The organism is Buchnera aphidicola (Aphis aurantii) (assembly GCF_039388985.1).
Taxonomy (GTDB): domain Bacteria; phylum Pseudomonadota; class Gammaproteobacteria; order Enterobacterales; family Enterobacteriaceae; genus Buchnera; species Buchnera aphidicola_BL.
This window is the reverse complement of the sequence record NZ_CP135021.1, coordinates 1-230,686: the sequence shown is the minus strand read 5'-3', so window position 1 is coordinate 230,686 and position 230,686 is coordinate 1. Positions and strand designations below refer to the sequence as shown.

Below are 230,686 nucleotides of genomic sequence, written 5' to 3'. Positions count from 1 at the left end.
AATGGTTTAAACAAATTAATAATTGGTTTAAAAGAGAATTTTAAATCAATCTTAAACATCTCTAAAATTCAAGATAGATAATGGAATTAAATTATGTTTGAACCTGTAGAATTAAGTAATAATGCAATAATTAAAGTAGTCGGTGTTGGTGGAGGCGGTGGAAATGCGGTAGAATATATGGTAAGAGAACGTATTGAAGGCGTTGAATTTTTTGCCATTAATACTGACGCCCAAGCTTTGAGAAAGATAGAAGTGGGACAGACTATCCAAATAGGAAATAATATTACTAAAGGATTAGGTGCTGGTGCAAACCCAGAAATTGGACGAAATTCAGCAGAAGAAGATAAAGAATTACTAAAGTCAGCGTTAGACGGTTCAGATATGGTTTTTATAGCAGCCGGCATGGGAGGTGGAACAGGAACTGGGGCGGCTCCAGTTGTCGCAGAAATAGCAAAAGAACTAGGGATTTTAACTGTTGCTGTAGTAACTAAACCTTTTAATTTTGAAGGTAAAAAAAGAATGATTATCGCTGATCAAGGAGTGGTCGAACTATCAAAATATGTAGATTCTTTAATTACAATACCAAATGATAAATTACTGAAAGTACTTAGTCGGGGTATATCTTTATTAGATGCTTTTGGTGCGGCAAATAATGTTTTAAAAGGAGCAGTTCAAGGTATTGCTGAATTAATTACAAGACCCGGTCTTATGAATGTAGACTTCGCTGATGTTCGAACTGTCATGTTAGAAATGGGATATGCCATGATGGGAACAGGAATATCTTCTGGGGAAAATCGCGCAGAAGAAGCTGCAGAAATAGCAATATCTAGTCCCTTACTAGAAGATATAGATTTATCAGGAGCACGAGGTGTATTAGTTAATATTACGGCTGGTTTTGACTTAAAGTTAGATGAATTTGAAACTGTAGGAAATACTATTAGATCTTTTGCGTCAGATAATGCGACAGTTGTAATAGGAACCTCTTTAGATCCAGATATGAATGATACACTGCGAGTCACAGTCGTTGCAACCGGAATTGGTATGGAAAAATACTCAGACGTTAATCAAATTAAAAATAAATCTTCTAAAGAAACACTGTTAGATTATCGTTATCAGTATTTAAATATGTCATCTTCCACACTAGATAAAAAACATATAAAAAATGATGTACATACAAAAAACGAAATTAAAGAAACAGAAAACCCAAAACGCAAAGAACCAGAGTATTTAGATATCCCTGCATTTCTTCGGAAAAGATCTGATTAAATTTACTCAAAACAAAATAGAAATTTTAATTCATTAAGATATAAACCAGTTATATTAACTTCTATTGTTGTATAATTAAACCTGCGCCAATAAAAAAAATAATCTATCGGCGCAAGGACATAAAAAATATTAATAACTAATCTACATTCATTTCTTCAAATTATTTGTTTTATGATAAGATATCATATTTAAAATACCTAAATATTTTGAGAATAATTTACAGTGAAAAATATTATTAATAATCATATTAAAATAACAAAAAATGCCATTAAAAAAATACAAAATCTTATTCTAATTAAAAAAAATAAAAACTTAAAGTTAAGAATATATATTATTGGAGGAGGATGTAGTGGGTTTCAATATCAATTTAATTTTGATGAAAATGTAAATAAAAACGATATATTAATTGATAAAAAAGATGTTTTTTTAATTATTGATCCTATAAGTTTACAATATTTAAATGGTGGAGAAATAGATTATATAGAAAATTTAGAAGGATCAAAGTTTATTGTTAATAATCCAAATGCAAAAAATACATGTGGATGCGGGTCATCATTTAATATTTAAAATAGTTGAAATAAATTAATATGAATATAAATATTGGAGTTATTGGTGCCATAGATCAAGAAATAAAAGTATTTAAAAAAATCATCAATTATAAAAAAATAAAAATTATTGGAAAATTTCAAATTTATATAGGAAAACTACAAAAAAACAACATTTTTTTAATCAAATCAGGTATTGGTAAAGTATCAGCTAGCATTGCTTCTATGCTGCTTATCCATTTTTTCAAACCTAATATTATAATTAATATAGGTTCAGCAGGAGGGTTGCACGATAAACTAAAAATAGGAGATATTATTATTCCTAATCAATTATGTTACTATGACGTAAATTTAACACAATTCGGTTATTGTATAGGTCAAATACCAAATTATCCAATAAGATTTAATATAAATAAAAAATTATATAATATTCTTAAAGAAACTGCTATCAAATTTAGATTTAAATTTGTTACAGGATTACTTGTTACAGGAGATTCATTCGTTAGTGGAGATGATTTAATTAATAAAGTAAAATTTCAATTTTCTTCTGCAATTGCGGTAGAAATGGAGTCTGCAGCAATAGCACAAGTATGTTATCAATTTCATACTCCATTAATTATTATTAAATCAATATCTGATTTATCTAATAAACAAGCCGCATTAAATTTTAAAAAAAATATATTTATCGCATCACTACAATCTTCTAATTTAGCTAAATTAATACTAGAAAATGCAAAATTTTGTAAATCTATCGAATAAATAATAGCATTCTCATAATATTTTTGATAATCTTTAGTAAATTAAAATGTTTTTTTAAATATTAAATTATTATATATCATATAAAATGTTTTATAAAACATCATTTTCCTTCTTTTAAAAAGTCTAAAAATAAACTCTATTATTTCACTGCACTTACAATCAATTATTAAATAATTTATTACTAATATATTAAAGGCAAAAAAAAATACCATGACTAATAAAAAAATATGGCATGAACAACTTCATTGTCATCTTGGACAATATTTTTTAATTGATAAAATATTATATCAAGAAAAAAATAAATATCACGATATTAAAATATTTGATAATGTAGTTATGGGAAAAGTAATGACTATAGATGATATTGTGCAAACTACAGAAAAAGATGAATTTATATATCATGAAATGCTAAGTCATGTACCCATATTTTCTCATGGTCTAATAAAAGATGTATTGATCATAGGTGGAGGTGATGGAGGTATATTAAGAGAAGTATGTAAGCATAAAAATATTGATAATATTACGATGGTAGAAATTGATATTAATATTGTTAATTTATGTAAAAAATATTTTCCCGATCACAGCAACAACGCATATGAAGATCCTCGTTTAGAATTAATTATTAACGACGGATTAAATTTCATAAAACAAACAGATAAAAAATTTGATTTAATTATATCTGATTCTACAGATCCTGTAGGACCTGGAAAAAATTTATTTATTTCAGATTTTTATTTAAATTGCAAAAAGAAACTCAAAAAAAATGGAATTTTTGTAGCACAAAATGGAGTTTCTTTTTTTCAAACAAAAGAAATTATTTTAACTTATGAAAATTTAAAAAAATATTTTTTTGATGCCAATTTTTACCAAGCATCCATTCCTACTTATTACGGAGGAACAATGATGTTTGCATGGGGATCAGATAATATAGAATTTCGGTTAAATAATTTGAAAAAATTAAAATCTCGTATAAAGAAATCAAAATTATCTTTTAACTATTATAATCCTCGAATACATATAGGCAGTTTTTATTTACCTCAATATATTATTAATGCATTAAATAAAAGTTAAAAATCCTATTATAGGAGGGAGAGTAATTAAATTGCAAAAACTAAAATTATACGGCTTTAATAATTTGACTAAAAGCCTAAGTTTTTGTATCTATGATATTTGTTATGCAAATACTAATAATTCAAGAAATAGCTATATCGCATATATTGATGAACAATATAATGCTATCCGATTGACAAAAATATTAAAAAAAACATGTTCAATTATTGGTGCTAATGTGTTAAATATATTTCATCAAGATTATGAGCCTCAAGGCGCTAGTGTGACTATATTAGTATGTGAAGAACCAATAACTTCAGATACATTAAATATTGAGAAAAAAAATAATAATATTATTTCATCTTCTGTTTTAGCTCATCTAGATAAAAGTCATATTTGCGTTCATACATATCCAGAAAGCCATCCTCAAAGTGGGATTTGTACCTTTAGAGCAGATATTGAAGTTTCAACTTGTGGAATAATATCTCCGCTTAACGCGCTAAATTACCTTATCAATCAACTAGAATCAGATATTGTTACAATTGAATATCGTGTAAGAGGATTCACCCGGGATATAAATGGGATAAAACATTTTATTGATCATAAAATCAATTCTATCCAAAACTTTATGTCTAATAATATTAAATCTATGTATGAAATGCTTGATGTAAATGTACATCAAGAAAACATCTTTCATACTAGAATGTTATTACGAGAATTTCATTTACAAAATTATTTATTTAATACCAGTGTAAAAGATTTATCAAAAAAAGAACGTTCTTATATTGTGAATTTATTATGGAAAGAAATGAGAGAGATATATCATGGTAAAAATATTTCAATTTAGATTTAATATGAAATTAATATAATTTTATGCATATTTGAAATAAAGATTTAATCTAATTCTTTTAGAACAAGAAAAGATTATAGAAATATAATTTCTATAATCTTTTCTTGTTCTAAAAGAATTAGATTAAATTTTATACAACAGTACTTTTTTTTGCATTTAATAAATCTGTTGCCGTACCTTGAAAAATTTCTGAGGCTAAGCAAATTGATTCGCTTAACGTAGGGTGAGCATGGATAGTAAGGGAGAGATCTTCTGCATCACAACCCATTTCAATTGCAAGAGTCACTTCATTGATTAACTCACCAGCATTCTCACCTACTATAGCTCCACCGATCACTTGATTATTTTTTTTATTAAAAATTAATTTTGTCATGCCTACCGTGCAATTCGAAGCATGGGCTCTTCCAGATACATTCCAAGGAATAATTGAAGTTTCGTAATCAATTTTAGATTTAATAGCATCTTTTTCATTCAAACCAACCCAAGCAATTTCAGGATCAGTATAAGCGACTGAAGGAATTACTTTAGGTTCAAAGTAATGATTTTTTCCAGAAATTACCTCTGCAACAATATGTGATTCATGAATAGCTTTATGCGCTAACATAGGAAAACCTGTTACATCACCAATAGCGTAAATATTAGAGATATTAGTTCTTAACTGATTGTTTATTTCAATAAATCCCGATTTATTTAATTTTATGCCAATTTGATCTAATCCTAAATTTTTAGTATTAGGGCTTCTTCCTATCGCTACTAATACGTTATTATAACAAACATTATTTTTTATATTTTCACCAGCCATAGAAACAATCAAACCATCGTCTTTCGCTTCTAAGGATGTAATATGAGTATTTAAAAAAACATTAAATTTTTTGTTAATTGACTTCATATATACTTTGGAAATATCTGAATCAACTGATGGAAGAAAAACATTAAAACGATCTACTATATCAACAATTGAGCCTAATGCACTATAAATTGTTGCCATTTCTAAACCAATAATTCCACCACCTACTATTAAAAAACGATCAGGAATATTTTTTATTTCTAAAGCATCTGAAGAATCCCATATTCTACTATCTTCTATAGGAAATGAAGGTATTTGAATGGAACTAGAACCAGTAGCAATAACAGCATTTTTAAAAGAAATATTAAATTCATTCTTACAATTTTCTACAATAACATTGTGATCACTTTCAAAATAAGCTGTGCCTTCAATAAATCTGATATTTCTTTTTTTACTGAGATTAAATAAACTATGAGTAAGCTTATTAACAATACTTGTTTTCCAAATTTGCACTTTCTTAAGATCAATAGAAGGTTTATTAAAAAAAATACCTACTTCAGATAAATCGTTTGCCTGTTTTATTACTTTTGCTATGTGTAGTAAAGCTTTTGAAGGAATACATCCTACATTTAAGCACACACCACCTAATTTACTATAACGTTCAATTAAAACCGTATCCAAACCTAAATCAGCACATCGAAAAGCTGCAGAATAACCAGCAGGTCCAGATCCTAAAATTAATACTTCTGCTTCAATATTTTGACGCATATAAACCTCTTTAATAATCAATTTTATAAAAAATATTAATTAATATAAAATTACATAACTAAAAAACGTATGTCAGATAATAATTTTTTAAGAAAAGAAATAAAACGAGCTGCTTCCGCTCCATTAATCACTCGATGATCATAAGATAAAGATAAAGGCAATATCAAGGATGGAATAAATTTTATACCGTTCCATATTGGTTTAATAACTGCTTTTGAAATTCCAAGAATTGCAACTTCTGGAGAATTGATGATTGGTGTAAACCAATAACCCCCAATACTTCCTAAATTTGAAATCGTAAAACAACCATCTTTCATATCTAATTTATCTAGCTGATTTTTACGTGCTTTATCGGAAAGTGATATTAATTCGATTGATAAATTCATAATGTTTTTTTTATTAACGTTTTTTAATACTGGAACAAATAAACCATTTTCAACATCTACAGCAACACCAATATTAACGTATTTTTTAAAAAGAATTGTTTTTTTATCTATGGATAAAGAACTATTAAAAATTGGAAATTTTAACAATGCATGTGATACTGCTTTTATAACAAAAACTAATATAGTAACATTTTTATAATTCGTATCTTTTTTATACTCTGTATTATTATAACTTTTTCGAAAATCTTCTAATGCAGTGATATTAACCTCATCAAACTGAGTTACATGAGGTATATTGATCCAATTATTATATAAATTTTTACCAACAGTTCTTTGTAACATATTTATGGGAAATGGCTCTATTTTTAATTTATCTGAATTGTTTAAAAGACTTGTTTTACATAGTTCAACATCGTTTCTTAAAATTCGATTTTTTCGACCAGAACCCGAAACATTATTTAAATTAATCTTTAATTCACGTGCTAATCGTCGTACTGATGGTGTTGCATGAACTACGTCTTTTTCAATATGAATAGTTGATTTTTCAGATTTAGGAATAATATCTGTTTTATTTAAATTTTGAGAATCAATATTACTAGTCTTAAAAATCATTATAATAGAATCAGTAGTTAATTTATCCCCAACTTTTACATTAATCTTTTTTACGATTCCAGATATAGGAGAAGGGATTTCCATAGAAGATTTTTCACCTTCTACAGTGATTAATCCTTGTTCTATTTGTATTTCCTCATTTAATTTAACCAATATTTCTATTACTTCTACTTGATCTAAACCAACATCAGGCATTTTAACTTCAATATGCACTTTATTATACCCCTTAAGCTAAACGTGGATTAATTTTATCTGCATTGATATTAAATTTAATAATTGCATCTTCCATTACCTGTGGTTTTATATTATTTAATTTTACTAATAAACTTAATGCAGCTAATACAATATAATTTGAGCTAACCTCAAAGTGATCACGTAATTTTTCGCGACTATCTGATCGTCCAAAACCATCTGTACCTAACACATAATACTCTTTTGAAGGGATATAATGTCGAACTTGCTCCGCAAATAATTTCATATAATCAGTTGCAGCAACAGTAGGAGATGAATTCATAATCTTTTTTATATAAGCAACTTTTTTTGTTTGATTTGGATGTAACATATTCCATCTTTCACATTCTTCACCATCTCTAGCTAATTCTGTAAAAGAAGTTACACTGTAAATATCAGTAGTTATAGAATAATCATTAGCTAAAATTTCAGCAGCTTCGCATATGCAACGTAAAATAGCTCCAGAACCTATTAATTGTATTTTATATCCAGTAGAATATACTGTTTTTAATTTATAAATTCCCTTGCAAATCCCTTTTTCAACACCTTTTGGCATGGCTGGCATATAATAATTTTCATTAATTGTAGTAATATAATAATATATATTTTCTTGAGTAGGACCGTACATTCTTCTTAATCCATCTTGTATAATTACCGCAACTTCATAAGCAAAAGCAGGGTCATAAGAAATGCAATTAGGAATAGTCAAAGACTGTATATGACTATGACCATCCTCGTGTTGTAAACCTTCTCCATTTAAAGTAGTTCTACCAGATGTTCCACCAATCAAAAAACCTCTTGCTTGCTGATCTCCTGCCGCCCAAAAAAGATCACCAATACGTTGAAAACCAAAAATAGAATAATATATATAAAACGGGATCATAGGAAAATTATTTGTACTATAAGAAGTAGCTGCAGCAAGCCAAGATGATGCAGCTCCTAATTCATTAATTCCTTCTTGTAATATTTGTCCCTTTTTTTCTTCTTTATAATATGCTAATTGTTCACGATCTTGAGGAATATAATTTTGTCCATTAGGACTATAAATCCCAATTTTTCTAAATAAACCTTCCATTCCAAAAGTACGTGCTTCATCAGCAATGATCGGTACAATTAAATTTTTAATAGAATCATTTTTAAAAATTAAATTTAAAACTCGAATGAAAGCAATAGTAGTAGAAATATGTTTAGGCTGCGCTTCTAATAATGATTGAAAATCTATTAAACTTGGAAGGTTTAATTTTTTTGTAAATTTAGATAAACGAAATGGAAGATAACCACCTAATTTTTTTCTTTGATTATGCATATAAAAATATTCTTTAGAATTTTTTTCAAATTTAATATAAGATAATTTTTCAACCTCTTCATTGGATAAAGGAATTTTAAATCGATCTCTAATATATATCATCCCATTGATATTTATTTTTTTTATTTGATGAGCAATATTTTTACCTTCTGCAATCACACCCATACCATAACCCTTTATAGTATGAGCTAAAATAACTGTAGGTTTTTCCTTTGTTTTTTTTGCCTGAATTATTGCATTAAACATTTTTTTAGGATCATGTCCTCCTCGATTTAAATTCCATATTTCTTCATCTGTCATATCTTTAACTAATTCTAATGTTTCTTTATATTTTCCAAAAAAATATTTTCTAACATAAGCTCCATCTTTTGATTTAAATGTTTGATAATCACCATCTACTGTTTCATTCATTAATTGAACTAACTTTCCAGTTTTATCTTTTTTTAATAAATCGTCCCATTTCCCCCCCCATATTACTTTTATTACTTTCCATCCTGCTCCATAAAAAAAACTTTCTAATTCATTTACAATTTTACCGTTTCCTATAACCGGACCATCTAATCTTTGTAAGTTGCAATTTATTATAAAAATTAAATTATCTAATTTCTCTCGAACTGCAATAGAAATAGCTCCTTTAGATTCTGGTTCATCCATTTCCCCGTCACCTAAAAAAGCATATACTGTTTGTCTTGAAGTATTTTTTAACTCGCGATTTTGAAGATATTTTAAAAATTTCGCTTGATAAATAGAAAAAAGAGGGCCTAATCCCATAGATACCGTCGGAAATTGCCAAAAATTAGGCATTAATTTAGGATGCGGATAAGAAGATAAACCTTGACCATCAACTTCTTGTCTGAAATTATCAATTTGTTTTTCAGACAAACGACCTTCTAAAAATGCTCTAGCATAAATACCAGGAGAAATATGGCCTTGAAAATAAACTAAGTCACCTCCATCATAATTACTTCGAGCTCGAAAGAAATGATTAAAACAAACTTCATATATGGTTGCAGATGATTGAAAAGAAGATAAATGACCTCCTAATTCTAAGTTTTTTTTTGATGCACGTAACACCATTATCATAGCATTCCATCGAATAGCAGATCGGATTTTTTTCTCTAAAATTAAATTTCCAGGATATTCTACTTCATCTTCTACATTAATTGTATTGATATAATCGCTTGTAAAAAAATATTTAAAAAAATCTGATTTATTTAATTTAGCTTGCTTTAAAACTTTTTCAATTAAAAACCGAGCTCTTTCCAGACCGTCTGTTTGAATAACAGATTCAATTGATTGCACCCAATCATTAGTTTCAATTGGGTCCACGTCATCATATAAACTTTCTGACATGGTATAAGTTCCTTATATATTATTTTAAATGATAAAATTTAAATAAAATTAAAAACATTATATTTATTTCTACTTTAAAATATAATTTTTATTTTTTATACAATAATTAATTTTTTATTTCCAAAAAAAATCAATAAAACTAACTATAAAATAATTAATTTTATTGATTTTATTATTTTTATATTTTTTATATAATATATTAGTATAATTTATCTTAATATTTAAAATTATCAAAAACACAATTTTCTTGTTCATTAACTCTTATAAATGTAGTTCTTTTCGTTAATTCTTTTAATTTTTGAGCTCCTACATAAGTACAAGAAGATCTTAGACCCCCTAAAATATCACGCATAGTTATATCAACATTACCTCGAAAAGGTATTTTCACCGTCTTACCTTCCGAAGCACGATACCCTCTGATTTTTCCGGTATAACGCTTCATTGCAGAAGTGGAGCTCATACCATAAAAAAGCATAAATTTTTTTAAATTTTCTTTGATAACTTCTCCTGAACATTCATAGTGACCTGATAACATACCTCCTAACATAACAAAATCTGCTCCCCCCCCAAAAGCTTTTGCTATATCTCCGGAAACGATACAACCCCCGTCACTGATAATGTGTCCATTTAATCCATGTGCAGCATCAGCACACTCTATAATGGCTGAAAGTTGAGGATATCCCACTCCTGTTTTAACTCGTGTAGTACAGACTGAACCCGGTCCAATTCCGACTTTAACTATATCAGCTCCGGATAAGATTAACTCTTCAACCATTTCTCCAGTAACAACATTTCCAGCACAAATAATTTTATTAGGGAAAATATTTCTTATTTTTTTTAAAAAAGAAACAAAATATTCGGAATACCCATTAGCAACATCAATACAAATACACTTTAAACTAGAAGATAATGATAAAATTTTTTGAATTTTTAAAAAATCTAAATCAGATGTTCCAATAGATACAATAATATGTTTTAATACTTTCTCTTCAGATACATTAACAAATTTTTTCCATTCATCTAAAGAATAATATTTATGTATTGCAGTTAAAATGTTAAAATGTGACAAAGATACAGCCATTGAAAATGTTCCAATAGTATCCATATTTGCAGCAATTATAGGAATTCCAGACCATTTGTAGTCAGAATACTTAAAAGTAAAAAAACGAATAAGATCAACTTCAGAACGGCTTTTTAAAGTAGATCTTTTAGGTTTAATCAAAACATCTTTGAAACCTAATTTGATATCTTCTTCAATACGCATAAAATTAATACCCTGTAAATAATATAGATATCTTTTCTTTAATATATAAAATATTTTATATACTTGAATTTTAGTATGAGTTTAAATTAAAATAATCATGACTTATATTGTAGCACTTACTGGAGGCATTGGAAGTGGAAAAACTACTATTTCTAATAGCTTTAAAAAAATAGGTATAAATATTATTGATACTGATGTTATTTCAAAACAAATAATAGAAAAAAATATAGAAGTATTTAATGCTATTAAAAAAAAATTTGGAAATAGCATACTCAATTCAAATCAATCAATAAACCGAAAATTACTTCGGAAATATATTTTTCATGACAAAAAAACTAAATTATGGCTAGAGGATATATTAATTCCTAAAATTTATCAAGAAAGTAAAAAACAAATAAAATTAGTAAATTCAATTTGGTGCTTATGGGTGGTTCCATTACTAGTGGAAAAAAAACTAGATAAAATAGCGCATCGAATTCTTTTGGTTGATACATCTTTAAAAATTCAAATAAAACGTTTAATAAAACGAGATAAAATCAATCTATGTGAAGCAAAAAACATGATTTATCAGCAAACTAGCAGAAATAAAAGAATTGTAATTTCTGACGATGTTATTTTAAATCACAATAAAAATATTGAAACTTTAGATATCTATACTTATTATTTAAATTGTTTTTATACATATTTATTTAATACATATCACCTCAAAAAACAAACAAAAAAACAAATTTTTAAAAAAAATTATTTAACTAAATTATATTAATGGATATCAGTTATTCTTAATATTTTAAATTTTTTATAATAATAAAATTATTAATAAAAAATCGATAAAATTGTAATTGTTCGAAACAAATATAATTATATTTATACTTATTTGAAAAATTTATGCGTTATTTCATATATATAAAAATATAATTTAATTTCTTTGATAAAATTTTTATATATTAAAAAATTTAAATTTAATATTTTAATGCCTATTATGAAAATAATTCTTATTTTTATATAGATCTTTATCAGATAAATATCTTTATTTGCTTTAAATTTGTTATTTATCAACTCCCCAAATATTTGTTATATTAGTTTCTGAGCATTTAAGAATATATACTTTTTTATAGTTATTCTAATTACTATGCTCATGTATTTATAATATAACTTCATAATAACTTTTTAAAAAATCATTATAAAATACCATGACAATATTTATATTTTTTATTAGAACCACAAAAACATAATGTATTTCTACCCATTTTCATCTCATCCAATGTTTTTTTTGAATTATCATTTAATGATTTTTCTGAACTATTTTGAAGATTAAAATATTTTTTAGTATAAGATATATTTAATCGACATAAAAAAGATGTTACTTCGTATTTCAATAATTCTAACATATTAGAAAACATATTAAACGATTCTATTTTATACTCTTGTTTAGGATCTTTTTGCGCGTAACCTCGAAGATGGATTCCTTGTCTCAAATAATTCATAGCTGATAAATGATCTTTCCAGAGATCATCTAATGTTTGCAACATAATAGATTTTTCTATTATTCTCATATTAGAACAACCTATTAAAATTTCCTTGTTTTCATAATTTTTTTTTGCAATGTCAATAATTGATTTTACAATATTATCCATGTTTAGATTATCATTTTCTTTAATTAAATCTGATATTGAGATACATATATTAAATTCAACATTCAACTTTTTTTCTAACTCTAAAATTTTCCAATGTTTTTTTTCAATTTTTATATTAATATATTGTTTAATAATCGTGTGAAATACATCTTCTAAAATATCGTAAATAATATTTTTGATATTTTTTAACTTAATTAATTTATTACGTTGCGAGTAAATTATACGACGTTGTTCATTATATACATCATCATATTCTAATAATTGTTTTCTAATATCAAAATTTCGATTCTCTACTTTTTTCTGAGCATTTTCAATTGCTTTTGTCACCCATTTATGCTCAATAGCTTCATTAGTAGACAACCCTAACTTACGCATCATATTAATAATTTTTTCAGAAATAAAAATTCGCATCAATGAATCTTCCATGGATAAATAAAAACGAGAAGAACCACTATCTCCTTGTCGACCAGATCGACCTCTTAATTGATTATCAATGCGTCTTGATTCATGACGTTCAGTTCCAATAATATGTAACCCTCCGGATGAAACAACTAAATCGTGTTCTTTTTGCCATTGTTCTTTAATTATTTGACTGTTTTTTAAAGACGTTTTTTCATTTAACTGAGCATCTAAACTTCCACCTAAAACTATATCAGTACCTCTTCCTGCCATATTAGTAGCAATAGTAACTGATTTAAGTTTTCCAGCTTGAGCTATAATTTCAGCTTCTCTTGCATGAAATTTCGCATTTAAAACACTATGTTTTATGTTTAATTCTTTTAATTTTTTTGAAATAATTTCTGATTTTTCAATCGATACTGTTCCTACTAAAACAGGTCGATTATTCTGAATACAATGTTGAATATCTTTTAAAATAGCATGTATTTTTTCTTTTTCAGTCATATAAACTAAATCAGGCATATCTTTTCTTATCATTGGTTTATTCGTAGGGATAACAATTGTATCTAAATTATAAATAGAACTAAATTCAAATGCTTCAGTTTCCGCGGTCCCTGTCATACCAGAAATTTTTTTATATAAACGAAAATAATTTTGAAACGTAATCGATGCTAAAGTTTGATTTTCATTCTGTATAGCAACTGCTTCCTTCGCTTCTATTGCTTGATGCAATCCATCTGACCATCTTCTTCCAGGCATAGTTCTACCTGTGTGTTCATCTACAATAATTACATTATTATTTTTTACAAGATAATCTACATCTCGAATAAATAATGTATGAGCACGTAAAGCCGATATAATATGATGCATTAATATAATATTATTAGAAGAATATAAAGATTCGTTTTTTTTCATTAATTTTTTATTAATTAATAATTTTTCAATTTTAATCAATCCTCTTTCAGTTAAATGAATTTGTTTTGATTTTTCATCAATTGAAAAATGACCTTGTCCTTGGAAATCATCAGAATCTTCTTTTTTTTGAACCATTAATAATGGTACTATTTGATTAATCTCTTTGTATAAAAAAGAACTATCTTCTGAAGGACCGGAGATAATTAATGGCGTTCTTGCTTCATCTATTAAAATAGAATCTACTTCATCTATTAATGCATAATTTAATGTACGTTGAACTCGATCTTTATCAGAAAAAACCATATTATCGCGTAAATAATCAAATCCATATTCATTATTTGTACCGTAAGTAATATCGCAAGAATAAGCATGTTTTTTTTGAATAAAAGACATTTCAGATAAATTTAATCCTACTGACAACCCAAGAAATTCAAATAATGGAGTATTTTTTTTAGCATCTCTTTCTGCTAAATAATCGTTCATTGTGACTATATGGACACCTTTTCCAGATAAAGCATTCAAATACGCGGGAAGAGTAGATGTTAAAGTTTTTCCTTCTCCTGTTCTCATCTCTGCAATACATTGTTTGTTTAAAACTATTCCACCAAGTATTTGAACATCAAAATGACGCATATTAAAAACACGTTTGCTTGCTTCTCTAACAGTCGCAAAAGCCTCTACTAATAAATTATCTAAATTTTCTCCTTTTTGTAAGCGCAATTCAAATAATTTTTTATTTTCTTTCAGTTGTATATCTGAAAATTTTTCAAAAGTTTTTTCTAAACAATTAATTTCAGAAACAATTGTATTATATTTTTTTAAGACACGATTATTATAATTTCCAAAAATTTTCTTTAAAAATTTAATTAACATACTATATTCTCAAATTATATTTTTATTACCAGCGAATAATATTGTACACAATCGATAATAAATAAATGAATTTATTTCGAAATATTTTATTAAATTTTTAATTTATTAATTAAAAATAATCAAGATAAAATTTTTATCCCAAATAAAAATTTTTTATATATAATATTTTTATAACTATTTCAAATACATACTTGCATTTATAAATTTTTAATATTCAAAACCACATTGGTATAGATTCTTGATGATCATGACTTTTTTCTTGAGATATTTTCCCAGTATCATCAATATAAAACATACGAATATTTTTCGGCGGGTGTAATATCAATGGAACTGGGAAATGATACTCAAGATATTTTTGATACACTTTCATTGCACCAGAAGAACCATATAATTTAGCCGATTTATTATTATCTCGTCCTAACCAAGTAACTACCATTTGTTTTCCATCTATTCCTACAAACCAACTATCGACTAAATTATTTGTAGTCCCAGTTTTTCCGGCTAAAGAAAAATTTTTAAAAAGAGCACCTAAAGATTTTGCTGTTCCAGAAGCTATAACTTTTTGCATAGCATAAACTGTAAGATATGCGGCTTCAGAAGAAACTATATTTTCAGAACGTGGTAAATTTTGATATAATATTTTTCCATTATCAGAAACAATAAATCTTACTGAAGATAATGATGATTTAAAACCTTCATTTGAAATTACTTGAAAAGCTTGAGCAATTTCCATAGGTGTTAAATTAATAGATCCCAATGATATTGCGGGAAAAGGTTTTAAATACTTTCTAGGAATACCTAAATGCATCCAATTTTCTATTAATGCACTCAAACCTAAATCAATACTTAAATGAACTATCGGTATATTTATAGAATTAGTTAGAGCTTCCAGCATCGTAACTTGACCAGTAAATTTATGATTGTTATTTTTAGGAATCCAATATTTTCCATTTTCTAATCTAATTGCAACAGGACAATTAGATAAAAAAGTGTTTAAATGATATTTTTTTGGATTGGATAACGCTTTTAAGTAAATTACAGGTTTAGATAAAGAACCGATAGAACGACGTGCTTTCAAAACACGATTATAACCAGAAAGCATCGGATGGGAGCTACCAACAAGAGCATTAATTTCACCATTAGATTTGTCAACTACAACCATCGCAATTTCTAAATCTTGTAGATTTTTTTTCTTATTTAATACTGGAATACTTACTTGAATAGATTTTTCAATAGCACTTTGAGATGAAGGATCCAAAGTAGTAAATATTTTCAAACCCGACAAAATTTTAATTGAATTCATTAATTTTTGTTTTATTTCTGATTTTACAAGTTTCAAAAAATCAGGATGATCTGAAATTATAAATCCTTTTGGATAAATTTTTAAAGGTCTTTTAGATAATTCTTTATAAATCTTTTCTTTAATTAATCCTTGATTATATAAAGTCAATAAAACTAAATTTCTCCTATTTAAAGCCAATTTTGGATTATTCCAAGGATTGTATAAAGAAGCTCCTTTTACCATTCCCACTAATAAAGCATATTGCTCTAAATTTAATTCATCAATTGGTCGCCCAAAATAATAAAGACTTGCAAGTGGAAAACCTCGAATTTGCTCATTACCATCTTGACCTAAGTACACATCATTTAAATATAATTCTAAAATATAATCTTTATTGCAAAACCAATCTAAAATCAATGCCATATACATTTCATTAATTTTTCTCCATATTGAACGAGTATTTGTAAGAAAAAGATTTTTAATTAATTGCTGAGTAATAGTGCTTCCTCCTTGTATTGTTTTACCAGCCATAGCATTAACCATTAAAGCTCTAATAATAGACGATATATTAATTCCATCGTGGGTATAAAAATTTCTATCTTCAACTGCTAGTAATGTTTTAATTAAAATCATGGGATATTTTGATCGAGGCAGAAAAATACGTTTTTCCCCTTTCAAAGAATTGAGTATACTAATTAGCTTAGGATCTAAACGAAAAAAACTAAAATCACGATAATTTTCAATATTTTGAATTTTTACTAAAGAATTAGAATTAAAAGTTAATTTTACATGAAGTTCATTTTCATTAATATCTGGAAAATTAAAAGCACGACGTATAAATTCTATTTGATTATTTTGCACATTGTATTCGCCAGGAAGCATAACTTTATCAACTTTTTTGTACATTATACTTTGTAAAAACATTTCAATTTCTTTTTTAGAAAATAAACTATCTTGTTCTAAATTTATTATTCGACTATATATTGAAGTTGGAAAATTCCATACTTTACCATTAATTAAATGATTTATCTTCATGTATAAAAAAAAACCATAAAAAATTATTAAAATCAATATTAAAATCAAAACTTTTCCTAATGATTTTATTGTTTTTTTATTCATATACATTAAAGACCTTATTAACTAAACACATAGTGTTAAAATAATATTTTACATAAAAATTAAAATACATTTTTAAAATTTATTTTTTACTGAAAATTATTGTATTTTAATAAAATATCTTGATATTCTGGAAAATTAAAACATTCAGGATATTGAACGTATAATAAATACAGGCCTTTAGCTGGAGCAGTAGGACCCGCATAATTGCGATTTTTTTTTTTAATAAATCTTTTATAATATTTTCTTTGTTAATAAAGTTACTTTGAATTAAAGATCCAACAATATTTCGAACCATATGATATAAAAAAGAATTTGCTGTAATATCAATAATAACGCAATTATTTATATGATGAATATTTATTTTTGTTATTTTTCTTTTAGCAGAAAAAGATTGACAACCTAATGCTTGAAAAGAAGAAAAATCATGCTCTCCTAGTAAATGTTGTGCTTCAGAATACATCTTTAAGATATTCAACTCTTTATAGATATGATTTGATTTTGAATATAAAATACTAGAGCGACAAATAGAGTTATATATTATATAACGATAAGTACGTTGAAGGGCGCTATAACGAGCATCAAAATCATCAGGTACTTCTCTAATCCATTTAATTGAAATATTTTTAGATAAATAAGAATTAACTCCGACTGTCCAAGCATGATCGCTTCGAACAGAAGTCGTTTTAAAATGAATAACCTGCCCTATACTATGAACACCAGCATCTGTTCGACCTGCGCAAATTACATTAACTTTATGATTTGCAATTTTCGATAAAGATTGTTCTACCTCTTCCTGAATAGAAATATGATTTTTTTGACGCTGCCAACCATGGTAATTTTCTCCATTATATTCCACACCCAAAGCAACTTTTTTTACTTTTTTATCTATCATACAAAATTTTCCTTATTTCAGAAATAAATAAATAACATCTATAATGAATTACATAACTAAAATTTTATAAAACATATCTAATTAAAGTTTATGTTAAAATTAGTTTTATATACGTTTCTAAAAACATCTGATAACAAATTATCCGTACGAATAAAATATATTACATATAAAAATTTTTATAAATTATTTATAATATACTTATTCTTCTAAAAAAGAATATTTTTTAAAATCTTAATATTAAAATTTTAGCAGGAAAAAACTATGGAAAAAGAAAATCAAAAAAAAAAATCTTCTTTAAACGTTCTTTCAATTGCTGGGTTAAAACCTTATCAAAAAAAAATAAACGAAGAATATATGAATGAAAATCAAATATTGCATTTTAAAAAAATTCTAGAAACATGGAAAAATCAACTTCAATTTGAAGTTAATCATACTCTGCTTTATATACAAGATAAATCGACTAATTTTCCAGACCCAATCGATCGAGCAACACAAGAAGAAGAATTTAGTTTAGAGTTACGGAATCGAGATAGAAGTCGAAAATTAATAAAAAAAATTGAATTAACTTTAAAGAAAATAAAAAATAATGAATTTGGTTATTGTAATTCATGTGGAATTGAAATTGGAATACGTCGTTTAGAAGCTAGACCAACTGCAAGTTTATGTATTGATTGTAAAACATTAGCAGAGATTAGGGAAAAACAAATGTCTGGATAAAATCTAGATTAGGATATTCGATTGATATATTAAATTATCTCGAGTATCCTTTTAATCAATTTAAATCAACTATAAAAAATAGGATGAATATGGAAAACATTAACATTTCTACTCTTCAAAACTGGAAAAATGAAAAAATTAAATTTGCTGCGATTACAGCTTATGATTTTAGCTTTGCTAAATTATTCGCTAAGCAAGGTATACCAGTTATACTTGTTGGAGATTCTTTAGGTATGACAATTCAAGGGCATAATTCTACAATACCTGTAACAATTCAAAATATCGAATATCACACAAAAGCAGTAAGAAAAGGTGCCCCACATATTTTTTTAATATCTGATTTACCATTTATGTCTTATTGTCAAATTAATCAAGCGCTGAAAAACACCGCTAAAATTATTCAATCTGGCGCAAATATGATTAAAATAGAAGGCGGAAAAAATTTAATTAATATTATTAAAGAGTTGTCAAATCAGTCCATATTAATATGTGGACATATCGGATTAACCCCGCAATATACAAATTATTTAAGTGGGTATAAAATTCAAGGAAAAACAGAAAAAGATGCGAATAAAATAGTAGAAGAAGCTTTATCTCTTGAAGATGCTGGAGTTAAAATGTTGGTATTAGAGTGTATTCCTGCAAAATTGTCTAGAATAATCACGCAAAGATTATCCATTCCAGTAATTGGAATAGGAGCTGGACGTTACACTGATGGTCAAATACTAGTTATGCAGGATTTACTAGGTATCACTGAAGGAAAAAATCTAAAATTTGTTAAAAATTTTCTTTTTTACAATGGTGGAAGCATTCAAAATGCAATTAAAGCATATATAAATGAAGTAAAACAAGGTATTTTCCCCTCTGATAAACATAGTTTTTAAAAATTTTCAGTATTATCAAAAACCCATAAAATAAAACTATTATGCATATAATAAAAACAACAGATACTTTATTTAAAAGAATTCAATTTTTTAAAAATAAACAAAAAATATTAGGATTAGTTCCGACCATGGGTAATTTACATGAAGGTCATATAAAATTAATCTTACTTGCTCAAAAATATGTAGATATTATTATTGTCAGTCTTTTTATTAATCCAATGCAATTTAATAATGAATTAGATTTTAAAAAATATCCTAAAACTTTTTACAAAGATTGTGAAATTTTAAAAAAATTAAAAATAGATATTTTGTTTGCACCTAAAATATCTGAAATGTATCCTAATGGTGCAAAAATGAATACATATATCCAAGTGCCTAAATTATCTGAAATCATTGAAGGAAAATCACGACCTGGTCATTTTACAGGGGTCACAACAATAGTTGGAAAATTATTTAATTTAATACAACCTAATTTTTCATTTTTTGGAGAAAAAGATTATCAACAATTATTAATTATAAAAACTTTTGTCAAAGAATTAAATTATTCAGTTAAAATTATTAGTTTACCTACAGTTCGATTGAAAAACGGATTAGCTTTTAGTTCAAGAAATAGAAATTTAAAAAATCAAGAACTACAAAAAGCTCCCTTTTTATATCAAGTTATCAAACAAACAATAAATAAAATTATACAAAATAACGGAAAAAATCTACATAAAATTATTAATTTTTCCAAAATCTCCTTAATAAAAAAAGGATTTTTAATTGATATATTTGACGTTTATAATGCTAAAACATTAGATAATTTTTCTAAAGAACAAAAAAAAAATATTCTTCTTGCATCTGTGTGGTTAGGTAAAACACGTTTAATTGATAATAAAAAATTCATATTATGAAATTGAAAATATATTTTTTATTTTTTTTTAAATACTACTTTCCCGATATATGGAAGATAGCGATAACATTGTGCATAATCTATGCCATAACCAACTATAAACTCATCAGGTATAGAAAAACCTACGAAATCAATGTTAATTTTTACTTCGCGACATTCAGGTTTATCTAACAGTGTGCAAATTGACAAAGATTTTGGATTTCTTAATTTTAGAATACCTAATACTTTGCTCAAAGTTTTTCCGGAATCAATAATATCTTCGACAATTAAGACATTTTTATTATAAATATCTTCATCTAAATCTTTTATAATTTTTACATCTCCACTAGATATAATTCCACGCCCATAACTGGAAGTTGTCATAAAATCTATTTCATGATCAATTTTAATACTGCGACATAAATCTGCTATAAAGACAAAAGAACCACGCAATAAAGCAATTAATATCATTTTATTTTTACTATTCCTATATTTTGTAGTAATTTCTTGCCCTAACTCACGTACACGAACATTTAGTTCTTTTTCAGAAAAAATAACTTTAATAATATGTTTCATAATATTAACTAAGATTTAATGGAAATTATAATTTAATTATACTAAAAATTATCTAATTGATCTTGATCAAAAATAAAAAGTATTTATTATAAATGAAATTTTATAGGAAATTAAAAATTAAAATATATATTTGTTGCATCATTATAATAACAATCATCATGATATTATAAAAAATTAAAATGTTTAAAAAAATGCATTAATAAGTTATATAATTACTTTAATCTTTCGATATTCAATATAATAAAATATAAAAAATATAATTAAAATAATTCTGTTATTTTTAATTATTATATAAATATAGAAATTTTTAATAAAAATGATTTTTTTTGAATCATTTTTAAAAAATAAGCTGAATTTATGATGAAATTAATCATACATAAGTTATACTAGTAATAAAAAAAATTTAAATATGTTTTCCATTACAAATCTAATTCTTATTAAACTATAATTCTTATTAAACTACCTAAATAAAATTAATTACATTATTTAAGCTATTTAATTGATTTTACCTATCAAGGTGTTACATAAGAAATATTACTATCTATTTACAACCTTTTCACAATAGAATAACTATTCTAGTTTGCTAGAAATAAACTCATATACAATATAGGAGTAATACATCTTTAATAAAAAAAAATAATTATAAATAATATAAGTTTTTATGAAATAAATTTGAGGATTCATAAAATATGAAAATATTAAAGTTTGGCGGAACTTCATTAGCTAACGCAGAAAAATTTCTATGTGTAGCTGATATTATAGAGAACAATAAAAATAATGAACAAGTTGCTATTGTTCTTTCGGCTCCAGCTCAAATCACTAATTATTTAGTTAGTATTGTCGAAAAGAACACTAATATTAATCAAATGTTAGAACAAATTGATCTTGCAGAAAATATATTTATTGAAATAATTAAAAAAATAAAAAAAATACAATCTTACTTTTTGTATGAAGAAACAAAAAAAATAATTACGATAGAATTTAATAAATTAAAAAAAATTGCAGATAGTATTAAATTATTTGAAAAATGCCCTGAAAATATACAAGCAATTATCATGTCTCGTGGAGAAATACTTTCAATTTGGATTATGCAAAACATATTAAGATCTAGAAATTATAAAATTACTATAATCAATCCTATTGACAATATTTTATCTATCGGAGGTTTTTTAAGTTCTACAGTTGATATAAACGAATCTAAAAAACGAATTAGTAGCCTAAACATAAATAAAAATCATATTATTTTAATGGCAGGTTTTATTGCAGGAAATAAAAAAAATGAATTAGTACTATTAGGTCGTAATGGATCAGACTATTCAGCTGCAATATTAGCTTGTTGTTTAGATGCTAAATTATGCGAAATCTGGACAGATGTAGATGGTGTTTTTACATCAGATCCAAAAAAAATATCCAATGCTTTTTTATTAAAATCCATATCTTATGACGAAGCTATGGAATTATCTTATTTTGGAGCTAAGGTATTACATCCAAGAACCATTGAACCTCTTAAACAATTTAATATACCATGTATTATTAAAAACACTGCTAATCTTAAAAGTAATGGTACATTAATTTACTCTCAACATGATTGCAATCAAAACATTATAAAAGGTATAACTAACTTAGATAATATTGTAATGTTTACAGTATCTGGTAATTTAATAAAACAAAAAAATAATATTCTTTTTAAAATGTTAAGTTTGTTGCAAAAAGAAAATATTCACGTTATTTTAATTACCAAATCATCATCCAAAAATAATTTTAGCTTTTGTACGTTAGCAAAAGAAAAGCAAAAAATTCTTTATATAATAAATAAATCATTTAAATTAGAATCAAAAGAAGAATTATCGAATAATATTCATATAATTAATAATTTATCTATATTATCTATAATTGGATTAAACATTTTTAAAAAACATGATCTTGCATCAAAGATTTTTTCTTCTTTAGGAGATTGTAAAATTAATGTTATCGCAATTTCACAAGGCTCTTCAAAACATTCTATATCAATAGTCATTGAAACAAAAAATATTTTAAAAAGCATGAAAATTGTACATGATGCATTATTTTGCAATAAAAGATTTATAAATGTTTTTTTAATTGGAATAGGTGGAGTTGGAAAGGCATTAATAAAACAAATATTTAAACAAAAAATTTTTTTACAAAACAAAAATATAGAAATTAAAATTCGCACCATTTCAAATTCTAAAAAAATATTATTTTTAAATGATTCAATTAATTTAGAAAACTGGGAAAAATTTTTTCAACAATCAAAAACAAAATTTAATCTTGAAGTATTGAGTAACTTATTAGAAAATAATTCTTTTTCAAATTCCGTGATCATTGATTGCACTTCTGATGAAATTTTATCCAAACAATACATTAACTTTATTTCTCAAGGATTTCATGTTATTGCGTCAAACAAAAAAGCTAATACTAATTCATTAAAATATTATAATAATATTAGAACTGAAGCACTCAAAGAAAATAAAAAATTTTTATATGAAACTAACGTTGGAGCAGGCCTACCTGTTATACAAACATTACAAAATTTATTTAATACAGGTGACAGTTTAATTTGCTTTAAAGGTATATTATCTGGTTCTTTATCTTTTATATTTGGAAAACTAGAAGAAAATATTTTATTATCAGATGCAACTAAACAAGCTAAAGATTTAGGTTTTACCGAACCAAACCCATTTGATGACCTATCAGGGATAGATGTTGCTAGAAAATTGTTAATTTTAGCTCGTGAAATTGGATATCACATCGAATTAAAAGACATTGAAATTGAACCTATATTACCGAAATATTTTCAACAATATAAAAATGCTAAAGAATTTTTGTATAAATTAAAAGAAATAGATACTGTTTTTATGGAAAGAGTTAAAATAGCAAAAAGTATAGGAAAAGTATTACGTTTTGTTGGGACCATAGAAAAAGGAGGAAAATGTTCAGTCAAAATTGAAGAAATCAATAGTCAAAATCCATTATATAAAGTGAAAAATGGAGAAAACGCACTGACATTTTATACAAATTATTATCAACCAATTCCTCTTGTATTAAGAGGCTATGGTGCTGGTAACGATGTTACTGCTTCTGGAGTATTTTCCGACCTACTACGTATAATATTATAAATGTCAGTGTGGAGTAACAGTAATGATTAAAATTTACGCACCAGCTTCTATTGGTAATGTTGGAGTTGGATTTGATATTTTAGGTGCAGCTATTAAACCAATCAACGGTGATTTACTAGGTGATTGTGTAACAATAAAATTGTCAGAGAATTTTCAATTAGTTAACAAAGGAATATTTTCTAATCAATTACCTATACATAACGAGCAAAATATTGTTTGGAAATGTTGGTCTAAATTTTGTAAAATAATTAAAAAAAATATATCAGTTTCTATAGTCTTGGAAAAAAATTTACCAATTGGATCAGGACTGGGATCTAGCGCTTGTTCTATAGTTTCTACTTTAGTTGCAATTAATGAAATTTTCAATAACCCACTAAATCAGAAAGAACTATTATTACTTATGGGTGAAGTAGAAGGAGAAATATCAGGTAGTGTTCATTATGATAATGTTGCCCCATCTTATCTTGGCGGTCTACAATTAATCTTAGAAGACTATAATATAGTTAGTCAAAAAATACCAAATTTTAAAACTTGGTTTTGGATAATAGCTTGGCCAGGAATAAAATTATCTACTGCAGAAGCAAGAAAAGTTTTACCTAAAAAATATACACAAGATATTTGTATTAAAAATAGTCGTTATTTAGCTAGTTTTATTCATGCATCATATACTCAACAATCTGATTTAGCCGCAAAATGTATGAAAGAATTTATAGCAGAACCATATCGTATTAAACTACTACCTAATTTTTTGGAAAATAAAGAAAAAATCAAAAAATTAGGAGCAATAAGCTGCGGAATATCTGGTTCAGGACCAACTATTTTTGCAGTTTCAGATAATATTAAAATTGCAAAAAAAATATCCTTATGGTTGACAAAAAACTATTTACAGAACAAAACGGGATTTGTTCACATTTGCTATATAGATACAAAAGGTGTTCGAAAAATAGGATAAAAAATGAAACTTTATAATTTAAAAAATCATAGCGAGCAAGTTAATTTTGAAACTGCTATTAAACTTGGACTAGGACAGCAACAAGGATTATTTTTTCCAGTAAAAATACCAATTATTACACCTTTTGAATTATCAGAAATACTAAAAATGGATTTTATTACAAGAAGCACTGAAATACTTTCCAAATTTATTGATCGTGAAATATCTAAACAAATATTGTATGAGCAAGTAAAAAAAGCATTTTCATTTAAAAAACCATTAAAGGTACCTATTACTAAACATATCAGTTGTTTTGAATTATTTCATGGACCAACATTAGCATTTAAAGATTTTGGAGCTCGTTTTATGGCTCAAATGATATTTTCTCTAAACAAAAACAACGAATCTTTTACTATCTTAACTGCAACATCAGGAGATACTGGTGCTGCAGTTGCACATGCATTCTATAAAATGAAAAATATTCGAGTGATTATTTTATATCCAAAAGGTAAAATTAGCTTATTACAAGAGCAGTTGTTTTGTACTTTAGGAGAAAATATAACAACTATATCAATTAATGGTAGTTTTGATGATTGTCAGAATTTAGTTAAACAAGCTTTTGATGATAAAAAACTAAAAGAACTGATAGGTTTAAATTCTGCTAACTCTATTAATATAAGTCGATTATTAGCACAGATATGTTATTATTTTGAAGCTTTTTCATTAATTTCAGAACAAGAAAGAAAAAATTTAGTTATAGCTGTTCCATGCGGAAATTTTGGAAATTTAACAGCAGGATTATTAGCGAAATCTCTTGGTTTACCTATTAAGTCTTTTATAGCATGCACAAATTCAAATGATACTGTCCCTAGGTTTTTAAAAAACAAACAGTGGAAACCAAAAAAAACAATATCTACAATTTCTAATGCAATGGATATTAGCCAACCAAATAATTGGCCTAGAATTGAAGAACTATTTCAAAGAAATAATTGGAATTTAAATAATTTAAGATTTGGAAGTGTATCAGATAATGATACTAAAAACTCAATTAAAGAACTTTTTAAACTTGGATATACTTCTGAACCACATGCTGCAATTGCATATAAGTTGTTAAGTGATCAGCTTCAAGAAAACGAATATGGTTTATTTTTAGGAACAGCGCATCCGGCTAAATTTAAAAATACTGTTGAACAAATTTTAAAAAATAGCATTACTTTACCAGATGAAATTAACTGTAGAGTTAACTTACCATTATTATCTCATAATATAAATCCAGATTTTTGTAAACTTAAAAACTTTTTATTAAACAAATAAAAAATTAGAGAGGACAATTTTCCTCTCTAATCAACAACCATAACTAAAAAGTTCAAAAAAATTAAATAATTTTTAAACATTAAATAAAAAATTAACAATATCACCATCTTTAATTTGATAATCTTTTCCTTCAATTTTGCATTTTCCCATTTCTTTAACTTTTGTTTCACTTTGATACTGAATAAAATCTAAATATTTAATAATTTGAGCACGAATAAAACCTTTACTAAAATCACTATGAATTTTATGAGCAGCTTGAATACTTGTACTACCATTGGGTATAGACCACGCATGAATTTCTTTAATCCCAACTGTAAAAAAAGTGATTAAATCAAGTATTTTATAACCGTATTTAATAATTTTATTTAATCCTAATTTTTGTATATTAAAAGCTTTCATAAAATCTTTTTGTTCATCATTATTCATTTTAACTAAATCTAATTCTAAATTTGAAGAAATTGGAATCACCAAAGAATTTTCTTTTTTTGCTATTTGCTTTAGTTCTTTTAAAAAATGTAAAGATTCTTTATTTTCATTAATATTTGCAATATACATTGTGGGTTTTAAAGTTAAAAATCGACAATCACTAATTATTTTCTTTTCTATTAAATCTAATTTTAATGTTTTAAGCATTAACAAATTTTTTAAATGATTCATGCATTTATTTAAAACAAATATTTTTTTTTCTTTATCTTGTATATTATAATTTGATTTTTTTTGCAATCTTAAGATAGATTTTTCACAGATATCAAAATCAGATAATATAAGCTCGGAATTAATTATATCTATATCATTTTTAGGATTTATTTTATTATAAATATGACTAACATTATCGTCTTTAAAACATCGAACAACATGCGCAATAGCTTGTGTATCTTTAATATTGCTTAAAAATTGGTTTCCCAAACCTTCTCCTTTAGAAGCTCCTTTTACTAAACCTGCAATATCTACAAATTCTATATATGCATTTACTATTTTTTTAGGGGAAATAATTTTAGAAAGTTCATCTATACGAACATCCGGAACTGAAACTATTCCAATATTAGGATTAATAGTGCAAAATGGAAAATTTGCAATTGCAGAATTTCCTTTAGTTAAGGCGTTGAATAAAGTAGATTTTCCAACATTAGGAAGCCCTATTATGCCGCATTTAAAACCCATATTTATACACCTTAAAATAGATAATTTTATTTTTTAAAAATTAAAATAATTCTAATTGTCATGATGACTATTAAATTAAATAATTATATTTAAGTAATTTTACCTAATAAAGCAATGGTATTTTGTATAGCATTTTGAATAGATATATTAATTAAATAAATTTCTTCATTGAAAGGTCGTGAAAGTACAAAAGACGATATTTCTTTTTTATTGTTTGGTCGACCGATACCAATTCTCAGTCTATAAAAATTTATTTTTTTTTTACTAAAATGAGTGATAATACTTCTTAAACCATTATGACCACTATGTCCATAACTATATTTCAGTTTTGACGTTCCAGATACTAAATCTAAATCATCATGTGCCACTAATATTTCATTTAAATCAATATTATAAAATGAAGCAATTTTATATATTGCACCACCATTAATATTCATAAAAATATTAGGTATAAATAAATGAATATCATTCGAATATGTTTTAATAGAAGCAACAAAACCAAAAAACTTTTTTTCTTCTTTTAATAATACATTAAAATATTTTGCTAAAGAATAAATATACCAAGAACCTATATTATGACGTGTATTATGATATTTTTTTTTAGGATTAGACAATCCCACAATCATCTTAATAGTACTCAAAAATAATCCTTTGATATCTTGTTTTATATAAAACATATAATAATAGATATTATATGTTTAAATATTTAATTGAAACGGTGTGTATTTAAAAAATATTTTATTTATTCAAACGACTATCAACTTTATCCCAATTTACTACATTCCAAAATGCTTTAACATAATCTAATTTTCTATTTTGATATTTTAGATAATATGCATGTTCCCAAATATCTAACCCTAAAATAGGATCGCCATAAGTATTTGATATTGATTTTCCCATTAATGGATTATCTTGATTTGTAGTAGATACTATAGTCAATTTTCCATTTTGATTCACTAACCAAACCCAACCTGATCCGAAATGTTTAAAAGCAATATCTTCAAATTGATTTTTAAAATACTCAAAACTGCCAAAACTTTTCTCTAATTCTAATTTTAAACTATTATTTAATACAGTATTAGCTTTTAAAGATTTCCAAAAAAAACTATGATTAATATGTCCACCTGCATTATTTCGTAGTATATTTTTATTTTCTAAACTTATTTCATTAAATATAGACATTAATTCTTCAATTGAAAGAGATGAAAAAGCTGTGTTTTCTAAAATAGTATTAGTATTATTAATATAATTTTGATGATGCTTTGTATGATGAATTTTCATTGTTTCTTCATCAAAATAAGGTTCTAATGCGTTGTATGAATAAGGTAAAGCGGGTAAAAGGTAGCTCATGTTATTTTCCTTAATTAAAATATAAATTAAATAAAAAATTTTCTTTTAAATATTGCATTAAATTATAGTACAATTATTAAATAAAACAAGAATCATAACAAATATATAAATGAAAAATTAATTCTATCAAAATAAAAAAATAGTTTTTAAAATGAGATGTAAATGCCTATAACGGAAAAATTTAATTTATTAAATAATCGATTTCGCAGTTTTTACCCTGTTGTCATCGATATCGAAACAGCTGGTTTTAATCCACAAACCGATGCAGTATTAGAGATTGCTTTGATAACATTAAAAATGGATAAATTAGGATGGTTACACAAAGCAAATACACTTCACTTTCATATTAAACCTTTTCAGGGATCTATTATAAACTCTGATGCTATTGCATTTAATAAAATTGATCCATTTAATCCATTACGTGGCGCTATTAGTGAAAAATTAGCAATTGAATCGATATTAGAAACAGTTCAAAGGGGGATTCAAATAGAAAATTGTAGAAAAAGTATTGTAGTTGCACATAATGCTAATTTTGATCATAATTTTTTAATGGCTGCAATACAAAGAGTTAAAATTAAACAAAATCCATTTCATCCTTTTGTTACATTTGACACAGCATCTTTAAGCGCATTAGTTCTAGGAGAAACGGTTTTAGCTAAAGCTTGTAAAGCTATTGGATTATCATTTGATAATAACCAAGCTCATTCTGCACTTTATGATACTTTGCAAACTGCAAATCTTTTTTGCGAACTCGTTAATCGATGGAAAAAATTAGGTGGATGGCCAATTAATATAAAAAAATAAAAATATTTTTAGATGTTAGATACAACTTTAATTTTATAAAATTTTTTTTCAAATGATTAAAGAAGATATGACATTAATAATTTTATTTTTAAAAATTATCTTGAAGAAATGTCATATCTTTTATTAATCTCACTCCAACAACTTTATTTTTTATATTTATTGATTGTTTTAGATATTAATTTTTGTAAATCGCCATTTTGAAACATTTCCAAAACAATACTACAACCTCCTATCAACTCTCCATCTACCCATAACTGAGGAAATGTAGGCCAATTTGAATATTTAGGTAGTTCTTTTCTAATGTCTTCGTTTTCTAAAACATCTATATATGCAAATTTTTCTCCGCATATCGATAAAGCTTTTACAGCTTGCGCAGAAAAACCACAACTAGGAGCATCTGGTGTTCCTTTCATATAAATTAAAATAATATTATTTTTAATTTGATGTTCTATTTTTTTTATTATCTCCATACTGTTCTCCATGTTCAAAGGTTAAAAATATTTTAAATAATTTTAAGTAATAAATAATTGAAAAATATTTTATAGACAACTGTATTTTTTTTTGTAATACTAATCAATTAAATATTTTATCAATTAACTAAAACTATGGGGCTGTTTCGGATTCGACAAAATTATCAAAAAAATAAAGTGCATGTCGAGGAACGGTTTGCCTCGTAAAAAGCCGTAAAAAAATAGATACAAATAACAAACAAAACTACGCGTTAGCAGCTTAAAAAACTGTTTTAACGCCCTTTATTCTCAAAATTATCTCTTTTATAACGAGAATTATTAAAGGTCATTTATTAAAGAGAAAACGTGAAAACAAAGCTTAATAGTGACACGTAAATATTTTTAAGCTATTTTCCTAAATTAAGTTTTTCTAAAATAGGAAAAGAATTCAACACCCAGAAAAACTAAACGTGTAGTATCTTTATTTTTAGAAATTTTGGACGCGGGTTCAAATCCCGCCAGCTCCAAAAATTTATAAATTATAATTAATTCAAATCATTTCAAATTAAAACTAAACACTTTATTTTTTTTAAAAAAAATATTTAAAGTAATTTTTTTGCATATATTTTTTTCAGATCGTTTATAAAAAATATAATGATATGAATCACTGAAAGAATCCGAAATTATTGGATTTCCAAAAATATAAATTATTTGCTCTCTTGTCATACCTTTATAATTTCTTTTAAATTCATTTAAATTTAAATCAAATTCATCTATTATATTATTAGAATTATAATCTTTATTGACTAAAAATGAACAATTAGTCAATAAAAAAATTATTAGCAACATTTTCACTATCAAAATCTGAATATTCATTAATAAATTATTTCCTAATACTTTATATAAAATTTTTATTTACAATTACTGTACAAAAAAATTCTTTAAATCACACTATTATAATTTTATATTCTATCCTATTATTTATATATGTTATATCCTGAAAAATACATAATTTTCAAAAAGATTTTTTAGACCAATTTAGCTTAGATGTTAAAGTTTCAAAATAGTTATAACTTTTAGGGTGAACCAGATTTAAATAATAATTACTTCGTTTAATGAAAACACATTCATTTTTATTGACAGGATATACTATTTGACTATCACAACTAACTTTTAAATCTTTTTCTGAATTTGAAAACTTTAAACAAATCATACTATCACTTCGAATAACTAAAGGTCGAGCTGATAAAGTATGAGGAAACATAGGTATTAATAATATAGCTTCTAAAGAAGTTACTATAATTGGTCCCCCCGCAGATAATGAATAACCTGTTGAACCAGTCGGCGTTGAAATAATCAAACCATCTGAACGTTGTGAAAAAGCAAATTGATTATCAATATAAACTTCAAATTCTATCATATGAGCTATGTGTTTTGGGTGAACAACAACTTCATTAATAGCTATACTAGATTTATAAAATTTTTTGTTTTTATAAATTTTAATATCTAATAAAAAACGATTTTCTATAAAATAATGCCCAGATAACACTTCTGATAATTTCTTAAATTGATTGTCAGGATTTAAATCTGTTAAAAATCCTAAATTTCCTCTATTAATACCAATGATTTTAATATTAAAATATGATAAAATTCGAGCTGTACATAGTAAGTTTCCATCTCCACCAATTACTATAGCCAAATCACAAAGTTGACCAATTTCTATCAATGTAGCAGTTTTTAGATTTTTTAACTTTAATTTTTTAGAGATATTATATTCAACAAAAACTTTATAACCTCTTTTAATTAACCATATGTACAGTTTTTCATGTGTGATTAATGCATTAGAGTTACGAGGACGTCCAACAATACCGATACAATTGAAATATTGTTTCATTGCATTAAAATCCCTAATGAATATATATATTTAATTAATATGCAAATAAATTTAAAAACATATAAAACAAATTTATATTTAACTAATCAGTAATGTTCGAAACGGTGATATTATGGATACTGAAGAAAAACAACTAAAAAACAAAGATATTGAAAAAACATATACAAATAAAAAAAATGAAAAAAAAATAAGTAATAATGATCAAATTCAAAACATTGATATAAATAATTTGAGTGAATTACAAGAAAAATTATTAGATACTAAAAAAAAAGAACATGATATACAATTAAGGCATCTAGCCTATATAGAAAATATAAAAAAAAATGCTGAAATAGAAATAAAAAATATAAAAAATATAAAAAAAGAAGAATTTTTTAAAAAAATTATCCCTATTATAGACGTTTTAGAAAATACGTTATCTTTAGCTAAAAAAGTACATTTAGAAAAAGAACCATTGGTACAAGGAATAAAATTAACATTAGAGTCTTTGTTGAAAATCATATATAAATTTGGAGTAAAAATAGAAGGCAAAACAAATGAAATTTTTAATCCAAAAATTCATAATGCTATATTAACTGAAAATTCAACGAAAATACAACCTGATCATATTATCTCAGTAATACGAAAAGGTTTTAGTTTTAATAATATTATCCTTCGAAAAGCATTTGTAATAGTTTCTAAAATTTAAAAAAAATCTATAAAATCTATTAATACTTAAAATTTATATAAAATAGAAAAAATTTTTAAATTTTTTCTATTTTTACTTATAAATTTAAATATCAAACCAATTAATTTCTTTTTTTTTGCATTCCATTAATATTTTATTAGTTTTAGAAAAATGTTTGCACCCCAAAAAACTTCGATGAGCTGATAACGGAGATGGATGAGATGATTTTAAAATGTAATGTTTATTAGTATCAATTAAATTATGTTTTCTTTGAGCATCGTTCCCCCAAAGTAAAAAAATAATAGATTTTTTATATGTACTAATATAATAAATTACTTTGTTAGTAAATATTTCCCATCCGATATGATTATGAGACTTTGGTTTTCCCAGCTCAACAGTTAAAATGGTATTTAATAAAAAAACACCTTGTTTTGCCCAATTTTCAAGACAACCATGATTAAACATATAGTTTTTTTTAAAATCACTATTTAATTCTTTATATATATTTCTTAAAGAAGGTGGGATATCTTCATGTTTCGGAACTGAAAACGCCAGACCATGCGCTTGATTATCTAAAAAATAAGGATCTTGTCCAACAATAACTACTTTGATTGCATTAAAAGGAGTTAACGAAAAAGCATTAAAAATATCTTTTGAAGAAGGGCATATTATCTTTTTTAAACGCTCTTTTCTAATATAATTAATAATATCAAAAAAATATTTTTTTTTTTCTTGAGATAAAATATCTTTCCAAGTTAAACTATCATTCATAAAAACTCTTTTTTAAGTTAATTAAATAAAGCATTTTTAAAAAGGTATGACTTTAATTATATACATGAAAGGGAAAAAATAATGGTTTTAGTTACAAGAAAAGCACCTAATTTCATAGCTCCAGCAATTTTAAGTAATGGAGAAATCACAAATACTTTTGATTTATACCAGTACTCCAATGGAAAATCAGTGATGTTGTTTTTTTGGCCTATGGATTTTACTTTTGTATGTCCTTCTGAGATTATGGAATTTAATAAAATTTATGAAAAATTTCAAAATCGAAATGTAAAAATTATAGGTGTATCTGTTGATAGTGTTTTTGTACACCAAGCATGGCAAAAAACTCTTCCTAAAAACGGAGGAATTGGCAAAGTTAAATTTCCTATGGTATCTGATATAAAACATGATATCCAAAAATCTTATGGAATAGAACATCCAGAATTAAACATCGCATTAAGAGCTTCATTTTTAATTGATAAAAACGGGATTATACGTCATCAAGTTGTTAACGATCTTCCATTCGGACGTAATGTAAATGAAATGATACGAATGATAGATGCTATAGAATTTCACCACCAATATGGAGAAGTATGCCCTGCAAATTGGGAACCTGGAAAAGATGGAATAACTACCTCTTCACAAGGAATTTCTTCATATTTAGAGAAACATTTTTCATAAAATTATTTTATATTAAAGTCAGCAAAAACGTGCTGGCTTTATTTAACTTGTTTTAAAAAACTACTTAGCAAAAAACTTATATCAAATAATTAAATAAAATTATCATCATTCATATCATTCATATCATTCATATCATTCATATCATTCATATCATTCATGTCATTCATGTCATTCATGTCATTCATATCATTCATGTCATCACCGATTTCATGAGTATATTCATTATTTAAATGAGATGAATGTTCATTATAAAAATGATTATCATAATGATCATTAATTAAGTGATCTTCATTATTTGAATGAAATGCATGCTCTTCTACATTAGATATAGAAGATTCATTAACATTATCAAATATCTCTTCTTCCGGTTTGCTATGATTAAAAACGTTCATTAACATATTACCTAGAATCATTCCTCCTGCTACACCTGTGGCAGTTTGTAAAGCGTTTTTAAGAAAACCACCATTATTACCACTAGTATTACTAATAGTTGCAGAAGATGTTGGTAAAGAATTGTGCGATTCTGGAATATTTTGATCTCTTTTCCAAATACTATTAGATTTCTCTAAAGATATTGGTTCTTTTTTAAAAAAACTAGATAAAAAACTTGGTTTTTTATTTGATGTGTTTACATTAAAATTTAATATTTTATTTTTTAATTCTTCGATTTGTAAACTTAATTTCTTTATTGCTGTTTCTTGGATTAATATTGTTTGCGCCATATAATAAGGAGAGCAGGGCTGTTTTTTTACTAAATCTTGAATTAAATTATTTGCTTCATCATCTCTCTCAGAAGAATTTAATTCAGTTTTTTTCAAACGATGAAACAAATTTTCTATTAATTTTTTTTCTTCATCTTTCATAACAAATATCTCGTATTTAATTATAACTAAAATATTTTTTACTATGTTAAATATTAATAACATAATTGTAACAAGTTAGTATTTTAATACTTTCGTTAAAAATAAACAATATAAAAATATTTTAACTATTAATTGATTAACAAAAAAAATATTTTTAACTATAGAATTTATTTCTTTCAATGCATCTAATATATTAATTATGTTATAATTTTCACTTAATTTAATTTTTAATTTTAAAAGAGATAATAGTTATCATGAAAAAACTTGCACGAGAAATCATACAAGTTAATATTGAAGAAGAGTTAAAAAGTTCTTATTTAGACTATGCTATGTCAGTGATCGTCGGAAGAGCTTTACCTGATGTTCGAGATGGTTTAAAACCAGTTCACCGAAGAATACTTTTCGCAATGTACGTATTACATAATGACTGGAATAAACCATACAAAAAATCTGCTAGAATAGTAGGTGATGTAATCGGAAAATACCATCCACATGGAGATTCTGCTGTATATGACTCAATAGTTCGAATGGCGCAAAATTTTTCAATGAGGTATGTATTGGTAGATGGCCAAGGAAATTTTGGATCAGTAGATGGAGATGCTGCTGCAGCAATGCGATATACAGAAATTAGAATGTCTAAAATATCTCATGAATTATTGATTGACTTGGAAAAAAACACCGTTGAATTTTCGCCTAATTACGATGGTACAGAATATATACCTGAAATATTACCATCTAAAATACCAAATCTTTTAATTAATGGATCCTCCGGTATCGCTGTTGGGATGGCAACAAATATTCCGCCTCATAACCTATTCGAAGTTATTAATGGATGTTTAGCTTATATAGAAAATAACGATATTACTTTAAAAGAATTAATAAAGCATATTCCAGGACCGGATTTTCCCACCGCAGGTATTATTAATGGGAAAAAAGGTATCGAAGAAGCATATCGAACTGGAAAAGGAAAAATTTATATTCGTGCACGTAATAAAATTGAAAAAAATAAAAAAAACAATAAAGAAAAAATTGTTTTTTATGAAATTCCTTATCAAGTTAATAAATCGCGTTTAATAGAAAAAATAGCGGAACTAGTAAAAGAAAAAAAAATTGACGGAATTACAGCTTTAAGCGATGAATCTGACAAAGACGGAATGAGAATTGTAATTGAAATCAAAAAAGAAGCGTTATCAGAAATTATTTTAAATCAATTATATTCTCTCACTCAATTACAAATTTCTTTTGGAATAAATATGGTTGCATTATGTCGAGGACAACCAAAAACTTTATCTTTAAAAGAAATTATTCAACACTTTATATCACACAGAAAAGAAATAGTAACACGTCGTAGTATTTTTGAACTAAAAAAAACACTAAAACGAACTCATATCCTTGAAGGATTAAGTGTTGCTTTAATTAATATTAATCTTATTATTGATTTAATAAAAAACTCTAAAAATACAATAGAAGCAAAAAAATTCATTATAGAAAAAAAATGGGCTTATAAAAATACAAAACACAACATACAAAACAAAATAGAAACAATAAAACAAAAAAAAGATTACTATTACTTCAGCGACAAACAAGCACAATCAATTTTAGATTTACGATTACAAAGATTGACTAATTTAGAACAAAATAAAATTACTTTAGAATATAATAATTTGACACAAAAAATCAAAGAACTTAAAGAAATATTAAAAGACCCAAATCGTATGCTTTCAGTAATTAAAGAAGAATTGTTATTAATACAATGCAACTTTAATGATAAAAGAAAAACAGAAATAATTGAACATCATACAGATATAAATATTGAAGATTTAATTAATCAAGAAGATGTAGTCGTTACATTATCACATTCAGGTTATGTAAAATATCAACCAATTTCAGATTATAATGCACAAAAAAGAGGGGGGAAAGGAAAATCAGCTGCTAAAATAAAAGAAGAAGATTTTATACAAAATTTAGTAATCGCCAATACACATGATACTATTTTATGTTTTTCAAGTCGAGGTATTTTATATTGGATGAAAGTATATCAATTACCAGAGTCTAGTAGACATGCAAAAGGGAGACCTATAGTAAATTTACTACCATTAAACAATAAAGAAAGAATTACAGCTATTTTACCTGTTCATGAATATAAAGATAATCTTAATATTTTTATGGCCACTGCTCAAGGTATAGTGAAAAAAAGTTCTCTAAAAAAATTTCAAAAACCTAGATCTGCTGGAATTATAGCTATCAATTTAAGAACAAATGATGAATTGATTGGGGTAGCATTAACTAATGGAAATAACAATATCATGCTCTTTACAGAAAATGGAAAGGTAGTTCAATTTTCAGAAAATAGTGTGAGAGCTATGGGTAGAACAGCATCTGGAGTAAAAGGCATTAAAATGCTAAAAAATGATAAAGTCGTTTCATTAATCGTTCCTCATGAGAAGGAAAATATTCTGATAGCAACTAATAACGGGTATGGAAAACGCACAAAAATATCTGATTTTCCAATCAAATCACGCGCAACACAGGGAGTTATTTCAATAAAATTAACAAAAAAGAACGGAAAGATAATTGGAGCTATACAAGTTATAAAAAAAGATCAAATTATGATGATTACCAATGCTGGAACACTAGTAAGAATTAGAGTGTCAGAAATAGGTGTATTAAAAAGAAATACACAAGGTGTAATTTTAATACGCACATCAAAAAACGAAAAAGTTGTTGCTTTACAAAGAATTGTAGAACCTATGATAAATGCTATATAATTAGAAATTACATAAAGAAATTACATAATAAAATTCATTAATTTAATATTATCAAGAACTAATAATGTTTAAAAAACAAAAAATTTTACATAAAAATTATTTTTTCACACAGGTCAAGTAAATATGAAAAATAGTCTATTTGTGACTAAACGAAATGGAAAAAAAGAAAAAATAAACTTAGATAAAATTCATAAAGTTTTAAATTGGGCCGCTCAAGGATTAGAAGACATATCTGTATCACAAGTAGAATTACGATCACGTATCCAATTTTATAACAACATTACAACTATTAATATACATGAAACAATCATTAAAGCAGCTGCAGATTTAATTTCTCAAGATACGCCAGACTATCAATATATGGCTGCTAGACTGGCTATTTTTCATCTTAGAAAAAAAGCTTATAATCAATTTAAACCACCAACACTGTATAAGCATGTTAAAAACTTAGTCAACTTAGGAAAATATGACAAAAGCTTGCTAGAAGATTATTCTTTTGAAGAATATCTCATAATGGATTCTTTTATTGATCATTGGCGTGATATGAATTTTTCTTATGCTGCTGTTAAACAGTTAGAAGGAAAATATTTATTACAAAATCGAATTACCGGAAAAATTTATGAAAGCGCACAATTTTTATATGTTTTAATATCTGCATGTTTATTTTCTAAATATCCAAAAAAAAACAGAATGAGCTATATTCAACGTTTTTATAATGCGATTTCTACTTTCAAAATCTCACTACCTACACCAATAATGTCAGGTGTAAGAACACCTACTCGTCAATTTAGTTCTTGTGTCTTAATTGAATGCGCAGATAATTTAGATTCTATAAACGCAACAACAAGTTGCATTATAAAATATGTTTCACAAAGAGCTGGAATTGGAGTGAATGCGGGTCAAATTAGAGCATTAGGAAGTCCTATTAGAAACGGAGAAGCGTTCCATACAGGCTGCATTCCGTTTTATAAACATTTCCAAAGCGCTGTTAAATCTTGCTCACAAGGAGGTGTTAGAGGAGGAGCTGCAACAATATTTTATCCAATATGGCATCTTGAAATTGAAAGTTTATTAATTTTAAAAAATAATAGAGGTATTGAAGAAAATAGAGTACGACACCTTGATTATGCTGTACAAATAAACAAATTAATGTACCAAAGAATGTTAATAGGTGAAAATATTACATTATTTAGTCCCTCTGATGTTCCTGAATTGTATGAAGCTTTTTTTTCTAATCAAAAAAAATTCAAAGAAATCTATATTCAATATGAAAAAAATAAAAATATAAGAAAAAAAGTTATTAAAGCCATTGATTTATTTTCCTTGATCATGCAAGAAAGAACATCCACTGGTCGAATTTATATACAAAATGTAGATCATTGTAATTCTCATAGCCCTTTTAATTCAAAATTGGCTCCAATAAAGCAATCTAATTTATGCTTAGAAATTACATTGCCTACCAAACCATTAAATAATATTTGTGATAAAAATGGAGAAGTAGCTCTATGCACATTATCAGCTTTAAATTTAGGTGTAATTCAAAATCTTGAAGAACTTGAAGAATTATCCATATTATCTGTTCGAGCATTAGATGAAATATTGGAGTATCAAAACTATCCAATATTGTCAGCAAAAAACTCTTCTATTTTGAGGCGTTCACTAGGTATTGGTGTAATTAATTTTGCATATTATTTAGCTAAAAACAAAGTTCGTTATTCAGATGGAAGTGCAAAAAATTTAACACATAAAACTTTTGAAGCAATACAATATTATTTATTAAAAGCATCTTGTGCGCTAGCCAAGGAAAAAGGATCATGCATGCTGTTTTATGAAACAAATTATTACTTAGGTAAATTACCAATAGATACATATAAAAAAGATGTAGATAAAATATGTGATGAACCATTAAATTTAAATTGGAACTCATTGCGGAAAAAAATTAAAAAATATGGTTTAAGAAACTCCACTCTATCTGCTTTAATGCCTTCAGAAACATCTTCTCAAATTTCTAACGCAACTAATGGAATTGAACCACCAAGAGGATTTGTTAGTATTAAAGCGTCAAAAGATGGTATGTTAAAACAAGTAGTTCCAGATTATAAAAAGCTCAAAGAACAATATGAATTACTATGGAATATGCCAAATAATACTGGATATTTAGAACTAGTAGCTATTATGCAAAAATTTGTTGATCAATCTATTTCGACAAATACTAATTATGATCCAAAACGATTTAAAAATGAAAAAATACCAATGAAACAATTATTATATGATTTACTGATAGCATATAAATTGGGTATAAAAACTTTATACTATCAAAATACAAGAGATGGTGCTGAAGACAATTATAACTTTAAACAATTTGAAACAAACAAAGAAGATAATTGTGCAAGTGGAGCTTGTATTATATAATATAAAAATTATAATAAAATAAAAATTTATTTTTAGGTATAACAAAAGTGTCTTATACAACATTTTCAAAAAAAAAGAATAATCAACTTATAGAACCTATGTTTTTTGGGCAATCTGTAAATATAGCTAGATATGATCAACAAAAATATAATGTTTTTGAGAAATTAATTGAAAAACAACTTTCATTTTTTTGGAGACCAGAAGAAATAGATTTATCACAAGATCGAATAGATTTTCAAAATCTTCCTTCACATGAAAAACATATTTTTATTAGTAATTTAAAATATCAAACATTACTTGACTCAATTCAAGGAAGAAGTCCGAATATTGCTTTTTTACCCATTATATCTATTCCTGAATTAGAAACATGGATTGAAACATGGTCATTTTCAGAAACAATTCACTCTCGTTCTTATACACATATAATTAGAAATATTATAAATAATCCATCTATCATCTTTGATGATATTATTACTAATAAAAATATTAACGATAGGACACAAGATATTTCTATTTATTATGATGAATTAATTCAAATGACTAGTTATTGGCATTTATTAGGAGAAGGAGAACATATAGTTAATAAAGAAAAAATATATGTTAATTTGAACTTATTAAAGAAAAAATTATATCTTTGTTTAATTAGCGTGAATGTGTTAGAGGCCATCAGATTTTACGTTAGTTTTGCTTGCTCATTTGCATTTGCAGAAAGAGAGATTATGGAAGGAAACGCAAAAATTATAAGATTAATTGCAAGAGACGAAGCGTTACATTTAACTGGTACACAACATATCTTATATCTTTTAAATAGCAAAAAAAATAATGAAAACATGCATGATACTGTTCAGGAATGCAAAGAAAAAGCAACTCAAATTTTTATATCAGCTTCAGAGCAAGAAAAAAAATGGGCAGAATATTTATTTCAAGATGGTTCAATGTTAGGATTAAATAAAGATATCCTTTGTCAATATATAGAATATATTACTAATATCCGAATGGATGCAATCGGTTTAAAAATGCCTTTCGAAAAAAAATCAAATCCTATTCCATGGATTGATTCTTGGTTAAACTCAGATTGTATACAAAATGCTCCTCAAGAAACTGAAATTAGCTCTTATTTAGTTGGTCAAATTGATTCTCAAATATCTCATCAAGAATTTAAAAAATTTAAACTATAAAATGAATTATTTTACTATTAAAATAGTAAACAAGAAAACAATTGTTTACAAACGAAATATTTTATTATTATCTATTTTAAAAAAAAATAATATATCTATATCATATCAATGTAAATCTGGATATTGCGGTGCTTGTCGCATACAAATAATAGAAGGTAATGTGACTTACCCGATAAACCAACCTATAGCTGCTTTATTCAAAAAAAATGAAATTTTTCCATGTTGCTGTATACCTAATGGTAATATTATAATTCAAATATAATTTAAACTTAGTTATGATTGAATTGCTGTCAAAGCAATAGTGTAAACAATATCGTCAATTGATGCGCCTCTTGATAAATCATTTACTGGTTTTCGTAGTCCTTGAAGCATAGGTCCAATACAAATTAGATCCATAGAGCGTTGAACTGCTTTATACGTAATATTTCCAGAATTTAAATCTGGAAAAATAAAAATATTTGCAGATCCTGATATTGATGAATTTGGAAGTTTTAATTGAGAAATATGCCTAGAAATAGCCGCATCATATTGAATAGGACCTTCGATAATTAAATTAGGTTGTTTTAATCTTACAATAGCAGTCGCATTTCTCACTTTTTCCACTTGAAATCCGATCCCAGAGTGCCCGCTCGAATAGGACAACATTGCGATACGTGGTTCTATTCCAAAAATTTTCGCTGAATTAGCAGATTGAATTGCAATTTCTGCTAATTCTTCTGCTGTTGGATCTACATTAATTGCACAATCACCATAAATCAAGACTTCTTGTGGAAACAACATAAAAAATATCGAAGAAACTAAGGAATAAACAGGATTAGTTTTAATGATTTGTAATGCTGGACGTATAGTATTAGCTGTTGTGTTTATTGAGCCAGATACTAATCCATCAACTTTATTAGCTTCTAAAATTAACGTCGCTAAAACAGTGTTATCCTGTAATTGGCTTACTGCAGAAAATTCAGTCATACCTTTGTGTTTACGTAATTCTATCAATCTTGAAATATAATTTTCTCGTATAAGATTAGGTTCTATTATTTTAATATTTTTACTTAGATTAATTCCTTTATCACTAGCTATTTGAAAAATTTTTTTTTCATTACCTAATAATATACATTCTGCAATTCCTAAATCATTAGATATTTCAGCAGCCTTTAATATACGAGGCTCATAGGCTTCCGGCAATATAATTCGTTTTATATTTTTTTTAGATAATATTTTTAAATAAAAACAAAACTTTTTAGGTGAATATTTTTTGTTATTAATTGTTTTATTTATAAAAGTATTGAAATTAATATCTTGAAAATGACTAGAAATATATTTGAATATTTTGTTTAAATATGTTTTGTTATAATAATTAATATCACAATTAAATTTTTGTAATTTAGACAACGTTGTTATGATATCTGTATTGATATATAAAATAGGAATATTTTTATTCTTTAAACATTTAATAAAATATAAAATATTTTTTGTAAATTTAGATATACCTGTTAAAATAATACCTATAATTTTATTTTTCTTAGATTTAATAAAAAACTCGTAAAAAAACACTTCTAAATAACTAAAACAAACTAAAAATAAAGAATAATTGCAATTTTTTATATTGTTATTATTTTGATTAAATATTATTATTTTTTTAATAATAAAATTTTTTATATTTTTTACATCAATAATATTTGCATTTAAAAAATTGCAAATTTCTATTACAGACGGTCTGAATAAATTCTTATTCCAAGGAATACAAGTTAATACGGGAAAACACATACTTTTTAAAAAAATATCTTTTTCAATTTTTAAAATATTTTTATTTTTTTTATAACTATATAATATATTTAATTTTTCTATAAAATTATATTTTTTTTGTATAAAAGGAGAATTCAAATTATCAAAAATAAATCCTGCAATATTTTTATATTTATAAAATTTTAAAAATATTTTTATTTGATGTTCTTTTTCATTAATATTTTCTACAGACCATGCTTTTAAATATTCGATAAATATTACTTCAGCATTAATATTTTGAGAAACTTCATAATTTATTTGATCAGCATATACATGCTGATTCTTATTAATTCCTTGAATTAAAATTAATCCATCAGAATCTTTTTGATGATAACATTGTTCAATAACTTGATTTACAAGCATATGATATTTTTTAGAATTAAAATATTGTTTTGAAAAATCTATATTTTCCAAAGAAATTATATTTTTAAAAAAATATTTTTTCATAACCAATCTGGTTTTATCCATTAAATTAGATATAAGAGAAAAATAAAAACAAGATTTACCAAAAATATTTTTTTTTCTTTTACTAATCAAGTATATTAAACTTGAAGTAATTGTTGTTAAATTAATATTTTCATTTAAAGGGACTAACATTATAATACGTGACATAATATTCTTATTATTTTAAAATATAAAAAATGTATAAAATAGTAAGATTTAACTCACTATTTTAATCGTTTCTTTTGCTATTAATAGCTCTTCATTAGTTGGAATCACTAAAACTGGAATAGAATTATTCAAAGTTATTAACCCGCTCTTTCCATGTATGATTAAAATGTTTTGTTCTATATCAAGTTTAATACCCATTAAATATAATTTAGATAACGTTAACTTTCTAATTAATGAGACATTTTCACCAATTCCACCAGTAAATATTACTCCATCCAAACGATTTTCCATCAAACACATATAAGAAGCAATATATTTAGATAATCGATGGCAAAAAATATCTACAGATAATTTGACTCTTTTATCAATAAAATAATTTTTTTCAAGATAACGAAAATCACTGGTAATACCACTTAATCCTAGCAAGCCAGATTCTTTGGTTAATATTTCATTAATTTTATCAATACTTATTCCAATTTTTTGATGCATAAAAAAAATAACTGAAGGATCTATATCACCACTTCGAGTTCCCATAACCAAACCTTCTAAAGGCGTTAATCCCATGGAAGTGTCTACACAAACTCCATTTCTAATTGCAGAAACAGAAGATCCATTTCCTAAATGACATGTGATAACATTTAATGAATTAAAATCTTGGTTTAACATAATCGATGCTTCATGCGAAACATAATCATGACTAATACCATGAGCACCATAACGTCGAATGTGATGTTTTTTGTAAAAAATATAAGGAATAGCATATAAAAACGAAGTCTTTGGCATTTTTTGATAAAAAGAAGTATCAAAAACTGCAACGTTTTTTTTTGATAAAATAGGGAATTTTTCTATCACCATTTTAATCCCTATTAAATTTGCAGGATTATGTAATGGGGCAAATGGAATAGCTTGTTCAATAAAACTGATAATTTCATCATTGATTAAAACGGATGTATTTATTTTCTTTCCACCATGAACAACTCTATGACCTATACCAACAATATTTTTATATAAATCTTGTTTTTTTGATAAAACTTCATTAAAAATAAATATTAACGCATCTTGATGAGATATATAAGCACCTATATTTTTTGTGTGTTTTATTCCTAAATATTTCCATGTAATAAATGTTTGCTTCAAAAATAAACACTCTACTACACCAGATAAATATTTTTTTCTATTTTTTGGATTTAATATAGAAAACTTTATAGAAGAGCTACCACAATTTAATACAAAAATTAAATTATTCAATATTTTTTACCGATGTTATATTAAAATTTAAAAAAATAATTGTTTAAATATTTTAAAAAGTTATATATATTTAATATATAATAATTAACTTAGTAAAAAAAGATCATCTAAACAAAATAAATATTTTTATTAATTGAAAGTCAAATAAAATATGATATTACAAAAAAAAATTATTAAATTATTAAATACAAAACCAAAAATTATACCAACAATAGAAATTGCAAATCGTATTATGAATTTAAAAAAATACTTACTTAAAAATATACATTTAAAATCTTTAATTGTAGCGATTAGTGGAGGTCAAGACTCAACATTAACAGGAAAATTATGCCAAATAACAGTCGATCAATTACGAAAACAACAAAAAAATAAATTTTATCAATTTATTGCATTAAGGCTTCCGTACGGAATTCAGAAAGATGAAAAAGATTGTAAAGAAGCTATTCAATTCATAAATCCAGACAAAGTTTTAACTATTAATATTAAACAATCTGTCTTAAGTAGCGAATCATCATTAAACATGGCAGGCATTAACATTTCAGATTATGTAAAAGGAAATGAAAAAGCAAGAGAAAGAATGAAAGTTCAATATAGTGTTGCCGCAATGATGAATGGTGTAGTAATCGGAACGGGAAACGCAGCAGAAATTGCAACAGGATTTTTTACTAAATATGGGGATCATGGAATAGATATAAATTTAATCGCTCAATTAAACAAGCGACAAGGTCGATTATTATTAAAAGAACTCCATTGCCCTAAAAATCTATACTTAAAAAAACCAACAGCAGATCTTGAAGATAATCATCCACAACAACCAGATGAGCATGTTTTAGGTGTTAAATATAATATAATTGATTCCTATTTAGAAGGAAAAAAAATCAAAAAATCAGATAAAAATATCATTGAAAAACTTTTTTTCAATTCAAAACATAAAAGAGATATAATTAATCTTGGATAATATTTGTTAATGTAATATTATTTTTTTTTGTTCAATTGAATGAATTTGAACTTTAATTATTTCACTAATAGGATCTTCTGGGCAATTTTCAACAAAATAAAGTAAATCTGTTAAAGCAACATGATTACAGTCTAAATGTGCATAAATCAAACCTCTATCACGAATTTCGTATGGATCATTAGGATTAATTTGTAAAAGAACATTATTTACATTTAAGGCCAATTCCATATTTTTTTCCTCCATTAAAGAAGATTTTAAAGTATTTAACATCTTTCGAATTACAGTAATAGGTTCAGCTTGGTATAAATCATTTTCATATAATTCTGCTGTAGGACTAATATTTCCTTTTAACCAAACTTCTAACGTATGATTATCTAATATATCCCCGTTAAACGGATTAATTAACCACTTTTTTTTATCTGACCAATCAGATCTTAATATTAATTGTGTAGGAAATGCTACAGGATATAATGGTAATTTTAATTCTTTTGCAATATGTAAAAAAAGAATACCCAAAGACACTGCAGTACCTTGTCTAGTTTTTAAAACATTATCAATCCATAATACATCTGAAAGTTTATAAACCCCACTTGCTCCGCCGAAATTCCAGTTTTTATAAAATAAATTTATTAATTTTTTTAATTTTTGACTTGATTCAATTTCAGACGAAATATAATATTTTGCTTCTTTGATTTTATTACAAATATCCAAGACTACAGAATCTATAGGAAAATCTTCTCGAATGAACTGAGATATCGATATAATAGCATCAAAAATCGACAATTGAGATAAATTATTTTTTGAAAAAGATTTCATAGTTATTATATTAACTTTTAAGTAATTAAGAAATTAAAGTTTATTTTTAAAATAATGTTGAATTATATTTCACAAAATATAAAACTTTTATTTTTAAGTTAAAACATTGAAAAAATATTATTTTTTTTGACCAATAGTTACACGATCATTACCTCCATAATCTTTATAAGATTTTATATTAAAAAAATTATATTTTTCAAATAAAAACTGAACTGACGATTTTTGTTTCCACCCATGTTCAATAAAAAGCCATCCTTTATAAAATAAATAATTTTTTGCTTCTTTTATAATGAGTTCAATATCTTTTAATCCGTTATTTTTTGATACTAATGCATTAATTGGTTCAAAAATAAGATTTTTTTTAAAAAATTGCATTTCTTTTAAGCTAATATATGGAGGGTTACTTACTATAATATGAAATTTTCTATTTATATGTGAAAACCAATCACTATAATAAAAGATAATATTATTTAAATTTAATTCTATTGCATTTGCTTTAGCTATTTTAATAGCTTTATCTGAATTGTCAACAGCCGTAATATGAAAATTTGAACAAACACTGGCAAGTGCTAATCCTATTGCTCCACATCCCGTTCCTAAATCAAGAATATATTTATGATTTTTATTAACTTGAGATAGTACTTTTTCAACTAAAATTTCTGTATCAGGTCTCGGAATCAAGGTGTCTTGAGATACATGCAATGATAAAGACCAAAAGTCTTTTTTACCTAATACATAAGCCATAGGTTCACCTTTCGATCTTCGATCAACAAGATCTTTTAGTGTTTTTTGATTTAATTTATTTATTTCTACTTGATCAAAAGCAATCATCCAAGATCTTGAACACTTTAATACATGACTTAATAATATTTCAGCTTCATATTTAGGACTATCAAAATGAGAAAAAATTTTAATTGTTTTCTCCAACCATTCATATATTTTCATTATTTTAACTTAGATAAAGAAGAGAGCATATCTGCTTGATATTCTTGAATAATTGGTTTAATGAGAAAATCTAATTTTCCTTCTAATACTTCATCTAATTTATATATAGTTAAATTAATTCTATGATCTGTAATTCTATTTTGAGGGAAATTATATGTTCGATTTCTATCAGATCTTCCACCACTGCCTAAAAGAGTTCGTCTCATAGAAGAGTTATCTTGCTGATTTTTTAATAATTTTTGAGTATATAAACGAGCAGATAAAATAGATAAAGCTTTTGCTTTGTTTTTATGTTGTGATCGTTCATCTTGACATTCTACTACATTACCTGTAGGTAAATGGGTAATTCTAATTGCAGAATCGGTAGTATTAACATGTTGACCACCAGCGCCAGAAGATCGAAATGTATCAATTTTTAAATCAGATAAGTTGATTTCTTCTTTTTCTGTTTTAGGAAGAACTGGCATCATAGCCACGGTACAAGTAGAAGTGTGAATTCTACCTTGTGATTCGGTTTCTGGAACTCGTTGAACACGATGTCCTCCTGATTCAAATTTTAATCGACCAGAAGCGCCTTTCCCAGTAATTTTCATTATTATTTCTTTAAACCCTCCTTTTTCATTTTCACTAGAACTCATTATTTCTGTTTTCCACATATAACTTTCAGCATATTTTACATACATTCTAAACAATTGACCTGCAAAAAGAGACGATTCATCCCCTCCTGTAGCCGCTCGAATTTCAATTAAGCAACTATGCTGATCATTCGGATCTTCCGGTAATAACAATATTTTAATTTTTTTTTCTATTTTTTTTTTTTGTTTTTTAAGTATAAAATACTCTTCTTTAGCTATGTTATATATTTCCACATCATTAAACAAAGAAAAAATATTTTTTATATCTTTTTTTATTTTTTCCCATTCAATAAAATATTTAACAATTTCAGAAATTTTCAAATATTCTTTGGATAAATTTCTTAACTTATTTTGATTTGATATAATATCTTTTTGAGCAAGTAACACTTCAATTTCTTGATGCCGGTATTTCAAAGATTTTAATTTATCAATAATAGAGGAATTCATTAATATTACCTTTTAATAATTTAACAAAATAATTCAAACAATATGAAGATGTTTTTCTAAAATAATATTTTCTAAAAAATAAAAAATTAAAATCTTTCAATTAAAATGATTATATCATTTTTAATAATTTTCAGTATAATTTTAATAAATATTAACATAAAAACAATTTTTTAAAAATAAACAAAAAAATGATATATACATGGCCTTCCCCTGCAAAAATTAATTTATTTTTATATGTTACAGGTATTCGTTCAGATGGATACCATTATATACAAAGTTTATTTCAATTTCTTAATTACGGTGATACATTAAAAATCATCCCAAATAACACTGGAAACATTGAATTATTTTTTGAAAAAAAACTTTTTTTAAATTCAGAAAATATTATTATTAAAGCAGCAAATTTATTAAAATCGAAAGCATTAAATTATAAAAAAACAAATTGTATTACTCTTGGGGCGAAAATATTTTTAAATAAAAAAATACCTATAGGAAGTGGGTTAGGAGGAGGATCATCTAATGCTGCTACAGTATTAATTGTATTAAATAAATTATGGAAAACAAAATTTACATTACAAGAATTGGCTGAATTTGGTCTTGAAATAGGATCAGACATTCCAGCGTTTGTTATAGGTAAAACATCTATTGTTGAGGGAATAGGGGAAATATTACATCCCATTCAAAGAAAAGAAAAATGGTACCTAGTAGTGTATCCTGAAATTCACATTTTAACAAAAAACATATTTTCTAGCTTTCTCCTTAATAGTTCAAATCAAAAAAAATCAATACAATTCTTATTAAAATCTCCATTTAAAAATGACTTCGAAAATATAGTTAGTAATAAATTTAAAAAAATAAAAAAATTGCTTTCTATCTTATCTCCTTATGCACCTACTAGAATGACAGGAACAGGATCCTGTGTTTTTGCTGAATTTAATGATAAACTATCCGCTCAAAAAATATTTTCTTTACTTCCCAAGAATATGCAAGGATTTATTGCGAAAAGTGTTAATACTTCTCCGTTACATCATATTTTTTATGAAAAAAATAATCATATTTTCAATTAAAAATCAATATTAAAAAATAAAAAACAAGGTTTTTTATGTCAGATATGAAATTATTTGCTGGAAATTCTATTCCAAAACTAGCAAAATTTATTGCCCATCGACTTTATATAAATTTAGGAAACGCATCCGTAGGTCGATTTAGCGACGGTGAAATTAGTGTTCAAATTAATGAAAACGTTAGAGGAAGTGATGTATTTATAATTCAATCTACTTGTTTTCCGACTAATGATAATATTATGGAGCTCGTTGTAATGATAGATGCTTTTAGAAGAGCTTCGGCTGGTAGAATCACTGCAGTGATTCCATATTTTGGGTATTCACGTCAAGACCGACGTGTAAGATCTGCACGAGTTCCAATTACAGCCAAAGTTGTCGCTGATTTTTTATCTAGTATTGGAGTAGATCGTGTATTAACAGTAGATCTGCATGCCGAACAAATTCAAGGTTTTTTTGATGTACCTGTAGATAATGTATTCGGTAGTTTAATTCTTTTAGAAGATATGTTACAAAGAGAGCTAAAAAACCCTATTGTTGTATCACCCGATATTGGTGGAGTTGTGAGAGCGAGGGCAATCGCAAAACTTCTTTATGATACTGATATGGCAATTATAGATAAAAGAAGACCTCATCCTAATATTTCTCAAGTAATGAACATTATTGGAGATGTCGCAAATCGAGATTGTATTTTAGTAGACGATATGATAGATACTGGAGGGACTCTTTGTAAAGCTGCTGAAGCACTAAAAGAAAGAGGGGCTAAAAGAGTTTTTGCATATGCTACACATCCTATTTTTTCAGGCAAAGCATCAGAAAATTTAAAAAATTCCGTTATTGATGAAGTTGTTGTATGCGATACAATCCCATTGCCAGAAAACATCAGATTACTACCAAACGTACGTACTCTTACATTAGCTGGAATGCTAGCGGAAGCTATAAGACGAATCAGCAATGAAGAATCTATTTCTGCAATGTTTGAACATTAACAAATCAATCCTAAGCACACTATAACTTGAAAAGTAATGTGCTTAGTCTTCAGAAAAATATTTAAAATTATTATTAAAAATATTAAAAAATAAATGAATGAAAAAAGATTTTTCTAATAAATCTAAACAAATACTATTATTATATTTACTAATTGCAAATAAAATAAAAAATACTAATATTATTCCACGAGCAAAACCAAAAACACCTCCAAAAATAATATTAATATATAATAATTTAAATTGTTTAATAATTTTATTAAAAATAAAATTTAATAAAATTTTAATTATGAAAAAAAAAATAATAATGATTAAAATTATTAAATAATTTTTATTTTGTAAAAAAATATCAGAATAAAAAAAACTAAAATATTTATAATGAATAAAAAAATAAATAAAAAAAAACCAAAATATAGTTGATATTAATTCCTTGAAAAAACCTTTAAACATTCCTAATACAGTAGAAAAGAGAATAATAATAAAAATACAAGAATCTATTAAAATCATATTTTTCCTAAAAAATAATATTTTTTCTATTATGTTATTCAATTTCTTTATTTTTTATCGAAATAAATTCTGAAACAGTCATAAAAGAACCAAAAACTAATACCATATCATTTTTAGTAAGTATTTTTCTTAAATGATTCCAAGCATCATCAACATTATTAAAAAAAAACGTATTCTGAATAGGTAAATGATTTTCTAACTGATGTATACTCGCACTACGATCTGTAGGTAAAATCGCGCTATACCAATAATCGACTTTTTCTTTTAATGGCGCAATAATTGATGAAATATCTTTATCTTTCAATACACCAAATATTGAATATATATTTCCTTGTATATCTATTTCATTAATTTTTTTAGAAAGATATAAAGAAGCATGAGAATTATGAGCAACATCAAGAATAATATAAGGAAAATAAGAAAGAATTTGAAATCTACCATCTAATTTCACTTTGGATATTGAACTTTTTAAAATTTTTGTATTAATTTTAAGGTTAGAATAAAATAATGCTGATAAAGCAATGGCGGCGTTTGATAATGGTATTTTAGGTATCGGTAGATTATATAACTTTATTGCAGAATGTATGAAACTCCAAGTATAACTATCTTTTTTCCAACTCCAATCTTTATTAATTATTTTTAATATTGTTTTAGTTTTATTTGCTATTTCATATATAGAATTTGGAATATCTTTATCGCCAATAACAGCTATTTTATTTTCTCTAAAAATACCTGCTTTTTCACGAGCTATACTCAATCTATTTGAGCCCAAAATTGAAGTATGATCAATACCGATATTTGTAATTATAGACACATCTGAATCTATAATATTTGTCGCATCTAACCTTCCCCCTAAACCAACTTCTAATATTATGACATCCAGTGAATATTGTTTAAACAAAAACAAAGCTGAAAGAGTAACAAATTCAAAATAACTTAAAGAATAATTCAATGTTATAGAATCTATATTAAGAAAAGCAGAAACATATTGCATTTCAGTTAAATATATTCCATTAATTTTTACGCGCTCTACGAAATCAAAAAGATGCGGAGAAGTATATAAACCAACTTGGTAACCAGAATCTAATAATAATCTTTCTAACATAGCACATGTTGTTCCTTTTCCGTTTGTCCCTCCTATAGTAAAAAAAAAAGACTTAAAATTTAATAAATTTAATTTTTTTGCAATATTTTTAATTTCTGTTAAATTTGTTTTATTTTTTTTTTTAAATCGCTCTAAATATTTAATCCACATAGAAAAAGAAAAATTTTTTTTATACATATCTTTAGCTCATTTAAAAATTTATATAATTATCAAAATGTTATAAAATATCAAGTAAAAATCACTATTGCAATACTATTTTTTTTTAATAAAAAAAACATTTATAATAAATGTAGCGACTAAAATAATTAATATAATACTAAAAGTAAAAAAATTTGAAATTATTATAAATTTTTCAAATAATATTTTAAATCCTATAAACATTAAAATAATTGACAGAGCATATTCTATCATAGGAAATTTATTTATTATTGGTGATATAAAAAAATACATAGATCTTAAACCTAACACTGAAAAAATGTTAGATGATAAAATAATGAATAAATCATGAGTAATAGAAAAAACAGCAGGAATACTATCTGCTGAAAAAATAAGATCACTTAATTCTATAAGAACTAACGATATGAACAAAGGAGTGCAAAATATTTTATTGTTTATTTTTAAAAAAAAATTTTTACAAGAACTATTATTAGTTATTCTAAATGTTTTATAAATCCAAGATAAACCTATATTTTTTTCTTCGTTTTTTGGATTACTAGAGCAAAAAAATATTTTTAAACTAATAAATATAAACAATACCCCAAAAAAATATAATATCCAATGCCATTTTAAAAATACAAAATAACCAAAAAAAGACAATAAAAAACGTAATATTAAAGCTCCAATAAGCCCATAAAATAAAACTTTTTTTTGATAAACATTTGGTATTTCAAGTGATTTAAAAATTAAAAACCAAACAAAAATATTATCTACTGATAATATAATTTCTAATAAATAACTAGTTAAAAAACAAATAACGTTTTTATTAGCAATATGAATTCCGCTAATTTTGTATAAAATACACCAAAATATAGAAATAAATAATAAAAAAACAAAAAAATAAATAAAAAACCAACGATAAAAATAAAAAAATGGTTTTATTTTATTTTTAAAATTATGTTTTTCAATAATAAATTTCATTATAATTTTAAAAACCTCAAAATAATAGTAATAGTTAAGATATAGATTAAATTTTTTCTTATTTAATAAAGATTATTTTAAGACTATTAAAAAATTATTAATTTTTTAAATTAATCAGATAACATAAAATTGTTTTCTAATTAGTAACGAACGATAAACTACTTAGTAAAATTTATTAAATATATTAGCGGATTTGGAAATAATCCAAAAACTAACAACATAAACCCAGAAAGTAATATTAAAATTTCAGAAAAAATATTACTATAAATATTTGATGCAAATTTTTTATAATTCAATGATTGTTTTGCTGGTTTTAAATATAAATTAATAATTAATCTAAAATACCCATATAAACCTAATATAGTTCCAAATATAAAACTCACACTCATTAACCACAAATTATTTTGTATTATCATAGATAAAATATAAAATTTTCCAATAAAACCTAAAGTTATTGGAAGTCCAGCTAAAGAAAGAAGAACAATCGTCAACACTCCACTTAAAATAGGTTTAGACCAAAACAAACCTTTATAAAAACTAATTGAATCTATATCATTAGAAGAATTCGAAAGCAATTGAATCACACCGAAATATGCTATATTAATAAATAAATAATTCAAAAGATAAATTACTACTGTTTCTAAAGAAAAAGCATAATTATTTTTTAACATAATCAATATTGATAATAAATAACCTAATTGTGATATTGATGAATATCCGAAAAATCTTTTAATGTTATTTTGGAAAATAGCCATGAAATTTCCAAATAATATCGAAAAAATACTGATTAATGATAAAATTAAATATAATGCTTGGTTACTAATAAGAGAATTATACGAAAATATATGCAATAACACACTAAAAAGAGCTACCTTTCCAGAAACAGAAAAAAATGATAGAATTGAAGATGGTGTTCCCTGATAAATATCAGATGTCCATAAATGAAATGGAACTAATGATAATTTAAACAAAAAAGAAACTAATACCATAATCATACCAAATAGTAAAACTAATTTTTCATTATTAGAAACAAATAAAAAAATATGATTTATATATGCAACACTAAGGTTTCCAGAAATAGCGTATATCCAAGCAATACCAAGTAATAAAAATACAGAAGATATAGCAGATAAAATAAGATATTTAAAAGATGCTTCTAAAGTATAATCTACATAATTTGAATAAGCAATTAAACCAAACATTGGTAACGACATTAATTCAATACTAATAAATATTGATGACATATGACTAGAAATAGTCAAACACATTGCACCTATCGTTGATAATAAAAGAAGCAAATAAAATTCTTCTTTATTAAATTCATATCTTGACAACCATTCGTATGAAAAAACACAAGAAGAAATACCAGAAATTAAAATAATACTAATATATAATATAGAATATTTAGTAACGTAAAACAAATTAGCAATATTTATCGGAACAATTGAAATTAGCAAATATAACGAAAAAAATGTTGCAATTAAAGCAAATGTACTTAACATAGCAATCAAAAAATGATTACGATTATGAGAAATAGATAAGATAACTATCACTACACTTGCTATTAAAATTAAAAAAGGTGACAAAGCGGTTAATTCTCGTAAATTTGTTATCATTATTTATTATGACCTTTATTTTGAAATAGAATTAACAAATTTTTTTTTAAAATGATATATAGAAGATATAGTATCTTGTGAAAAATTTAATATTTTTTGAGGCATTAAACCTAAGAAAACTAATGAAAAAATTAATATTATTGATATTAAAAATTCTTTAATATTTGGAGATAATATTACATTATCTCTTCTAGAAGGACCATAATAAATTCTCTGAATCATATACAAAGAATAAATAGAAGAAAAAATAATACTAATTGTTGCTATAATCGAAACAATCGGGTATGTTTGAAATATTCCAAATAAAATTAAAAATTCACCAATAAAATTTCCTGTCCCAGGAACTCCTGCATTTGCCAAAGCAAAAAATAAAGAAAAAGCAGGAATCCAATAAATATTGGACCACAAACCTCCCATTTTAAGAATATTTTGCGTTTTAAAGTACTTATAAATTTGACCTGATAAAATGCATAAAGCAGCAGTAGATAAACTATTAGATATTATTTGAATTACTAATCCATGAAAAGCAACTTTATTATCGCTATAAATAGCAATTAAAATTAATCCCATATGAGAAATAGAAGCATAAGCAATTAAACGTTTAATATTTGTTTGGGAAAAAGCTAATAAAGCGCCATAAAAAATACTAAATAAACCTAAAAACATTGCAATTGGAGAAATTTGTTGTATTACATTTGGAAAAAGTGTCATATTATACCGAAAAAGCGCATAAGGAGCAATTTTAAATAAAGCACCAATAATATCTATCGACCCACAATACGAGGATTGAGCATGGAAATCTGATAACCATCCATGAAACGGAATAATAGGCATTTTTATAAGAAAAGAAACAAAAAAACCTAACATAATAATATATTCTGTCCTTGGGTCAAGGATATTAAAAAGTAATAAATCATAATTAAATGTTAAAATATGAGTATTTTGGTAATAACTAAAAACTAATAATAAAATTGATATTAACATTATCAAACCGGATATTTGAGAATATATAAAAAATTTATTAGCAGCATGTATAGCACTAGTTTTATTGTGTTTGTTGTTTCCCCATAGTGCAATTAAAAAATACATAGGAACTAATATAATTTCCCAAAAAAAGAAAAACAAAAACAAATCAACAGCAATAAAAACCCCTATCACCCCAGTTAACACTAGCATCAAATTAAAATAAAAAAATCCTTCATTTTCTTTGATTTCATTCCATGCACATAAAATAGAAATAATACCTAAAAAGAAAGTTAAAAACAGCATGATAATGGAAAAACTATCAATAGCTAAATGAAAATCAATTCCAAATCTAGGCATCCAATGTAATATACATTGATAATTCCAATGAGGATAATGATTGACTTGAGATATACAAAAATTTCCAGAAAACCATATTTTAATAGTAACTAATAATGTTAAAAATATACCTATTATTGAAATATAACGAGGAATACATTTCTTTAATTTAACAGATAAAAAAGAAAAAATACCACTAAAAAATGGAATGATAACTAATAAAGAAAGCAACATCAGATATATATTCCTATGATTTATAAAAACTATTTAATTACAACTTGTAAATATTAATAAATTATATTTTACACAAAAATAAAATGAACATAAAAATCAAATTAACACCTAATACCATTGATGCTATATACCATTTTACATGTCCATTAACAGTTCTTAATAAAGTAATATTAATCTTTTGAATGGTATTAACAAAAAAAACATTAATTTTATTAAATGGATCAGAAAATAAAATATTAGAAATAAATAAATATGGATGCACAAAAAATAAATTATATAGTGAATCAAAATACCATCCATTTAATAAAAAGTTATATATAAATTGAAAAATTTTTAATTTCAATATTTTATTAATAAAATCTGTATTTTTAATCCATAAATAATATGCAATCCACACTCCAAATAAAGATATTAAACTAGATATAAATTCAAACAAAAATTTTTCATTGATAGAATATTTAAATGTAGGAAAGACAAAAGACAATGAAGGTATAATATAAATACCAAATATACTAGAAAAAACTAGTAAAATTAATAATGGCAAATTATGTGTTATTGCTTTTTCATATAAACAATTAGAAAAACTGAACTTACGAAACACAACAAAAATCATTCTAAATGTATAAATAGATGTTAATAATGATCCAAATAAACCAAGTAAAAGTAAACAAATATGCCCACTATTTAAAACGCTAAATAAAATATTACCTTTACTATAAAAACCTGCTGTTACTAACGGAAATGAAATTAAAGATGCCCCACCACAAATAAAGCTAATATATAAAATAGGACATTTTATATTAATTTTAGACATTTTAAATATATTTTTTTCATTTTTGCAAGAAATTATTAAAGAGCCAGCAGATAAAAATAATAACGCTTTAAAAATAGCATGTGTAATTAAATGTGTAATAGCAGCGGACCATGCTTGAATACCCAATGATAAAAACATATATCCTATTTGACTCATAGTCGAATATGCAAGAATACGTTTGATATCTTTCTGAACTAATGCTGAAAAACTAGAAATTAATATTGTTAAAATACCAATCAAACTGATTAAGTATAGTATATTGGGAGCTAATAAAAATAAAAAATGTGTTCTAGCTATCAAATAAACACCTACTGTTACCATAGTTGCAGCATGAATTAACGCTGAAACAGGAGTAGGACCAACCATAGCATCTGACAACCAAGTTTGAAGTGGAAATTGCGCTGATTTACCAAGGACGCCAATTAATAAAAAAAATGCAATAAAATTTATATTTAAACTATTGATAGAAAAAAAATGTGATAAATAATGAATTTTTTGAAAATTCAATGTTCCATATGTTTGATATATTAAAAAAATTGCAATTATTAAAAATATATCTGAAATACGTGTTACAACAAAAGCTTTTAAAGAAGATCGATTATTATGAATTTTATTATAATAAAAACCAATCAATAAATAAGAACAAATACTTACACCTTCCCATCCGATATACATAAATATAAAATTATCTGCTAATACTAATAAGGACATGCTTGCTATAAATAAATTAGTATACGCAAAAAAGCGCGAGTACCCCTCTTTGTTTTTCATATACCAAATAGAAAAAATATGTATTAATAAACCAATTCCTGTAATTACTACTAACATACTAAGAGCTAATCCATCTAAAATTAAATTACAATCTATTCTCAATGTATCAATAGCTATCCAACACCATAATTTTTGAGTCCAAACTTGACAAGTATGATTAATAAACATGATGCCGTAAAAAGAGGTAATAAGAAAAGAAAAAAATATTGAAAATACACTTATACGAGATATGTTTTCTTTAAAAAATGTTCCTTTTGAAAAAGATAAAATAAAAAAACCAATCAATGGAAACAAAATTATCAAAAAAATAATATTCATCCACTCATCTCACTTAATACATTCACGTTTAATGTTTTCTTACTTCTATATAATTGTAATAATAAAGCTAATGCTATACTAGCTTCAGCTGCAGCTAAAGTAATAGCAAGTATATACATGATATAACAATCTGGTTGTTTCCAATATGTGCTAACTATAACTAATGCTAACGCAGCGGCATTCATCATTATTTCTAAACTAATTAATATAAATAAAACATTTCGACGTACTATAAGAGATGTTAAACCTAATATAAATAATATTAATGACAAAAATAAACCATGAAACAAAGAAATCATCAATCGTTCTCCTTATAAAATTAAGAAATTATGATTATTTTTTTTGATTTAACTTTTTTTCGCTACCAATATGAAAAACTACAACTAAAGCAGATAATAAAAGAAAAGAGGCAAGCTCGACTAACAATAAATAAGGACCAAATAAACTCATACCTATAATTTTAGTGTTTATTATGAAAAAATCGATATTTTTTTCTTTCATAAAAAAAATAACATATGTCATTGATAAAAACAAAATTAATGTTAAAACACTTGGCATAACCCAGAATATAGGGCGCAAATATTTTTTTTCTTTTCTATCGTCTTTATCCCCCAAATTTAAAGTCATAATAACAAAAACAAATAAAACTATAATTGCTCCTGCATATATAATGACCTCTAGAGCACCAGCAAAAAAAGCGCCAATTGAAAAAAAAACACCAGATATTGATAAAATAGAAATAATTAAATATAGTAAAGAATAAATTGCATTTTTTTGAGTAATTATTAAAAAAGTCGAAATAATAGCTATACAAGAAAATATATAAAAAACGAAATTCATTTAATAATTTCCTTTTTTTATGGTAGTAAAGTTTTAATATTAACAGGTGATGATTCTATATTTAATTCGCCTGTTTTTTTGCCACTAATAAGAACACCAGAAAAATGATAAAAATCATAAGTAGGATATTTTCCAGGTCCAGAAATTAATAAATCTTCTTTCTCATAAACCAAATTATGCCTTTCAAAATCTGACAATTCAAAATCTGAAGTTAACTGAATCGCTGCAGTAGGACAAGCTTCTTCGCATAAACCACAAAAAATACAACGAGAAAAATTAATTCTAAAAAATTTAGGATACCAACGACCATCTTTTTTTTCAGATTTTTGCAAAGAAATACAATCGACTGGACACACTGCTGCACATAAATTACATGCAACGCAGCGCTCTTCGCCACTTACATTTTTTGTTAATATTATACGACCACGATATCTAGGAGGTAAATAAACTTTTTCCTCTGGATACAATTTTGTTTCAGATTTATAAAATATATTTATAAAAATTATCCAAATACTTCTTATCTGAGTAAACAATCCAACAATGATTTTTTTAAAGTTCATAAATAACATCTCTTTTATTAAATTTTATATCAATATAAAAAAAGCCGTTACAAGTAAATTTAACAATGTCATAGGTAAACATATTTTCCATCCGAAAGACAATATTTGATCATATCTAGGTCTTGGAAGAGATGCTCTAATTAAAATAAAGAAAACAATAAAAAACATCATTTTTAAAAAAAACCAAAAAAAACTAGGCTTTCCAAAACCAAGGGAACCTCCAAAAAACATTGCTGTTATTAATGATGAAACTGTAACAATTGAAATATATTCTCCAATGAAAAACAGTCCAAACTTCATACCAGAATATTCAATATGATAACCATCAGCTAATTCTTGTTCAGATTCAGGTTGATCGAAAGGATGTCTATGACAAACAGCTAATCCAGCTATTAAAAAAGATAAAAATCCAAAAAACTGAGGTATAACATTCCAAATTTTTTCTTGATGATTTACAATATCAACTATGCCAAACGAACCTGATTGAGCAACCACACCCATTATAGACAAACCTAAAAAAACTTCATAACTTAAAGTTTGAGCAGAAGCTCTAATAGCACCTAATAAAGCATATTTATTATTACTAGACCATCCGGCAAATAATATTGAATACACAGATAAACCTGCCATCATTAAAAAAAATAAGATTCCTATATTTAAGTTAATGATTGGATTTTTATGGATAAATGGGATAATTGGAATTACAGATAGTAAAGCAATAAAGGATAAAATTGGAGACAAAACAAAAATAAATTTTTTGCTAAATTTTGGCACCCAATCTTCTTTAAATAAAATTTTAATCATGTCTGCACATAATTGTAAACTACCAAAATAACCAACTCTATTAGGACCATGTCTATTTTGAAAAAATGCTAACAGTCGACGCTCAAAAATACTCAGCATTGCTGAAAAAAACACAACTAACATAACAAATGATATTATTTTTAAAAATCCTAAAAAAATTTCTAATAGATCTATTCCAAAATATTTCATTTGATAAATTCTCTTATAAATGTAATTTCTTTCCCAACCAAAGCAATAGGAAAACCTCTTCTTCCTATAGGTAATCCAATTTGTTTCCTACATAAATTTTTAGATAATTTTATATTTAATCGAAAATTTTTGTTTAAACAATTAAACTCTATTTGAGAATTTTTTCTTAAATTTAATTCTACAGCATCTATTTCACTTATTAAAACATATGGTGTAATTATATTTTCTTGAATAATAGACGAATACTGTGTTAATTCTTCATTTCCAAAAATATGGTAATATGGAATTACATGCCAATATTTTTTATTAATATGATTTTTAATATGAAAATAAATATCTTCAACTTTTTTATTATTTTTAAACAAATGAATACCTGAATCTCCAGAGATTAATTCTTTTCCCACTTCTACTTGAAATTTATTCCATGCTTGAGGAGAATTCCAACCAGGAAACCAAGCAAAAGGAATATATGAAAAAGATTTATTAGGTTGATTAAAACCTTCCATAGAAAAAGAAAACATACTATTGGTATCTTTTGGTTGAGAAGACTCATGAATATTAATATGAGATTTTAAAGCTGTCCGACCACTATAACGATTTGGAGATCGAGCAATTTTTTGATTATTTATTCTGAAATCCACGCTAGGTAAAGATATTTTAATTTTTTTCAAAATAGAATACTTATTACTATATGAATCAATTACATCATCTATATTAAACCAAGATATATTTTTATTCAAAAATTTACATTGAATGAAATGCAACCATTTCCAACTTTCATACAAACAATTTTTTTTATTAAAAAACATGGGATCATAAACTTGAAAAAAACGTTGCGCTCTTCCTTCAAAGTTAATTATTGTACCAGAGCTTTCCGGAAAATTGACACAAGGTAAATTAAGTTTAGAATTTTTATAAGTTTTAGTATATTGGTGATCTATAGTACAAATATTTTTTTTATTCTTAAAAAAAATTTCATAATCATACTTAGATAAATATCGAGATACATCATACTCCATAAATATTACAGCATCTGCTTCTTTCTTTTGTAATCGATCTAATACTTCTTCTATAGATATACCACCAATCAATCCCAACCCTAAAGTATTTGAAGATGTTGTGAAGAAAGACAGAGCAACATGATTTTTTTCTTTTTTCTTAATAGATATCGCTATATTAATAGCAGTTTTTATAAGAGATTTATTAAATGAGCTTGTACCAGAAATAATGAGTGCTTTTTTTGCATTCAATAATTTTTTTGATATAAAAGAAGCTTTTTTCAGTAATAAAGGACTTAAATCTTTAATTATTGGCAGTGAAGTATCTAAATTACTTGCAATAGCAGAACCAAATTTTGATTGATTATCAACTGATCCAAAATAACACCAATCAGCAATATCATCTAATTTAGTTTCATGTGTATGAGTGATATATAAAGAATTTTTATAATTTTCTGAAATATTAGATATAACAGCGGCGTTCCATCTAGGTATACCATTTATCTCAGCTATATCTTTAGCTTTATTTTTAATAGCTTGTCGAACTGCTAGTGAAGCACGAGGAGAAGTTTGTGTTAGATCTTCACCAAGAACCAATATAACATCATAACTTTCAATCTCTTTTAAAGATGGTATATATAAATTATTATTTTTCAAAACACTTAAAATTAACTTTAAACAAGAATATTCTTTAATACACATTCCATGAGAAAAATTTTTTTCTCCAACTAATTCTTGTAATGCAAAATTATTCTCTATACTACTTCGAGTAGAACCAACGCCAATGATATTTTTATGTTTCTTTAAAAAATCTACTCCTTCTTTGATTGCTTCATTAAAACTTAATATATTTGGCTGCCCATTAATCATATTAGAAGGATTTTTAGGTCGATTTTTTAAAGAATGATGTGAATACCCAAATCGTCCTAAATCACAAAGAAAATAATGGTTAATATTTTCATGATATCTATTTTCTATACGACGTACTTCACCATATCTTTCACCTATACTGATATTACAACCAATACTACAGCTTTGACATATACTAGGAGCATATTGCATATCCCATTTTCGATTATACTGCTTTGAATGGGTCTTATCAGTAAAAACTCCAGTAGGACATACTTCAATTAAATTACCTGAATGTTCATTTTCCAAAACTCCATCTTCTATACGACCAAAATAAATATTATTATTAGCACCATAAACATTTAAATCACTACCATCCGCATAATCTTTATAATATCGAACACAACGATAACATCCAATACAACGATTCATTTCGTGTTTAATAAAAGAACCTAAATATTGATTTTTATGAGTTCTTTTCGAAAATCGATAATTTCGTATATGATGTTTATTCATAACTGTCATATCTTGTAAATGACAATTACCACCTTCTTCGCAGACAGGACAATCATGAGGATGATTTGTTAAAAGCAATTCAACTATACTTGTTCTAAACTTTTCTGATATATTATCATGAGTCGAAATAATATCTCCATCTATTACAGGGGTCATGCAAGAGATAATTAACCGCCCTTTTAAATCTGAAGAAGAACTATGCTTTGTTACAGCACATTGCCGACAAGTTCCAACACTTCCTAATTCAGGATGCCAACAGAAATAAGGAAGATCTAATCCAACTGATAGACATGCCTGTAATAAGTTGTTAGACTTTCTTACATAATATTTTTTTTTATTTATATAAATTTTAAACATCATAGAAAATTCCAAAGCTTTTAAAAATAAATTTATATTTTAAATTAAACGTTTAAATTAAAACTTATTAGATTGAATCCCAATAATATTTTCATTTAAATCTTTTGTTTCTATATTTATTCCATTTTCAAATTCTGATCGAAAATATTTCATAGCACTTTGTAACGGCTCAATTGCTCCCGGTGCGTGAGCACAAAATGTTTTTCCTGGACCTAAAGAAATGCATAAATTTTCTAAATCTCTGATATCATTATTTTGTCCTTTTTTATTTTTTAAACTATGTAATATTTTTACGATCCAAGGTAATCCTTCTCTACAAGGCGTACATAAACCACATGATTCCCGAGCAAAAAATTTTTCTATATTATAGACAAGTGAAACCATATTTGTTTGATTATCTATTGCCATGGAAAGAGCCGTTCCTAAACGACTTCCAGCTTTTAAAAGAGTATCAAAATTCATAGATAAATCTAAATGTTCTGGAGTTAGAAAATCTGTACCAGCCCCTCCTGGTTGCCATGCTTTTAAAGATAAACCTGACTTCATACCAAGCGCATAATCTTCTAAAATTTCACGCGCAGTGATACCAAATGGTAGCTCCCATAAACCCGGGTTATTCACTTTCCCTGAAAAACCCATTAACTTAGTACCAGTATCAGAACTCTGAGATAATCTTTTATACCAATCAGTACCATTTAATATAATAGACGGAATATTTGATAAAGTTTCAACATTATTAACACAAGTAGGCTTTCCCCATAACCCAAAAGTAGCAGGAAATGGCGGTTTAAATCTAGGATTAGCTCTTCGACCCTCTAATGAATTAATTAATGCTGTTTCTTCCCCGCAAATATAACGACCGGCTCCAGTATGTAAAAACAAGTCAAAATGAAATCCGCTGTTTAAAATATTTGAACCAATATAACCAAAATTATTTGCTTCTCGTATAGCTTTATTTAAAATATATTCTCCTTTAATATATTCGCCTCGTAAAAAAATATAACCACGATTAGCTTGTACTGCAAAAGCAGACAATAATATTCCTTCAATCAGCTGATGAGGCATTTGCTCTATTAAAAATCTATCTTTATAAGTCCCTGGTTCCATTTCATCTGCATTACATAACAAATAACGGTATTCTTTTTTATTAATTAGCTTGTCGGGCATTAAACTCCATTTTAATCCTGTTAAAAAACCAGCACCACCTCTTCCTTTCAAACCTGATTCTTTGACTAAATTAATAATCTCTTTTGGGGTTTTATGACTTATAGCTTTCTTAAAAGCAACATAACCATTCTTATTACAATATTCTTCCATCCAAACAGTTTTTTTATCATCTCGAATCCTCCATGTTAATGGATGAGTTTCTTCCAATCGTATAATTTTATTATTCATTTATATGATTCCAGTAAATCAGGTATAAGTTCTGGAGTTAAGTTAGAATGTAGATCTTCATTGATCATTATTGTAGGACTATTATCACAATTTCCTAAGCAGCAAATTGGTAATAATGTGAATAGTTTATCTAAAGTAGTAGCGCCTGTTTTAATTGATAAAGATTTTTCTAAGGTTTTTTTAATTTTTTTATAACCTGTAATATAACAAACTACGCTATCGCAATAACGAATGATATTACGACCTACAGGTTGGCGATAAATTTGACTATAAAAAGTGGCAACACTCTCTATATCGCTTGGATTAATATGAAGTATTTTAGAAATTTCAACAATAGCTTGATCAGAGACCCATCCACGTTGCTTTTGGACAATTTTTAAAGCTTCTATTGAAATTGCTCTGTAATTTTCATAATATTTTTTTTGATTTTCTATTTCATTAATTTCGAAGGAACTCAATGTAAATTTTGTAGAAATTTCTTTTAATTGTCTTTTTTTTTATGCATAATTATCTGTCCACATCTGACATAACAAAATCGATACTACCTAGATATACAATTAAATCTGATATTAAACTCCCACGAATTACAGAAGGTATTTGCTGTAAATGCGGAAAACTAGGTGTTCGTATTCTTGTTCTATAGCTCATAGTACCACCATCGCTAATTAAATAATAACTATTAATACCTTTGGTTGCTTCAATCATTTGAAAACTTTCATTTACCGGCATAACTGGTCCCCATGAAACTTGTAAAAAGTGAGTAATCATACTATCAATATCTCTTAAAACACTTTCTTTAGGTGGAGGAGTAGTTAGTGGATGATCCGCTTTAAAAGGACCTTCTGGCATGTTATTTAAACACTGTTTTAAAATTGAAAGACTTTGATATACTTCTTCCACTTTGATCATCACTCTAGAATAACAGTCACTTATACCATCTCCAATAGGTATGTCAAAAGTATAATTTTGATATCCAGAATAAGGTCTCCACTTTCTTACATCAAAATCTAAACCTGTAGCACGTAAACCTGCCCCTGTTACCCCCCATTCTAAAGCTTCTTTTCGAGAGTATTTAGCAATTCCTTTTGATCGATTAATTAAAATAGTATTTTTTAAAGCTATATCTATATAATGCTTTAATCGTTTTGGCATCCATGTAAGAAAAGCTTTCAACAAAGTATCCCATCCCTGAGGTAGATCGTGAGCTACACCACCAATACGAAACCAAGCAGGATGCATTCTTGCGCCAGTTATCGCTTCAATTAAATCATAAATTTTTTGACGATCAGTAAAAGCTAAAAAAACAGGTGTCATGCATCCTACATCTTGAATAAAAGTAGAAATATATAATAAATGACTATTAATTCGAAATAATTCTGAGAGCATCACACGAATGACTTCTACTTTTTCTGGAACAACAATACTAGCCAACTTTTCTATTGCTAAAACATAAGGCATTTCATTAACGCAACCACCTAAATATTCAATTCGATCCGTATAAGGAATATAACTATGCCATGATTGACGCTCCGCCATTTTTTCTGCTCCTCGATGGTGATAACCAATATCAGGAACACAATCAACAATATTTTCACCATCTAACTGTAAAACAATTCTAAAAGCACCGTGAGCAGAAGGATGGTTAGGACCTAAATTTAAAAACATAAAATCTACATTATCATTTTTTCTTTTCATCCCCCATAACTCAGGGTTAAATACTAAACCTTTCATTTCTAGATCTTCTCTTTCTTCATTTAAGAAAAAAGATTTACATTCAGTCGCTCTAGCCGGAAAATCTTTTCTTAACGGATATCCTTTCCATGTATTAGGCATAATAATCCTTGTTAAGTTAGGATGATTTTCAAAAGTAATGCCAAACATTTCCCATGTTTCTCGTTCGTACCAATTAGCATTAGGAAATAAACTAATAGATGTTGATAAAGTTAAATCATTTTGCAGCAAAGGAACTTTAATCATAAAATCAATATTATTTTTAATAGAAATTAAATGATAAAATACTGAAAAATCAGCTTGAGGTAAATGTTCTCGATGTAATCTAAAACGTTCATCAACACCATGTAAATCAAAAAGCATATTGTAAGAATAAGATGAATTAAATAAAAATTTTATAATTTGTAATAAAAAGGTTTTATTTATCCAGATTATTGGAAAACCTATCTTAGATTTTTGAATAACGCAAAAATCTTTACCAAAGACATCAAACAATTCATTAAAAATTAAATCATTTAAATTATCTTTTTCAGTATTTAAATTAATATTACTACTTTTATTTGAAATTACATCTGTCATTAGATCTCTCATTTAATCACTAATTTGGAAACTTGAATATTGTTTAAAATTTTTACTACTTTAAATAAAAATATTATTATAAAAATTAAATTTTTTCTACTGTTGGAAGATTAACAATTGAAATTCTGTTTTTTCTTTTTTTAATTTTTTCCGATAACATTTTTTTCCGATAAATTCCTTGTTCTCCTATGACCCAAGATAATGGTCTTCTCTCATGACTAATAGAATTTTGAAGTAGCTTTAAAGCATGAATGTATGCTTCTGGCCTAGGCGGACAACCAGGAATATAAATATCTACTGGTAAAAACTTATCTACCCCTTGAACAACAGAATAAATATCATACATTCCACCAGAATTAGCACATGCACCCATAGAAATCACCCATTTTGGTTCCAACATTTGGTCATATAATCTTTGGATAATAGGAGCCATTTTAATAAATGGTGTTCCAGCAATAACCATAACATCAGCTTGCCTTGGAGAAGCTCTTAAAACTTCAGATCCAAAACGAGCCACATCATGAACAGATGTAAAAGCAGTTACCATTTCGACATAACAACAAGATAATCCAAAATTATAGGGCCAAAGAGAGTTTTTACGGCCCCAATTTACTAATTTATGAAGTAATTGCTTAAGTTTTCCCGTAAATATATTTTTTTTTAAATAGTTTTCTACCGGGTCCATAACAACACTAGTTACTTCTTTTGGATATTTTTTATTAGAGTGTTTTTTTTCTGCTTGAGTTAAAGTATAATTCATTTTATATTTCATCAAATTATATCCTAAATATAATAAATTTGAATATTTTATTTATTCGACCAATTCAACGCTTTAATACGAACTAAATAAAACAATGACAATAAAAGAAATAAAATAAATATGAAAGCTTCAAAAAATCCCGCCCATCCTGTTTCCACTATACTAACAGACCATGCATATAGATACAGAGTTTCAACGTCAAATATAACAAAAAACATCGCGACTAAATAAAATTTAACTGAAAAATTTAAAGAAGTATCTCCCACTGGGGCAATACCTGATTCAAATGGAGTATGTTTATACCTTGAAGTCGATTTTCCCCCTAAAATTGAGCTTGAAAATAACATAAAAAAACAAAAAATTAGAGAAAAAAAAATAAAACAAAAAAATGATAAATATTCTCCAAGATCAAGTATATTTACTACATCATGCATAAAATAACCTCGAAATATTAAAAACTAAAAACAGTAAAAACATAATAAGTGTTTATATAATTTTAATTTTTCAGTTAAAGAATAAAAAATAATATACATGAAAAACAAAAAATAATAAATTATGTTTCATTATATATGCTATTTGAACATGATATATTCTATTTAAACTTATTTAAAAAATTCATTTTTTTTTAAACTTAGACCTTGATGACCAAAAAAAAGACCCCATCTAATAATCACAACACTGTAGATAAATATCAAATACAATCCTATGTCGCTAATTAAAGCCAAAAAAATGGCTACATAAGGGTTGAAACCCAATTTATCAAAATAGGAGAAATACAATGGGTAAAATTATTGGTATCGACTTGGGAACAACCAACTCTTGTGTTGCCATTATGGATGGCAATAAACCACGTGTTTTAGAAAATGCAGAAGGAGATCGTACTACGCCTTCAATTATTGCATATACTCAAGAAGGAGAAGTTTTAGTAGGACAACCTGCTAAACGCCAAGCTATTACAAATCCAAAAAATACTTTATTTGCTATAAAACGTCTAATTGGTAGAAAATTTAAAGATGAAGAAGTTCAGCGTGATATAAAAATTATGCCATACAAAATTATTAACTCCGAAAATGGAGATGCATGGATTGATGCAAAAGAAAAAAAAATGGCACCCCCTCAAATATCTGCAGAAGTTTTAAAAAAAATGAAAAAAACTGCAGAAGATTATTTAGGAGAATCTATAACAGAAGCTGTCATCACAGTTCCTGCTTACTTCAACGACGCACAAAGACAAGCAACTAAAGATGCAGGTAGAATCGCTGGTTTAGAGGTTAAAAGAATCATTAATGAACCTACAGCTGCAGCACTTGCATACGGTTTAGATAAAGGCCAAGGAAATCGAACTATAGCTGTTTATGATTTAGGCGGAGGAACTTTTGATATATCAATTATTGAAATAGATGATGTAGATAAAGAAAAAACATTTGAAGTACTTGCTACTAATGGTGATACCCATCTTGGTGGAGAAGATTTTGATAGTAGATTAATAAATTATTTAGTGAATGAATTTAAAAAAGAACAAGGAATTGATCTTCGAAATGATTCATTAGCTATGCAACGATTAAAAGAATCTGCAGAAAAAGCAAAAATTGAATTATCATCAGCACAACAAACAGACGTAAATTTACCATATATCACAGCAGATGCTAATGGTCCAAAACATTTAAATATTAAAGTTACCCGTTCAAAACTGGAATCTTTAGTAGAAGATCTAGTACTAAGATCAATTGAACCGCTGAAAGTGGCGTTAAAAGATGCTGGATTATCAATTTCAAATATCAATGATGTGATCTTAGTAGGTGGACAGACAAGAATGCCTATGGTCCAGTCTAAAGTTGCAGATTTTTTTGGAAAAGAACCTAGAAAAGATGTGAATCCAGATGAAGCAGTTGCAGTTGGAGCAGCAGTTCAAGGTGGAGTACTTTCAGGTGATGTAAAAGATGTTTTACTACTTGATGTAACTCCGCTATCATTAGGAATTGAAACTATGGGTAGTGTAATGACGACACTAATTAATAAAAATACTACAATTCCTACTAAACATAGTCAAGTATTTTCAACAGCAGAAGATAATCAATCAGCAGTTACCATACATGTCTTACAAGGTGAAAGAAAAAGAGCTTTAGATAATAAGTCTTTAGGACAATTTAATCTGGACGGAATAGAACCAGCACCTAGAGGAACAGCTCAAATTGAAGTAACATTTGATATTGATTCTGATGGAATTTTACATGTTTCAGCGAAAGATAAAAAAACTGGTAAAGAACAAAAAATTACTATTAAAGCTTCTTCTGGGCTTAATGAAGAAGAAATTAAAAAAATGATTAATGATGCAGAAGCAAATTCTGAAGCAGATCGTAAATTTGAAGAATTAATTCAAATACGAAATCAAGGTGATCAATTAATTCATAGTGTAAAAAAACAGTTAGTTGAAAATAAAACAAAAATTGACATTCAAAATCAAGAAGAAATAAAATCAGCTTTAAATGATTTAGAACAATCTTTAAAAGAAGAAAATAAATCTGAAATTGAAAAAAATATACAAAATCTTTTAAAAATTTCATCTAAACTAACAGATATTCATCAAAAAACATCAGAAGAAAATTTAAAAAATGACACTAAATCTGATACATCAAAAAAAAATGAAAATGTTATAGATGCAGAATTTGAAGAAATAAAGGATCCTAAGAAATAATTATTAAATTTAAAAATAATTATAACAATGTCAAATTAACACGGGCGTAGAAAAAATCTACGCCCGTTTAATTATTTTGAAAGTTAGAAAGGAGCAATAATGGGAAAAAAAGATTACTATCAAATTTTAGGCCTCTCAAAATCAGCTGAAGATCGTGAAATTAAAAAAGCTTATAAACGGTTAGCAATGAAATATCATCCTGATAGAAATCAGGGTAATAAAAATGCCGAAAATACATTTAAAGAAATAAAAGAAGCTTATGAAATCTTGATTAATGAAGAAAAAAGAAATGCATATGATCAATATGGTCATGCAGCTTTTGAAAATGGTAATCATAATCAAAATAATTCTTATAGTACTTTTAGTGGATCTGCAGATTTTGGTGATATTTTTGGAGATGTTTTTGGTGATATTTTTGGGGGTAATAGACGCCAAAGAGCACAAAAAGGAGCTGATTTGTGTTATAACATGCATATTTCTCTAGAAGAAGCAGTAAAAGGAACAATAAAAGAAATACGCGTTCCAACATTTAAAAAATGTCAGATATGTTATGGAACAGGAGCTAAATTAGGCACCAAACCTAGTAATTGTTCAACTTGTCAAGGTAGAGGTCAGATACATATCAGAAAAGGTTTCTTTACAGTACAACAATCTTGCCCCACATGCCATGAAAAAGGAACTATAATCAAAGACCCGTGTCGTACATGCCAAGGTCAAGGTAGAATGAAAACCCATAAAACATTATCAGTAAAAATTCCACCTGGCGTAGATACTAACGATCGAATTCGATTAAATAATGAAGGAGAAGCTGGAATAAATGGTTCGCAATCAGGAGATCTTTATGTCCAAATTACAGTAAATAAACATCCTATCTTTGAACGCGAAGAAAATGATCTTTATTGCGAAGTTCCAATAAATTTTACTATGGCTGCATTAGGGGGGGAAATTGAAGTTCCCACATTAGATGGTCGGGTAAAGTTAAAAATACCATCTGAAACACAGTCAGGAAAACTCTTTCGTATTCGATTAAGAGGTGTAAAATCAGTTCAAAATAGAAAACAAGGCGATTTATTATGTCGAGTAGTAGTGGAAACGCCAGTGAATCTTAATGAACAACAAAAATATCTTTTAAATGAATTGGGGCAAAGTTTTAACGGTTTTAGAGGTGAAAAAAATACTCCTCGTTCAAAAAGATTTTTTGATGGAGTAAAAAGATTTTTTGATGATCTAACAAAATAAAAAATATTATAAAGTATTGCTTCTTAATTTAAATTTAGAGGCAATACTATAAAACATTTAATTTGAATGTAATTTTTTAATTTGTAATGATAAAACAGATTTATGTCTAGACGATTTATTTCTATGAATTAAACCTTTAGTAGCATATTTATCAATAATAGATTGCATATTTTTAAAGGCATGTTCAGCTTGATTTTTATTGCCTGAAATAATCGCTAATCGAACTTTTTTTATAAAAGTACGAACTTTAGAACGTTGACTTGTATTATTTTTTCGACGTTGTTCAGATGCTAAAGCATCTTTTTTGGATGATTTTATATTCGCCAATTTTAACTCCTTAAAATATTTAAATATTATACTATATATAAAATATGATACAAGAAATAATAAAAATTAATAACAACAAATATAAAAAATTATATTATCATATATAACTTATTAAAACAGTTGTTATAAAATATAAATGTTATGATATATTATTTTATTTGATTAGGTTAATATAATAATGAGGATTATCAGAGGCATTCATAACTTAAAACAAATAAATTTTAATTCAGTTATAAGTATTGGAAATTTTGATGGAGTACACTTAGGACATAGAAAATTACTTTTTGAAGTATACAACATGGGTAAAAAAACAAATTTATCTACAATAGTAATTTTATTTGAACCACAACCATTAGAATTTTTTAAAAATCACAACCCTCCTAAAAGAATTACTACATTTCGTGAAAAAATAAAATATATTCAATTATATAAAATCGATATTGTTTTATGCATTAAATTTAACATTATTTTTGCTAATCTCAGTGCAGAACAATTCATTACGCAAATATTAGTCAAAAAACTAAATGTCAAATTCATTATAATTGGAACAGATTTTAAGTTTGGTTCTCAAAGAGATGGAAATATTTCACTCTTAAAAAAAAATAGCAAAAAATATAAATTTAATGTTATTGAAGTTCAATCTTTATATATAAACAATATTAGAGCAAGTAGTACTAATATTAGAAGATATTTATCAGAACACAACATGAAACTAGCTAAATTATTACTAGGAAGACCATTTAGTATTATTGGCAGAGTTGTTCATGGAGATCACATAGGAAGAACATTAGGCTATCCCACAGCAAATATAAAGTTACACAGTAATATCCCAATCAATAACGGAGTATACGCAGTTAAGGTGAACTATAAACACACATATTTTGGAATATGTAATATAGGAGTAAAACCCAGTTATACTAATATGCTAAAAAATAAAATTCTTGAAGTGCATTTATTTGATACAAATATTAATTTATATCATAAAAAAATAGAAGTGTTATTTTATAAAAAAATAAGAAATGAATATTTTTTTGAATCAATACAAAAATTAAAAGAACAGATTTCTAAAGATATAACAATTGTCAAAAAATACTTTCACATTTTTAATTGTTAATTTAAAAATAAGATAAAATTATGCATGATTATAAAAAAACTTTAAATTTACCTCAAACAAAATTTCCTATGAAAGCCAATTTAATCCACAAAGAACCAGAAATTTTAAAAAATTGGTATGAAAAAAATATTTACCAAATAATTAGAAAAAATAAAGAAAACAAAAAAATTTTTTTTCTTCATGATGGGCCTCCATATGCAAATGGAAATATTCATATTGGACATGCGGTAAATAAAATTTTAAAAGATATAATAATAAAATCAAAAAATCTATCTGGTTTTGATGCGCCATATATACCTTCATGGGATTGCCATGGATTACCTATTGAGCAAAAGGTCGAGGAAAAAATAGGTGTTTATAAAAAAATCATAAAAACTTCAATATTTCAAGAAAAATGTAGAAAATATGCAGAAAATCAAGTTAAAAAACAAAAAAAAGATTTTATTAGATTAGGAGTAATCGGAGATTGGGAAAATTCTCATCTGACAATGGATTATAAAAATGAAGCAAATATAATAAAAACACTTTCTCAAATTATTAAAAATAAATATTTATATAGAGATTTTAAGCCTACATATTGGTGTTTAAAATGTGAATCATCCTTATCTGATGCAGAAATTGAATACTTTGATAAAGTATCAGATACAATTTTTGTTGCTATGAAAAATAATGATACACGTTTAAAAAAAATATTTAATACCCATAGATTAGATAGCAAAGAAATATATTTACCCATATGGACAACTACTCCATGGACACTTCCATCTAGTCAAGCTATTACAGTTCATCCAAATTTTAAATATGATTTGATAGAAACTGAAGCATATTATTTAATTTTAGCTAAAGAACTTGTAAGAAAGACTATGAATAATTTAAAAATAAAAAGTTGGAAATATTTAACGTCTATCCAGGGTAATCATCTCGAAGGTATAAAATTTTTGCATCCATTTTTAAAAAATGTCTCAATACCTGTAATATTAGGAAAACATGTAACCTTAGAAACAGGCACAGGAGCGGTTCATACATCGCCAGACCATGGGCAAGATGATTATAATATTTGTCAAAAATATAACATAAACACAAAAAACTTAATTAATCATAAAGGTGACTTCAAAAAAAATATACATCCGAATTTAGATGGCATTAATATTTTAAAAGCAAATGAAATAATTATAAAATTATTAATTGACCATAATTGTTTATTACATCGAGAACCTTTAAATCATAGCTACCCACATTGCTGGAGACATAAAACTCCTATTATATTTCGAGCTACTCCACAATGGTTTATTAATTTTAATAAAAATAATTTTCGACATAATGCCATTAAAGCAATTAATCAAGTCTTATGGATACCTAAATGGGGAAAATCTAGAATAGAAGACATGATTAAAAAAAGACCTGATTGGTGTATTTCTAGGCAAAGAAAATGGGGCGTACCAATGTCTATTTTTATACACAAAAAAACAGGCGAGATTCATCCTAAAAACCACTTAATAATGAAAAACATAATAAAAAAAGTCAATTTGGAAGGCATTCAAGCATGGTGGAATATTGATATAAAAGAAATATTAGGTGAAGAACATAATCTATATGAACAAATTTTTGATATATTAGATGTATGGTTTGAATCAGGAAATACTCATACATCAATAGAATATAAAAATAAAAAAAATAAAAAAAATCAAGCAGATATGTTTTTAGAGGGATCCGATCAACATCGAGGTTGGTTTATGTCATCATTGATGATATCAATGTTGGTAAATCAAAAAACACCTTATTCAGAAGTGTTGACACATGGATTCGTAGTGGACGGAAAGGGGCAGAAAATGTCTAAATCCATAGGAAATACTATAAGTCCTAACGATATTATTAATACATTAGGAGCGGATGTTTTAAGACTTTGGGTGGCTTCCTCAAATTATTCTAACGATATTTCCATATCTAATGAAATTTTAAAACGGACTTCTGATATTTATCGAAGAATAAGAAATACCGCGCGCTTTATGTTAGCAAATATCAATGATTTTAATCCAAGTAACAATATCGTCCCTCAAGACAAAATGATTTATTTAGATCAGTGGGCTGTTTCTTTATCTAAGAAAGTACAAAAAGAAATTATTCAATTTTATAATAAATATAATTTTCATGGAGTAATACAACGATTAATGCATTTTTGCTCTATTGAAATGGGATCTTTTTATCTTGATATAATTAAAGATAGACAATATACTTTAAAAAAAAATAGTTTAGAACGAAGAAGTTGTCAAACAGCAATATATTATATACTTCACGCTTTAGTTAGATGGATAGCACCTATATTATCATTTACCGCTCATGAAATCTGGAACTATTTACCAGGTAATCATTCAAATTATATATTCACAGAAGAATGGTTTGATGAATTATTTGAATTAAATCAAGATAGTATATTTAATCATACATTTTGGAATCAATTAATAGAAATTAAAAATGAAATAAATAAATTTATAGAAGAAGAGATTAAAAATAAAAGCATAAATAATTCATTAGAGGCTTCTCTTATATTATATGTCACACCTGAAGTAAAAAAAATATTAAGTGCTTTGGGAAGCGAACTAAAATTTATGTTTTTAACATCTCATGTTTTAATTAAAGATTACGAAAAAGCACCAAAAAATATAAAAAAATGTTTATTATTTTCTAAATTTAAAATTTCATTAGAAAAAAGTAAAGACAACAAGTGTCCACGCTGTTGGCACTATAATATTCCTATGATTTATAAGAATGATTATGAAATTTGCACACGCTGTATTTCTAATACTAAAGGAAATGGTGAAAAACGAACTTTTATATAAAACAAAATATAAAAAATATTTTTTAATTATAATCGTGGTTTTGATAATAGATATTTTTTCTAAATATTGGATTTTTAATAATTTAGATCTATATAAAACCAAACAAATTTTATCAATATTAAATTTATTTCATGTACATAATTATGGAGTAGCATTTAGTCTTCTATCGTATCAAACAATTTGGAATAGAATTTTTTTATCCATGCTTAATATCGTTATTATATTATTAATATTTAAAGAAATATTAAAAGCAAAACAAAAAATGGAAAAATTAGCTTTATGCTTTATTATTTCTGGAGCTATAGGCAACTTAATAGATCGTATTTATTATGGATTTGTTATAGATTTTATTGATATACATATTAATACCTGGCATTTTGCAACATTTAACATGTCTGATTGTAGTATTATGATAGGAACACTTATATATATACAAAATAAATATAATATTTTTAAAAAAAAATAAATTTATTTTTTCAAATTCATAATAATAAAATATATTAAGTATATAAAATATTATTTTGGAGAATTTAGTAAGTGGATATTTTATTAGCTAATCCAAGAGGTTTTTGTGCAGGTGTTAAAAGAGCTATTTTAATAGTTGAAAATGCTCTTAAAATTTACAAAAAAACTATTTACGTTAAACATGAATTAGTACACAATCAATACGTTATAAATCAATTACGTAACAAAGGAGTCGTTTTTGTTGAAAAAATTTTAGATATTCCAAATAACTCAATAGTAGTTTTTTCTGCTCATGGAGTCTCAAAGAAAACTAAAGAACAAGCAATCAAAAAACAACTAATTATTTTAAATGCAACTTGCCCATTAGTTTCAAAAGTACATAAAGAAGTTTTACAAGCAAGCAAAAAAAATATAGAAACTATTCTGATAGGACATAAAGGACATCCTGAGGTAATTGGTACAATAGGTCAATATGACAATACAAATGGGAAAATACACCTTATTGAATCAATAAAAGATATAAATCAATTACAAATTAAAAAAAACAACAAAAAACTAAGTTTTTTTACTCAAACAACGTTATCTGTCAAACATACGAAATCTATTATTGAGGCTTTGAAAAAAAAGTTTCCGTACATTTCTGGGCCTAAAAAAGAAGATATATGTTATGCAACAACTAATCGACAAAATGCAATTATTAAATTATCTAAAATAACTGATATACTATTTGTCATTGGATCTAGAAATTCTTCCAATTCTAATCGCCTTGCTGAATTAGGCAAAGAAATCGGAATATTTACTAAACAAATTGAATCATTTATGGATATCAAAACAGAATGGATAAAAAATAAAAAATATATTGGTATTACAGCAGGCGCATCCGCACCAGAATTTTTAGTACATCAAGTAACTAAATATTTGCAAAAAATGGGTGCTAATCCCCCAAAAGAAATTTTAGGAATTGAAGAAAAAATAAATTTTAATATACCTAAACATTTAAAACTTCCATCATATTAAAAAACTTATGAATAAAAAAATAACTCGTATTGCTATAACTGGACCTTTAGGTCGAATGGGAAAAATGTTAGTTCAAGAAATACAAAAAAACAAACATACTTGTTTATCTTTAGCTATAGTTAAAAAAAATCATCCATCAATTAATAATGATATTGGTGAAGAAATTGGAATAGGAAGAATAGGAATTCGTATTAAAGATGATCTAAGTATTACAAAAGACAATTTTGATGTTTTAATTGATTTTACAAATCCTCAATCAACATTAAAATATTTGAAATATTGTAATAAATTTCAAAAAAATATGATTATTGGTACAACTGGCTTCTTAAATTCAGAAATTGAAACAATTAAATCATATTCAAAAAATATTGCTATATTAATAGCATCAAATTTCAGCATAGGAATAAATTTGCTTTATCAATTAGTAAAAAAAACTACTCAAATTTTAGGAAATAATACTGATATTGATATTATTGAGTTTCATCATAGAAAAAAAAATGATATTCCATCAGGAACAGCAATAACTATTGGGGAAAATATATCAAAAGTAATGAAATGGAATTTAAATGAAAATTCGTTGTTTTATAAACAAGGATTAAATACAATTAGAGAAGCTAAAAAAATTGGATTTTCTAGTATACGATCAGGAAATATTATTGGAAAACATTCAGTTATTTTTACAAATTCCGAAGAAGAAATTAATATCACTCATACAGCCTTTAATAGAGAATCTTTTGCTAAAGGCGCGATTCAATCAGCTCTTTGGATTATTACAAAAAATCAAGGCTTATTTAATATGAAAGATTTTTTAAACCATATAGTTTAATATTTTTACTGAAGAAAAATCGAAAAATATAAACTTTATATTTTTAGAAAGATTATTTTTTTTAACATTAAAGACACATAAAATATTTATTACGATAATAGACAAAAATATTAATTTTAGTTAAAATAAAATTAAAAATATTTAACTTATTATTTAAAATTTAATCAATATTAAAAATTTTTTGGAGGATGCTTTGGGCCAATCAGCAGTATTAGTTTTAGAAGATGGCACTAGATTTCATGGACGTTCTATTGGAGCTCAAGGAGCAACTGTAGGAGAAGTTGTTTTTAATACATCAATCACTGGATACCAAGAAATAATCACTGATCCTTCTTACTCGCATCAAATTGTAACATTGACACATCCTCATGTTGGAAATGTTGGTATAAATCAATATGATGCAGAATCACCTCAAATTCATATAAGAGGTTTAATTATTCGAGATATATCCCCAATATCTAGTAATTATCGAAGTGAAAAAAACTTTGCTTCTTATTTAAAAGAAAATAATATTGTTGCAATATCCGATATTGATACAAGAAAATTAACACGCATTTTGCGAACACAAGGCTCTCAAAATGGATGTATTATAGAAGATAAAAAAGAAAACTATGCTATAGCACAAAAAAAATCAAGAAATTGTTTAAGCTTGCAAGGATTAGACTTGGCTAAAGAAGTAACTACTAAAATTATTTATAATTGGAACCAAAAGAGTTGCATTGTTAATAAAAAAAAAACACACTTTAAAAAAAAATTTTTATTTCATATTGTCGTATATGATTTTGGTGTTAAACGAAATATTTTAAGAATGTTAGTAGATCGAGGATGTTATTTAACGGTAGTTCCAGCGACAACAAACTCAAAAACAGTATTGAATTTAAATCCTGATGGAATTTTTTTATCCAATGGTCCAGGAGACCCAAGACCATGTCATTATGCTATTAAATCTATTCAAGATTTTTTGAAAATTAATATTCCAATCTTCGGTATATGTTTAGGGCATCAGCTTCTTGCATTAGCTAGCGGGGCAAATATTATCAAAATGAAATTTGGACATCATGGGGGAAATCATCCAGTTAAAGAATTAAAAACAAATCGCGTCATTATTACATCACAAAATCATAGTTTTACTGTTGATGAAAAATATATGCCAAACAACATTTCTATCACACATACCTCTCTTTTCGATGGAACAGTTCAAGGATTGCATTTAAAAGATAAATTAGCTTTTAGCTTTCAAGGACATCCAGAAGCCAGTCCTGGCCCACATGATGCTTCTCATTTATTTAATCATTTTATCAAATTACTTAATCAAGCAAAATTCAGTAACTAATTAGGAAAAAAAAATGCCTAAATCTACTGATATAAAATCTATTTTAATTCTTGGATCAGGTCCTATCGTTATAGGGCAAGCATGTGAATTTGATTATTCAGGTGCACAAGCATGCAAAGCACTGCACGAAGAAGGTTATAAAATCATTCTTGTTAATTCAAATCCTGCTACTATCATGACCGATCCATGTATGGCAGATGCTACGTATATTGAACCAATCCACTGGAAAATAGTAAAAAAAATTATAATAAAAGAACGACCAGATGCATTGTTACCAACAATGGGTGGTCAAACTGCACTTAATTGCGCACTCGAACTCCACCAACGAGGAATACTAAATAAATTTAATGTTAAAATTATAGGCGCTACCATTGATGCAATTAAGAAAGCAGAAGATAGAAAATTATTTGAATTATCAATGAAAAAACTTAATTTAAATACTGCAAAATGTGGCATTGCACATACTATAAAAGAAGCATTATCAGTATTAGAAAATGTAGGTTTTCCATGTATCATCCGACCTTCCTTTACTATGGGAGGAAATGGTGGTGGAATTGCTTATAATCAAGAAGAATTTGAAGAAATTTGTGAAATAGGATTAAAATTATCTCCTACTACTGAACTACTAATTGATGAATCATTAATCGGTTGGAAAGAGTATGAAATGGAAGTTGTACGAGATAAAAATAATAATTGTATTATTGTATGTTCCATTGAAAATTTAGACCCTATGGGTATTCATACAGGAGATTCAATCACTGTTGCTCCAGCACAAACTTTAACCGATAAAGAATACCAGATAATGCGAAACGCATCTATGTTAATTCTAGAAGAAATTGGAGTAGAAACCGGAGGGTCTAATGTACAATTTGCAATTAATCCGAACAATGGTCGAATGATAGTTATTGAAATGAATCCCAGAGTATCTCGATCTTCTGCTTTAGCCTCTAAAGCTACAGGATTTCCGATTGCAAAAATAGCTGCTAAATTAGCAGTAGGATATACATTAGACGAACTTGCTAATGACATTACAGGAACAAATACAACAGCATCTTTTGAACCATCAATTGATTATATAGTTACCAAGATTCCAAGATTTAATTTCGAAAAATTTCTAGGGTGTAATGATAGACTGACTACTCAAATGAAATCTGTTGGAGAAGTCATGGCGATAGGAAGAACATTTCAAGAATCTATACAAAAGGCAATTCGTGGATTAGAAATTGGAGTATGTGGTTTTGATTCCAAAATATCTATTTCAGATCCTCAATCTTTTGTTAAAATTAGACATGAATTAAAAGAAGCTGGGGCAGATCGAATTTGGTATATTGGTGATGCATTCAGATTAGGTATGTCTATAGACGAAGTATTTGAATTAACATCCATTGACCCTTGGTTTCTCGTGCAAATTCAAGAAATAATTTTTTTAGAAGAAAAAATTAAAAAAAATGGATTTATTGGGTTAAATTATAAATTTTTATATTTTATTAAAAGAAAAGGTTTTTCAGATTTACGTATAGCAATATTAACTCAAAAAACAGAAAATGATATACGAAGCCTACGAGAAAAGTTAAATCTACATCCCGTTTATAAAAGAATTGATACATGTTCAGCTGAATTTTCAACTGAAACAGCATATATGTATTCTACTTGGGAAGATGAATGTGAATCTAATCCAACAAAAAATAATAAAAAAATCATTATAATAGGAGGTGGTCCTAACAGAATAGGACAAGGAATAGAATTTGATTACTGCTGTGTACATGCCGCACAAGCATTAAGAGAGGATGGATTTGAAGCGATTATGATAAATTGTAATCCTGAAACAGTATCTACAGATTATGATATCTCTGATCGACTTTACTTTGAACCAATTACATTAGAAAACGTTTTAGAAATAGTTCGAATTGAAAAGCCTAAAGGAGTAATTATTCAATATGGAGGACAAACTCCATTAAAATTAGCAAGAGAATTTGAAAAAGAAAATATACCGATTCTTGGTACACAACCAGACTCTATTGATAAAGCAGAAGATCGTAATCGTTTTCAAAAAATTGTAACAAAATTAAATTTAAAACAACCTTTAAATGCTACTGTTATAAATTTAAAAGAAGCTCATCAACAAGCACTCAACATAGGTTATCCTATTATGGTTAGACCATCTTATGTTTTAGGTGGTAGAGCAATGGAAATTGTTTATGAACCATCTGAGTTGGATAGTTATTTTAAAACTGTGCTTAAAAAGAATAATACTACTCCAATCTTATTAGACCAATATTTAAATTATGCAATAGAAGTAGATGTAGATGCAATCTGTGATGGAAAAACAGTTTTAATTGGAGGTATAATGGAGCATATTGAACAAGCTGGGGTTCATTCTGGAGATTCAGCATGCTCCCTTCCAGCATATACCTTAACTAACAACATCCAAGATAAAATTAGAAAACAAGTAATACAATTAGCATTAGCATTGTCTGTAAGAGGATTAATGAATGTACAATTCGCAATTAAAAACAATATAATATATATTATTGAGGTAAATCCAAGAGCATCTCGCACAGTTCCATTTGTATCAAAAGCAATAGGATTAGCTCTTGCAAAAATTTCTGTGCGTGTTATGTATGGTAAAAAATTAGATGAACAAGGTTTTACGAAAGAAATTATTCCGTCTTTTTTTTCAGTCAAAGAAGCAGTTCTACCTTTTGATAAATTTCAAGGTGCAGATCCTATACTAGGGCCTGAAATGCGATCCACAGGGGAAGTAATGGGAATTGGAAAAAATTTTTCTGAAGCTTTTTCCAAAGCTATGCTAGGTGCTCAAATAAATATGAAAAAATCAGGTCGTGTATTAATTTCTGTGAGAAATAATGATAAAAAAAGAATTGTAAATCTAGCTATAAAATTACAAAAATTTGGCTTTCAAATCGATGCTACTCAAGGTACATCTACAACTTTAAAAGAATCTGGAATTATTTCTAGATTAGTTAATAAAGTACATGAGGGAAGACCTCATATACAAGATCGCTTGAAAAATGGAGAATATGCATATATTATAAATACTACATCTTGCCACCAAAGTATACAAGATGCTAAACTTATTTTTAGAAGTGCCTTACAATATAAAGTTCACTATGACACAACTATTAACGGTGCATTTGCTACAGTTATGGCATTAAATGAAAACCCAACAAAAAATATTATTTCATTACAAGAAATACATACAAAAATAAATTTATAATATTAAAAATTTATTTTTTATAAATACATTCATTTTATAAATATGTTGTAAAACATATTTATAATTCTTAAATAATTTTTATGAAAATTAGTCTAATTGCAGCTATTTCTAACAATCTTGTTATCGGAAAAAAAAATACAATTCCATGGAATCTTCCAAAAGATTTGAAATGGTTTAAAAAAAATACAATCCACAAAACTATTATTATGGGACGTTTAACTTTAGAGTCCATTACCCATGCTTTACCTTTTCGAACTAATATAGTTATTAGTCGAAAAAAAATTATTCAAAAAAATATAATATGGGCAAAATCAATTAATGATGCTATTATATCTTCAATACATTCAAAATACGACCAAAATAACGAAATCATGGTAATTGGAGGAGGAGAAATATATACACAAATGTTGTTTTATGCTAATAAGTTATATTTAACACATGTAAATTGCAATATTACTGGAGATTCTTATTTTCCACAATATAAATTATTTAAACATTGGAAAACAACATTTAAAAAAAAAATATTAAAAGACAAACAACACTCATACGAGTTTTGTTTTGAGGTATTAACAAGATAAATAAATTATATATGTTTTTTATCCCATATAAGATTGATAAAAATATTTTTTATCTTCCCAACGCAACATACATAACTCACCGCCCCAACAACAACCTTTATCTAATGGAAAAAATTTAGAAGGTACGTTTGCTTCTTTTAAAGAAGACCAGTGTCCAAAAATAACAGAATATTTATTTATCAATTTATTTTCTAAAGTAAACCATGGTAGTAATGGGTATTTAACAGCGCTTGGAGATTTTTTACATGTAAGATTTAACCTACCGTCAGGATAACAATATCTTATTTTTGTGAAAATATTAATACTATATCTCAATCGATCGATTTTATTAAAATTAGAATCCCAATAATTTAATTTATTATTCAAAACAGATTTTAAAAATGAAGAGTAATGATGACTTAATAAAGCTTTTTGAATTTCTAAAGAACATTGTTTTATTGTTTTAAGATTCCATTTAGAACTAATTCCTGCATGCACCATAATAATTCTTTGTTGTTCATCAATTTGAAAAAGAGATTGAGAACGTAACCAATTAATTAATTGGTGACAATCTTTAGCAGCTAAAAAATCATCAAAATAATTCTCTTTTTTATTTACTTGGGCGCCACAATAAACTGCAATCAAACTTAAATCATGGTTCCCTAGTACTATCTTTATTCGATCTTTGATAGAATATAAATATCTTATTACTTTTAATGAATTGGCACCTCTAGAAACTAAATCTCCTGCAATCCATAAATAATCCGTTTTAAAATTAAAGTTTGTTTTTTTTAAAAGTAATTTGAATTCTTTGTAACAACCGTGAATATCACTAATAAAATAAATGCTCATCTTTTTCCACTTAAAGTATAAAATATATATTTAATATAAAGTATATTTTTGATAATTTTCCACTATATAATTAGATAGTTGACAATATTGTAATATAGAAACATTTTCTGGTCTTAACCTTGGATTAATATTTAATTTTGTTAAAGATTGCTCAGAAAATATTTTTCCTAAACTGTTACGCAATGTTTTTCTTCTTTTTTGAAAAGCTAAATTTGTAATATAACTAAGAACTTGTACATTATGAGTAAAATAAGGAGAATTATCAGTATAAGGTGTTAATCGAAGAAATGTTGAATCTACTTTTGGAACTGGTCTAAAACATTTTGGAGAAATATTATGCAATAATATTTTTATATTACAATAATATTGAGAAATAATACTTAAACGACCATACAATTTAGTACCTGGAAGAGCAACTAAACGTTCAGCAACTTCTTTTTGTAACATAAAATTCATATCTTGAATAATATTAATTTTCTGAAATAAATACAATATCAAAGACGTAGAAATATTATAAGGTAAATTGCCAAAAATTCGAATTAATTTATTTTTTTTATTAAATAACGTTAAATAATTAAATGTTAAAGCATCTTGACAAAATACTACTAATTTTGAATAAAATGAATGCTTTTTTAACTTTTCTAATAAATTTTTATCAATTTCGATAATATTTAATTCATCTACTAAATTGCAAACAGGATTAGTTAATGCAGCTAATCCAGGTCCAATTTCAACTAGTACTTGACTTGAATCTGGTTTAATAGATTGCACTATTTTTTTGATTATATTAGAATCTATAAGAAAATTTTGACTAAATTTTTTCAGAGGAATATGTTTTTTCATTTAAATTTTAGTTAATTTTATTTATATTTTATTAATGATTTAATATTTTTAAAAATCTATTCATATATATTTATATAAGATGATTTTTTAAGTTTTTCAATCCAATTAATTTTTTCTTTTTCTAATTTATTTTTCAATAAAATTTGATAAATTTTTTCTTTTTCTATTTTCCATTTTTCATACATTTTACGTTTTTTTAATAATTTAATTATATGCCATCCAAATTTTGATTTCACTGGTTTGCTAATTTCATTTGGATTTAAATTTATTAAAATATTTTTAAAAGCGCCATCAAACGCTTTATTTGAAATCCAACCTAAATCACCTTTTTTATGAGAGGAATAAACATCATGAGAAAAATTTTCAACAGCATATTCAAAACTATAGCGTCGTTGCTTTATATCATTATATATTTCAAAAATATCTTTTTTTGCTTGTAAATCAGTTAACATAATTGAAGGTTGTATAAAACAATGTTCAATATGAAATTCAGTTATTACTTTTTTTATACTGTTATCTTTAATATCAGTTACTTTTATGATATAAAAACCTTTTTTTCCTAAAATAGGTCCTAAAATTTGATTTTTTTTGGCATAATCTAATTTATTAGAAAATATTTTTTTTAAATTTTTTAAGGAGATTGATGATATATTTTTTGTTAAAAAAATATTTTTATTTATTTTAAAATGCTCATAAAAATAATCAAAATTAGCATTAATTTTAATTAACTTTAAAGTATTGTCAATTAACATTTTTTTATTTCTAATAGTTTGATTATTTTCTTTTTCTGAGAAAGGCAAAAGAATGAACTTCAAATCAAATTTTTTTAATTCATTTTGTTTTTGTATTTTCTGGTTTAATAAAAAGTATATTTCTTTTTCAGAAATATGCACATTATTATTTAAAACATAATCTTGAAACATTTTAATTTTTAATGATTTTTTAATATTTTGTATATAGTCTTCATAACTAAAAAAATTATTAGTATTATTTAATATAATATTTTTTTTAAATTGATCTAAAGTCATATTTTGTTTAAATGCAATATTTTTAAGTATCATATCAACTTGATCATCAGAAACTGTAATATTAAACTTATTTGCTTCTTCTATAATTAAAGTATCGATAATTAATTTTTCTAATATTTTATTTTTTAAAAAATTTCTCTTTAAAGGAACAGTCACAGAATTTTTTTCTTGTTTTAAATAAAAAAGAACTTGATTCAAATCGCTAGCTAATATAACCTGATTATTTACAACAGCAACAATCTTATCAACTTCAATGATTTTGCCAAAACAACTAGAAAAATAACTTAAAAATACATACAACATTAAAATAAAAAATACTTTCATTTTTATTCTTCTTTGATTTTTAAATTCTTCATTATAACGATTTTTAGATTAGAATGGTATTCTAATACAAAATTTTATTTTTTTAAATTTATAAAATTTTTTAATTTAATCACGGTTTTTAAAATATTTTCTTGAGATTTTTATAAAAAAAGTATAAATTAAGAATTCATCAAAATATTTTAAAATTTATTAAAAATTCGTTCAAACAAATTAAATTAAAAATGGATATTTATGGAATATTGGTTAACATCTTTAATAACACATTCTTTAATATATTCACTATTCATAGTAGGTATAGTTTCTTTTTTAGAATCTCTTGCTTTAATTGGACTATTACTTCCTGGGATAGTATTCATGGCAACATTAGGTACATTTATAGGTAACGGAAAATTATCTTTTTATCCTTCTTGGATATCAGGTATCATTGGATGTTTACTAGGAGATTGGTTGTCATATTATATTGGGCTATATTTTAAAAATTGGTTACATAATCTTTCCTTTCTAAAAAAACACAATAAAATACTAGAAAAAACAAAGGTCTTATTAAATAAACATAGCATGTTAACAATATTAATTGGTCGTTTTATCGGACCTACAAGACCACTAGTACCTATGGTTTCTGGGATGTTAAAATTACCATTAAAAAAATTTATTTTACCTAGTTTGATAGGATGTATATTATGGCCTCCAATATATTTTTTCCCAGGAATTATTGCAGGTATCACCATTAATATACCTACAGATTCTAGTAATAATTATTTTAAATGGTTTTTGTTATTTATTGCCATTTTTATTTGGATTGGGATATGGCTAACATCAAAATGGTGGAAAACAAAAAATATAAATAAAAATAACATGAATATTTTTCAAAAAAATATAGGATTTATAGCATTAATATTTTTATTATCTGGAATTATTGGTCTCATATTAATACAATTTCATCCTACAATGATGATTTTTAAAAAAGTTTTGTCAACTATATTATTTTAAAAAAATAAACAATTTTTTTAAAAGTTTTTAATAAATTTATTGCTAATTAAATTTTAACTACATATATAAAAAGTCGATATGTAGTAACTTTAGTTTAAATGCATGTCTTTGAACAGATTGTACTTTAACTTTATACTCTTTATTTTCAATGAAAAGTAGCAATGTGTTTTTATAAAAATCTATTTTTTTTTGTAAATTAAATACAGAATTATGATCTAATATTAGAGAAATAGGTTTTTTATTTAAACCATACAGAATAGCAGGAAATTTATTTTCAATACGCAATTTTCTACTAAAACTTTTTCCTCTTTTTTCTCTTATTTTTGCGTTAATAATTAACATAATATACGTTTCTCTTTTAATAATAAAATGATTATTGAATTGATCTTAACCAGGAAATTTCTTTTTTCCATATTTTAGAATTACTAGTTTCTAGTATCATAGGTATATGAGAAAAAGATTGATTTTTAACAATCCATTCAAAAACTAATGTTCCCATTTGGCCTAAACCTAAACTTTCATGTCGATCAATACGACTATTAAATTCTCTTTTAGAATCATTCAAATGAAATCCTTTTAAATATTTAAATTCGATTAAATCAAAAAATTTATCAAATGTATTTTTACAATTTTCTTTCGTTCTTAAATCATATCCTGCTGTAAATAAATGACAAGTATCAAGGCAAACTCCAACTCTAGATTTGTTATCTATTTTATTGATAATTTCGTATAAATGCTCAAAACAATATCCAACATTAGTACCTTGTCCTGCAGTATTTTCTATTACAGCGATTACATTTTTAGTTTTTTCCAAAGCTATATTAATTGATTCAGAAATTTTTGATAAACAGTTTATTTCTGAAATTTGATTTAAATGGCTTCCTGGATGAAAATTCAAAAAATGTAAACCTAGTTCATCACAACGATTTATTTCATCAATAAATGCTATTCTAGATTTTTTTAATGCATCATTAATAGGATGACCTAAATTAATTAAATAACTGCTATGAGGCAAAATTTTTTCCAAAGAAAAATTATATTTAACGCAAGCTTTCTTAAAATTATCTATATTTAATTTACTTTGAGAAGGCGCATACCATTGTAGCTGATTTTTAGTAAAAAATGAAAAAGCTGTAGCATCTAATTGAGATGCTCGAAAAACGGCTTGATCTAAACCACCTGAAGAACTCACATGCGCGCCAATATATCTCATTATAATATCCATTAAATTTTAAAAAAATTAAAAATTGATTGAAATATTTAAAATTAAAAACCATATCATACTGATAAAAAATACTTTAATCAATTAAATAAATTGAATATATTTTTTAATTTTTTTTAAAAACTGTAACAAATATTATTAATTTTTAATGAATTTATTAAAGATAAAATAACAATCTTCATAAATAATAGTCAAAAAATATCTAATATAAGTTAATTAATATTAAATTATACACAATTATTATATCATGTAATTATGCTATTTTCTATAAATTGAATTTCTTAAAAATTTTTATAACTTCCATCTATAAAAATTTCATTATTATTTATTTTGATATATGATTAGAATTGTCATAAAACTATAATTTTAAAATTTAAATTTAAAATATGAATAATTTTTTATTGGTCCATTAATGATTAATGCATTTGTATACTGTTGTATTTTTGAAAAAGATTTCCAACTTTATGCAGTAATAAAATATTTTATATCCATTTAACTTTTGTATTAATTTGAATCGTATTTAAATTTCTTCTTAAAAACGAATAAATTAAATTCTATATCGTTTTCTACAATACAACAAAAGATAAAAAAATTATTTTTTTCAAGGAATAATATGAAAAATCATTACAATACTTTTTATAACTTAATTCAAATTTTACAAAAATATTGGACAGAACAGGAATGTATTATTTTTCAACCATTAGATTTACCTATGGGAGCAGGTACTTTTCATAATATAACATTTTTAAGAGCGCTTGGTTCAAACCCTATTAAAGCAGCTTATGTGCAATGTTGTAGACGACCAACCGATGGAAGATATGCAAAAAATCCAAATCGTTTACAAAATTACTATCAATTTCAAGTAATTCTTAAACCTCCAGTAAAAAATATTCAAAATATGTATCTAGAATCATTAAATTTACTTAAAATAGATGAAAAAAATAATGATATACGATTTGTCGAAGATAATTGGGAAAATCCTACTTTAGGCGCATGGGGTATTGGATGGGAAGTTTGGTTGAACGGAATGGAAATTACTCAATTTACTTACTTTCAACAAATGGGTGGAATAGAATGTAATCCTATTACTATAGAAATTACATATGGTTTAGAAAGAATTGCAATGCATATGCAAAATCAATCAAATGTGTATAACTTAATTTGGAGTTCAAATAAATTTCAAACTATCACCTATGGTGATATTTTTAAGGAAAATGAAATAGAGCAATCAAAGTATAATTTTGAATATGCAAATATTGATTTATTATTTCAGTATTTTGAAAATTATATGTTTGAAGCAAATAATTTAATCAACTTAAAACCACCATTATTATTAGTAGCTTATGAAAAAATATTACAAGCAAACCATATATTTAATTTATTAGATTCTAGAAAAGCAATATCTTCCAGCGAACGTCAAAATTATATTTTAAAAATTAGAAGCTTAACTAAAAAAACTGCAAAAGAATATTTAAACTCACATTTAAAATTAAAATATAAATCATATTAATAAAAGAGAAAATAATGAAAAAAATATTTTTAGTTGAAATAGGAACAGAAGAACTACCTTCAAAAATATTATATCAATTAATTGTTTTGTTTTATGAGAACTTTATTTCTGAACTGAATTTATACAACATTAAATATAAGAAAATTGATCATTTTTCTACTTCTCGAAGATTAGCGCTAAAAGTTATAGATATTGATACCTCTGAACAAATAAAAAAAATTTTAAAAAAAGGACCTTCTTTTAAAAATTCTTTCAATCCAGATGGAACTCCAACAAAAATCGCATATTCTTGGGCTAAAAACATTGGTATTGAAATAAATAAAGCAAGCAAATTAACAAATGAAAAAGGTGAATGGATAGTATACTATATAGAACAAAAACAAAAAAATATCGAAAAATTACTTCCTAAAATAGTAGAAACATCATTAAAAAAAATTAATATTAAAAAAAATTTAATGCGGTGGGAAGTAAACAACACTAAATTTTTTCGTCCTATTCGAAATATTTTCATGATGCTAGACAAAAAAATAATTAATAATAAAATTTTTCATATTAATTCTACAAATATACTTCATAATCATATATCTTATAAAGAACAAAAAATACATCTAAGTCATCCTAAAGAATATCCATTTATTTTATTTCAACGTAGTTTTATTATTGCTGATTATATACAGCGTAAAGAAAAAATTAAAGCAGAAATACACAAAGTTGCTCAAAAGGTAAATGGACAAGTCATAATAAACTTCAATCTTTTAGAAGAAATCAATTCCATGGTAGAATCACCTCAATGTTTATTAGCTACTTTTGAAGACAAATATATTGACTCTATACCAGATGAAATTCTTATTTATATTATAGAAAAAAAACAAAAATGTTTTCCGATATATCACAAAAAAAAACTTTTACCATATTTTATTTTTGTAACTAATATTCGTCCAGACAATAATAATCGAATTATATTAGATACTGAAAACATCATGAAAGCCAGACTAACTGATGTAATTTTTTTCTTAAAAAAAGATAATAAAACAAAATTGTTAGATTATCTTCCATTATTAAAAAAAGTCTCATTTCACAATAATTTAGGCACATTGTATGATAAAACTCTTCGGTTAGCAGCACTTGTAAATTTATTATCGGATAACAATAATAAAGTTGATTTAAAAAAATCAGCAATGTTATCAAAATGTGATTTGCTTACAGATATGGTGTGTGAATTTCCAGAACTACAAGGTATAATAGGAATGTATTATGCTAATCAAAACAAAGAAAAATATGAAGTTTCTATATCTATTAAAGAACAATATCTACCATCCTTTTCCGGAGATAAACTGCCATCTACTATTAATGGGTCTATATTATCAATTTCAGATAAAATAGATACTTTATGCGGTATGTTTTTAAGTAATCAAATACCTTTATCAAATAAAGATCCATTTGGTTTAAGAAGAGCTGCAATAGGAATAATACATATTATTATTAATAATAAAATATCTTTAGATTTAAAATTGTTAATTTTTAATAGTATTAAAATTTATAATAAACATGAATTAGATACTACATCAATATCTAATAAAATTATAGAATTCTTTAAATTCAGATTATTATTTTTTTATGAAAAACAAGGATATGATACTAAAGTAGTTCAATCTATATTTTCTCTTCAATTCAAAGATATTCTAGATATAGACAAAAGAGTTAAAGCAATATCATATTTTCAAAAACAAGAACAATCAAAATCAATTTTTTTAACAATAAAAAGAATAGATAAAATATTAGAAATACATAAAAAACATATAAATATTAATCAAATTAATATTAATCTTATAAAAACTGAAGAAGAAAAAAAATTATTTAAAGAAATAAAAAATTTTAATAATGATACAAAAAAATTATTTATAGAAAAGAAATATAAATTAATTTTATTAAGATTAAAAAATTTTGAATATCCTATAAATAACTTTTTTAATCAAGTTCAAATAGATCATTTTGATCCTGAAATTAAAAATAATAGATTAATTTTATTAAAAAAAGTAAAAGAAAATTTTTTTAAAGTAGCAAATTTTTCTTATTTATACTAAAAAAATTTAAGTAAACATAATTCAAAATTAATTAAAAATTTTTATTATTTATTTTTTAAAGATTCTAAAGTATTTTTAGGAAGTAATGAAACTATAAAATCTTTTTTTATAAAGATTTCATTTTTATCATTTAGTTCTAATAAAATATATCCATTTTCTGTGATATGTTTTACACGTCCTAAGAAACCACTAGTTGTCATTACTTCATCACCTACAGAAATTAATTTCATTAGGTTTTTTCGTTCTTTTTCTTTTTTTTGTTGAGGACGAAAAAGCATAAAATAAAAAATTATTAAAAAAATTACCAGCATAATAATTAAAGAATAAGAACTTCCTTCTATTGGTTGGTTTGTAGAAGCATTGGCATGTTCAATCAAAATACTCATTTTATAACATCCTCTAAATTATATGTTAATAAATATAAACTTATTTTTTTTGATTATAAAAATTTAGTATAAAATTATCAAACCTTTTTTCTTTAATGGACTGTCTTATATTAGACATTAACGTCTGATAATAATGTAAATTATGTATTGTATTTAAACGAGCACCTAAAATTTCATTGCAAGCGTCTAAATGATGTAAATATGATCGACTATAGTTTTTACAAGTGTAACAAATACATGTTTCATCTAATACAGATAAATCTTTTTTGTATTTTTTATTTCTAATTTTTATTATACCATTAGTTACAAATAAATGTCCATTTCTTGCATTTCTTGTAGGTAAAACACAATCAAACATATCTATTCCACGATATACACCTTCTATCAAATCTTCTGGTTTTCCTACTCCCATTAAATATCTTGGTTTATTTATTGGTATTTTTGGAACAATATGATCTAATATTTTATACATTTCAGATTTAGGCTCTCCCACTGCTAATCCACCTACAGCATATCCATCAAAATTCATTTTAACTAATGCATTTAAAGATATATCTCTTAAGCTTGGATATATCCCGCCATGAATGATTCCAAATAAAAGATGATTATTTTTTTGATTTGAATCAAAATATAAACGACATTTTTTAGACCAATTTAATGATTTTTCCATAGCATTTTTCGTTTTCTCCCAATCTTTGGTATACGAAATACATTCATCAAATACCATAATAATATTCGATCCTAAATCTAATTGAATTTTCATTGAAAGCTCGGGTGTTAAAAAAAAACTTTTTCCATTAATATGATTTTTAAACATTACCCCTTCTTCATTAGTTTTACAAAATTTTGAAAGACTAAACATTTGAAATCCACCAGAATCTGTTAAGATCGGACCATTCCAATTCATAAAATTATGTAAATTACCATGTAATTTAATTATATCTTGTCCTGGTCTTAAATATAAATGTAAAGCATTGGCTAAAATTATTTCACTTCCAGTACTTTTAATATCTTCAGGGCTAAGACTTTTGACTGTTCCATATGTTCCAACTGGCATAAAAACAGGAGTTTCTATGTATTTTTTACCAAAATGAAAAGCTCCACACCTTGCTTTTTTTTCTTGACTAATAACTTGAAATTTCATTATTTCTTCCAGAAGATAAATAGAATTTAATTTATTAATTGTTTATTTTTTCATAAGGAGCTAGCTTATTATATGTAATATACATGGAATCTCCATAACTAAAAAAACGATATTTTTTCTTAATCGCTTCATAGTAAGCATTTATAGTATTCTGATAACCTAAAAAAGAAGAAACTAACATAATTAATGTAGACTCAGGAAAATGAAAGTTAGTAATTAACGCATCAACTACTTTATGTTTATAACCAGGATAGATAAAAATATTAGTATATTTTGAATAATTCTTAGTATTGCTCCATGAATTTGAATTATAAGCACTTTCCAACGCTCTCAAAGTAGTAGTGCCAACGGCTATTATACGTTTTTTGTTTTTTTTGCATTTTTTAATTTTACTAATTAATTCTGAAGAAACACTGACCCATTCAGAATGCATAATATGTTTTTCTATTTCTGTATTTCTAACTGGTTGAAATGTACCACTACCTATATGTAATGTTATAAAATCTATATTCACGCCTTTATTTAACAAAGATGTTAATAACGGAAAATCAAAATGTAAACCAGCAGTAGGTGCCGCAATAGAACCTATATTTTTTTTATATACAGTTTGATATAAATTATCATCTAATTGAATGTTATTTCTTTTAATATAAGGTGGTAATGGTATATGTCCAATTTTATTAAAAATATGAAGAGATGCAATTTGATTATTATCAAATTTAATTTCATAAAATGGATTGCTATAATTAATAACAGATCCTTTGATTTCATTATCTTTTCCAAAAAAAAGTTTAGAATTAATCTTGACTGGATTTGATGATTTAAGATATGCAAGTATATTGTTATTATTCAATATTTTTTCAAGCAAAATTTCAACTTTTCCACCGCTTTCTTTTAAACCGAATAAACGAGCTGGAATAACTTCCGTATTATTTAAAATTAACAAATCACCAGAATCAATTTCGTTAACAATATTAAAAAAAAATTTATGAGTGATTTTTCCCGTATAACCATTAATTATCATCAATCGAGATTGACTTCGAACCCAAGAAGGATAAAAAGCTATTAATGACTTCGGTATTTCAAAAGAAAAATTACTAAGATTCATATTTTATTTCTTTAAAAAATTAAATTAAATATTAATATTTTGATTTTACAAAACAATGTTCAACACGATTTTTTAATTTTTGACCAGCTTTAAAAGTAACTACTCGTCTTTTCGAAATAATTACTTTTTTACCTGTTTTTGGGTTTCTACCTGGACGTTCTTTTTTATTTTTTAATTGAAAATTTCCAAATCCAGATAATTTAACATTCTCTCCCTGTTCTAAAGATTTTCTTATTTCTTCAAAAAAAAATTCTACAAATGCTTTTGAATCACGTTTAGTTAATTTTAATTTTTCAAATAAATTTTCTGAAATTTCAGCTTTTGTTAATACCATAAATTTATTTCCTTAAAATAATTTGAAATTTATTTGTTAACGTTTTTATGCAATGATCGAGCATAAGATTAATTTCATTTTCTTTTAAAGTTTTTTTATCATCTTGAAAAGTAAAACTTATTCCTAAACTTTTTTTATTGAAAAATTTTTCACATGAATAAAGATCAAATAAATTAATATCTACTTTTTTATCTATTAAACAATTTTTACATACTTTAATAATATCTTCGTACGAAGTACTCTCTGATATTAATATAGAAATATCTCGACGACTACTAGGAAATTTAGAATATTCTTTTATTTTATAATCCCTATAAACTGTTAAATCAAAAATTTTATCAATTAATAATTCAAATAAAAACGTATTACTATTTAAATCAAATTTTTCTTCTAAAATTGGATGGACTTTACCAAAGTTACCAACAAAATTATCATTTAAAAAAATTTTTGCACTTTGATTGGGATGTAATCCACGTACTTTTTTATTTTTTATTTTTACATCATGAGTTATATCACATATTAATTCTAATATGGATTCTATATCACCTTTTATATCATAAAAATCTACTTTTCTTCTTTTAGAAAACCAATTTTCTTTATTATGAAAACCACTAATCACGCCTCCTAATAACATTTTTTGATCTACTCCAAGATTTTTCTTATCATCCATCAAAAAACATAAACCTTGCTCGAAAAAACGTAAACTATCTTGTTTCCGATTAATATTATATAAAAGAGTTTGAATAAGACCAGGCCATAACGATATTCGCATACAAGAAAAATCTTTAGAAATAGGATTAGAAATAAATAATTCTTTTCCATTTTTTGATAAAATATTTTCTTGTAATACTGGGTCAATAAATGGATAAGTAATTATTTCATAATAACCTCTATGTACAAGTAAGTTTGATAATTTATTAGATATATCATTTTTTTTTAGATCATTTGTATTTTTATCAACGTCACGATTGAAATTTTCTTTTAATGGAATTAAGGGAATTTTATTATAGTTATATATTCGAAGTATATCACCTATTACATCCTCTTCTATTAATATATCAAATCTCCAAGAAGGCGGGATAACATTCCAATAACCTTTTTTCGATTCTATTTTATATTCAAGACGTAATAAAATATTTAAAAAAATCTCAGAATCAATAAAAAAACCAACTATTTTATTAATATTTTTATAGTATAATTTAATTTTATTTGTATTTTTAAGATAATCATTATCTGTGTAACAAGTAATCAAACCGGCATTTCCGCCACATATTTGAAGAATTAATTTCGTTGCATACTCTAAAGCATACTTTTGAAGAGAAAAATCAATACCATAACTATGGTAATTGAGTATTCTATTAAAACCGACAATTTTCGAAATATTTAAAATAAATTCTCGATCTACTGAATATGATGTTAAAAATATATTTTTAGTATTATGATCTGTTTCTAAAATATAAGAATTTATATTTCCAGGAAGAAATAATATTTTTGATTTATCAAAAAATCCTAATATGTTTTCATCTAAAATAATTTTTATATCTTTTTGTGTATTTAAAACTAATTTAGTATGAGTTTTGTTAATCTGAATAAAAGTATCTATTAAATCAGAATTTAATATATTTAAAGGCTGCCCAATTTCAATTAAAATATAATTTATAATATTTGTGATTATATTTTCTGATAACATTTCAGACATAAATAACTTTTTTTTCATCCAAAATGGAGTTGGAACATTAATATTAATATTCTCAATTACTCTTCCAAAAAAATTAATATCTTTTTTTTCTAAATTACTATAGATTGGAAATTTTTTATTAATAGTAATAGAATTAACTTTTTCTTTTAATAAAGTTATATCCATATTATTTACAACTGAAATGTTCCGAGCTATACCTATGATACTTAATCCATCTGGTCGATTAGGGGTGACATTTGTTTTTATAATATTATCTTCTAATAATAAATAATCATTAATATTTGTTCCTATTGGAATATTTTCTGGAACCTCAATAATTTCATTACTATTTGAACTAAACAAACCTAGCTCAAAAAAAGAACATAGCATTCCTTCAGATGTTTCGTTATAAATTTTTTTTACATTAATTTTGATATTATTAGGTAATATACTACCAACAGTAGCTACTGCTACTTTTATTTGGTTTCGACAATTTAAAGCTTTACATACAATGTTTAATAACTTTTTTTTTCCTACATCTACTTGCACTATTTTTAAATTTTTTAAGACAGGATGTGTCGTACAAGAAATTATTTTCCCTACTACTACACCATTAAATACAGGAACTACTTGTTCAATAGACTCAATTTCTATACCAGAGTTAACAATTTGATCACTTAAAACAATACTACTTACTTCGGGATTAACCCATTCTCGAATCCATTTTTCACTAAATTTCATTTTACCTCACTAAATATATTTAAATTGTTTTATAAACCTTACATCATTTTCAAAAAAAGATCGAAGATCAGAAATACCATAACGTAACATAGTAATTCGTTCTACTCCTAATCCAAATGCACAAGCAGAATAAATCTTAGAATCGATATTAACATTTTTTAAAACTAATGGATGAACCATCCCACAACCTAAAATTTCTAACCATTTTGTAGAATCAGTCATCATATCAACTTCAGCTGAAGGTGTGGTAAAAGGAAAATAAGATGGTCGAAATCTAAGTAGAACTTTTTTATTAAAAAAATGATATATAAAATTATATATAATCCATTTTAAATGTGAAAAATTAATATTTTTTTCAACTATTAAACCTTCTACTTGATGAAACATAGGCGTATGTGTAGCATCATAATCATTACGATATACTTTTCCTGGAAAAATAAATCTCATTGGAGGTTTTTTTGATTTCATAATTCGAATTTGCATAGTAGATGTTTGAGTTCTTAATAATCGATTTTTATCTAACCAAAAAGTATCATGAGTATCACGTGCAGGATGATTTTTAGGTATATTTAACGCATCAAAATTATGATATTCATCCTCTATTTCTAATCCATTAAGTGATTGAAAACCTAATTTGTAAAAAAAATTTTGTATACAATTAATACTATGATGTATAGGATGAATAGAACCTTTTTGAATTTGACGACCAGGTAAAGATATATCAATTTTTTCTTTATCAATACGCTGTGTTAAAATATTTTTATTTATTTCAATTTTTTTTACATTAATTTTAGATATTGTTTTTTTTTTAATAATATTGATAATAATATTGTATTTTTTTTTTTCTTCAAAAGAAAAACTTTTTAAGTTTTTTATATAATGATTAAAAATTCCATTTTTTCCTAAATATTTAATTTTAATTGAATCTAATATTTCTATATTATTAGAATTGTTGATTTCATTTTTAATAATATTCCATAATTTTTCTAATATTAACATTATTAACTCTTTTTATTTTTATATAAGTTTATATACTACTATTAAGATATCAAAAAGCTTCCATAAAGGAAGCTTGTTTTATTAAAAAATATTATCTATAAGAATATTAATATACTGATTATATATATTTTATAAAAATTATTTATAATTAAAAATTTATTTATTATTTAAATAGAGGGGAGATGAATTTCCCCTTATTTAAATTATGATATTAAAGTAAAGCTTCTTTTGATTTTTTAACTAAAATGTTAAAAGAATGTTTATCAAATATTGCAATATCAGATAATATTTTACGATCAATATTAATAGAAGCTTTTTTTAATCCATATATAAATTTGCTATAAGAAATTTTGCTTTGGCGTACAGCAGCATTGATCCTGGTAATCCAAAGTTGACGAAATTGTCTTTTTCTTTGACGCCTATCACGATAAGCATATTGACCAGCTTTTACTACTGCTTGACATGCTACTCTATAAATTCGAGATCGAGCTCCATAATAGCCTTTTGCCTGTTTCAAAACTTTTTTATGACGAGCATGAGCAGTCACACCGCGTTTTACACGAGCCATTGATATGCTCTCCTGTTCATACAATTTAGTAAAATAAATTTATATATAAGGTAAAAATAATTTTACTTTGTTTATGTCTCCTTTCGATACTAAGATTTTAGGACGAAGATGACGTTTTTTGCTTGTTGTTTTTTTTGTTAAAATATGACGTAAATTTGCTTGTTTACGTTTAAATTTACCAGATGCAGTTTTTTTAAAACGTTTAGCTGCACTTTTTAAAGTTTTAATTTTTGGCATATAATGTTTCTTTTGAATGATAAAAAAACTATATTTATCTTTAAATATATTTAGTCAAAAATTACTATTTTTTCTTTGGCGCTAACACCATTATCATTTGACGACCTTCAATCTTAGATGGAAATGACTCAATAGTTGCTAATTCAATTAAATCGTTTTTTACTCTATTTAAAACATTTACACCTATTTTTTGATGAGCCATTTCTCGACCTCTAAATCGCAAAGTAATTTTAACTTTATCACCATCTTCTAAAAAACGAATTAAATTACGCAATTTAACTTGATAATCTCCCTCATCGGTTCCAGGTCGAAATTTAATTTCTTTTACTTGAACAATTTTTTGTTTTTTTTTCTGTTCTTTAGAAGATTTACTTTTTTCATAAAGAAATTTCCCATAATCCATAATACGACAAACGGGAGGTTCTGCATTAGGACTAATTTCTACCAAATCTAAACCTAGTTCTTCAGATTTTTCTAAAGCCTCACGTAAACTAACTATACCCATTTGGTCGCCTTCAAACCCTGTAAGACGAACTTTAATTGCACGAATTTCCTTATTAATACGATTTGGCTTGGTTAATTGAGCTCTTTTTCCGACTTTAATACCTTATTCCTCCATTTGAAAAAAACTACGAGTAAATATCTCTTTTTGCAGTTTTTTAATAAATAAATCAATATCCACCATTCCAAAATTATTTCCATTTCTATTTCTAACAGAAACTGTATTAGTTTGAATTTCTTTTTCCCCACATATTAATATATACGGAATTTGACGTAAACTATGTTCTCGAATTTTAAGACCTATTTTTTCATTTCTTAAATCTGATTCAGCACGAATTTTAAAGGCATTTAATTTTTCAACTATTTTAGTTACATAAATAGAAAAAACATTCTTAACGCTAATTACTACGACTTGCACAGGAGACAACCAAGTTGGAAGTTTTCCAGAACATTCTTCTATTAATATTCCAATAAAACGCTCAATTGAACCTAATATAGCTCGATGAATTATTATAGGAATACTTTTTTCATTATATTCATTAATATAAAACGCATTCAAACGCATTGGTAAGTAAAAATCTAATTGAATTGTTCCGCATTGCCAATTTCGATCTAAAGAATCTTGTAGAATAAACTCAATTTTAGGCCCATAAAAAGCACCTTCCCCTAGTTGATAATCAAATTCTAAATTATTTTCTACTAACACATCAGATAAATCTTTTTCTGCTCTATCCCAAATTATATCATCACCAATTCGTTTTTTAGGTCGAGTAGAAAATTTAACTATAATCTTCTTAAAATTAAATGTGCTATATAAATCATATATCATTTTAATGCAATTATTTATTTCAGAATGTATTTGTTCTTTAGTACAAAATATATGAGCATCATCTTGCGTAAAATTACGAACTCTCATTAAACCATGCAAAGATCCTGAAGACTCATTTCTATGACAACTTCCGAATTCCGCCATACGAATAGGTAAATCTCGATAAGATTTTAAGCCAATATTAAAAATTTGAACATGCCCAGGACAATTCATAGGTTTAATACAATATTCTCTATTCTCTGATAACGTAGTAAAAATAGAATCTTTATAATTGTCCCAATGACCACTTTTCCCCCATATTGATTTATCTATTAATAAAGGCGTTTTGACTTCCTTATATTTATATTCTTTTAATTTTTTACGAACAAAACTTTCTAATTCATTAAAAATAATCCAACCGTTGTTATGCCAAAAAATCATACCTGGAGATTCATCTTGCATATGATATAATTTTAAATATTTATTAATTTTTCTATGATCTCTTTTTTCTACTTCTTTAATATAAGTTAAAAATTTATTTAATCCTTCTTGACTTAACCATGCAGTACCATAAATACGTTGTAATATTTTATTTTTACTATTACCTTTCCAATAAACGCCTCCAATTTTTTGTAATTTAAAATATTTACAAAATTTTATGTTAAAAACCTGCATGCCAATATCTAAGTCTACATAATTTTCATGATAATATAATGAAATTATATCATTTTTTAAAAAATTATTTTTTATAAAATCAACTTTATATATTTCCTCATTTTTTTCAAACTCTTTTAAAGCGTTACTAAAAGAAATTTTTTTATTTAAAATATCATATTTTTTGTTTACAAGATCTTTCATTTTGTTTTCTATTAATACAAGATCTTTTTTAAGAATGCTTTCTGTTGAATCTATATCACAATAAAAACCATCGTTTATAATCTGACTTTCTACGATTCGACATAATGGCCACATTGTCTTAATTGAATAGCTTAAAAGTTGTATACATGAATATCTCATGATACTTAAAGCATACACATCTTTTTTAGTAATCAATGATATTGAAGCATCTTTTGTAATTAAAGTATTTAAATTAGCAAAAACACCATTTATAGAAATAGCGATAAGAGACTGATCTATGTTAAGATTTTTATGTTTTAAGATTTCTTTTAATGAAATAGAATGTTCATAAATTTCTTTACTCCCATCACAAAATTTTATTATAGGCATTCCGATATACCTTTTAATAATAAATATTTTAATATTTTATAAAAATTTTAATTTTATAAAATTGAATTTATTGAACGAATAAAAACATGCTAGTCAACATCTTGACTAGCATATAAGTTAAAAACGAACATCTACCGCATCTGCTAATTGTTTTATAACTAAAACACTATCTTTCCAATTTAAACATGCATCAGTAATTGACTTTCCATATATTAATGGTTGATTTTTTGATACTTTTTGAAATCCCTCTTCTAAGAAACTTTCAATCATAACCCCAAATATATTTTTTGATCCTGAAGAAATTTGACGAGAAACAGATAAAGCAACATTTTTTTGACGAAGATGTTCTTTCAAACAATTCCCATGACTAAAATCAATCATTAAATGTTCTGTTAAATTAAATTCACGTAAATCTTTTATTGCTAATTCAATGTCTTTAGAATGATAATTAGGAGTTTTTCCACCTCTCATGATGATATGTCCGTATGGATTTCCACTGGTATGATTAATAGTCATTTGACCATCTTTATTGGGAGCAAAAAACAAATGACGCGCTTGAGCTGCTCTAATAGCATCAATTGCAATACGTATATTACCATCTGTACCATTCTTAAAACCCACTGGACATGAAAGTGCAGAAGCCATTTCTCTGTGAATTTGACTTTCAGTAGTCCTAGCACCAATGGCACCCCAACTAATTAAATCCGCAATAAATTGACCTACGACTATATCTAAAAACTCTGTTGCAGCAGGCATGCCTAATGTATTAATATCTAATAATAATTTACGAGCTACAGAAAGCCCATGATTTACTCTAAAACTACCATCTAAATCTGGATCTGAAATTAATCCTTTCCAACCCACGACTGTTCTTGGCTTTTCAAAATATGTACGCATTATAATCTCAAGACGATCTTGATATTTTGTGCGTAATTCATATAGTCGGTGAGCATATTCAACTGCAGCTGCAGGATCATGAACAGAACATGGACCGATTACCACAAGTAAACGTAAATCTTGACCAGTCATAATATGAGCAATATTTTGTCTTGTTGTAATCACATTATCCATGATTTCTGAAGTAATAGCATATTTTTTTGCTAATTCAGAAGGAGTTATTAATGGATCAATTCGTATCGTACGTAGTTCATCTGTTTTTTTCATTTTATTCTCTAAATGAATTTTTTTATCCTAAAACAAAGATCAAGATGTGATAAAATCACGATAAACTAATAAATCATAAACTTGTCTTAAACAATATATCAAAAAAAGTATTACCTTATAAAAAGTAATAATATACTTAAAATATACTTAAATATAATAAAAACTTAAACCAAGAAATAAAATAAAGACACAATCTTATATAATTATACAAGATTATTCATATTCTGCATTAGTAAATGTTTAACATAGTTAAATTATTTTTTATAATATCATATTTTTTATCTTATTTTTAAAAGTACTGATCCTATTTTAGTTTAATAAACTAGATTAAAAAATTTAAATAGTTAAATACTATTTTTAATATTAATTAACTTTATATTTAATATTTATAGTAGTTGTATTAATAGACACACCATATATCCAAGATATTATCAATCTATATAAAATTACTAAAATTACTGGTCCAATAAATAACCCGATCATCCCAAACGATAATAAACCACCTATTACTCCTGACAAAATTAAAAAAGTAGGTAAATCAGAACCAATTCGTATAAAAAAAGGTCGAAGTATATTATCTAATACAAATACAAAACAACTCCAAATTAATAACAATGTACCCCATGTAGTATCATTATTCCAATAAAGCCATATAACAGACGGTATTAAAATTGGTAATGGACCTAATTGTATTAAACAAGAAAAAACAATTAAAATCATCAACAATGTCCAATATGGAACACCTGAAACTAACAAACCTAGTCCAGATAAAAAAGCTTGAATTAAAGCTGCAACTACCACTCCTAATGCAATAGATCGAATAGAACTTACTGTAAGAAAAATAATAGCATCTCCATTTTTCGAGCTAATACGAGATGCAAATTGACGGATGATATTACTAATTTTTTCGCCGTTCCAATAAAGTAAAATACTAAATATTAACATTAATGTTAAGTGCATAACAAATAATCCAAAATTTTTAGCTTGAATTATAAAAAACTCAGTTGTACGACCCATATATGGTCTAACTTCTTTAATCAATTCAGCTCCATCACTATCCAATAATTCTTTGTAACTAATAAAAATTTTTTTCCCAATGATTGGTATATCTTGAAGCCAAATTAATTCTGGAAATTCTAGAGTATTAGAACTAAACCATTGAATAAGAGGAATACTTGTTGAAATTAAACTATTTACTAAAAGTACTATGGGAATAATAAATAACAATAATAAAATTACAACCATACTAATCAAAGCAATTAATCGCCCAACTCCTAAAAATTTTTGTATTTTTAACATAAGAGGCCAAGTAGCAATAACAATTGTACTAGCCCATAAAAATCCTAATATAAATGGCTTTATTATTAAAAAACTTGTAATACTTATAGCAATAATAAATATTAATGATAAAATAAACTGCGATAAATCCATTTTTTCTTTTGGATTTTGCATATAATTTTTCACCTCAATATTTTTATATTATAGATAATGATAATGAGTAGAAAATAATTAAAAAATTTTATTATAATTATAACATTATTTTTTTTAAAATTATCTAAAAAATAATACCCTTAAAATAAATCAAGACATAAATATAACTTAAACTATTATTTAAAGAATGTATTTAATGTACAAGAATCTATTTATATTAAAATCGTTTAAAGAGAAAAAAATGAAAAAACAACAAAAAAATACATATTTATTTAATCAATCTCAATGGAAGGAAATTACAATTACTCCCAATGCTATAAAACAAATATTATTTTTGATTAATACTAATGCGGAAAATAAAGGAATCAAATTAATCGTAAAAAAATCTGGATGTGCAGGTTTTAGATATGTTATGGAATTAATTAATAAAGAAATATCAGAAAAAAAAGATAACATAGTTTTTTTTTATAAAAATATTTTAATACAAATTTCTAAAAAAGATATACCATTTTTAGAAGGAATTACAATTGATTTTGTACAAAATAATATTAATAAAGTATTTAAATTTTATAATCCTAAATTAGAAAAATTTTGTGGTTGTGGTGAAAGCTTTTCAATATAATTGATTTAATTGCTATTAACTATAACTCATAAAAACTTATTTTATATTTATCAAAACTTATTTCCAAAATATCAGGCAATGATTTTTCTTGCCTCTAGAAATTAAAGTAAATTGATTAAATAGTTTATCCTTATCATGAAAAATATGATTTTTGTTAGTAATTTTATTAGTATTAATGGATATAGAATTAGAAATTATCATGTTTTTTGCTTGCGTTCGAGATGTAGATAACGAACATAATACTAATGCTTCTTGTAAATCTCTAATTTGATCTACTTCAATACAATGTATTCCATCTTGTTTTAATTGTTGTAAATCAGATTTTTTTATATTTTTCGCGTTTTCTAAAAAAAGAATCTGAGTAATTCTTTCTGCAGCTAATAAATTTTCTTCACCATGAACTAAACGAGTCATATATTTTGCCAAATAAGATTTATCCTTCATTATTTGTTGATTTTTGTATTTATTTAATTCTCTTTTATTAATTTCATTGCAATCTAAAAAAGTAAATAACTTTAAAAAATTATAAACATTAGAATCGTCTATATTCTTCCAAAATTGATAAAATTTATAAGGAGTAGTTTTTTTAGGATCCAACCAAATAGTACCACATTCTGTTTTCCCAAATTTAATACCATTAGATTGCATAAGTAAAGGTAATGTCAGACCATAAACTTCTTTTTTAGAAATTCGATTTATTAAATGCATACCAGCTGAAATATTTCCCCATTGATCGGACCCACCAATTTGAAGAGATACTTGTTTTTTTTTATTTAACATAAAGAAATCGTATGCTTGTAATAAGCTATATGAAAATTCTGTAAAAGAAATACCTCGATCTAATCTGTTAATACGTTGTTTTACTGCTTCTCTATTAATCATAGTATTAATTGAAAAATGTTTACCAATGTCACGTAAAAACGATAAAATATTGATTTTTTCAAACCACTTTTTATTATTTAATATAATTGCACTATTTGAATTAATATTAATATCTAAAAAATAAGATACTTGTTTAATGATTTTTAGTACCCACATATCAATTTTATGATCAAAATTTAATAAACGCTCTTTTTCTTTGAAACTAGGATCACCGATAAGACTTGTAGCTCCTCCAATCAAAATAACAGGTGTATGGCCTCTTTTTTGAAATCTTTTCAGAGTTATTAAAGGTAATAGATGACCTACATGCAAACTTTCTTCGGTCGGATCAAATCCACAATAAACTGAAATTAAATTACGCTCAATATTTTTTTTTAATTTATTTTCATGTGTAATATGAAATATTAAATTTCTTTGTCTTAATTCATCAATTAAATTAGTACAATTCATTAACAACCTTTTTAAATATAAACTTAAAATTATTTAAGTATATTATTCTAATTTCTTTTACAATTCAATAAATAAAATATATAAAATTTTTTATTAAATTGAAATTATTCAACGTCAAGTTTTAAATACCATTTAACATACTGAAAAATAGAAAAATATTTAGAAACTTCCAATGAAGTTTGTAATATTTTTCGTAGATAAATACGTGAAGAACACTGTATTAACAATTTATAGAAATATTTTTTTTTAAATCCAAAAAAAACAGGATCAGGACCTACAAACCATAACAACATATTATCTTCTTTAGATTTTTTTTTTAAAAAAATATATATAAACTTTAAAAAAAAATAACTTTGATTACAATGTTTACTTTGACAATATAAAATAGTTTGAAAATTCCATGGTGGTAATAAAAATTTTTTCCTTAAAATTAACATATTACGAGCGCAAAAAAAATATTTTTTATTACATATGTTTATTAAATCTTTATTATTAGGAATAGATGTTTGAATTAATATAGTTAAAAATTTTGAATATTTTTTTGTTAAATTAACAAGATTAAAATAAAAATGAGAAAAATGTTCAGTATTATTAAAGCTAAAAGAAGAAAAATAATTATCAATATTAATTAAACCAATTAATTTTATATTAGGAAAATAGTAATTTTGAGCTATTTTTTCCATCGTGATAATAATTCCTGAATGAAAAATAGAAAAATTAGAAATATTTAAATTTATTTTTTGTTTTTCAATATCATTTGAGCTGATTAAAAATAAAATAGGTATATCAGGAAAGATTGTCTTTATCTTTCTTTTTATTTTTTTTATACCAAAATTATATTTAATTAACGCAGGAAAATTACAATTATAACAAATTAATGGTTTTTTATAATTAGTCAAACAATACCTGCAAAAAATAATATTATTATATTTATTCACCTCATAATAATCATTGCAAATTTTACATTTTGGAATCCAATTACAATAACTGCAAATCAAACCAATAAACATAAAATCAAATTTATTAAATATTAATAAAACTGAAAAATTTTTTTTTATATTTTCGATAATTTTATTAATTAATGTATTTGATAAACCAATTTTTATTTTTTCTTTTTTTAAATCAATAATTTGATATTTTATATTTAAAAAAGTATTATTTGTATGAAAATTTATCCAAAAAAACTTTTTACAAACAACATTATATAATGTTTTTAAAGAAGGTGTATTTGAATCTAAAATAATAGGTATATTTTCTTGATATGCTCGAAATATTGCTATATCTCTAACATTATATTGAAATTTATCTATATTTTTATAAACTAAGTGATGCTCTTCAAAAATAACGATCAAACCTAAATATAAAAAGGGAAAAAAAATACTTTTCTTAGTTCCTATTACAATAGAATTTCGATTATTTTTAGTTTTCATCCATATATCAAACAGTTTTTTATCGCTTAAATTAGAATGAATAATATCTATCGGGATATTGAAATATTTTTTCAATAAAAATAATATTGGGTATATATCTTTTGTAAACGGTACAATAATTAAAATTTGTAAATTTTTTTTTAAAATCTTTTCGAATAACCCTAAATAAAATTTAATTTTGATATATAAATTAATTTCTGATATTAACCAAGATGAAAAAGAGTTTTTAATTAAAATTTTATTTATTTTTAATAAAATTTTTTTACTTAAAAAAAACTTATGCATTTTAAATTGATATATATTATGAAAATGGTGTTTAAAATAAATTTTATTATGTTTGTTAAATTTTATATTTTTAAATTTTAAAACATTTGGAAAAATTGAAAAAATCAAACTTCCTATGGGAGTATAATAATATTTACTTAGCCATATAAAAATATTTAATAATGAAATATTTAAAATAGGTTCATGATCTATAATAGATTTAACAATTTTTAAATTTAAATCACTTGCTTTTTCTTTTTTACAAATTGAAATAATAATCCCAATTACATTTTTTGAGCGAAATGGAACAATAACACGACTACCAATGATAGGAATCATAGAATATGGCATTATATAACTAAAATGCGTCCAAACCGGAAAAGGTAAGATAACGTCTACAATAATCACTTAAATATTCACATTGTTATAAATATTTTTATTTACAAACTCACAAAGTTTATTAATCAAGCAAAAATTACATTTTTGCTTGCGTGCTGTACAAATATACCGTCCATGATAAACAAACCAAAAATGAATATTTTTTTTAAAGATAGATGGAACTACTTTAATTAATTTTTTTTCAACTTGTTTAACATTTTTTCCAACAGCAAAATTAGTTCGATTAGAAACCCGGAATACATGTGTATCCACAGCAATAGTTTTTTTATTAAATAATAAATTTAAAATAATATTAGCTGTTTTTCTACCTACACCAGGTAAAGATTCTAATTCAATACGATTATTAGGAATTTGATTATTATATTTATTAAATAATAAAAAAGATGTTTTAATAATGTACTCAGCTTTAATATTATATAAACCTATACTTTTAATATAGTATTTTAATCTATCTATACCTAATTGTAAAATCTCTTCAGGAGTTTTAGCGATTTTAAATAAAATTAAAGTTGTTTTATTAACTATAGAATCAGTAGATTGAGCTGACAATATTAATGATATTAATAATTCAAAATCTGATGAGAAAATTAACTCTGTTATCGGATTAGGTTGATTTAAATAAAATAACGATAAAATTTTATAACGTTTTTTTTTATTCATATTTTATGTATTATCTTTAGGATTTGAATAGATACATTTCAAACATTTTTTTTTAGTTTTTGTTTTGTTTTTATCTAAGTAGTTTTTAAAAGCAATTAAAAAACCTAAAACTAAAAATCCTCCCGGAGGAAGCGCTGCTAAAATTATAATCATATTTTTATTTAACACTGTAAAAAAATCATTCAATTCTAAAATATTAAAAACTTTATTAATTCCAAATAAAAAAGTTCCATTACCGAAAATTTCTCGTATCGAAGCTATAAAAAACATTGCTAATGTTGATCCTAAACCCGTGAATAACCCATCAAAAAAAGACACTAAAATAGAATTCTGATACGCTATAGATTCCGCTCTACCCATAACAATACAATTTGTTACTATGAGTGGTATAAAAACACCTAATGATCGGTATAAATTAAATTGATAAGCATGCAATATCATTTCTACACAGGTCACTGTCGAAGATATAATTAACATAAAAATAGGAATTCTAATATTTTGAGGAATAATATATTTAAATATAGCAATTATACTATTTGTAATAGTTAATATGAATGTTGTAGCAATTCCAAGCCCCACTGCATTAACTACATTTGTAGTCATCGCTAAAACTGGACATAAACCTAAAAGTTGTACTAAAGAAGAATTATTATTCCATAATCTTTTTCTTAAAAAAGTACTCCATTTCATATATTTTTATCTCTTAAAAAATCGTAAATGGTATATTTCTAATAAAAATTACTGTTCTTTTTACAGCATTAGTAACTGCTTGAGGTGTAATAGTTGCTCCTGTAAACTGATCAATTTTTCCCCCATATTTTTTTAATAATACACGATTATCTTGATCATCTATCACACTTAAATTTTTAAATTTAGTAATCCAATTAGAAATAGAAATCTCAATTTTATCTCCAATTCCAGGAGTTTCTTTATGAGACAATACTCTGACACCAATAATTTTGCCATTTAAATATGCAGCGACTAATATATAAATTGAACCAGAATATCCATCTGGAGCTGTACTTTCTATAATTGCAATTTTTGGTATTTCATTACGAAATAGCAACCATAAATTATGTTGTTTTAAATCCCCTAATAATTTATTTTTTACTAAATATTTTTTTGCTTTATACTTGTTGTAAATAATATCAGGAACTACTTGTTGTAAAAATATTTTTTTTTCTTTTTCATTTTGATTTTTTATTTGAGATTTTGTAATAAAATTTACATATACAACAACACATAAAAAAAAAACAGAAAAAAAACTCATGATAAATGAATTTTTTAATATTTTTTTAAAATCTTTCATGTTTTTTTGCGCCCATATCCAGATGATTTTAAACAATCATCTATTAATGGTACAAGCATATTTCCAAATAATACTGAAAAAGCCACTCCGTCTGGATAATCGCTGTAAATTCGAAGTACATATACTAAAAAACCAATTATTAAACCAAACACTATCTTTCCTATATTACTATATGAAGTTGTAACTGGGTCAGTCGCAATAAAAAAAGCGCACATCATTGTTCCTCCAGAAAAAAGATGCAAAAATGGAGAAAAAATGAAATTAGTTAAAAAAAAATAATCAAAAATAGAAAAAATTACCAAAGCAAATAAAAAACTAAATGGAATACGCCAACAAATAATTTTTTTATATAATAAAAAAACACCTCCTAATAAAAAACTTACATTAATGTAATTCCAGGACGAAAAATTATTTTGCTTTTTGTTTTTTAGTTTTGTATATAAAGAGTCTATATTATAAAAAATTCGAGATTTATTTTTAGTATTATTTAAAGGTGTTGCTTCTGTGAAGCTATCAGGATAATTTTTTAAAAATAAATCACTTTTACTTGTTTGAAAAAAAATACTATTTATTGATATTTTTAAATCATTTAAAGAAAAAAAATTAGTATTTTCTTTATGCCAAGAACTCATGTATAAAGGAAAAGATATTAGTAATGCAGCATATCCAATCATAGCTGGATTAAATATATTTTGCCCCAAACCCCCATATAAATGTTTTGCGACAATAATAGCAAAAAAAGAACTAAACATTATCATCCACCAAGTCAAAGTAGAAGGAACGCTTAAGCTTAATAAAACTCCCGTTAAAATTGATGAATTATCTAATAAATTATTTTTAATGTTTTTTTTTCGTATTTTTAATATAATTATTTCAAATAGTAAAGAAAACATTACAAATAAAAATGTTTGTATTAATATTACTAATCCAAAAAAATAACATTCTGTTAATATAGCTGGAATAGATGCTATAAGAACAAAAAACATAATTTTTTTTACATTATAAGTATTGTATATATAAGGAAGATTCATTTGTTATATTACTTTTAAAATAAGTAAGATTATAAATTTTTATTTTTCAATTTTGCACGTTCTATTGAAGATCGTAATATTTCTTTTCTAATATTTTTATCTATTTGTTTTTGATTAATAAAATTTTTATTTGTTTTTTTATTTAAAATATTCGTATTTGTTAAATCGGTATTATTAAAATCATTTTTATTTTGATAAAAACTTTTTTTTTGATTTAAAATTCTTTTTTCTCGCAATTGAAAACGATAAAAAAATTCTTTTTTTTTCTTATTTTCTTTATCTATTTGATTTTGAATAAATTTTTCATGTTTAAAATATGTGACTAATGGTATATTGCTAGGACAAATTTGTTCGCAAATATTGCATTCAATACAATCCATAATAAAAGATTCTTTTGTTTTTTCATGATTATTATTTTTAGAATATAAATATAATTTTTGAGGAAGTAAATTAACCGGACATACTTGCACACAATACCCACAATTAATACATTCATAATTAATATTTTTTTTAACGTTTCTTGTATGCTTTGTTATTGAAATACAATTCGTATCTTTTAATATTGGTTGATTTAAATTCATGAGTAAATATTTCATAAATAAACCACCTATATATATATCATTAGAACTATTATTAATTTTTAAAAAATTTAAAAGAAAATTTATAGGAGTGCCTATTTTTATTAAAACATTTTTAAATGAATGATTTCTATGGTTATATAAACTAACAATTCTTTGGATTAATGGTTTTCCATTAATAATCGCTTTTTTAATAGCGTATATAGTAGAAACATTAAAAATAAGATATCCTATATCTATAGAATGTTTACCATAAGGAATGTCTTTTCCGGTTAAAGATTTAATAATTATTTTACTACTACCTCCAGGGTATTTTTTTTTTAAAATACACACTTTAAATAATTTTTTATTTTTAATTAATGACTGAATTTTTGAAATTAATTCAATCTTATCTTCTTGAATTACAATTAAAATATTTGTTACTTTAGATATCCAAGTGATAATTTCACACCCTATAAATATCTCACTTAAACAATTTGTCATTAAACAGTAATCAGCGGTTATATAAGGATCACTTTCTACTGCGTTTACAACTAATGTATGAACTTTGCTATTAATGCCTAATATTAATTTTTCAGAAGAAGAAAAATGCGCACCACCAAGCCCTACTACACCTAATTGATAAATTATTTTTATTAAACTTTTTGGGGAATATAATTTATAATCATTTATTTTTTTTAATCTGATCCACTGATTTAAATAATCAGATACAATTGTAATTTTTATGTATTTTTTTTTAGAGCTAATAGAGTGAGAATCAAGTTCTATACTCTTAATCCAACCTGAAGTTGGAGAATGAATAGGTACACTTGATTTATCACCAAAAGTTAAAGGCTCTCCACATAATACTTTTTGATTAATTCGAACTCTTAACATATTGTTTTTAAAAGTATTATGTTGAATGTACATATAAAACTTATTAGGATTTGGAATATGATAAATGATATATTTATCTAATTCTTCTTTTATAGACAAACATTTTATACCACCTGAAAAATTATATTTTTTTTTTATTAATAAAATTAAATATAAAATTTTTCCAAAAATTTTTAAATGAATATTTGTTTAAAATCATTTTTATTTTTAACATAATCTATCTTCTTTAATAATTTTAATACAATTTGTTGGACAATGAAATAAGCAAATATTACAACCAGTACAAAATTCTTGAACCACTGTATGCATAAAACTAGGAGCACCAACAATTGCATCTACTGGACAAAAAGAAGCGCATTTAGAACACCCTACACAATTTTTTTCATCAATTTTTACCGTTGTATAAACTACTGGTGTATTTTGAACATTAATTTCTTCTATTTCTATACTATCATTTAAATTTAATAATTTATTAATTTTAGATATTACTTCAACTCCCCCAGGAATACACTTATCAGTTTTTTCATTTTTTTCTATTATTGCTTTTGCATAAGGGTAACAACCTGCATAGCCACATTGCGCACATTGACTCTGAGGTAATATACTATTAACTTTATTGATAACAGGATCTGTTTTAATAGGAAAAATATAATTGGTATAAGATAATATAAAACCTAATAAAAAAGATAACAATGAGAAAACTGTAATAATTATTATAAACATAATTAAATTTTAATTAAACCTTTAAATCCCATAAAAATAATCGAAATTAAACTAATAGTAATAAGCACAATAGGAGAGCCTTTAAATATAGTAGGAACATCAGATAATAATATACGCTCTCTAATACTTGAAAAAATAATCATTACTAAGGAAAAACCAAAAGAAGAACTAAGTGCATAAAATATTGATTTTAAAAATGAATAATTTTCATATAAACAAAATAAAGGAATGGCTAAAACTGCACAATTAGTTGTAATTAATGGCAAAAAAATGCCCAATATACGATATAGAAAAGGACTAGTATAACGTAAAATTATTTCTAAAAATTGCACTAAAAATGAAATAATTAACATATATACAATAATTTTCAAATAAAATAAATTAAACGGAGACAAAATTAAAAAATTAATACACCACAAAATAATAGTCGATATGAATACAACAAAAGTCGTAGCAAAGCTCATTCCTATTGCCATTTCTAATTTATTTGACGCACCCGTAAAAGGACATAAACCAAGAAATTTTACTAAAATAAAATTATCAATTAATATATTTGATATAAAAAATAAAAAATAATTTTTCATTAAAATACTTCCATTTATCTAAATACAATATAATTAAACAAAGTTTTATAAAAAATTAAATTATTTATATACCATAAAAGAATTTTTACTAATTAAACGTTCTGTTGTATCTACAGTTATTTGAGTATAAAAATCAATTTCAATATTGACTAATTCCCCAGCTTTTTTCATACCTATTGTTGTTAAAGATAACGTTTCTGGTATAATGCTAACACAAAATCTATTCTTGATAATATTAACAATTGTTAAACTTATTCCATCTACGCAAATGAAACCTTTATAGAAAATATATTTCATTAAAGATATATCTTTTATTGCAAACCATATAATATAATTATTATTTAATTTGGATATTTTAGAAATTTCAGCAGTATTTATAATATGACCAGATACTATATGCCCTCCGATTTCATCACCATATCTTATAGATCTTTCAATATTAATATAATCACCTATTTTTAAATAACCTAGATTCGTATGTTCAAGCGTGACTTTCATGACATCAAAACTTACATAACAATTATCAACTTTTATTACTGTTAAACAGCATCCATTGTTCGAAATTGAAGCTCCAAGTTTTAATTTTTTCAATAAATTAGGTGGAAAACGTATAGCATAAGTATATAATTTTTTTTTCTTATTTATAGAAATTACCTGAGCAATACCATCAATAATACCTGAAAACATAAAATACCCTTAACTTAACTTTGTTTGAAAATATTATTTTTTTATATATTAAAAATAAATTATTTTAACTAGATAAAAAAATATTTTTATGATAGAATAAATTAAAAAAAATATTTTCAAAAATTTACGTTCGTAGCTCAATTGGTTAGAGCGCCACTATGACATAGTGGAAGTTGGTGGTTCAAGTCCACTCGAACGTATAAAATATATTTCATACCAGGTGATTCTTATTTGATTCAAAATATTATTGAAAATTATAAAAATAAACTATTCTTAGTAGCATATAGCGGTGGAATGGATTCTACAGTACTGCTACATCAATTAATAAAAATTAAACAAAAAAACCGTCAAATTAGCGTTCGAGCTATTCATATTAATCATAATATTCATACTAATTCAACAAAATGGAAAGTACACTGTATCACATTTTGCAAAACATATAATATACCATTAATTGTTGAAGAAATAGATATAAATATTACAAATAATATTGAAGAGCAATTACGTATTAGAAGATACAACTTAATTTATAAACATTTATTGAACGATGAAATATTACTAACAGGTCATCATTTAAATGACCAATGCGAAACATTTTTTCTCTCGTTAAAACGAGGTAGCGGTCCGACTGGATTGTCTGCAATGTCTGTTGAAACATCTTTTGGAAAAACTAAAATTATCCGTCCGTTTTTAAATCAAACAAAAAAAGAACTTAAAACATGGGCTAATTTAAATAATTTAACATGGATTGAAGATGCAACTAACTTCAATATTAATTATGATCGAAATTTTATACGACATAAAATATTACCAATATTAGAAAAAAAATGGCCCTTTTTTTTAAAAAATTGTTTTCGAACTACGAAAATATGTAATGAAGAAACCATATTAAAAAACATATTTCTTAAGGAAAAAATTCAAAAATTTATTCGTTTCGATGAAGCTTTAAATATTAAAAATTTTAAAAATTTTCAAGAAGAAATATGCAAAGCATTAATCCGATATTGGATTTCTTTAAAAAATATCAAAATACCATCATATAAAAATATTCAACGTATCTATAATGAAATAATACATAACCAAGAAAATATTAATCTCAAAATAATTATTCAAAAAAATGAGATTAGATGTTATAAAAAATCTCTTTATTTCATTAAAATAAAAAAAAATATTCAAAATATGATTTTGTTTTGGCATAATACCAATTATAAATTAATTCTTCCTAATAATTTGGGGTATATTATAAAAAATAACAAAAAAGGTATTAATATACCAGCACCTCAAAATAATGAATTAATTAATATTCGATTTCAATATACAGGAAAAATATTAATTTTAGGTAAAAAAAAACAAAGAAATATCAAAAAAATTTGGCAAGAATATAATATTCCTCCATGGTTGCGAAATCAAACCCCCCTTTTATTTTATAATGATGAATTAGTTAGCGCATTAGGTGTATTTGTTGTGAAAAAAATCATTAAAAATATAGACGAATCAAATAAAAACGAATGGAATATATCCTGGATTAGTAGCATTCCATTCAATTATGATAACAATTTTAATTTCAATTAAAAACATTTATATATGTTCAACAACATTATTTAGACAACTTTAATAATTGTGATATCTTGTCTGAACCCACCCTTTCGTATAATCTTGGAAAATCTTTTATTTTGTGAGATAAAAGTGGTTGTTCTATATTATCCCAAATAAGTTTTGACATTAAAAATATCTCTGTTTTTTTAGATAAAATAGGAAGAATAGGTGTTAAAAAAATCATAATTATTCTAAATAAATTAATTCCCATGGTACAAATCATATGTAAGTTGTTATTTTTTTCGATTTTTTCTTTAATTTTCCAAGGTTTTTTTTCATTAATATACTGGTTTGCTATATCTAGTAATTTCATAGAACTTCGAATAATTGAACTAAACTCTCTATTCTCAAAAAAAATTTCAATTTTTTTAATTTTACTTATGAAAAATTCATATAAACTATAATCATCTAATTTATCAGATAAATAACCACAAAAATATTTATTAATAAAACTCGAGCTTCTTGAGGCTAAATTGACTAATTTATTTACAATATCGCTATTTATTTTGTGAACAAAATCATTTAAATTCATTTCAATATCACTAATATTATTCGTCAGTTTACTTGCATAATAATAACGTAAACTATCAGAATCAAAACATTTCATCCAATCTGATGCTGTAATTAAAAAACCTTTAGATTTTGATAATTTTAATCCATTAATTGTAAGATGACCATGAACAAAAATACCATTAGGTTTTCGAAAAGAAGATGCTTCTAATATCGCAGGCCAAAATAATGTGTGAAAATAAATAATATCTTTTCCAATAAAATGATATAATTCACATTTTGAATTTTCGTTCCAGAATTCATTAAAATTTAAATTTTTATTTTTTAAACAAAGATTTTTAAATGCACTTATATAACCTATCGGCGCATCTAACCAAACATAAAAATATTTATTTAAAAAATTCGGAATTTTAAATCCAAAATATGGAGCGTCGCGAGAAATACACCACTTCTTCAAACCTAACTTCAACCATTCTTCTGTTTTTTTTATTATTGAATTCTCTAAAACACCAGAATAGATCCATTTATTGAGCATCTTCGAAAAAAATGGTAAATTAAAATACAAATGTTCAGTTTTTTTTAAAATTGGAGGTGTTCCTGAAATTGATGAAACAGAGTCAATTAAATCTGTAGGTTCATAAATTGAACTGCATGCCTCGCAATTATCTCCATATTGATCTTCTGCATAACAGATAGGACATTTTCCTTTGATAAATCTATCTGGAAGAAATATTTTTTCTTGATTATCATACAATTGAACAATTGTTTTTTTATTTAAAAAATTTTTTTTATTTAACGAAGAAAATATTTTTCTAATTAAGAATAAATTCTCCATACTATGTGTAGTATGGTAATTATCATAAGAAATATTAAAGTTCAAAAAATCTATTTCATGTTCTTGTTGAATTTTTCTTATTAAATTTTTTTCTGATATTCCGAGGTTTTTAGAGCGTAGCATGACAGCAGTACCATGTGTATCATCAGAAGAAACAAACCATACCTCATGACCTCTCATTCTTTGATAACGAACCCAAATATCTGCTTGAATATGTTCAAGCATATGCCCTATATGAATAGGACCATTGGCATATGGTAAAGCACATGTAACTAACATTTTTTTGAGTGTAATAGACATAAAAAATAATATTCATTTATTAAAATAAATAATATAATATACAAAAAAATAATCGTAAAGCACTTATTTTCAAAATAACTCAAATTTTTAAAAAATGATTGTATAATTAAAATATTTTGTCTTTATGAATACGACTGGGAACTACTCCATTTTGAGCTTTATATTTTGATCCATAACGTGTACTATAAGGTCGAATAACTGATTTAGAGAGTAATTCAAAACTTAAAGCAGCAATTTTAATTTCCGGGGTTAACACTAATGTTAAATTTCCAGCATTAAAAATTTCCAAAACTATATTTCCATGCCAACCTGGATCAATCCTATGGGATGTGACATGAATCATGAGTCCAAGCCTTGCTAAAGAAGAACGACCATCCAACCACCCGACTAAATTATCAGGTAAAGTAATACATTCCAAAGTTGAAAATAATACTAAAGATTTTGGCTTCAAAAAAAATGGATTTTTTTTAGAGAAATATTTTTCATTGCTCATTACTTTTGTTAAATTTTTAGATATTTTTTCTTTTGAACTGCTAAGATCAATGCATGAAATAGTATGATCACAAAAAACACGAAATTTATTTCCTAGATGTATATCAAGAGTAATACCATGAATAAGTTCTTTTTTAGGATAAGGTGTAATAATTAATTTTTTTTCAGCTAACCATACTTCAATATCTTGATCAGATAAACGCATTATTTTTCCTATAATTTTATTATTTTTAAAATTAACCATATAGCAGAAAGATATATTGTTATATCTTCTGCTATGTTCAAACATTAAACTCATAATGCATTTTATACAATTAACTTAATTTTTGACAATGACTATAGTAATATCTTTAATTATTCTTGTATCGTCCAATTTGTATGAAAATATCCTATTTTATCAGTTCTTTTATAAGTATGTGCTCCAAAATAATCTCGTTGAGCCTGAATTAAATTAGCTGGTGAAGAAGAAGTACGATAACTATCATAATATGATATAGCAGAAGAAAAAGCCGGAATAGGAATGCCATGTTGAATCGAATGCACAACAATATTTCGTAATGATTTTTCATATTCGTTGGATATTTTTGAAAAATAAGGTGTTAATAATAAATTAGTTATATTATTATCCATGCTAAATGCATCTTTTATTTTTTCTAAAAAACTAGCTCGAATAATACATCCTTTTCTAAAAATTTTAGAAATTTCACTATATTTTAAATTCCAAAAATGTTCTTCTGATGCTTTTTTTAATTGAGCAAAACCTTGTGCATAAGAAATAATTTTACCTAAATATAAAGCTTTTCGAACTTCTTCAATAAATTGTTTTTTATTTTCAGAAGGTATATATCCTAAAATAGGACCTTTTAATACTTTTGAAGCAATTATACGTTGTTCTTTTAGAGAAGATAAATATCTTGCAAAAACAGACTCTGTAATTAATGTTAGAGGCTCTTGAAGTTCCAAAGCATCTTTACTGATCCATTTTCCAGTACCTTTTTCTTCTGCTTTATCTACAATTAAATCTAATAAATAACAGTTATTTTTATCTTTTTTAAGAAAAATATTTTTTGTAATTTCAATTAAATAACTATTTAACTCTCCTTCATTCCAATAAGAAAATATATTTGATAGTTCTTGATTATTTAAATTTAATAAATTTTTTAAAATAAAATATGATTCGGCAATCAATTGCATATCTCCATATTCAATTCCATTATGAATCATTTTTACATAATGCCCAGAACCATTTGGACCAATATAAGATACACAAGATTCTCCTTTGAATTTAGCAGATATATCTTTTAAAATAGGAGAAACAATTTTATAAGCTTCTTTTGATCCACCTGGCATAATAGAAGGGCCATGCAATGCTCCAAACTCTCCACCAGACACACCCATTCCAATAAAATATATATTTTTTTTTAAAAGATCATTGCTTCTTCTAATAGTATCTTTATAAAAAGAATTTCCACCATCAATTAATACATCTCCTTTTTCTAAAAACGGAAGAATAGACGCAATAGTATTTTCTGTAGGCAAACCTGCTTTTACCATCAATAAAATACATCTTGGTTTCATTAAAGAATGTACAAAATCTTGAATAGAAAAATATGGAAAAATATTTTTTTCTTTATTTGTATTAATGACTTCTTCTGTTATTGCTTTAGTTCTATTAAAAATAGCTACACGATAATTTTTTTTCGCAATATTCAATGCTAAATTTCGACCCATGACAGCCATTCCAACAACACCAATTTGTTGCTTTAACATTTGTTTCTCCAGTGTTAAAAATATATTATGTTTTTTAAAACTATTAAATTATATTTATTACACGATAAATTATATTACGAATCTTTTCAATTCATCATTTTTAAAATAAAAAATATTTGAATCAACATATAAAAAAATTAAGATTGATTAAAATACTTAAGATTAATTATAATTCTATAATTTTTTATTTGATTTGATTTGTACAATAAGAAAAATTTACATATATTATATGTCAATTTTATTGAAATTTTTTGAAATTAAAAATAAACTTAAAATATTATTTTTATTAATTATTTTATAAAAACATCAATTCAAAAATAAAATTTTACAATCTTATTGTTTTCTTTTTTTTAAATTTTTGATAATTAAATTAAAATTTAAATTTTGATCGTGTAATAATACAATTAAATGATAAATTAAATCTGAAGATTCATTAATTAGTTGGTTTTTATCTTTGCTCATTGCAGCCAATATAGTTTCAACAGCTTCTTCACCTACTTTTTGAGCTATTCGTTGAGTGCCAGATTGATATAAACGAGATGTATAAGAATTTTCTAAATTATTTTTTTTTCTATCTTCTATTATTTTTTCTAATTCTGATAAAAAAAATAAATCATTATATTTTAAAGTAAAACAACTAGTTTTGTTTAAATGACATGTTTTTCCTTTTGGCTTAACGAAAATTAATAATGCATCATTATCACAATCTGAAGTTATATCTATAACTTTTAAAAAATTTTTTGAAGTTTCACCTTTTGTCCATAATCGTTTTTTACTACGAGAATAAAAAGTAACTAAACCCTGTTTTTGTGTTTTTAAAAGCGCTTCTTCATTCATATAACCATGCATAAGAACTTCATTAGATAAGTAATCCTGTATAATTACAGGAACCATACCATTAGTTTTATTCCAATCTAATTTTAACGATATTTTTCGTTTAATTAACATAATCGAATTTCTAATCCTTGTTCAATTAAAAAATCTTTTAAAATTTTTATACTAATTATATTTTTATGAAAAACAGAAGCTGCTAATACACCATCAACATCAGAATAAAATAATGCTTCATAAAAATGCTTTACATGTCCAGCTCCACCTGATGCAATTAAAGGCACTTTACATATTTTTTTCATTGCTTTTAATTGTACTATATCATATCCTTTTTGTAACCCATCTTCATTCATCATATTTAAAACAATTTCTCCGGCACCATGTTCTTGAATTTTTTTAATCCAAGCAGATGTTTTCCACTTAGTTTGATAAGTGCGATGAATATTACCTGTATATTGATGCACCATATAACATTTATTATATTCATCAAACCACGAATCAACTCCAACCACCATACATTGAACACCAAAGCAATCTGAAATTCTACTTATTAAAGTAGGATCAATTAATGCGGAAGAATTAATTGATATTTTATCGGCGCCAAAAGACAATATATTTCTTGCATCTTCTACACTTTTAATTCCACCAGCTACACAAAAAGGAATATTAATTACTTCCGCAACTTTTTCTATCCAACTTCGATCTACCAATGTATTATTAGTTGCAGCTTTAATATCATAAAAAACTAACTCATCGATACCCTCTTTTGCATATCGTTGAGCTAATGGAATGATATCTCCTACAATTTGATGATTTTTAAATTGAACACCTTTTACTACAACTCCATCACTAACATCAAGACATGCTATTATTCGTTTTGCCAACATTCTAATGCCTCTTGTATTGTAAATCTTTTTTCTAACAAACTTCGACCAATAATAACACTATTTACTCCAGTTTTCTTTAAAGATGCAATATCAGATAACTTTGATACCCCTCCTGATGCTTGAAATTTAATATTTTTAAATTTTTTAGCAATTTCCTCATATAATATAATATTAGGACCATTTAAAGTTCCGTCTCTAGATATATCTGTACAAAGCACATGTTTTAAACTTTCAGAAGAAAAAAAATCAACTATTTCTTCTAAAGTATAATTTGTTTCTTTTAACCAACCATTAATTGATATTTTTTTTATATTGTTAATAATTTTTACATCTAATGCTAAAACAATTTTATTGGGACCATAAATTTTTAACCATTTTTTTACTTCTATTTTATTTGTTATAACAGAAGATCCAATTACTACTCTTTTAAAACCTAATTCAAATAATATATTTATGTCTTTTTCAGTTCTTATTCCACCACCAATTTGAATAGGAATCTGAGTAGCAAATATTATATCTTTTAAAAGTGTTAACTGTCTGTTTTGAACATTTTTTGTTCCACTTAAATCTACTAAATGAATAATTTCTACTCCTTTTTTTTTATAATTTTTTAAATGTTCATATAAATCTATATTATAAAACTTTTTATCTAAATAATTACCTTGATACAAACGAACCGACTTCCCCTCTAGAAAGTCAAATGCTGGAATAATCATAAAATTATATCTCTAAAAAATTTTTAAGTAATTGAGCGCCTATATTACCTGATTTTTCTGGATGAAATTGAACCCCAAAAAAATTGTTTTTTTGAATAACAGAACTAAAAGATACTCCATAATTACTTGTTGCTAAAGTATATTTATTAATAGGAACAATATAACTATGTACAAAATAAAATCTAGAATTATTTTGAATTTGTTTGAATAATGGATGTGATTTGTTGTTAAAATTAATATAATTCCAGCCAATATGAGGTACAGACAAATTTAAATTTTTTAAGAGAATAGTTGAACAATCATTCAAAACTCCAATTGTTTTTATTCCATTACATTCCTCACTAAATTCGCAAAAAATTTGCATTCCAAGACAAATCCCTAATACAGGTTGTTTAATATTTTTAATAATATTAACAAGATTTTTTTGATGTAAAATATTCATAGCTGTTGAAGCTGTTCCTACACCTGGTATTATAATTTTTCTAGATTTTTTTAATAAATTGGAATTTGAAGTAATCTTTGGAATATATCCTAACTTTTGAACGGCTATTTTAATCGATGTTAAATTAGCACATCCGGTGTTTAATATCACTATTGTCACTATAATATTCCTTTTGATGTTGGTAATGTTTCCCCTTCTATTTTTATTGCTTGACCTAATGCTTTTCCAAATGCCTTAAATAAACTTTCAACACAATGATGATCATTATTTCCTTTAAAAGACAAATGTACAGTAATTTTCATAGATTGACACAAAGAATAAAAAAAATGTTCTACCATATCGGTACTCAAATCTCCAATTTTTTGATATCGGAAAGAACCTTTAAAATTTAAATATGGACGATTTGACAAATCAATTATACACTTTGATATACTCTCATCCATGGGTAAAACAAAACCAAACCTAGATATTCCACGTTTATTTTTTAATGTTTTCCATAATGCTTCACCTAATGCGATGCCCGTATCTTCTATCGTATGATGATCATCAACTTTTAAATCTCCATCAGCTTTTATATCCATAGAAATACCACTATGTATTGATAACTGTTGTAACATATGGTCAAAAAAATTTATTCCTGTTCTAATATCACTAAAATGTTTTAAACCCACCCATGTTTTTACAGATATACAAGTTTCTTTTGTTTTTCTAAAAACTTCTCCAAACCGATTTTTTCGGAAAATTTCTTCTGTTATATTTTTCCAGGTATAATTTTTATCGTGATATTGTAAACCTGTTAATTTTATGTTTTTTGCTAAATCCATATCTGTCTTTCGATCACCAATGACATAGCTATGTTCTTTTTCGATCTTATTTAACCATTTTTTTAATAATTTAGTTTTAGGTTTTCTACATTCACAATTATCATTTTCAAAATGTGGACAAATTAAAATATCTTCAAATATTATGTCTTCTGATTGGAAAATATTTAAAATAAAAAAATGAGCTATATTAAATTTTTCTAATGGAAATGATTTTGTTCCTAAACCATCCTGGTTAGTAACCATAATAAATTTATAACCTAAATGTATTAATTTATGTAACGAAGAAATTACATTTTTTTTAAATACAATTTTATCAATTTGATCAACCTGTAAATTCTCTTTAGGTTCATCAATCAAAGTACCATCTCGATCAATAAATAATATTTTTTGTTTCATGTTTCCAACCTTATAATCAAAACATTATTTGTTAGATAAAATTTTAATTTCTTCAATTAAACGTAAACATTCCGAATAAGATCCGATAGATATCCTCAAGCATTTTTTTAAATAAACTTTATGGTTTTGATTTCTTAAAATTATACCTTTATTCCATAAATGCTGAAATATTTGTTCAAACATATGAAACTTAACTAAAACATAATTAGCATGACTATTAAAAATTTTTTTTACCCAAGAAATCTGATGTAATTCATTCACTAACCAATGACGATTTAAATTCAGTGTTGACACCCTATCTTTCATATTTTTTATTCCGCTTTTACTTAAAGCTTGTATAGCAATATCAGTAACAATTGTGGGTATTGGGTATGGACTAATTACTTTATTTAAAATATTAATAATTTCTTTGTGTGCCAAAGTAAAACCACACCTAATACCTGCTAATGCAAACGCTTTAGATAAAGTCCTTAAAATAATGAGATTTGGATGATCTTTTAATAATTCAACCATACTATTTTCAGAAGAAAATTCTATATATGCTTCATCAATTACAACCAAAGAAGATCCTAAAGTTTTATCTAGTAAATTTATAATATCTTGTTTTAAAATTATATTTCCAGTCGGATTATTAGGATTGCATATATATATCAACTTAACCTTATCAAGGTTACGTTGAATATTATCTAAATCTATCTGCCAAGTGTCATGAAAAACTGGAATTTCTTTTGTTTCAACATTTGAAATACTTGCATTTATCGCATACATATCATAGGTTGGTGGACAACAAATAATTGCGTCTTTTCTAGGATTGCAAAAAGCTTTAATTAATAACTCTATACCTTCGTCAGCGCCTCTAGTTACTAAAATTTGACTACTTGATAATCCAACATAATTGGAATAAAAGCTAATTAAACTCTTTGGTTGACATTCAGGATAACGATTAAATAATGTTAGATTAGTTTTAAACACAACAGGTATAGGGCACTCATTCGCATTTAATAATATATTTCCATCCCCACCAATTCGTCTTGCTGATTGATAAGGTTGTAAGTGTTTTATATTAGATCGAACTAAATTTGCTATACTATCCTTCATGATTGATCCTTTAAAAAATTTATTCGAACTTTAACAGCATTATTATGCGCCTCTAATTTTTCTGCTTGAGATAAAATTTCAAGAGTGCTTGATAAACTAATAAATCCTTGAGATGTTAATTCCTGTACTAATATACGTTTTTTAAAATCAGATAAACCTAAAGCAGAACTTGAAACAGATTTACCATATGTTGGTAAAACATGATTAGTTCCAGAAGCATAATCACCGGCCGATTCGGGAGACCAAGGTCCTAAAAATATTGAACTAGCATTTGATATAAAATTTAGTAACGATCTTGGTTTATGCGTGTGGATAATTAAATGTTCTGGAGCATATGTATTTGATATATCAATAGATTCAATTAAATTTTTTGTTAAAATAATTGAACTATTTTGTAAAGCAGTATATATATCAGATGATCGAGAAAAATTTTTTATCTGATCATTAATAGATAAAACTACTTTTTTGGCTAATTTCATACACGAAGTTAATAGTATTACTTGAGAAGATGTACCATGTTCTGCTTGAGATAATAAATCAGCCGCAACAAAATCAGGGTTAGAAGTTTCATCCGAAATAATTAATAATTCAGAAGGACCAGCTAACATATCTATTTCTGGGCCGTTTAACATAGAGCTAACCTGTAATTTTGCTTCTGTAACATAAGTGTTACCTGGGCCAAAAATTTTATCTACTTTAGGAATAGTATTGGTGCCAAAAGCCATAGCAGCAATAGCTTGAGCACCTCCTACCTGAAATATTTTCTTGATACCACAAATATGTGCAGTATAAATAATTTCATCACTAATTGGTGGTGGTGAACATAATATTACTTCTTTACAACCAGAAATTTTTGCTGGTATTCCAAGCATTAAAACAGTAGATAATAAAGGAGCTATCCCATTAGGGATATAAATACCAATAGAGTTCAAAGGTAGATATATTTGCTGGCAGCGTATACCAACTTGTGTCTCAATATCCGTTTCGGGTAAAATTTGAGCTTTATGAAATAAAGTAATATTTTTTTGAGCAACTGAAATCGCTTTTTTTAATGAAGGATTAATATTTAGTAAAGAAGATGATATATCTTCAGAGGATAATTGAAATGAATTTAATAAATATTTATCAAATAAATTAGTATAATTTTTTACAGCTTCGTCACCTAAAACTCGAATATTATTAATTATGTCTTTTACTTTTTTTTTAACGATATTATTGTTTAGACAAATAGGTCTTGATAAAATTTTTTTTTGTTGATTACAATTCAATTCATTCCAATCAATAATTGTATTGAAATATTGCATAATATTCTACTCCATCATTTTTTCAATAGGCAAAACTAAAATAGAACTAGCTCCTAAAGATTTTAATTTTTCCATTGTCTCCCAAAATAATGTTTCACTACTCACCATATGCATAGCTACGCGATGCTTCTCACCGGCTAATTTTAAAATTGTTGGTTTTTCTGCTCCACGCAACAAAGAGATCACTTCATTAAGTTTGTTAGTAGGAGCATGTAACATAATATATTTTGATTCTCTTGCTTTAATTACACCTTTAATACGAGTCATTAATTTATTAATAACTTCTTTTTTAATATCATTAATATTTTCTGTTTTACAAATAAAACATGCATATGAACGAAATATAACTTTCACTTCACGTAATCCATTAGCTTCTAACGTAGCTCCTGTCGAAACTAAATCACAAATAGCATCAGCTAAACCAGCTCTAGGTGCTACTTCTACAGAACCATTTAACATACAAGATTTAAAATTAATATTTTTTCGATCTAGATACTTTTTTAATAAATGAGGATATGAAGTTGCTATTCTAAAATTTTCTATAGATTTTATATCAATATAAGAAGTATCAACAGGAATAGCAAGAGATAGCCTGCAAGAACCAAAATCAAGACGTCTGAGAGTAATATAAGAACTATCTAAGTTTTGTGATTTTCGCTTTAATAATTCTTCTTGTAAAACATTTTCTCCTACTATACCTAAATCTACTATTCCATCCATTACTAAACCTGGAATATCATCATCACGTACTAACATGACATCAATAGGCATATTTTCAGAAAAAGCTATTAATTTTTGCTGTTTTAAATTAATTTTAATTCCGCATAATATTAATAATTTTATAGATTCACTGCTTAAACGACCAGTTTTTTGCATCGCTATACGTACACGATTACTATTTAACATCGTAAAAATCCTGTAATATTTTTATGTTTAAAAATAAATTTATAAAATTATACTTTCTGATAATAAAACAAAAAACCCAAAAATAGATAAGGGTTTTTGAAAAGAATTATTTATCATTAAATTTTTAAGAGATTCATATATTTTAAAAATCAATAAAGTATATGGATTTAATCGAACATTGTATTATATTCATCAACGATATGAATATTTAAAATGTAAAAGATATTAATTATGAAGTACATTTGGCAAAAAAAATATTTTAAGTGTATTTTATTTTTTAATTATAAATTTCAATTATAACTATAATAGCAGCATCACTTCCAAAAATTTTGGGAGCTTGATGAAAAGCAACTATATCGGGATGCTGAGACAACCAAAAAGGTATTTGCTGTTTTAAAATATTTTTTCCATATCCATGTATAATATGAGCACAAAAAATTTTTTCTTTTTGACATATAGTAATAAGTTGGCCTAATTTTTTTTGAGCTTGATACTGTGTAAATCCATGTAAATCAAGAGAAATATCTGGTAAATACTTTCCTTTTATTAGGCGTTTTAAAATATTATTCGAATTTTTATTACGCATATAAGAAACTGGATTATCTTTAAAAAAAGTTCTTTCATTTTGAAAACAAGAAAAATAATAGCTATGAGCTTCTTGTTCAAAAATATTTCTTTTTGATGTTATATTTTGACGAACTACTTTATTTATTCTGGAATGAAATATCGTATCTTGTACTATTTCACGTGTATCATTTAAATATTGACGGAATAAAATATTACTTTTATTAACGTATTCTTGATTTTTGTTCATAATTATTTATTACCAATAGCCTAAATAAATACATATTGTTTTAAAATGATTGTTTTAATAAATGTTTTTTGATTATATAATTTACTTTTTATAAAAACAACAAATAAAAATTTTATCATTATAATTATCGAATGAAAAAAATTTTTTTATTTTTCTATAGTAGTTATATTGTTTAAATATAAATTATTTAAAATAAAATACAAAAAAAAGAAGAAAAATATGGCAGGTAATACAATTGGAAAAATATTTTGTGTAACAACTTTTGGTGAATCACATGGAGAAGCTTTAGGATGTATAGTTGACGGTGTTCCACCGGGTTTGAAATTATCTTCTCATGATTTACAAATTGATTTAAATCGACGTAAACCAGGTACTTCTAGATATACTACACAAAGATGTGAAGAAGACAAGATTCATATACTTTCCGGTGTTTTCAATGGTATAACCACAGGAACAAGTATCGGTTTAATGATTAAGAACAATGATCAAAGATCTCAAGATTATACAGAGATAAAAAATTTATTTCGACCAGGACATGCCGATTATACTTACGAAAAAAAATATGGTATTAGAGATTATCGGGGCGGAGGAAGATCATCGGCGCGTGAAACAGCGATGCGAGTTGCCGCAGGGGGAATTGCGAAGAAATATCTAAAAAACAAATATGGAATTATAATAAGAGCATATCTTTCAAAAATAGGTCATATTACATGTTCTTTTGAATCATGGGAAGAGGTTAATAATAATCCATTTTTTTGCGCTAATTCAAAGAAAAATGAAGATATAAAACAATTGATTAAACAACTAAAAAAACTAGGTGATTCAATCGGAGCTGAAATAACAATTATTGCTGAAAATATTCCTATAGGACTTGGTGAACCAGTTTTTGATCGAATAGATGCAGATTTAGCACATGCATTAATGAGTATTAATGCGGTTAAAGGAGTAGAAATTGGAGATGGTTTTTTAGTTATTAATCAAAAAGGGAGCCAAAATCGAGATGAAATTACTCCATCTGGATTTAAAAGTAACCATTGCGGAGGAATTTTAGGAGGTATTAGTAATGGAGAAAATATTATATTAAAAACAGCGTTCAAACCTACTTCAAGTATACGAATAAAAGGACAAACAGTTAATATAGATAACAAAAAAACAGAAATAACTGTAAAAGGTCGACATGATCCATGTGTAGGAATTAGAGCTGTTCCAATAACTGAAGCGATGGTTGCTATTGTTATTATGGATCATATATTAAGATTTAGAGCTCAATGTGATAAAACAATTAATTAATATATCATTACAAAAAAATAATTTTTTTTATTATGCTGCTAAAATATATGTATATTTTAGCAGCACGAATAAAATAATAGTAAAAATTTGATAAATTTATTTATATGTTTATTTCGATTTATATTTTTTTATTTAAATCAATATAATTTAATTTTTTTAAAATACACTAACTTTATAAATAATTGATAATTTATACTGTCGATTGTAAAAAATATTTTTTTTATTGCTCATTTTTACAAACAATTTAGCTAAAATTTAACTTTTAATAAACAAATCAATTTAAATTAAAAATAATTTAAAAACATTTTAACATGAAAATAAATAAATCTTAATTGAATGTTTAAAAGTAATTTTTTAAAGTATATCATTAATTAATTTAATATTAAAACCATATTAATAACAATAAAAAAAATTAAATTTATTAACAATAATTTTAAATATATTACATATATAATTTTATTTCATTCATTTTAAACATTGAATAAAATACCATAAAATATTTTTATGGAGGGAAATAAAAATAATGTTCACAGGAAGTATGGTAGCTTTAATTACACCAATGAATAAATCAGGCGAAATCTGTCATTCTAGTTTAAAAAATTTAATTGACTATCATGTATTAAACAAAACCACAGCAATTGTTTCTGTCGGAACAACCGGAGAGTCAGCCACTTTAAGTCAAGAAGAACATATTAAAGTTGTAATGTTAACATTAGAAATGGCAGATAAACGAATTCCTATTATTGCAGGAACAGGTGCTAATGCAACAAATGAAGCTATATTATTAACTAAAAGATTTGAAAAATCAGGTATTTCTGCTTGTCTTACTGTAACTCCATATTATAATAAACCTACTCAAGAAGGATTATATCAACATTTCAAAGCGATTTCAGAGCATACAGAATTACCACAAATTTTATATAATGTACCAAGCCGTACTGGATGTGATTTACTTCCACAAACTATTTCTCGGTTATCTAAATTTAATAACATTATTGGGATAAAAGAAGCAACTGGAGATTTATCAAGAATTAATCAAATTAAAAAAATAGTCAAAAATAATTTTTTGTTGATTAGCGGAGATGATGCAACAGCATTAGATTTTATACAATTAGGTGGACAAGGAGTAATATCAGTAACAGCAAATATTGCGGCTAAGGAAATGACAAAAATGTGTTTATATGCATTAAAAGGTGATTTTATTAACGCAAGACGAATAAATGAACGATTATCTTTATTACACGAATCATTATTTATAGAATCAAATCCGATTCCAATTAAATGGCTGGCTAAAAAAATGGGTCTAATAAAAAATGATACACTTCGACTACCAATGACTCCAATTTCATCTGCTGGAAAAATTCAACTTGAAAAAGCTCTAAAATATGCTAAATTTTAATAAAAACAAGTTTTTTTATCTAAAAAAAATAATTATTTTAAAGATTTTTATTATATTTTTAGTAACTTCTTGCAATTTAAATATTATGCAAAAAAATCAGAATATTTTGCTTAATGAAAATAATCAAAAACAACTTAAAAAATTAATTGTTCCAAAAGGAATTAGTATTCCTAATGAAGATCAAGAATATAAAATACCTTATACAGAAGAAGATTTAAAAAAAGAAAACAATGATATATTTCCTCCTGTATAAATTATCTAAAATATAAAAAAATTTATTTATATATGATGATGCAGATTATCTTTTAGATAATCTGTATTCTATTCAATAAAATAGAAAAAATTATTGTTATTTTATACAAGTAACTTTTTTATAATATTTTCATAAATTAAAGTTAATATTTTTAAATCAGATATTTTTACGCACTCATTAACTTTATGAATAGTCTTATTAAGCAAACCTAATTCTATTATTTGTGAATTAAGTTTAGCAATAAATCGTCCATCTGAAGTACCACCATCTGTAGATAAAATAGGCTTATTTTTGGTAATATTTAAAATAGATTCAATCACAGTATTTTCCAATAAACTATTTTTTGTAAGATATGGAAGGCCAGATAAATTCCATTTGATCGAATAATTAATATTATTTTTATCTAATATTTTTAGAAAATTTGATTTAATTTGATTTTCAGATATTTCATTACTAAAACGAAAGTTAAACTGTACTAATAAAGATCCTGGAATAATATTATCACTTCCGTTTCCCGCATGAATATTTGAAATATTCATAATAGTTGGTGAAAAAAAATTATTACCTTGATCTAACGGCATAGCTAATAACTGTAAAATAATAGGTAATCCTTTATGAATTGGATTATCCGCAAAATTTGGATATGCAATATGTCCTTGAATACCTAAAATTTTTAAATTAGCATTTAAAGAACCACGTCGACCATTCTTTATACAATCGCCAACTTTACTATAGCTAGTAGGCTCTCCTACGATACAGTAGTCAATTAAATCTTTTTTAGAAATTAAATAATCTACAACTTTTTTTGTGCCATCAATAGCAGATGATTCTTCATCTGAAGTAATTAAAAAAGATAAACGACCCTTATGATAAGGATGTTGTGTTATAAATTTTTTAGAAGCTATCAACATAGCAGCTAAAGCGCCTTTCATGTCTGAAGCGCCTCTCCCAAACAAAACACCATTTTGGACTATAGGATTAAATGGATGATTATCCCAATATTTATATTCTCCAGGTGAAACTACATCTGTATGACCAGCAAAAGTTAAAGTTTTTCCTGTTCCTCTGGTAGCCCAAAAATTTGTTGTATCGTTAATCTTAATTTTTTTTATTTTAAATCCAAGATTAGATAGAAAGTGTATCATAATATCTTGGCAACCTAAATCTTTTGGACTTATAGATGGAATTCGAATTAATTTTTTCGTTAATTCAATTACTGAGTCAATCATGTTATTCTCTTTAAAATGCTTTTTATAATTTTCAATATTTAAAACGATCAAATGGGGCTAAAAGCCCCTTATAACTATTTATAATAGTTGAAAAAATTAATGTTTTAAAAATTTTTTTGTTTTATTGACTATATTTTTTACAGTGAAACCAAATTTTTCAAATAAAATATCAGCTGGAGCTGATTTTCCAAATGTTTCCATACCAATAATCAAACCATTTATTCCTACATATTTATACCAAAAATCTTTTATACTTGCTTCTACTGCAATTCTTTTACTGACATAAGAAGGTAATACAAATTCTTTATATGTATTTTCTTGCCTATCAAAAACATTATTAGAAGGCATTGAAACAACGCGTACAGAATAACCTAAAGAAACAATTTTTTTTGCAGCAAGTAAAGTAATTTCAACTTCTGAACCAGTTGAGATAAAAATAACATCAATAGGTTGTTTAGAATCATATAATATATATCCTCCGAACGAAACATTACTGATTTGTTGATCATCTCTACTTAATTGAGATAAATTTTGACGAGATAAAATTAATGCTGTTGGACCTTCTTTTTTTTCAATTGCAAATTTCCATGCTATAGCAGTTTCAACTTGATCACAAGGTCGCCATACATCTATATTAGGAGTCATTCTTAAATTAGCTAATTGTTCTATTGGTTGGTGAGTCGGTCCATCTTCACCAAGACCAATAGAGTCATGAGTATATACAAAAATATGTTTAGTATTCATTAACGCAGCCATTCGAACAGCATTTCTTGCGTATTCAACAAACATTAAAAATGTTGAAGTATACGGAATAAACCCACCATGATGAGAAATTCCATTAGCAATAGCAGTCATACCAAACTCACGAACACCATAATGTATATAATTTCCGGAGGGATTTTCAACTATAGATCTGGACGACGAACAAATAGTTAAATTACTAGGTGATAAATCTGCTGATCCACCTATTAATTCGGGTAATAGTTTTATAAATTTTTCCAAAACATTTTGAGAAGCATTACGACTTGCAATATTTTTAGGGTTATTTTTCAATTCAGTAATATATTCGCTAGTTTTTTTTTGCCATTTAATAGGTAATTTTTTTTTCAAACGTCTTAAATATTCTTCTGCAAGTTTTGGGTATTTTTCCTTATATAAATCAAGTTTTTTATTCCATTCTTTTTCTAACATCATACCTTTTTCAATAAAATTCCACTTTTTATAAATTTCTTTTGGAATTTCAAAAGGTGAATAATTCCATTTTAAATTTTTTCTTGTTAAAGTAATTTCAGGTTCCCCAAGAGGAGCTCCATGAGATTCTGATGTACCTGATTTATTTGGAGAACCAAAACCAATAACAGTATTACAAATAATAATAGATGGTTGATCTACAATAGATATTGCTTCTTTAATACTTCTCTCGATAGAGCCAGCATCATGACCATCTACTTTATCTACTACGTGCCAATTATAAGACTTAAACCGCATTACTGTATCATCTGTAAACCAATTAGATATTTTTCCATCTATTGAAATACCATTGCTATCATAAAAAACAATTAATTTTCCTAATTTTAAAGTACCTGCTAAGGAGCATACCTCATGTGAAATTCCTTCCATTAAACACCCATCTCCTACAAATACCCAGGTATAATGATTAACTATATCAAAATTGACTCTATTAAAATGAGCGCTTAATGTTTTTTCTGCAATCGCCATACCGACAGCATTTGCTAAACCTTGACCTAACGGACCAGTAGTAGTTTCAACACCTGGTGTTTCTTCTATTTCAGGATGACCTGGAGTTTTAGAGTTGAAAGTTCTGAATTTTTTAATTTCTTCTATTGATAAATCATATCCAGTAAGATGCAATAAACTATAAAGCAACATTGAACCATGACCGTTAGATAACACAAAACGATCTCGATTATCCCATTTAGGATTGTTTGGGCTATGTTTTAAAAATTTTCTCCATAATACCTCTGCAATATCTGCCATACCCATTGGCATTCCAGGATGACCTGATTTTGCATTTTGAACTGCATCTATACTTAACATACGAATTGCGTTCGATAATTTATTTTCTAAAGACATAGATTTTTCCCAAATTCTAATTTTGACAACAAATAAATGAATATTTTATTGATAATTATATTAATTTTGAAATAATTTTTTCTAAAAACAATTGATCTTTTCCAAAATTTCTTATACCTTCTGATAATTTTTGAACAGCCATTTCATCTTGATTATGTTCCCATCTAAATTCTTCTTCAGAAAGAGGAATAGGTGGTTTGATGAAAGTAGTAGGTGGAATTAGTTTCCTATCAAATATTGTATTATTTGATTCAAGTTCTTTTAATAATAAAGGAGAAATAGTTAATCGATCACAGCCAGATAATAATAAAATTTGCTGTATATTTCTAAAACTAGCACCCATAATAATTGTTTTATAGTTATGTTTTTTATAAAAATTATAAATTTTACAAACAGCCATCACTCCTGGATCTTTATTATAAGAAAAATTTGATATTAAATTCTGAGCTACATACCAATCATAAATACGTCCAATAAAAGGAGATATTAAAAATACTCCAGATTCTGCACAAGAACGTGCTTGAGCAAAAGAGAATAAAAGAGTTAAATTGCATAAAATATTATCTTTTTTTAATTCTTCTGCTGCTTTTATACATTCCCATGTAGCTGCTAATTTAATCAGCACTCTTTGTCTAGAAACACCTTCTTCTTCGTACATTTTAATTATTTTTTTTGCTTTTAAAATACATTTTTCTTGATTAAAAGATAGACGGGCATCTACTTCGCTAGAAATATAACCTGGTATATGCTTTAAAATTTCTATACCAAGATCAACTAAAATTTTATCACTTGCATTTATTAATCTTTTTTCTTTTGAACCACCTTTTTTGTTAGCATATTCTATTGCTTTATAGAGAAATTTTTGATTAGATTTTAAATTCATTGCTTGTAGTATTAAAGACGGATTTGTAGTAGCATCTTCAGGTTTATATTTACAAATAGCATCTATATCGCTTGTATCTGCCACAATTTTTGTGAACGTACTTAAAAGTTCTAACTGATTCATATATTACTCTTTATTAAAAGTTAAAAAAATATAAAATATATTGTTACTTGATAAATAATACATATATTTCACACATAATTTAAAATAAAAATCTATTTAAAAAAAATTAATATCTTTTTAGTATTAAAGAAGCATTTGTTCCTCCGAATCCAAAATTATTAGACATTGCAGTAGTAATTTTTTTAAAAGTAGTTTTTTGAATAATATTCATATTTTTTGCATAAGGTTCTAATACATTAATATTCATAGAAGGAGCTATAAAATTATATTCTAACATTAATAAAGTATAAATAATTTCATGAACTCCAGATGCTCCTAAAGCATGACCGGTTATAGATTTCGTAGATGAAATCATTGGTTTTTTTTCATGTAAAAAAGATTTTTTAATTGCTTTTAGTTCAATTAAATCACCAATTTGAGTGGATGTTCCATGGGAATTTACATAATCGATAGATAAATTTTTTTTACCTTTAGCTAAATTCATGCATCTTAGTGCACCTTCTCCAGAAGGAACAACCATATTATTCCCATCAGATGTTGCAGCATACCCAATAATTTCAGCATAAATATGAGCAGAACGAGCAAGTGCTGAATTTAAATCTTCAATAACTACGATCCCTCCACCTCCTGATATCACAAAACCATCTCGATTCACATCATAAACACAAGATGATTGAATTGGATTTTTATTAAACTTTGAAGATAATACTTTCATTGCATCAAATTCAGCAGCTAACTCACAACTGACTTCTTCAGCGCCACCTGCAAAAATAAGATCTTGTTTTCCAAATTTCACTAATTCATAAGCACTACCAATACAGTGACTAGAAGTTGCACATGCAGAATTAATAGAATAATTTACACCATAAATTTTAAATATAGTGGATAAACACGCAGATATGCCAGACGTCATCGATTTAATTGCAGTATATGGGTTTAAAGATCGCCAATCAGGACGATTTTTAAGAGCATATATATCTTTTACGTAATCTTTACGAGAACCTGCACCAGATCCAATAATTAATCCAACACGAGAATTTTTTTGATAATCTGTATCTTTTAATTTAGCATCTCTAACAGCTTGTTTCATTGATAAAAATGCATAAATAGCACCATCAGTCATAAAACGAGATATTTTTTTATTAATTAAATTTTTACGTTTTAATTTAATATTTCCACAAACTTGACTACGCATACCAAATTTTTGCATTTCTTCTGAAAAAACGATTCCAGAATAACCATTATATAAAGAAGTCAAAACTTCTTTTTTATTATTTCCAATACTCGAAATAATACCGAATCCTGTAATAACAACTCTTCTCACTTATATGCCTTATGAATAATAAATTTCTATTAAACTAAATATAAAAAGATTAAATTTAATATTTTTTATATAATAAATAATTCATTGTTTTTCATTAAAAATAAATAATATTTGGATAAAAAAGTGAATTTACTTAAAAATACTGGAACTCTTTATATTGTACCCACGCCTATCGGTAATTTATTAGATATTACTTATCGTGCTATAGAAATACTACAAGAAGTGAATTTAATAGCTTGTGAAAATATTAAACACACTAACATCTTACTTCAACATTTCAATATTAAGAACATTTTAATATCTTTTAATAAAAATAACGAAATTCAAAAAAATAATATTTTAGTTAAAGAGCTACAAAATGGAAAAAAAATTGCATTAGTATCTAACGCTGGAACTCCAGTCATTAATGATCCAGGTTACTTATTAATCAAGCAATGTCATCTATTTAATATTAAAGTAATTCCTTTACCTGGCCCTTGTGCAGCTATCACTGCTTTAAGCGCTTCTGGAATATCTACTAATCGTTTTTGCTATGAAGGATTTCTTCCTTCTAAAAAAAAGGCAAGATGCAATTTATTGCATTCTTTAAAAAAAGAAGAACGAACAATGATTTTTTATGAAACAAAATATAGAATTATTGAAACTATTAAAGATATAATAAATGAAATTGGACAAAATAGACACATAGTAATTGCTAGAGAAATAACAAAAAAATGGGAAGTAATTTATGGAAATAAAGCTAGTTTAATACTTCCTTGGATAAAAGAGGATAAGAATCGATTTAATAAAGGAGAAAATGTTATTATCATAGATGGTTATAAAGAATTAAAAAATATAAATATTTCAGATAAAATAATAAACACTTTCACAATATTAAGAAAAATTCTATCACTAAAAGAATCAGTATTTATTACTTCTAAAATTCATAAAATTAGTAAAAATAATTTATATCAATATGTAATAAAAAAAATAAAATGACATTTTATTTTAAATAATATATAATTATATGAGAAGTTGACTAAAACAGTCGCTGTTTAGTTATATAACAAAATATATACTAAAAAGAGGAAAGTCCGGGCTCCATAGAGCAAGGTGCCAGGTAACTCCTGGAAAGTGTGAACTTATGACTAGTGCAACAGAAAATAAACCACCAAACTTTAATATTAAATTTTAATATTAAAATGGAAAGGGTGAAAAGGTGTGGTAAGAGCGCACCGCATCATTGGTAACAATTGATGGCTATGGTAAACTCCACCTGGAGCAAAGTTGAATATAGGTTATTATTGAGTATTGCTCGTACTAAAAAAAAACCTGGGTAGACTGCTTGAATTAACAAGTAATTGTTAATCTAGATGAATGACTGTTAAAAACAGAACCCGGCTTATCAGTTGACTTCTAAAGAAAGTTTTTAAAAGGTAATAAATGTATTACCTTTTTATTCTGAAATAATCTTATTAACAAACTAATTTCCTGAAATCTGAATTTTAGATAATAACATAGAACCACATTGAATTTTATGTCTTACATCAACATCATTGCTAATACTAATAATATTACGCCACATATCTTTTAAATTACCAGATATAGTTACCTCGTTGACTGGATATTGAATTTTTCCATTTTCAACCCAAAAACCTATTGCGCCTTGTGAATAATTTCCACTAACAATATCTACTCCTTGCCCCATTAATTCAGTTATTAATAATCCTTGTGTCATATTTTTTAACAAATCTTTAAATGAAATATTTTTATAAGAAACAAACCAATTATAAATACCTCCAGAATTTCCAGTACTATTTAATCCTAGTCTGCGAGCATTATAACTATTAAGCAACCAAGTTTTTAATATACCATTTTGAATTATATATTTTACACTAGTTTTTACACCTTCACTATCAAATGGTTTACTGCCCAACCCTTGTTCGATATGTGGATTTTCTACGATATTTAACCAAGTTGGAAAAATTTCTTTTTCTAAATCATTCAGTAAAAAAGTAGATTTACGATAAACATTATCACCACTAATTGCTCCAATCAGATAAGAAAAAAAAGTAGAAGATATTTCACTGGAAAAAACAATCTCAGATTTAATAGTATTAATTTTTTTCGATCCTAGTCTAGATATAGCACGTTTTGCACTTTTTTTTCCTAAAGAATTAGGTTGTTCTAAATTTTCTATTTTACGGGAAGTAGAATAATAAAAAGCTCTTTGCATCAAGTTTTTTTCTTTTGCAATTACACAGTTATAAGCTGAATAAAGAGTAGATTTATATTTTTCTAACATACCTAAACTGTTTCCAAAAACATTTATAGTAATATGATTGCTAAAAATACTTCCTTCACTATTAATAATTCTTTTATCAAATTTAAATGCTTCTTTTTCTGCTGTAGTAGCAAAATTAATTCCGTTTTTTACATTTAATTCAGAAGGATGAAATAAATCAAGATCATTAGCGCCTAAACACAATAATTTAATATCTGGCAATCCTAAAAAAAAATCAGAAGACGCATATTTAGAAATGTTTAAAGCAGTGTCCAGCATTTTTTCGATACCGTAAATACTAAAATCTCTAGATGATACACTGCCTTTTGAAAACTTATTATATACTGTAATAAATAAAATTCCATCATTATTAAATTCTACATTTTCCACAATGTTATTTCTAATTTGGACATTAATTCCTATTGTTTTCTTAGCAAAAACTTCAATAGAAAAATTATTTTTTTGTTTAGCTAATTGAAGAGTATTATTTACTGTATTCATGAGTAAATTTTCTTCAGTTTGAACTTGATGTATTAATTTCATTTGTAACTCCTCAATAATATATATAAAATATATATAAAATATATATAATATATAAATAATATATAAATAATATATAAATAATATATAAATAATATATTAATAAATATATAAAAAAAATAACTATTTCTAAAATAAATTACTCTTTTGAAAATACGTAATATTTTATTTCGCTTTTATAAAAAATAAGGCAAATTATACATGAATTATAATGAAATAATTGCAGGTGAAAATATACCAAACGATATATATGTTATCATTGAAATACCATCTAACTCATCCCCTATCAAATATGAAGTAGATAAAAAATCAGGTTTACTTTTTGTAGATCGTTTTATATCTACCCCAATGTTTTATCCTTGTAATTATGGATATGTCAATCAAACATTATCAATGGATGGTGATCCTATAGACGTATTAGTGCCTTCTTTATACCCGATACAATCTCAATCTGTAATTCACTGTAAACCCATTGGTATGCTTAAAATGAAAGATGAATCAGGAGATGACGCTAAAATTATAGCTGTTCCAAAAAGTAAAATCTGCAAAACATATAAGTATATTAATGATATTTCAGATATACCTAAATTATTAAAAGAACAAATAGAACATTTCTTTAAGTATTATAAAAAACTAGAAAAAGAAAAATGGACAAAAATCATAGGATGGGAGAATCAGCAAGCTGCAAAATTAGAAATTAGTTCTTCATATGAAAGATTTTCAAACAAATAAAAATATAAAATTTATTTTAATTTAAATTTTAAAAAATAAAATTTTTTTCATTAATTTTAAAATTAAATAAACAAGATTTTAAATATCCAATTAAATTATATTGCAATAAAAAATAATGTAAATTTAATTGCAAAAAAAGATTTATTGTTATTTTTGGAAATATAAAAAAAATAACTTCATTACTATTAAATGAAATATTCCATTTTACAGATTTAATAAGATTATTTGTGGAAACTGAATCCAATTTAAATAATATTTTTCCTTTTTTTATAAAAATTGACTGATTAATTTTTATATATTTAATTAATTCTAAAGAAGGATAAAAATATAAGGTAATATAACGTAATATTTTATTGCTTTTAATATAAAAATTTTTTACATGAATATTAGCTAATATATTAGGTTGGTATACCGTTCCTAAAAATTCTATATTTCCCATACATATCCCTTGCATTCTAGCTTCATTGGGAAGAAAGAAAGTTAAAATAGAACAAGGAAAATTAAATAAAAAATATTTACCTTTGATATTTTGTTGATGCAAAAAATCATAAATATTTAAAAATCCAAATATTTTATTATTTTTGTTTTTTAATGGATAAATCAACAAACGAGTGATGATGTTATTTTTCTTTAAAAAAACAGATAATCTTAAAGAAGATATTGTTTTAGAAAACACTTTGTTTTTTATTTTTTTTTGAAATTTTATATTATTTCCGTACAAAAATATATATAAATTAGAAAATTTTTTTTTCGTATCTGAAATAAACTTTGTTTTAAAAATAAAATTAGTTTTAAAATTAATAGATGAATTAAAAATAGATGAAAATAAAAATTTCTTAATTTTTTGAATTGTAAACACAATAGAATTTTTAGATTGTACTTCCTTTAAGTTATTTTTTTGATTCTCTTTATTAACATAAAAAAATATAACTGGATGATTATTCGTAATCCATTTTGTATTAAAAGTGAAAATATTAATTTTGTTAAAAGTTCCTTTCCAAATATTTGTTCGAGCATTAAATTTTCCATTTAAAATAAAATTTAAAGTAAAATTTTTATTTTTTAAAAATAAACTAAATTTCTGCTGAATATTATTCCAAACAAGATTTATTTTTAAAAAATCCAAATAAAACTTTGAGAATTGAATTTTTTTAGCAATAAGATAAATATCTTTTCTAGAATTTTTTTGAGAATTTATATTAAAAAATATTTTTATCTTATTTAAATACACTATATTTTTCCAATTTAATCTTTCTCCAAATACTAAACTAGAAATAGAAGGTGAAGAGCAAGCGCCATATATATTTAATGTAGTTGTTACCGCACCTGTTATATTAGGTATAAAATAATCTAAATTATTCATATTGAAAGATGAATTAATATTAACTAACTTTGATATATGACCAGATAAACAACCTTTATTTTTTCCTGCAAAAAAACTTATTTTCGGTATTTTTATACTATTAGATTGATTATAAAACAAAGAACCTAAAATCAATAACTTTTTATTTATTATATTCGCTTTAACGTTAAAATTAGGAATATGAATACTGTTGACTTCTTTGCTAAAATTCGTTGATATATGAATATTACCTGCTATTTTAGACAAATATTTAATATAATTTTCTTTTTTTAAACTAATTAATTTATTATCTTTATTTTTTTTTAAAAATGGAATACAACAAATCTTATTGAAATACATATTAGTGAATTTACCGTTACCAAATATATTCAAGATAACTGATGGCATACCTGATATATTAATAATATTTTTAAATGATAGATTGTAATTATCAATTGTTCCTTTTAAAATTCCATTAAAATTTTTCGAAGAAAATACTAAATTTTTATCTATGTGAAATATTATACGATGAATATATAAATGAAAATATATAGGGTGATTTGAAACATTTAGTAATACTTTTCCAAAAAAATTAAATTTATACAAATCATTAGTTTTTAATTTAAATATAAATTGATTATTTAAATTAGCTTGAAAAAAAATATTTTTAAATACCTGATGAAAAAATTTAACTTTTTTACATTTGATAGATATTAAATTTATATTAACTGGAAATAAAAATTTTTTATTTATAAAAAAAGATAAAAAATCATTTATTTTTTGTTTATTAATAAGATTTAATTTATTCAAAACACATTGTTGATTATTTTTTTTAAAATATAAAATCATAGAATGAACATGAGTAGGAAATATAATCAGGTTATTTTTAGTGAATTTTAATCCGCTATTAACATTAAATAGAAGTATATTTTTATCATGTAATTTTAAAAAAATTTTATCAGAATAAATTTTTTTTAAAATAATATGATAATTTAAAAACATATTTTTTTGAATATTTTTTTTCCGTAAAAATAATGAACTATTTTTATTGAATAAAAAAACTAAATTTTTTGTTTCTATTTTTTTAAAAATTTTATTTATTTTAAATAAAGATATTGGATCAATTAATATATGAACATGAGTTGCTTTAATAGATACTTCATGAAAATTATAAGTAATATTTTTTAATGTAAAATCACGCCAATTACCTGATATTTCTTCTGTTTTTAATCCTAAAAACAAATAATTAGTGACATTAAAAAATAATTTAAATCCACAATTACTTTCTAAAATAAACGCTAACAAAAACAATAAAATAGAAAAAAACATCAAAGATTTAAACAAATATCTCTGATATATACTCATAGAATTAATCCTGAATTAAATATTATAGTACTTGCAAATATAAAATTGTATATTATATTAATAAAAAAATTATATTTAAAAAACACATTATTATTTAAATATTCAAACTTAAAATATTTAAATATTTTTAAATATAAAACTTAATCTACACTACTAATTTGTATTTTAAAGATAATAAAAATTTAATTTAGGAAAAAATTTTATATGTCTCGTATATGTCAAGTTACAGGTAAAAAGCGTATGATTGGCAATAATAGATCACATGCTTTAAATGCAACAAAAAGAAAATTTTTACCAAATATTCAAAATCATAGATTTTGGGTACCAGAACAAAAAAAATTTATTAAATTACGTATATCTGCTAATGGAATGCGTTGTATTGACAAAAATGGAATAGGATCAATACTAGATAAAATTAAAAATAAAAAATAAAGGTAAAAAATATGGCTAAAAAAAACAGAGAAAAAATAAAAATGATTTCTTCGTCAGGTTCCGGTCATTATTATACTACTACTAAAAACAAAAGAAATACACCAGATAAATTAGCATTTAAAAAATATGATCCAACTATTCGAAAGCATGTACTTTATAATGAAGGAAAAATTAAATAATAAAAATATTTTAAATAAAATTTAAATAATAAATATTGTTAAAACTAAAGTATAATTTAATATAAATTATACTTTATAAATCAAATATATTTTAAATATCGATGAATTATAAAAAAAATAATTATAATTTTAAAAAAGTACTGGATAAAAACCCGATTAATTGATTTAATAAATTATTAAAAATAGGCAAAGAAACAGATACTACATAATACAACATCACTATACCTATTAACAAATTAAGTGGAAAACCAATAGAAAAAATAGATATTTGAGGAGATAAACGATTTAAAATACTCATTATTAAATTAGATAATAATAAAAAAATCATGATTGGAAAAACAAGCATTATACTATTTGAAAAAATACTACTAGAAAACTTTAACAAAATCAAAAAAACATTACTTTTTAAAAAAATAATATTAATAGGTATACTATAAAAGGTATCAATTAATATAGATATTAAATAAAGATGAATATTCATTGATAAAAAAAACGACAACATTAGAATATTTAATAAACGAGATATTACAGAAACACCAATGTTATTATTTGCGTTAAAAAATGTCGCAAAAGATAAACCCATTTGTAACCCTATCAATTCTCCTGCAAAATTAATTGAGGCAAACAAAAATTGACAAGTAAATCCAAAAATAATACCAATAAAAATTTGCTCCAATAAAAGTATCAAACCCATATATGAAAATAGTTGTATTTTGACTTTGGGTAAAAATGGAAATATTACCCAACTAATTAATATAGATAAAATTATTTTAGTTTTCCTATTTATATGTTGATCATTAAACACTGGAACAGTTGAAAAAAATGCTAAAATACGTACTAACGGCCAAAAAAAATTACTTATAATCGTTTCTATTTGCAAACTATTCAATATGAACATTATTTTATAATTTCTGGTATATTATTAAATAAGTTATGCATATAATCCAACATAACACCCAACATCCAAGGACCAAGTATTGTAATTGTAGCTAAAATAGAAATTATTTTAGGAATAAATGATAAAGTTTGTTCATTTACTTGTGTAGCCGCTTGTAATATACTAATAATTAATCCACTAATTAAAGCAGATAATAATAATGGCGATGCAATCATTAATGCAACTTTTATAGCGTGATTAAATAAAACCATTACATACTCAGGAGTCATAAAAAATTCCATTAAATAAAATTACATGTTAAAACTTTGTGATAATGAAGTTACTAGTAATTGCCATCCGTCTACTAATACAAATAACATCAATTTAAAAGGCAGTGAAATTGTAGAAGGCGGAACCATCATCATACCAAGAGCCATTAAAACACTAGCAACAACTAAATCAATAATTAAAAAAGGTATAAAAATAGTGAAACCAATTTGGAAAGCCGTTTTTAATTCACTTGTAATAAATGAAGGCAATAAAATACGCATAGGTATATCATTTCTATCTTGATACCCAGACACGTGTGCTATTTTTGAAAATAATTCTAAATCAGATGTTCTTGTTTGATTAAGCATGAATTTTTTTAATGGAGCTGAACCTTTTAAAATAGCTTCATCCATATTAATTTGCTCCCGACTAAAGGGAAGATATGCATTTTTATAAACGTTTTCAAAAGTTGGAGACATTATAAAAAAAGTTAAAAAAAGTGCTAAACCTAATAATATTTGGTTAGGAGGAGCATACGGCGTTCCCAAAGCATTTCTTAATAACCCAAAAACAATAATAATTCGTGTAAAACTAGTCATCATCAAAAGAAAAGCTGGAAGAAAAGTTAATGAAGTTAAAAACACTAAAGTTTGTACAGGTAATGACCAAGTTTGACTTCCGTTGTTTAAATTATGAATTGTTAACCCTGGAATATCAGCATAAACTAATGGACAAAAGAACAACAAAAATAAAAATGAAATAGTTTTATAAAAAATTGTTTTTTTCAAAAATATTTGAAAAAACTTTTTGAAAGAATTATAAAAATTTTTTTTTGGTAACATAATTTTTTCTTCTTTACTAGTCTTAGGTAAATCATCTTCTACTTGAGAAGTTAATGTATACAAATGAGTAATATTATTTTTGGTTACACCTAATATTAATTTTACCTTTTTCACCTTTACAACAATAATAGATTCATTTGTTCCTATTGATATTTTTTCTATGATATTTATAAGAGAATTTTTTTTATTCCTTTTAAGTGACATTCTTTTTACAATCCAACTCAAAGCTAATATTAGTAATATTATCTCTCCTAGCGAAATAAATATTTGAAAAAAATTTACATTATTAAAAACTGATTGATCATTGTTTAATACTAAGTGCGATTCAATATTATTTTTCATAAAATTTAAATTTATTCATTTATAGTATTCAAAGAATTCTTTATACTAATAATTTTTACACCATATGTATTTTCTGACATAACAATTTCACCAAGTGCAATTAATTTACCATTCGCAAAAATTTTCAGAGGATCGTTTTTGTTTCTATCTAAAAAAAACATACTTCCTTTTGAAAAATCTAATAACTCTTTTATTTTTATTTTTGATCTTCCTAATTCTATAGTTATGTTAACTGGTGCATCAAATATTATTTTTTTTTTACATGTTGTTTCTTCAGAACTATCAGAACTAATAGATATATTTTCTTGAGAATTATTTTTATCATCAATATTATCAATACTATTAATAGAATTTTCAATTTTTTCAAAATCATTTTTTTTCTTTAATTTACTCATTAAAAAACTCCTTATATTCATTTATATCTAAATTTTTATATATAAATTTTCTTAAAAAAACCACTGATTTTTCATCAAAATTTTTATAACATCCAAAAAACATAGGTATTTTTTCTATCCAAGAAATTACTTTATTAGGATTTTCGACCATTAAAACATCTCCGATAGATAAACTATTATATTTTGTTTTAACAAGCGTTATCAATTTTACAATAATATCTAATTCAATATTATACAAATTGATAATAGGAATATTTTTTTGTAAATTTATATTTTTTATTAAGGATTTTTTGTCAATTTTATTAAAAATTATCTCTTTAAATTTTTTTTTGATTATTGAAATAGGAAGCAAAATACTAAAAAAAACATTGATACCATTTATGCTAAAATCAAAATAATTACTTATATAATTTTCTTTTTGAAAAAAAAGTTTTTCAATTTTAAAAATTTTTGTATTAATAATATTTAAATCAATAGAAAAATATTGCTTAAAAAATAAACAATAAACATTTAAAATTAGTTTTAACATTTTTTGAGTAGTAATTTTTTCTATGTATGTAATATTTCTAACTTTATTAATTTTTTCCGTAGAAATTCCATTCCCACCAAACAATAAATCTATCAAAACAGATAATAAATTATCTGAAAAAAATATAAAAGATCGTTTTTTTGAATTCAATATTTCTATTTCATTAAATAATAAATATTTTATATATTTATCGTTATGTGTATAAGTATTTATATTAATAGAAAAAAAGTTTAATTTTGTATGATGTTTAATAAAATCTGAAAAATGCACTATTATTTTATTTGAAAATTTTTTATTAATTTTTTCTAATATTTTAATGTCATTTATACTTAAAATATTATTTATTTTTTCTTTGACACAAGTACTTTCGCCCATTTATTATACACCTTATAGGTAAAAGTGGTTAAAATTGAATTAAAACTTATTTTATAAGTTTTAAATGTAATTAAAACTTTAATTATATATTTTATAGAAATCAAATATATGTATCAAAAAATTTTTTTTGTGTTAAATTTTTATAAAATTTTTTAATTACATGAGATATTTTGGGTTTGTATTTTAAAATAAACAAATTTTTATTTTTTGAATTTAAAGAAGTAGAAATGTTCACTTGTTTTAAAAAGATACCATTTTTAATTAAAGCGTTTCGTAAAAAAGGAACGCAATTATTTAAATAATTTTTAATTTCTATATGATCTGCAATAAATTTTAGTTTAGCCTGATCATTGAACATATTAATTTTTATATATATTGAGCCAAGAGATTCTGGTTTTAAATGAATTTCAGCTTCATTTTTTTTATTAGAAATAGATAATAAAATTTGCTGACTAATTGCCTTTTTCCATTGAATATTTTCCTTGCAATTACTATTAAAAACATATTTTAATTTTTGATTTAATTTAAAGTTATTATTATCTGTTTTTTCAAAAGAATTGGGTTCAAAAATAGAATTTATATTTTTATGTGTATTTTTAGAAAAAATCGAATTAGATATATTATTTAAATGATTTTTAAATAAAATAAAATTTTTATTATCTTTAATCAAATTTTTTTTATTTTTAATAATATTTAAATTATTAATTGTATTTAAAGTATATTTATTGAAGGATTTATTAGGTGAATTAGTATTATTATAGTTATAAAATAAAAAATATTTATTTTTAATATGTTTTGAATTTTTTAATATTGCATAATTTTCAAATTTTTTATGTTTTTTTTCATTTTTTTCTATACTGCTTTGTTCTTTATTTTTAAAATCAATACAAGATTTTAATTTAATATCTCTTTTTATTTTTTTTTTTTGTATTTTTACATTAGTGTTCTTTTGTAAATAAACATTATCTTTTACATTTTTTGAATTTAAAATATTTAATAAATTATTAACTATAAAATTAGTTGATATAATATTTTCGTCGTCTTTTTTCTTTTGTTTTGTCAAAATATTATCAAATTTTATTTCTTTATTGAGTATATGTTTCTTGCATTCATTTAAAATAGATTGGTAAAAATCAAAATTAGTAACATTATAAATATTAGAATCTAAATTTAATGAAATATTTTTTTTAAATGTTATATTATCGAGATGACTTAACATTTTAATAATTTCCTTCTTGAAAAAATTTAAATTGAGAAAATTCATCACTCATAATATTCTCTTTTAAAATTTTATATTTTTTAAATTTTACTTGATTTTTTTGATTTAAATAATTCCAAGTTTTCAATGTAATATGATTTTTAAACCATTTATTTATTTTCTTTTCAATTTTTTGTTCATATGTTTTAACAATATTATTGTTCTCTTTAATTATAGCGTATAATATAGAAATAAAATTATTATATATTTTCCATTGGTTTGAAGATATTCCCAGTTTTAATTTAATACTTAATTGATCAATATATTCCGATTGAAAATTAAGTAATAATTTTAATTGTTCGACATGCTTTTGTTTTTGAATGTTTAAATTTTGAATATGAATCGTTTCTTGGTTTATTTTTTTTTTTCTATATTTTCTAAGATTGAAAACAAATTTTTCTTATATTTCATAATATACCTTTAAATCTCAAAAAAAAATAAATTTAATACAAACAACAATAATTTAAATAAATATTTTATTTAATTCTTCACATGAATCTAAATAATTACTTTTCTCTGATGGTTGTTGTTGTAAAAATTTTTCTAAAATTTCCCATTTTTTAATAGCATTGTCTAAAGTTACATCACTTCCTTTCACATATGCGCCAATATTAATTAAATCTTTATTTCTCTGATAAGACGCTACTAGCTTTTTAAAATAACAAGCTTGGGAATATTGCTCTTTTGTGATAATTGCTGGCATAACACGACTTATAGAAGATTCAATATCAATAGCAGGATAATGTCCTATATCTGCATAATATTTAGATAACATAATATGGCCATCAAGTATAGAACGACAAATATTCGACACAGGATCTTGATCTTCTTCAATTTCAGTCAATACTGTATAGAATGCAGTAATAGAACCTTGATTATCTGTATTTCCTGCTCGCTCTACTAACATTGGAATTTTTAAAAACACAGAAGATGGATATCCTCGAGAAACTGGTAATTCACCCAAAGATAATGATACTTCTCTTTGAGCCATTGCATAACGGGTTAACGAATCCATAATTAATAAAACATTTTTGTTTTCGTCTCGAAAATATTCGGCTATACTCGTCGCATATGATGCAGCTTCAATTTGTAACAAAGGAGATGAATCTGAAGGAGCTGCAATTACCACAGATTTTGATAATCCATCTAATCCCAATATATTTTCTATAAAATCTTTTACTTCTCTTCCTCTTTCCCCAATTAATCCTATCACCACTATATCTGCTTGTGTATATTTTGACATCATTCCAAGAAGAACGCTTTTACCTATTCCTGAGCTTGAAAAAATTCCTATTCTTTGGCCCTTTCCAACAGTCATTAATCCATTTATAGCACGTATTCCTGTATCTAATATTTCATGAATCGGCTTTCTTTTTAATGGATTAATATACTTATTTTTAATTGTAGTAAAATATTTTAAATCTAACTCAGGTAATCCGTCTAACGCATTTCCTTTTCCATCCAATACTCTACCTAATAAATTCACGCCTAATGGAGTTGTTTTACTAAACATATTTATGTTTTTAGATTGTTTTAAAAAAACTTTAGCACCAGGTAAAATACCATAAGTTTCTTGAAAAGAAAATAATAACGTTTTTTCTTTATTAAATTTAACAACTTTAGCTGTAATATTTAATATTTTTCCGTCTATTGTTCTTTCTACAATACATTCAGCTCCAATAGGAATTTTTAAACCTATTACTTCCAATACTAAACCATTTATGCTGACTACATTGCCATATACAACACAATCAGAAAGATGATTAATCTTATTTTCAAAAGAAGTAATTTTATTGAATAAATCAGAACATTTTATTCTCATGAATGCTTCTCTTCTTCAAGAATAACACGATATACTTCTTTCCATCTCGCGTGAATAGTAGCATCTATATTGTTATAGTCAGATTGAATTTTGAAACTATTAATTTCAACACTTTTATCAAGCACTAATTCCCATTTATTATTTTTAGATTTTTTTAAAAATTTTTCTAATATTTTTTTATTTGTAGGATGAACAATTAATTGTGGTTTTTTTAAAAACAAATTATTACTTTTAATAATCTGATTGATTTTTTTCAATAAAATTGGTTCATTAATTGAAATTTTTTCCCCAATAATATAAGAAGAAACTATTAAAACTGTTTTTAATAAACGTGAAAGTAATGTCTTTTCAAATAATAAAAGCGACGATTCAAAATTCAAACATAAATTTTTTAAATCATTGTTCAGTACAATATATTTTTCCTCTTCTTCTTTAAGTTTTTTTTTTATATTTAAAAAATATGACTTATCATCATTAATAGTTTTTGCTTGAAGTTCGACTGATTGTTTTAATTGATTATTTTTTTTAGCACTAAAAAAATCTGTTTCTTTTAAAAGCATTCGATTCCAAAAAACATTATAATTTTTTGTAACATTACGCAAAAAAACTTCTTCTGGATACCATTTTTTCCATTCGTTTTTTTTGTCTATTTTATCTAAATTAGACATAATATTTTCCTAAATTTTCTGGTGAAAAAATACCATGATCTAAAATATTTTTAATCATCATTAAAATTAGTTTTTGTTCATTTTTTATTGCTACTTCAGATATATAAGATTTTTCTTTTAAAAGAAATAATAATCTTGTTGATTTTTTTTCGTTCATATTTTGAAAAAATTTATTTCTGATTACTTTACTAGTACCTTGAAGTGCAATACATAATTTTTCTTCTTCCAAGTAATTTATTAAGCATTTAATTGTATTATTATCAACATTTACTATGTTTTCAAATAAAAATAATTCTTTAATAATTTTATTAGATAATTCTTTATTAAAACATTTAATTTTTTTTAGTAGATCTTTTTCGCTTTCTATTTTCATAGAACTTAAAATTTTAGCAACAGTTTTCACGCCTCCTTTATTTGAAAAAATAAGTTTTTTCTTTTTTAAGAAATCATTAATAATATTTTTTAATTCAACAAAATTTATCTCTTCAAGACCGTTAAATTTAGAAATTTTCATTATAATTTCAATGCATTTTTCTTCGTTTAAACAAGATAATACTCGAGCTGCTTGTTTTTCATCTAAACAAATAAGTATTGTTGTAATAATTTGAGAATGCTGTTCTGTTAATAAATTCGCTAATTGATCTGGATCCATTGAGTTAAGAGATTCAATGCACATCTTAATATTTCTTGCTTCCAATGCGTTATTCAATAAAATACTACCTTTTTTATCACCCAAGGCCTTAGTTAACATTTCAGATATATAACTATCATTATTGTTATATAGCAAATTATTATTTTTCATAAAAAGATTATAACATTCAGTTAATATTTCATTTAATATTATATTAGAAAATTTACGAACATTAACCATAGAATCAACTAGTTCTTGAACTTCAAAAGAAGTTAAATACTTTAATACTTCTGATGCTTGATCAGCCCCTATTGACATTAATAAAATCGCACTCTTTTGAACACCATTTACAGTCATTTTTTATCACCCATCCATTGACGAATAATCGACGCTATAACACGTGGATTTTGGTTAGATATATTACAAACTTTATGAAGTAAATCATCTGTACTTTCTACACCGGAATTTTTTGGAATTTTTGAATTAATAACATTATCAGCTAATTGATCTTCATTCGAACGTATAATTTCTTTTTTTATACTTGGTTTATTTAATTTTTTATTTTTAAAAAGAATATTTTTTGAAAAAAAGCAAATATATTTTTTTAAATAATATAAAAAAAATAACGCTAAAATACACCATGGCATTAAAATTGCATAAACATTAAAAACATTAGGTTTATTAAATTTATTAAGTTGAACAAAATGATTTTTATTTTTAACAAAAGACTCATTTATTACATGTACACTATCACCTCTCACCTTAGAGTAACCTATTGATTCACAAATTAAATTTTTAATATTTTTTATCTGTTTTGGATTTAAAGGAACAGATTTTCCAGTTTGATCTTTAACAAAGTTTATCACTACTGCAACAGATAATCTTTTAACTTCTCCCATGTTCATTTTTACATGTGACAAAGTATGATTTAATTCATAATTTATTGTATCATCATGATTAATAATAGAATTAGAATTAAAAAAATTGTTTTTAAACAATTTATGTTTTCCTGGCATGTCAGATTTTATAGCTTTATTATTGCGCTCATAATCTAGTAAATCATTGTGGTTGGAGTTATTATTATCTTCTTTTTTACTTTTTATCTTGTCATTAACAATAGTTTGATGTGATCGAATTGACTGATTTTCATATTTAGCATTAGGTTCATACTGTTCTCTCGTTTTTTCCTTAGCATTAAAATCAATTTGAGCAGCAACTTGAGCGTAAACATTTCCAGCGCCAAATAACGGTTCTAAAATATTTTGAATTTTATTAGCATATCTTGATTCAATTTGCTCAGAATATTTTAATTTCGAATCATTTATTTGATTTGATGATAACAAAACATTATTTAATAACCTGCCATATTCATCAATTATTGTTATATTATCTAAAGATAAATCAGATATACTATTAGCAATTAAATGTAATATAGCATTTGTTTGGCTTGAATTTAATTCCATTCCAGATTTTAAACTTAAAATGACTGAAACTGATGGTTTTTTTTTATCATGTAAAAATAAAGAATCTTTTGGCATTGCAATATGTATTCTTGCTCTTTTTACAATATTTATTCTTTCTATAGTTTGAGCTAATTCTCCTTCTAAAGCACGTTGATAATTAATTTGTTCATTAAATTGGCTGATACCAAATTTTTCTTTATCTAAAATTTCAAAACCTATTCCACTGCGAGGTAAATTTTTTTCTGATAAATGCAGACGAATATCATAAATTTGATTTTTTGGAACTAATAACTTGCCAGAATTCTCTGAAAATTGATAAGGAACTTTCATTTGATTTAAGTAATCAATGATAAACTCTCCATCTTCAACCGATAAGTTACTATATAAAACTTGATAGTCAGAAGATTTCTTCCATACAGACATAGTAATCGTAGTAATTACTGCAAGCACCAATAAAATTATTAAAACACGTGCATTTTTAAAAAAATACGATAAAAAATTGCTAAATTTTTTTTTCTCTTCTGAACCTGATTCTTCTACAGCACTAAAATTCATGACATCTTCCTAATAGTAGATAATTTTAATTATAATTGAATAACAATTAAATTTCACTTGAAAAATTTCACTTGAAAATAAAATATTTCCTGATAAATTACCTGTAACAATGAATATTTATCTTTGAACAAAAGATATAATATATTTAAATGTCATAGTAAAATTTAGAGGAAGATATGATTGATAAAATTCATAATCAAAATATTTATACCAAGATTAATTTTTTAGATGAAAATAAACGAAACACTGAATCTAATAATTTTGTTCAATTTTTTCAAGAAACATTAGGAGAAATTAATAATATTCAAAACAACTCAAAAAAAAACATTGAACACCTTGAATTCAATCCATCTTCTATATCTTTAAATGATGTAATGATAAATTTACAAAAATCTTCTATTTCTATAGCATTAGCCATGCAAATTAGAAATAAAGTTATATCGGCTTATAAAGAAATAATGAATCAACAGGTTTAATTTAAAATGCTGTGCTGAATTTAATTTTGCACAGCATTTTAAAATGGTTATTAAAAAAAATAAAATTGAAAAATTATAAAGTATTTTAAATTTAAAGATAATTTAAAATTTTTGGAGCTAAGCGGAATCGAACCGCTGACATTTTGCATGCCATGCAAATGCTCTACCTGCTGAGCTATAGCCCCAAAATTATTACAATATAAAAACGCATGAATTCTGTCAATTTATTTTTCTATAAAATGCTTTTTATATAAAACTAATTAATTTTATTCTGTTAAAAAAATTAAATGAAAAATTATAAGCAAAAATTTAAAAAACTATTGTAGTTTAATATAATTTTTTTCTATAAAAATCATTGCATTTTTTAATCTTAATAAAGTTTTTTCTTTTCCAAGTAAAAATATAACAGAACTCATATTTGGTGATGATACATACCCTGTCAATACAAATCGTAATAACATATTTATTTCTTTTAATTCTGTATTTGATTCTATGGATTGATTCATTATAATTTCAGATAAAATTTTAATTTCCCAAAAAATACACTTCTGTATTTTCTTATAAATGTTTTTTAAAATATACAAATTTTTTAAAATGAAATATTGATTAGCAAATTTTATATCATAATATTCAAACTCTTCATAAAAAACCCGTAAAGAACATACAAGATCTTTTAAAGTACTATGACGATTTTTATATAAATTTAATAAACACTCCAAATTAGGTCCGTTTTCTATTTTTATATTTTCATTTTTCATATAATCTTTTAATATATTTGAAACATAAAATAACGGTAAATGATTAATATAATATTTATTTAACCACAATAGTTTTTTCATATTAAACGAGCTAGAAGATTTACTAATAGTATCTAAATTAAATATTTTTTTTAGTTCTGATAAACTAAAGATTTCTTGATTTCCATGAGACCATCCTAATCGAATGATATAATTAATTAACGCTTCTGGTAAAAATCCTTTTTTATAATATTCAATAATATTCTCAGCATTATCTCTTTTTGAAAATTTTTTTCCATTTTCATTAAGTATCATAGAAACATGTGCATAAATAGGTATTTTTGCTTTTAAAGATTTTAAAATATTAATTTGACGAGGTGTATTATTAATATGATCTTCGCCGCGAATAACATGAGTTATATTCATATCTAAATCATCGATTACAACACATAAATTATAAGTCGGCATACCATTTGATCGCTGAATGATCAGATCATCTAATTCCATGTTATTAAAGGTAATTTCTCCCCGAATTTTATCTTCAAACGTTACTTTTCCAAAAGTTGGGTTTTTAAATCGAACTGTATATTTGTTATTAATACATCTAGTTTTTAAATTTCTACATATTCCAGAATAACGTGGTTTTTTTCCTTTATGAAGCTGCTTGATACGCTCTTCTTCTATAGATTGTGGAGAACAGTAACATTTATATGCATTTCCTGATTTTAGCATATCTTCAATTACTTCTTGATAGCGATCTAATCTTTTAGATTGAAAATAAGGCCCTTCATCCCAATTTAATCCTAACCATTTTAACCCTTTAAAAATAGATTTAACTGATAATGATTTAGATCTTTCAAAATCAGTATCTTCTATACGAAGGACAAATTTTCCATTATAATGACGTGCAAATAACCAAGAATATAAAGCTGTGCGGATACTACCAATATGTAAATCTCCAGTAGGACTGGGAGCAAAACGAGTTTTAACTTTCATATATTCCTTGAAATTTTTAAAAATTTATCAAAAAACTTAAAAAATAAGTTTAATATCTATAATATAGCTAATTATTTAATCATAATGATTAAAATTACAACAAACAAAAAATCTTTTAAAAAAAAAGATTGACTCTATTTTTCTTATCTTTACAATATAGTTATAACAGGGTGATTAGCTCAGTTGGTAGAGCTCCTCCTTTACACGGAGGAAGTCGGCGGTTCAAGTCCGTCATCACCCACCAAAAATATTTTTAGGGTCGTTAGCTCAGTTGGTAGAGCAGTTGACTTTTAATCAATTGGTCGCAGGTTCAAATCCTGCACGACCCATAAAAAACTCAAGAAATTAAACTTTTTAATAATGAATTCAGTTCCTTTTCGTTAATCATTTTAATTTTTAATTTATCTGCCTGTATAAACTTATTACCAAATCTTTCGCCAAATATTAATAATTCTGTATTTTTCGTAACTCTATTACTAATACAAGCACCTAAATTAACTAAAATTTCTTTTAATTCATTTCTAGAATACTTTTTAAAGATACCTGTTATAACAATATTTTTATTAAATATACTATTGATTTGAGTATTTTGGTTATACGGTATAATATGTAATATTTTTGTTAATTGATTTACTAATTTTCGATTTTTAGAAATCGAAAAATAGTCAAATATATTGCTAGAAACTACGTGACCTATTCCGTCAATTAATTCTAATTCTTCTTTAGAAGCATTCATTAAATGATTAATATCATTAAAATAATGAGATAATTTATCAGCAATTACTTCACCTACAGAAAAAATTCCTAAAGCATAAATCAAACGATTTAAAGTAGTTTTTTTAGATGTAAAAATAATTTGAATAATTTTTCTACTCTTTTTTTTTCCTATATTTTCTAGACTTTGTAATTGATTTTCTTTTATATAAAAAAAATCTATTAAATTTGAAACAATTTTTTTTTGCATTAATTTATTAATAACTTTAGGACCTACACCATTCGCATTTAATGCATTTTTTGAAAAAAAATGATAAAATAATTTTTTTTTCTGAGCATTACATATTAACCCAGCAAGACAACGTGTTATCTTATTGTCTTGATTTGATAATAATTCTGAATTACACATCGGACAATTAATTGGAAATAAAACTTTTTTTGCATTTTTCAAACGTTTTGTTTTAATAATATTAGTAATTTTTGGTATAACATCTCCAGAACGTTCTATAAGAATGTAATCATTAAAATGCAAATCTAATTTATTAATTTCATTTTTATTATATAAAGAAGCTTTCCTGATAAATACACCTGAAATATAAACAGGAGAAAAATAAGCAACCGGGGTAATAACCCCTGTTCTTCCTACTTCAAATTTCACATCTTTTAGCTGAGATATTTGCTTTTTAGGAAGATATTTAAAAGCAATAGCCCATCTTGGCGCTTTATTATTAGCACCTAATTTTTTTTGTAAATAAAGTGAATTAATTTTAATTACAATTCCATCTATATCAAAATCAAACAACAAACGATTTTTTTCAAACTTTTTATAAAAATTTAATACTTCTAAATAATTAGAACAAATTAATATTTCCTTATTAACAGGTATACCCCAACTTTTACATTGACAAAGCATTTCGTAATGAGTTTTGAAATGTTTATTTTTTTTAAAAAAATTAAACCCATGGCAAAAAAACATTAATTTTCTTTCAGCAGTAATTTTAGAGTTAATTTGTCTCAATGATCCAGCAGCTGCATTTCGAGGATTAGAAAAATATTTTTTTTTATTTAAAAAAGATTGAGTATTTAGTTTTAGAAAATCAGACTTTAACATAAAAACTTCACCCTTAATTTCCAACCTTTTAGGTATATTAATTCCTTTTAGTTTTAATGGAATCGATTTAATTGTTTTTATATTTTCTGTAATATTTTCCCCAAAATAACCATCGCCTCGGGTCGCAGCTCGAATTAAAGTTCCTTTTTCATAAATTAAACTAACTGCTACTCCATCGATTTTTAATTCACAGCAAAAATCTATTACAGAACTAGAAATATTTTTTTTTTTAATTCTATTTTCAAATTTTAAATATCCATGTAAATCAAATGTATTTTCTAAAGATAACATGGGAAAAAAATGTGTTACCTTTTTAAATTTATCAATTAAATTTGAACCTATTTTTTGCGTAGGTGAATCAGGAGTAATTAACTCTTTGTGTTTAACTTCTAAATCATATAATTGCTTTAATACATAATCATATTCTGAATCAGAAACTATGGGTTTATCCAAAGTATGATAGTAATAATCATATTTTAAAATTTTTTCACGTAATTTATTAAGTTGATATTTAATTTTTTTCATAAATATATTAGATAAGAATTAAAATAAAAAATAAAAATTTTTAAAAATTTTGAATTCAAAATATTAATAATTTTTATAATATAATTAAAATAAAAAATTTTTTATTTCGTATAAATACATAAATTATAAAAAACAAAAATTTTTATTATATTAATAGGTTAAAAGAATATTATTTTATACACTAGATATTCATACGACACAAATATCAAAAAGTTAACATTTTAATATGAAATATACTATTGATTAGATAAATAAATAAAAAAATTAAATAAAATGAAATATTGTTATTATATCAAAAATAGATTTTTCTAATAATTATCAAACAAAGTATAATAAAAAAAAATAAACTAAATAAATTTTATAAAATAAAAAAATTACTTCAAAGAACGTTTACATTACAGACATAAATTTAAAAACTGGAAAAAAATGAGTAAAATATATAAAGATAATTCATTAACCATTGGTAATACACCTCTTGTTCGTTTAAATAAAATAGGAAATGGAAACATTTTAGTAAAAATAGAATCTAGAAATCCAAGTTTTAGTGTGAAATGTAGAATTGGTGCTAATATGATATGGGATGCAGAAAAAAAGGGAAATTTAAATAAAAATACTAAATTAATTGAAGCGACCAGTGGAAATACAGGAATAGCTTTAGCATATGTTGCAGCCTCTAGAAATTATAAGTTAATTCTTACAATGCCTGATTCTATGTCTATGGAAAGAAAAAAATTATTAATATCTTTAGGAGCAAAATTAGTGTTAACAGATAGCAAAAAGGGAATGAAAGGAGCTATTTGTAAAGCAAACGAAATTGTATCTTGTAATAAAGATGACTATTTTCTATTAAAACAATTTGAAAATCCTGCCAATCCAGAAATACATGAAAATACTACTGGACCAGAAATTTGGCGTGATACTGATGGAGATATAGATATATTAGTTTCAGGAGTTGGTACTGGTGGAACAATCACAGGAATTACAAGATATATAAAAAATATCAAAAATAAAAAAAAACTTATCAGTGTTGCTGTAGAGCCATTAGAATCACCTGTAATCACACAATTTTTATCAGGAAAAAAAATACAACCTGGATTACATAAAATCCAAGGTATTGGAGCTGGTTTTATCCCTAAAAATTTAGATTTAAGTTTAATTGATAAAGTAATAACAATATCAAGTGAAGAATCAATGTTACATGCTCAAAATATTATGAAAAAAGAAGGAATATTAGCTGGTATTTCTTCTGGTGCTGCTATTGCAGCGGCTTTAAAAATACAGAATCAAAAAGCATTTTTAAATAAAAAAATAGTAGTAATACTTCCTTCTTCTGGGGAACGTTATTTAAGTACAGAATTATTTTCTACATCATTTCCAAATAGCAATAAAGATTAAAAAAATACAACTTCTTTAATAAGAAAAAACAAAAAATTTTATTATAGAAGTTGTATTTTAATATTTTTAATAAAAAAATATTTTCTACCATTGTGTTAATAAGGAGAAAAAAATGTTTCAAAATGAAATAAAAATTACTGCAACACATGGATTACATACTCGACCTGCAGCTGAATTTGTAAAAGAAGCAAAAAAATTTATTTCTGATATTCATATTATTTATAATGGAAAATCTGTTAATGCAAAAAGTTTATTTAAAATTCAAACACTTGGTTTAGTTCACGGTAGTTTAATTACGTTATCAGCAGAAGGAAAAGATGAAAAAAAAGCTATTGAACATTTATCTAAAGTAATGACAGAATTAGAATAAATCATAATTAAAAAAATAATTTATGAATTTTTATAAAATACCGGAGGTTTGATATTGCTTCCGGATTTCTTTTATAAAAAGAATATATTCGCCTGACATTCAATGTTTTCCTCTCTACAACAAATATAAAATTTATAGTTAAAGGTAATGTTATATGATTTCAGGCATTTTAGCATCACCGGGTATAGCGTTTGGCAATGCTCTTTTATTAAAAAATGAAGATATTGTCATTAACCGGGAAATAATTTCTGCTCCAAATATTCAAACAGAAATAAAAAATTTTTTAAATGGACAAAAAAAATCAATACACCAATTAACAGAAATCAAATTAGCCATAGGAAAAAAATTTGGAAAAAAACAAGAAGGTATTTTTGAAGGTCATATTATGCTTCTTGAAGATGAAGAATTAACAACAGAAGTAATAGACCTTATTAAAGAAAAAAAAATATCAGCAGCAGAAGCAACTAAATATGTGATTAATAAACAAGCTCAAGAACTGGAAAAAATCAAAGATGAATACTTAAAAAACAGAGCAATTGATATAAGAGATATTGGATTACGTTTATTAAAAAATATACTTAATATTGATATTGTTGATTTGAATAATATAAAAACTAAAGTAATTTTAGTTTCAAAAGATCTTACTCCTTCTGAAACTGCACAAATTAATTTAAAATATATTTTAGGGTTTATTACAGATTTAGGAGGTCCAACATCGCATACTTCAATTATGGCGAGATCGCTTGAAATACCTGCAATTGTAGGAACTGGAAACATTACGAATCACGTTAAAAATAATGATTATATTATTTTAGATTCAATTAATAATCAAATTTTTATTAATCCTTCTAAAATATTAATAAATGAAAAACGAAAGGTAGAAAAAAACTATTTTTTAAAAAAAAATAGCTTTAAAAAACTAAAAAACTTACCAGCAACCACAACTGATGGGCACAATATTAAAATAGGTTCTAATATTGGAAACATTCAAGATGTTGAATCAGCAAAAAAAAATGGAGCTGAATGTATCGGTCTTTATCGAACAGAATTTTTATTTATGGGTCGTAATACATTACCAAATGAACAAGAACAATTTCAAGCATATAAAAAAATTGCAGAAACTATGGAAAATAAATCAGTTATTATAAGAACTATGGATATTGGAGGTGATAAAGACTTACCCTACATGAATTTACCAAAAGAAGATAACCCATTTTTAGGGTGGAGAGCTATACGAATTTCAATGGATAGAAAAGAAATTTTACATACTCAATTAAAAGCTATCCTTAAAGCTTCTGCTTTTGGTAAAATATATATTTTATTTCCTATGATTATTTCTGTTGAGGAAATTAGAATATTAAAAATAGAAATTAAAAAATTAAAAAAGCAATTAGATGATAAAAAGATACTGTATGATAAAAATATTAAAATCGGAATTATGATAGAAACCCCTGCATCAGCTATCATCGCTGATCATCTAATAAAAGAAGTAGATTTTTTTAGTATTGGAACTAATGATTTAACACAGTATACTTTAGCTGTTGATAGAGGTAATGATCTAATTTCACATTTATATAATCCAATAAGCCCATCTGTATTAAAATTAATTAAAAAAGTAATAGATACTTCACATAAAAATGGAAAATGGACCGGCATGTGCGGAGAATTAGCAGGCGATGAACGCATTACCGCTCTTTTACTGGGCATGGGTTTAGATGAATTTAGTATGAGTTCAACAAGTATTCCAAAAATCAAAGAAAAAATTCGAAAAACATCTTTTTTAAAAGCTCAACATTTAGCCGAAAAAATATTAACTTTATCTACAACAAAAGAAATATTAAATTTATTAAATCAATTTAATTAAGGAGTAATTTGATTTTCCAAAAAAAAGAAACTAATAATAGAAGTGCTTAGGAGAATAAAATGGGTGTATTATCAGATTTTTTTAATAGAAAAAAATCTAATTTTTCAAAAAAAATAGAAATTTTCGCGCCTGTATCAGGTGAAATAATAAATATTGAAGATGTACCAGATATTGTATTTTCAAAAAAAATTGTAGGTGATGGAGTTGCAATTAAACCATCAGGTAATAAAATAATATCACCAATCAACGGAACTATCGGTAAAATACTTGATAGTAAACATGCTTTTTCAATGCTCTCAGAAGATGGAGTGGAATTGTTCGTTCATTTTGGAATCGATACGATCAAACTAAAAGGAGAAGGTTTTGAAAAAATAGCACAAGATGATCAAGAAGTAAAAATAGGAGATACTATTATAATATTTGATTTAAATGTCTTAGAAAAAAAAGCACGTTCTATTTTAACACCTGTCGTAATATCTAATATGGACAAATTCAAAAGAATAGAAAAGTCATCAGGTTCTATTATTGCCGGTGAAACAATAATTATGTCTTTATATAATTAATTCCTGTAAAAAATAAAAACGGTGCTATTATTTAGTACCGTTTTATTTAATTCAAGAGAAAAAAATGATTTATATTTCTAAAATAATTATTTCTATAATTATAGGTACAATAGAAGGGATAACAGAATTTCTTCCTATTTCATCAACAGGTCATATAGTTTTGATTAGTCATTGGTTAGGTATATTAAATAAAAATACAGATATATTAAAAATATTTGTGCAATTTGGATCAGCAGTGGCAATATTAATATTTTTTTCTAAAAAAATAATAAATTTAATAAAATTTAAAAAAAACAAAAATATTCACGTATTGATATCTTTAATACCTACAGTATCTTTGGGTTTTATCTTTTACAATGATATTAAGTTATTATTTAATCCGAAAAATATTATGTATGCATTAATTTTAGGAGGTATTTTTCTTATTATTTCAGAATTTTTTAAACCTAAAAAATCCACAACAAATTCTATTTATGATATAAATTTATTACAATCATTTATTATTGGATGTTTTGAAGCATTATGTTTATATCCAGGATTTTCAAGATCAGGAGCAACTATAGGAGCTGCAATATTATTGGGTCTTGAACGTTCTGTTGCAATAGATTTTTCTTTTATTATTTCAATTCCATTAACATTAGGAGCATCTTTGTTAGATCTAATAAAAAACATACATAATGTTAATATAAATCATATACCATATTATTTAAGTGGATTTTTTATATCTTTAATAATTTCTTTGCTTTCAATTAAAAGACTAATTACAATATTAAAAAAAATTTCATTAAATATTTTCGGATATTATCGATTTATATTAGCAAGCTTAATTTATTTTATAAATTAATAAACACAATTTTATATTAAAGCAAATTTTTAAAATATTTTGTTCTCCATGCATTTAATTTTTCAATTCTTAATCGATTTAATTCGAATTTTATTTGTTTACCTTTAAAACCTTTCTTTAAGATAGATTGAATAGATATATTTTGTGCAATATAGAAAGATTTTTCTAAAAATAAACCAGGTGATAAATTAATATTCGAAGTGTTATTTAATTTATTATTTAAAAAATTAAAATTACTTAACAATATAAATTTTTTAATACGATCTGGTTTTCTCCAGGCATCTATTTTAGAAAAAAAACTTATAATATTTTTAGAAGTTTGATAATTTATTAAACTTAAAAATTTATAAAAACCAACACATAAAACAACCATATCTTTAATATGTATAGGAATATTAAAACGATTGCAAAAATTTTTAACAATAGACGCAGAAACTTGATCATAAAATTTTTCATTAGATGTATAATTGATATTTAACGAAATAAATTGAAATAAATAAGCAAAACGTATAGAAATATCTTTAGTTAAAACAGATATTTTAGCTAAACCCATTGATAAAAAACAATTATTTAAATGATTAAATATATTTATAAAAAATAACTCTTTTCGATAAAGAAAAGATATTTCTGGAAAAATTAACTTAAGCGCTTTACAAGAATATAATACTTGAAAATAAATATGAGGATTATTAGTTTTAAATGCTTTTTCAGTTTCACTCCAAATTCTATTAATAGTTAAATATAATAGTTCTTTTTTTTTTACTATTTCACACATTAAAAACATAGTTTCTTTAGCGATTCGAAACCCTAAATGCATTAATTGAGCTGCAAATCTCGCCGTTCTTAAAACACGTAATGGATCTTCAATAAAAGATCCTGAAACATGACGTAATAATCGATTCTCTAAATCCTTTTTACCATGATATGGATCGATATAATTTCCAAATTCATCTTGTGCAATAGCATTAATTGTTAAATCACGTCTAACTAAATCTTCTTCTAAGGTTATAGAAGAATGAAAATTAGTATCAAAACTAGTATATCCTTTTCCTAACTTTCTTTCTTTTCTTGCTAAAGCATATTCCTCATGTGTATCTGGATGCAAAAAAACTGGAAAATCTTTACCAACTTGTTGAAATTTCTTTTTTAATAATGTTTCTTTAGTCGCTCCGACTACTACCCAATCTCTATCTTTAATTGGCAAATTTAATAACTGATCCCGAACAGCACCACCAACTAAATATATTTTCATAAAAATTTTCTCATACTTAAAAATAAAATTTTATTTTAAAACAAAAAAAACATAAAGTATTTAAATGTTTAAAAAATTATTTTTAATAATTAAGTATTGTAATAATTTTATACTTAATATTACTATATCAAATATAATTATATGTTTATCATCTAAAAGGATTCGCTATGAAAAAAAAAATAATTGATTTTAATAATGCACTTGTTTTGGTAGTTGGAGATTTAATCTTAGATTGTTATTGGTATAGTAAAAATTATTATATGTTATCAGAACAATCAATGCCTGTAGCACTCATTAAAAAAATTAAAAAACAACCAGGTGGAGCTGGAAACGTAGCTAAAAATATTGCAGAAATAGGTGGTCAATGTAAAATAATTGGTTTAATCGGGGAAGACAGAGAAGGTATAATATTAAAAAAACTTCTTAAACATATAAAAATTTATTCTGATTTAATAACTGTTAAAAATACTAAAACAATTACAAAAATTAGAATTGTATCTGAAAAAAAACAATTAATGCGACTAGATTTTCAAGAAAAATATATTTTTAATGATTTTAACAGGTTATATAAAAAAATTATTAATTCATTAAAATATTATAAAGTTTTAATATTATCGGATTATGCTAAAGGAACGCTATTTGATGTAGAAAAAATTATTAGTTTAGCAGCAAAAATGTCTATTCCTGTGCTTATAGATCCAAAAGGAATAGATTTTAAAAAATATTCTGGAGCAAGCTTATTAACACCCAATTTTTCTGAATTTGAAAAAATAGTAGGAAAATGTGATAAAGAACAGCAAATATTAAAAAAAGGAATTAAATTAGTATCTGAGTTAAATTTGTTAGGATTATTAGTCACTCGATCTAAAAACGGTATGACATTATTTCAATCTGGGAAAAAACCGATACATTTTCCAGCAATATCTAAAATAGCATCAGATGTCACAGGTGCTGGAGATACAGTAATTTCCATTATTGCTTCAGCTTTAGCTACAGGCTACTCTTTAGAAGAGTCATGTTTTTATGCTAATATTGGAGCAAGTATAGTAATACAAAAAATAGGAACCGAAACTGTAAATATTCATGAATTAAATACAGTTTTAAATATATAATAAAATAAAATTTTATATCTAAATATTATATGTAATACTTAGATATAAAACATGTAATTTTTTTAAGTAACCCATTTTCAGATTGCTCTTAATTTTGATTTTATATATAATATTTTATTCAATACATTATTAATTTTTAAATTTTTTATATAAAATTTTTAAAAAATTATTCACTCATGTTGTATTTTATAAGATTTTTAAAATGAATCAAAAATTACTTTTCGAATTTGGAAATCCTGAAGAACGGGTAGAAAAAGGAATATTAGCTTTAAAATCTGGACAAGGTATTATCATAATAGATGATGAACAACGAGAAAATGAAGGTGATCTTGTATTTTCATCAGAAAAAATGACAGTAGAACAAATGGCTTTTACCATACGATATGGCAGTGGTATTGTATGTTTATGCATTACAGAAGACAAACGTAAACAATTAAAATTACCCATGATGGTTAAAAATAATACCAGTACTTATCGTACTGGATTTACAGTAACAATAGAAGCTTCTCAAGGAATTTCCACTGGTGTTTCAGCTCAAGATAGATTAACAACTATAAAAACAGCTATAGCAGATAATGCTCAACCTAGCGATTTAAATCGACCCGGTCATGTATTTCCTTTAAGAGGTGATATAGGTGGAATTTTAGCAAGACCTGGCCATACAGAAGCAGCTATTGAGATAGTATCTCTTGCTGGTTTAAAACCAGCTGGAGTTATTTGTGAATTAACTAATAAAGATGGATCAATGTCTCGAACACCCGAAATTATTAAATTTTCAAAAGAAAAAAAAATGACAGTATTAACCATAAATGATTTAATTTTGTACATTCAAAAAAAATAAATGTATGAAATTATTTAAAAAAAAATGGATGGTCTAAAGACCATTTTGGATCAATTAAAATTTCCAATGAAGAAATATTTTTTTTTTTATAGTACAAAGATCCTAAATAAGCAATCATTGCTCCATTATCTGTGCAAAATTTTGAAGCAGCATAAAATACTTGACCACTAAAAAATTTTTTCATCATAATTGATGATCTTTGGCGTAATAATTTGTTTGCACTTACACCTCCAGCTATTACTAGATTATTCCACCCTTTTTGATATAATGCTTTTTTTGCTTTAATTAATAATATATCAATTACTGCTTCTTCAAAAGCTTTAGCAATATTTGCTTTTTCTTGGTAATTTAGAATTTTATCTTTAATAATATTCATAACAAAAGTTTTTAATCCTGAAAAACTAAAATTTAAACTTGAATCATTTTTCATAGGACGAGGAAAATATAAATTGTGTTTTATACCTTTCATTGCTAAATTAGATAATTCCTGACCATTTGGGTATTTTAAACCTAATAATTTTGATATTTTATCAAAAGCTTCACCTGCTGCATCATCTAACGAATTTCCAAGAATTTCATATTTTCCCAATTTATAAGCCGCAACAATTTGAGTATGCTTACCAGATACTAATAGTCCAATAAATGGAAATGTTATTGACTTACACTCTAACATTGGTGATAATAAATGTGCTTCCATATGATTGATAGGTAATATAGGAATATTTAAAGAAAAACCTAGAGAACAAGCAAAAGTTGCACCAACTAATAAAGAACCAACTAAACCAGGCCCCGCAGTATATGCGATAAGATCAATATCCTTCTTGATGTTTATTTTTTTAAAAATTTTATCTATTAAAAAAATTATTTTTTTTGAATGTTCACGTGATGCTAACTCAGGTACAATTCCGCCATAATAAGCATGTATTTTTTTTTGGTCATATAATTCGTTGATTAATAAACCTTTAATGCTGTCATAAATGGCAATACCAGTATCATCACAGGATGTTTCAATACCTAATACTTTCATTTCAATACCTATTAATTTAAAGTTAAACAATACAAGTAATATTACAATAATTAAAATTAAATTTTCTTTAAATAAAATAATAAAATTTAAAAAATGATTCTTTACAATATAATATTAATTAAGATAGGATTTGTTATATAAAATATAATAAAAAAAATTACATAATAAATTTATATGTTATTTCAGATAATCGAGGTATATAAATGCCAATAATAAAAGTACGTGAAAATGAACCATTTGATGTTGCTCTTCGTCGTTTTAAAAGATCTTGCGAAAAAGCAGGTATTTTAGCAGAAATACGTAGAAGAGAATTTTATGAAAAACCAACTACTGAAAGAAAACGAGCTAAAGCCTCTGCTATAAAACGTTTAGCAAAAAAACTCACACGAGAAAATGCAAAACGCATTCGAATGTATTAAATATTTTAAATATATAAAAAATTAAAAAACCGTTCTTTAAAAAGAACGGAGATTATATTATAAAAAAATTTATGTCTGGAAAAATACCAAAATATTTTATTAATGATTTATTATCAAAAACTAATATTGTTGATCTTATTAATACACGAATAAAATTAAAAAAAAACGGTAAAAATTATCAAACTAATTGCCCATTTCATAATGATAAAACACCATCATTTACAGTAAGTTATGAAAAACAATTTTATTATTGTTTTGGATGTAATATACATGGAAATGCAATCGATTTTTTAATAAACTACGAAAATTTAAATTTTATAGAAAGTATTGAAGAACTATCTTTAATGCATGGTCTTTTAATACCTTTTGAAAATAATGTACAATCTGAACAAAACGATTATTTCAAAAAACAAAAATTATATTTATTAACAGATAAAATATCTAAATTATATCAAAAAAATATAATGCTAACTAGTTCTGCCTGTGAATATCTAATTCAAAGGGGAATTAATAAAAGTATGATACAATTTTTTAGCATTGGTTTTTCAGACTTTAATTGGAATTTTTTTTGTAAAAAATTAAATATAACAAAAAAACTTGAAACAGAATTATTTAATTATAAAATTATTTCTATTAATAAAAATAAAAAAAAATATGATCCTTTTCAAGGGAGAATAATTTTTCCTATACATGATAAACACGGAAGAACTATAGGTTTTGGAGGTAGAACAATAGAAAATATGTCTCCAAAGTATATAAATTCTACTGAAACAAATATTTTTTATAAAGGCAAACAAATTTATGGATTATATCAGGTAAAAAAAATACATCCAAAACCAAAATATCTATTAGTAGTAGAAGGATATATTGATGTTATTATACTAACACAAAATAAAATTGATTATGTAGTTTCTTCATTAGGAACATCAATTACAAAAGAACATGTACAAATACTTTTCCGAAATACTGATACAGTTATATATTGTTATGACGGTGATATTGCTGGAAAAAATGCTGCTTGGAGAACTTTGAAAATTACATTACCATATATATCTGATAAAAAAACTATAAAGTTTATAATATTACCTGAAAATGAAGATCCAGATAGTATTATTAAAAAAGAAGGAGCAAAAAATTTTAAATTACGCATTAAAAACGCTCTTACAATGTCTAAATTTTTTTTTAAAAATATTTTAAAAGGTATTAATCTATCATCTAGTGATGATAAATTTCATCTAAGTGTGCGTGCTTTACCTTTAATAAATTGTATATCTAGTGATACAATACAGATTTATTTAAAACAAATATTAGCTCGAATAATAGGAATTTTAGATGATTATCAATTTGAAAAATTTTTATATCATCAAAAAAATAAAAAAAATAATATTTTACAATATAAAAACAAACAAACTCCAATGCGAACTCTTATAAGCTTACTTGTTCAAAACCCTAACTTATCAACATTAGTCACTTCAATAAAGCAATTTAATAAATCAAAGGAAAAAGGAATTCCTATTTTTTTAGAAATTTTAAAAACATGTTCAGAAAATCCACATTTTAATACAGGTCAACTGCTAGAATTTTATAGAAATAGTGAAATAATTAATATTTTAAAAACTCTCTCAACATTAGATCATATGATAGTTGAAGAAAAAATAAAAAATGTGTTCTTAGATTTATTAAAAAATATATATAAAAAAGATCTTGAAAAAAGACAAGAATATCTTATTTCGAAAGAAAGAATTAACGGGCTTACAATGTATGAAAAAAAAGAAATTTGGTCTATTAACAAAAAATTAAAAAAATGATTAATAATTTCTTTGTATTACATATTAATATTGTCTTAAGTATACCTGAAAATTAAAACAATTCTATATTCATTATTGACTAAATAGTCAATTAATATTCATTATATTAACAGAATTTGGATATTTTCCTATGGAGCAAAACCCAAAGTCACAACTTAAGCTGCTTGTTACACATGGTAAGGAGCAAGGGTATTTAACCTATGCAGAAGTTAATGATCATCTTCCAGAAGATATTATTGATTCCGAACAAATCGATGACATTATCCAGATGATTAATGATATGGGAATTCAAGTCGTCGAAGAAGCACCTGATGCAGATGATTTAATGTTAAATGAAATAAATACAGATACAGATGAAGATGCAGTGGAAGCAGCCACACAAGTTTTATCAAGTGTTGAGTCTGAGCTAGGAAGAACCACTGACCCCGTACGAATGTATATGAGGGAAATGGGTACTGTTGAATTACTTACCAGAGAGGGAGAAATTGATATAGCAAAACGAATTGAAGAAGGTATTAACCAAGTGCAATCCTCAGTGTCAGAATACCCAGAAGCTATTACATATCTTTTAGAACAGTATGATCGAACTAAAACTGGACAAATAAGATTATCTGATATAGTAATAGGTTTTGTTGATCCTAATGCAGAAGAAATATCATCCTTTTCAAATACTACACATATAGGAACTGAACTTCTAGATGAAGTTTCAAATATTGAAGTACATGATCCAAATACAGAAGATCACACAAACGAAGAAGACGAAGAAGACGAAGAAGACGAAGAAGACGAAGAAAATAGTATTGATCCAGAATTAGCAAATGAAAAATTTTCTGAATTACGTCAACAATACACTAATACAAGCCGTACAATTAAAACCAAAAATAGAAACCATAAAGATTCATTGCTAGAGATCTATAATCTTTCTGAAATTTTTAAACAATTTAGATTAGTTCCAAAACAGTTTGACCATTTAGTGAATAATATGCGTGAAATGATGGAAAGAGTAAGAATACAAGAAAGAATAATCATGAAATTATGTATTGAAGAATGTGAAATGCCAAAAAAAAATTTTATAAAAGTTTTTTCAGGAAATGAAACGAGTTCAGATTGGTTTGTAAAAGAGAAAACTTTAAATCAACCCTGGTCTAAAAAATTACAAAAAGTTGAAGAAAAAATTTTTATAAGTATAAAAAAATTAAAAAACATAGAAAAAGAAACAGGTTTAACAATTTTGGAAGTAAAAGATATCAATAAAAGAATGTCTATTGGAGAAGCAAAAGCTAAAAGAGCAAAAAAAGAAATGGTAGAAGCAAATCTAAGACTAGTTATATCTATTGCAAAAAAATATACTAATAGAGGATTACAATTTTTAGATTTGATTCAAGAAGGAAATATTGGCTTGATGAAAGCAGTGGATAAATTTGAATATCGTAGAGGATATAAATTTTCCACTTATGCAACATGGTGGATTAGACAAGCAATTACCCGATCTATTGCAGACCAAGCAAGAACCATTCGTATTCCTGTTCATATGATAGAAACTATTAATAAACTCAATCGAATTTCCAGACAAATACTTCAAGAAACAGGACGAGAACCAACACCTGAAGAACTTTCTGAAAAAATGTTAATTCCTGAAGATAAAATTAGAAAAGTCTTAAAAATAGCTAAAGAACCTATATCTATGGAGACCCCTATAGGAGATGACGATGATTCTCATTTAGGTGATTTTATAGAAGACACTACATTAGAACTTCCATTAGACTCAGCTACTTCTGAAAGTTTGAGATCTGCAACACATGATGTTTTATCAGGTCTAACAGCTAGGGAAGCGAAGGTACTACGAATGCGTTTTGGAATTGATATGAATACTGATCATACTTTGGAAGAAGTTGGAAAACAATTTGATGTCACTCGAGAAAGAATAAGACAAATAGAAGCAAAAGCATTAAGAAAACTACGTCATCCAAGCAGATCAGAAGTATTGCGTAGTTTTTTAGATGATTAAAAACAACCAATTAAAAATAAAACTTCTGTAATAAATAATTATAACATATATATGTTCTTAATAAAACACAGAAGTTTTAATTTAAAATTATATTAAATACCATCTCCACAATAAAATTGTTCTATGCAATGTGCAAATTTTTTATGATTTTTTTTACAAAAATTATGAGTATTGTTCGATTTATTTACAATTTTAGATGGAACCCCAACAACCGTAACACATGGAGGAACATTTTTCAAAACCACCGAACCAGCACCAATTTTTGATTGAGAGCCAATTTCAATATTTCCTAATATTTTAGCTCCCGCACCTATACTAACTTTACTTCTAATGACTGGATGTCTATTTTTATTGTTATTTTTACCTGTTCCACCTAAAGTAACAGAATGTAAAATTGAAACATCATCTTCGATGATAACTCCTTCTCCAATAACAATTCCAGTTGCATGGTCCAAAAAAACTCCAGAACCAATACATGCAGCTGGATGAATATCCACCGAAAAAACAGTTGAAATTCTACTTTGTAAATACATTGATAATTCATATTGTTTTTTATTCCAAAGATAATGGCTGACTCTATATGATGCTAGTGCATGAAAACCTTTGAAATATAAAAATGGAGTTAAATAATTTTTTGTCGCTGGATCTTTTTTAAGAATAGCTTGTAAATCCTGAGTGATTAAATTTAATATAAAAAAATCACTTGAATATATTTTATTAAAAATATTTTGTATATTATTTTTAGAAATTAATGAGTTAGATAATTTTCTTGATAATATATAACTCAAAGAACTGCTGAACTTATTATGTGTCAATATACTTTTTTGATATAATCTAGATAAAATTGGCTCTTTTTCAAATGCAACTTTAGCTTCATGTAATATGATCTTCCATAGTTCTAAAGTTTTCAAAAAACACATAGTTTTCCCTTAAATAAACATTTAAAACAATTTTTTTAATTTAATTTTTAATTCATATTAACATTATTTTTTGAATTCTGAATTATTATTTAAAATATCATCAAAATTAACAGGCGCAATATTTAATTGAGGAAAGCTTCCATATGATACTAAACTAGATATACATGCTCTAGCATATGGAAATAAAATATTTGGACAATATGAATTTATACAATGTTTTAATTCATAATCATTGAAATTATCAATCATAAAAATACCTGCTTGATGTACATCACATAAAAAAACTAAATCTGTTTCACTTTTTACCACCACTCTAATTTGTAAAATAATTTCAAAAATACTTGGTTCTAATTGATTCATATTTGTATTTATATTAAATTTCATATTTGGAATACATTGTTTCTCAAAAATTTCTGGTGAATTCGGTGATTCAAAAGAGATATCTTTAACATAAATACGATGAATTGAAAAAATTTTTTGTTCATACTTTTTTTGTGGCATAAAATGTTCCAATAACTAATATCTAATTAAAATTTTATTTTTAAAATATCTAATTATAATCACTTTTATTCGCAACAACAGGAAGATTTTCTGTATTCCAAGAATCCATTCCACCTTTTAAAAGGTAAATATTTCTTATTCCATTATCAATAAACTTTTTAATATATTTATGATTATTGGCGGATGAATCTATTATAAGAATAAGAGGGTCAACAGTAGATAAATTTAATTTTTTAATTTTTTCTAAAGAAATTTTTTCTAATGGAAGATGAATAGCATTTAAAATATGACCTGTATTATATAATTCTACAGATCGTGTATCAATGATATTAGCATTTTTCTCATTAATTAATTTTATTGCATAAAAATTATTTATTATTTTTGTTTTAAAAAAAAATTGTTTAAAAAACAAGGAAAAAATAACACCTAATAAAGAAAACCATATAATACTAAGTATTAAATTATTAGATATAAAAAATAATATATTATCCATGAAATAAAATCCTATTTTATAAGTTAAAATAATTTTATATTTATTAGATATATGAAATATATGGCATTTAAAAAAACTTTAAATGCCTTTAATATCAAATTAAAAAAACTATTTTCATATCTTTTAAAATCAGACAATATTTAATCTAATTTTTTCTCGTATAATTGCTTTTTTTACTTGATTAAATGCAACTCCGCCTTTTGATTCACGTTTTTTAATACATGCTTCTAAAGTAATATGATCATATATATCATTTTCTATCAGTAAACTATATTTTTGAAAATCAGATAAAGCAAGATCTTTTAAAGCTTTTTGATCATTTATAGCTTTCAACACTATTTTCCCGGAGATATGATGTGCTTCTCTAAAAGTTATCCCTTTTTTGACTAAATAATCTGCAACCTCTGTAGCATTAGAATAACCTTGTTCTGCGGCTTGATAACAAATTAAACGATTTAATTTTATTTTTTTTAAGATCAAGTTAGCCATTAATAAAGAATTATTCCAAGTTTTAATTGTATCAAAAAGATTTTTTTTATCTTCTTGCATATCTTTGTTGTAAGATAACGGCAAACCTTTTAAAAGAACTAAAATAGAAAACAAAGATCCATATACAGAACTACACTTACCACGTATTAACTCTAAAGCATCTGGATTCTTTTTTTGAGGCATTAACGATGAACCTGACGTAATAGAATCAGATAATTCAATAAAATTTGCTTCAGTAGAATTAAAAAAAATTAAATCTTCAGAAAACCTAGATAAATGCATCATACTAATTGAAGCTGAAGCTAATAACTCAACAATATAATCTCTATCTGAAACACTATCTAATGCATTCTTTGTAGCGCAACTAAAACCCATAGATAATGCTAACTTTTTTCGATTAATATTCCATGCTGTACCAGATAAAGCACCTGAACCTAATGGACTGATATCTAATCTTTTCAAAGTGTCTTCTAAACGACTAAAATCACGTTTTAACATTTCTACATAAGCTAAACACCAATATGCAAAAGTAATGGGTTGAGCACGTTGTAAATGAGTATACCCAGGCATTATAACATTATAATTTAATTCGGCACTTAAAATAAATTTTTTTTGTAAATTTAAAATATTTTTCAATACAATCTGAATATTATTTTTGCACCATAATTTTAAATCAGTTGCAATTTGATCGTTTCGACTTCGACCTGTATGTAATTTTTTACCAAGTTCTCCTATTTTTTTTATAAGATTAACTTCTACCCAACTATGAATATCTTCACAATCACTCTCAAGAATTTGTGAAGGATTTTTATCGACTTCTTTTTTTAAAGAAACTAATGCAAGTTCTATTTTTTTTTGCTCTTTCTTAGTTAAAACACCGGTTTCAACAAGCGATTTAGACCATGAAATTGAAGCAAATATATCTTCTTTGGCTAAAATATAATCAAACGATAAAGAAGTATTAAACTTTTTAAATAATTTATCAGATTCGTCAAGGAATCTTCCACCCCAAAGCGACATTTTTTTTCTCTAATAAAAGTAATTAATTAAATAAAAAAATTATTTTATCTTATTTAAAGCACGTATTCTAGAAGTAAGAGAATATAAACGAATAAAACCTTCTGCATCTGAATGTTTATAAACTTCATCCTCACTAAAAGTTGCATATTCTTTTGAATATAATGAATTTGAAGATTCTTTTTGAACAGCAACAACACTTCCTTTATATAACTTTAAAACTACTTTTCCATTCAACAAAGAAGCTAATGAATCAGCAGAACATTGTAAAGATTTTCGAATTGGGCTAAACCAACGACCGTCATAAACGACTGAAGACATTTCTAAACCAATTTTTTCTCGCCAATTAAAACTCTCTCGATCAAAAACCAATTGCTCAATTGCTCTTAAAGCAATATTAATAATTGTACCTCCAGGCGTTTCATAACAACCTCTAGATTTAATCCCAATAATTCTATTTTCAATAATATCTAATCTCCCTACAGCATGTTTTGAGCCGATTTTATTTAACTTATTGATACACTGCAAAGGAGTCACGTTCTCATTGTTAACAGATATTACTGATCCTTCTTTTATATGCAACAAAACATATTCTGGATTTTCTGGGGCATTCTCAGGTTCTACACTCCAACTCCAACAATCTTTATTTGTCCTATTCCAAGGATTTTCAAGGAGACCACCTTCTGTAGAAATATGTAAAGCGTTTTCATCTTTACTGTAAAGTTTTTCTAAACTTGCTGTAGTAGGAATATTTTTTTTATTTAAATATTCTAATAATGATTCTCTTGAATTTAAGTTCCATTGACGCCATGGAGCAATAACTGTAAGATTAGGCGCTAAAGCAGCATAGGCTATTTCAAACCGAATTTGATCATTACCTTTTCCAGTAGCACCATGACATAAAAATTTAGCACCAATACTTAAAGCAAATTCTACTTGTTTTTTTGCTATAATAGGTCGTGCTAAAGCTGTTCCTAACAAATAAGATCCTTCATATAAAGCACCTGTTTTTAAGATAGGGAAAACATATTTTTCTATAAATTCATCTTTTAAATCAAAGATATGACAGCTAGATGCTCCAGATTTTAATGCTTTATTATTAATGCCATTTAACTCATTTTTTGATTGACCAATATCTGCAACAAAAGCAATAACATCCACTTTATAAGTTTCTCTTAACCAAGGAATAATTGCAGAAGTGTCTAAACCACCGGAATATGCTAATACAACTTTATCGAGATTATTCGTCATCTTTAAAATACCTATAATATAATTAAACTATACTAAAACTCGTGTTCCAATATTGTCACCATTAAATAATAATTGTAAATCTTTTGTATTTTGCCAACTTGCAATATCTACTGAATGATTTAAATTTTTAGCAGCATCTAAAGCGGCATTTACTTTAACAATCATACCATTAGTAATAATTCCTTGAGCAATTAATTTTTCAGCTTGAATATTATTTATTTCTTGAATTCTTTGTCCCTTTCCATCTATTATCGAACTAATATCTGATAATAGAATTAAGTGAGCTTCTAAAGTTTTGGCTAACGCTGTTGCAGCTAGATCTGCATTAACATTCATTAATTTACCATCGCTAGTAATACCGATAGAACTAATAATTGGTAAAATACCTTGTTTAAATAAATTTAACAAAAAAAAAGGAGATCCTGGTGAAACTTTTCCAACATGTCCTAAATTTTGATTTAGTACTTCTACATTTGTACTTTTTCCGTCAGACAAACATAATCCTACAGCATTAATCTTATTTTTTAATGCCCATGCTAAAAGAATTTTATTAGCTGTTCCGGATAATGCTCCCGTGATAATATTAATATGTTCAGGTGGTGTAATACGTAAACCATTTTTTTTCTTGACTGATAAAGATAATTTATTCATTAAATTATCTATCAATCGCCCACCTCCATGAACTATGATAATATTTCTTTTATTATATTTTTGATAATTATAAATAGATTCAAACAAACCCATCATAGCATGATTACTTTCTAAAAGAACTCCGCCTAATTTAATAACCAATGGATTAACCATTAAAATACCTCGTTAAATAATTGATTCTGTTTCAGAAAATCCAAAACGAATATTAAAACATTGAACTGCTTGAGCAGCAGCACCTTTCAATAAATTGTCTTCAGTTGTTATAATAACAAGATATTTATCTTTAATAGCAAACCCAATATCGCAAAATGGTAGTTTTACTATCCCTTTAATACTTGGTAAAGTATTTTTATGTATCCTAATTAATCGTTTATTTTTGTAAAAATTATGATATATATTATAAAGATCAATTAGTTTAAAATTTGATTTTAATTTACATGTAATGGTAGCAATAATACCTCTAGAAAATGCACCTAAATGAGGGATAAAAATTATTGGAATACCCAAATTTTCTACAATTTCTGGAGTATGACGATGCTTAAAAATGTTATATGGAAATAAACTAACTTCGCAAAAACTATTGTTAATATTAGGTTGTCTTCCAGCACCACTAACACCGCTAATAGCATTAACTATAGGAATATATGATTTACATAAAATATTAGCTTCTACTAATGGTTTTAATCCTAATTGTATACAAGTAGCATAACAACCTGGAACAGCAATTAATTGAGCTTTTTGAATTTTTTTATAATTCCATTCAGCTAACCCATAAATAGATTGCTTTAAAATATTTTGATAATTGTGAATAAATCCGTAATATTTTGAATAAACATCAATATTATTCACTCTATATGCACCAGATAGATCTAGAACAATGCAATTATGTTTCATAAAAAATGGCACTAAAACATGACTAACATTGTGATCTGTAGCTAAAAATACAGCATCTATATTCCCTTTGATTAAATTAAAACTTTCCATAGATTCAAAAGTCAAATTAATAATATTTGTATATTCTGGATGTAAATCAGAAAATAATTTTCCTAAACTGATACTATCTTTCGAAACTAAAATTTTTTTTATTCTAGCAAACTTATGACGATGAATATAATTAACTAACTCTGCTCCAGAGTATCCACTAGCACCAACGATTAAAACATTTAACATAAATTAAAAACCTTAAAATAAAAAACAATTAATTAAATTATTTAACAACTAAAAATAATCTATACTAAATAATTTATAATTATATATATTTTACAGCTAATTTTATTGATTTTTTTACTTCAAAAAAAATATATGTTTTAATATGTAAAAATTTAAATAAATTTACTTTCATGAAAAGAAAAATACCTTATTTTATTGAAATATTTAAATCGTTAATTAAAATACCTACAATTAGCAGCAAAAAAAAAGCAATAGATCAAAGTAATAAAGTGTTCATTGATTTATTATCAAATTATTTTGAAGAATTAAATTTTGAAATAAAAATACAAAATATACCTCATACAAATAAATTTAATATGTTATCCTCTTTTGGTGTAGGAAAAGGAGGAATATTATTTTCTGGACATACAGATACTGTTGATTTTGATGATAATTTATGGACTAAAGATCCTTTTAAACTTACTGAAAAAAATAGCAAATTATATGGATTAGGTGTAGTAGATATGAAAGGATTTTTTGCTTTTTTATTAAATGTTATTTCTTCTATAAACATAAAAAAAATAAAAAAACCAATTTATGTACTTGCTACTGCTAATGAAGAAACAGATATGTCTGGTGCAAGATATTTTGTCGAATCTACAAAATTTACAAATATTAAACCAGATTGTATTATCATTGGAGAACCAACGTCTTTAAAATTGATACATGCCCATAAAGGTCATATATCGTATAAAATCGATATTATTGGTGATACTGGACACTCTAGCAATCCTCATTGTGGTGTTAATAGCATTGAAATTGCATACGAAATAATAAAAAATTTAATTGATTTCAAGAAATATTTACAACAAAAATATTTTCATAAAGATTTTTCTATCGCTTATCCAACGATGAATTTTGGTTCTATAAAAGGCGGTAACACAATTAATCGAATTTGTTCATTCTGTAGAATAACTTTTGAAATCAGACCGATACCGCAACTAAAATTAGAAATACTTGAATTGTTGTTAAAAGAAAAATTGAAAAAAATTAAAAAAAAATGGCCAAATAGAATTTTTTTAAAAAATCTTTTTTTTTCTGTTCCTGCATATGAGATCTCTAAAAAACATCACATAACTAAAAAAATAGAAGATTTATGTGAAATAAAATCTAATACTGTGAATTATTGTACAGAAGCACCGTTTTTGAAAAAAATTGCACCTACATTGATTTTAGGACCTGGTTCTGTTGAGCAAGCACATTATCCGGATGAATATTTGCATTGCAGTTTTATCGAGCCAACACAAAATATTCTTAAAAAACTAATAATAAAATTTTGTTATTAATTCTTTTATTTAGCATAAATATATATTTTAAAATATTAAAAACCAAACAAACGACATATTGAATATACTATATCTGATTGATTTAAAGTATAAAAATGAAAATTTTTTACACCTTCTTTAGATAAATTTTTTATTATATCTATAATTATACTTGCTCCTATAATTCTTTGGCTTTTTAAATCATTAATTAACCCATTAAAAATTTCATACATCCAATATGGGATTTTAACGTTAGTCATTTTAGAAAAACGTTTTAATTGTTCAAAATTATAAATAGGTAATATCCCAGGTATAATATCAACATTAATATTATTTTTTAAACAATTATCTCGAAAACGTAAATAACTTTCAGTATTAAAAAAAAATTGAGTAATAGCGCGATTAGCACCTGCATCTACTTTCTTTTTTAAATTTAAGATGTCAGATTGAGCATTTTTTGATTCTGGATGGGTTTCTGGATAAGCTGCGACAGAAATATCAAAATCAGCTATTTTTTTTAATAATAGCACTAAATCGCAAGCATACATTGTATGCGAATAATTCGTATGATTAGAATCACCTCTCAACGCAAATATACTACGAATATTATTTTCCCAATAGAATTTTGCCAGCCGTTCTAGTTCGATTGGCGTCGAGTCAATACAAGTTAAGTGCGGAGCAGTAATAACACCTGTTTTTTTATGTATTTTTTTTACAATTTCATATGTTTTATCGCGCTCACCACTATTTGCGCCATAGGTAACAGAAAAAAAAAATGGTTTTAATTTGCTTAATTGAATTGCGGATGAAAATAATTTATCTTCTAAATCAAAATTTTTAGGTGGAAAAAATTCAAAAGAACACTGTATTATACTATTCAAATCATTTATTTTTTGATCAATTATATCTTGATGATATTTATTTTTTAAAAAACTCATGTTAATAATTCCATTAAAATATTTTATTTGATTTATAATATCACAAATAAATATGCAATTTTCATTGCTAAATCATATTGATAATATTAAACAATTTATATGTATACAAATCAAATCTATCAAAAATCTTTAAAAGATTTAAACACATTTTCTATAGATATAACAGCAAAAAAAATTATTTTTGTTCAAACTATTAAATCATTAATTGATATTTATAAAAAATGTAATTCATCTCATGTTCCTTATATTATTTTAGGAGAAGGTAGTAATGTATTGTTTTTAGAAAATTACAAAGGAATAGTTATCATTAATAGAATTAAAGGTATTCGAATTAAAGAAAAAAACAATGCTTGGTTATTACATATTTTATCAGGAGAAAAATGGAGTGATTTAGTCAAATACACACTAAAAATGGGTTTTTTTGGGTTAGAAAATTTAGCATTAATACCTGGTTGCATAGGATCTGCTGCAATTCAAAATATTGGTGCATATGGTTTAGAATTTAAAAACATATGCCAATATGTTGATCTGATTTCTTTAAAAGATGAAAAAATAATAAGAATTACAAAAAATTTATGTAAATTTTCTTATCGTGATAGTATTTTTAAACATAAATACCAAGAAGGATATGCTGTAATTGCTGTTGGTATAAAAATATTGAAAAAATGGAATCCTATTTTTTTAAAACCATTGTTTAAAAAAATAAACATAATAAAAATAAGTCCTTACGAAATATATCGTAGTATCTGTCAGATAAGAAAAGAAAAATTACCCAATCTTAATAAATACGGCAATGCAGGTAGTTTCTTTAAAAATCCTATTATTTCCCAAAAAGATGCTAAAAGAATTTTTTCTTTCAATACTAATATTCCATATTACTTACAAGTTGATGGGTCTATAAAAATTTCAGCTGCCTGGTTAATTGAAAAATATAATTTTAAAAACGTCCATATTGGAGATGCAGCTATTTATAAAAAACAAAAGCTTATTTTAATTAATAGAAAAAAAGCAAATCCAAAAGAAATTTTAAAATTAGCTCAAATAATACAAAAATCTATTTTAAAAAAATTTAAAATATACTTAGAACCAGAAATAGATTTTATCAATTCTTCAGGAAAGATTAAATTATTAAAAAAAATTTAATTTTAAAATTTCAATCAAATTCTTTTTGAAATAAAAATAATTTTAATTTATCTTTAATTAATGAAAAAATTATTTTTTAAAAAACCTTGCAATAAAAAAGAAAAAACATATAATATAAAAATAAAAATTTATTTAATTTGTTTTAAAAAATAATTTTTAGCCGGCTTAGCTCAGCAGGTAGAGCAACTGACTTGTAATCAGTAGGTCACCAGTTCGATTCCGGTAGCCGGCAAAAAGCAGGTGGGATTCCCGAGCGGCCAAAGGGAGCAGACTGTAAATCTGCCGTCTGAGACTTCGAAGGTTCGAATCCTTCTCCCACCAAAAATTTTCAAAATGCGGACATCGTATAATGGATATTACCTCAGCCTTCCAAGCTGATGATGCGGGTTCAATTCCCGCTGACCGCTAAAAAATTATTGATTTCATCGCTGATATGGCTCAGTCGGTAGAGCACACCCTTGGTAAGGGTGAGGTCCCCAGTTCAATTCTGGGTATCAGCATTTTTTAAAATTTTAGAAATTAAAATTTAAAAAAAATTCAATCCAAAAATCTCACCTTTTAAAACATTCTAAAATCAATACACTAATAGACATTTGAATCTTTCGCAAGATATAGATGAATTTTTTTGTAAAACTAATAAATACGGAATATTCTAATATATTTTTTCTTTTGATTATTTAATTTTCTATAATTTACAGGAGAAATATGAATATAAAAATTCATAACCAAAAAAAAAATAAAATTATAGAAAAAATAAAATGGACTTTTATATTCATAAATTTTATTTTATGTATTTTAATTGATTGTTATCTTAACAAGATAAATTTTTTTATTCGATTTGCATTAATAATTTGTTTAATCAGCTTTGCACTTGGTATTTTAATCTATACAAAAAAAGGAAAGATTATCTTACTATATATAAATTCCTCAAAGAATGAAATACAAAAAATAATGTGGCCTAAATATAAAGAAACTTTATATACTACAGTAATAATTATATTAGTAACAATATTTATGTCATTACTTTTATGGGGTCTAGATAATATTATATTTCGTTTAATAGCATTTGTTATTGGCCTAAGGTTATAAACATGCAAGAAAGTTTAAAAAAAAAATGGTACGTATTACAAGCTTTTTCTGGGTTTGAAAGTCGTGTGGCTCAGTCGATACATGAACATGTTAAAATAAAGAAAATGCAAGAATTTTTTGGTGAAGTAATGGTACCTTCTGAAGAGGTTGTTGAAATTAGAGGTGGACAACGTAGAAAAAGTGAATATAAATTTTTTCCAGGATATGTTTTAATCCAAATGATCATGACAGATACAACATGGCATTTAATTAGAAATGTCCCAAGAGTATTAGGTTTTATTGGGGGGAAATCAGATAAACCATCACCAATTAGTAATAAAGAAGTAGAAACTATCATTAATAGACTCCGTCAAATTGGTGATAAACCAAGGCCGAAAACTTTATTTGAACCCGGAGAAATGGTTCGAGTTAATGACGGTCCGTTCGCAGACTTTAATGGTGTAGTAGAAGAAGTAGATTACGAAAAAAGTAGATTAAAAGTATCTGTTTCTATTTTTGGAAGATCTACTCCTGTAGAGTTAGATTTTAGACAAGTTGAAAAAAACTAAAAATATTTTTAATACAAGGATCTGAAAAATGGCAAAAACAATACAATCTTACATAAAACTTCAAGTATCTGCTGGAATGGCCAACCCAAGCCCCCCAATAGGTCCTGCTTTAGGACAAAAAGGAATAAACATTATGGAATTTTGTAAACTTTTCAATTCAAAAACAGAAAACATAGAAAAAGGATTGCCTATCCCAGTTGTAATTACAGTGTATTCTGATCGTTCATTTACATTTATCACAAAAACACCTCCAGCTTCAATTTTATTAAAAAAAGCAGCGGGGATTAAATCAGGATCTAGTAAACCAAAAACAGAAATAAAAGGAAAAATAACAAATCTACAAATTGAAGAAATAGCTAAAATTAAAAAACAAGATATGACCGGTTCAAATATTCAAAATGCAATCCAATCAATTAAAGGAACAGCTAAATCTATGGGTTTAATTATCGAGGATTAATTATGATTAAAATTTTTAAACGTATAAAAAAAATAAAAAAAAATATTGACCTCACGAAATTATATAATATTGATGAATCAATTAAATTACTTAAAAATTCATCTAAAGTAAATTTTATTGAAAGTATCGATATTGCAATTAACTTGGGAATAAATCCAAAAAAATCAGATCAAAATATTAGAGGCACTACTATCTTGCCACATGGAGTCGGTCGAACCATTAAAGTTGCTGTCTTTACTCAAGGTGAAAATATTGAGATAGCTAAAAAATCTGGTGCAGAATACGTTGGAATGGAGGATTTATCTGAAAAAATAAAAAAAGAAGGTATTATATTCGATGCTGTTATAGCATCACCTGATGCTATGAAAATTGTAACTCAATTAGGTCATATATTAGGACCTAGAGGTTTAATGCCTAACCCTAAATTAGGTACTGTATCAACAAATATTTCAGAAGCTGTTAAAAATGCAAAAACAGGACAAATTTTCTATCGAAATGATAAAAATGGAATTATTCATGCTACCATTGGGAGAATTAACTTCCACGAAAATCAAATTAAAGATAATTTTAATACTTTTTTAGAATCAATTAAAAAAGTAAAACCACCTCAATCTAAAGGAATATACATAAAAAAAATTGTTTTATCTAGTACTATGGGCGTTGGTTTGACTTTAGATCAATCGAATTTATCTTTATAATAAAATGTTTTTACTTTACGACAGAAAAAAAATCATTTATAATGATATCCCCTTTTTCTAAAAAATTTAAAATTTATTTTAATAAATTTTTTACAATCATAAAAAAATAATACTAATCCCAATCATTTAGTATATTTAATTAAAAATCTTTTCTCTAAATAAAAATAGAGGAGAATACGATAAAAATGGCATTAAATATTGATAAAAAAAAAACAATTGTTTCCAAAATCAATCAAATTTCTAAATCAGCTCTGTCAGCTGTAATTGCAAACTCTCAAGGAATTCCTGTAAACAAAATAAACCAATTAAGAAAATCTGGGCGTAAGTTAGGTGTTAAAATGAGTATTGTTCGCAATACTTTATTATCTTTAGCAGTGAAAAATACAGCTTTCGAATGTTTAACAAGCATAATCAAAGGCTCTACTTTTATAGCTTATTCTACAAATCATCCAGGTAGCGGCGCTAGATTATTTCAAGCATTTCAAAAAAAAAATAAACCATTTAAAATTACAGGAGCAGTATTTGAGGGTAAAATATTATCTAATTTAGAAATCAACCAACTTGCAGATATGCCAACTTATGAAGAAGCAATAGCCAAACTTTTATTAATATTAAAAATGTCAGCTGCTGGTAAACTTATTTATACATTATCTGCTATAAAAAAGAAAAAAGAAACTTCTTAAAAGAGGTTATTATTTTTGATGTATCATCACACATCTAAAATAATTCTAATTGTTATTAGGAATTATTCTTATGTCTATTACTAAAGAACAAATTTTAGAAGCTGTATCAGAAATGTCTATTATGAATGTTGTAGAACTTATTTCGGCAATGGAAAAAAAATTTGGAATTTCTGCAAATATGTCTATGCAATCCAATAATAATAATGAAAAAAAAGCTGCTGAAGAAAAAACAGAGTTTGATGTTTTCCTAAAAGTTATTGGTCCAAATAAAGTATCAGTAATTAAAAGTGTCCGTAGTGCAACTGGCCTTGGGCTTAAAGAAGCTAAAGATCTAGTAGAATCAGCACCAACTGTTATCAAAGAAAACATCAATAAAAAAGATGCAGAATCGCTTAAAAAAACTTTAGAAGATGTTGGTGCTGAAATTGAAATTAAGTAAAATATTCTACGTTTAACTTAATTAACTTCCACATATGGCTGGTGTTTTTAATTCACCAGCCCTTTATATACAAATATTTAGAAATTTTAAAAAAATTTTAAACTAAAAATTAACTAATTAAAAATAAAAACATTAAAACAAAAAATATCTCTTCTTCAGATTAAAAGATAACAATGTTAATCTTTATTTGTCTGTCAACGAGCTTAGGAACCCTATGGTTTACTCTTACACCGAAAAAAAACGAATTCGTAAAGATTTTGGAAAACGTCCTAAAATTTTAAACATACCATATCTTCTTTCGATTCAACTCAATTCTTATAAAAAATTTATCAAAACAGATCCAGAAGGACAACATGGATTAGAAGCAGCATTTCAATCAGTATTTCCTATACGTGGTTACAATGGCAATTCTGAATTACAATACGTAAGTTACCAATTAGGAGAAGCAACATTTGATGTTAAAGAATGTCAAATACGCGGTGCGACTTATTCTGCCCCATTAAGAGTAAAACTAAGACTAGTGATTTATGAACGTGATATATTAGAACCTACTGTAAAAAATATTAAAGAACAAGAAGTCTATATGGGCGAAATACCATTGATGACAAATAATGGAACTTTTATAATCAACGGGACAGAAAGAGTTGTTGTATCTCAATTGCACAGAAGCCCTGGTGTATTTTTTGATAGTGATAAGGGAAAAACGCATTCTTCAGGAAAAGTATTATATAATGCTCGAATTATTCCTTATAGAGGTTCTTGGCTAGATTTTGAATTTGATCCGAAAGATAATTTATTTGTTAGAATTGATAGACGGAGAAAATTACCAGTAACTATTATTTTACGAGCTCTGAACTATAATACAGAAGAAATTTTACATATATTTTTTGAAAAAAATATTTTTAAAATATATGACAATAAAATTAAGTTAGAATTAGTTTCAGAAAGACTTCGCGGTGAAACTGCTTCTTTTGATATCCAAAAAAATGGAAAAATATACATAAAAAAAGGTCGACGTATCACTGCAAGACATATTCAGGAACTCAAGAAATTTAAGATTAAATCTATTCAAGTCCCAGTAGAATATGTTTTAGGAAGAATAGTTTCAAAAAATTATTTACATCCGATCACAAAAGAAATAATAATTTCAGCCAATACAGAATTATCTTTAGAAGTACTGACAAAATTACGTAAATTAAATTTTTCATATATTGAAACACTTTTCACAAATGACTTAGATCATGGTCCATATATCTCTGAAACACTTCGAATTGACCCATCAAATGATAGAATAAGCGCACTAATGGAAATTTATCGCGTTATGAGACCTGGAGAGCCACTTACAAAAGAAGCTACAGAAAATTTATTTGAAAATTTATTTTTTTCTGAAGATCGATACGATCTTTCATCTGTAGGGCGTATGAAATTCAATAGATCTTTATCACGACAAACGATTGAAGGGTTAGGAACATTAAACAAGGAAGATATCATTGATGTAATAAAAAAATTAATTGATATTAGAAATGGAAAAGGAGAAGTAGATGATATTGACCATTTAGGAAATAGACGTATTCGATCAGTAGGAGAAATGGCAGAAAATCAATTTAGATTAGGTTTAGTAAGAGTAGAAAGAGCTGTAAAAGAAAGGTTATCCGTAGGAGATTTAGAAACATTAATGCCTCAGGATATGATTAACGCTAAACCAATATCCGCAGCTGTAAAAGAGTTTTTTGGTTCTAGTCAACTATCGCAATTTATGGATCAAAATAATCCTTTATCAGAAATTACACATAAAAGAAGAATTTCAGCTTTAGGAATAGGTGGTCTCACTAGAGAACGAGCTGGATTTGAAGTCAGAGATGTTCACCCAACACATTATGGTCGAGTATGCCCAATAGAAACACCAGAAGGTCCTAATATTGGCTTAATCAATTCGTTATCAGTGTATGCAAGAACTAATACATATGGATTTTTAGAAACGCCTTATAGGAAAGTAACAAACGGATTAGTAACAAAAGAAATACATTATTTGTCTGCTATAGAAGAAGGAAATTATATTATTGCTCAAGCTAACACTAACATAGATAAAAATAATTTTTTTGTTGATGATTTAGTGACTTGTAGACATAAAGGAGAATCAAGCTTATTTAATTGTAATCAAGTTGATTATATGGACGTTTCCACTCAACAAATTGTATCTGTTGGAGCATCTTTAATCCCTTTTTTAGAACACGATGATGCAAATAGAGCATTGATGGGGGCTAATATGCAACGTCAAGCAGTTCCTACACTTAAAACTGATAAACCTTTAGTTGGCACTGGAATGGAAAGAACAGTAGCGGTAGATTCAGGGGTTACAGTTGTAGCTAAAAGAAGTGGTTCTGTGCAATATATAGATGCTTCTCGTATTATAATTAAAGTAAATGAAAATGAGACATATCTCGGCGAAGCAGGTATAGATATTTATAATTTAACTAAATATACCCGATCAAATCAAAATACTTGTATTAATCAAAAACCATGTGTTCAATTAAATGAAAAAATAAACAAAGGAGATGTTTTAGCAGACGGACCATCTACTGATCTAGGTGAGCTAGCATTAGGACAAAATATGCGAGTCGCTTTTATGCCTTGGAATGGTTATAACTTTGAAGATTCTATACTAGTTTCAGAAAAAGTAGTTCAAGAAGATCGATTTACTACAATCCATATTCAAGAACTTTCCTGTATATCAAGAGATACTAAATTAGGACCGGAAGAAATTAGTTCAGATATACCTAATGTAGGAGAAGCTGCGCTATGTAAATTAGATGCATCTGGGATTGTATATATTGGAGCGGAGGTAACTGGAGGTGATATTTTAGTTGGGAAGGTAACTCCGAAGGGAGAAACACAATTAACACCGGAAGAAAAATTATTACGCGCTATTTTCGGTGAAAAAGCCTCTGATGTAAAAGATTCATCATTAAGAGTTCCTAATGGAGTGTCCGGCACTGTAATTGACGTTCAAATTTTTACACGAGATGGTGTTAAAAAAGATAAAAGAGCTCTAGAAATTGAAGAGATGCAACTTAAAAAAGCAAAAAAAGATTTAACAGAAGAATTTAAAATATTCCAATTAAGTTTATTTTCAAAAATACAAAAAACTCTTTTATCTTTTAATATTAAAATAGAATACTTAAATACACTACCTTTTGAAAAATGGCTTAAAATTGATGTTAAACAAGAAGATAAAAATCAAGAAATGGAGAAATTTAGAGAACAACATAACGAATTAAAAAAAGAATTTGAAAAAAAAATCGAAATAAAACGTCGTAAAATTACACAAGGTGATGATCTTGCTCCAGGAGTATTAAAAATAGTTAAGGTATGTTTAGCGGTAAAACGTCAAATACAACCTGGTGACAAAATGGCTGGAAGACATGGAAATAAAGGAGTAATTTCTAAAATCAATCCTGTTGAAGATATGCCGTATGACGAGAACGGAATACCAGTGGATATTGTTTTAAATCCTTTAGGAGTACCATCAAGGATGAATATTGGACAAATATTAGAAACACATTTAGGAATGGCCGCAAAAGGAATTGGAGATCAAATTAACAAAATGCTTAAAAAACAAGAAAAAATATCTAATTTACGAAAATTTATTCAAAAAACTTTTGATTTAGGAGAGAATTTAAGACAAAAAATAAATTTAGAAGAATTTTCAAATGAAGAAGTTCTAAATTTAGCAAAAAATCTAAAAAAAGGAATTCCTATCGCAACACCAGTTTTTGATGGAGCAAAAGAAAATGAAATTAAACAAATGCTTAAATTTGCAAATTTACCTGCATCTGGGCAAATTTCTCTTTTTGATGGCAGAACCGGCGAAAAATTTGAAAGACCAGTCACTGTAGGCTATATGTATATGTTGAAATTAAATCATTTAGTTGATGATAAAATGCATGCTAGATCAACTGGATCTTATAGTCTTGTAACTCAACAACCGTTGGGAGGAAAAGCGCAGTTTGGTGGTCAACGATTCGGTGAAATGGAAGTTTGGGCATTAGAAGCATATGGTGCTTCTTATACATTACAAGAAATGCTAACTGTTAAATCTGATGATGTTAATGGAAGAACTAAAATGTACAAAAATATTGTAGATGGTAATCATCAAATGGAACCTGGCATGCCTGAATCATTTAATGTGTTATTAAAAGAAATTCGATCTCTAGGAATTAATATTGAATTAGAAAACGAATAAAAAATATTTAATATATTAAATAAATATATAGATTTAAACCTTCAAAAATTTCACTCCAACGAGAGCTCATGCGTGAAAGATTTACTAAAATTTTTAAAAGCCCAAACTAAAACTGAAGACTTTGATGCTATCAAAATTTCATTAGCATCACCAGATGTTATTAGATCTTGGTCATTCGGTGAAGTTAAAAAACCAGAAACTATTAATTATCGTACATTTAAACCAGAAAGAGACGGATTATTTTGTGCTCGTATTTTTGGTCCAGTTAAAGATTATGAATGTTTGTGCGGAAAATATAAAAGACTGAAACATCGAGGTGTTATCTGTGAAAAATGTGGTGTTGAAGTAACACAAAGTAAAGTAAGACGTGATCGGATGGGTCATATAGAACTTTCTTCTCCTACAGCTCATATTTGGTTTTTAAAATCATTACCATCACGGATAGGTTTATTATTAGATATGCCACTAAGAGACATTGAAAGAGTACTTTATTTTGAATCGTATGTTGTCATTAACCCTGGAATGACTCATCTTGAAAAAAACCAGATTTTAACAGAAGAACAATATTTAGATGCTTTAGAAGAATTTGGAGATGAATTTCATGCAACTATGGGGGCAGAAGCAATTCAATTATTACTCAAAGATATGAATTTAATAAAAGAATGTGAAAATCTGAGATTAGAATTGAATGAAACAAATTCTGAAACAAAACGAAAAAAACTAACAAAACGAATTAAGTTAATCGAATCATTTATACAATCTCATAATAAGCCCGAATGGATGATTTTAACTGTGTTACCAGTATTACCTCCTGACTTAAGGCCATTAGTGCCACTAGATGGAGGAAGATTTGCGACATCTGATTTAAATGATTTATATCGAAGAGTAATTAATAGAAACAACAGACTAAAAAGACTGCTAGATCTAGCTGCTCCTGATATCATTGTCCGAAATGAAAAAAGAATGCTTCAAGAAGCAGTTGATGCACTGCTTGACAATGGAAGAAGAGGAAGAGCTATTATGGGGTCTAATAAAAGACCTCTGAAATCTTTAGCTGACATGATAAAAGGAAAACAAGGTAGATTTCGTCAAAACTTACTCGGAAAACGCGTAGATTATTCAGGTCGATCAGTAATTACTGTTGGTCCTTATTTAAGATTGCATCAATGTGGTTTGCCTAAAAAAATGGCTTTAGAACTTTTCAAGCCATTCATATATGGAAAATTAGAAGTTCGAGGTTTGGCAACAACTATAAAAGCTGCAAAAAAAATGGTAGAAAGAGAAGAAGCGGTAGTATGGGATATATTAGATGAAGTAATTCGAGAACATCCGGTATTATTAAATCGAGCACCAACTTTGCATAGATTAGGTATTCAAGCATTTGAACCAGTTTTAATAGAAGGTAAAGCGATTCAATTACACCCATTAGTTTGCGCAGCTTATAACGCTGATTTTGATGGTGATCAAATGGCTGTTCATGTTCCATTAACACTCGAAGCTCAATTAGAAGCTAGAGCGTTAATGATGTCTACAAACAACATTTTATCCCCAGCTAACGGAGAACCAATTATCGTACCTTCTCAAGACGTAGTGTTAGGTTTGTATTATATGACCAGGGAAAAAATAAATGGAAAGGGAGAAGGTATGTTTTTAAATGGTTCTAACGAAGCGGAAAAAATATATCATTTAGGTATTGCTGAGCTCCATTCTTTAATTAAAATTAGAATAATAGAATATCAAAAAAATGAAGAAAATAAACTTATTCCTATAAAAAAAATAGTTGATACCACTATAGGTAGAGCGATTTTATGGATGATTGTTCCCAAGGGCCTACCATTTAGTATAGTTAATCAAACTTTAGGGAAAAAAGATATTTCTACAATGTTAAATACATGTTATCGAATTTTAGGCTTAAAACCAACTGTAACTTTTGCTGACCAAATTATGTACACAGGTTTTGCTTATGCAGCAAGATCAGGAGCATCCGTCGGTATTAATGATATGGTTATACCAGAAAAAAAATCAAATATTATTCATGAAGCCGAAATTGAAGTAGCTGAAATACAAGAGCAATTTCAATCCGGATTAGTTACGGCAGGGGAAAGATACAATAAAGTTATTGACATCTGGGCAGCAGCAAATGAAAGAGTAGCTAAAGCAATGATGGAAAATTTATCTACAGAACCAGTTGTAAATAAACAAGGAAAACTACAAAAACAAATTTCTTTCAATAGTATATTTATGATGGCAGATTCAGGAGCTCGAGGATCTGCTGCACAAATTCGTCAATTAGCTGGGATGCGTGGTTTAATGGCAAAACCTGATGGTTCTATTATAGAAACTCCCATTACAGCCAATTTTAGAGAAGGATTAAATGTATTACAATATTTTATTTCAACTCATGGAGCTCGAAAGGGATTGGCGGATACAGCATTAAAAACTGCTAATTCTGGTTATTTAACTAGGAGATTGGTAGATGTAGCGCAAGATTTAGTTGTGACAAAAAACGATTGTGAAACACATGAAGGAATGTTAATGACTCCATTAATAGAAGGTGGGGATGTTAAAGAACCTTTGCGTGAACGAGTATTAGGACGTGTGACTGCGGAAAATATATTACATCCTAATACTAAAAAAATATTAATTCAAAGAAATACTTTATTAAATGAGAAATGGTGTGATCTTTTAGAAAAAAATTCTATAGATACTATAAAAGTAAGATCAGTTGTGAACTGTGATACTGATTTCGGTGTATGTGCATACTGTTATGGAAGAGACCTAGCTCGCGGAAATTTAGTTAATAAAGGAGAAGCAATAGGCGTAATTGCAGCTCAATCTATAGGAGAACCTGGAACGCAATTAACTATGAGAACATTTCATATCGGTGGAGCTGCATCAAGAGCTGCAACTGAATCTAGTATTCAGATTAAAAATAAAGGCATTATCAATCTTAACAATGCTAAATCTGTAACTAACTCATCAGGAAAAATAGTTATCACCTCAAGAAACGTCGAATTAAATATTATTGATAAATTTGGAAGAACAAAAGAAAGCTATAAAATACCTTATGGATCTATAATGGCAAAAAAAAATGGAGAAGAAGTTAACTCTGGAGAAACTATAGCGAAATGGGATCCACATACTATACCAGTCATTACAGAAGTAAATGGATTTATTCGTTTTATAGATATGATAGACGGCCAAAGTATTACAAGACAGGCGGATGAACTCACAGGCTTGTCTTCAATTGTAGTCTTAGATACAGCTGAAAGAATGGCGGTTGGAAAAGATTTAAGACCTTCATTAAAGATCGTTGATGAAAAGGGAAATGATGTACTCATTTCAGGAACAGAAATGCCTGCACAATATTTTCTACCTGGAAAAGCAATTGTACAATTAAATGATGGTGTAAAAATTACTTCAGGCGATACTTTAGCAAGAGTTCCTCAAGAGTCAGGGGGGACTAAAGACATCACTGGAGGATTACCAAGAGTAGCTGATTTATTTGAAGCAAGACGACCAAAAGAACTAGCTATTTTAGCTGAAATTAGTGGTATTATTTCATTTGGAAAAGAAACAAAGGGAAAAAGAAGATTAATTATTACTCCAGTAGATGGAAATGACTCATATGAAGAAATGATCCCAAAGTGGAGGCAATTAAATGTATTTGAAGGCGAAAGAGTTGAACGAGGAGATGTAATATCAGACGGGCCAGAATCACCGCATGATATTCTTCGATTGAGGGGAGTTCAAGCTGTAACTAAATATATTGTAAATGAAGTTCAAGAAGTATATCGTTTGCAAGGCGTGAAAATTAACGACAAACATATTGAAGTGATTGTAAGACAAATGCTTAGAAAAGCAACAATAATTAAATCAGGAAATTCTGATTTTCTTGACGGAGAGCAAGTCGAATTCTCTAAAATAAAAATTTCAAATCGTATATTAAACAAACAAAATAAAATACCAGCTACTTTTTCAAGAGATTTATTAGGAATTACGAAAGCGTCATTAGCAACTGAATCCTTTATATCTGCCGCCTCTTTCCAAGAAACAACTAGGGTATTAACAGAATCAGCAGTAGCAGGAAAAAAAGATGAACTCAGAGGATTAAAAGAAAATGTTATTGTTGGTCGATTAATTCCAGCTGGGACTGGATATGCATATCATAAAGAACGATTAATTCGACGTAAAAATACAAATAATAATCATACGTTAAACGGTAATAACAATTCATCTTCACAAGTTAGCGCCGAAGAAGCATCAGCAAGTTTATCCGAACTATTAAACTCAACTCTTAGTTAATGATGTATGCTTACTAAAATATTATAAAATACGGCTGCTTTTTAAAGCAGCCTAAAACATTTATATAAATATTAAAAATAAATTTTTCTTTCAGCAATAATATACTGTATTTATACTATCTTTTTATTTTTTTTTAGATATATTATATATTTTGATTTTATTTGATTTGCTTAATTAATCTTTTTTATATTAAATCAATTTCAAAAAACACAATATTAATCAAATTACGATCTAAATTATGTAAAATATTTGCTTAAATATACTTTTAAAGTTTTCTAAAATAGATACTTACAAACAAATAATTTATTTTAATTATAAAAATCAGTTTTTTTATTAAAATTTCTATCATATCCATATGATTTAAATTAATTATTATTTTTTTTAATAAAAAGGAAAGATAATGAATAAAACTCAACTAATTGATATTATTTCTAAAAAATCTAATTTATCTAAAATACAAGTAAAATCTACTTTAGAATCAACATTATCTACTATTGTTGAATCTTTAAAAAAAGGTGAATCAGTACAAATAGTTGGTTTCGGTACATTTAAAGTTAATTTAAGAGCTTCTCGTATAGGAAGAAACCCACAAACAGGAAAAGAAATGATGATTCCTGCTACAAAAGTACCTAGTTTTATATCTGGAAAAACATTAAAAAATGCAATTAAATAAAAAAATCAATATAATAAAAAAATCTAAGGGGCAAAATGCCCCTATAATATTTAATATTAAAAAAATTGCAAATAAATTAGATTAAAAAATATTTTTTATACAAAAGAATAAAAATTATGTCATCAAATACTATATTAAAAAATGCCCTTATTAGCGTGTCTGATAAAAAACATTTATTAGAAATGTCTCAAATTTTATTAGAAAAAAAAATTAACTTACTTTCCACAGGAGGAACAGCAAAATATTTAATAAATCATAACATACCTGTAACTGAAATTTCAAAATATACAAATTTTCCAGAAATAATGGATGGTCGTGTAAAAACTATGCACCCTAAAATAATAGGAGGTATTTTAGGAAGAAGAAAAAAAGATAAAAACACAATGAAATTATATAATATACTACCAATTGATATAGTGATTGTGAATTTTTATCCATTTCATAAAATTAATATTCAAAATCAATCTACAACAGAAGAAATAATTGAAAATATTGATATAGGAGGGCCAACACTAGTTAGATCTGCCGCTAAAAATTATAAAGATGTTATAATCATAGTAAATTTTTCTGATTTTAAGCTTATTTTTAATTCTATAGAAAATAATCATATTAGTATAGAAACAAGATTATATTTAGCAAGCCAAGCATTTTCATATACATCAAAATACGAAAAAAATATTAAAAAATATTTCATAAATAAAACACAATCTAACATTTCTCAGAAAAATAACTTATTTCCGGATAAAATAAAATTAAAATTTATCAAAAAACAAAATTTAAGATATGGAGAAAATCAACATCAAAAATCAGCTTTATATATAAAAGAAAACTTTTCAGAACCTGGTACAATTAGCGGGTCGTATCAAATTCATGGAAAACAATTGTCCTATAATAATATATCTGATGCAGATATAGCTTTAGAATGTGTTAAACAATTTTCTACACCAGCTTGCGTTATTGTTAAGCATGGAAATCCTTGTGGAGCTTCTGAAAATATATCTTTATTAAAAGCGTATATATCTGCTTATAAAGCAGATCCGATTTCTGCGTTTGGAGGAATTATTGCGTTTAATGTAATAATAGATGTACAAACAGCTCAAGAAATTATCTTAAGACAATTTGTTGAAGTAATTATTGCTCCTGAAATACATCATTTATCTTTAGAAATATTAAAAAAGAAAAAAAATATAAGAATATTAATCAGTGGAAAATTTAAAAAAAACAATGAAAAAATAGATTTTAAAAAAATAACAAACGGATTGCTTGTACAAGAAAATGATGATAATACTATAGAAATAGAAAAGTTTAATTTTGTTACAAAAAGATTACCTAATGACCAGGAATTTAAAGATGCTATATTTTGTTGGAAAATAGTGAAATATGTCAAATCAAATGCAATTCTGTATGGTCTGAATAGAACAACTATAAGTATAGGAGCTGGACAAACAAGTAGAGTAGATGCAACTCAACTAGCAAATTTTAAAGCAAAAGATCGTGGATTTGATATTCAAGGAGCTACCATGGCATCTGATGCATTTTTTCCTTTTAAAGATGGAATAGAAAAAGCTGCTTCTATTGGTATCAGTTGTATTATTCAACCAGGAGGATCTATTCGAGATCAAGAAGTTATTGAGTGTGCAAATCAATATAATATCGCTATGATTTTTACTTATAAACGTCATTTTAAGCACTAATTTTTTATAATACTTTGAAAATATATTATTTAAATATTTTAAAAAAATAAAATAGTACTGCATTCTTTAAATCATCATTTAGATTTTATTTATAATAAAAATGATCTAAAAGATGATTTAATATTAATTTATTAAATTTTTCAAGATCTCACTTTAAATGATATGATTTTTAATTAGACTTCTCATCGTTTTTGCGGATTTTACCATGTTTTTTAATGCAGATATAGTTTCATTCCACTTTCTTGTTTTTAAACCACAGTCTGGATTTATCCAAATACGATCCAAAGGTATATATTTCATTGCTTTTTTTAATAAAATATTAATTGATTCAACACTCGGTATATTTGAAGAATGAATATCGTATACACCTGGTCCTACTTCATTTGGATATTTAAATTTTTTAAATGCTTCTAATAGCTCCATATCGGAACGCGCTGTTTCAATTGTAATGACATCTGCATCCAATAAAGCAATAGAGTCCATAATATCATTAAATTCACAATAACACATATGTGTATGAATTTGAGTAGTATTTTTTACATTAGAGCAAGTTATACGAAAAGCATCTACTGCCCAGGTTAAATATTCATTCCAATAACTTTTCTTTAATGGCAAACCTTCTCGTAATGCTGGTTCATCAATTTGAATAATTTCAATTCCTGATTTTTCTAAATCTAAAACCTCATCATATAACGATAATGCAATTTGTTTAGAAATCGATTCTAATGAAATATCTTCTCTTGGAAAAGACCAAAATAAAATTGTAACAGGACCGGTTAACATACCTTTGATGGGTTTGTTTGTTAAAGATTTAGCATATTTTAACCATTCCACAGTAATAGGTTTTTTTCGACTAATATCAGAAACAATAATAGGAGGTTTCACACAACGTGAACCATAACTTTGTACCCATCCATTATCTGTAAATACGAAACCATCTAAATTCTCACCAAAATACTCTACCATATCATTTCTTTCGGCTTCGCCATGCACAAAAACATCAATATCTAGTTCTTCTTGAACTTTAATCACTTCTTTAATGTGTTTTTTAATACTTGTTTCATATTCTTCAAAAGTTATTATATTTTCTTTGAAATCTTTTCTTAATTTTCTTATTTCTATTGTCTGAGGAAAAGAACCAATAGTGGTGGTAGGTAAAATAGGTAAATTAAATTTTTCTTTTTGTTCTTTCGAACGAACAGAATAGTTGCTAATACGACTAAAATTATTGTTTAAAATTTTAGAAACACGATTTTGTACTTCAAATTTATGAACTTTTTTAGAAGCACTACGCTTATAAATTGGATCAGACCATTTTTTGATGAAAGTAGTATCATTATCTTCTAATGCTTTTAATAATAATCTTAATTCATTACATTTCTGAACAGCAAAAGAAAACCACTTTTTAGTATCTTGATCTAAATTTTTTTCCATTTCTAAATCAATCGGAGAATGTAATAACGAGCAAGACGAACTAATTAATAAGCTTTGACGAAATTTAATAATTTTAGAAATAACATCAAACCATTTTAATAAATCTGATTTCCAAACGTTTCTACCATTAATAACTCCTAAAGATAAAATCCATTCTTTAGGAATTTTATTATTTAAATCAAATAAATTATATTTTCCAAAAATTAGATCAACATGAATACCATCTACAGGTAAGTTACGAATGAATTCTATATTATGATTAATACTATCAAAATATGTCGTTAATAATATCTTAGTACTTCCATTTAAATATTTATATGCATGTAAATAAGCTTTTTTCCATTTTTCCGGCAACTCTAATACTAAAGCAGGTTCATCTATTTGAACAAAACTAATATTTCTATGAGATAATTTATCTAAAATATGCTTGTATATAGGCAATATACTATCAAGTAAATCTAGTCGATCAAAATGTTTGCCTTTTACTTTTCCTAACCATAAATATGTAATAGGACCTAATATAATCGGTTTAACATTATAACCTAATGCCAAAGCTTGGTCTGTTTCTTCTAAAAGTTGATTCCAAGAAAATTTTAATATTCTATTTTTATTAAATTCTGGAACTATATAATGATAATTCGTATTAAACCATTTAGTCATTTCTGATGCTGAAATATCTGGATTAGATCCTCTAGCTACACGAAATAAACAATCTAAATCAATCGAATTATTAATATTATGATGTCTTTCTGGTATATTTCCTAACATCATACTAGTACTTAAAACATGATCATACCAGGCAAAATCTCCAACTGATATATATTGAATGCCTGCATCTTTTTGTTGCTTCCAATTTTCTTGTCTTATATTTTTACCGATAAGAAGTAAATCTGATTGACTAATCTCACCAGACCAATAAGATTCTTGGGCTTTTTTAAGTTCTCGATTCACGCCTATTCTTGGAAATCCAAGTATATGGTTTGAAATAACCATTGTTTCTCCTGATAATTTCTTATTTTATAATGTATTTAAAGTAATTTAACAATTGATTTCTTTCAAATAGATATCTTATAATTCTAGTATTAAATAAAATACGCAAGCGCAAATATTTAATTCTCGATATGAAGGAATCTCATGATCGAAATAAAGCATCTACGAACACTACAAACTTTAAAAAACAGTGGTTCATTAAGCTCTGCTGCAATTCAATTGCATCAAACACAATCAGCTCTTTCGCATCAATGTAATGAGTTAGAAAAAAGACTAGGTTTTAAATTATTTATCAGAAAAACAAATCCAGTAAAATTTACAATTCAAGGAAAAATTTTACTAAAACTATCCAAAGAAATACTACCAAAAATAGATAAAGCACTAAAAAATTGCAAATATAATCACCAAACTGTTATTAAGCTCGCAATTGAATGTCACAGCTGTATTCATTGGTTAACACCAGTATTAAAAATTTTTAATAAAAATTGGCCAAAAGTAGAAATAGATTTTTATTCTGATATGATTTTCAGTCCTCAACCATCACTACAACAAGGCAAACTAGATATTGTATTTACCTCAGAAGTATTACCTAAAAGCGACCTAATTTATATACCTATGTTTGACTTTGAAGTTCGATTAATTTTATCTCCAAGTCATCCGTTAGCACAAAAAGAAAAAAAAATTATCCCAGAAGATTTAGCGTCTGAAATATTAATGATATACCCAGTGGCGCGTCATAGATTAGATATATGGAAATTTTTTTTACAACCATCAGGAATAGTACCAATATTTAAAAACGTTAATAATACTTCACTTCTGATACAAATGGTATCAGCAAAAATGGGAATCACCGCTTTACCACATTGGGTAGTAGATAATTTTGAGAAACAAAACTTAATTATTACAAAAACATTAGGTAATGGAATCTGGAAAAGATTATATGCTGCTGTGAGAAATGGCGAACAACAAGAAGTAATTATACAAAATTTTATTTGCTCTATATGTTCACATGCTAATATTCATTTGAAATTTATTCGAAATATACTACAACCTAATTTTTTTAAAAATTTTAAATATTAATAATATATTAAGATTAAAATTTTTATATCATTAATCATTAGATCTAAGAAACATTTTATCTAAAAAAACTGCTACACTATCATCTTTATTGCTACCAATCACTTCAGAATAAGGTAAAACTTGTTTTAAACGAACATCAGAATTTTTCATAATACATGATTTTCCGGAAATTCTTAACATGTCATAATCATTCATTCCATCACCGAAAGTAATGCATTCTTGTAGAGAAATACCTAAAATATTAGATATTAATTTTAATCCGTATCCTTTTGAAGTCTTTCCAGATATAATTTCTAAACATCCTGGAAGAGAAAAACTAATATTAACTTGATTATTAAATACACTAATAATATATTTTTCAAGATTATATAACTTTTTAAAATTATTACTAGTAAAAAAAATTTTACTAACATTACTAAAATTAAATGTATCCGGGTGAAAATGTTTATATTTAATTAATGATAAATCGGGACAAAAATTATTTTGAATTTTACTGTTATTTATATACCATTGATTATTTCGATAAACTTGCGTAATAATATCTAAATCTAAATATTTTAAATAACCAAGTTTTGTAGCAATATCTATATTTAAATGACTTTCAAAAATTAGCTGCTTATCTAAATGAAAAACTTTAGCTCCATTAGAAGCAATGATAAAAATTTTAATATTTAAATTATCTCGAATATTCATCATATCAATATGATGACGTCCAGAAGCAAAGACAACGTATAAACCTTTATCTATTAATGATTGTATGATTTTTGTTGTATATTTTGTTATTTTATTTTCTGGAGATAATAACGTACCGTCTAAATCTACTGTAATAATTCGATACATAACAAACCTTAATATCAAAATAATATATTAAATATAATTAAAATACTTTAATAATTAATTTATATTTAAATTGTTTATAATTATGGAAATTTGAAAATATTTTAAATCAAGTAAATTAAAAAAAATTAACATATTAAAAAATATCAAAAAGGATGTATATGTCAAAAACTGAGACAACTATCATTATATTATCAGCTGGAAAAGGTAGTAGAATGAAATCTGATTGCCCAAAAGTATTGCATAAATTAGGTGGCAAAACAATATTAGAATATGTGTTAGATACAGCAAAATCCATCAAACCTAAAAAAATAATATTAGTTTGTACAGAAAAAATAAAAAAAATATTATCTAAAAATCAAAATATTTCTGTAGAATGGGTAATTCAAAAAAAACAAAAAGGAACAGGAGATGCTATAATTATAGCATCAAAATATTTTTCAGACAATGATAACATTATTGTTCTCTATGCAGATATGCCATTAATTTCCAATCAATCTATAAATAAATTAAAAGAATCTAAAAAAAATTCAAATTTAAGCTTATTAACAAGTAATATAAAAAATCCAGACGGATATGGAAGAGTTTATAGAAATAAAGGAAAAGTTATAAGTATTATAGAGGATAGAAATGCTAATAATAAAGAAAAATTAATTAAAGAAGTATATTCTGGAACATTTATTGCAAATGGTAAAGATTTAAAAAGATGGCTTTATAAAATTAATAAAGAAAATATTAATCAAGAAGTTTATGCTACAGATATTGTTTACTTAGCTCATTTAGAAAAGAATATTATTCATACAGTAGAACCATTAAATTATCAAGAAATATTAGGTGTAAATAATCAATTACAATTATCTATTTTAGAAAAAATTATTCAAAAAAAAATAACTAACAACCTTATGATCGCGGGTATTAAATTAAAAGATCCATATCATTTCAGTTTAAGGGGAAAATTGAAACATGGAAAAAACATAGAAATAGATACAGGTGTAATACTAGAAGGAAAGGTAATTTTAGGAAATAATGTTAAAATTGGAACAGGTTGTATAATTAAAAATAGTGTGATTAACAATCATTCTTATATCAAAGAATACACTATTATAGAAAATGTTCAAATAGGAGAAAATTGCACAATAGGACCTTTTTGCCATTTAAGGAATAATACTATATTAAATAATGAAACACATATAGGTAATTTTGTTGAAATTAAAGATAGTGTAGTAGAAAAAAAATCAAAAATAAAACATCTTAGTTATATTGGAAACGCTAAAATTGGTTCTCAAGTCAATATTGGAGCAGGTAGTATCACATGTAATTATGATGGTTTTAAAAAATCACAAACTATTATTGGCGATAATGTTTTTATAGGTTCTAATACCGAATTAATTGCTCCTATTAAAATAACAAAAAATACAACTATTGCAGCGGGAACTACTGTAATGAAAAATATAGAAACACCATGTTTAGTTTATAATAAAAAAGAACAAAAATATAAAAAAAACTGGATTAATCCTAATAAAAACAATAAAAAAACTACTAATTAATAATATGAATTAAAAAATTACTTTATAAAATAAAAAGGGTAAATCCATATGTGTGGTATTGTTGCTGCAGTAACACAGCGAAATATAATTAATTTTCTTCTTGAAAGTATTCAACGATTAGAATACCGAGGATATGATTCATCTGGATTAGCTTTGATTAATAAAAATAATAATTTTATTCGAGTTAGATGTATAGGAAAAGTAAGTCAATTAATAAAAAAAACAAAAAACAAAAAATTATTTGGTAAAATTGGTCTCGCTCATACAAGATGGGCGACTCATGGAAAAGTTTCAGAAGAAAATACGCATCCACATATCTCTTCACATATTGCTATTGTTCATAACGGTATTATTGAAAACAGTTTTCAACTTCGATTATTTTTAGAAAAACAAGGTTATATCTTTTATTCTGATACGGATACTGAAGTAATTGTTCATTTATTACATTGGGAACAAAAAAAAACAGGTAAATCTCTTTTAGAAGCTATGCATAATAGTCTAATAAGATTACATGGCAACTATAGTATGGTAGTGATGGATACTCATAATTCATCTAGATTAATAGCTGTTTGTTCTGGTAGTCCATTAATTATTGGTTTAGGTATAGGAGAAAATTTTATAGCTTCAGATCAAATTGCATTATTAAATATTACGAAACGCTTTATATATTTAAAAGAAGGAGATATAGCTATTGTTCAACCAGAACAAACTCAAATTTTTAATAAACATAATTCTATAGTCCAAAGAAAGATAATTCAATCTGATATTCAATATGAATGTGTAAAAAAAGGAAAGTATAAACATTATATGGAAAAAGAAATATACGAACAACCAACATCAATTAGAAACACTCTAAAACATTGTTTAAAAAACAATAAAACTATTGATTTTCCAGAGTTAGGAGTGCAAGAAAAAAACATTTTTTTACATTTAGAACATATTCAAATAGTTGCATGCGGAACTTCTTATCATGCTGCAATGGTATCTAAACATTGGTTTGAATCAATAGCCAATATCCCATGTGATGTAGAAGTAGCTTCTGAATTTTCTTCTCGAAAATTAGCAGTTAGAAAAAAAAGTTTTTTCATTACTTTATCTCAATCAGGTGAAACAGCAGATACTTTAACAGCATTAAGAATTTCAAAAAAATTAGGATACTTAGGAAATTTAACTATATGTAATATGAAAGGTTCGTCTTTAGTTCAAGAATCTGATAATTGTTTATTAACTAAAGCCGGAATTGAAATAGGAGTTGCTTCTACAAAATCTTTTACTACACAATTAACTGTTTTATTAATGCTAGTAGCAAAGATAGTAAGTATTAAACAAAAAAAAAATGATATTGAAAAAAAAATTGTAAAAATTCTAAATATTTTACCATATAGAATTGAAGAAATATTAAAAAAAAATCAAGAAATTAAAAATATAGCAAAAAAATTATATCACACCAAAAATATGATATTTCTTGGGAGAAGAGATCAATATCCTATAGCGATGGAAGGAGCATTAAAATTAAAAGAAATTTCTTACATTCATGCAGAAGCGTATCCGTCTGGAGAGTTAAAACATGGACCTCTAGCATTAATCGATAAAAATATACCGATTATTATTACAGCACCAAATAACTCATTGATTGAAAAAACAAAAAAAAATATTCAAGAAATATGCTCAAGAGGTGGTTTAATTTATATTTTTTCTGACGCAGAAATGAATTTAGAAAAAAATATAACACTATTCAAAGTTCCATACGTCGAAGAAATAATAGCACCTATTTTTTATATAATTCCATTGCAGTTACTTGCATATTATATTGCTTTAAGTAAAGGAACAAATATAGATCAACCAAGAAATCTTGCCAAATCTGTAACAGTCGAGTAATAAATTTATATTTGTTTTATATAAAAGAGTATGAGTTTTAATGTTATAAAATAGTCTCATACTCTAAATAAAGTATACTATCATTAATGATTTTAATTTAATTTTCTATCGCTATTTTTAATTTTTTCATAGCATTTTTTTCTAATTGTCGTACACGTTCCGCAGAAATTCCATAATTGTTTGCTAATTTTTGTAAAGTATTTTTTTTATTATTATCCAACCATCTAGATTGAATGATGTCACGACTACGTTTATCTAATCTTAATAAAGCATTATTTAATTTATGTGTTGCATATTCATCCCAATTATCTTGTTCAAATCCGTTAGCAAAATCAGATGTTTTATCTTTTAAATAAGGCATATTTAAATTATTTTTACTATCTTTCAGATCTTCATCTGGAAATGAATTAAAAGTTATATCCTGCGCTGACATACGAGATTCCATCTCTCTAACATCATCAGTACTTACACCTAACTCTCTAGCAACTATTTCAATTTCCTCTTTATTAAACCAACCTAATCTACTCTTACTTTTTCTCAAATTAAAAAATAATTTTCTTTGAGCTTTTGTAGTAGCTACTTTAACAATTCTCCAGTTTCTCAGTACATATTCATGTATTTCAGATTTAATCCAATGAACAGCAAATGAAACTAAACGAACTCCAATTTCTGGATTAAATCTTCTAACTGCTTTCATCAAACCTATATTTCCTTCTTGTATTAAATCAGCTTGAAGCAAACCATACCCTGAATAATTACGTGAAATATGTATAACAAATCGAAGATGAGAAAGAATTAAAGTTTTAGCGGCGTCTAAGTCGCTATTATATCGCAAACGTTGAGTTAATAATTTTTCTTCTTTAATAGATAACATAGGCCATAAATTAGCTATTCTAATATAAGCATCTAAGTTACCCAATGATCTTACAGACAAAATCTGTACTTTATTAGTCATTTTAATTACCGAATGAACAAGATATATTTAATTATTGTAAATATGTAGAATTTTTAATCATACTTTAGTTAAAATATAAAATCAAAAATTTATATAAATATTAAATATATCTAAATAAAATAAATAATATGAATTATTCATACTTTTCAATATAAAAAAATTACTTTATATCATTAAAAATAGCATTAATAAAATCATTACTATTAAAATCAAGCAAATCAGTTGATTTTTCACCAGTACCAATATAACGAATAGGAATAGAAAATTTATCTGACAACGCGAAAATAACCCCGCCTTTTGCCGTTCCATCTAATTTAGTTAGAATAAGTCCCGTTAAATTAATCGATTTATGAAACATTTCAGTTTGATTAATTGTATTTTGTCCATTACAAGCATCAATTACTAATACTATTTCATGTGGAGCAGAAGTATTTAACTTTTTAATTACTCTTACTATTTTTTTTAGTTCCTCCAATAAATGTTGCTTATTATGAAGTCTACCTGCTGTATCGATAATTAAAACATCGATTTTTTTTGAAATGGCTGACTTAAATGCATCAAATGCTACAGCAGCTGGATCAGCTCCGAAAGTTTGCGCTATAACTGGAATTCCATGTATTTTTCCTAATGTTTGAAGCTGATCTATTGCTGCGGCTCGAAACGTATCTGCTGCCGCTAACATAACAGATTTTCCATTTAATTTATATTTTTTTGCCAATTTTAAAGCAGTTGTAGTTTTTCCCGTGCCATTTACACCAACTATTAGTATCACAAACGGAGTATGATTCGAGATTAATAAAGGGATTTCTACTTTTTTTAAAATTAAATGCATTCTTTCTTTTAAAAGAAAATATACTGCTTTTGGGTTTTTTAGTTCTTGACGATTAGCATCGTTAATTAATCCTTGAATAATTTTTTCGGTAGTATTAATGCCAACATCAGATAAAATCATAATTTCTTCTAATTTTTCAAATAAAACTTTATCTACATGTTTTAAAGAAAAAATACGACTAATTTTATTTCCAAAAAAAATTTTAGTTTTTTTTAAACTTTCTTTTAATTTAAAAAAAAAATTTATTTTATGTTTATTTGAATCTATTTGATTTTTTTTAGTTATTTTTGAATTAATCCAAGAGAATAAATTATTTTTTTTATTATCAGTCATATGAATAACTCCTTATAAAAAGTACAGTCTATTGTTTTAATATTAAAAAATTCAAAATTAAATATTTATTTAAATTTTATTTAATAATAAAATAAATTATATCACTATATATCATTAATATAGATAATCTAATAAAATGTATAATTCTTCTTTTAAAAACAAATCAAAAGTTTATATTATTTCAGGTAATCTTAAAGGAAGAAAATTATCTTTTAGAAATAATATAAATGTACGTCCAACAACTAATCGAATCAAAGAAACACTTTTCAATTGGCTGTCTAAATATATTCAAAATGCTTATTGTCTAGATTGTTTTTCAGGTAGTGGAGCACTAGGTTTGGAAGCTATCTCTCGAAATGCACAATTTGTTACTTTCTTAGAAATAGAAAAACAAAATATATTGTCGTTAATAAATAATACAAAAAAACTTAATATATCTAATTTAGAAATTATACATACAAATACCTTGAATTGGCTTAAAAAACCTCGAAAATCATACGATATAATATTTATAGATCCACCATATCATAAAAAATTAATAGAAAAAACTATCACTTTATTAGAGCAAAATAAATGGATAAAAAATCAATCAATAATTTATATAGAAACAACAAAAGATCAAAATTTTTCAATATCAGATCATTTTACTTTATATAAAAAAAAAATAACTAGTCGAATTTCATGCTATCTTTACATTTTTACAATAAAAAACTGAAATTTAAAAATATTTATTAATTTATATGGATCACATTTTTATGAAAATTTTAATTTCTAAAAATATAAGTTTAGATTTATTTTGTAAAAACCCTATTCAAATTATAAAAAAAACTAAAAATGGCACTTTATCTATATCAAAAAATAAAAAAATTTTATTTTATGTGATCACCCCATCAGTGTTAAAAAAAATATTTGATCTTGAATATAATTTTGAACAAGAAAATATCAATCAAGAAGAAAATATTAAAAAAAAATTTGCTATGCATCAACAATGGACTCCTGATAAAGATTTTATTCGAAAAGCCGCATTATGGGGAATAATATTAGAAGAAGAAGTGTCTAAGCATGAGCTCACTGCTTTTATTGCTTATTGGGAGGCCGAAGGTTGTTTTTACTATCATGTGCAATGGGAGCAAAAATTAGCAAGAAACTTGCAAAAAGTTCGTTCTTTTAATTCAATAAACAAACAAAAAGATATTACTTATATACCATCTCCCGATCAAAAAACACCTGATGGATTTAGAGGAAAATAATGACATTTTACACCGAATTTTTTAGACGTCTTCAAAGAATTATGCCTAATAACATCAAACCTAAATTTGAAAATGATCAGGATTTATTAGCTTGGAATCAAGAACAAGGGAGAATATCTTCTGAATTAATATTGCGTGAAAATAAAGCGATGAAAATGCAGCGAGTTTTAGGAAGATCCGGCATTCGCGAGTTATATCTTAATTGTTCATTTGAAAATTATAAAATTGAACATGAAGGACAAAGAAAAGCACTGAAAGCAGCAAAACGATATGCTGAAGAATTCAATGAAAATATTGCAAGTTTTATATTTTCAGGACGACCTGGAACTGGTAAAAACCATTTAGCATCAGCTATAGGAAATTATTTAATTTTACATGGAAAAAGTATTTTACTTGTAACAGTGGCAGATTTAATGTCTAACATGAAGGGTACATTCAGCGGTTCTAGTAATATTACTGAAGAGAACTTATTACATAATCTAAGTAGTGTTGATTTATTAATGATTGATGAAATTGGCATGCAAACTGAATCTAGATATGAAAAAGTTATTATTAATCAGATCGTTGATAGAAGATCATCATCAAAACGATCAACTGGTATGTTATCTAATTTAAATCATAAAGGTATGAAAAATTTATTAGGTGAAAGAGTAATTGATAGAATGCGATTAGGTAATAGTTTATGGTTAAATTTTGAATGGGAAAGTTATAGACAATATGTAAAAGGTGATGAATACTAGAAAAATTAATTTTTATTTAATTCTGGCTATATATTCACCAGATCGTGTATCTACCTTAATTAAAGAGCCAACTTGTATAAAAAATGGAACTTTTACAACAGCGCCTGTACTCAATTTGGCTAATTTAGTGCTATTATTGATAGTATCGCTTTTTGAAGTCGATTCGGTATCTGTTACTTTTAATTGAACAAAAATATTAGGTGTGATCAAAATTGGTTTATTGTTCCAAAATGTAATAATACAAGTATCTTGCTCGATTAACCATTTCGAATTTAATCCAACAATTTTTTTTTCTACTGAGAAATCCTCAAAAGTATTATTGTTAATGAAATACCAAAAATTACCATCGTTATATAAATAAGACAGTTTTTGTTCTGAAATATCTGCAATTTCCAAGGAATCTGTTGATTTAAATGTTTTTTCAATTAATTGATTTGTTAATAATTTTCTTAATTTTAAACGAACAAAAGCTTGCCCCTTTCCAGGTTTAACAAATTCACTACATTCTATTAAACAAGGTTCTTTTTCAAAAATAATTTTACAACCAATACGAAAACTATTGCTTTGATATACTCTCATTATACCTCTATAAAATATTTAATTTTAAAAATAATTTTACCAACCTAAAAACAATACTTAAATATCAAAATCTTAAATATTTAAGAATTTTGTAGAATTTTTGATTTTTTTAAAATTAAATAACATTTTCAAAATGAAATAAAAATTTAAGCTGATCTAATATAAATTGATTGTATAGTTTCAAATTTATTAATTAACAATATTTATAACTGAAAATTTTTTTTCAAGTATATTCTTTCCTCAGACAATATATCTAAGGAAAGAAATTTTTAAATTAATTTAATTAACGATTAACTAAAAAATTTTACATCATTCCGCCCATTCCGCCCATTCCGCCAGCAGGAGAGGAATTTACGTCAGGAGATTTGTCATCTTTTGGTGAATCTGTAACCATGCATTCTGTTGTAATCATTAAACCAGCAACAGAAGCAGCATATTGTAAAGCAGATCTTGTGACTTTAGTAGGATCTAATATACCAAAATCAATCATATCTCCATACTCATCTGTAGCGGCATTATAACCATAATTACCTTTTCCATCTTTTACATTATTAGTAACTACAGAAGGTTCTTCGCCTGAATTGGAAACAATTTGACGTAAAGGAGCTTCCATAGCACGTAACGCAACTCTAATTCCAACATTTTGGTCTTCATTTTGACCACGTAAACTAGAGATTTTTCCAGCAACACGAACCAATGCAACACCACCACCAGCAACAACACCTTCTTCTACAGCAGCGCGAGTCGCATGTAACGCATCTTCAACACGAGCTTTTTTCTCTTTCATTTCTACTTCTGTTGCGGCTCCTACTTTTAACACTGCAACACCACCAGATAATTTAGCTAAACGTTCATTTAACTTTTCTTTATCATAGTCGGAAGTAGCTTCTTGAATTTCTTGTCGAATTTGACCAATACGACTTTGGATAGCATGTTTTTCGCCTATACCACCAATGATAGTTGTTGTATCTTTGTTTATAACAACACGTTTTGCTTGACCTAAATCTTCTAAAGTAGATTTTTCTAATTCCATTGCTAGTTCTTCTGAAATAACAGAACCGCCAGTTAGAATAGAAATATCTTGTAACATTGCTTTTCTTCTATCACCAAATCCTGGAGCTTTTACTGCAGCAACTTTAACAATACCACGCATAGAGTTAACCACTAAAGTTGCTAGTGCTTCCCCTTCTAAATCTTCTGAAATTATTAATAATGGTTTTCCAGCTTTTGCAACAGATTCTAATATTGGAAGCATTTCTCGAACATTAGAAATCTTTTTATCAGCCATTAAAATATATGGATTTTCTAATTCAACAATTCCAGTTTCTGGTTTATTGATAAAGTAAGGAGATAGATAACCTCTATCAAATTGCATACCTTTAACTACTTCAAGTTCATTTTGTAAACCTGTTCCTTCTTCTACCGTAATTACTCCATCATTACCAACTTTTTCCATAGCTTCAGCAATTAAAACGCCTACTTTTTCATCAGCATTAGCAGAAATAGTACCAACTTGTGTAATTGCTTTAGAATCAGAGCATGGTACAGATAAATTTTTTAATTCTTCAACAGCACTAATCACTGCTTTATCAATCCCTCGTTTTAAATCCATAGGATTCATTCCAGCAGCTACAGCTTTTAAACCCTCGTTTACTATTGATTGTGCTAATAATGTCGCTGTTGTAGTTCCATCTCCTGCTGCATCATTTGCTTTAGATGCAACTTCTTTTACCATTTGAGCTCCCATATTCTCGAATTTATCTTCTAATTCGATTTCACGAGCTACTGATACACCATCTTTAGTGATACTAGGTGCGCCAAAAGATTTATCTAACACTACATTTCTACCTTTTGGGCCCAAAGTTACTTTAACTGCATCAGCTAATACATTAACTCCGCGAAGCATTTTAATTCGAGCTTCATTACCAAATTTTACATCTTTAGCGCCCATTTTGACATTTCCTTAAATATAATTTTTTTTATGGAGATGGATGAAAGCATAGTTTACTATTCAACAATTGCTAAAATGTCACTTTCAGTTAAAATTAATAGCTCTTCATTATCAATTTTTTCTGTTTTTGCACCATAACCTTCATTAAAAATTACAATATCTCCTACTTTAACATCTAATGGTTTAATTTCCCCATTATCTAATACGCGACCATTACCAACTGCTGTAACTGTTCCTCGGTTTGACTTTCCAGCAGCAGAACCTGTCAGAACAATGCCACCAGCAGATTTTGATTCTGCTTCTTGACGTTTTACAAGTACACGATCATGCAACGGACGAATTTTCATATGATAATACTCCTGTGAATAATCCTGCTTAAATTATTAGTTGATTTTATAAAATTTAATATTTTCTCTTTAATATTAAATATAGGGATCTTTATTAAAACTTTCAAGGGTAAAAATTATTTTTAATGATTTTTTTTTCTTGTCATTAAATATAATTGAAATTAACTTGATAAAAAAAGTATTGACAAAGTTTTATCTTTGATGATTTAATGTAAAAAATGCCCGGATAGCTCAGTCGGTAGAGCAGGGGACTGAAAATCCCCGTGTCGGCGGTTCAATTCCGCCTCCGGGCATAAATAATTTTATTTCCCTATACAAAAAGTAGAAAAAATTTTTTCCAATAAATCATTTGAAGTAAAATTACCTGTTATTTCTCCTACTGATTTACTCATTAAACTTAATGATTCCGCTAATAATTCAATATTTTTATATTTTAACCATTCTTTTTGGGCTTTTAAAAATTCAAAATAAGACAAATCAATTTGGTGTATATGACGTCTTCGAGCAACAAATAAACCTACTTGATCTTTATATTTTTCTGCTTTTATTAGATGTTTTTTTAATATATCTACTCCTTGACCTGTCAAAGCAGAAAGACTAACAAAATAAAAATCTCCTATTTTTTGTATATCAAAATTATCTTTTAATAAATCATTTTTATTCAATACAAAAGTTATTTTTATAGAATTATTATAAGAATGAATCTTTTTAATAAAATTATTTGATATTTCTTTTTGCTTTTTCGGATCGATTGTTTTGTCTATCACAAACAAAACATGATCCGATTTATTAAGAGCTTCCCAAGCACGATTAATACCTATTTTTTCGATTTCATCGTCCGTCTTATGAAAACCTGCAGTATCAATGATTTCACATAAAAAACCATTGATATTTATATATTCATAAAGAAGATCACGTGTTGTTCCTGGAATATTTGTTACGATTGCCCGATCACGTGAAGATAAAATATTTAATAAACTAGACTTTCCAGCGTTAGGAGGGCCGAAAATAATGATTTTTTTCGCTTCTCTTATTACACTTTTATCTGAAATTATTTTTTTTATTTTTAAAAATTGACTATTCAACTGTTTAAAATTTTTATGAATAATATTATTACAATCAAAATTTATTTCTTCTGAAAAATCTATACTTGATTCTACATCAACACGAAATTTAATAAGAATTTTTAATAAAATACGTATATAAATTGAAAAACTTCCTTCTAAGGAATTCAATGAAGCTTTAACCATAGATTCAGTCTCAGAATTAATTAAATCATCTATTGCTTCTGCTTGAATTAAATCAATTTTACCATTGAAAAAAGCACGTTCACAAAATTCGCCAGGTTTAGCTAATCTTATATTTTTAATAGATAAAATTCTTTTTATCAACAAATCTATTATCAATGGACTACCATGACCTTGCAATTCTAAGACATCTTCTCCTGTAAAGGAAAAAGGAGCTGGAAACCATAAAGATATACCTTGATCTAAAACTTCATTATTTTTATTTAAAAATTTTGTATAAGTAGCAAATCTAGGTTTAGGTATTTTCCCTAAAATTTCCATAGCAACTTGTTTTGCATCAATTCCAGAAATTCGTAATATTCCAACAGAACTTTTTCCGGGATGTGTCACTTGAGCGACAATAGTATCATTTTGCATTATGAAATATTTTCTTGTTTAAGACAAATTTCAAATTAAAGTAAAAATTTTATTTTAACGATTTCTTTTGAAAATTTAGTAAAATCATTTTTTGCTGTATAATAGTAACTAAATTACTAATAATATAATATAAAACTAATCCTGAGGGAAACCATAAAAAAAACACTGTAAAAACAACGGGCATAAAATGCATAATTTTTTGTTGTAACGGATCTGAAATATTATTTAATGATGTTTTTTGAATAAAAAACATTGTAATACCCATAATAATTGGTAAAACATAATAAGGATCTTGAGCAGCTAAATCTTTAATCCATAAAACAAATGGAGCATGACGAAGCTCAACAGATCCAATTAACATATAATATAATGATAAAAAAATAGGCATTTGTATAAAAACTGGTAAACATCCTCCTAATGGATTTATTTTTTTTCTTTTATATAAGCTCATCATTTCTTGACTCATACGTTGCTTATTATTCCTAAAATTTTTTTTTATTTCATTAATCTTAGGTTGTAATTGACGCATTTTAGCCATAGAAATATATTGTGCTTTTGTTAAAGGATACGTGATAGCTTTCATAATAAACGTAATTAAAACAATAGAAATGCCCCAGTTACCGACAATATTATATAAAACACTTAATAATTTAAATAACGGTTGAGATAAAAACCAAAGCCATCCATAATCTACTGTTAAATTTAAATTAGGAGCAACTAATACCATATCTTTTTGTATTGCTGGCCCTATCCATAATTTTGATTTTACAACCGCTTGAGAATTTGAAGGAACATTAAAGGAAGAAGATTTATATCCAATAGTAGCAATTTTCTGATTAACACAAGACGTATAAATAGTATTTAAATTTACATCTTCTTCAGGTATCCAAGCTACAGAAAAATATTGCTGCAACATCGCAACCCAACCACTTTTTGTAAGAATATGTAATTGTTCATTTTTCAAGATATTATTGAACTTGTATTTTTCATATTTAGTATCTAAGCTTGAATACGCAGCTCCTCGAAATGTTTTTAAAGCAAAATTACCACTGTAAATATCACGTTTCTTAGGAAGTTGAATCGTTTGATTAAGTTGCCCAAACATACGTAATTGTAAATCATTATGACTAAGATTATTTATATTATATTCTACTTCTATATCATATTTCCCTGGCTTTAAAACAAAAGTTTTAGTATAAACAATGTTATTATCTTTAGTAAAACTTATTGGAACACGCAATTCTTTTTGATTGTTTTCTAGCTCAAAAAAATGATTTTTTGCATGGTAGAGTGGTCGATGATCATTTTCCATATTATCTGGACCGTCCTTACCAATCAATCCACTTTGTGCTTGATAAATAAAATCTGATGCTGTTTCTAGTAACTTCAATGGTTTAGGAGAATTTAATTTTTCTTTATAAGCTAATAAACTAGCTTCTTCTATATCACCTCCATACATATTTACAACTAAACGTATTACATCATTTTTAATAATAATTTGATTTTTATAATTTTTTTTTGAAGAATTAAAATTTATACTATTTTTTTCATTTTTATGAACATCAGAAAATGATTGACTTTGCCATTCTTGCCAAAGAAAAAAAGAAACGAATAAAAATATAAAAATAAAAAAATTACGCTGTACTTCCATAATTAATATTCACTTTTATCTTTTATATTTAAAGGTGCTATATTACATCTATTCGGATATAATGGATGACATTTCAATAAACGAAAAATTGTTAATTTTATACCTTTAATTATACCGAATTCACGTAACGATAATAGCATATATGTCGAACAAGTCGGATAAAAACGACAATGTGGTCGCATTAAAGGACTAATACAATATTGATAAATTAAAACAAAAAAACTAAAACAAGATATAATTATTGATGATAATTTAACCATAAACTCTCCAATATATTAATTATATTTCTATTTTCTAAAAAAATACTATTTTTTTTAGCTATGACTACAAAATCCATAGCAATTAATTTATGCTGTAATAATCGAAAAGTTTCTCGAATTAATCTTTTGATTATATTACGTTTATAAGCATATTTTATATTTTTCTTCGGTATACTAATTCCTAATCTAGGGTATCCTAATAAATTAGGACGACCTAAGATTATTAGTTCAAGTTTTGTTTGAATATAATATTTTTCAAAAACATATTTAAAATGAATAGATTTTAACAATCTATATTTTTTTTTAAACAAATAATTTAATACCATACCAAATCCATTATTTACTAGACACGCTCAAACGAGCTCTTAATTTAGCGCGTCTTCGTGATAAAATATAACGACCATTTTTAGTTGCCATTCGAATTCTAAATCCATGTGAACGATTACGTTTTAATATTGATGGTTGAAAAGTACGTTTCATTTTGATATTCACCCAAAGAAAAATTAATAAAATTTTATAATTAGTCAAATTTAAACTATAAGGAAACAATTTTTTAAAAATAAAAAACAAACTATTACATGATTATTTTTGAAAAACTAAAAAATATATTCACAAATTTTTTGATGTTTTATTTTTTATATTTAAGTAAGCTATTGTTTTTTAAAAATAAAATCAAATCACTAAAATATATTAAATTTTTTTCGGTACCCTCACTCATTCTTCAACTGTGTAACTTGAATTTAAAAAATATAATATTATATAATTTTTGATATAAAATTTATATTTAAGTTATTTAATTCTGTTCGATTGGAGTTTAATGTGTCACTTTGTCTTTGGAAACAGTGTCTTGACCGGTTACAAAATGAGCTTCCATCTACAGAATTTAGTATGTGGATAAGATCTCTAAAAGCCAAATTAAATAATAATATTTTAGAAATATATGCTCCAAATCAATTTATATTAGAATGGGTAAAAGACAAATATTTAATTACTTTTAAAAAAATACTAAAAGATTTTTGTGGTTTAAATACACCCTTAGTAACATTTAAAGTATATCAAAATTCTAAAGAAAAAAAATTTAAAAAAAATACCTTAAATCATATAAATAAAATAAAACAAAAATGGAACAGAATTCCTATTTTACATAAGTTACCTTATCGTTCTAACATTAATAAAAAAAATAAATTCGATAATTTTATAGAAGGAAAATCTAATCAATTAGCACGTGCGGCAGCTTCTCAAGTTGCTCATAACCCTGGTAATTCTTACAATCCACTTTTTTTATATGGAGGAACTGGATTAGGAAAGACGCATTTACTTCATGCAATTGGAAATGAAATATTAACATATAAATATAACATGAAAATAATTTATATGCACTCTGAGCGTTTTGTTCAAGATATGGTAAAAGCTTTGCAAAATAATGCAATTGAAAAATTTAAGTTACATTATCGATCAGTTGATGCATTATTAATTGATGATATTCAATTTTTTGCAAATAAAGAACGTTCGCAAGAAGAATTTTTTCATACATTCAACGCTTTATTAGAAGGAAACCAGCAAATTATTTTAACTTCAGATCGTTATCCCAAAGAAATAAACGGTGTAGAAGATAGATTGAAGTCAAGATTTGGATGGGGTTTGACTGTTGCTATAAACCCACCAGAATTAGAAACAAGAGTAGCTATATTAATTAAAAAAGCCGATGAAAAAAACATTACATTACCTGATGAAGTTGCTTTTTTTATTGCTAAACGTTTATGCTCGAACGTTCGTGAGTTAGAAGGAGCCCTAAACAGAATTATTGTTAACGCTGATTTTTCTCATAGAACTATTACAATTGAATTTGTACGAGAAACCCTTAGAGATATATTAGCGCTGCAATCAAAACTGATTACAATTCACAATATTCAAAAAACAGTTGCAGAATACTATAAAATTAAAGTATCTGATTTATTATCTAGAAGACGTTCTCGATCAGTAGCAAGACCAAGACAAATGGCAATGGCTATAGCAAAAGAATTAACTAACCATAGTTTACCAGAAATTGGAGAAGCTTTTAGTGGAAGAGATCATACTACAGTATTACATGCTTGTCGAAAAATTGAACAATTACGAGAAGAAAATAATGATATTAAAGAAGATTTTTCCAATTTAATTAGAACTCTATCAGTGTGATTTTATGAAATTTACTATTGAAAATAATATTTTAGTTGAAAATTTAAAGAAAATTAGTCGAATATTAATTAAAAATAATTCATTTCCTATTTTAGAAAATATTCTTATAGAAATAAAAAAAAATACACTATCTTTAACTACTACAAATTTAGAAATTGAAATAATCTCAAATATTAAAATATACAAAGCACATCAAAAAGGAAAAATAACTATTTCAGGCAAAAAATTATTAAATATTTGTCGAAATTTATCAGAAATATCAACTATACAAATAGAACTAAAAAATAAAAAAATATATATTTCTTCTGAAAAAAGCAATTATATATTATCAACCTTACCGGCTGACGATTTTCCTAATCACCAAAATTTTAATTATACTTCTAATTTTAACATATCATCAGATATTTTAAAAAATATGATAATTAAAACTGAATTTGCTATGGGAAAACAAGATGTGCGTTATTACCTAAACGGTATGTTATTTGAAATAAAAGATAAATTTCTTCAAAATGTTGCTACAGATGGATATCGATTAGCGACATCATATATATCTTTAAAAGAAGAAGTCAATCCTTTTTCTATTATTATTCCAAATAAAGGAATAATGGAAATACTTAGATTATTAAATGTAAAAGAAACGTTATTACATGTTTTAATTAATACTAATAGTTTAAGAATACATATAAATAATTTAATTTTTACAACTCAATTAATTGAGGGAAAATATCCTGATTATAATAGTGTTTTATTAAAAAATTTAGATAAACCTATTATAATTAATAAAAGTTTGTTAAAAAAATCATTATTACGAACTTCGGTCTTATCGAATGAAAAATTTTCTGGAATTGAAATAAATATTAAAAAGAATGAATTAAAAACGATATCTGATAACCAAGAAGAAGAAATTGCAGAAGATAGATTTCATGTTCAATATTTTGGTAATACAATAGAAATATCGATCAATGTTTATTATATACTAGATGTCCTTAATACTATCGATTGCGAAAACATCTTATTATTTTTAAATAAATCTAAATCCTCCATACAAATTAAACCAGAAAACAATTCTTCAACTGTTTACGTTATAATGTTACTCAAACGTTAACTTAAAAAAAATTGATAATATAAAATAAATATTTAGAAAACAAAAATAATTAATTTTTTAAAAATATTCCAAAATAAACAACAGGAACACTTATGAAAGTTGATAACTACAATTCTTCTAATATTCAAATCCTTAGAGGACTAGATGCAGTACGTAAAAGACCTGGAATGTATATTGGAGATACTGATGATGGCAGCGGATTGCACCATATGGTTTTTGAAATTGTAGATAATTCTATTGATGAGGCATTAGCTGGATTTTGTAAAGAAATAATAGTTATTATTCATAAAGATAATTCTGTATCTATCCAAGATGATGGTAGAGGAATCCCAACAGATATACATCATGAAGAAAAAGTTTCAGCCGCAGAAGTTATTATGACTTTATTACATTCGGGAGGAAAGTTTGATAATTCTTCATATAAAATCTCCGGAGGATTACATGGTGTAGGAATTTCAGTTGTTAACGCTTTATCAGAAAAACTAGAATTAATAATATATAAAAACTACAAACAATATAAACAAATATATAAAAATGGAATTCCTGAGGCACCTTTATCAATAGTTGGAAAAACAAATAAAACAGGCACATATATCAGATTTTGGCCAAGTTATAAAACTTTTACAAACAAAAGAAAATTTCAATATGAAATTTTATCTAAACGTTTACGTGAACTATCTTTTCTTAATTCTAATATTTTTATTTATTTAAAAGATTATAGAAATGAAAAAGAAGATTGCTATCATTATAGAGGTGGCATTAAAGCTTTTATTAAATTTTTAAATAAAAATAAAACAATAATTAATTCAAACATTTTTTATTTTAAATCTACTAAAAACAATATTGAATTAGAAGTCGCTATACAATGGAACGAATCGCATAAAGAAAATATATGTTGTTTTACAAATAATATACCTCAAAAAGATGGTGGAACACATTTAGCGGGTTTCCGTGCTGGAGTTACACGTACATTAAACTTATATATTGAACGAGAAGGATATAATAAAAAACATAAAACTATTGTAACAGGAGAAGATACAAGAGAAGGTTTAACAGCAATTATATCAATCAAGCTATCTGATCCAAAATTTTCTTCACAAACAAAAGATAAACTAGTTTCATCTGAAGCAAAAGCAGCAATAGAATCATTAATTAATGAATATCTTATTGAATATCTTCTAGAACATCCTTCTGATTCAAAAGGTATAATTCACAAAATAATAAATACAGCAAAAACAAGAGAAGCCGCAAAACGTGCCAGAGAAATAAATAAGAAAAAAGGAATATTGGATTTAGGAGGGTTACCCGGGAAATTGGCTGATTGTCAAGAAAATGATCCTAAAGTATCAGAAATTTATTTAGTAGAAGGAGATTCCGCAGGAGGATCTGCAAAACAAGGAAGAAATAGAAAAAACCAAGCAATTTTACCTCTGAAAGGGAAAATATTAAATGTACAAAAATCAAAATTTGATAAAATGATTTTATCTCAAGAACTAGCAGCTTTAATAACAGCTTTAGGATGTGGAATTGGAGAAAATGAATATAATTTAGAAAAACTAAGATATAATTATATTATTATCATGACAGATGCAGATGTTGATGGAGCTCATATTCGAACATTATTATTAACGTTTTTTTATCGTCAGTTACCTGAATTAATTGAGAAAGGATATATTTATATTGCCCAACCACCTTTATATAAAGTAAAAATAGGAAAAAAAGAAAAATATATTAAAAATGATGAAGAAATGAAAAAATATCAAGTAAAAATAGCTTTAAAAAGTCTTCTTATAAAGAATAAAAAAAACAAAAATATTGAAGAAAATACAAAAATATTTAAACAAATTGTTTCTGAATTTAGCCAAATCCAAATTCGTATAAAAAAAAGCAAAAATTATTTTCCCGAAATAATATTACATGAACTTATTTATCAACCGCATTTAAACCATTTACATAATAAAGAAAAAGTCATTATATGGATAAACAAATTAACAGAAACATTAAATCAAAAAGATCAAAATAACACGCTTTATCAATCAAAAATTAATCAAAAAGAAAATGAAAATATATTTGAACCAAGTATAATGACATCTAGATATGAGCATCATAATCAATATGAATTTACAGAAAAATTTTTTAACAGCCCAGAATATATTGAAATTGTTAATTTAGGAGAAAAATTTAAACAATTTCAAAAATACCAAAATTTTATAGAAAAAGAAAACAAAAAATATATAATCAATGATATTAAAAGCACTATAGAATGGTTAACTAATGAGTCTAAAAACAATTTATTTATACAACGGTATAAAGGACTTGGAGAAATGAACCCAGATCAATTATGGCATACTACAATGAACCCTGAAACAAGAAACATGCTACAAGTTACAATTAATGATGCCATTTCAGCTAATAATTTATTTAATACACTTATGGGAGATGCGGTTGAACCTAGACGAAAATTCATCGAACAAAATGCATTAAATGCTGAAAACATAGATATTTAAAACTAATTGCGGCAGGAAAAACCAGCCGCGAATATATTATTTGAATTTATCCATCATTTCAAGAACACGAAGTTTTGCAATTTCTTTAGAAATTTGAATTAAAAGATCATCTTTTTTCATTGTGTTGTCTTGATTTTTAAAATATTCTTCAGCTTGTTTTTTTGCTTCCAAAATACGTTTTCGATCTAAATCTGAACCGCGAATAGCAATATCTGCTAAAATAGAAATAATAGAAGGTTGAATTTCTAAAATTCCTCCTGATATATAAAGATACTCTTCTGTTTGATCTTGATGAAATATATATATTATTCCCGGTTTAATAATACTTAATAATTGAGAATGACCGGGATATACACCCATTTCTCCTTCACTACCAGACACTCGTATTTTCTTAACTAATCCAGAAAATATACGTTTTTCAACACTAACAATATCTAAATAAAAATCCATAGATACATCCAAAATATTTATTATAATTTATAATTTTTTTGATTTTTTTTTCACTTCTTCAATTGAACCAACCATATAAAATGATTGCTCTGGTAAATCATCAAATTCACCTTCTATTATTCCTTTAAAAGCTCGAATATTATCTTTTAAAGGCACATATTTTCCTGGAATACCAGTAAATACTTCTGCTACAAAAAATGGTTGTGATAAAAACCTTTGTATTTTACGTGCCCTGGAAACTAATTTTTTATCTTCTTCTGAAAGTTCATCCATCCCTAATATTGCAATAATATCTTTTAACTCCTGATATCTTTGTAGTATTGACTGCACTCCACGCGCTGTATTGTAATGTTCATCTCCAATAATATAAGGATCTAATTGTCGACTTGTAGAATTTAGAGGATCAATAGCTGGATAAATACCTAAAGATGCAATTTGACGACTTAATGTTACTGTAGAATCTAAATGTGCAAACGTCGTAGCAGGAGATGGATCTGTTAGATCATCTGCAGGCACATAAACAGCTTGAACAGAAGTGATTGATCCTTTTTTTGTAGAAGTAATTCGTTCTTGCAATAAACCCATTTCTTCGGATAATGTAGGTTGATATCCTACAGCAGATGGCATTCTCCCCAATAATGCAGAAACTTCAGTTCCAGCTAAAGTATAACGATATATATTATCAATAAATAACAAAACATTTTTTCCTTCATCACGAAATTTTTCTGCAATTGTTAATCCTGTAAAAGCAACACGTAATCGATTTCCTGGAGGTTCATTCATTTGACCATATACTAAAGATACTTTATCTAATACTTTAGACTCTTTCATTTCATAATAAAAATCATTTCCTTCCCGAGTTCGTTCGCCAACTCCAGTAAAAACCGAATAACCAGAATGTTCTATTGCAATATTTCTAATTAATTCCATCATATTTACGGTTTTTCCTACACCCGCTCCCCCAAATAAACCAACTTTTCCACCCTTTGAAAACGGACAAATTAAATCAATAACTTTGATACCTGTTTCTAAAATCTCTTGAGAAGTATCTTGCTCTTGATAATTAGGAGGAGACCTATGAATTTCCCAATGTTCTATTTGAGAATTATCCATATTTTTTAAAGGACCTTTGTTATCTATAGTATGACCTAAAACATTCATTATTCGACCTAACGTAGCCTGTCCTACAGGTATTTTAATATAATGCCCGAGATCAACTACAGTTAAACCTCTTTTCAAACCATTTGTAGATCCCATGGCAATTGTTCTTACAACACCAGAACCTAATTGTTGTTGAACTTCTAAAATTAGTTTTAATTTCTCATTTTTCACTTCCAAAGCATTGTATATTTTTGGCACCGCACTTTGATTAAATTCTACATCTACTACGGCGCCAATAATTTGAATAATTTTTCCAGCAGCTATCATTGAATACCTCTAAATAATTTTAATCTACTGATACTGCCGATGCTCCAGCAATAATTTCGTTTAATTCTTGAGTAATATTCGCTTGACGAACCTTATTATAAATCAACTGAAGTTCTTTAATGCGATTTCCACTATTATCTGTTGCGGTTTTCATAGCAACCATACGAGCAGCTTGTTCACTTGCAATATTCTCTAAAATACTTTGATAAATTTGAGATTCAATATAACGATCAAATAACGTATCTAAAATTAATTTTGATTCCGGCTCGTATAAATAGTCCCATTTTTCTTTGATTAATATATTTTTTTCAGGAGATAAAGGCAGAAGTTGATTAACTATAGGATACTGAGACATTTTATTATGAAATTTATTATAAGCAATAAATACTTTGTCAATTTTATTATTTTGATATTTTTCTAGAATAATTTGTATAGATCCAATTAATTTTGATAAATCTGGGTTCTCTCCTATATTGGTTACCTTAGCAAGGATAGAACTTCCATACAATTTAAATACAGATAAACTTTTTAAACCAAATAATATTAAATCACAAGGAATATTTATGTGCATAAATGCTTTAATTTTTAATAGTACTTGTTTAAAAAGATTAGTATTTAAACTTCCACATAAACCACGATCAGTTGAAATAATAATCATACCAACTTTTTTAATTTCTCGATTTTCTAAATAACTATGTTGATATTCTAAATTACCTTTAAGGATATGCTGAATAACTTTTTTAATTATTTCACAATAAGGCCTACCTAAACGCATTCGTTCTTCTGTTTTTCGCATTTTAGAAATAGCTACCATTTCCATGGCTTTAGTAATTTTTTTAGTGCTTGTAACACTAGTTATTTGATTTTGAATATCTTTTATACCCACTTAAGTATCTTCTCTTATCTATCGTGCTAATTTGGGAGAAAGGTGAGGTGAAATGCATTATAAAATTAAGTACTTTTAAATTTTTTAATTAATTCAATAAATTGATTTTTAACTTTATCATCAAAATTTTTATTTTGATTAATTTCTATCATGAGATTTGGATAATAACTATTTGCATATACTAAAATATCTCGTTCAAATTGAGCTATTTTTTCAAGAGAAATATCGTCAAGAAAATGATTTTCTGAAATAAAGAACATTAATGCCTGATTCGATATACTTAACGGATTATATTGTTTTTGTTTAAGTAATTCCGTAATTTTTTGACCATGCATCAATAATTTTTGTGTTGTTGGATCTAAATCTGATGCAAATTGAGAAAATGCTGCAAGTTCATTATATTGGGCTAAAGCTGTTCGAATACCAGAAGATAATTTTTTAATGATATTAGTTTGAGCAGCACTACCAACTCGTGAAACAGAAATACCAGCATTTACAGCAGGTCGAACACCTGAATTAAACAAGCTAGATTCTAAAAATATTTGACCATCAGTAATAGAAATTACATTAGTTGGAACAAATGCAGAAACATCACCAGATTGTGTTTCAATAATAGGAAAAGCTGTAAGTGATCCAGTTTTTCCAACAATTTTATCTTTTGTTTTATTTTTTATATATTCTTCAGAAACACGAGCTGCTCTTTCTAATAAACGAGAATGCAAATAAAATATATCCCCAGGAAAAGCTTCTCTTCCGGGAGGACGTCGTAATAATAAGGAAATCTGACGGTAAGCAATTGCATGTTTTGAAAGATCATCATATACAATTAAAGCATCTTTCCCTTGATCTCTAAAAAACTCTCCCATCGCACAACCCGAATATGGAGATAAATATTGTAAAGATGGAGCTTCAGCAGCAGCAGCAATAACAACAATAGTATTTGATAAAGCATCATATTCTTCTAATTTTTTCACGACGTTAATAACAGTAGATAATTTTTGACCTATAGCAACATAAATACAAAAAACGTCAGATTTTTTTTGATTAATGATAGTATCTATTGCAAGTGCAGTTTTTCCTGTTTGACGATCTCCAATAATTAATTCGCGCTGCCCTCGACCAATAGGAATCATAGCATCAATAGCTTTGTAACCCGTTTGTATTGGTTGATTAATTGATTTACGTTCAATCACCCCTGGAGCATTGGCTTCTACTGGTAAAAAACTATCATGTTTTATAATACCTTTCCCATCAACAGGACAACCTAATGCATTGACAACACGACCTAAAAAATTTACACCCACAGGAACTTCTAAAATTTTTCCTGTGCACCTTACTTTAACACCTTCGCAAATATGAATATAAGGCCCTAAAACTATTGCAGAAACTGTATCTCTTTCTATATTAAGTGCAATAGCATATTCATTATTAGGTAATGAAATCATTTCTCCCAACATAACTTCAGAAAGACCATATATTTTTATAATACCATCGTTAATCGAAATAATAGTTCCTTCATTATAGGATTGATTAAAAACTTCAAATTGAACAATTCTTTCTTGAATTAATTTACTAATTTCTGTGGAATTTAATTGCATATATTGTTCTCTTAAAAATTTAATGCTGAAAATAATTGTTTTAAATGATTTCGTATAGAAAAATCAAAAATTTGATCATTTATTTTTATAATTATACCATCAAGTATATAATCATTAATGTGATATATAAATTTAATTTTAGAAGATAATATTTCTTCTAAAAAAAGCTGTATTTTAAGAATTTGATCTTTTTTTAAAATAGATGCTGATGTTAATTCGACAATAGTAATTTTTTGATAAGAAGCTTCTAACTGAAGAAATTGTTTTAATATATTATGAAATATTTTAAACCGCTGGTTATACGCTAATAATTTTATTAAATTTTTTGAATATTCATCAAGATGTTCATTAATAATAAATATTAAAAATGATGATAAATAATGTGAAGATAAAGATCCAGACAAAAATCTTTGAATTTGTTTAAGAGAGATAATTTTATTAATCAAGATTAATGTTTTTTTCCATTTTTTTATTGAATTATTTTTTTTTGCTATTTCAAAAATAGCTTGAGCGTAAGGTCTTGCAATAGTATCAAATGACATTAAATATTACCTACATTGATTTCTCATCTCTGATAATAAATTAATTATATTATTCATAAAAAATTTACTTTTATCTTCTTTAATATTTTTTTTAATAATTTTTTCCGCCATTAAAGCAGATAAACCAAGAATTTCTTTTTCTAAATTTTGACGTGCATGTAGCATTTGAATATCAATTTCTGACTGACTATTTAACAAGATTTTTTTAGTTTCTTCAATAGCTTTATTTTTTGCATCTTCTAAAATCAATAATTTCTGTGCATTTGCTTCATTTAAAATAAAAGAAGCTTTTTCTTTTGTATCTTTCAGCATTTGATTCATTTTTGCTTGAAGAACAAGATATTCTTGTTCAATTCTTTTCGAAGAAACTAAAGTATCTTCAATTTTTTTTTGTCTAGTTTCTATAGCTAAAATAATTGGAGGCCATATATACTTCATACAAAACCAGACGAATAAAAAAAATGAAATTGCTTGCCCAAAAATTGTTGCATTAAGATTCACGATTATATGCCTTATTTCGAATTCAAGATTAATCTTTACGCCATTCAAAAACGTAAAGATTTTACTAAGTATTTAAAGTAAAAAAAATTTTTTAAAAATAAAAACTTAAGAAATAGCAAATAGCATGTATAAACCTAAACCTACAGCAATCATAGGAATTGCGTCAACTAAACCCATTACTACAAAAAATTGTGTTCTTAGTAAAGGAATTAAATCAGGTTGCCTTGCTGCTCCTTCTAAAAATTTTCCACCTAAAATACCAATGCCAATAGCAGCACCAATTGCAGCCAACCCAATCATAATAGCCACTGCGATATATAACATATCAATATTTAAATTATCCATTATAAACCTCGGTTTTTAATAGGATTATAGTCGAATTTTATCTTAATGAGATTGTGAAGCTATTGATAAATATACAATTGTCAACACCATAAAAATAAAAGCTTGCAAAGATATTATTAAAATATGAAAAATAGCCCATGGAACATTTAAAAAACATTGAGACCACCATGGCAACAAACCTGCAATTAAAATAAAAATCATTTCACCAGAATACATATTACCAAAAAGTCTTAATCCTAACGAAATAGGTTTCGATAATAGAGAAACAAATTCTAATAAAAAATTAAAAACAAAAAATATAGGGTGACTAAAAGGTTGTAAAGTTAATTCCTTTAAAAAACCAATATATCCTTTAATTTTGATACTATAAAATAAAATCAAAATAAATACTGCTAATGACATTGATAAGGTAATGTTTACATCTGCAGATGGAACAACACGAATCGCTGGCAATTGAAATAATCTTTCAAAACATAAAGGTATGAAATCAATTGGAAATAAATCCATAAAATTCATTAAAAACACCCACATAAAAATTGTTAGCGACAATGGTGCGATAATAGGATTATTGCCCTGAAACATACCTTTTATATTAGATAATATAAATTCAAAAACAATTTCAACAAAAGCTTGTGACTTATTAGGAACACCGGTCGTAATTTTTTTTGCGACCATATAAAAAACACCTGTAAAAACGCATCCTAATATAAAAGAAAAAATTATTGAATCAAGATTTAAAATCCAAAAATGAGAAACAATACTTTCAGGTTTCACAATCTTAAAATTCAGTAAATCTATTTGTAAATGATGTAAATGATGACTGATATATTTTTGCGGATTAGATATTGGTTCTAAAAACATAATTTTTTCTCATTTATTTTATATTAAATTCAATATAAAAACATAAAGTTTTAAAAAATTTTATTTTAAAAAAAGTAAAATAAATTGTTTAAATAAATGTTTTAAACATTCACTAATTCTCTTTAAATTAAATATTTAAATTATATATTTAGAAATAATTATATTACATTTTAAATTAGACAGTAAATTATATTATCAGTTTTTTATAAGCTTCTTTTTTTAAATGTATTAATAAAACAGATATAGATGCCGGTGTAATTCCAGAAATTCGAGATGCTTGACCAATAGAAACTGGTTTATAATCATTTAACTTAGCAACGGCCTCATTGGATAAACCTTTTACTTTAGTATAATCGTATTGAGATGGCAAAAAAGTATTTTCATTTTTTAAATGTTTATTAATCTCTTCTAATTGCCGTTTAATATAACCTTCGTATTTTATTTCATTTTCTACATAATTAATAACTGAAAAATCAGATGTATTTGATCGCAAAATATTTAAAGAAGATAAATTTTTATATGTAATTTCTGGTCGTTTTAATAAATCAAAAAAATCTGTTTCTTTAGTTAATAAAATATCTAAAAAACTATTTAAAAGTTTGGCATTAGAAGATTTTGGGTGTATTTTTGTTGTTTTTAAATATTTCATTTCAGAATTAATTGTATTCAACTTACTCTGGTAATAAGCCCACCTAAAATCATCAATTAATCCAAATTTTCGACCAATTTCAGTAAGACGTAAATCAGCATTATCTTCCCTTAAAATCAAACGATATTCAGCACGTGAAGTAAACATGCGATATGGCTCACTAGTTCCTTGTGTGGTCAAATCATCAATAAGAACGCCTAAATAAGCTTGATCACGCCTAGGAAACCATTGCTTCTGACCCAATGCAAATAGCCCAGCATTTAAGCCTGCTAAAAGCCCTTGAGAAGCAGCTTCCTCATACCCAGTAGTGCCATTAATTTGACCTGCCAAAAAAAGACCTTTAATCCATTTACTTTCTAAAGTCAAATTTAAATCTTTAGGATCAAAAAAATCATATTCTATTGCATACCCTGGATCAATAATTTTGGATTTTTCCAAACCTTTAATTGATTTAATTATTTGTTCTTGAACTTTTAACGGTAAACTAGTTGAAATACCATTAGGATAAATCTTTAAACTTGATAAACCTTCAGGCTCTAAAAAAATCTGATGCGAAGTTTTGCTGGGGAAACGCATAACTTTATCTTCAATAGAAGGACAATATCGAGGTCCTAAACTTTTTATTAAGCCCTTATAAAGTGGACTTTTATCTAAATTATCACGTATTATTTGATGTGTTTTTTCATTTGTATGTGTAAGATAACACGGTATTTGTAAAGGATGATCTGAAGTCTTTCCTATAAAAGAAAAAACTGGAGTAGGACTATCTCCATATTGTTTAGATAAATTCTTAAAATCAATAGTATTGATATCAATTCTAGGAGGAGTGCCTGTCTTTAATCGATTAACACGTAAAGGTAATTCTCTTAAACGACATGCTAAATCTAAAGAAGCTTTTTCATTTTTTCTACCTGCCGAATAACTATCTAAACCTATATGTATTTTACCACCTAAAAATGTACCTGTAGACAAAACAACTGATTTCGAATAAAAACTTATTTGACTTTGCGTTAAAACCCCGATTACTTTATAATTTTTAACAATTAAATCTTTTATTTCTTCTTCTAGTATTAACAAATTTTCTTCTTTGTTTAATAATCGCGCTATATTTTTAGAGTAAAGAAATCTATCAGCTTGTGCTCGAGTAGAACGTACAGCAGGACCTTTCTTGCTATTTAAAATCCTAAACTGAATACCTGAAAAATCAATTGCTCTAGCCATTATTCCACCCAAAGCATCAATTTCTTTTACCAGATGACTCTTTCCAATACCACCAATAGCTGGATTACAAGATAAAACACCAATATCATTCATACTTTTGGTTAATAATAATGTTTTACATCCTAATCTTGAAGAAGCTGATGCAGCTTCACTTCCAGCATGTCCTCCACCAATAATAATTACATCGAAAGTTTTTAGATTTGATTGCAACAT

At 25.5% G+C, this 230,686-nt stretch carries 203 protein-coding genes, 9 tRNA genes, 2 other RNA genes and 1 pseudogene (1 of these 215 cut by a window edge); 87 read left to right on the top strand and 128 right to left on the bottom strand.

Annotation, left to right across the window (positions count from 1 at the left end; translation table 11 throughout):
- From ftsA to speD, 6 genes are all read left to right on the top strand, one after another.
- Positions 1-44, top strand: the final stretch of a protein-coding gene (ftsA, locus tag RJT32_RS01075; RefSeq protein WP_343154440.1) for a cell division protein FtsA. Its footprint begins 1,213 nt before the window's first position; only the last 44 of its 1,257 coding nucleotides appear in the window; its start codon lies off the left edge, out of view; the stop codon is at positions 42-44.
- Positions 45-93: 49 nt separating this feature from the next.
- Positions 94-1,266: a cell division protein FtsZ gene (ftsZ, locus tag RJT32_RS01070; protein ID WP_343154439.1), complete on the top strand. Its 1,173-nt coding sequence runs from the start codon at positions 94-96 to the stop codon at positions 1,264-1,266.
- 222 nt (positions 1,267-1,488) lie between these two features.
- Positions 1,489-1,833 (top strand): iron-sulfur cluster insertion protein ErpA, encoded by a 345-nt coding sequence (erpA, locus tag RJT32_RS01065; RefSeq protein ID WP_343154438.1) that lies wholly within the window; start codon positions 1,489-1,491, stop codon positions 1,831-1,833.
- A 26-nt stretch (positions 1,834-1,859) separates the two neighbouring features.
- A complete protein-coding gene (locus RJT32_RS01060) occupies positions 1,860-2,570 on the top strand; it encodes a 5'-methylthioadenosine/adenosylhomocysteine nucleosidase (protein WP_343154524.1) in 711 nt (236 codons plus the stop codon).
- A gap of 210 nt (positions 2,571-2,780) precedes the next feature.
- Positions 2,781-3,641 (top strand): polyamine aminopropyltransferase, encoded by an 861-nt coding sequence (gene speE / locus RJT32_RS01055; protein ID WP_343154437.1) that lies wholly within the window; start codon positions 2,781-2,783, stop codon positions 3,639-3,641.
- Positions 3,642-3,666: 25 nt separating this feature from the next.
- Positions 3,667-4,467, top strand: a complete 801-nt coding sequence (gene speD / locus RJT32_RS01050; RefSeq protein WP_343154523.1) for an adenosylmethionine decarboxylase — start codon at positions 3,667-3,669, stop codon at positions 4,465-4,467.
- 133 nt (positions 4,468-4,600) lie between these two features.
- On the opposite strand, the gene lpdA is transcribed toward speD, so the two are convergent.
- The 4 genes from lpdA to RJT32_RS01030 all read right to left on the bottom strand — a co-directional run bounded on the left by lpdA (position 4,601) and on the right by RJT32_RS01030 (position 11,177).
- Positions 4,601-6,025 (bottom strand): dihydrolipoyl dehydrogenase, encoded by a 1,425-nt coding sequence (gene lpdA, locus RJT32_RS01045; protein ID WP_343154436.1) that lies wholly within the window; start codon positions 6,023-6,025, stop codon positions 4,601-4,603.
- A gap of 50 nt (positions 6,026-6,075) precedes the next feature.
- Positions 6,076-7,236 (bottom strand): 2-oxo acid dehydrogenase subunit E2, encoded by a 1,161-nt coding sequence (locus tag RJT32_RS01040; protein WP_343154435.1) that lies wholly within the window; start codon positions 7,234-7,236, stop codon positions 6,076-6,078.
- Positions 7,237-7,249: 13 nt separating this feature from the next.
- Positions 7,250-9,913 (bottom strand): pyruvate dehydrogenase (acetyl-transferring), homodimeric type, encoded by a 2,664-nt coding sequence (aceE, locus tag RJT32_RS01035; RefSeq protein ID WP_343154434.1) that lies wholly within the window; start codon positions 9,911-9,913, stop codon positions 7,250-7,252.
- A gap of 214 nt (positions 9,914-10,127) precedes the next feature.
- Positions 10,128-11,177, bottom strand: a complete 1,050-nt coding sequence (locus RJT32_RS01030) for a GMP reductase (protein ID WP_343154433.1) — start codon at positions 11,175-11,177, stop codon at positions 10,128-10,130.
- 97 nt (positions 11,178-11,274) lie between these two features.
- Between RJT32_RS01030 and coaE the strand changes: the two genes are divergently transcribed.
- Positions 11,275-11,940 (top strand): dephospho-CoA kinase, encoded by a 666-nt coding sequence (gene coaE / locus RJT32_RS01025; protein WP_343154432.1) that lies wholly within the window; start codon positions 11,275-11,277, stop codon positions 11,938-11,940.
- Positions 11,941-12,355: 415 nt separating this feature from the next.
- Here coaE and secA read toward each other — a convergent pair whose 3' ends face one another.
- The 3 genes and pseudogenes from secA to truA form a co-directional block, all read right to left on the bottom strand.
- Complete coding sequence (secA, locus tag RJT32_RS01020) at positions 12,356-14,998, bottom strand: preprotein translocase subunit SecA (RefSeq protein WP_343154431.1); 2,643 nt, start codon at positions 14,996-14,998, stop codon at positions 12,356-12,358.
- Between the two features lie 214 nt (positions 14,999-15,212).
- Positions 15,213-17,399, bottom strand: coding sequence for a penicillin-binding protein 1B (gene mrcB, locus RJT32_RS01015; protein WP_343154430.1), 2,187 nt, complete (start codon positions 17,397-17,399; stop codon positions 15,213-15,215).
- An 86-nt stretch (positions 17,400-17,485) separates the two neighbouring features.
- Positions 17,486-18,291: pseudogene (gene truA / locus RJT32_RS01010) on the bottom strand (tRNA pseudouridine(38-40) synthase TruA).
- 261 nt (positions 18,292-18,552) lie between these two features.
- Here truA and dksA point away from each other — a divergent pair.
- The 3 genes from dksA to panC all read left to right on the top strand — a co-directional run bounded on the left by dksA (position 18,553) and on the right by panC (position 20,785).
- Positions 18,553-19,008 carry an RNA polymerase-binding protein DksA gene (gene dksA / locus RJT32_RS01005; RefSeq protein WP_343154429.1) on the top strand — a complete coding sequence of 152 codons (456 nt, stop codon included), beginning with the start codon at positions 18,553-18,555 and terminating at the stop codon, positions 19,006-19,008.
- A gap of 89 nt (positions 19,009-19,097) precedes the next feature.
- Positions 19,098-19,892, top strand: coding sequence for a 3-methyl-2-oxobutanoate hydroxymethyltransferase (gene panB, locus RJT32_RS01000; RefSeq protein ID WP_343154428.1), 795 nt, complete (start codon positions 19,098-19,100; stop codon positions 19,890-19,892).
- Between the two features lie 41 nt (positions 19,893-19,933).
- Positions 19,934-20,785, top strand: coding sequence for a pantoate--beta-alanine ligase (gene panC, locus RJT32_RS00995; RefSeq protein WP_343154427.1), 852 nt, complete (start codon positions 19,934-19,936; stop codon positions 20,783-20,785).
- A 17-nt stretch (positions 20,786-20,802) separates the two neighbouring features.
- On the opposite strand, the gene hpt is transcribed toward panC, so the two are convergent.
- A complete protein-coding gene (hpt, locus tag RJT32_RS00990; protein WP_343154426.1) occupies positions 20,803-21,339 on the bottom strand; it encodes a hypoxanthine phosphoribosyltransferase in 537 nt (178 codons plus the stop codon).
- A gap of 689 nt (positions 21,340-22,028) precedes the next feature.
- Between hpt and thrA the strand changes: the two genes are divergently transcribed.
- From thrA to thrC, 3 genes are read left to right on the top strand one after another with little or no spacing between them, the layout of a single operon-like run.
- Positions 22,029-24,476, top strand: coding sequence for a bifunctional aspartate kinase/homoserine dehydrogenase I (thrA, locus tag RJT32_RS00985; RefSeq protein WP_343154425.1), 2,448 nt, complete (start codon positions 22,029-22,031; stop codon positions 24,474-24,476).
- Between the two features lie 22 nt (positions 24,477-24,498).
- Positions 24,499-25,428 carry a homoserine kinase gene (gene thrB, locus RJT32_RS00980; protein ID WP_343154424.1) on the top strand — a complete coding sequence of 310 codons (930 nt, stop codon included), beginning with the start codon at positions 24,499-24,501 and terminating at the stop codon, positions 25,426-25,428.
- A 3-nt stretch (positions 25,429-25,431) separates the two neighbouring features.
- Entirely contained in the window at positions 25,432-26,721 is a 1,290-nt protein-coding gene (gene thrC, locus RJT32_RS00975) for a threonine synthase (RefSeq protein WP_343154423.1), read from the top strand.
- Positions 26,722-26,793: 72 nt separating this feature from the next.
- On the opposite strand, the gene ychF is transcribed toward thrC, so the two are convergent.
- The 3 genes from ychF to RJT32_RS00960 form a co-directional block, all read right to left on the bottom strand.
- A complete protein-coding gene (ychF, locus tag RJT32_RS00970) occupies positions 26,794-27,882 on the bottom strand; it encodes a redox-regulated ATPase YchF (RefSeq protein WP_343154422.1) in 1,089 nt (362 codons plus the stop codon).
- Positions 27,883-27,971: 89 nt separating this feature from the next.
- On the bottom strand, positions 27,972-28,508 hold the full coding sequence (gene pth / locus RJT32_RS00965; RefSeq protein ID WP_343154522.1) for an aminoacyl-tRNA hydrolase: 537 nt from the start codon (positions 28,506-28,508) through the stop codon (positions 27,972-27,974).
- A gap of 112 nt (positions 28,509-28,620) precedes the next feature.
- Positions 28,621-29,232 carry a Fe-Mn family superoxide dismutase gene (locus RJT32_RS00960; protein WP_343154421.1) on the bottom strand — a complete coding sequence of 204 codons (612 nt, stop codon included), beginning with the start codon at positions 29,230-29,232 and terminating at the stop codon, positions 28,621-28,623.
- Between the two features lie 162 nt (positions 29,233-29,394).
- Here RJT32_RS00960 and rnt point away from each other — a divergent pair, with 162 nt between their 5' ends.
- Positions 29,395-30,036 (top strand): ribonuclease T, encoded by a 642-nt coding sequence (rnt, locus tag RJT32_RS00955; protein WP_343154420.1) that lies wholly within the window; start codon positions 29,395-29,397, stop codon positions 30,034-30,036.
- Positions 30,037-30,179: 143 nt separating this feature from the next.
- Here rnt and grxD read toward each other — a convergent pair whose 3' ends face one another.
- Complete coding sequence (grxD, locus tag RJT32_RS00950) at positions 30,180-30,506, bottom strand: Grx4 family monothiol glutaredoxin (RefSeq protein ID WP_343154419.1); 327 nt, start codon at positions 30,504-30,506, stop codon at positions 30,180-30,182.
- Positions 30,507-30,643: 137 nt separating this feature from the next.
- Between grxD and ssrA the strand changes: the two genes are divergently transcribed.
- Positions 30,644-31,015, top strand: a transfer-messenger RNA (tmRNA) gene (gene ssrA, locus RJT32_RS00945).
- A gap of 25 nt (positions 31,016-31,040) precedes the next feature.
- Here the strand turns inward: ssrA and RJT32_RS00940 are convergent.
- Together RJT32_RS00940 and nadK are read right to left on the bottom strand one after the other, a co-directional pair.
- The gene (locus tag RJT32_RS00940; protein WP_343154418.1) at positions 31,041-31,334 is read right to left on the bottom strand and encodes an outer membrane protein assembly factor BamE; all 294 of its coding nucleotides are present in this window, start codon (positions 31,332-31,334) and stop codon (positions 31,041-31,043) included.
- A 166-nt stretch (positions 31,335-31,500) separates the two neighbouring features.
- A complete protein-coding gene (gene nadK / locus RJT32_RS00935) occupies positions 31,501-32,379 on the bottom strand; it encodes an NAD(+) kinase (protein ID WP_343154417.1) in 879 nt (292 codons plus the stop codon).
- A gap of 112 nt (positions 32,380-32,491) precedes the next feature.
- Between nadK and grpE the strand changes: the two genes are divergently transcribed.
- Positions 32,492-33,067, top strand: a complete 576-nt coding sequence (gene grpE / locus RJT32_RS00930; protein WP_343154416.1) for a nucleotide exchange factor GrpE — start codon at positions 32,492-32,494, stop codon at positions 33,065-33,067.
- An 84-nt stretch (positions 33,068-33,151) separates the two neighbouring features.
- Here grpE and ung read toward each other — a convergent pair whose 3' ends face one another.
- Positions 33,152-33,817, bottom strand: a complete 666-nt coding sequence (gene ung / locus RJT32_RS00925) for a uracil-DNA glycosylase (protein WP_343154415.1) — start codon at positions 33,815-33,817, stop codon at positions 33,152-33,154.
- An 81-nt stretch (positions 33,818-33,898) separates the two neighbouring features.
- Here ung and RJT32_RS00920 point away from each other — a divergent pair, with 81 nt between their 5' ends.
- Entirely contained in the window at positions 33,899-34,495 is a 597-nt protein-coding gene (locus RJT32_RS00920) for a peroxiredoxin (protein ID WP_343154414.1), read from the top strand.
- Between the two features lie 89 nt (positions 34,496-34,584).
- Here the strand turns inward: RJT32_RS00920 and RJT32_RS00915 are convergent, their stop codons facing one another.
- The gene (locus tag RJT32_RS00915) at positions 34,585-35,358 is read right to left on the bottom strand and encodes a DUF2076 domain-containing protein (RefSeq protein WP_343154413.1); all 774 of its coding nucleotides are present in this window, start codon (positions 35,356-35,358) and stop codon (positions 34,585-34,587) included.
- A 254-nt stretch (positions 35,359-35,612) separates the two neighbouring features.
- Between RJT32_RS00915 and gyrA the strand changes: the two genes are divergently transcribed.
- From gyrA to yfaE, 4 genes are all read left to right on the top strand, one after another.
- Complete coding sequence (gene gyrA, locus RJT32_RS00910; RefSeq protein ID WP_343154412.1) at positions 35,613-38,126, top strand: DNA topoisomerase (ATP-hydrolyzing) subunit A; 2,514 nt, start codon at positions 35,613-35,615, stop codon at positions 38,124-38,126.
- Positions 38,127-38,249: 123 nt separating this feature from the next.
- Positions 38,250-40,538 (top strand): class 1a ribonucleoside-diphosphate reductase subunit alpha, encoded by a 2,289-nt coding sequence (gene nrdA / locus RJT32_RS00905; protein ID WP_343154411.1) that lies wholly within the window; start codon positions 38,250-38,252, stop codon positions 40,536-40,538.
- 47 nt (positions 40,539-40,585) lie between these two features.
- Positions 40,586-41,716, top strand: a complete 1,131-nt coding sequence (nrdB, locus tag RJT32_RS00900) for a class Ia ribonucleoside-diphosphate reductase subunit beta (protein ID WP_343154410.1) — start codon at positions 40,586-40,588, stop codon at positions 41,714-41,716.
- A gap of 1 nt (position 41,717) precedes the next feature.
- Complete coding sequence (gene yfaE, locus RJT32_RS00895) at positions 41,718-41,978, top strand: class I ribonucleotide reductase maintenance protein YfaE (protein WP_343154409.1); 261 nt, start codon at positions 41,718-41,720, stop codon at positions 41,976-41,978.
- 11 nt (positions 41,979-41,989) lie between these two features.
- On the opposite strand, the gene pta is transcribed toward yfaE, so the two are convergent.
- Complete coding sequence (gene pta, locus RJT32_RS00890; protein WP_343154408.1) at positions 41,990-44,110, bottom strand: phosphate acetyltransferase; 2,121 nt, start codon at positions 44,108-44,110, stop codon at positions 41,990-41,992.
- 48 nt (positions 44,111-44,158) lie between these two features.
- On the bottom strand, positions 44,159-45,358 hold the full coding sequence (locus tag RJT32_RS00885; protein WP_343154407.1) for an acetate kinase: 1,200 nt from the start codon (positions 45,356-45,358) through the stop codon (positions 44,159-44,161).
- A 151-nt stretch (positions 45,359-45,509) separates the two neighbouring features.
- Between RJT32_RS00885 and nadE the strand changes: the two genes are divergently transcribed.
- A complete protein-coding gene (gene nadE / locus RJT32_RS00880; RefSeq protein ID WP_343154406.1) occupies positions 45,510-46,316 on the top strand; it encodes an ammonia-dependent NAD(+) synthetase in 807 nt (268 codons plus the stop codon).
- 6 nt (positions 46,317-46,322) lie between these two features.
- On the opposite strand, the gene sirB1 is transcribed toward nadE, so the two are convergent.
- From sirB1 to prfA, 3 genes are all read right to left on the bottom strand, one after another.
- Positions 46,323-47,132: an invasion regulator SirB1 gene (sirB1, locus tag RJT32_RS00875; protein ID WP_343154405.1), complete on the bottom strand. Its 810-nt coding sequence runs from the start codon at positions 47,130-47,132 to the stop codon at positions 46,323-46,325.
- A gap of 117 nt (positions 47,133-47,249) precedes the next feature.
- Positions 47,250-48,077, bottom strand: a complete 828-nt coding sequence (gene prmC / locus RJT32_RS00870; protein ID WP_343154404.1) for a peptide chain release factor N(5)-glutamine methyltransferase — start codon at positions 48,075-48,077, stop codon at positions 47,250-47,252.
- Complete coding sequence (gene prfA, locus RJT32_RS00865) at positions 48,077-49,159, bottom strand: peptide chain release factor 1 (RefSeq protein ID WP_343154403.1); 1,083 nt, start codon at positions 49,157-49,159, stop codon at positions 48,077-48,079. The genes prmC and prfA overlap by 1 nt, the downstream gene beginning before the upstream one ends.
- Positions 49,160-49,347: 188 nt before the next feature.
- On the opposite strand from prfA, the gene ispE reads away from it, so the two are divergent.
- Positions 49,348-50,226 (top strand): 4-(cytidine 5'-diphospho)-2-C-methyl-D-erythritol kinase, encoded by an 879-nt coding sequence (ispE, locus tag RJT32_RS00860; RefSeq protein ID WP_343154402.1) that lies wholly within the window; start codon positions 49,348-49,350, stop codon positions 50,224-50,226.
- Between the two features lie 35 nt (positions 50,227-50,261).
- Entirely contained in the window at positions 50,262-51,209 is a 948-nt protein-coding gene (locus tag RJT32_RS00855) for a ribose-phosphate pyrophosphokinase (protein ID WP_343154401.1), read from the top strand.
- 42 nt (positions 51,210-51,251) lie between these two features.
- Here RJT32_RS00855 and RJT32_RS03110 read toward each other — a convergent pair whose 3' ends face one another.
- The 16 genes from RJT32_RS03110 to ndhC form a co-directional block, all read right to left on the bottom strand.
- Entirely contained in the window at positions 51,252-51,713 is a 462-nt protein-coding gene (locus RJT32_RS03110; protein ID WP_428994350.1) for a CvpA family protein, read from the bottom strand.
- Positions 51,714-51,747: 34 nt separating this feature from the next.
- Positions 51,748-52,995: a bifunctional tetrahydrofolate synthase/dihydrofolate synthase gene (folC, locus tag RJT32_RS00850; RefSeq protein ID WP_343154400.1), complete on the bottom strand. Its 1,248-nt coding sequence runs from the start codon at positions 52,993-52,995 to the stop codon at positions 51,748-51,750.
- A gap of 75 nt (positions 52,996-53,070) precedes the next feature.
- Positions 53,071-53,955 carry a TerC family protein gene (locus RJT32_RS00845; protein ID WP_343154399.1) on the bottom strand — a complete coding sequence of 295 codons (885 nt, stop codon included), beginning with the start codon at positions 53,953-53,955 and terminating at the stop codon, positions 53,071-53,073.
- A gap of 158 nt (positions 53,956-54,113) precedes the next feature.
- Positions 54,114-55,571, bottom strand: a complete 1,458-nt coding sequence (locus RJT32_RS00840) for an NADH-quinone oxidoreductase subunit N (protein WP_343154398.1) — start codon at positions 55,569-55,571, stop codon at positions 54,114-54,116.
- 15 nt (positions 55,572-55,586) lie between these two features.
- A complete protein-coding gene (gene nuoM / locus RJT32_RS00835; protein ID WP_343154397.1) occupies positions 55,587-57,107 on the bottom strand; it encodes an NADH-quinone oxidoreductase subunit M in 1,521 nt (506 codons plus the stop codon).
- Positions 57,108-57,168: 61 nt separating this feature from the next.
- On the bottom strand, positions 57,169-59,010 hold the full coding sequence (gene nuoL / locus RJT32_RS00830) for an NADH-quinone oxidoreductase subunit L (protein WP_343154396.1): 1,842 nt from the start codon (positions 59,008-59,010) through the stop codon (positions 57,169-57,171).
- Positions 59,007-59,309, bottom strand: coding sequence for an NADH-quinone oxidoreductase subunit NuoK (gene nuoK, locus RJT32_RS00825; RefSeq protein WP_343154395.1), 303 nt, complete (start codon positions 59,307-59,309; stop codon positions 59,007-59,009). Before nuoK ends, nuoL begins: the two co-directional genes overlap by 4 nt.
- 34 nt (positions 59,310-59,343) lie before the next feature.
- On the bottom strand, positions 59,344-59,850 hold the full coding sequence (gene nuoJ, locus RJT32_RS00820) for an NADH-quinone oxidoreductase subunit J (RefSeq protein WP_343154394.1): 507 nt from the start codon (positions 59,848-59,850) through the stop codon (positions 59,344-59,346).
- 17 nt (positions 59,851-59,867) lie between these two features.
- Positions 59,868-60,410 carry an NADH-quinone oxidoreductase subunit NuoI gene (gene nuoI, locus RJT32_RS00815; RefSeq protein WP_343154393.1) on the bottom strand — a complete coding sequence of 181 codons (543 nt, stop codon included), beginning with the start codon at positions 60,408-60,410 and terminating at the stop codon, positions 59,868-59,870.
- Positions 60,411-60,434: 24 nt separating this feature from the next.
- Positions 60,435-61,403: an NADH-quinone oxidoreductase subunit NuoH gene (gene nuoH, locus RJT32_RS00810; RefSeq protein WP_343154392.1), complete on the bottom strand. Its 969-nt coding sequence runs from the start codon at positions 61,401-61,403 to the stop codon at positions 60,435-60,437.
- Entirely contained in the window at positions 61,400-64,123 is a 2,724-nt protein-coding gene (gene nuoG / locus RJT32_RS00805) for an NADH-quinone oxidoreductase subunit NuoG (protein ID WP_343154391.1), read from the bottom strand. The genes nuoH and nuoG overlap by 4 nt, the downstream gene beginning before the upstream one ends.
- 57 nt (positions 64,124-64,180) lie before the next feature.
- Positions 64,181-65,518, bottom strand: coding sequence for an NADH-quinone oxidoreductase subunit NuoF (gene nuoF / locus RJT32_RS00800; RefSeq protein ID WP_343154390.1), 1,338 nt, complete (start codon positions 65,516-65,518; stop codon positions 64,181-64,183).
- The gene (gene nuoE, locus RJT32_RS00795) at positions 65,515-65,994 is read right to left on the bottom strand and encodes an NADH-quinone oxidoreductase subunit NuoE (protein WP_343154521.1); all 480 of its coding nucleotides are present in this window, start codon (positions 65,992-65,994) and stop codon (positions 65,515-65,517) included. The genes nuoF and nuoE overlap by 4 nt, the downstream gene beginning before the upstream one ends.
- A 31-nt stretch (positions 65,995-66,025) precedes the next feature.
- A complete protein-coding gene (gene nuoC, locus RJT32_RS00790) occupies positions 66,026-67,828 on the bottom strand; it encodes an NADH-quinone oxidoreductase subunit C/D (RefSeq protein WP_428994349.1) in 1,803 nt (600 codons plus the stop codon).
- Positions 67,829-67,913: 85 nt separating this feature from the next.
- On the bottom strand, positions 67,914-68,588 hold the full coding sequence (locus tag RJT32_RS00785) for a NuoB/complex I 20 kDa subunit family protein (RefSeq protein WP_343154520.1): 675 nt from the start codon (positions 68,586-68,588) through the stop codon (positions 67,914-67,916).
- Positions 68,589-68,635: 47 nt separating this feature from the next.
- Complete coding sequence (gene ndhC, locus RJT32_RS00780) at positions 68,636-69,022, bottom strand: NADH-quinone oxidoreductase subunit A (protein ID WP_343154388.1); 387 nt, start codon at positions 69,020-69,022, stop codon at positions 68,636-68,638.
- A gap of 344 nt (positions 69,023-69,366) precedes the next feature.
- Between ndhC and dnaK the strand changes: the two genes are divergently transcribed.
- Entirely contained in the window at positions 69,367-71,283 is a 1,917-nt protein-coding gene (gene dnaK / locus RJT32_RS00775) for a molecular chaperone DnaK (protein WP_343154387.1), read from the top strand.
- Between the two features lie 99 nt (positions 71,284-71,382).
- Complete coding sequence (gene dnaJ, locus RJT32_RS00770) at positions 71,383-72,522, top strand: molecular chaperone DnaJ (RefSeq protein WP_343154386.1); 1,140 nt, start codon at positions 71,383-71,385, stop codon at positions 72,520-72,522.
- 57 nt (positions 72,523-72,579) lie between these two features.
- Here the strand turns inward: dnaJ and rpsT are convergent, their stop codons facing one another.
- A complete protein-coding gene (gene rpsT, locus RJT32_RS00765; protein WP_343154385.1) occupies positions 72,580-72,849 on the bottom strand; it encodes a 30S ribosomal protein S20 in 270 nt (89 codons plus the stop codon).
- Positions 72,850-73,027: 178 nt separating this feature from the next.
- Here rpsT and ribF point away from each other — a divergent pair, with 178 nt between their 5' ends.
- From ribF to folA, 8 genes are all read left to right on the top strand, one after another.
- Positions 73,028-73,963: a bifunctional riboflavin kinase/FAD synthetase gene (gene ribF, locus RJT32_RS00760; RefSeq protein WP_343154384.1), complete on the top strand. Its 936-nt coding sequence runs from the start codon at positions 73,028-73,030 to the stop codon at positions 73,961-73,963.
- Between the two features lie 20 nt (positions 73,964-73,983).
- Positions 73,984-76,800 (top strand): isoleucine--tRNA ligase, encoded by a 2,817-nt coding sequence (gene ileS, locus RJT32_RS00755; RefSeq protein WP_343154383.1) that lies wholly within the window; start codon positions 73,984-73,986, stop codon positions 76,798-76,800.
- Positions 76,778-77,266, top strand: a complete 489-nt coding sequence (gene lspA, locus RJT32_RS00750) for a signal peptidase II (RefSeq protein WP_428994354.1) — start codon at positions 76,778-76,780, stop codon at positions 77,264-77,266. The genes ileS and lspA overlap by 23 nt, the downstream gene beginning before the upstream one ends.
- A 71-nt stretch (positions 77,267-77,337) precedes the next feature.
- A complete protein-coding gene (ispH, locus tag RJT32_RS00745) occupies positions 77,338-78,282 on the top strand; it encodes a 4-hydroxy-3-methylbut-2-enyl diphosphate reductase (RefSeq protein WP_343154381.1) in 945 nt (314 codons plus the stop codon).
- A gap of 7 nt (positions 78,283-78,289) precedes the next feature.
- Positions 78,290-79,108 (top strand): 4-hydroxy-tetrahydrodipicolinate reductase, encoded by an 819-nt coding sequence (gene dapB / locus RJT32_RS00740; protein WP_343154380.1) that lies wholly within the window; start codon positions 78,290-78,292, stop codon positions 79,106-79,108.
- Positions 79,109-79,301: 193 nt separating this feature from the next.
- Positions 79,302-80,441: a glutamine-hydrolyzing carbamoyl-phosphate synthase small subunit gene (carA, locus tag RJT32_RS00735; RefSeq protein ID WP_428994348.1), complete on the top strand. Its 1,140-nt coding sequence runs from the start codon at positions 79,302-79,304 to the stop codon at positions 80,439-80,441.
- 13 nt (positions 80,442-80,454) lie between these two features.
- Entirely contained in the window at positions 80,455-83,679 is a 3,225-nt protein-coding gene (gene carB, locus RJT32_RS00730) for a carbamoyl-phosphate synthase large subunit (RefSeq protein WP_343154378.1), read from the top strand.
- Between the two features lie 80 nt (positions 83,680-83,759).
- Positions 83,760-84,257, top strand: a complete 498-nt coding sequence (folA, locus tag RJT32_RS00725) for a type 3 dihydrofolate reductase (RefSeq protein WP_343154377.1) — start codon at positions 83,760-83,762, stop codon at positions 84,255-84,257.
- Positions 84,258-84,275: 18 nt separating this feature from the next.
- On the opposite strand, the gene RJT32_RS00720 is transcribed toward folA, so the two are convergent.
- The 3 genes from RJT32_RS00720 to RJT32_RS00710 are packed head-to-tail and all read right to left on the bottom strand — an operon-like array spanning position 84,276 to position 87,289.
- Positions 84,276-85,088 (bottom strand): symmetrical bis(5'-nucleosyl)-tetraphosphatase, encoded by an 813-nt coding sequence (locus RJT32_RS00720; RefSeq protein ID WP_343154376.1) that lies wholly within the window; start codon positions 85,086-85,088, stop codon positions 84,276-84,278.
- A 30-nt stretch (positions 85,089-85,118) separates the two neighbouring features.
- Positions 85,119-85,931 carry a 16S rRNA (adenine(1518)-N(6)/adenine(1519)-N(6))-dimethyltransferase RsmA gene (gene rsmA, locus RJT32_RS00715; protein ID WP_343154375.1) on the bottom strand — a complete coding sequence of 271 codons (813 nt, stop codon included), beginning with the start codon at positions 85,929-85,931 and terminating at the stop codon, positions 85,119-85,121.
- 56 nt (positions 85,932-85,987) lie between these two features.
- The gene (locus tag RJT32_RS00710; protein WP_343154519.1) at positions 85,988-87,289 is read right to left on the bottom strand and encodes a peptidylprolyl isomerase; all 1,302 of its coding nucleotides are present in this window, start codon (positions 87,287-87,289) and stop codon (positions 85,988-85,990) included.
- A gap of 225 nt (positions 87,290-87,514) precedes the next feature.
- Here RJT32_RS00710 and RJT32_RS00705 point away from each other — a divergent pair, with 225 nt between their 5' ends.
- Entirely contained in the window at positions 87,515-88,273 is a 759-nt protein-coding gene (locus RJT32_RS00705) for a DedA family protein (protein ID WP_343154374.1), read from the top strand.
- 57 nt (positions 88,274-88,330) lie between these two features.
- Here the strand turns inward: RJT32_RS00705 and rplY are convergent, their stop codons facing one another.
- Positions 88,331-88,615 (bottom strand): 50S ribosomal protein L25, encoded by a 285-nt coding sequence (gene rplY / locus RJT32_RS00700; RefSeq protein WP_343154373.1) that lies wholly within the window; start codon positions 88,613-88,615, stop codon positions 88,331-88,333.
- Between the two features lie 31 nt (positions 88,616-88,646).
- Positions 88,647-89,486, bottom strand: a complete 840-nt coding sequence (nfo, locus tag RJT32_RS00695) for a deoxyribonuclease IV (RefSeq protein WP_343154372.1) — start codon at positions 89,484-89,486, stop codon at positions 88,647-88,649.
- 622 nt (positions 89,487-90,108) lie between these two features.
- Between nfo and glyQ the strand changes: the two genes are divergently transcribed.
- Together glyQ and glyS are read left to right on the top strand one after the other, a co-directional pair.
- Positions 90,109-91,005, top strand: a complete 897-nt coding sequence (gene glyQ, locus RJT32_RS00690; protein WP_343154371.1) for a glycine--tRNA ligase subunit alpha — start codon at positions 90,109-90,111, stop codon at positions 91,003-91,005.
- Between the two features lie 14 nt (positions 91,006-91,019).
- Positions 91,020-93,089, top strand: a complete 2,070-nt coding sequence (gene glyS, locus RJT32_RS00685; RefSeq protein WP_343154370.1) for a glycine--tRNA ligase subunit beta — start codon at positions 91,020-91,022, stop codon at positions 93,087-93,089.
- 44 nt (positions 93,090-93,133) lie between these two features.
- On the opposite strand, the gene yajC is transcribed toward glyS, so the two are convergent.
- From yajC to ydiK, 12 genes are all read right to left on the bottom strand, one after another.
- The gene (gene yajC / locus RJT32_RS00680) at positions 93,134-93,475 is read right to left on the bottom strand and encodes a preprotein translocase subunit YajC (RefSeq protein WP_343154369.1); all 342 of its coding nucleotides are present in this window, start codon (positions 93,473-93,475) and stop codon (positions 93,134-93,136) included.
- A gap of 40 nt (positions 93,476-93,515) precedes the next feature.
- Positions 93,516-94,619, bottom strand: coding sequence for a tRNA guanosine(34) transglycosylase Tgt (gene tgt, locus RJT32_RS00675; protein ID WP_343154368.1), 1,104 nt, complete (start codon positions 94,617-94,619; stop codon positions 93,516-93,518).
- Between the two features lie 34 nt (positions 94,620-94,653).
- Positions 94,654-95,727, bottom strand: a complete 1,074-nt coding sequence (gene queA / locus RJT32_RS00670) for a tRNA preQ1(34) S-adenosylmethionine ribosyltransferase-isomerase QueA (RefSeq protein WP_343154367.1) — start codon at positions 95,725-95,727, stop codon at positions 94,654-94,656.
- Between the two features lie 31 nt (positions 95,728-95,758).
- Positions 95,759-96,061: an integration host factor subunit alpha gene (locus tag RJT32_RS00665; RefSeq protein WP_343154366.1), complete on the bottom strand. Its 303-nt coding sequence runs from the start codon at positions 96,059-96,061 to the stop codon at positions 95,759-95,761.
- A gap of 4 nt (positions 96,062-96,065) precedes the next feature.
- On the bottom strand, positions 96,066-98,480 hold the full coding sequence (pheT, locus tag RJT32_RS00660) for a phenylalanine--tRNA ligase subunit beta (RefSeq protein ID WP_343154365.1): 2,415 nt from the start codon (positions 98,478-98,480) through the stop codon (positions 96,066-96,068).
- A 9-nt stretch (positions 98,481-98,489) separates the two neighbouring features.
- Positions 98,490-99,479 (bottom strand): phenylalanine--tRNA ligase subunit alpha, encoded by a 990-nt coding sequence (gene pheS, locus RJT32_RS00655; RefSeq protein ID WP_343154364.1) that lies wholly within the window; start codon positions 99,477-99,479, stop codon positions 98,490-98,492.
- Between the two features lie 211 nt (positions 99,480-99,690).
- The gene (gene rplT, locus RJT32_RS00650) at positions 99,691-100,047 is read right to left on the bottom strand and encodes a 50S ribosomal protein L20 (RefSeq protein ID WP_343154363.1); all 357 of its coding nucleotides are present in this window, start codon (positions 100,045-100,047) and stop codon (positions 99,691-99,693) included.
- Between the two features lie 39 nt (positions 100,048-100,086).
- Positions 100,087-100,284: a 50S ribosomal protein L35 gene (gene rpmI, locus RJT32_RS00645; protein ID WP_343154362.1), complete on the bottom strand. Its 198-nt coding sequence runs from the start codon at positions 100,282-100,284 to the stop codon at positions 100,087-100,089.
- A gap of 64 nt (positions 100,285-100,348) precedes the next feature.
- Entirely contained in the window at positions 100,349-100,888 is a 540-nt protein-coding gene (infC, locus tag RJT32_RS00640) for a translation initiation factor IF-3 (RefSeq protein WP_343154518.1), read from the bottom strand.
- Positions 100,889-100,891: 3 nt separating this feature from the next.
- Positions 100,892-102,820: a threonine--tRNA ligase gene (thrS, locus tag RJT32_RS00635; RefSeq protein WP_343154361.1), complete on the bottom strand. Its 1,929-nt coding sequence runs from the start codon at positions 102,818-102,820 to the stop codon at positions 100,892-100,894.
- 117 nt (positions 102,821-102,937) lie between these two features.
- Positions 102,938-103,984 (bottom strand): 3-deoxy-7-phosphoheptulonate synthase, encoded by a 1,047-nt coding sequence (locus tag RJT32_RS00630; RefSeq protein WP_343154360.1) that lies wholly within the window; start codon positions 103,982-103,984, stop codon positions 102,938-102,940.
- 363 nt (positions 103,985-104,347) lie between these two features.
- The gene (gene ydiK, locus RJT32_RS00625) at positions 104,348-105,436 is read right to left on the bottom strand and encodes an AI-2E family transporter YdiK (RefSeq protein WP_343154359.1); all 1,089 of its coding nucleotides are present in this window, start codon (positions 105,434-105,436) and stop codon (positions 104,348-104,350) included.
- Positions 105,437-105,656: 220 nt separating this feature from the next.
- Between ydiK and RJT32_RS00620 the strand changes: the two genes are divergently transcribed.
- The gene (locus RJT32_RS00620; RefSeq protein WP_343154358.1) at positions 105,657-106,037 is read left to right on the top strand and encodes an iron-sulfur cluster assembly accessory protein; all 381 of its coding nucleotides are present in this window, start codon (positions 105,657-105,659) and stop codon (positions 106,035-106,037) included.
- A 57-nt stretch (positions 106,038-106,094) separates the two neighbouring features.
- Here RJT32_RS00620 and tyrS read toward each other — a convergent pair whose 3' ends face one another.
- The 10 genes from tyrS to RJT32_RS00570 form a co-directional block, all read right to left on the bottom strand.
- A complete protein-coding gene (gene tyrS / locus RJT32_RS00615) occupies positions 106,095-107,369 on the bottom strand; it encodes a tyrosine--tRNA ligase (RefSeq protein ID WP_343154357.1) in 1,275 nt (424 codons plus the stop codon).
- Between the two features lie 104 nt (positions 107,370-107,473).
- Complete coding sequence (gene priA, locus RJT32_RS00610) at positions 107,474-109,471, bottom strand: replication restart helicase PriA (RefSeq protein ID WP_343154356.1); 1,998 nt, start codon at positions 109,469-109,471, stop codon at positions 107,474-107,476.
- Positions 109,472-110,122 carry an endonuclease III gene (gene nth / locus RJT32_RS00605; protein ID WP_343154355.1) on the bottom strand — a complete coding sequence of 217 codons (651 nt, stop codon included), beginning with the start codon at positions 110,120-110,122 and terminating at the stop codon, positions 109,472-109,474.
- 3 nt (positions 110,123-110,125) lie between these two features.
- Positions 110,126-110,812 (bottom strand): electron transport complex subunit E, encoded by a 687-nt coding sequence (locus RJT32_RS00600; RefSeq protein WP_343154354.1) that lies wholly within the window; start codon positions 110,810-110,812, stop codon positions 110,126-110,128.
- 13 nt (positions 110,813-110,825) lie between these two features.
- Positions 110,826-111,431 (bottom strand): electron transport complex subunit RsxG, encoded by a 606-nt coding sequence (gene rsxG, locus RJT32_RS00595; RefSeq protein WP_343154353.1) that lies wholly within the window; start codon positions 111,429-111,431, stop codon positions 110,826-110,828.
- The gene (locus RJT32_RS00590; protein ID WP_343154352.1) at positions 111,428-112,462 is read right to left on the bottom strand and encodes an RnfABCDGE type electron transport complex subunit D; all 1,035 of its coding nucleotides are present in this window, start codon (positions 112,460-112,462) and stop codon (positions 111,428-111,430) included. Before RJT32_RS00590 ends, rsxG begins: the two co-directional genes overlap by 4 nt.
- Before the next feature lie 29 nt (positions 112,463-112,491).
- On the bottom strand, positions 112,492-114,054 hold the full coding sequence (gene rsxC / locus RJT32_RS00585; protein WP_343154517.1) for an electron transport complex subunit RsxC: 1,563 nt from the start codon (positions 114,052-114,054) through the stop codon (positions 112,492-112,494).
- Between the two features lie 69 nt (positions 114,055-114,123).
- On the bottom strand, positions 114,124-114,633 hold the full coding sequence (locus RJT32_RS00580; protein WP_343154516.1) for an RnfABCDGE type electron transport complex subunit B: 510 nt from the start codon (positions 114,631-114,633) through the stop codon (positions 114,124-114,126).
- 8 nt (positions 114,634-114,641) lie between these two features.
- Positions 114,642-115,223 carry an electron transport complex subunit RsxA gene (gene rsxA, locus RJT32_RS00575; protein WP_343154351.1) on the bottom strand — a complete coding sequence of 194 codons (582 nt, stop codon included), beginning with the start codon at positions 115,221-115,223 and terminating at the stop codon, positions 114,642-114,644.
- Between the two features lie 60 nt (positions 115,224-115,283).
- Entirely contained in the window at positions 115,284-115,910 is a 627-nt protein-coding gene (locus RJT32_RS00570) for a riboflavin synthase subunit alpha (protein WP_343154350.1), read from the bottom strand.
- 126 nt (positions 115,911-116,036) lie between these two features.
- On the opposite strand from RJT32_RS00570, the gene RJT32_RS00565 reads away from it, so the two are divergent.
- Both RJT32_RS00565 and tilS read left to right on the top strand, forming a co-directional pair.
- Positions 116,037-116,110: transfer RNA gene (locus RJT32_RS00565), tRNA-Val, on the top strand.
- Between the two features lie 31 nt (positions 116,111-116,141).
- A complete protein-coding gene (gene tilS, locus RJT32_RS00560) occupies positions 116,142-117,482 on the top strand; it encodes a tRNA lysidine(34) synthetase TilS (protein WP_343154349.1) in 1,341 nt (446 codons plus the stop codon).
- A 25-nt stretch (positions 117,483-117,507) separates the two neighbouring features.
- Here the strand turns inward: tilS and metG are convergent, their stop codons facing one another.
- The 12 genes from metG to smrB form a co-directional block, all read right to left on the bottom strand.
- A complete protein-coding gene (gene metG / locus RJT32_RS00555; RefSeq protein ID WP_343154348.1) occupies positions 117,508-119,151 on the bottom strand; it encodes a methionine--tRNA ligase in 1,644 nt (547 codons plus the stop codon).
- 106 nt (positions 119,152-119,257) lie between these two features.
- Positions 119,258-119,848 (bottom strand): dCTP deaminase, encoded by a 591-nt coding sequence (dcd, locus tag RJT32_RS00550; RefSeq protein ID WP_343154515.1) that lies wholly within the window; start codon positions 119,846-119,848, stop codon positions 119,258-119,260.
- A gap of 149 nt (positions 119,849-119,997) precedes the next feature.
- A complete protein-coding gene (gene gndA / locus RJT32_RS00545; protein WP_343154347.1) occupies positions 119,998-121,413 on the bottom strand; it encodes an NADP-dependent phosphogluconate dehydrogenase in 1,416 nt (471 codons plus the stop codon).
- A gap of 333 nt (positions 121,414-121,746) precedes the next feature.
- A complete protein-coding gene (hisIE, locus tag RJT32_RS00540; protein WP_343154346.1) occupies positions 121,747-122,361 on the bottom strand; it encodes a bifunctional phosphoribosyl-AMP cyclohydrolase/phosphoribosyl-ATP diphosphatase HisIE in 615 nt (204 codons plus the stop codon).
- Entirely contained in the window at positions 122,355-123,131 is a 777-nt protein-coding gene (hisF, locus tag RJT32_RS00535) for an imidazole glycerol phosphate synthase subunit HisF (RefSeq protein WP_343154345.1), read from the bottom strand. Before hisF ends, hisIE begins: the two co-directional genes overlap by 7 nt.
- Positions 123,113-123,847 (bottom strand): 1-(5-phosphoribosyl)-5-[(5-phosphoribosylamino)methylideneamino]imidazole-4-carboxamide isomerase, encoded by a 735-nt coding sequence (gene hisA, locus RJT32_RS00530; RefSeq protein WP_343154344.1) that lies wholly within the window; start codon positions 123,845-123,847, stop codon positions 123,113-123,115. Before hisA ends, hisF begins: the two co-directional genes overlap by 19 nt.
- Positions 123,848-123,851: 4 nt before the next feature.
- Positions 123,852-124,448, bottom strand: coding sequence for an imidazole glycerol phosphate synthase subunit HisH (hisH, locus tag RJT32_RS00525; RefSeq protein ID WP_343154343.1), 597 nt, complete (start codon positions 124,446-124,448; stop codon positions 123,852-123,854).
- Positions 124,448-125,509 (bottom strand): bifunctional histidinol-phosphatase/imidazoleglycerol-phosphate dehydratase HisB, encoded by a 1,062-nt coding sequence (gene hisB / locus RJT32_RS00520; RefSeq protein ID WP_343154342.1) that lies wholly within the window; start codon positions 125,507-125,509, stop codon positions 124,448-124,450. The genes hisH and hisB overlap by 1 nt, the downstream gene beginning before the upstream one ends.
- A gap of 24 nt (positions 125,510-125,533) precedes the next feature.
- Entirely contained in the window at positions 125,534-126,607 is a 1,074-nt protein-coding gene (gene hisC, locus RJT32_RS00515) for a histidinol-phosphate transaminase (protein ID WP_343154341.1), read from the bottom strand.
- Positions 126,604-127,911 (bottom strand): histidinol dehydrogenase, encoded by a 1,308-nt coding sequence (gene hisD, locus RJT32_RS00510; protein WP_343154340.1) that lies wholly within the window; start codon positions 127,909-127,911, stop codon positions 126,604-126,606. The genes hisC and hisD overlap by 4 nt, the downstream gene beginning before the upstream one ends.
- Before the next feature lie 6 nt (positions 127,912-127,917).
- Entirely contained in the window at positions 127,918-128,817 is a 900-nt protein-coding gene (gene hisG, locus RJT32_RS00505) for an ATP phosphoribosyltransferase (RefSeq protein ID WP_343154339.1), read from the bottom strand.
- 277 nt (positions 128,818-129,094) lie between these two features.
- On the bottom strand, positions 129,095-129,631 hold the full coding sequence (smrB, locus tag RJT32_RS00500) for an endonuclease SmrB (RefSeq protein WP_343154338.1): 537 nt from the start codon (positions 129,629-129,631) through the stop codon (positions 129,095-129,097).
- A 219-nt stretch (positions 129,632-129,850) separates the two neighbouring features.
- Between smrB and aroC the strand changes: the two genes are divergently transcribed.
- The 3 genes from aroC to RJT32_RS00485 all read left to right on the top strand — a co-directional run bounded on the left by aroC (position 129,851) and on the right by RJT32_RS00485 (position 132,573).
- The gene (gene aroC / locus RJT32_RS00495; RefSeq protein ID WP_343154337.1) at positions 129,851-130,921 is read left to right on the top strand and encodes a chorismate synthase; all 1,071 of its coding nucleotides are present in this window, start codon (positions 129,851-129,853) and stop codon (positions 130,919-130,921) included.
- 523 nt (positions 130,922-131,444) lie between these two features.
- Positions 131,445-132,320, top strand: a complete 876-nt coding sequence (dapA, locus tag RJT32_RS00490) for a 4-hydroxy-tetrahydrodipicolinate synthase (RefSeq protein ID WP_343154336.1) — start codon at positions 131,445-131,447, stop codon at positions 132,318-132,320.
- Positions 132,321-132,405: 85 nt separating this feature from the next.
- The gene (locus RJT32_RS00485; RefSeq protein WP_343154335.1) at positions 132,406-132,573 is read left to right on the top strand and encodes a hypothetical protein; all 168 of its coding nucleotides are present in this window, start codon (positions 132,406-132,408) and stop codon (positions 132,571-132,573) included.
- Between the two features lie 101 nt (positions 132,574-132,674).
- Here the strand turns inward: RJT32_RS00485 and dapE are convergent, their stop codons facing one another.
- From dapE to RJT32_RS00465, 4 genes are all read right to left on the bottom strand, one after another.
- A complete protein-coding gene (dapE, locus tag RJT32_RS00480) occupies positions 132,675-133,802 on the bottom strand; it encodes a succinyl-diaminopimelate desuccinylase (RefSeq protein ID WP_343154334.1) in 1,128 nt (375 codons plus the stop codon).
- A gap of 96 nt (positions 133,803-133,898) precedes the next feature.
- On the bottom strand, positions 133,899-135,896 hold the full coding sequence (gene tkt / locus RJT32_RS00475) for a transketolase (RefSeq protein ID WP_343154333.1): 1,998 nt from the start codon (positions 135,894-135,896) through the stop codon (positions 133,899-133,901).
- Positions 135,897-135,951: 55 nt separating this feature from the next.
- On the bottom strand, positions 135,952-136,902 hold the full coding sequence (tal, locus tag RJT32_RS00470; RefSeq protein ID WP_343154332.1) for a transaldolase: 951 nt from the start codon (positions 136,900-136,902) through the stop codon (positions 135,952-135,954).
- A gap of 106 nt (positions 136,903-137,008) precedes the next feature.
- Positions 137,009-138,226 (bottom strand): beta-ketoacyl synthase N-terminal-like domain-containing protein, encoded by a 1,218-nt coding sequence (locus RJT32_RS00465; RefSeq protein WP_343154331.1) that lies wholly within the window; start codon positions 138,224-138,226, stop codon positions 137,009-137,011.
- Positions 138,227-138,349: 123 nt separating this feature from the next.
- Between RJT32_RS00465 and rsmI the strand changes: the two genes are divergently transcribed.
- Together rsmI and rnpB are read left to right on the top strand one after the other, a co-directional pair.
- Positions 138,350-139,204, top strand: coding sequence for a 16S rRNA (cytidine(1402)-2'-O)-methyltransferase (gene rsmI / locus RJT32_RS00460; protein WP_343154330.1), 855 nt, complete (start codon positions 138,350-138,352; stop codon positions 139,202-139,204).
- 32 nt (positions 139,205-139,236) lie between these two features.
- An RNA gene (gene rnpB, locus RJT32_RS00455) (RNase P RNA component class A) lies at positions 139,237-139,626 on the top strand.
- A 62-nt stretch (positions 139,627-139,688) separates the two neighbouring features.
- Here the strand turns inward: rnpB and pmbA are convergent.
- Positions 139,689-141,032 (bottom strand): metalloprotease PmbA, encoded by a 1,344-nt coding sequence (gene pmbA / locus RJT32_RS00450; RefSeq protein WP_343154329.1) that lies wholly within the window; start codon positions 141,030-141,032, stop codon positions 139,689-139,691.
- Between the two features lie 198 nt (positions 141,033-141,230).
- Here pmbA and ppa point away from each other — a divergent pair, with 198 nt between their 5' ends.
- The gene (gene ppa / locus RJT32_RS00445; protein ID WP_343154328.1) at positions 141,231-141,761 is read left to right on the top strand and encodes an inorganic diphosphatase; all 531 of its coding nucleotides are present in this window, start codon (positions 141,231-141,233) and stop codon (positions 141,759-141,761) included.
- Between the two features lie 28 nt (positions 141,762-141,789).
- On the opposite strand, the gene RJT32_RS00440 is transcribed toward ppa, so the two are convergent.
- The gene (locus RJT32_RS00440) at positions 141,790-144,468 is read right to left on the bottom strand and encodes a hypothetical protein (RefSeq protein ID WP_343154327.1); all 2,679 of its coding nucleotides are present in this window, start codon (positions 144,466-144,468) and stop codon (positions 141,790-141,792) included.
- A 204-nt stretch (positions 144,469-144,672) separates the two neighbouring features.
- Between RJT32_RS00440 and rpmB the strand changes: the two genes are divergently transcribed.
- On the top strand, positions 144,673-144,900 hold the full coding sequence (rpmB, locus tag RJT32_RS00435) for a 50S ribosomal protein L28 (RefSeq protein ID WP_343154326.1): 228 nt from the start codon (positions 144,673-144,675) through the stop codon (positions 144,898-144,900).
- 11 nt (positions 144,901-144,911) lie between these two features.
- Positions 144,912-145,079, top strand: a complete 168-nt coding sequence (gene rpmG / locus RJT32_RS00430) for a 50S ribosomal protein L33 (protein ID WP_343154325.1) — start codon at positions 144,912-144,914, stop codon at positions 145,077-145,079.
- Between the two features lie 121 nt (positions 145,080-145,200).
- Here rpmG and fliR read toward each other — a convergent pair whose 3' ends face one another.
- The 11 genes from fliR to fliF all read right to left on the bottom strand — a co-directional run bounded on the left by fliR (position 145,201) and on the right by fliF (position 155,106).
- Positions 145,201-145,977, bottom strand: coding sequence for a flagellar biosynthetic protein FliR (gene fliR / locus RJT32_RS00425; RefSeq protein WP_343154324.1), 777 nt, complete (start codon positions 145,975-145,977; stop codon positions 145,201-145,203).
- On the bottom strand, positions 145,977-146,246 hold the full coding sequence (gene fliQ, locus RJT32_RS00420) for a flagellar biosynthesis protein FliQ (RefSeq protein WP_343154323.1): 270 nt from the start codon (positions 146,244-146,246) through the stop codon (positions 145,977-145,979). Before fliQ ends, fliR begins: the two co-directional genes overlap by 1 nt.
- Positions 146,247-146,267: 21 nt before the next feature.
- Positions 146,268-147,410, bottom strand: a complete 1,143-nt coding sequence (fliP, locus tag RJT32_RS03105) for a flagellar type III secretion system pore protein FliP (RefSeq protein ID WP_428994347.1) — start codon at positions 147,408-147,410, stop codon at positions 146,268-146,270.
- An 11-nt stretch (positions 147,411-147,421) separates the two neighbouring features.
- Positions 147,422-147,805, bottom strand: a complete 384-nt coding sequence (locus RJT32_RS00405; protein WP_343154322.1) for a FliM/FliN family flagellar motor switch protein — start codon at positions 147,803-147,805, stop codon at positions 147,422-147,424.
- Complete coding sequence (locus tag RJT32_RS00400) at positions 147,798-148,709, bottom strand: hypothetical protein (RefSeq protein ID WP_343154321.1); 912 nt, start codon at positions 148,707-148,709, stop codon at positions 147,798-147,800. The genes RJT32_RS00405 and RJT32_RS00400 overlap by 8 nt, the downstream gene beginning before the upstream one ends.
- Positions 148,710-148,809: 100 nt before the next feature.
- The gene (locus RJT32_RS00395) at positions 148,810-149,928 is read right to left on the bottom strand and encodes a flagellar hook-length control protein FliK (protein WP_343154320.1); all 1,119 of its coding nucleotides are present in this window, start codon (positions 149,926-149,928) and stop codon (positions 148,810-148,812) included.
- A gap of 1 nt (position 149,929) precedes the next feature.
- Positions 149,930-150,289 carry a flagellar export protein FliJ gene (locus tag RJT32_RS00390; RefSeq protein ID WP_343154549.1) on the bottom strand — a complete coding sequence of 120 codons (360 nt, stop codon included), beginning with the start codon at positions 150,287-150,289 and terminating at the stop codon, positions 149,930-149,932.
- A gap of 141 nt (positions 150,290-150,430) precedes the next feature.
- Positions 150,431-151,789, bottom strand: a complete 1,359-nt coding sequence (locus RJT32_RS00385; protein WP_343154319.1) for a FliI/YscN family ATPase — start codon at positions 151,787-151,789, stop codon at positions 150,431-150,433.
- Complete coding sequence (locus RJT32_RS00380; protein ID WP_343154318.1) at positions 151,786-152,457, bottom strand: FliH/SctL family protein; 672 nt, start codon at positions 152,455-152,457, stop codon at positions 151,786-151,788. Before RJT32_RS00380 ends, RJT32_RS00385 begins: the two co-directional genes overlap by 4 nt.
- Positions 152,450-153,445 carry a flagellar motor switch protein FliG gene (locus RJT32_RS00375; RefSeq protein WP_343154317.1) on the bottom strand — a complete coding sequence of 332 codons (996 nt, stop codon included), beginning with the start codon at positions 153,443-153,445 and terminating at the stop codon, positions 152,450-152,452. The genes RJT32_RS00380 and RJT32_RS00375 overlap by 8 nt, the downstream gene beginning before the upstream one ends.
- On the bottom strand, positions 153,442-155,106 hold the full coding sequence (gene fliF, locus RJT32_RS00370) for a flagellar basal-body MS-ring/collar protein FliF (RefSeq protein ID WP_343154316.1): 1,665 nt from the start codon (positions 155,104-155,106) through the stop codon (positions 153,442-153,444). Before fliF ends, RJT32_RS00375 begins: the two co-directional genes overlap by 4 nt.
- A gap of 176 nt (positions 155,107-155,282) precedes the next feature.
- On the opposite strand from fliF, the gene fliE reads away from it, so the two are divergent.
- Positions 155,283-155,582: a flagellar hook-basal body complex protein FliE gene (gene fliE / locus RJT32_RS00365; RefSeq protein ID WP_343154315.1), complete on the top strand. Its 300-nt coding sequence runs from the start codon at positions 155,283-155,285 to the stop codon at positions 155,580-155,582.
- A 112-nt stretch (positions 155,583-155,694) separates the two neighbouring features.
- On the opposite strand, the gene RJT32_RS00360 is transcribed toward fliE, so the two are convergent.
- Both RJT32_RS00360 and gltX read right to left on the bottom strand, forming a co-directional pair.
- Positions 155,695-155,767 (bottom strand) — tRNA-Ala (locus tag RJT32_RS00360).
- A 132-nt stretch (positions 155,768-155,899) separates the two neighbouring features.
- Positions 155,900-157,315 (bottom strand): glutamate--tRNA ligase, encoded by a 1,416-nt coding sequence (gltX, locus tag RJT32_RS00355; protein WP_343154314.1) that lies wholly within the window; start codon positions 157,313-157,315, stop codon positions 155,900-155,902.
- A gap of 168 nt (positions 157,316-157,483) precedes the next feature.
- Between gltX and RJT32_RS00350 the strand changes: the two genes are divergently transcribed.
- Together RJT32_RS00350 and RJT32_RS00345 are read left to right on the top strand one after the other, a co-directional pair.
- A tRNA-Val gene (locus RJT32_RS00350) sits at positions 157,484-157,559 on the top strand.
- Between the two features lie 12 nt (positions 157,560-157,571).
- A tRNA-Lys gene (locus RJT32_RS00345) sits at positions 157,572-157,644 on the top strand.
- 8 nt (positions 157,645-157,652) lie between these two features.
- On the opposite strand, the gene ligA is transcribed toward RJT32_RS00345, so the two are convergent.
- Entirely contained in the window at positions 157,653-159,665 is a 2,013-nt protein-coding gene (ligA, locus tag RJT32_RS00340; RefSeq protein WP_343154313.1) for an NAD-dependent DNA ligase LigA, read from the bottom strand.
- A gap of 426 nt (positions 159,666-160,091) precedes the next feature.
- Here ligA and cysK point away from each other — a divergent pair, with 426 nt between their 5' ends.
- The 5 genes from cysK to RJT32_RS00315 all read left to right on the top strand — a co-directional run bounded on the left by cysK (position 160,092) and on the right by RJT32_RS00315 (position 164,701).
- Entirely contained in the window at positions 160,092-161,060 is a 969-nt protein-coding gene (gene cysK / locus RJT32_RS00335; RefSeq protein ID WP_343154312.1) for a cysteine synthase A, read from the top strand.
- A gap of 112 nt (positions 161,061-161,172) precedes the next feature.
- Entirely contained in the window at positions 161,173-161,430 is a 258-nt protein-coding gene (locus RJT32_RS00330; RefSeq protein ID WP_343154311.1) for an HPr family phosphocarrier protein, read from the top strand.
- Between the two features lie 154 nt (positions 161,431-161,584).
- The gene (gene ptsI / locus RJT32_RS00325) at positions 161,585-163,294 is read left to right on the top strand and encodes a phosphoenolpyruvate-protein phosphotransferase PtsI (RefSeq protein ID WP_343154310.1); all 1,710 of its coding nucleotides are present in this window, start codon (positions 161,585-161,587) and stop codon (positions 163,292-163,294) included.
- A 59-nt stretch (positions 163,295-163,353) separates the two neighbouring features.
- A complete protein-coding gene (crr, locus tag RJT32_RS00320; RefSeq protein WP_343154309.1) occupies positions 163,354-163,857 on the top strand; it encodes a PTS glucose transporter subunit IIA in 504 nt (167 codons plus the stop codon).
- Positions 163,858-163,921: 64 nt separating this feature from the next.
- The gene (locus tag RJT32_RS00315; protein ID WP_343154308.1) at positions 163,922-164,701 is read left to right on the top strand and encodes an undecaprenyl-diphosphate phosphatase; all 780 of its coding nucleotides are present in this window, start codon (positions 163,922-163,924) and stop codon (positions 164,699-164,701) included.
- Positions 164,702-164,717: 16 nt separating this feature from the next.
- Here RJT32_RS00315 and RJT32_RS00310 read toward each other — a convergent pair whose 3' ends face one another.
- Positions 164,718-165,953, bottom strand: a complete 1,236-nt coding sequence (locus tag RJT32_RS00310) for a tRNA CCA-pyrophosphorylase (RefSeq protein WP_343154307.1) — start codon at positions 165,951-165,953, stop codon at positions 164,718-164,720.
- 167 nt (positions 165,954-166,120) lie between these two features.
- Here RJT32_RS00310 and rfaE1 point away from each other — a divergent pair, with 167 nt between their 5' ends.
- Positions 166,121-167,065, top strand: a complete 945-nt coding sequence (rfaE1, locus tag RJT32_RS00305) for a D-glycero-beta-D-manno-heptose-7-phosphate kinase (protein ID WP_343154306.1) — start codon at positions 166,121-166,123, stop codon at positions 167,063-167,065.
- Between the two features lie 202 nt (positions 167,066-167,267).
- Positions 167,268-167,906, top strand: coding sequence for a 3,4-dihydroxy-2-butanone-4-phosphate synthase (gene ribB, locus RJT32_RS00300; RefSeq protein ID WP_343154305.1), 639 nt, complete (start codon positions 167,268-167,270; stop codon positions 167,904-167,906).
- Between the two features lie 10 nt (positions 167,907-167,916).
- Here ribB and tsaD read toward each other — a convergent pair whose 3' ends face one another.
- Positions 167,917-168,933 (bottom strand): tRNA (adenosine(37)-N6)-threonylcarbamoyltransferase complex transferase subunit TsaD, encoded by a 1,017-nt coding sequence (tsaD, locus tag RJT32_RS00295; RefSeq protein WP_343154304.1) that lies wholly within the window; start codon positions 168,931-168,933, stop codon positions 167,917-167,919.
- 203 nt (positions 168,934-169,136) lie between these two features.
- Here tsaD and rpsU point away from each other — a divergent pair, with 203 nt between their 5' ends.
- The 3 genes from rpsU (at position 169,137) to rpoD (ending at position 173,168) form a co-directional block, all read left to right on the top strand.
- Positions 169,137-169,352 carry a 30S ribosomal protein S21 gene (gene rpsU, locus RJT32_RS00290; RefSeq protein ID WP_053940044.1) on the top strand — a complete coding sequence of 72 codons (216 nt, stop codon included), beginning with the start codon at positions 169,137-169,139 and terminating at the stop codon, positions 169,350-169,352.
- Between the two features lie 71 nt (positions 169,353-169,423).
- Positions 169,424-171,160: a DNA primase gene (dnaG, locus tag RJT32_RS00285; RefSeq protein ID WP_343154303.1), complete on the top strand. Its 1,737-nt coding sequence runs from the start codon at positions 169,424-169,426 to the stop codon at positions 171,158-171,160.
- A 130-nt stretch (positions 171,161-171,290) separates the two neighbouring features.
- Positions 171,291-173,168 carry an RNA polymerase sigma factor RpoD gene (gene rpoD / locus RJT32_RS00280; RefSeq protein WP_343154302.1) on the top strand — a complete coding sequence of 626 codons (1,878 nt, stop codon included), beginning with the start codon at positions 171,291-171,293 and terminating at the stop codon, positions 173,166-173,168.
- Between the two features lie 92 nt (positions 173,169-173,260).
- On the opposite strand, the gene cysE is transcribed toward rpoD, so the two are convergent.
- The 7 genes from cysE to argC all read right to left on the bottom strand — a co-directional run bounded on the left by cysE (position 173,261) and on the right by argC (position 179,660).
- Positions 173,261-174,088, bottom strand: a complete 828-nt coding sequence (gene cysE / locus RJT32_RS00275) for a serine O-acetyltransferase (protein ID WP_343154301.1) — start codon at positions 174,086-174,088, stop codon at positions 173,261-173,263.
- 63 nt (positions 174,089-174,151) lie between these two features.
- Positions 174,152-174,589, bottom strand: a complete 438-nt coding sequence (secB, locus tag RJT32_RS00270) for a protein-export chaperone SecB (protein ID WP_343154300.1) — start codon at positions 174,587-174,589, stop codon at positions 174,152-174,154.
- Between the two features lie 49 nt (positions 174,590-174,638).
- Positions 174,639-175,082 (bottom strand): rhodanese-like domain-containing protein, encoded by a 444-nt coding sequence (locus tag RJT32_RS00265; RefSeq protein ID WP_343154299.1) that lies wholly within the window; start codon positions 175,080-175,082, stop codon positions 174,639-174,641.
- Positions 175,083-175,211: 129 nt separating this feature from the next.
- Positions 175,212-176,591 (bottom strand): argininosuccinate lyase, encoded by a 1,380-nt coding sequence (gene argH / locus RJT32_RS00260; RefSeq protein WP_343154298.1) that lies wholly within the window; start codon positions 176,589-176,591, stop codon positions 175,212-175,214.
- Positions 176,592-176,630: 39 nt separating this feature from the next.
- Positions 176,631-177,839, bottom strand: a complete 1,209-nt coding sequence (locus RJT32_RS00255) for an argininosuccinate synthase (protein WP_343154297.1) — start codon at positions 177,837-177,839, stop codon at positions 176,631-176,633.
- 27 nt (positions 177,840-177,866) lie between these two features.
- Positions 177,867-178,643, bottom strand: a complete 777-nt coding sequence (argB, locus tag RJT32_RS00250) for an acetylglutamate kinase (RefSeq protein ID WP_343154296.1) — start codon at positions 178,641-178,643, stop codon at positions 177,867-177,869.
- A 12-nt stretch (positions 178,644-178,655) separates the two neighbouring features.
- On the bottom strand, positions 178,656-179,660 hold the full coding sequence (gene argC, locus RJT32_RS00245; RefSeq protein ID WP_343154295.1) for an N-acetyl-gamma-glutamyl-phosphate reductase: 1,005 nt from the start codon (positions 179,658-179,660) through the stop codon (positions 178,656-178,658).
- A gap of 170 nt (positions 179,661-179,830) precedes the next feature.
- Here argC and argE point away from each other — a divergent pair, with 170 nt between their 5' ends.
- Entirely contained in the window at positions 179,831-180,985 is a 1,155-nt protein-coding gene (argE, locus tag RJT32_RS00240) for an acetylornithine deacetylase (RefSeq protein ID WP_343154294.1), read from the top strand.
- A gap of 35 nt (positions 180,986-181,020) precedes the next feature.
- On the opposite strand, the gene metF is transcribed toward argE, so the two are convergent.
- Entirely contained in the window at positions 181,021-181,902 is an 882-nt protein-coding gene (gene metF, locus RJT32_RS00235; protein WP_343154293.1) for a methylenetetrahydrofolate reductase, read from the bottom strand.
- 99 nt (positions 181,903-182,001) lie between these two features.
- Here metF and murB point away from each other — a divergent pair, with 99 nt between their 5' ends.
- From murB to purH, 15 genes are all read left to right on the top strand, one after another.
- Positions 182,002-183,045, top strand: coding sequence for a UDP-N-acetylmuramate dehydrogenase (murB, locus tag RJT32_RS00230; protein WP_343154292.1), 1,044 nt, complete (start codon positions 182,002-182,004; stop codon positions 183,043-183,045).
- A gap of 159 nt (positions 183,046-183,204) precedes the next feature.
- A tRNA-Thr gene (locus RJT32_RS00225) sits at positions 183,205-183,277 on the top strand.
- Positions 183,278-183,284: 7 nt separating this feature from the next.
- A tRNA-Tyr gene (locus RJT32_RS00220) sits at positions 183,285-183,366 on the top strand.
- Between the two features lie 14 nt (positions 183,367-183,380).
- Positions 183,381-183,452 (top strand) — tRNA-Gly (locus RJT32_RS00215).
- Positions 183,453-183,472: 20 nt separating this feature from the next.
- Positions 183,473-183,545 (top strand) — tRNA-Thr (locus RJT32_RS00210).
- Positions 183,546-183,750: 205 nt separating this feature from the next.
- Entirely contained in the window at positions 183,751-184,134 is a 384-nt protein-coding gene (secE, locus tag RJT32_RS00205; protein WP_343154291.1) for a preprotein translocase subunit SecE, read from the top strand.
- Between the two features lie 2 nt (positions 184,135-184,136).
- Positions 184,137-184,682, top strand: coding sequence for a transcription termination/antitermination protein NusG (gene nusG, locus RJT32_RS00200; protein WP_343154290.1), 546 nt, complete (start codon positions 184,137-184,139; stop codon positions 184,680-184,682).
- Between the two features lie 28 nt (positions 184,683-184,710).
- Complete coding sequence (gene rplK, locus RJT32_RS00195) at positions 184,711-185,139, top strand: 50S ribosomal protein L11 (protein WP_343154289.1); 429 nt, start codon at positions 184,711-184,713, stop codon at positions 185,137-185,139.
- A 2-nt stretch (positions 185,140-185,141) separates the two neighbouring features.
- Entirely contained in the window at positions 185,142-185,837 is a 696-nt protein-coding gene (gene rplA, locus RJT32_RS00190) for a 50S ribosomal protein L1 (protein WP_343154288.1), read from the top strand.
- A 185-nt stretch (positions 185,838-186,022) separates the two neighbouring features.
- Positions 186,023-186,520 (top strand): 50S ribosomal protein L10, encoded by a 498-nt coding sequence (gene rplJ, locus RJT32_RS00185; RefSeq protein ID WP_343154287.1) that lies wholly within the window; start codon positions 186,023-186,025, stop codon positions 186,518-186,520.
- A 70-nt stretch (positions 186,521-186,590) separates the two neighbouring features.
- Positions 186,591-186,959, top strand: coding sequence for a 50S ribosomal protein L7/L12 (rplL, locus tag RJT32_RS00180; protein WP_343154548.1), 369 nt, complete (start codon positions 186,591-186,593; stop codon positions 186,957-186,959).
- Between the two features lie 214 nt (positions 186,960-187,173).
- Positions 187,174-191,202 carry a DNA-directed RNA polymerase subunit beta gene (rpoB, locus tag RJT32_RS00175; RefSeq protein ID WP_343154286.1) on the top strand — a complete coding sequence of 1,343 codons (4,029 nt, stop codon included), beginning with the start codon at positions 187,174-187,176 and terminating at the stop codon, positions 191,200-191,202.
- 72 nt (positions 191,203-191,274) lie between these two features.
- Positions 191,275-195,507 (top strand): DNA-directed RNA polymerase subunit beta', encoded by a 4,233-nt coding sequence (rpoC, locus tag RJT32_RS00170; protein ID WP_343154285.1) that lies wholly within the window; start codon positions 191,275-191,277, stop codon positions 195,505-195,507.
- A gap of 400 nt (positions 195,508-195,907) precedes the next feature.
- A complete protein-coding gene (locus RJT32_RS00165) occupies positions 195,908-196,180 on the top strand; it encodes an HU family DNA-binding protein (protein ID WP_343154284.1) in 273 nt (90 codons plus the stop codon).
- Positions 196,181-196,296: 116 nt separating this feature from the next.
- Positions 196,297-197,874 carry a bifunctional phosphoribosylaminoimidazolecarboxamide formyltransferase/IMP cyclohydrolase gene (gene purH, locus RJT32_RS00160; RefSeq protein ID WP_343154283.1) on the top strand — a complete coding sequence of 526 codons (1,578 nt, stop codon included), beginning with the start codon at positions 196,297-196,299 and terminating at the stop codon, positions 197,872-197,874.
- Positions 197,875-198,027: 153 nt separating this feature from the next.
- Here purH and metE read toward each other — a convergent pair whose 3' ends face one another.
- A complete protein-coding gene (gene metE, locus RJT32_RS00155; RefSeq protein WP_343154282.1) occupies positions 198,028-200,301 on the bottom strand; it encodes a 5-methyltetrahydropteroyltriglutamate--homocysteine S-methyltransferase in 2,274 nt (757 codons plus the stop codon).
- Positions 200,302-200,442: 141 nt separating this feature from the next.
- On the opposite strand from metE, the gene metR reads away from it, so the two are divergent.
- Positions 200,443-201,378, top strand: coding sequence for an HTH-type transcriptional regulator MetR (metR, locus tag RJT32_RS00150; protein WP_343154281.1), 936 nt, complete (start codon positions 200,443-200,445; stop codon positions 201,376-201,378).
- A gap of 30 nt (positions 201,379-201,408) precedes the next feature.
- On the opposite strand, the gene RJT32_RS00145 is transcribed toward metR, so the two are convergent.
- Positions 201,409-202,218 (bottom strand): Cof-type HAD-IIB family hydrolase, encoded by an 810-nt coding sequence (locus RJT32_RS00145; RefSeq protein WP_343154280.1) that lies wholly within the window; start codon positions 202,216-202,218, stop codon positions 201,409-201,411.
- A 158-nt stretch (positions 202,219-202,376) separates the two neighbouring features.
- On the opposite strand from RJT32_RS00145, the gene glmU reads away from it, so the two are divergent.
- Positions 202,377-203,762 carry a bifunctional UDP-N-acetylglucosamine diphosphorylase/glucosamine-1-phosphate N-acetyltransferase GlmU gene (gene glmU, locus RJT32_RS00140; RefSeq protein ID WP_343154279.1) on the top strand — a complete coding sequence of 462 codons (1,386 nt, stop codon included), beginning with the start codon at positions 202,377-202,379 and terminating at the stop codon, positions 203,760-203,762.
- 48 nt (positions 203,763-203,810) lie between these two features.
- On the top strand, positions 203,811-205,640 hold the full coding sequence (glmS, locus tag RJT32_RS00135; RefSeq protein ID WP_343154278.1) for a glutamine--fructose-6-phosphate transaminase (isomerizing): 1,830 nt from the start codon (positions 203,811-203,813) through the stop codon (positions 205,638-205,640).
- Between the two features lie 97 nt (positions 205,641-205,737).
- Here the strand turns inward: glmS and rpoH are convergent, their stop codons facing one another.
- Both rpoH and ftsY read right to left on the bottom strand, forming a co-directional pair.
- A complete protein-coding gene (gene rpoH / locus RJT32_RS00130) occupies positions 205,738-206,595 on the bottom strand; it encodes an RNA polymerase sigma factor RpoH (protein WP_343154277.1) in 858 nt (285 codons plus the stop codon).
- 160 nt (positions 206,596-206,755) lie between these two features.
- On the bottom strand, positions 206,756-207,760 hold the full coding sequence (gene ftsY, locus RJT32_RS00125) for a signal recognition particle-docking protein FtsY (protein WP_343154276.1): 1,005 nt from the start codon (positions 207,758-207,760) through the stop codon (positions 206,756-206,758).
- Positions 207,761-207,896: 136 nt separating this feature from the next.
- Here ftsY and rsmD point away from each other — a divergent pair, with 136 nt between their 5' ends.
- The 3 genes from rsmD to dnaC are packed head-to-tail and all read left to right on the top strand — an operon-like array spanning position 207,897 to position 209,750.
- Positions 207,897-208,475, top strand: coding sequence for a 16S rRNA (guanine(966)-N(2))-methyltransferase RsmD (rsmD, locus tag RJT32_RS00120; protein ID WP_343154275.1), 579 nt, complete (start codon positions 207,897-207,899; stop codon positions 208,473-208,475).
- Positions 208,476-208,515: 40 nt separating this feature from the next.
- Positions 208,516-209,010, top strand: coding sequence for a primosomal protein DnaT (gene dnaT, locus RJT32_RS00115; protein ID WP_343154274.1), 495 nt, complete (start codon positions 208,516-208,518; stop codon positions 209,008-209,010).
- Entirely contained in the window at positions 209,010-209,750 is a 741-nt protein-coding gene (dnaC, locus tag RJT32_RS00110) for a DNA replication protein DnaC (RefSeq protein WP_343154273.1), read from the top strand. The genes dnaT and dnaC overlap by 1 nt, the downstream gene beginning before the upstream one ends.
- 12 nt (positions 209,751-209,762) lie before the next feature.
- Here the strand turns inward: dnaC and efp are convergent, their stop codons facing one another.
- From efp to RJT32_RS00095, 3 genes are all read right to left on the bottom strand, one after another.
- Positions 209,763-210,329, bottom strand: coding sequence for an elongation factor P (gene efp / locus RJT32_RS00105; RefSeq protein WP_343154272.1), 567 nt, complete (start codon positions 210,327-210,329; stop codon positions 209,763-209,765).
- 304 nt (positions 210,330-210,633) lie between these two features.
- The gene (groL, locus tag RJT32_RS00100; protein WP_343154271.1) at positions 210,634-212,280 is read right to left on the bottom strand and encodes a chaperonin GroEL; all 1,647 of its coding nucleotides are present in this window, start codon (positions 212,278-212,280) and stop codon (positions 210,634-210,636) included.
- 56 nt (positions 212,281-212,336) lie between these two features.
- Positions 212,337-212,627 (bottom strand): co-chaperone GroES, encoded by a 291-nt coding sequence (locus tag RJT32_RS00095; protein ID WP_343154270.1) that lies wholly within the window; start codon positions 212,625-212,627, stop codon positions 212,337-212,339.
- A 220-nt stretch (positions 212,628-212,847) separates the two neighbouring features.
- Here RJT32_RS00095 and RJT32_RS00090 point away from each other — a divergent pair.
- Positions 212,848-212,920, top strand: a tRNA-Phe gene (locus RJT32_RS00090).
- 9 nt (positions 212,921-212,929) lie between these two features.
- On the opposite strand, the gene mnmE is transcribed toward RJT32_RS00090, so the two are convergent.
- From mnmE to rpmH, 5 genes are read right to left on the bottom strand one after another with little or no spacing between them, the layout of a single operon-like run.
- Complete coding sequence (mnmE, locus tag RJT32_RS00085) at positions 212,930-214,294, bottom strand: tRNA uridine-5-carboxymethylaminomethyl(34) synthesis GTPase MnmE (RefSeq protein WP_343154547.1); 1,365 nt, start codon at positions 214,292-214,294, stop codon at positions 212,930-212,932.
- 46 nt (positions 214,295-214,340) lie between these two features.
- On the bottom strand, positions 214,341-215,942 hold the full coding sequence (gene yidC / locus RJT32_RS00080; protein WP_343154269.1) for a membrane protein insertase YidC: 1,602 nt from the start codon (positions 215,940-215,942) through the stop codon (positions 214,341-214,343).
- Between the two features lie 2 nt (positions 215,943-215,944).
- Positions 215,945-216,202 (bottom strand): membrane protein insertion efficiency factor YidD, encoded by a 258-nt coding sequence (yidD, locus tag RJT32_RS00075; protein ID WP_343154268.1) that lies wholly within the window; start codon positions 216,200-216,202, stop codon positions 215,945-215,947.
- Entirely contained in the window at positions 216,181-216,528 is a 348-nt protein-coding gene (rnpA, locus tag RJT32_RS00070; protein WP_343154267.1) for a ribonuclease P protein component, read from the bottom strand. Before rnpA ends, yidD begins: the two co-directional genes overlap by 22 nt.
- A 10-nt stretch (positions 216,529-216,538) precedes the next feature.
- Positions 216,539-216,682, bottom strand: coding sequence for a 50S ribosomal protein L34 (gene rpmH, locus RJT32_RS00065; protein ID WP_158339793.1), 144 nt, complete (start codon positions 216,680-216,682; stop codon positions 216,539-216,541).
- Between the two features lie 339 nt (positions 216,683-217,021).
- On the opposite strand from rpmH, the gene dnaA reads away from it, so the two are divergent.
- From dnaA to gyrB, 3 genes are all read left to right on the top strand, one after another.
- Positions 217,022-218,380 (top strand): chromosomal replication initiator protein DnaA, encoded by a 1,359-nt coding sequence (gene dnaA / locus RJT32_RS00060; protein ID WP_343154266.1) that lies wholly within the window; start codon positions 217,022-217,024, stop codon positions 218,378-218,380.
- Positions 218,381-218,384: 4 nt separating this feature from the next.
- Positions 218,385-219,485, top strand: coding sequence for a DNA polymerase III subunit beta (gene dnaN, locus RJT32_RS00055; protein WP_343154265.1), 1,101 nt, complete (start codon positions 218,385-218,387; stop codon positions 219,483-219,485).
- A gap of 92 nt (positions 219,486-219,577) precedes the next feature.
- A complete protein-coding gene (gene gyrB / locus RJT32_RS00050) occupies positions 219,578-221,992 on the top strand; it encodes a DNA topoisomerase (ATP-hydrolyzing) subunit B (RefSeq protein WP_343154264.1) in 2,415 nt (804 codons plus the stop codon).
- Positions 221,993-222,028: 36 nt separating this feature from the next.
- Here the strand turns inward: gyrB and RJT32_RS00045 are convergent, their stop codons facing one another.
- The 9 genes from RJT32_RS00045 to mnmG form a co-directional block, all read right to left on the bottom strand.
- Positions 222,029-222,442: a F0F1 ATP synthase subunit epsilon gene (locus RJT32_RS00045; RefSeq protein WP_343154263.1), complete on the bottom strand. Its 414-nt coding sequence runs from the start codon at positions 222,440-222,442 to the stop codon at positions 222,029-222,031.
- 27 nt (positions 222,443-222,469) lie between these two features.
- A complete protein-coding gene (gene atpD, locus RJT32_RS00040) occupies positions 222,470-223,867 on the bottom strand; it encodes a F0F1 ATP synthase subunit beta (protein ID WP_343154546.1) in 1,398 nt (465 codons plus the stop codon).
- Between the two features lie 22 nt (positions 223,868-223,889).
- A complete protein-coding gene (gene atpG / locus RJT32_RS00035; RefSeq protein WP_343154262.1) occupies positions 223,890-224,756 on the bottom strand; it encodes a F0F1 ATP synthase subunit gamma in 867 nt (288 codons plus the stop codon).
- Between the two features lie 65 nt (positions 224,757-224,821).
- Complete coding sequence (gene atpA, locus RJT32_RS00030) at positions 224,822-226,354, bottom strand: F0F1 ATP synthase subunit alpha (RefSeq protein ID WP_343154261.1); 1,533 nt, start codon at positions 226,352-226,354, stop codon at positions 224,822-224,824.
- A gap of 11 nt (positions 226,355-226,365) precedes the next feature.
- The gene (gene atpH, locus RJT32_RS00025; protein WP_343154260.1) at positions 226,366-226,896 is read right to left on the bottom strand and encodes an ATP synthase F1 subunit delta; all 531 of its coding nucleotides are present in this window, start codon (positions 226,894-226,896) and stop codon (positions 226,366-226,368) included.
- Between the two features lie 6 nt (positions 226,897-226,902).
- Positions 226,903-227,397 (bottom strand): F0F1 ATP synthase subunit B, encoded by a 495-nt coding sequence (locus tag RJT32_RS00020; protein WP_343154259.1) that lies wholly within the window; start codon positions 227,395-227,397, stop codon positions 226,903-226,905.
- Between the two features lie 105 nt (positions 227,398-227,502).
- Positions 227,503-227,742, bottom strand: a complete 240-nt coding sequence (atpE, locus tag RJT32_RS00015; protein ID WP_343154258.1) for a F0F1 ATP synthase subunit C — start codon at positions 227,740-227,742, stop codon at positions 227,503-227,505.
- A gap of 42 nt (positions 227,743-227,784) precedes the next feature.
- Positions 227,785-228,603, bottom strand: coding sequence for a F0F1 ATP synthase subunit A (gene atpB, locus RJT32_RS00010; RefSeq protein ID WP_343154257.1), 819 nt, complete (start codon positions 228,601-228,603; stop codon positions 227,785-227,787).
- A 187-nt stretch (positions 228,604-228,790) separates the two neighbouring features.
- Positions 228,791-230,686, bottom strand: a complete 1,896-nt coding sequence (mnmG, locus tag RJT32_RS00005) for a tRNA uridine-5-carboxymethylaminomethyl(34) synthesis enzyme MnmG (protein ID WP_343154256.1) — start codon at positions 230,684-230,686, stop codon at positions 228,791-228,793.

Excerpts from the sequence above, each read along its gene's own strand:
- ftsZ (WP_343154439.1), top strand. The coding sequence starts at position 94 with ATGTTTGAACCTGTAGAATTAAGTAATAATGCAATAATTAAAGTAGTC.
- speE (WP_343154437.1), top strand. The coding sequence starts at position 2,781 with ATGACTAATAAAAAAATATGGCATGAACAACTTCATTGTCATCTTGGA.
- lpdA (WP_343154436.1), bottom strand. The coding sequence starts at position 6,025 with ATGCGTCAAAATATTGAAGCAGAAGTATTAATTTTAGGATCTGGACCT.
- aceE (WP_343154434.1), bottom strand. The coding sequence starts at position 9,913 with ATGTCAGAAAGTTTATATGATGACGTGGACCCAATTGAAACTAATGAT.
- RJT32_RS01030 (WP_343154433.1), bottom strand. The coding sequence starts at position 11,177 with ATGCGTATTGAAGAAGATATCAAATTAGGTTTCAAAGATGTTTTGATT.
- coaE (WP_343154432.1), top strand. The coding sequence starts at position 11,275 with ATGACTTATATTGTAGCACTTACTGGAGGCATTGGAAGTGGAAAAACT.
- secA (WP_343154431.1), bottom strand. The coding sequence starts at position 14,998 with ATGTTAATTAAATTTTTAAAGAAAATTTTTGGAAATTATAATAATCGT.
- mrcB (WP_343154430.1), bottom strand. The coding sequence starts at position 17,399 with ATGAATAAAAAAACAATAAAATCATTAGGAAAAGTTTTGATTTTAATA.
- dksA (WP_343154429.1), top strand. The coding sequence starts at position 18,553 with ATGGAAAAAGAAAATCAAAAAAAAAAATCTTCTTTAAACGTTCTTTCA.
- panB (WP_343154428.1), top strand. The coding sequence starts at position 19,098 with ATGGAAAACATTAACATTTCTACTCTTCAAAACTGGAAAAATGAAAAA.
- panC (WP_343154427.1), top strand. The coding sequence starts at position 19,934 with ATGCATATAATAAAAACAACAGATACTTTATTTAAAAGAATTCAATTT.
- hpt (WP_343154426.1), bottom strand. The coding sequence starts at position 21,339 with ATGAAACATATTATTAAAGTTATTTTTTCTGAAAAAGAACTAAATGTT.
- thrA (WP_343154425.1), top strand. The coding sequence starts at position 22,029 with ATGAAAATATTAAAGTTTGGCGGAACTTCATTAGCTAACGCAGAAAAA.
- thrB (WP_343154424.1), top strand. The coding sequence starts at position 24,499 with ATGATTAAAATTTACGCACCAGCTTCTATTGGTAATGTTGGAGTTGGA.
- thrC (WP_343154423.1), top strand. The coding sequence starts at position 25,432 with ATGAAACTTTATAATTTAAAAAATCATAGCGAGCAAGTTAATTTTGAA.
- ychF (WP_343154422.1), bottom strand. The coding sequence starts at position 27,882 with ATGGGTTTTAAATGCGGCATAATAGGGCTTCCTAATGTTGGAAAATCT.
- pth (WP_343154522.1), bottom strand. The coding sequence starts at position 28,508 with ATGATTGTGGGATTGTCTAATCCTAAAAAAAAATATCATAATACACGT.
- RJT32_RS00960 (WP_343154421.1), bottom strand. The coding sequence starts at position 29,232 with ATGAGCTACCTTTTACCCGCTTTACCTTATTCATACAACGCATTAGAA.
- rnt (WP_343154420.1), top strand. The coding sequence starts at position 29,395 with ATGCCTATAACGGAAAAATTTAATTTATTAAATAATCGATTTCGCAGT.
- grxD (WP_343154419.1), bottom strand. The coding sequence starts at position 30,506 with ATGGAGATAATAAAAAAAATAGAACATCAAATTAAAAATAATATTATT.
- RJT32_RS00940 (WP_343154418.1), bottom strand. The coding sequence starts at position 31,334 with ATGTTGCTAATAATTTTTTTATTGACTAATTGTTCATTTTTAGTCAAT.
- nadK (WP_343154417.1), bottom strand. The coding sequence starts at position 32,379 with ATGAAACAATATTTCAATTGTATCGGTATTGTTGGACGTCCTCGTAAC.
- grpE (WP_343154416.1), top strand. The coding sequence starts at position 32,492 with ATGGATACTGAAGAAAAACAACTAAAAAACAAAGATATTGAAAAAACA.
- ung (WP_343154415.1), bottom strand. The coding sequence starts at position 33,817 with ATGAATGATAGTTTAACTTGGAAAGATATTTTATCTCAAGAAAAAAAA.
- RJT32_RS00920 (WP_343154414.1), top strand. The coding sequence starts at position 33,899 with ATGGTTTTAGTTACAAGAAAAGCACCTAATTTCATAGCTCCAGCAATT.
- RJT32_RS00915 (WP_343154413.1), bottom strand. The coding sequence starts at position 35,358 with ATGAAAGATGAAGAAAAAAAATTAATAGAAAATTTGTTTCATCGTTTG.
- gyrA (WP_343154412.1), top strand. The coding sequence starts at position 35,613 with ATGAAAAAACTTGCACGAGAAATCATACAAGTTAATATTGAAGAAGAG.
- nrdA (WP_343154411.1), top strand. The coding sequence starts at position 38,250 with ATGAAAAATAGTCTATTTGTGACTAAACGAAATGGAAAAAAAGAAAAA.
- yfaE (WP_343154409.1), top strand. The coding sequence starts at position 41,718 with ATGAATTATTTTACTATTAAAATAGTAAACAAGAAAACAATTGTTTAC.
- pta (WP_343154408.1), bottom strand. The coding sequence starts at position 44,110 with ATGTCACGTATTATAATGTTAGTCCCTTTAAATGAAAATATTAATTTA.
- nadE (WP_343154406.1), top strand. The coding sequence starts at position 45,510 with ATGATATTACAAAAAAAAATTATTAAATTATTAAATACAAAACCAAAA.
- sirB1 (WP_343154405.1), bottom strand. The coding sequence starts at position 47,132 with ATGAAATCTTTTTCAAAAAATAATTTATCTCAATTGTCGATTTTTGAT.
- prmC (WP_343154404.1), bottom strand. The coding sequence starts at position 48,077 with ATGAAAATATATGAATGGTTGGAGAAAACAATTAAAATTTTTTCTCAT.
- prfA (WP_343154403.1), bottom strand. The coding sequence starts at position 49,159 with ATGAATTCCTCTATTATTGATAAATTAAAATCTTTGAAATACCGGCAT.
- ispE (WP_343154402.1), top strand. The coding sequence starts at position 49,348 with ATGATATATACATGGCCTTCCCCTGCAAAAATTAATTTATTTTTATAT.
- RJT32_RS00855 (WP_343154401.1), top strand. The coding sequence starts at position 50,262 with ATGTCAGATATGAAATTATTTGCTGGAAATTCTATTCCAAAACTAGCA.
- RJT32_RS03110 (WP_428994350.1), bottom strand. The coding sequence starts at position 51,713 with ATGATTTTAATAGATTCTTGTATTTTTATTATTATTCTCTTTTCTACT.
- folC (WP_343154400.1), bottom strand. The coding sequence starts at position 52,995 with ATGTATAAAAAAAATTTTTCTTTTTCTATGTGGATTAAATATTTAGAG.
- RJT32_RS00845 (WP_343154399.1), bottom strand. The coding sequence starts at position 53,955 with ATGAAATTTATTATTGAAAAACATAATTTTAAAAATAAAATAAAACCA.
- RJT32_RS00840 (WP_343154398.1), bottom strand. The coding sequence starts at position 55,571 with ATGATAACAAATTTACGAGAATTAACCGCTTTGTCACCTTTTTTAATT.
- nuoM (WP_343154397.1), bottom strand. The coding sequence starts at position 57,107 with ATGTTGCTTTCTTTATTAGTTATCATTCCATTTTTTAGTGGTATTTTT.
- nuoL (WP_343154396.1), bottom strand. The coding sequence starts at position 59,010 with ATGAATATTATTTTTTTGATAATTTTGTTTCCATTGATTGGTTTTTTT.
- nuoK (WP_343154395.1), bottom strand. The coding sequence starts at position 59,309 with ATGATTTCTTTGTTTCATGGTTTATTTTTGTCATTAATATTATTTATA.
- nuoJ (WP_343154394.1), bottom strand. The coding sequence starts at position 59,850 with ATGAATTTCGTTTTTTATATATTTTCTTGTATAGCTATTATTTCGACT.
- nuoI (WP_343154393.1), bottom strand. The coding sequence starts at position 60,410 with ATGAACTTTAAAAAAATCATTGTTGGATTGTTTACTCAGATAAGAAGT.
- nuoH (WP_343154392.1), bottom strand. The coding sequence starts at position 61,403 with ATGAAATATTTTGGAATAGATCTATTAGAAATTTTTTTAGGATTTTTA.
- nuoG (WP_343154391.1), bottom strand. The coding sequence starts at position 64,123 with ATGTTTAAAATTTATATAAATAAAAAAAAATATTATGTAAGAAAGTCT.
- nuoF (WP_343154390.1), bottom strand. The coding sequence starts at position 65,518 with ATGAATAATAAAATTATACGATTGGAAGAAACTCATCCATTAACATGG.
- nuoC (WP_428994349.1), bottom strand. The coding sequence starts at position 67,828 with ATGACAGATGTAATTTCAAATAAAAGTAGTAATATTAATTTAAATACT.
- RJT32_RS00785 (WP_343154520.1), bottom strand. The coding sequence starts at position 68,588 with ATGAATTATACTTTAACTCAAGCAGAAAAAAAACACTCTAATAAAAAA.
- ndhC (WP_343154388.1), bottom strand. The coding sequence starts at position 69,022 with ATGCATGATGTAGTAAATATACTTGATCTTGGAGAATATTTATCATTT.
- dnaK (WP_343154387.1), top strand. The coding sequence starts at position 69,367 with ATGGGTAAAATTATTGGTATCGACTTGGGAACAACCAACTCTTGTGTT.
- dnaJ (WP_343154386.1), top strand. The coding sequence starts at position 71,383 with ATGGGAAAAAAAGATTACTATCAAATTTTAGGCCTCTCAAAATCAGCT.
- ribF (WP_343154384.1), top strand. The coding sequence starts at position 73,028 with ATGAGGATTATCAGAGGCATTCATAACTTAAAACAAATAAATTTTAAT.
- ileS (WP_343154383.1), top strand. The coding sequence starts at position 73,984 with ATGCATGATTATAAAAAAACTTTAAATTTACCTCAAACAAAATTTCCT.
- dapB (WP_343154380.1), top strand. The coding sequence starts at position 78,290 with ATGAATAAAAAAATAACTCGTATTGCTATAACTGGACCTTTAGGTCGA.
- carB (WP_343154378.1), top strand. The coding sequence starts at position 80,455 with ATGCCTAAATCTACTGATATAAAATCTATTTTAATTCTTGGATCAGGT.
- folA (WP_343154377.1), top strand. The coding sequence starts at position 83,760 with ATGAAAATTAGTCTAATTGCAGCTATTTCTAACAATCTTGTTATCGGA.
- RJT32_RS00720 (WP_343154376.1), bottom strand. The coding sequence starts at position 85,088 with ATGAGCATTTATTTTATTAGTGATATTCACGGTTGTTACAAAGAATTC.
- rsmA (WP_343154375.1), bottom strand. The coding sequence starts at position 85,931 with ATGAAAAAACATATTCCTCTGAAAAAATTTAGTCAAAATTTTCTTATA.
- RJT32_RS00705 (WP_343154374.1), top strand. The coding sequence starts at position 87,515 with ATGGAATATTGGTTAACATCTTTAATAACACATTCTTTAATATATTCA.
- rplY (WP_343154373.1), bottom strand. The coding sequence starts at position 88,615 with ATGTTAATTATTAACGCAAAAATAAGAGAAAAAAGAGGAAAAAGTTTT.
- nfo (WP_343154372.1), bottom strand. The coding sequence starts at position 89,486 with ATGAGATATATTGGCGCGCATGTGAGTTCTTCAGGTGGTTTAGATCAA.
- glyQ (WP_343154371.1), top strand. The coding sequence starts at position 90,109 with ATGAAAAATCATTACAATACTTTTTATAACTTAATTCAAATTTTACAA.
- glyS (WP_343154370.1), top strand. The coding sequence starts at position 91,020 with ATGAAAAAAATATTTTTAGTTGAAATAGGAACAGAAGAACTACCTTCA.
- yajC (WP_343154369.1), bottom strand. The coding sequence starts at position 93,475 with ATGAGTATTTTGATTGAACATGCCAATGCTTCTACAAACCAACCAATA.
- tgt (WP_343154368.1), bottom strand. The coding sequence starts at position 94,619 with ATGAAATTTCAAGTTATTAGTCAAGAAAAAAAAGCAAGGTGTGGAGCT.
- queA (WP_343154367.1), bottom strand. The coding sequence starts at position 95,727 with ATGAATCTTAGTAATTTTTCTTTTGAAATACCGAAGTCATTAATAGCT.
- RJT32_RS00665 (WP_343154366.1), bottom strand. The coding sequence starts at position 96,061 with ATGGTATTAACAAAAGCTGAAATTTCAGAAAATTTATTTGAAAAATTA.
- pheT (WP_343154365.1), bottom strand. The coding sequence starts at position 98,480 with ATGAAATTTAGTGAAAAATGGATTCGAGAATGGGTTAATCCCGAAGTA.
- pheS (WP_343154364.1), bottom strand. The coding sequence starts at position 99,479 with ATGTTAATATTAGAAAAATTATGGAATATTATTAAAAATGAAATCAAC.
- rplT (WP_343154363.1), bottom strand. The coding sequence starts at position 100,047 with ATGGCTCGTGTAAAACGCGGTGTGACTGCTCATGCTCGTCATAAAAAA.
- rpmI (WP_343154362.1), bottom strand. The coding sequence starts at position 100,284 with ATGCCAAAAATTAAAACTTTAAAAAGTGCAGCTAAACGTTTTAAAAAA.
- thrS (WP_343154361.1), bottom strand. The coding sequence starts at position 102,820 with ATGCCTATAATAAAATTTTGTGATGGGAGTAAAGAAATTTATGAACAT.
- RJT32_RS00630 (WP_343154360.1), bottom strand. The coding sequence starts at position 103,984 with ATGAAAAAAACAGATGAACTACGTACGATACGAATTGATCCATTAATA.
- ydiK (WP_343154359.1), bottom strand. The coding sequence starts at position 105,436 with ATGCAAAATCCAAAAGAAAAAATGGATTTATCGCAGTTTATTTTATCA.
- RJT32_RS00620 (WP_343154358.1), top strand. The coding sequence starts at position 105,657 with ATGAAAAAACAACAAAAAAATACATATTTATTTAATCAATCTCAATGG.
- tyrS (WP_343154357.1), bottom strand. The coding sequence starts at position 107,369 with ATGAATTGTACTAATTTAATTGATGAATTAAGACAAAGAAATTTAATA.
- nth (WP_343154355.1), bottom strand. The coding sequence starts at position 110,122 with ATGAATAAAAAAAAACGTTATAAAATTTTATCGTTATTTTATTTAAAT.
- RJT32_RS00600 (WP_343154354.1), bottom strand. The coding sequence starts at position 110,812 with ATGAAATGGAGTACTTTTTTAAGAAAAAGATTATGGAATAATAATTCT.
- rsxG (WP_343154353.1), bottom strand. The coding sequence starts at position 111,431 with ATGAAAGATTTTAAAAAAATATTAAAAAATTCATTTATCATGAGTTTT.
- RJT32_RS00590 (WP_343154352.1), bottom strand. The coding sequence starts at position 112,462 with ATGAATCTTCCTTATATATACAATACTTATAATGTAAAAAAAATTATG.
- rsxA (WP_343154351.1), bottom strand. The coding sequence starts at position 115,223 with ATGAAAAATTATTTTTTATTTTTTATATCAAATATATTAATTGATAAT.
- RJT32_RS00570 (WP_343154350.1), bottom strand. The coding sequence starts at position 115,910 with ATGTTTTCAGGTATTATTGATGGTATTGCTCAGGTAATTTCTATAAAT.
- metG (WP_343154348.1), bottom strand. The coding sequence starts at position 119,151 with ATGTCTATTACACTCAAAAAAATGTTAGTTACATGTGCTTTACCATAT.
- dcd (WP_343154515.1), bottom strand. The coding sequence starts at position 119,848 with ATGCGTTTATCTGATCAAGATATTGAAGTATGGTTAGCTGAAAAAAAA.
- gndA (WP_343154347.1), bottom strand. The coding sequence starts at position 121,413 with ATGTTAAAGCAACAAATTGGTGTTGTTGGAATGGCTGTCATGGGTCGA.
- hisIE (WP_343154346.1), bottom strand. The coding sequence starts at position 122,361 with ATGTTAATTAAACGAAAAATATCGTTAAAATTAGATTGGAATAAAACT.
- hisF (WP_343154345.1), bottom strand. The coding sequence starts at position 123,131 with ATGTTGGCAAAACGAATAATAGCATGTCTTGATGTTAGTGATGGAGTT.
- hisA (WP_343154344.1), bottom strand. The coding sequence starts at position 123,847 with ATGATTATTCCAGCATTTGACTTTCTAGAGGGGAAGTCGGTTCGTTTG.
- hisB (WP_343154342.1), bottom strand. The coding sequence starts at position 125,509 with ATGAAACAAAAAATATTATTTATTGATCGAGATGGTACTTTGATTGAT.
- hisC (WP_343154341.1), bottom strand. The coding sequence starts at position 126,607 with ATGAAGGATAGTATAGCAAATTTAGTTCGATCTAATATAAAACACTTA.
- hisD (WP_343154340.1), bottom strand. The coding sequence starts at position 127,911 with ATGCAATATTTCAATACAATTATTGATTGGAATGAATTGAATTGTAAT.
- hisG (WP_343154339.1), bottom strand. The coding sequence starts at position 128,817 with ATGTTAAATAGTAATCGTGTACGTATAGCGATGCAAAAAACTGGTCGT.
- smrB (WP_343154338.1), bottom strand. The coding sequence starts at position 129,631 with ATGAACAAAAATCAAGAATACGTTAATAAAAGTAATATTTTATTCCGT.
- aroC (WP_343154337.1), top strand. The coding sequence starts at position 129,851 with ATGGCAGGTAATACAATTGGAAAAATATTTTGTGTAACAACTTTTGGT.
- dapA (WP_343154336.1), top strand. The coding sequence starts at position 131,445 with ATGTTCACAGGAAGTATGGTAGCTTTAATTACACCAATGAATAAATCA.
- RJT32_RS00485 (WP_343154335.1), top strand. The coding sequence starts at position 132,406 with ATGCAAAAAAATCAGAATATTTTGCTTAATGAAAATAATCAAAAACAA.
- dapE (WP_343154334.1), bottom strand. The coding sequence starts at position 133,802 with ATGATTGACTCAGTAATTGAATTAACGAAAAAATTAATTCGAATTCCA.
- tkt (WP_343154333.1), bottom strand. The coding sequence starts at position 135,896 with ATGTCTTTAGAAAATAAATTATCGAACGCAATTCGTATGTTAAGTATA.
- tal (WP_343154332.1), bottom strand. The coding sequence starts at position 136,902 with ATGAATCAGTTAGAACTTTTAAGTACGTTCACAAAAATTGTGGCAGAT.
- pmbA (WP_343154329.1), bottom strand. The coding sequence starts at position 141,032 with ATGAAATTAATACATCAAGTTCAAACTGAAGAAAATTTACTCATGAAT.
- ppa (WP_343154328.1), top strand. The coding sequence starts at position 141,231 with ATGAATTATAATGAAATAATTGCAGGTGAAAATATACCAAACGATATA.
- RJT32_RS00440 (WP_343154327.1), bottom strand. The coding sequence starts at position 144,468 with ATGAGTATATATCAGAGATATTTGTTTAAATCTTTGATGTTTTTTTCT.
- rpmB (WP_343154326.1), top strand. The coding sequence starts at position 144,673 with ATGTCTCGTATATGTCAAGTTACAGGTAAAAAGCGTATGATTGGCAAT.
- rpmG (WP_343154325.1), top strand. The coding sequence starts at position 144,912 with ATGGCTAAAAAAAACAGAGAAAAAATAAAAATGATTTCTTCGTCAGGT.
- fliR (WP_343154324.1), bottom strand. The coding sequence starts at position 145,977 with ATGTTCATATTGAATAGTTTGCAAATAGAAACGATTATAAGTAATTTT.
- fliQ (WP_343154323.1), bottom strand. The coding sequence starts at position 146,246 with ATGACTCCTGAGTATGTAATGGTTTTATTTAATCACGCTATAAAAGTT.
- fliP (WP_428994347.1), bottom strand. The coding sequence starts at position 147,410 with ATGAAAAATAATATTGAATCGCACTTAGTATTAAACAATGATCAATCA.
- RJT32_RS00405 (WP_343154322.1), bottom strand. The coding sequence starts at position 147,805 with ATGAGTAAATTAAAGAAAAAAAATGATTTTGAAAAAATTGAAAATTCT.
- RJT32_RS00400 (WP_343154321.1), bottom strand. The coding sequence starts at position 148,709 with ATGGGCGAAAGTACTTGTGTCAAAGAAAAAATAAATAATATTTTAAGT.
- RJT32_RS00395 (WP_343154320.1), bottom strand. The coding sequence starts at position 149,928 with ATGTTAAGTCATCTCGATAATATAACATTTAAAAAAAATATTTCATTA.
- RJT32_RS00385 (WP_343154319.1), bottom strand. The coding sequence starts at position 151,789 with ATGAGAATAAAATGTTCTGATTTATTCAATAAAATTACTTCTTTTGAA.
- RJT32_RS00380 (WP_343154318.1), bottom strand. The coding sequence starts at position 152,457 with ATGTCTAATTTAGATAAAATAGACAAAAAAAACGAATGGAAAAAATGG.
- RJT32_RS00375 (WP_343154317.1), bottom strand. The coding sequence starts at position 153,445 with ATGACTGTAAATGGTGTTCAAAAGAGTGCGATTTTATTAATGTCAATA.
- fliF (WP_343154316.1), bottom strand. The coding sequence starts at position 155,106 with ATGAATTTTAGTGCTGTAGAAGAATCAGGTTCAGAAGAGAAAAAAAAA.
- fliE (WP_343154315.1), top strand. The coding sequence starts at position 155,283 with ATGATTGATAAAATTCATAATCAAAATATTTATACCAAGATTAATTTT.
- gltX (WP_343154314.1), bottom strand. The coding sequence starts at position 157,315 with ATGAAAGTTAAAACTCGTTTTGCTCCCAGTCCTACTGGAGATTTACAT.
- ligA (WP_343154313.1), bottom strand. The coding sequence starts at position 159,665 with ATGAAAAAAATTAAATATCAACTTAATAAATTACGTGAAAAAATTTTA.
- cysK (WP_343154312.1), top strand. The coding sequence starts at position 160,092 with ATGAGTAAAATATATAAAGATAATTCATTAACCATTGGTAATACACCT.
- RJT32_RS00330 (WP_343154311.1), top strand. The coding sequence starts at position 161,173 with ATGTTTCAAAATGAAATAAAAATTACTGCAACACATGGATTACATACT.
- ptsI (WP_343154310.1), top strand. The coding sequence starts at position 161,585 with ATGATTTCAGGCATTTTAGCATCACCGGGTATAGCGTTTGGCAATGCT.
- crr (WP_343154309.1), top strand. The coding sequence starts at position 163,354 with ATGGGTGTATTATCAGATTTTTTTAATAGAAAAAAATCTAATTTTTCA.
- RJT32_RS00315 (WP_343154308.1), top strand. The coding sequence starts at position 163,922 with ATGATTTATATTTCTAAAATAATTATTTCTATAATTATAGGTACAATA.
- RJT32_RS00310 (WP_343154307.1), bottom strand. The coding sequence starts at position 165,953 with ATGAAAATATATTTAGTTGGTGGTGCTGTTCGGGATCAGTTATTAAAT.
- rfaE1 (WP_343154306.1), top strand. The coding sequence starts at position 166,121 with ATGAAAAAAAAAATAATTGATTTTAATAATGCACTTGTTTTGGTAGTT.
- ribB (WP_343154305.1), top strand. The coding sequence starts at position 167,268 with ATGAATCAAAAATTACTTTTCGAATTTGGAAATCCTGAAGAACGGGTA.
- tsaD (WP_343154304.1), bottom strand. The coding sequence starts at position 168,933 with ATGAAAGTATTAGGTATTGAAACATCCTGTGATGATACTGGTATTGCC.
- rpsU (WP_053940044.1), top strand. The coding sequence starts at position 169,137 with ATGCCAATAATAAAAGTACGTGAAAATGAACCATTTGATGTTGCTCTT.
- dnaG (WP_343154303.1), top strand. The coding sequence starts at position 169,424 with ATGTCTGGAAAAATACCAAAATATTTTATTAATGATTTATTATCAAAA.
- rpoD (WP_343154302.1), top strand. The coding sequence starts at position 171,291 with ATGGAGCAAAACCCAAAGTCACAACTTAAGCTGCTTGTTACACATGGT.
- cysE (WP_343154301.1), bottom strand. The coding sequence starts at position 174,088 with ATGTGTTTTTTGAAAACTTTAGAACTATGGAAGATCATATTACATGAA.
- secB (WP_343154300.1), bottom strand. The coding sequence starts at position 174,589 with ATGCCACAAAAAAAGTATGAACAAAAAATTTTTTCAATTCATCGTATT.
- RJT32_RS00265 (WP_343154299.1), bottom strand. The coding sequence starts at position 175,082 with ATGGATAATATATTATTTTTTATATCTAATAATTTAATACTTAGTATT.
- argH (WP_343154298.1), bottom strand. The coding sequence starts at position 176,591 with ATGTCGCTTTGGGGTGGAAGATTCCTTGACGAATCTGATAAATTATTT.
- RJT32_RS00255 (WP_343154297.1), bottom strand. The coding sequence starts at position 177,839 with ATGACGAATAATCTCGATAAAGTTGTATTAGCATATTCCGGTGGTTTA.
- argB (WP_343154296.1), bottom strand. The coding sequence starts at position 178,643 with ATGGTTAATCCATTGGTTATTAAATTAGGCGGAGTTCTTTTAGAAAGT.
- argC (WP_343154295.1), bottom strand. The coding sequence starts at position 179,660 with ATGTTAAATGTTTTAATCGTTGGTGCTAGTGGATACTCTGGAGCAGAG.
- argE (WP_343154294.1), top strand. The coding sequence starts at position 179,831 with ATGAAAAGAAAAATACCTTATTTTATTGAAATATTTAAATCGTTAATT.
- metF (WP_343154293.1), bottom strand. The coding sequence starts at position 181,902 with ATGAGTTTTTTAAAAAATAAATATCATCAAGATATAATTGATCAAAAA.
- murB (WP_343154292.1), top strand. The coding sequence starts at position 182,002 with ATGTATACAAATCAAATCTATCAAAAATCTTTAAAAGATTTAAACACA.
- secE (WP_343154291.1), top strand. The coding sequence starts at position 183,751 with ATGAATATAAAAATTCATAACCAAAAAAAAAATAAAATTATAGAAAAA.
- nusG (WP_343154290.1), top strand. The coding sequence starts at position 184,137 with ATGCAAGAAAGTTTAAAAAAAAAATGGTACGTATTACAAGCTTTTTCT.
- rplK (WP_343154289.1), top strand. The coding sequence starts at position 184,711 with ATGGCAAAAACAATACAATCTTACATAAAACTTCAAGTATCTGCTGGA.
- rplA (WP_343154288.1), top strand. The coding sequence starts at position 185,142 with ATGATTAAAATTTTTAAACGTATAAAAAAAATAAAAAAAAATATTGAC.
- rplJ (WP_343154287.1), top strand. The coding sequence starts at position 186,023 with ATGGCATTAAATATTGATAAAAAAAAAACAATTGTTTCCAAAATCAAT.
- rplL (WP_343154548.1), top strand. The coding sequence starts at position 186,591 with ATGTCTATTACTAAAGAACAAATTTTAGAAGCTGTATCAGAAATGTCT.
- rpoB (WP_343154286.1), top strand. The coding sequence starts at position 187,174 with ATGGTTTACTCTTACACCGAAAAAAAACGAATTCGTAAAGATTTTGGA.
- RJT32_RS00165 (WP_343154284.1), top strand. The coding sequence starts at position 195,908 with ATGAATAAAACTCAACTAATTGATATTATTTCTAAAAAATCTAATTTA.
- purH (WP_343154283.1), top strand. The coding sequence starts at position 196,297 with ATGTCATCAAATACTATATTAAAAAATGCCCTTATTAGCGTGTCTGAT.
- metE (WP_343154282.1), bottom strand. The coding sequence starts at position 200,301 with ATGGTTATTTCAAACCATATACTTGGATTTCCAAGAATAGGCGTGAAT.
- metR (WP_343154281.1), top strand. The coding sequence starts at position 200,443 with ATGATCGAAATAAAGCATCTACGAACACTACAAACTTTAAAAAACAGT.
- RJT32_RS00145 (WP_343154280.1), bottom strand. The coding sequence starts at position 202,218 with ATGTATCGAATTATTACAGTAGATTTAGACGGTACGTTATTATCTCCA.
- glmU (WP_343154279.1), top strand. The coding sequence starts at position 202,377 with ATGTCAAAAACTGAGACAACTATCATTATATTATCAGCTGGAAAAGGT.
- glmS (WP_343154278.1), top strand. The coding sequence starts at position 203,811 with ATGTGTGGTATTGTTGCTGCAGTAACACAGCGAAATATAATTAATTTT.
- rpoH (WP_343154277.1), bottom strand. The coding sequence starts at position 206,595 with ATGACTAATAAAGTACAGATTTTGTCTGTAAGATCATTGGGTAACTTA.
- ftsY (WP_343154276.1), bottom strand. The coding sequence starts at position 207,760 with ATGACTGATAATAAAAAAAATAATTTATTCTCTTGGATTAATTCAAAA.
- rsmD (WP_343154275.1), top strand. The coding sequence starts at position 207,897 with ATGTATAATTCTTCTTTTAAAAACAAATCAAAAGTTTATATTATTTCA.
- dnaT (WP_343154274.1), top strand. The coding sequence starts at position 208,516 with ATGAAAATTTTAATTTCTAAAAATATAAGTTTAGATTTATTTTGTAAA.
- dnaC (WP_343154273.1), top strand. The coding sequence starts at position 209,010 with ATGACATTTTACACCGAATTTTTTAGACGTCTTCAAAGAATTATGCCT.
- efp (WP_343154272.1), bottom strand. The coding sequence starts at position 210,329 with ATGAGAGTATATCAAAGCAATAGTTTTCGTATTGGTTGTAAAATTATT.
- groL (WP_343154271.1), bottom strand. The coding sequence starts at position 212,280 with ATGGGCGCTAAAGATGTAAAATTTGGTAATGAAGCTCGAATTAAAATG.
- RJT32_RS00095 (WP_343154270.1), bottom strand. The coding sequence starts at position 212,627 with ATGAAAATTCGTCCGTTGCATGATCGTGTACTTGTAAAACGTCAAGAA.
- yidC (WP_343154269.1), bottom strand. The coding sequence starts at position 215,942 with ATGGAAGTACAGCGTAATTTTTTTATTTTTATATTTTTATTCGTTTCT.
- yidD (WP_343154268.1), bottom strand. The coding sequence starts at position 216,202 with ATGGTTAAATTATCATCAATAATTATATCTTGTTTTAGTTTTTTTGTT.
- rnpA (WP_343154267.1), bottom strand. The coding sequence starts at position 216,528 with ATGGTATTAAATTATTTGTTTAAAAAAAAATATAGATTGTTAAAATCT.
- rpmH (WP_158339793.1), bottom strand. The coding sequence starts at position 216,682 with ATGAAACGTACTTTTCAACCATCAATATTAAAACGTAATCGTTCACAT.
- dnaN (WP_343154265.1), top strand. The coding sequence starts at position 218,385 with ATGAAATTTACTATTGAAAATAATATTTTAGTTGAAAATTTAAAGAAA.
- gyrB (WP_343154264.1), top strand. The coding sequence starts at position 219,578 with ATGAAAGTTGATAACTACAATTCTTCTAATATTCAAATCCTTAGAGGA.
- RJT32_RS00045 (WP_343154263.1), bottom strand. The coding sequence starts at position 222,442 with ATGGATTTTTATTTAGATATTGTTAGTGTTGAAAAACGTATATTTTCT.
- atpA (WP_343154261.1), bottom strand. The coding sequence starts at position 226,354 with ATGCAATTAAATTCCACAGAAATTAGTAAATTAATTCAAGAAAGAATT.
- atpH (WP_343154260.1), bottom strand. The coding sequence starts at position 226,896 with ATGTCATTTGATACTATTGCAAGACCTTACGCTCAAGCTATTTTTGAA.
- atpE (WP_343154258.1), bottom strand. The coding sequence starts at position 227,742 with ATGGATAATTTAAATATTGATATGTTATATATCGCAGTGGCTATTATG.
- atpB (WP_343154257.1), bottom strand. The coding sequence starts at position 228,603 with ATGTTTTTAGAACCAATATCTAATCCGCAAAAATATATCAGTCATCAT.
- mnmG (WP_343154256.1), bottom strand. The coding sequence starts at position 230,686 with ATGTTGCAATCAAATCTAAAAACTTTCGATGTAATTATTATTGGTGGA.